At 71.4% G+C, this 177,965-nt stretch carries 147 protein-coding genes, 1 tRNA gene and 3 pseudogenes; 91 read left to right on the top strand and 60 right to left on the bottom strand.

From position 1 onward, the window contains the following. On the bottom strand, positions 1–977 hold a 977-nt coding region (locus tag IE97_RS0127740; protein ID WP_030246168.1), incomplete at its 3' end, for an aspartate ammonia-lyase. 170 nt (positions 978–1,147) lie between these two features. Between IE97_RS0127740 and IE97_RS0127735 the strand changes: the two genes are divergently transcribed. Both IE97_RS0127735 and IE97_RS0127730 read left to right on the top strand, forming a co-directional pair. Next, positions 1,148–2,077 carry a LysR family transcriptional regulator gene (locus IE97_RS0127735; protein WP_030246165.1) on the top strand — a complete coding sequence of 310 codons (930 nt, stop codon included), beginning with the start codon at positions 1,148–1,150 and terminating at the stop codon, positions 2,075–2,077. A 42-nt stretch (positions 2,078–2,119) separates the two neighbouring features. Beyond that, a complete protein-coding gene (locus IE97_RS0127730; protein WP_030246161.1) occupies positions 2,120–3,739 on the top strand; it encodes an ABC-F family ATP-binding cassette domain-containing protein in 1,620 nt (539 codons plus the stop codon). Positions 3,740–3,878: 139 nt separating this feature from the next. Here the strand turns inward: IE97_RS0127730 and IE97_RS0127725 are convergent, their stop codons facing one another. Further along, entirely contained in the window at positions 3,879–4,979 is a 1,101-nt protein-coding gene (locus IE97_RS0127725; protein WP_030246158.1) for a Vms1/Ankzf1 family peptidyl-tRNA hydrolase, read from the bottom strand. 65 nt (positions 4,980–5,044) lie between these two features. On the opposite strand from IE97_RS0127725, the gene IE97_RS0127720 reads away from it, so the two are divergent. Further along, positions 5,045–5,332 (top strand): DUF6158 family protein, encoded by a 288-nt coding sequence (locus IE97_RS0127720; RefSeq protein WP_030246156.1) that lies wholly within the window; start codon positions 5,045–5,047, stop codon positions 5,330–5,332. 51 nt (positions 5,333–5,383) lie between these two features. Here the strand turns inward: IE97_RS0127720 and IE97_RS0127715 are convergent, their stop codons facing one another. The 3 genes from IE97_RS0127715 to IE97_RS0127705 all read right to left on the bottom strand — a co-directional run bounded on the left by IE97_RS0127715 (position 5,384) and on the right by IE97_RS0127705 (position 6,884). Then, entirely contained in the window at positions 5,384–5,926 is a 543-nt protein-coding gene (locus tag IE97_RS0127715) for a type 1 glutamine amidotransferase domain-containing protein (protein ID WP_030246154.1), read from the bottom strand. Between the two features lie 44 nt (positions 5,927–5,970). Beyond that, positions 5,971–6,369 carry a CBS domain-containing protein gene (locus IE97_RS0127710; RefSeq protein ID WP_037844900.1) on the bottom strand — a complete coding sequence of 133 codons (399 nt, stop codon included), beginning with the start codon at positions 6,367–6,369 and terminating at the stop codon, positions 5,971–5,973. A gap of 113 nt (positions 6,370–6,482) precedes the next feature. Then, the gene (locus IE97_RS0127705) at positions 6,483–6,884 is read right to left on the bottom strand and encodes a DUF2795 domain-containing protein (protein ID WP_030246149.1); all 402 of its coding nucleotides are present in this window, start codon (positions 6,882–6,884) and stop codon (positions 6,483–6,485) included. A gap of 160 nt (positions 6,885–7,044) precedes the next feature. Here IE97_RS0127705 and IE97_RS40835 point away from each other — a divergent pair, with 160 nt between their 5' ends. Next, complete coding sequence (locus IE97_RS40835; protein ID WP_078603414.1) at positions 7,045–7,230, top strand: hypothetical protein; 186 nt, start codon at positions 7,045–7,047, stop codon at positions 7,228–7,230. Here IE97_RS40835 and IE97_RS0127700 read toward each other — a convergent pair. Beyond that, positions 7,184–8,977 carry a thiamine pyrophosphate-requiring protein gene (locus IE97_RS0127700; protein WP_030246146.1) on the bottom strand — a complete coding sequence of 598 codons (1,794 nt, stop codon included), beginning with the start codon at positions 8,975–8,977 and terminating at the stop codon, positions 7,184–7,186. The two genes, IE97_RS40835 and IE97_RS0127700, sit on opposite strands and share 47 nt — an antisense overlap. 243 nt (positions 8,978–9,220) lie before the next feature. Between IE97_RS0127700 and IE97_RS0127695 the strand changes: the two genes are divergently transcribed. From IE97_RS0127695 to IE97_RS0127675, 5 genes are all read left to right on the top strand, one after another. Further along, the gene (locus tag IE97_RS0127695; protein ID WP_030246144.1) at positions 9,221–10,015 is read left to right on the top strand and encodes an RNA polymerase sigma factor SigF; all 795 of its coding nucleotides are present in this window, start codon (positions 9,221–9,223) and stop codon (positions 10,013–10,015) included. A gap of 120 nt (positions 10,016–10,135) precedes the next feature. Beyond that, entirely contained in the window at positions 10,136–10,801 is a 666-nt protein-coding gene (locus tag IE97_RS0127690) for a hypothetical protein (protein ID WP_051705151.1), read from the top strand. Further along, positions 10,764–11,054 carry a hypothetical protein gene (locus tag IE97_RS0127685; RefSeq protein ID WP_030246139.1) on the top strand — a complete coding sequence of 97 codons (291 nt, stop codon included), beginning with the start codon at positions 10,764–10,766 and terminating at the stop codon, positions 11,052–11,054. Before IE97_RS0127690 ends, IE97_RS0127685 begins: the two co-directional genes overlap by 38 nt. Positions 11,055–11,289: 235 nt before the next feature. After that, positions 11,290–12,537 carry an aminotransferase class I/II-fold pyridoxal phosphate-dependent enzyme gene (locus IE97_RS0127680; RefSeq protein ID WP_030246136.1) on the top strand — a complete coding sequence of 416 codons (1,248 nt, stop codon included), beginning with the start codon at positions 11,290–11,292 and terminating at the stop codon, positions 12,535–12,537. Continuing rightward, positions 12,534–13,610: an MBL fold metallo-hydrolase gene (locus tag IE97_RS0127675; protein ID WP_030246134.1), complete on the top strand. Its 1,077-nt coding sequence runs from the start codon at positions 12,534–12,536 to the stop codon at positions 13,608–13,610. The genes IE97_RS0127680 and IE97_RS0127675 overlap by 4 nt, the downstream gene beginning before the upstream one ends. 13 nt (positions 13,611–13,623) lie before the next feature. Here the strand turns inward: IE97_RS0127675 and IE97_RS0127670 are convergent, their stop codons facing one another. After that, complete coding sequence (locus IE97_RS0127670) at positions 13,624–14,292, bottom strand: VTT domain-containing protein (protein WP_030246131.1); 669 nt, start codon at positions 14,290–14,292, stop codon at positions 13,624–13,626. Further along, complete coding sequence (locus IE97_RS0127665) at positions 14,289–15,062, bottom strand: MBL fold metallo-hydrolase (RefSeq protein ID WP_030246128.1); 774 nt, start codon at positions 15,060–15,062, stop codon at positions 14,289–14,291. The genes IE97_RS0127670 and IE97_RS0127665 overlap by 4 nt, the downstream gene beginning before the upstream one ends. Positions 15,063–15,144: 82 nt before the next feature. Here IE97_RS0127665 and IE97_RS0127660 point away from each other — a divergent pair, with 82 nt between their 5' ends. The 7 genes from IE97_RS0127660 to IE97_RS0127630 all read left to right on the top strand — a co-directional run bounded on the left by IE97_RS0127660 (position 15,145) and on the right by IE97_RS0127630 (position 24,786). Beyond that, positions 15,145–15,546, top strand: a complete 402-nt coding sequence (locus tag IE97_RS0127660; protein WP_030246126.1) for a hypothetical protein — start codon at positions 15,145–15,147, stop codon at positions 15,544–15,546. A gap of 160 nt (positions 15,547–15,706) precedes the next feature. Continuing rightward, positions 15,707–17,779, top strand: a complete 2,073-nt coding sequence (locus tag IE97_RS0127655; RefSeq protein ID WP_030246123.1) for a phage holin family protein — start codon at positions 15,707–15,709, stop codon at positions 17,777–17,779. A 129-nt stretch (positions 17,780–17,908) separates the two neighbouring features. Beyond that, entirely contained in the window at positions 17,909–18,337 is a 429-nt protein-coding gene (locus tag IE97_RS0127650) for an OsmC family peroxiredoxin (RefSeq protein WP_030246121.1), read from the top strand. Positions 18,338–18,457: 120 nt separating this feature from the next. Then, entirely contained in the window at positions 18,458–19,843 is a 1,386-nt protein-coding gene (locus tag IE97_RS0127645; RefSeq protein ID WP_030246118.1) for a hypothetical protein, read from the top strand. Further along, positions 19,840–20,580, top strand: a complete 741-nt coding sequence (locus IE97_RS0127640) for a glycerophosphodiester phosphodiesterase family protein (RefSeq protein WP_030246115.1) — start codon at positions 19,840–19,842, stop codon at positions 20,578–20,580. Before IE97_RS0127645 ends, IE97_RS0127640 begins: the two co-directional genes overlap by 4 nt. 64 nt (positions 20,581–20,644) lie before the next feature. After that, complete coding sequence (dnaK, locus tag IE97_RS0127635; protein ID WP_030246113.1) at positions 20,645–22,525, top strand: molecular chaperone DnaK; 1,881 nt, start codon at positions 20,645–20,647, stop codon at positions 22,523–22,525. Between the two features lie 176 nt (positions 22,526–22,701). Further along, positions 22,702–24,786, top strand: coding sequence for a LamG domain-containing protein (locus IE97_RS0127630; protein WP_030246110.1), 2,085 nt, complete (start codon positions 22,702–22,704; stop codon positions 24,784–24,786). Between the two features lie 15 nt (positions 24,787–24,801). On the opposite strand, the gene IE97_RS0127625 is transcribed toward IE97_RS0127630, so the two are convergent. The 3 genes from IE97_RS0127625 to IE97_RS0127610 all read right to left on the bottom strand — a co-directional run bounded on the left by IE97_RS0127625 (position 24,802) and on the right by IE97_RS0127610 (position 27,278). Further along, the gene (locus IE97_RS0127625; protein ID WP_030246107.1) at positions 24,802–25,269 is read right to left on the bottom strand and encodes a nitrate reductase molybdenum cofactor assembly chaperone; all 468 of its coding nucleotides are present in this window, start codon (positions 25,267–25,269) and stop codon (positions 24,802–24,804) included. Between the two features lie 124 nt (positions 25,270–25,393). After that, a complete protein-coding gene (locus IE97_RS0127620; protein ID WP_030246103.1) occupies positions 25,394–26,257 on the bottom strand; it encodes a helix-turn-helix domain-containing protein in 864 nt (287 codons plus the stop codon). 211 nt (positions 26,258–26,468) lie between these two features. Then, positions 26,469–27,278 (bottom strand): helix-turn-helix domain-containing protein, encoded by an 810-nt coding sequence (locus IE97_RS0127610; RefSeq protein WP_030246100.1) that lies wholly within the window; start codon positions 27,276–27,278, stop codon positions 26,469–26,471. A gap of 126 nt (positions 27,279–27,404) precedes the next feature. Between IE97_RS0127610 and IE97_RS0127605 the strand changes: the two genes are divergently transcribed. The 3 genes from IE97_RS0127605 to IE97_RS0127595 all read left to right on the top strand — a co-directional run bounded on the left by IE97_RS0127605 (position 27,405) and on the right by IE97_RS0127595 (position 30,428). Then, the gene (locus tag IE97_RS0127605; RefSeq protein ID WP_030246097.1) at positions 27,405–27,710 is read left to right on the top strand and encodes a 4a-hydroxytetrahydrobiopterin dehydratase; all 306 of its coding nucleotides are present in this window, start codon (positions 27,405–27,407) and stop codon (positions 27,708–27,710) included. Positions 27,711–27,714: 4 nt separating this feature from the next. Next, on the top strand, positions 27,715–28,458 hold the full coding sequence (locus IE97_RS0127600) for a class I SAM-dependent methyltransferase (RefSeq protein WP_030246093.1): 744 nt from the start codon (positions 27,715–27,717) through the stop codon (positions 28,456–28,458). A 95-nt stretch (positions 28,459–28,553) separates the two neighbouring features. After that, complete coding sequence (locus IE97_RS0127595; RefSeq protein ID WP_030246090.1) at positions 28,554–30,428, top strand: rhamnogalacturonan lyase; 1,875 nt, start codon at positions 28,554–28,556, stop codon at positions 30,426–30,428. Positions 30,429–30,517: 89 nt separating this feature from the next. Here IE97_RS0127595 and IE97_RS0127590 read toward each other — a convergent pair whose 3' ends face one another. Next, the gene (locus IE97_RS0127590; protein WP_030246088.1) at positions 30,518–33,172 is read right to left on the bottom strand and encodes a cellulose binding domain-containing protein; all 2,655 of its coding nucleotides are present in this window, start codon (positions 33,170–33,172) and stop codon (positions 30,518–30,520) included. A gap of 207 nt (positions 33,173–33,379) precedes the next feature. Further along, a complete protein-coding gene (locus IE97_RS0127585) occupies positions 33,380–36,298 on the bottom strand; it encodes a glycoside hydrolase family 48 protein (protein WP_030246085.1) in 2,919 nt (972 codons plus the stop codon). A gap of 399 nt (positions 36,299–36,697) precedes the next feature. On the opposite strand from IE97_RS0127585, the gene IE97_RS0127580 reads away from it, so the two are divergent. Both IE97_RS0127580 and IE97_RS0127575 read left to right on the top strand, forming a co-directional pair. Next, positions 36,698–38,419 (top strand): glycoside hydrolase family 6 protein, encoded by a 1,722-nt coding sequence (locus tag IE97_RS0127580; RefSeq protein ID WP_030246083.1) that lies wholly within the window; start codon positions 36,698–36,700, stop codon positions 38,417–38,419. Positions 38,420–38,556: 137 nt separating this feature from the next. Then, positions 38,557–39,456, top strand: coding sequence for a class I SAM-dependent methyltransferase (locus IE97_RS0127575; protein ID WP_030246081.1), 900 nt, complete (start codon positions 38,557–38,559; stop codon positions 39,454–39,456). 76 nt (positions 39,457–39,532) lie between these two features. On the opposite strand, the gene IE97_RS0127570 is transcribed toward IE97_RS0127575, so the two are convergent. The 3 genes from IE97_RS0127570 to IE97_RS0127560 form a co-directional block, all read right to left on the bottom strand. Continuing rightward, the gene (locus IE97_RS0127570) at positions 39,533–40,324 is read right to left on the bottom strand and encodes an aldo/keto reductase (protein WP_051705154.1); all 792 of its coding nucleotides are present in this window, start codon (positions 40,322–40,324) and stop codon (positions 39,533–39,535) included. 158 nt (positions 40,325–40,482) lie between these two features. Further along, positions 40,483–42,309 carry an AMP-dependent synthetase/ligase gene (locus IE97_RS0127565; protein ID WP_030246075.1) on the bottom strand — a complete coding sequence of 609 codons (1,827 nt, stop codon included), beginning with the start codon at positions 42,307–42,309 and terminating at the stop codon, positions 40,483–40,485. A gap of 298 nt (positions 42,310–42,607) precedes the next feature. Next, entirely contained in the window at positions 42,608–43,486 is an 879-nt protein-coding gene (locus IE97_RS0127560) for a LysR substrate-binding domain-containing protein (protein ID WP_030246073.1), read from the bottom strand. Between the two features lie 160 nt (positions 43,487–43,646). Between IE97_RS0127560 and IE97_RS0127555 the strand changes: the two genes are divergently transcribed. Then, positions 43,647–44,663, top strand: a complete 1,017-nt coding sequence (locus IE97_RS0127555) for a bile acid:sodium symporter family protein (RefSeq protein WP_030246071.1) — start codon at positions 43,647–43,649, stop codon at positions 44,661–44,663. Here the strand turns inward: IE97_RS0127555 and IE97_RS0127550 are convergent. The 4 genes and pseudogenes from IE97_RS0127550 to IE97_RS40830 form a co-directional block, all read right to left on the bottom strand. Further along, complete coding sequence (locus IE97_RS0127550) at positions 44,599–45,837, bottom strand: DUF4185 domain-containing protein (RefSeq protein WP_030246068.1); 1,239 nt, start codon at positions 45,835–45,837, stop codon at positions 44,599–44,601. The genes IE97_RS0127555 and IE97_RS0127550 overlap by 65 nt on opposite strands. 11 nt (positions 45,838–45,848) lie before the next feature. Continuing rightward, entirely contained in the window at positions 45,849–47,720 is a 1,872-nt protein-coding gene (locus IE97_RS0127545) for an exo-alpha-sialidase (protein ID WP_030246066.1), read from the bottom strand. A gap of 265 nt (positions 47,721–47,985) precedes the next feature. Next, a complete protein-coding gene (fdhD, locus tag IE97_RS0127540) occupies positions 47,986–48,873 on the bottom strand; it encodes a formate dehydrogenase accessory sulfurtransferase FdhD (protein ID WP_030246062.1) in 888 nt (295 codons plus the stop codon). Positions 48,874–48,898: 25 nt separating this feature from the next. After that, positions 48,899–48,994, bottom strand: a pseudogene (locus IE97_RS40830) (Fe-S-binding domain-containing protein); the annotation flags it as partial. A gap of 122 nt (positions 48,995–49,116) precedes the next feature. Here IE97_RS40830 and IE97_RS0127530 point away from each other — a divergent pair. From IE97_RS0127530 to IE97_RS0127515, 4 genes are all read left to right on the top strand, one after another. After that, positions 49,117–50,451: an OFA family MFS transporter gene (locus IE97_RS0127530; protein ID WP_030246059.1), complete on the top strand. Its 1,335-nt coding sequence runs from the start codon at positions 49,117–49,119 to the stop codon at positions 50,449–50,451. Further along, positions 50,420–50,560: an MFS transporter small subunit gene (locus tag IE97_RS42605; protein ID WP_010045941.1), complete on the top strand. Its 141-nt coding sequence runs from the start codon at positions 50,420–50,422 to the stop codon at positions 50,558–50,560. The genes IE97_RS0127530 and IE97_RS42605 overlap by 32 nt, the downstream gene beginning before the upstream one ends. 150 nt (positions 50,561–50,710) lie before the next feature. Then, positions 50,711–51,649 (top strand): beta-ketoacyl-ACP synthase III, encoded by a 939-nt coding sequence (locus IE97_RS0127520; RefSeq protein WP_030246057.1) that lies wholly within the window; start codon positions 50,711–50,713, stop codon positions 51,647–51,649. A gap of 129 nt (positions 51,650–51,778) precedes the next feature. Further along, positions 51,779–52,456 (top strand): GntR family transcriptional regulator, encoded by a 678-nt coding sequence (locus IE97_RS0127515; protein ID WP_030246053.1) that lies wholly within the window; start codon positions 51,779–51,781, stop codon positions 52,454–52,456. A gap of 9 nt (positions 52,457–52,465) precedes the next feature. Here IE97_RS0127515 and IE97_RS0127510 read toward each other — a convergent pair whose 3' ends face one another. After that, positions 52,466–52,873, bottom strand: a complete 408-nt coding sequence (locus tag IE97_RS0127510; protein WP_030246049.1) for a PaaI family thioesterase — start codon at positions 52,871–52,873, stop codon at positions 52,466–52,468. A 259-nt stretch (positions 52,874–53,132) separates the two neighbouring features. On the opposite strand from IE97_RS0127510, the gene IE97_RS0127505 reads away from it, so the two are divergent. From IE97_RS0127505 to IE97_RS0127460, 10 genes are all read left to right on the top strand, one after another. Continuing rightward, the gene (locus IE97_RS0127505) at positions 53,133–54,314 is read left to right on the top strand and encodes an ROK family transcriptional regulator (protein WP_030246047.1); all 1,182 of its coding nucleotides are present in this window, start codon (positions 53,133–53,135) and stop codon (positions 54,312–54,314) included. A gap of 145 nt (positions 54,315–54,459) precedes the next feature. After that, positions 54,460–55,977, top strand: coding sequence for a sugar ABC transporter ATP-binding protein (locus IE97_RS0127500; protein WP_030246044.1), 1,518 nt, complete (start codon positions 54,460–54,462; stop codon positions 55,975–55,977). Next, positions 55,974–56,993, top strand: a complete 1,020-nt coding sequence (locus IE97_RS0127495) for an ABC transporter permease (protein ID WP_030246041.1) — start codon at positions 55,974–55,976, stop codon at positions 56,991–56,993. Before IE97_RS0127500 ends, IE97_RS0127495 begins: the two co-directional genes overlap by 4 nt. Before the next feature lie 17 nt (positions 56,994–57,010). Continuing rightward, positions 57,011–58,057, top strand: coding sequence for a substrate-binding domain-containing protein (locus tag IE97_RS0127490; protein ID WP_030246038.1), 1,047 nt, complete (start codon positions 57,011–57,013; stop codon positions 58,055–58,057). Positions 58,058–58,112: 55 nt separating this feature from the next. Then, positions 58,113–59,324: a Gfo/Idh/MocA family protein gene (locus IE97_RS0127485; RefSeq protein ID WP_051705150.1), complete on the top strand. Its 1,212-nt coding sequence runs from the start codon at positions 58,113–58,115 to the stop codon at positions 59,322–59,324. Between the two features lie 14 nt (positions 59,325–59,338). Continuing rightward, on the top strand, positions 59,339–60,337 hold the full coding sequence (locus tag IE97_RS0127480) for a sugar phosphate isomerase/epimerase family protein (RefSeq protein ID WP_030246033.1): 999 nt from the start codon (positions 59,339–59,341) through the stop codon (positions 60,335–60,337). A 262-nt stretch (positions 60,338–60,599) separates the two neighbouring features. Continuing rightward, positions 60,600–64,322, top strand: a complete 3,723-nt coding sequence (locus IE97_RS0127475) for a ThuA domain-containing protein (protein WP_030246030.1) — start codon at positions 60,600–60,602, stop codon at positions 64,320–64,322. A gap of 83 nt (positions 64,323–64,405) precedes the next feature. After that, entirely contained in the window at positions 64,406–65,551 is a 1,146-nt protein-coding gene (locus IE97_RS0127470) for an inositol-3-phosphate synthase (RefSeq protein WP_030246026.1), read from the top strand. Further along, entirely contained in the window at positions 65,548–66,618 is a 1,071-nt protein-coding gene (locus IE97_RS0127465) for an SCO3242 family prenyltransferase (RefSeq protein ID WP_051705149.1), read from the top strand. The genes IE97_RS0127470 and IE97_RS0127465 overlap by 4 nt, the downstream gene beginning before the upstream one ends. Next, positions 66,615–67,574: a sugar phosphate isomerase/epimerase family protein gene (locus IE97_RS0127460; protein ID WP_030246020.1), complete on the top strand. Its 960-nt coding sequence runs from the start codon at positions 66,615–66,617 to the stop codon at positions 67,572–67,574. The genes IE97_RS0127465 and IE97_RS0127460 overlap by 4 nt, the downstream gene beginning before the upstream one ends. A 14-nt stretch (positions 67,575–67,588) precedes the next feature. On the opposite strand, the gene IE97_RS0127455 is transcribed toward IE97_RS0127460, so the two are convergent. Continuing rightward, complete coding sequence (locus IE97_RS0127455) at positions 67,589–68,797, bottom strand: RNA-guided endonuclease InsQ/TnpB family protein (RefSeq protein WP_030246018.1); 1,209 nt, start codon at positions 68,795–68,797, stop codon at positions 67,589–67,591. Between the two features lie 182 nt (positions 68,798–68,979). Here IE97_RS0127455 and IE97_RS0127450 point away from each other — a divergent pair, with 182 nt between their 5' ends. From IE97_RS0127450 to IE97_RS0127430, 5 genes are all read left to right on the top strand, one after another. Then, the gene (locus IE97_RS0127450; RefSeq protein WP_030246016.1) at positions 68,980–69,732 is read left to right on the top strand and encodes an EboA domain-containing protein; all 753 of its coding nucleotides are present in this window, start codon (positions 68,980–68,982) and stop codon (positions 69,730–69,732) included. Next, positions 69,732–70,643: a TatD family hydrolase gene (locus IE97_RS0127445; RefSeq protein ID WP_030246013.1), complete on the top strand. Its 912-nt coding sequence runs from the start codon at positions 69,732–69,734 to the stop codon at positions 70,641–70,643. The genes IE97_RS0127450 and IE97_RS0127445 overlap by 1 nt, the downstream gene beginning before the upstream one ends. Positions 70,644–70,646: 3 nt before the next feature. Next, a complete protein-coding gene (gene eboE, locus IE97_RS0127440) occupies positions 70,647–71,816 on the top strand; it encodes a metabolite traffic protein EboE (RefSeq protein ID WP_030246011.1) in 1,170 nt (389 codons plus the stop codon). Then, positions 71,813–73,225: a nucleotide pyrophosphatase/phosphodiesterase family protein gene (locus IE97_RS0127435; RefSeq protein WP_030246008.1), complete on the top strand. Its 1,413-nt coding sequence runs from the start codon at positions 71,813–71,815 to the stop codon at positions 73,223–73,225. The genes eboE and IE97_RS0127435 overlap by 4 nt, the downstream gene beginning before the upstream one ends. Positions 73,226–73,306: 81 nt before the next feature. Then, on the top strand, positions 73,307–74,365 hold the full coding sequence (locus IE97_RS0127430; protein ID WP_030246005.1) for a sugar phosphate isomerase/epimerase family protein: 1,059 nt from the start codon (positions 73,307–73,309) through the stop codon (positions 74,363–74,365). Positions 74,366–74,583: 218 nt separating this feature from the next. Here the strand turns inward: IE97_RS0127430 and IE97_RS0127425 are convergent, their stop codons facing one another. After that, the gene (locus tag IE97_RS0127425; protein WP_051705148.1) at positions 74,584–75,915 is read right to left on the bottom strand and encodes a DUF2254 domain-containing protein; all 1,332 of its coding nucleotides are present in this window, start codon (positions 75,913–75,915) and stop codon (positions 74,584–74,586) included. Positions 75,916–76,057: 142 nt separating this feature from the next. On the opposite strand from IE97_RS0127425, the gene IE97_RS0127420 reads away from it, so the two are divergent. After that, positions 76,058–76,142: transfer RNA gene (locus tag IE97_RS0127420), tRNA-Leu, on the top strand. Between the two features lie 87 nt (positions 76,143–76,229). Here IE97_RS0127420 and IE97_RS0127415 read toward each other — a convergent pair. Beyond that, the gene (locus IE97_RS0127415) at positions 76,230–77,975 is read right to left on the bottom strand and encodes a helix-turn-helix domain-containing protein (RefSeq protein WP_030245999.1); all 1,746 of its coding nucleotides are present in this window, start codon (positions 77,973–77,975) and stop codon (positions 76,230–76,232) included. Positions 77,976–78,132: 157 nt separating this feature from the next. Here IE97_RS0127415 and IE97_RS0127410 point away from each other — a divergent pair, with 157 nt between their 5' ends. From IE97_RS0127410 to IE97_RS42260, 10 genes are all read left to right on the top strand, one after another. Then, on the top strand, positions 78,133–79,872 hold the full coding sequence (locus IE97_RS0127410) for an FAD-dependent oxidoreductase (protein ID WP_030245997.1): 1,740 nt from the start codon (positions 78,133–78,135) through the stop codon (positions 79,870–79,872). A 64-nt stretch (positions 79,873–79,936) separates the two neighbouring features. Further along, complete coding sequence (locus IE97_RS0127405) at positions 79,937–80,806, top strand: intradiol ring-cleavage dioxygenase (RefSeq protein WP_030245994.1); 870 nt, start codon at positions 79,937–79,939, stop codon at positions 80,804–80,806. Next, on the top strand, positions 80,803–81,903 hold the full coding sequence (locus IE97_RS0127400; protein ID WP_030897252.1) for a maleylacetate reductase: 1,101 nt from the start codon (positions 80,803–80,805) through the stop codon (positions 81,901–81,903). Before IE97_RS0127405 ends, IE97_RS0127400 begins: the two co-directional genes overlap by 4 nt. Positions 81,904–81,928: 25 nt before the next feature. Then, entirely contained in the window at positions 81,929–82,774 is an 846-nt protein-coding gene (locus IE97_RS0127395) for an NAD(P)H-binding protein (protein WP_030245987.1), read from the top strand. A gap of 137 nt (positions 82,775–82,911) precedes the next feature. Further along, on the top strand, positions 82,912–83,826 hold the full coding sequence (locus IE97_RS0127390) for a YceI family protein (RefSeq protein ID WP_030245985.1): 915 nt from the start codon (positions 82,912–82,914) through the stop codon (positions 83,824–83,826). A 75-nt stretch (positions 83,827–83,901) separates the two neighbouring features. Further along, positions 83,902–84,756 (top strand): alpha/beta fold hydrolase, encoded by an 855-nt coding sequence (locus IE97_RS0127385; RefSeq protein ID WP_030245982.1) that lies wholly within the window; start codon positions 83,902–83,904, stop codon positions 84,754–84,756. Between the two features lie 293 nt (positions 84,757–85,049). Continuing rightward, a complete protein-coding gene (locus tag IE97_RS39415) occupies positions 85,050–86,474 on the top strand; it encodes a serine/threonine-protein kinase (protein ID WP_158708348.1) in 1,425 nt (474 codons plus the stop codon). Between the two features lie 61 nt (positions 86,475–86,535). Beyond that, a complete protein-coding gene (locus IE97_RS0127375; RefSeq protein WP_158708347.1) occupies positions 86,536–87,102 on the top strand; it encodes a hypothetical protein in 567 nt (188 codons plus the stop codon). Between the two features lie 154 nt (positions 87,103–87,256). After that, the gene (locus tag IE97_RS0127370; RefSeq protein WP_030245974.1) at positions 87,257–89,302 is read left to right on the top strand and encodes a ThiF family adenylyltransferase; all 2,046 of its coding nucleotides are present in this window, start codon (positions 87,257–87,259) and stop codon (positions 89,300–89,302) included. A 118-nt stretch (positions 89,303–89,420) separates the two neighbouring features. Beyond that, positions 89,421–90,083: a hypothetical protein gene (locus IE97_RS42260; RefSeq protein ID WP_158708346.1), complete on the top strand. Its 663-nt coding sequence runs from the start codon at positions 89,421–89,423 to the stop codon at positions 90,081–90,083. Positions 90,084–90,396: 313 nt separating this feature from the next. Here IE97_RS42260 and IE97_RS0127360 read toward each other — a convergent pair whose 3' ends face one another. Further along, entirely contained in the window at positions 90,397–91,014 is a 618-nt protein-coding gene (locus IE97_RS0127360) for an HD domain-containing protein (protein ID WP_030245970.1), read from the bottom strand. 174 nt (positions 91,015–91,188) lie between these two features. On the opposite strand from IE97_RS0127360, the gene IE97_RS0127355 reads away from it, so the two are divergent. Then, positions 91,189–91,731, top strand: coding sequence for a hypothetical protein (locus IE97_RS0127355; RefSeq protein ID WP_030245966.1), 543 nt, complete (start codon positions 91,189–91,191; stop codon positions 91,729–91,731). A gap of 31 nt (positions 91,732–91,762) precedes the next feature. Here the strand turns inward: IE97_RS0127355 and IE97_RS0127350 are convergent, their stop codons facing one another. Then, positions 91,763–92,722: an ATP-binding protein gene (locus tag IE97_RS0127350; RefSeq protein ID WP_030245963.1), complete on the bottom strand. Its 960-nt coding sequence runs from the start codon at positions 92,720–92,722 to the stop codon at positions 91,763–91,765. Between the two features lie 122 nt (positions 92,723–92,844). On the opposite strand from IE97_RS0127350, the gene IE97_RS0127345 reads away from it, so the two are divergent. Beyond that, complete coding sequence (locus tag IE97_RS0127345; RefSeq protein WP_051705146.1) at positions 92,845–94,356, top strand: ABC transporter substrate-binding protein; 1,512 nt, start codon at positions 92,845–92,847, stop codon at positions 94,354–94,356. 8 nt (positions 94,357–94,364) lie between these two features. Here the strand turns inward: IE97_RS0127345 and IE97_RS0127340 are convergent, their stop codons facing one another. After that, on the bottom strand, positions 94,365–94,766 hold the full coding sequence (locus IE97_RS0127340) for a RidA family protein (protein WP_030245958.1): 402 nt from the start codon (positions 94,764–94,766) through the stop codon (positions 94,365–94,367). A 116-nt stretch (positions 94,767–94,882) separates the two neighbouring features. Here IE97_RS0127340 and IE97_RS0127335 point away from each other — a divergent pair, with 116 nt between their 5' ends. Beyond that, entirely contained in the window at positions 94,883–95,263 is a 381-nt protein-coding gene (locus IE97_RS0127335) for a winged helix-turn-helix transcriptional regulator (protein ID WP_030245956.1), read from the top strand. Between the two features lie 13 nt (positions 95,264–95,276). Here IE97_RS0127335 and IE97_RS0127330 read toward each other — a convergent pair whose 3' ends face one another. Then, positions 95,277–96,047: a CDP-alcohol phosphatidyltransferase family protein gene (locus IE97_RS0127330; RefSeq protein WP_030245953.1), complete on the bottom strand. Its 771-nt coding sequence runs from the start codon at positions 96,045–96,047 to the stop codon at positions 95,277–95,279. A 108-nt stretch (positions 96,048–96,155) separates the two neighbouring features. On the opposite strand from IE97_RS0127330, the gene IE97_RS0127325 reads away from it, so the two are divergent. The 5 genes and pseudogenes from IE97_RS0127325 to IE97_RS43210 all read left to right on the top strand — a co-directional run. Beyond that, a complete protein-coding gene (locus IE97_RS0127325; RefSeq protein ID WP_030245950.1) occupies positions 96,156–97,136 on the top strand; it encodes a zinc-dependent alcohol dehydrogenase in 981 nt (326 codons plus the stop codon). A 195-nt stretch (positions 97,137–97,331) separates the two neighbouring features. Then, positions 97,332–97,730: a 6-pyruvoyl trahydropterin synthase family protein gene (locus IE97_RS0127320; RefSeq protein WP_030245947.1), complete on the top strand. Its 399-nt coding sequence runs from the start codon at positions 97,332–97,334 to the stop codon at positions 97,728–97,730. After that, complete coding sequence (locus tag IE97_RS0127315) at positions 97,727–98,932, top strand: glycosyltransferase family 4 protein (protein WP_030245945.1); 1,206 nt, start codon at positions 97,727–97,729, stop codon at positions 98,930–98,932. The genes IE97_RS0127320 and IE97_RS0127315 overlap by 4 nt, the downstream gene beginning before the upstream one ends. Then, a complete protein-coding gene (locus tag IE97_RS0127310) occupies positions 98,929–99,921 on the top strand; it encodes a class I SAM-dependent methyltransferase (protein ID WP_030245942.1) in 993 nt (330 codons plus the stop codon). The genes IE97_RS0127315 and IE97_RS0127310 overlap by 4 nt, the downstream gene beginning before the upstream one ends. Beyond that, positions 99,918–100,961, top strand: a pseudogene (locus IE97_RS43210) (lysylphosphatidylglycerol synthase transmembrane domain-containing protein); the annotation flags it as partial. The gene IE97_RS0127310 and the pseudogene IE97_RS43210, both read left to right, overlap by 4 nt. A gap of 161 nt (positions 100,962–101,122) precedes the next feature. Here IE97_RS43210 and IE97_RS40825 read toward each other — a convergent pair. Further along, positions 101,123–101,851, bottom strand: coding sequence for a creatininase family protein (locus IE97_RS40825; RefSeq protein WP_078603411.1), 729 nt, complete (start codon positions 101,849–101,851; stop codon positions 101,123–101,125). 41 nt (positions 101,852–101,892) lie between these two features. On the opposite strand from IE97_RS40825, the gene ribA reads away from it, so the two are divergent. Further along, the gene (gene ribA, locus IE97_RS0127290) at positions 101,893–102,552 is read left to right on the top strand and encodes a GTP cyclohydrolase II (RefSeq protein WP_030245938.1); all 660 of its coding nucleotides are present in this window, start codon (positions 101,893–101,895) and stop codon (positions 102,550–102,552) included. A gap of 85 nt (positions 102,553–102,637) precedes the next feature. Beyond that, entirely contained in the window at positions 102,638–103,678 is a 1,041-nt protein-coding gene (locus IE97_RS0127285) for a saccharopine dehydrogenase (protein WP_030245936.1), read from the top strand. Between the two features lie 17 nt (positions 103,679–103,695). Here IE97_RS0127285 and IE97_RS0127280 read toward each other — a convergent pair whose 3' ends face one another. Both IE97_RS0127280 and IE97_RS0127275 read right to left on the bottom strand, forming a co-directional pair. Further along, complete coding sequence (locus IE97_RS0127280) at positions 103,696–104,919, bottom strand: RNA-guided endonuclease InsQ/TnpB family protein (protein WP_030245934.1); 1,224 nt, start codon at positions 104,917–104,919, stop codon at positions 103,696–103,698. A gap of 302 nt (positions 104,920–105,221) precedes the next feature. Beyond that, positions 105,222–106,454 (bottom strand): serine hydrolase domain-containing protein, encoded by a 1,233-nt coding sequence (locus tag IE97_RS0127275; protein ID WP_030245933.1) that lies wholly within the window; start codon positions 106,452–106,454, stop codon positions 105,222–105,224. 171 nt (positions 106,455–106,625) lie between these two features. On the opposite strand from IE97_RS0127275, the gene IE97_RS0127270 reads away from it, so the two are divergent. Together IE97_RS0127270 and IE97_RS0127265 are read left to right on the top strand one after the other, a co-directional pair. Further along, positions 106,626–107,015 (top strand): VOC family protein, encoded by a 390-nt coding sequence (locus tag IE97_RS0127270; protein WP_030245930.1) that lies wholly within the window; start codon positions 106,626–106,628, stop codon positions 107,013–107,015. 76 nt (positions 107,016–107,091) lie between these two features. Then, a complete protein-coding gene (locus tag IE97_RS0127265) occupies positions 107,092–107,496 on the top strand; it encodes a VOC family protein (protein ID WP_030245928.1) in 405 nt (134 codons plus the stop codon). A 28-nt stretch (positions 107,497–107,524) separates the two neighbouring features. Here the strand turns inward: IE97_RS0127265 and IE97_RS0127260 are convergent, their stop codons facing one another. Together IE97_RS0127260 and IE97_RS0127255 are read right to left on the bottom strand one after the other, a co-directional pair. Continuing rightward, on the bottom strand, positions 107,525–108,883 hold the full coding sequence (locus IE97_RS0127260; RefSeq protein ID WP_030245925.1) for an MFS transporter: 1,359 nt from the start codon (positions 108,881–108,883) through the stop codon (positions 107,525–107,527). 171 nt (positions 108,884–109,054) lie between these two features. Continuing rightward, positions 109,055–109,720 (bottom strand): TetR/AcrR family transcriptional regulator, encoded by a 666-nt coding sequence (locus tag IE97_RS0127255; RefSeq protein WP_030245923.1) that lies wholly within the window; start codon positions 109,718–109,720, stop codon positions 109,055–109,057. 143 nt (positions 109,721–109,863) lie between these two features. On the opposite strand from IE97_RS0127255, the gene IE97_RS0127250 reads away from it, so the two are divergent. Together IE97_RS0127250 and IE97_RS0127245 are read left to right on the top strand one after the other, a co-directional pair. Next, a complete protein-coding gene (locus IE97_RS0127250) occupies positions 109,864–110,814 on the top strand; it encodes a shikimate dehydrogenase (RefSeq protein ID WP_234331865.1) in 951 nt (316 codons plus the stop codon). A 118-nt stretch (positions 110,815–110,932) separates the two neighbouring features. Further along, positions 110,933–112,735: a bifunctional sugar phosphate isomerase/epimerase/4-hydroxyphenylpyruvate dioxygenase family protein gene (locus tag IE97_RS0127245; protein WP_030245917.1), complete on the top strand. Its 1,803-nt coding sequence runs from the start codon at positions 110,933–110,935 to the stop codon at positions 112,733–112,735. 691 nt (positions 112,736–113,426) lie between these two features. On the opposite strand, the gene IE97_RS0127240 is transcribed toward IE97_RS0127245, so the two are convergent. Next, positions 113,427–114,515, bottom strand: coding sequence for a LacI family DNA-binding transcriptional regulator (locus IE97_RS0127240; RefSeq protein ID WP_030245908.1), 1,089 nt, complete (start codon positions 114,513–114,515; stop codon positions 113,427–113,429). A gap of 438 nt (positions 114,516–114,953) precedes the next feature. Here IE97_RS0127240 and IE97_RS0127235 point away from each other — a divergent pair, with 438 nt between their 5' ends. The 5 genes from IE97_RS0127235 to IE97_RS0127215 all read left to right on the top strand — a co-directional run bounded on the left by IE97_RS0127235 (position 114,954) and on the right by IE97_RS0127215 (position 123,128). Then, on the top strand, positions 114,954–116,291 hold the full coding sequence (locus IE97_RS0127235; RefSeq protein WP_199807051.1) for an extracellular solute-binding protein: 1,338 nt from the start codon (positions 114,954–114,956) through the stop codon (positions 116,289–116,291). Then, a complete protein-coding gene (locus IE97_RS0127230) occupies positions 116,291–117,250 on the top strand; it encodes a carbohydrate ABC transporter permease (protein ID WP_078603409.1) in 960 nt (319 codons plus the stop codon). The genes IE97_RS0127235 and IE97_RS0127230 overlap by 1 nt, the downstream gene beginning before the upstream one ends. Further along, positions 117,247–118,134: a carbohydrate ABC transporter permease gene (locus IE97_RS0127225; RefSeq protein ID WP_078603408.1), complete on the top strand. Its 888-nt coding sequence runs from the start codon at positions 117,247–117,249 to the stop codon at positions 118,132–118,134. The genes IE97_RS0127230 and IE97_RS0127225 overlap by 4 nt, the downstream gene beginning before the upstream one ends. Positions 118,135–118,241: 107 nt before the next feature. After that, entirely contained in the window at positions 118,242–120,557 is a 2,316-nt protein-coding gene (locus IE97_RS38745; RefSeq protein ID WP_051705144.1) for a glycosyl hydrolase family 65 protein, read from the top strand. A 279-nt stretch (positions 120,558–120,836) separates the two neighbouring features. Continuing rightward, positions 120,837–123,128, top strand: a complete 2,292-nt coding sequence (locus IE97_RS0127215) for a glycoside hydrolase family 3 N-terminal domain-containing protein (protein WP_030245897.1) — start codon at positions 120,837–120,839, stop codon at positions 123,126–123,128. A 643-nt stretch (positions 123,129–123,771) separates the two neighbouring features. Here the strand turns inward: IE97_RS0127215 and IE97_RS0127210 are convergent. The 8 genes and pseudogenes from IE97_RS0127210 to tkt all read right to left on the bottom strand — a co-directional run bounded on the left by IE97_RS0127210 (position 123,772) and on the right by tkt (position 134,149). Then, positions 123,772–125,241 (bottom strand): hypothetical protein, encoded by a 1,470-nt coding sequence (locus IE97_RS0127210; RefSeq protein ID WP_030245895.1) that lies wholly within the window; start codon positions 125,239–125,241, stop codon positions 123,772–123,774. A gap of 58 nt (positions 125,242–125,299) precedes the next feature. Continuing rightward, a complete protein-coding gene (locus IE97_RS0127205; protein ID WP_030245892.1) occupies positions 125,300–125,887 on the bottom strand; it encodes a histidine phosphatase family protein in 588 nt (195 codons plus the stop codon). A gap of 4 nt (positions 125,888–125,891) precedes the next feature. Further along, entirely contained in the window at positions 125,892–126,776 is an 885-nt protein-coding gene (gnd, locus tag IE97_RS0127200) for a phosphogluconate dehydrogenase (NAD(+)-dependent, decarboxylating) (protein ID WP_030245890.1), read from the bottom strand. 20 nt (positions 126,777–126,796) lie between these two features. Further along, a pseudogene (pgi, locus tag IE97_RS0127195) lies at positions 126,797–128,320 on the bottom strand (glucose-6-phosphate isomerase); the annotation flags it as partial. After that, positions 128,313–129,248: a glucose-6-phosphate dehydrogenase assembly protein OpcA gene (gene opcA, locus IE97_RS0127190; RefSeq protein ID WP_030245884.1), complete on the bottom strand. Its 936-nt coding sequence runs from the start codon at positions 129,246–129,248 to the stop codon at positions 128,313–128,315. The gene opcA and the pseudogene pgi, both read right to left, overlap by 8 nt. Continuing rightward, complete coding sequence (gene zwf / locus IE97_RS0127185) at positions 129,245–130,912, bottom strand: glucose-6-phosphate dehydrogenase (RefSeq protein WP_030245882.1); 1,668 nt, start codon at positions 130,910–130,912, stop codon at positions 129,245–129,247. Before zwf ends, opcA begins: the two co-directional genes overlap by 4 nt. Then, on the bottom strand, positions 130,909–132,054 hold the full coding sequence (gene tal / locus IE97_RS0127180) for a transaldolase (RefSeq protein WP_030245879.1): 1,146 nt from the start codon (positions 132,052–132,054) through the stop codon (positions 130,909–130,911). The genes zwf and tal overlap by 4 nt, the downstream gene beginning before the upstream one ends. A gap of 19 nt (positions 132,055–132,073) precedes the next feature. Continuing rightward, positions 132,074–134,149, bottom strand: a complete 2,076-nt coding sequence (gene tkt / locus IE97_RS0127175; RefSeq protein ID WP_030245875.1) for a transketolase — start codon at positions 134,147–134,149, stop codon at positions 132,074–132,076. Positions 134,150–134,315: 166 nt separating this feature from the next. Between tkt and IE97_RS0127170 the strand changes: the two genes are divergently transcribed. Beyond that, positions 134,316–135,200 (top strand): helix-turn-helix domain-containing protein, encoded by an 885-nt coding sequence (locus IE97_RS0127170; protein ID WP_030245871.1) that lies wholly within the window; start codon positions 134,316–134,318, stop codon positions 135,198–135,200. Positions 135,201–135,274: 74 nt separating this feature from the next. On the opposite strand, the gene IE97_RS0127165 is transcribed toward IE97_RS0127170, so the two are convergent. Further along, positions 135,275–136,669 (bottom strand): glycoside hydrolase family 16 protein, encoded by a 1,395-nt coding sequence (locus IE97_RS0127165; RefSeq protein WP_030245867.1) that lies wholly within the window; start codon positions 136,667–136,669, stop codon positions 135,275–135,277. A gap of 220 nt (positions 136,670–136,889) precedes the next feature. Between IE97_RS0127165 and IE97_RS0127160 the strand changes: the two genes are divergently transcribed. The 4 genes from IE97_RS0127160 (at position 136,890) to IE97_RS0127145 (ending at position 140,976) form a co-directional block, all read left to right on the top strand. After that, positions 136,890–137,396, top strand: a complete 507-nt coding sequence (locus IE97_RS0127160; RefSeq protein WP_030245865.1) for an SRPBCC family protein — start codon at positions 136,890–136,892, stop codon at positions 137,394–137,396. After that, complete coding sequence (locus tag IE97_RS0127155; protein WP_030245861.1) at positions 137,389–139,008, top strand: phytoene desaturase family protein; 1,620 nt, start codon at positions 137,389–137,391, stop codon at positions 139,006–139,008. The genes IE97_RS0127160 and IE97_RS0127155 overlap by 8 nt, the downstream gene beginning before the upstream one ends. 31 nt (positions 139,009–139,039) lie before the next feature. Beyond that, positions 139,040–139,921: an SDR family oxidoreductase gene (locus tag IE97_RS0127150; protein ID WP_030245857.1), complete on the top strand. Its 882-nt coding sequence runs from the start codon at positions 139,040–139,042 to the stop codon at positions 139,919–139,921. A gap of 203 nt (positions 139,922–140,124) precedes the next feature. Continuing rightward, complete coding sequence (locus tag IE97_RS0127145; RefSeq protein WP_030245854.1) at positions 140,125–140,976, top strand: oxygenase MpaB family protein; 852 nt, start codon at positions 140,125–140,127, stop codon at positions 140,974–140,976. Positions 140,977–140,980: 4 nt separating this feature from the next. Here the strand turns inward: IE97_RS0127145 and IE97_RS0127140 are convergent, their stop codons facing one another. The 4 genes from IE97_RS0127140 to IE97_RS0127125 form a co-directional block, all read right to left on the bottom strand. Then, a complete protein-coding gene (locus IE97_RS0127140; RefSeq protein ID WP_030245852.1) occupies positions 140,981–141,763 on the bottom strand; it encodes an IclR family transcriptional regulator in 783 nt (260 codons plus the stop codon). Beyond that, positions 141,760–143,130 (bottom strand): alpha/beta hydrolase family protein, encoded by a 1,371-nt coding sequence (locus IE97_RS0127135; RefSeq protein WP_051705143.1) that lies wholly within the window; start codon positions 143,128–143,130, stop codon positions 141,760–141,762. Before IE97_RS0127135 ends, IE97_RS0127140 begins: the two co-directional genes overlap by 4 nt. After that, positions 143,127–144,473 carry an MFS transporter gene (locus tag IE97_RS0127130; protein WP_030245847.1) on the bottom strand — a complete coding sequence of 449 codons (1,347 nt, stop codon included), beginning with the start codon at positions 144,471–144,473 and terminating at the stop codon, positions 143,127–143,129. The genes IE97_RS0127135 and IE97_RS0127130 overlap by 4 nt, the downstream gene beginning before the upstream one ends. An 81-nt stretch (positions 144,474–144,554) precedes the next feature. After that, positions 144,555–145,082, bottom strand: a complete 528-nt coding sequence (locus IE97_RS0127125) for a MarR family winged helix-turn-helix transcriptional regulator (protein ID WP_030245844.1) — start codon at positions 145,080–145,082, stop codon at positions 144,555–144,557. Positions 145,083–145,176: 94 nt separating this feature from the next. Between IE97_RS0127125 and IE97_RS0127120 the strand changes: the two genes are divergently transcribed. Genes IE97_RS0127120 through IE97_RS0127105 form a run of 4 tightly spaced genes read left to right on the top strand, consistent with a single transcriptional unit; the run spans position 145,177 to position 148,983 of the window. Next, on the top strand, positions 145,177–146,094 hold the full coding sequence (locus IE97_RS0127120; protein ID WP_030245842.1) for an SDR family NAD(P)-dependent oxidoreductase: 918 nt from the start codon (positions 145,177–145,179) through the stop codon (positions 146,092–146,094). Between the two features lie 35 nt (positions 146,095–146,129). Beyond that, positions 146,130–147,005, top strand: a complete 876-nt coding sequence (locus IE97_RS0127115; protein ID WP_030245839.1) for an amidohydrolase family protein — start codon at positions 146,130–146,132, stop codon at positions 147,003–147,005. Positions 147,006–147,016: 11 nt separating this feature from the next. Further along, a complete protein-coding gene (locus tag IE97_RS0127110) occupies positions 147,017–148,519 on the top strand; it encodes an acyl-CoA synthetase (protein WP_030245837.1) in 1,503 nt (500 codons plus the stop codon). 8 nt (positions 148,520–148,527) lie between these two features. Next, positions 148,528–148,983 carry a MaoC family dehydratase gene (locus IE97_RS0127105; protein WP_030245835.1) on the top strand — a complete coding sequence of 152 codons (456 nt, stop codon included), beginning with the start codon at positions 148,528–148,530 and terminating at the stop codon, positions 148,981–148,983. Here IE97_RS0127105 and IE97_RS0127100 read toward each other — a convergent pair. After that, positions 148,974–149,801 (bottom strand): PaaX family transcriptional regulator C-terminal domain-containing protein, encoded by an 828-nt coding sequence (locus IE97_RS0127100; RefSeq protein WP_030897307.1) that lies wholly within the window; start codon positions 149,799–149,801, stop codon positions 148,974–148,976. The genes IE97_RS0127105 and IE97_RS0127100 overlap by 10 nt on opposite strands. Positions 149,802–150,110: 309 nt before the next feature. Between IE97_RS0127100 and IE97_RS0127095 the strand changes: the two genes are divergently transcribed. After that, positions 150,111–150,971 (top strand): nucleotidyltransferase domain-containing protein, encoded by an 861-nt coding sequence (locus IE97_RS0127095; RefSeq protein ID WP_051705142.1) that lies wholly within the window; start codon positions 150,111–150,113, stop codon positions 150,969–150,971. A 172-nt stretch (positions 150,972–151,143) separates the two neighbouring features. Here the strand turns inward: IE97_RS0127095 and IE97_RS0127090 are convergent, their stop codons facing one another. The 8 genes from IE97_RS0127090 to IE97_RS0127055 all read right to left on the bottom strand — a co-directional run bounded on the left by IE97_RS0127090 (position 151,144) and on the right by IE97_RS0127055 (position 163,030). Next, entirely contained in the window at positions 151,144–152,814 is a 1,671-nt protein-coding gene (locus IE97_RS0127090; protein WP_030245829.1) for a PHP domain-containing protein, read from the bottom strand. 16 nt (positions 152,815–152,830) lie between these two features. Continuing rightward, complete coding sequence (locus IE97_RS0127085) at positions 152,831–154,666, bottom strand: LamG-like jellyroll fold domain-containing protein (protein WP_030245827.1); 1,836 nt, start codon at positions 154,664–154,666, stop codon at positions 152,831–152,833. 50 nt (positions 154,667–154,716) lie between these two features. Beyond that, the gene (locus tag IE97_RS0127080) at positions 154,717–157,686 is read right to left on the bottom strand and encodes a glycoside hydrolase family 2 TIM barrel-domain containing protein (RefSeq protein WP_030245824.1); all 2,970 of its coding nucleotides are present in this window, start codon (positions 157,684–157,686) and stop codon (positions 154,717–154,719) included. Further along, on the bottom strand, positions 157,683–158,597 hold the full coding sequence (locus IE97_RS0127075; RefSeq protein WP_051705152.1) for an alkaline phosphatase family protein: 915 nt from the start codon (positions 158,595–158,597) through the stop codon (positions 157,683–157,685). The genes IE97_RS0127080 and IE97_RS0127075 overlap by 4 nt, the downstream gene beginning before the upstream one ends. A gap of 197 nt (positions 158,598–158,794) precedes the next feature. Then, entirely contained in the window at positions 158,795–159,643 is an 849-nt protein-coding gene (locus IE97_RS0127070) for a carbohydrate ABC transporter permease (RefSeq protein ID WP_030245819.1), read from the bottom strand. Continuing rightward, complete coding sequence (locus IE97_RS0127065; RefSeq protein ID WP_030245818.1) at positions 159,640–160,524, bottom strand: carbohydrate ABC transporter permease; 885 nt, start codon at positions 160,522–160,524, stop codon at positions 159,640–159,642. Before IE97_RS0127065 ends, IE97_RS0127070 begins: the two co-directional genes overlap by 4 nt. Positions 160,525–160,648: 124 nt before the next feature. Then, positions 160,649–161,926, bottom strand: coding sequence for an ABC transporter substrate-binding protein (locus tag IE97_RS0127060; protein ID WP_030245815.1), 1,278 nt, complete (start codon positions 161,924–161,926; stop codon positions 160,649–160,651). A gap of 51 nt (positions 161,927–161,977) precedes the next feature. Continuing rightward, on the bottom strand, positions 161,978–163,030 hold the full coding sequence (locus IE97_RS0127055) for a carbohydrate kinase family protein (RefSeq protein ID WP_030897321.1): 1,053 nt from the start codon (positions 163,028–163,030) through the stop codon (positions 161,978–161,980). A 150-nt stretch (positions 163,031–163,180) separates the two neighbouring features. Between IE97_RS0127055 and IE97_RS0127050 the strand changes: the two genes are divergently transcribed. From IE97_RS0127050 to IE97_RS0127030, 5 genes are all read left to right on the top strand, one after another. Then, on the top strand, positions 163,181–163,945 hold the full coding sequence (locus IE97_RS0127050) for a DeoR/GlpR family DNA-binding transcription regulator (protein WP_030245810.1): 765 nt from the start codon (positions 163,181–163,183) through the stop codon (positions 163,943–163,945). Positions 163,946–164,126: 181 nt separating this feature from the next. Further along, positions 164,127–165,464, top strand: coding sequence for a 6-phospho-beta-glucosidase (locus IE97_RS0127045; RefSeq protein ID WP_030245808.1), 1,338 nt, complete (start codon positions 164,127–164,129; stop codon positions 165,462–165,464). 56 nt (positions 165,465–165,520) lie between these two features. Beyond that, a complete protein-coding gene (locus IE97_RS0127040) occupies positions 165,521–168,562 on the top strand; it encodes an alpha-mannosidase (protein WP_030245805.1) in 3,042 nt (1,013 codons plus the stop codon). Between the two features lie 3 nt (positions 168,563–168,565). Further along, entirely contained in the window at positions 168,566–169,816 is a 1,251-nt protein-coding gene (locus tag IE97_RS0127035; RefSeq protein ID WP_030245801.1) for an alpha-L-fucosidase, read from the top strand. 143 nt (positions 169,817–169,959) lie between these two features. Further along, complete coding sequence (locus IE97_RS0127030; RefSeq protein WP_234331864.1) at positions 169,960–170,829, top strand: sulfotransferase family protein; 870 nt, start codon at positions 169,960–169,962, stop codon at positions 170,827–170,829. A gap of 46 nt (positions 170,830–170,875) precedes the next feature. Here IE97_RS0127030 and IE97_RS0127025 read toward each other — a convergent pair whose 3' ends face one another. Then, positions 170,876–171,988, bottom strand: a complete 1,113-nt coding sequence (locus tag IE97_RS0127025) for an ATP-grasp domain-containing protein (RefSeq protein WP_030245797.1) — start codon at positions 171,986–171,988, stop codon at positions 170,876–170,878. Positions 171,989–172,249: 261 nt separating this feature from the next. On the opposite strand from IE97_RS0127025, the gene IE97_RS0127020 reads away from it, so the two are divergent. Together IE97_RS0127020 and IE97_RS0127015 are read left to right on the top strand one after the other, a co-directional pair. After that, positions 172,250–173,110 carry a metallophosphoesterase family protein gene (locus tag IE97_RS0127020; RefSeq protein ID WP_030245795.1) on the top strand — a complete coding sequence of 287 codons (861 nt, stop codon included), beginning with the start codon at positions 172,250–172,252 and terminating at the stop codon, positions 173,108–173,110. After that, positions 173,107–173,766 (top strand): 4'-phosphopantetheinyl transferase family protein, encoded by a 660-nt coding sequence (locus IE97_RS0127015; protein WP_030245793.1) that lies wholly within the window; start codon positions 173,107–173,109, stop codon positions 173,764–173,766. Before IE97_RS0127020 ends, IE97_RS0127015 begins: the two co-directional genes overlap by 4 nt. A 93-nt stretch (positions 173,767–173,859) precedes the next feature. On the opposite strand, the gene IE97_RS0127010 is transcribed toward IE97_RS0127015, so the two are convergent. The 3 genes from IE97_RS0127010 to IE97_RS0127000 all read right to left on the bottom strand — a co-directional run bounded on the left by IE97_RS0127010 (position 173,860) and on the right by IE97_RS0127000 (position 175,499). Further along, entirely contained in the window at positions 173,860–174,102 is a 243-nt protein-coding gene (locus tag IE97_RS0127010; RefSeq protein WP_030245790.1) for a hypothetical protein, read from the bottom strand. Positions 174,103–174,276: 174 nt separating this feature from the next. Then, positions 174,277–174,807, bottom strand: a complete 531-nt coding sequence (locus IE97_RS0127005; protein WP_030245787.1) for a hypothetical protein — start codon at positions 174,805–174,807, stop codon at positions 174,277–174,279. A 32-nt stretch (positions 174,808–174,839) separates the two neighbouring features. Next, entirely contained in the window at positions 174,840–175,499 is a 660-nt protein-coding gene (locus IE97_RS0127000; RefSeq protein ID WP_030245783.1) for a helix-turn-helix domain-containing protein, read from the bottom strand. Positions 175,500–175,737: 238 nt separating this feature from the next. Here IE97_RS0127000 and IE97_RS0126995 point away from each other — a divergent pair, with 238 nt between their 5' ends. The 3 genes from IE97_RS0126995 to IE97_RS0126985 all read left to right on the top strand — a co-directional run. Beyond that, positions 175,738–176,397 carry a hypothetical protein gene (locus IE97_RS0126995; RefSeq protein WP_030245779.1) on the top strand — a complete coding sequence of 220 codons (660 nt, stop codon included), beginning with the start codon at positions 175,738–175,740 and terminating at the stop codon, positions 176,395–176,397. A 73-nt stretch (positions 176,398–176,470) separates the two neighbouring features. Then, on the top strand, positions 176,471–177,625 hold the full coding sequence (locus IE97_RS0126990) for an NAD(P)/FAD-dependent oxidoreductase (RefSeq protein WP_030245776.1): 1,155 nt from the start codon (positions 176,471–176,473) through the stop codon (positions 177,623–177,625). After that, positions 177,622–177,965, top strand: a 344-nt coding sequence (locus IE97_RS0126985) for a (2Fe-2S)-binding protein (protein WP_063752215.1), incomplete at its 3' end; no start/stop codon positions are given. The genes IE97_RS0126990 and IE97_RS0126985, both read left to right, overlap by 4 nt.

Here is a 177,965-nt window from a genome sequence, read left to right as displayed (position 1 = left end):
TTGCCGGGCATGATGGACGAACCGGCCTGCACCGGCGGGAGGTTGATCTCGCCGAGCCCGGCCCGCGGACCGGAGGAGAGCAGCCGCAGGTCGTTGCAGGTCTTGGAGAGCTTGACCGCGATGCGCTTGAGCACGCCGGACATCTGGACGAAGGCGCCGCAGTCCTGGGTCGCCTCCACCAGGTTGGCCGCGGTCGTCAACTCGAGCCCGGTGATGGCCGCGAGATGGCGGCGGGCCGCCTCGGCGTATCCGGCGGGGGCGTTGAGGCCGGTGCCTATGGCCGTGGCGCCGAGGTTGATCTCGTGGACGAGCAGGACGGCTTCGTCCAGTCGGCTCCGGTCCTCCTCCAGCATCACCGCGTACGCCGAGAACTCCTGGCCGAGCGTCATGGGGACGGCGTCCTGGAGCTGGGTGCGGCCCATCTTCAGGACGTCGCGGAACTCCTCGGCCTTGGCGGCGAAGGCGTCGCCCAGCACGGTCATGGCGGCGAGCAGTTCCCGCACGGCCGCGACGGTGGCCACCTTGACCGCCGTCGGGTAGACGTCGTTGGTGGACTGGCCGAGATTGACGTCCTCGTTCGGATGCAGGTGGCGGTAGTCGCCCTTGGCGTGGCCGAGCAGTTCGAGGGCCCGGTTGGCGATCACCTCGTTGGCGTTCATGTTCGTCGAGGTCCCCGCGCCACCCTGGACGACGTCGACCACGAACTGGTCGTGCAGCCTTCCGCCCCTGATCTCCCGGCAGGCGGCGGCGATCGCGTCGGCCTTCCGCGGGGAGAGCAGACCGAGGTCGCGGTTGGCGAGAGCGGCGGCCTCCTTCACGGCGGCGAGGGCGTCGACCAGGTGCGGGTACGCGGAGATCGCCGTGCCGGTGATCGGGAAGTTCTCCACGGCACGCGCCGTGTGGATGCCCCAGTACGCCTCGGCCGGCACCTCCCGGTCGCCGAGGAGGTCGTGTTCACGGCGCCGCCGATCGGTCATGGGCACAACAAAGTCCTTTGCTGGAGCAGGGGGAGTGAGGGGAGAGAAGAGGAGATGGGGGCGCCGGACACAACTCTGCGGTGCCGCCCTTGTTAAGTCCATCGGCAATTTCGCGGATTGCCTTTGAAGCTCTGCTTCACAGCGGAGGCAACTGCTGGTCTACTGCTCTCGTGATCGATCCTCGCAGGCTCCGGGTGCTGAAAGCGCTGGCGGAGCACGGCACCGTCACCGCGGCCGCCCAGGCCCTCTACCTCTCGCCCTCGGCCGCCTCGCAGCAGCTGGCGGCGCTGGAGGCCGAGGTCGGGCACCTGCTCCTGGAGCGGCGGGGACGGACCGTCCGGCTGACGCCCACCGGCGCGGTCCTGGCCGCCCACGCCGCCACGATCGCCGCACAGCTGGAACAGGCGGAGGCCGACATGGCCGCCTGCTCGGAGGGGCTGGCCGGCGAGGTGACCATCGCCGCGTTCGCGAGCGCCATCACCGAAGTGGTGGCCCCCGCGGTGGCCGAGCTGCGGGAGCGCGCCCCACGGGTGCGGGTCCGGGTCAAGGACGCCGAAGGACACGCGAGCCGCCGGCTGCTCATCGACGGCGCGGTCGACATCGCCCTGGGGGTGGATGACCGGGACACCCCCCGCCAGGACGGGGACCAGCTGCTGCGACGGCCGCTGTACGCGGAACCGTTCGACGTCGTCCTGCCCTCGGCCCACCCCCTGGCCGATGCCCCGGACGTGGCCCTGCACGAGTTGCGCGAGGATCCGTGGGTCACGCCATGGCCGGGCAACCCGGCGCACGATGTCGTCCTGCGGGCATGCGAGGAGGCGCGCTTCGACCCCCGCCCGGAGTGCCTGGCCGACGACTCGCGGGCGGTGTGCGCACTGGTCGCCGCCGGTGTCGGCGTGGCGCTCGTCCCCCGCTCCGCCTTGCACGGCATCGCCTTCAAGGGCGCCGTGATCCGCCCGGTGCGCGGCGGCCGGCCGACCCGGCGGGTGTTCACCGCCGTACGGAGCGGCAGCGAGGATCACCCGCTGCTGAAACTGACCCTGCACGCCCTGCGCGACCAGGCCACCCGCTTCTCGCCTGACCTGGACCCGACGGGATAATGGGTTTGCCCCAGCTCCCCGGCACCCACACAATCGTGCCCCATGGGTCACCTCGAAGCCGCGCACCTGGAGTACTACCTGCCTGACGGAAGGGCGCTGCTGGGTGATGTGTCGTTCCGGGTGGGGGAGGGGGCCGTCGTCGCCCTCGTGGGACCCAACGGCGCGGGGAAGACCACCCTGCTCCGGCTGCTCGCCGGTGAGCTGAAGCCGCACGGCGGATCCGTCACCGTCGGCGGCGGACTCGGCGTGATGCGGCAGTTCGTCGGATCCGTGCGCGACGAGACGACCGTACGGGACCTGCTCGTCTCGGTGGCCCCGCCCCGCATCCGAGAGGCCGCGCAGGCCGTCGACGCCGCTGAGCACGCCATCATGACCGTCGACGACGAGGCCGCCCAGCTGACGTACGCCCAGGCCCTCGCCGACTGGGCCGAGGCCCGCGGCTACGAGGCCGAGACGCTGTGGGACGTGTGCACCACGGCGGCGCTCGGCGTGCCGTACGACAAGGCGCAGTGGCGGCAGGTGCGCACGCTGTCCGGCGGTGAGCAGAAACGACTGGTGCTCGAGGCGCTGCTGCGCGGCACCGACGAGGTGCTTCTCCTCGACGAGCCCGACAACTACCTGGACGTGCCCGGCAAGCGCTGGCTGGAGGAACGCCTGAAGGAGACCCGTAAGACGGTCCTCTTCGTCTCCCACGACCGTGAACTCCTCGCACGCGCGGCCGAGAAGATCGTCTCTGTCGAGCCCTCACCCGCGGGGGCGGACGCCTGGGTGCACGGCGGCGGGTTCGCGACCTACCACGAGGCCCGGGGCCAACGCTTCGCCCGCTTCGAGGAGTTGCGCAAACGCTGGGACGAGAAGCACGCCCAGCTGAAGAAGCTGGTGCTGACCCTGCGTCAGGCGGCGGAGAACAGCCACGACATGGCCTCGCGCTACCGGGCCGCCCAGACCAGGTTGCGCAAGTTCGAGGAGGCCGGCCCGCCCCCGGAGCCGCCTCGCGAGCAGGACATCAGAATGCGCCTCAAAGGCGGCCGTACCGGAGTGCGGGCCGTCACCTGCGAGAACCTCGAGCTCACGGGCCTGATGAAGCCGTTCTCGCTGGAGGTCTTCTACGGCGAACGCGTCGCCGTCCTCGGCTCCAACGGCTCCGGCAAGTCCCACTTCCTTCGCCTGCTCGCCGGCGACGACGTGGCCCACACGGGCCACTGGAAGCTGGGGGCCCGGGTCGTGCCCGGCCACTTCGCGCAGACACACGCCCATCCGGAGCTCCAGGGCCGCACACTCCTCGACATCCTGTGGAAAGAGCACGCACAGGACCGGGGCGCCGCCATGTCCCGGCTGCGCCGCTACGAGCTGACGAACCAGGCCGAGCAGACGTTCGAGCGCCTGTCCGGCGGCCAGCAGGCCCGCTTCCAGATCCTCCTCCTGGAGCTGGAAGGCGCGACGGCCCTGCTGCTCGACGAGCCGACCGACAACCTGGACCTGGAGTCCGCCGAAGCGCTCCAGGAGGGCCTGGAGTCCTTCGAGGGCACGGTCCTCGCGGTCACCCACGACCGCTGGTTCGCCCGCTCCTTCGACCGCTACCTGGTCTTCGGCAGCGACGGCCGGGTCCGGGAAACCCCGGACCCGGTCTGGGACGAACGCAGAGTGGAACGAACGCGCTGAGAGGGTGCGCCGCCCCCTCAGGGGCGCGGGGCTGTCTCACCGTGCGGCTCCGCCGCGTGGGCGCGACCAGCCCCGACGCACCCGCACACGCGACGTGTGAAGCACCCCTACGGCGCCTGGGCGCACCACAACACCCCGCTCACTTCCACCGCAGCAGCGCCCCGAGGCCCCCCACCGGCACCTCCTCCTGGGAAACCGCCAGCGCGGGCGCATCGGTAGCCACCGCGGAGCGGATCAGCGCGTCGTCCGCCCGGGCGGGCCACGAGTTCTGCTCACCCAGGATCTTCAGGTCGGTGCGCCGCACAGCGACCTGGTCCGGGTCCTCGCCGATCCACACCTCGCGGTGCGCGTCCGGCCCGTCCGGCCTGATCAGCAGTTCGTCGATACGGTGCTCACGCGCCGCGTCGATCAGCGCCGGCACGCCCTCCACGGCCCCGGCGCGGCCCTCGCCGTCCGGGTTCCGGGCGGCCCGGAACCGGTCGAGCTCCGCCTCGGCCCGCCGCGCCACGTGCTCGGCGCGAGCCCGTTCCACGTCCTCGTCGAGGAGCCGGCTGCCGCTGCCGTGCGGCGCCTCGACGACGAGGTCGTGCAGCCGCTTGGGCAGCCGCTCGTGCACGGAGCGCCGCTCACGGTCGTCACCGACGAGAATCAGCAGGTCGGCCCGGGTCTCCTCCTGGCACACGGCGAGCGCGTCGGCGATCTCCGCGGCGTTGTGCTCCCAGGTGTTCTCCACCCGCAGCTGGAAATGCCGCTCGGACCAGTCCACGGAGCTCGTACGGTGCACCGGCCACTGGCGCCCGGTGACGCCCCCGGCGTCCTCGCTGCCGAGTCCGCTGCGCAGCTCGAAGTCCGCGCCCTTGCGGTCGACGTACGCCACCACGCACACCGGGTCCTCGCCGGCCAGCTCCAGCAGCGGCGTGACCCGCGGCAGCGGGGCCCATTCGGCCCAGTCACCGCCCTGCGGGGGACGGGCCAGCGGCGGGTCGAGGACCACCTCGCCGGCGCGGGCGAACAGGGCCCGGCCGTGCGGTTCCGAGGAGTGCGCCAGCTCCTCGACCGCGCTCTGTACGGCCCGGCACGTCGCCTCGTCCGCGCCCTGCTCGGCGAGCTCCCTGGCCATCGCCTGGGCCGTCAGCCGCCGCTCGTGCGGGGTGTCCTCCGTGTGCCGGGAGGTGTCGACGTACACGGAGGCCCAGGGGCCGGTGTGTTCGTACAGTGGGTGCAGAAAGGCGAGATCCATGGCTCCCTCCTGGATGCCGCTCGGGGGTAGTGCTCAGTTGCTCCCGGGGCGGGTACCCGGACCGCATGAACGAACACGACGAGCGGGGCGACACCATGACCGGAGTGGACCCTGGTCGGCTGGACGACCAGCAGCTCATGAAGGAGCTGGAGACCATCCACCGCACGCGCCACGACACGCTGCTCTACGGCTCGAACGACGCGCTGCGGGCCCACAACGAGCGCATGGCACAGCTCGAGGGCGAATACCTGCGCCGCAACCCACACCGTCCGGTGGCCGCGGGCCGCACACGCGAAGGGGCCCGGGAGCGGGGAAGCGGGGAGTCGGCGACTCCCACACCCCCCGGCACCTGAGCCCCTCGAAAGCGGACCAGCGGCCGGGTCCTTTCGCCCGGAGCGCCTCCCTCAGGCGGCCTCCTGGGCGAAGACCTCGAGGAAGGTCTCGCAGAACGCCTTCAGGTCGTCCGGCTTGCGGCTGGTGACCAGCTTGCCCGCCCCGTGGTCACAGACCTGCACCTGCTCGTCGACCCAGGTGCCGCCCGCGTTGCGGATGTCCGTCCGCAGACTCGGCCACGAGGTCAGCACCCGGCCGCGTACGACGTCCGCCTCGACCAGCGTCCACGGAGCGTGGCAGATCGCGGCCACGGGACGGCCCTGTTCGAAGAAGTCCCGGACGAACGCCACGGCCTTGTCGTCCATGCGCAGGAAGTCCGGGTTGGCCACGCCGCCCGGCAGCACCAGCGCCTCGAACGAGCGGGGCGAGGATTCGCCCACGACCTCGTCGACGGGGAAGGTGTCCGCCTTGTCGAGGTGGTTGAACGCCTGGATCTCCCCCTGCCGCGTCGACACCAGCACGGGCTCGTGACCAGCGTCCTTCGCGGCCTGCCACGGATCGGTCAGCTCGATCTGCTCGACACCCTCGGGTGCGACCAGAAACGCGATACGCATGATGTTCGACGTCCTTTCCTGTCTGCTCTTCCTCGGCGACGGCGTCACCGGGCGTCCGGCTCGGCGCGGCTGATGTCAGCGAGCGCCGACGCGGGATCCTCGGCCTCGGCCATGTCGCCGAGGCTCACGATCCCGACGGGCAGCCCGTTCTCCACCACCGGCAGCCGGCGCACCGCGTGCTCACGCATCAGCGCCACCGCGGTCGCCACCCGGTCGTCGGGCGCCACCGTCACCGGCTCCTTCGTGCACACGGTCCCCGCGCTCACGGTCATCGGGTCGGTGCCGTCGGCGACCGCCCGAACCGTGATGTCACGGTCGGTGAGCACCCCGATCACGTCCTGCCCGTCGGCCACCACCACGTCGCCGATGTTCTGCGTGCGCATCAACAGCGCCGCCTCGACGAGTGAGGCGTCCGGGCGCACGGCGACCACACCCGGGGTCATCACGTCCTTCACCAACTCGGCCTTCACGGGGCCTGCCCTCCGTCCGTCACCTGCACCGGCAGGGGGTCGCGGCCGCACCGGCGTGGTGCGGCCGCGAGGCCCCCGGGCGGTTCCTACGCGTACTCCTCCGGCCCGGTCTCCCGGGCTCGGACCAGGGCCTGGGCCAGCTCCTGGACGTTGCCGTAGCGCTCCTTGTGCGGCAGCCGCTCCAGGGCCTCGACGAGCACGTCGGGCGCCTGGTGTCCGCGCAACTCGCGGACCAGCTCCCGCGCGCTCGCGGGGAACGCCCTGCGGCCCAGGATCTTGGCCAGCTCCAGCCGTACCGACTCCAGGGACGTCGGCGCACGGCTCGGTGTCACCGGCCCGTACGCGACCTCGGGGTCGTCCTCGGCGGCCGGCTCCGGGTCGTGCCACTCCTCACTGCGGGTGGGGTGCCCGGACCTGAGCAGACCCTGCAGTTCGTGCTTCATCTCGTCGTCCCGGTGGACGTTCAGCCGGTCGCTGCCTCGCTGCATGTCTCCCTCCAGACCTTCGGGGGTCCGCACCGCGTACCCGTACACCGGAAGCCGACACGGGTTCCGTCCACCGGATCGCCGCCCACCGCGCTGGTTTGCGCCACCGCCTCCGGGAGACCCGGGTCACACCCCCCCACACATCCCTGGGGAAGGACACGTCATGGCGCTGTTCGCTGTGCTCATCCCGCTGCTCATGCTCGGAGTGGTGCTGGTGCTGGGCCGTTACGAGGAACTGCTGCTGCCGCAGGACGACGCCGACCGGAGCGAACCGGTCGGCGTGCCTCCTGCCCCTGCGGCGGCTACTTCTTCTCCCGCCCAGGCAGGAACTCCTGCACCTTCGCCTTGAAGCCCTGCTTGACCACCGATCCCCGGTCCGCGTCGCCCTTCAGGATCGACGCGGCGGTCGCCTCCATCTGATCCCAGGTGGCGTGCGGCGGGATCGGTGGGACAGCCGGGTCGGTCAGGAACTCGACCACCGCCGGACCGTCCGCCTCCAGCGCGGCACGCCAGGCCGCCTCGACGTCCTCCGGCTTCTCGACCCTGATACCGGTCAGCCCCAGCGAGCGGGCGAACGCCGCGTACTGTACGTCCGGGAGCTCCTGCGAGGGCAGGAACGACGGGGCGCCCTCCATGGCCCGCATCTCCCATGTGACCTGATTCAGATCGTGGTTGTTCCACACCGCGACCACCAGCCGCGGGTCCTCCCACAGATGCCGGTACTTCGCCGCCGTGATCAGCTCCGCCATCCCGTTCATCTGCATCGCCCCGTCCCCGACCAGCGCGATCGCCGGCCGGTCCGGGTGCGCGAACTTCGCGCCGATCACGTACGGCACCCCGCAGCCCATCGTCGCCAGCGTCCCGGACAGCGAACCGCGCATGCCCGGCCGCATGGTCAGGTGCCGGGCGTACCAGTTCGCCGTCGAGCCCGAGTCGGAGGTGACGATCGCGTTGTCCGGCAGCAGCGGGTCCAGCGCGCGGGCCACGTACTCCGGGTTGATGGGATCGGCGTCGAGCCCCGCCCGGCGCTCCATGACGTCACGCCAGCGCGTGACGTTGTCGCACACCGTGTCGTACCACTCGCGTCCGCGCCCGCCCTCGATCAGCGGGATCAGCCGCTCCAGGGTGGCCTTCGCGTCACCGACCAGGTTCACCTCGTACGGGTAGCGCATCCCGACCATGTGCGGGTCGATGTCGATCTGCACACCCCGCGCCTTGCCGAACTCCGGCAGGAACTGGGAGTACGGGAACGACGAGCCGATGGTCAGCAGGGTGTCGCAGTCCCGCATCAGCTCGTATGACGGGCGCGTGCCCAGCAGGCCGATCGAGCCGGTGACGTACGGCAGTTCGTCGCTGATGACGTCCTTGCCGAGCAGCGCCTTGGCGACGCCCGCGCCGAGCAGCTCGGCGATCCGCTCCACCTCGGCCCGCGCGCCGGCCGCGCCCTGGCCGACCAGAATCGCCACCTTGTCACCGGAGTTGAGGATCTCGGCGGCCCGCCGCACCGAGTCCTCGGAGGGCACCGCCGTCCACGAGCTGCGGTCCAGACTCGACGGGACCATCTTGAACTCGTGCGTCGGCGGCGAGTAGTCGAGCTCCTGCACATCGCCGGGGATGATGATCGCGGTCGGGCAGCGCCGCGCGTAGGCGGTGCGGATCGCCCGGTCCAGCACGTTCGGCAGCTGCTCCGGCACCGTCACCGTCTCCACGAAGTCGGAGGCGACGTCCTTGAACAGCGTGTGCAGATCCACCTCCTGCTGGTAGGAGCCGCCCATCGCGGTGCGGTGCGTCTGCCCGACGATCGCCAGCACCGGCACATGGTCCAGCTTGGCGTCGTACAGGCCGTTCAGCAGATGGATCGCGCCCGGCCCCGACGTCGCGGCGCACACCCCGAGACGGCCGCTGAACTTCGCGTAGCCGACCGCCTGGAACGCGGACATCTCCTCGTGCCGCGACTGCACGAAACGTGGCTCGTTCTCGGCCCGGCCCCACGCGGCGAGCAGGCCGTTGATCCCGTCGCCCGGATAGCCGAAGACCTGTTCCACCCCCCACTCGCGCAACCTGTGCAGGACGTGGTCGGAGACGTTGGTGCTCATGTACGACCTCCCGGACGTAGGGGGAACGGGCCAGCAGTCCGAGTCACCCCGCGGGACGGCGGAAAACCTGGGGCGGGTTTGCGGGCAGGGGGGAGGGGCAGGCGCCCCGAAGTGCTTCGGACAGGAGGCACGCCCGTGAGAGCGGCGCCAGGCGCCGCCACCGGCGATCCTGTCGCACGACGTTCGCGCTCCCACGGTGACCGTCCGTCCACCCCAGGCACCTGCAAGGGATTGCGACGCATCATGTCGATTCACACACGCACGAAGCAGCACCCCCACGACGACGCCCCCGACACGGCAGACGCCTTCCGCAGGCTCGCCGCCCTCCCCGCCGGGCCCGAGCGCGACGCGCTCCGCGACGAGATCGTCGAGGCCTGGCTGCCCATGGCCGACCGTCTGGCCGGACGCTTCCGCAGCCGCGGCGAGAACTTCGAGGACCTGCGCCAGGTGGCGGCCCTCGGCCTGGTCAAGGCCGTCGACCGGTACGACCCCGAACTCGGCAACGCCTTCGAGAGCTACGCGGTGCCCACCGTCACGGGCGAGATCAAGCGGCACTTCCGCGACCACATGTGGACCCTGCACGTTCCCCGCCGGGTCCAGGACCTGCGCAACCGTGTCCGGCTCGCCTCCCAGGAACTGTCCCAGACCATCTCCGGCCGCCGGCCCACCGTCGCCGAGATCGCCGAGCACGCGCAGATGAGCGAGGAGGACGTCAAGGCCGGCCTGGAGGCGCTGGAGAGCTTCACCGCCCTGTCCCTGGACGCGGAGCTGCCCGGCGGCGAGGACGGGTACTCCCTGAGCGACGCCCTGGGGTCCCCTGACCCCGCGCTGGACACGGTCGTCGACCGTGAGTCCGTGAAGGACCGGCTGGCGGCGTTGCCCGAGCGGGAGCGGACGATTCTGTACATGCGGTTCTTCGGGGACATGACGCAGAGCCGGATCGCCGAGGAGCTGGGGATCTCGCAGATGCACGTGTCCCGGTTGATCAGCCGGTGCTGCGGCCGTGTGCGGGAGCAGGTCATGCGGGATGTCGCGTAGCGCGTTCACCCGGTCGGAGGGTGCTGTCCCGCTAATGGGGGCCGGTCGCGCGCGGTGGCGTACCGGGATGGCTGTGATGGCAGAAGGGCATTCCTGCCGTCGCCCGAAGGAGCTCGCGCCATGCGCCGCACCCTCCACGCACTGTCCGTCGCCGTCCTGGCCGGCTCGGCCCCGCTGAGCTTCGCGCCGGTCGCCGCCGCCGAACCCGCCGCCGAGGTCAGCCCGGCCACCGTCGAGCCCGGAGGCACGCTCACCGTCTCGGTGAGCTGTGATCCGGACGGCGGGCATCCGCCCGACACCATCGACGCGACCTCGCGCGCCTTCGACGCGGGCACGGTCCCGCTGCGCAAGGTGACCGGTAACGACGACAAGGTGTCCGGACCCGCCTACCGCGGCACGGCCCGTATCGCTTCCGCCGAGAACCTGGGGGGCGACTCGGGCGCCCAGGGCAAGGACTCGGCGTGGACCGTCGACGGCGCCTGTCCCGCCGCTCCCGGTGGGAAGGGCAAGGAGTGGAGCGCGACGTTCACCGTGGCCCGCGGCGGTGGCGGTCACCACCCGTCGCACAAGCCGTCCCACGAACCCGCTCACAAGCCCTGCCACGCCGATGAGCCTGACTACGAAACGGGCGGCGAGGCGGCCGACGAGCTGGGTGGCGAGCCGACCGGTGACCCGGGTGAGGTGGCAGGCGAGGTGGCCGGTGATCCGGGCGGGGAATCGGCTGACGTGCCGGGCGACGAGCTGGCCGGTGGCGTCCGACGTACCGGGCGGCGGGCTGGCCGGTGAAGCGTCCGACGTGCCGGGCGGCGGGCTGGCCGGTGAAGCGTCCGACGTACCGGGCGGCGAGTCGGCCGGCGAAGCGTGGCAGCACGAGGACGAGTGCGGCGGAGCGGTCGTGCGGCGCGGGGTGCGGGCCGGTGACGGCGGCGCCTTCAGCGACTCCGTGCCCGCCCTGGTCGCAGGCGGCGTGCTGATCGCGGGCGCGTTCGGCGCCGCCGTACACCGGCTGCGCAACCGGGAGAACGACCCCTACCGCTGACCCCCACACGCACCGCCGCCCCCGGAGGTCCCCTGCTTCCCCGGCCCGGCCCGATCATGCTGTGATCGTCACGACCCGGCGGGGCGCCCATGGGGCGGCGGCGTCCTGGGTACTCGGAGGCCGAAGGCACGAGCCCGCACCGTACGGAACACCGGGCAGCGGACGGCGCACGCGCCGAAGGTGACACAAGGCGGCACCAGGCACTGGCTCTGGCCCTGGCCCTGCGGAGGTACGGATGCGGCGGACGGACCCGCAAGGCCACGGCCCCGTCCGGTTCGGGCCGCCGCTCCCCGAGGACGGACTGCCCGTACTGCCGGAGCTGTCCGCGGTGCTCGCCGCCGCGGCCTCCCGCGGTGACCACGAGCCGGTCGGCGGCGGTCCCGCCGTGCGCGAGGCCGCCTGCGGCTACTGGGACAGGCGCGGCCTGCCCTGCGCCCCCGACCGCGTGGCCGCCGGCCCCGGCGCCCCCGCCCTGCTGCTCGCCCTGACCGCCGCCCTGGGCGGCGACGTCCTCGTGCCCAGGCCCTGCGCCGCCTGGTGGGCGCCGTACGCCCGCCTGCTGGGACGCCCCGTCTTTCATGTGCCGACCCCGCCGGAGAGCGGTGGTGTGCCCGACCCGTACGCCCTGCTGGAGACCGCGCGCCGGGTCCGCGCCGAGGGCGGCGACCCCCGCCTGCTCGTGCTGTCCGTCGCCGACGACCCCACGGCCGGCGTCGCCCCTCCCGAGCTCCTGCACGAGACCGTCGAGGCCGCCCAGGGAGAGAACCTGCACCTGGTCAGCGACGAGACCTGGCGCGACACCCTGCACGACCCGCACGGCACCGTGCTGCTCAGCCCCGCCGAGATGCTGCCCGACCGGGTCACCGTCGTCACCGACCTGGCCGGTGCCCTGCTCCCGCCGGGCTGGCCGGCCGCCGTGGCCCGCTTCCCGGCCGGCGACGACGCCGAAGGCCTCCACGCGCGCGTGCTCGACGTCCTCACGGCCCTCGACGCCCGCGTCGCCGCCCCCGTCGCGGCGGCGGCCGCCTACGCCCTGGGAGAACCGGAACCGGTCAGGGAGCGCGTCGCCACCGCCGTACGCCTGCACGCACGCGTGGCTGCCGAGGCACACTCCGCCGTCGTCACCGCGGGTGCCCTCGCCCGGCCCCCGCAGGCCGGCCGCCACCTGTACGTCGACCTCACCCCGCTGCGTCCCGCGCTCAGCGCGCACGGCGTCGGCGACGCACAGGAACTGGAGGACTTCCTCTCGGCCCGCATCGGCATGCCCGCCCCGGGCGGCCACCGCTTCGGCGACGAGCTCGAGGTCCCGCGCGTGCGGCTGTCCACCGGCGCACTGTTGCACGGCTCCGACACGGAACGCGCGGAATGCCTCACCTCCCCCACGCCGTTGGAACTGCCGCACGTGCGGCGCGCGTTGATCCAGCTGAAGTCGGCCTTCGACGATCTCCGCGACGACGCTCAGCGATGGGAGCCTCCTCGATGACGCAGCAGTCCGAGTCGACCACGACCTCGACCACGACCACGACCTCGACCAGGACCACCCAGGAAGCCGGCGCTCCGGCCCTCACGTCCCCTCCGGCGTCCCCGTACCCGCCGCTGGCGGAGCCGAGGCCGCTGGCCGAACGCCGGGTGTGGCCGCGCACCTTCCACGACCGGCTGACCGCCCCCCTCCCGGGCCTGAAGGCCATGGCCCGCTTCGCCCGCGAAGGCGCCGTGAGACCCGGCCCGGAAGGCCTCGCCGACATCCCCCGGCTGCCCTACGAGCCGGGCCCGCTGCCGCGCGTCGACGCCGGCACGGTCGCCGTCACCTGGGCGGGACACGCCAGCTGGGTGATCCGCATCGGCGGTCTCACCGTCCTCACCGACCCGGTCTGGTCCCGCCGGATCCTCGGAACCCCGGCCCGCGTCACACCCGTGGGCGTCCCCTGGGAGGCGCTGCCGCGCGTCGACGCCGTCGTCATCAGCCACAACCACTACGACCACCTGGACGCCCCCACGCTGCGCAGACTCCCGCGCGACACCCCCGTGTTCGTCCCGGCCGGGCTCGGACGCTGGTTCCACCGCCGCCGTTTCACTCGCGTCACCGAACTCGACTGGTGGGAGGCGGCCCAAATCGACGGTGTCCGCTTCGACTTCGTCCCGTCCCACCACTGGTCCAAGCGCACCCTCACCGACACCTGCCGCAGCCTGTGGGGCGGCTGGGTCCTCACCGACCAGCAGGGCCGGCGCGTCTACTTCGCCGGCGACACCGGCTACGGCCACTGGTTCTCCCGCATCGGCCGCCGCTACCCCGGCATCGACCTCGCGCTCCTGCCCATCGGCGCCTACGACCCGCGCTGGTGGCTCAGCGACGTCCACTGCGACCCGGAGGAGGCGGTTCTGGCCGCCCAGGACCTGGGCGCGACCAGGATGGCCCCCATGCACTGGGCCACCTTCGTGCTGTCGGCGGAGCCGGTCCTCGAACCCCTCACCCGCGTCCGGGCGGCATGGGAGAAGGCGGGCCTGCCCCGCGAAAACCTGTGGGACATGCCGGTGGGCGCGTCAAAGGTGCTGTAGACACGCCGGCCTCTCAGGGACGCGGGGAACTGCGCACCCGCCGCACCACACTCGGCACCGCGCTGATCACCAGGGTCAGCCCGATCGCCGCCACCACACCCTGCCACGGCTCGTCGAACAGCGACCCCCCGAGGACCCCGATCAACTGATACGTCAAGGCCCAGGCCACGCAGGCCGGCAGATTCCCCCGGGAGAACCGCCGCAGCGGCCACTCGGCCAGCAGGCAGGCCAGCATCACGGGGATACGCCCCGCCGGTACCAGCCGGGACAGCACCAGTACGGCGACACCATGCGCCGCGAGTTTCTCCTGCGCCTGCGCCAGCCGGTCCTCCGGCGCCCGTGCCCGGATCCGCTCCAGCCAGCGCGACCCGTTCCTCGACTTCAGCCCACGCCGCCCCAGCCAGTACAGCGTCGCGTCACCGAGGAACGCCGCGAGCGACGCCGTCACGAACACCATCAGCATCGAGAACGGCGCCATCTGGTGGAAGGCGACCACAGCCGCCGAACTCACCAGCGCCCCTGTGGGGATCACCGGCAGCAACGTCCCGACCAGGACCAGCAGGAAGAGCATGGGATACCCGACCGCCTGCTGCGTGGACTCCGGCAGGATCGGCGCGGGGGTGACGGCCGACGCGACGAGCAGAGGCGCGCCGGCCTGCGCTATCGGCGCGGTCCAGGTCACCGCGCGACCTCCACGCGCACACTCTCCCCGTGCCCGAGCCGGTGCACCGTCACGCCGGGTGCGCGCCGGGCCGCGAGGCGCACGAACTCGTCGCCCGGCGCGTGGAACTCGTGGGGGCGCACGGCGTCCATCCCGATCGGCCAGTACGTGCCGTAGTGCACGGGCACCGCACTGCACGGCGCCAGCCGCGCCAGCGCCTCCGCCGCCCGCCCGGCATCCAGGTGCCCGTCGCCGAGGTACGGCCCCCAGCCGCCCACCGGCAGCAGCGCCACCTCGACCGGTCCGACCTCCTTGGCCATCTCGTCGAACAGCCCCGTGTCCCCGGCGAAGTACGTCCGGGCCTCACCGGCGATGACGTAGCCGAGCGCGGGGGAGCGGTGCGGTCCGAGCGGCAGCCGGCGCCCGTCGTGCCGCGCGGGCACCGCCCGTACGACGATGTCACCGACCGGCGTCTCGTCCCCGGGAGCCATCTCGCTCACCCGCAGGTGCGTGAGCCGGCGCAGACCGGGCACCGCCCGGCGCGCACCCCGGGGCACGAACAGGCGAGTGCCCGGAGCGAGCCGCATCAGCGACGGCACGTGCAGGTGGTCGGCGTGCAGGTGCGACACGAGCGCCACGTCCGCGAGGCGGGCGCTCGGCGGTGGCACGGCCCCGCGCCGCCGGCGCAGGTGCGCGAGCCGGCGCGCGAACAGAGGGTCGGTGAGCACCCGTACGTTCGAGTCCTCCACCGTGCACGTCGCGTGACCCCACCAGGTGATCTCCACCGGCACCTCTTTGCCTCCTTCGCGCGACTCCCCGAAGCCTACGTGCAGGAGTAGGGTCGGCGGCGAAACCGGAGGTGAGGGGGACGCCATGGTGCCCGTGCGGGTCACGGCGATCGCGAGTCTGACGCCGCTGGAGGAACTGGACGAGGACCCGTTCCTGGTCGACTCCCGCAGCCAGCACGCGATGTGCGCCCGGTGGGCCGCCGAGCGGGGATACGTGGTCAGCCGGGAGTTACTGGTCCGGGGTTTGCGCCCGGACCACGGCGTGCTGTGGGACGGCGTCCGGCCCGGTCTCGACCTGTTCGTGGCGCCCAGCAGGCGGGTGCTGGAGAGCGCGCTCGCGTCCGTCGAGGAGTTCACCGCGGAGTGTGCGCGGCGCGGGGTGCGGGTCGAGACGGTGGGGCACGCGGAGCCGGCGTACGACGCGGCGATGAAGGCGTGCGTGCACCGCCGGCTGTCGATGCCGACGGCCGGTTACGACGGCCGCTGACGCCGCTGACGTCCCGTCGTGGTTGCCGCCGCCGCGGCGGGAAACAAGGAATGTCCTCGGCCCGGAGGAAGAGCGCAGGGACAAAGGGCGTTCCCCCGGCGTTGAGACACTGTGAGCGGCGAGCCCGCGGCGGCGGGCCAGGGACGTGAGGTGGCGGGGCGTGCGGGGCGTGCGGTGGCGGCGGTTCGCCAGTCAGGTGGGGCGGAGCATCGCCGTGTGGGCGGTCTCCACCGTCACCATGCTCGTCCTCGCCGGGATCCTGCCGGACTTCCGGCTCCGCTCGGCGAACGGCGACAGCGCGACCGACATCGCCGTCACGGCCGCCTTCGGCGCCGGCGCCTTCGGCCTGCTGTCGGCCCTGGTGTGGCCGCTGCTCGTCCGGCTCCTGCTCCTCGTACCGGCGCTCGTGCTCGGGCTGCTGGTGTTCTTCCTCAACGGGGCGCTGCTGCTGCTCGCCCTGCGCCTCAACCCCGCGGAGCGCGGTGCCGCCGCACCGGAGACCGCCGTGGTGGTCGCCGCGGTGATGTCCGCCGTGGCGTCCGCCACCGGCGCCGCCCTGGCCGTGCGCGACGACGACGCCTACCGCCGCCGTCTGTACCGGCTCTCCGACCGCCGCCGCAGATCCGGCCCGCCCAGCCCGGCCAGTCACGGCACCGTCTTCATCCAGTTCGACGGCGTCGGCCACGACGTCCTGCTGGACGCGGCGGGCAAGGGTCTGATGCCCACCGTCGCCCGCTGGCTCGACATAGGCGACGGCGGTCGCCCCACCCACCGGCTCACCCCCTGGCGCACCGACTGGTCCAGCCAGACCGGCGCCAGCCAGCTCGGCATCCTGCACGGCAGCAACCACGACGTCCCGGCGTTCCGCTGGTACGAGAAGGACACCCGCGAGGTCGTCGTCTGCAACCGTCCGACCAGCGCCGCCGAACTGCAGCGCCGCGCCGTCGCGTATGCCGGGCACGGCGGCCTGCTCACCATCGACGGCGCCAGCCGCGGGAACCTGTTCGGCGGCGGCGCGGACGAGCAGGCCCTGGTGCTGTCCATCGCCACTCGCCGCCGCAGCACGGAGAACCGTTCCCGCGCGGGCTACTTCGCCTATTTCTCCGACCCGGCCAACGCCGTGCGCACGGCCCTTTCCTTCGTCGCCGAGGTCTGCCGGGAGATCGCGCAGTCCACCCGGGCCCGCCTGGGCAAGCAGCGTCCGCGCGTCTCCCGCGGCGGCCTGTACCCGTTCGTCCGCGCCTTCGCGACGGTCGTCGAGCGGGATGTCGTCGTCGCCTCCGTCATGGGCGACATGCTCGCCGGCCGCACCGCCGTCTACGCCGACCTGGTGGCCTACGACGAGGTCGCCCACCACTCCGGCCCGGCGAGCCGCGACGCGCAGAAGGTACTCGAACACCTGGACCGTTCGCTCGCCCTGATCGAGAAGGTCGCCGAGCACGCCCCGCGCCCGTACCGGATCGTCGTGCTGTCCGACCACGGCCAGAGCCCCGGCGAGACATTCCGCTCCCGCTACGGACTCACCCTCGGCGACCTGGTGCGGGCCGGCTGCGGACTGCCCGTGTCGCGCCGGGCGGAGCGCACCCGCAGCGGGGCGGAGGCCCGTGCCGCCGTGCGTGCCGCGCTGCGGTTCCCGGTGGCGGAAGGCGGCGAGGAGCACCACCCCCGGCGCCGTGAGGAGCCGATCGTGCTGGCCTCCGGCAACCTCGGCCTGATCTCCTTCCCGGACGTCACGCACCGGATGAGCAAGGAGGAGATCGACGCCCGCCACCCGGCGCTGCTGCCGACCCTCGCCAACCACCCCGGCATCGGCTTCCTGCTGGTGCGCAGCGACGAGCACGGCGGGGTCGTCCTGGGCGCGTACGGCGCCGAGATCCCGCTGGCCGACCTGGACGACAACCCGGGGCCGCTCGCCCCGTTCGGGCCGGGCGCCGTCGACGCGGTACGCCGCGCGCACTCCTTCCCGCACACCGCCGACATCATGGTCAACTCCTTCCACGACCCGGCCGACGGCGAAGTCCTCGCCTTCGAGGAGCAGATCGGCTCCCACGGCGGCCTCGGCGGCGAACAGGGCAGACCCTTCCTGCTGTCACCGCTCGTCCTGTCCCCGCCGGTCGGCGAAGGCGAGGAACTCGTCGGCGCCGAACACGTCCACCGCGTGCTGCGCCGCTGGCTGCGCGAGTCGAACGGCCCTCAGGTACCGCTGGAGAGCACCGAGGAACGCGCCGCCTGACGCGGACACGGCCGCCGTACACCGCCAGAGGCCGGGTCTTCCGAGTGAGCCGAACCGGAATGTGATCGGATGGGGAACGGAACCCGTCCGACGGGTCCGTACGCGAGTCCGCACGCGAAAGGAAGAACCGTGGCTACCACGCGCTCCGCACACACCGTCTGGGAAGGCAACCTCCTCGAGGGCAACGGCGTCGTCACCTTCGACTCCTCCGGTGCCATCGGCGAGCAGCCGGTCACGTGGGCCTCGCGCGCCCAGGAGGCGAACGGCAAGACCAGCCCCGAGGAACTGATCGCCGCCGCCCACTCCAGCTGCTTCTCGATGGCCTTCTCCAACATCCTCAACAAGGCCGGCACGCCGCCCACCAAGCTCCTCACCTCCGCCGACGTCTCCTTCCAGCCCGGCGAGGGCATCACCGGCATCCACCTCACCGTCGAGGGCACCGTCCCCGGCATCGACGAAGCCGCCTTCCAGGCCGCCGCGGAGGAGGCCAAGGTCGGCTGCCCCGTCAGCCAGGCCCTCAAGGCCACGCCCATCACCCTGACCGCCAAGCTCGCCTGACCGCGTTCACCCACGTCGCGCGGGCCGCCCCCCGGGGCCGCCCGCGCGACGTCGTCGGTTCGCCCCCCGTGCCCGGGGTATGAACCAGACGCTTTCGAACCACGGGCCGGAAGGAACGCGATGCTGCCGGGAACGTCCCCCCACGCGACGGTGCTCGACTCCGCCGCCCGCGACCGGACCCGCGTCCTGCTGCTGTTCAGCCTCTCCGGACGGCTGCGCCCCCGTGACACCCCCCTCGGCGCCCTCGTCGACCGCTACGACTACGGCCGGTTCGCCTCCCACCTGATGACCAGCCAGGACGTGCTCCCCGTACCGGTGCTGGACGAACAGGTCGCGCCCCGTCGCCTGCGGCTGCCGCACGGCGACCACGGCCTGGGCCTCGCGTCCCTGCGGATGCTCCTCGTGACCACCCCGCGCGGCGACGCCACCCTGGTCGTCGACTGCGCCTTCGCGGGCGAGACCACGGCCGGCGACCTCGCCGCCTGGCTGGCCACCACCTGCTTCGACCGGGAACGGATCGAACTCGACGACCGTCCGCTGCCGCAGGCGCTGGCCGAGCGGCTCGGCGGCCGGCCGCTCGCCCTGGGCCAGAACGTGCACCAACTCGTCTTCCCCGGCGGCCGGTTACAGCGGGACCTGCTCGGCGCCGACGAGGCCCGCAAGGCGGTCCTGCTCAACGAACTCGTCTACCGCGGCAGGATGCCGTGGAACCCCGCCGCGCCCCACGACGCGAGCCTGTCGCCGACCATCAGGAACCAGGGCGTCACCCTGTCCGCCCTCGGCCGGGGCGTCTCCGTCCAGGCCGGCTGGGCCCCGCACGTCGAGAACGGCCTGATGCTCGTCGCCGTCGGCATGGTCTCCGCCCTGGCCGTGCTCCAGCGCACCCGGCTCACGGCCTTCGCGACGATGAAGGCCAACGAGCGGGCCCTGGCCGACTCGCCCACCGAGATCCGCTCCCTGATCTCCCGGCTCTCCGCGGGCGTCAACGAACTCCAGCTGGATCTCGCCTTCGGTGTCGAGGCCTACGTCGACAGCCTGCTGATCCCCGAGATGGTCATGGAGGCCTTCCAGTCCTCGCTGCGCGACGCACTGGGCATCCGCGACAGCCTGGAGAACTCGGCCCGCATGGTCGAACGCCTCACCTCGGTGATCAGCGCCCGCTCCGCCGCCCTGGACGCCGAACTCGCCGAGCGGGACGACCGCCGCGACCGCACCGTCTCCGGCCTCGTCGCCGCCGCCACCCTGATCGCCCTGCCGCCCACCCTGCTGCTGGCCTTCTTCGGCGTGAACGGCACCAACGTCGACGACCACCGCTCCATCCTCGACCTGCGCGCCTACGGCACGGCCTACGCGCTGGCCTGGCTGCCCTTCGTCGTCCTGGTGGTGATCGGCTACGTGCTGCTCAGACGCATCAGCACCCACTCCGGCTCGCTGCTGCCGGCGCCCGACGACGAGGCCGTACCCGTACCGCCGCCGCGCTCGCCCTCCGGGAGCCCCCGACCATGACGACACGCCCCGCCGTCTCCGCCCACCGGGGCGGCTCCGAGCGCGCCGGCGCCGCCACCTGGGAGGCGTACAAGGACGCGATCGAGTCCGGCGCGGAGTACGTCGAGTTCGACATCCGCCGCACGGCCGACGGTGTCCTCGCCGTCTACCACGATCCCCGGGTCGGGGCCACAGGGCCGCCGCTGTCCGCGATCACGCACGCCGAGCTGAGCGAGCGGGCCGGATACGACGTGCCGGTGGTGGACGACGTCATGGCGCTGATCGCCGGGAAGCTCGTGGCGCACCTGGACCTGAAGGAGGTGGGCTACGAGCGGGAGGTGATCGACCGGGCGGTGGCCCTGCTCGGCGTGGACGGGCTGGTCGTGACGACGCTGGAGGACCGTTCCGTCGCCGCCGTCACCCACGGCTTCCCCCGGGTGCGCACCGCGCTCTCCCTGGGGCGCGACCGCAGGGAGCTGGCCCTGGCCCGGTTGCCCGGGACCCGGCTCAGCGAGCTGTTCCCGGCCCGCCGCATCCGGGCCTGCGGAGCCCATGGTGTCGCCGTGCACCAGCGGCTGGCCAGGACGAACGTCCTGCGCGAGGCGACCCGGCACGGACTGTTCACCATGGTGTGGACCGTCAACGACGACACCCTGATGCGCGCCTTCCTCGCCCACCCCCGCGTGGACGTGCTCGTCACCGACCGGCCCCGGCGCGCGGTGGAGCTGCGGGGGCCGGTCACCCCTTCGCGGCATTGACAACAGCGCACTCAAGTTTTGTGCTGGAGAGTGTGCGGAGTCGCCCTGGCGGAAGGGGACAGCGATGGGACGTGCGGTCGGGATCGACCTCGGAACCACGAACTCGGTGGTCGCCGTGCTGGAGGGCGGCGAGCCCACCGTCATCGCCAACGCGGAGGGGGCCAGAACCACACCCTCGGTCGTGGCGTTCGCCAAGAACGGTGAGGTGCTGGTGGGGGAGGTGGCCAAGCGGCAGGCCGTGACGAACGTGGAGCGCACCGCCCGCTCGGTCAAGCGCCACATGGGTGACGCGCACTGGCGCTTCCCCGAGCAGGGCGACATCGACGGCACGCGTTACCGGGCGCAGGAGCTGTCCGCGCGGGTGCTGCAGAAACTGAAGCGGGACGCCGAGTCCTACCTCGGCGAGGACGTCACCGACGCGGTGATCACCGTCCCAGCGTACTTCGACGACAGCCAGCGGCAGGCGACCAAGGAGGCCGGGGAGATCGCCGGCCTGAAGGTGCTGCGGATCATCAACGAGCCGACGGCCGCGGCGCTGGCCTACGGGCTGGACAAGGAGAACGACCAGACGGTGCTCGTCTTCGACCTCGGCGGCGGCACCTTCGACGTGTCGCTGCTGGAGATGGGCGAGGGCGTCATCGAGGTGAAGGCCACCAACGGCGACACGCACCTCGGCGGCGACGACTGGGACCAGCGGATCGTCGAGTACCTCGTCAAGCGCTTCAAGGGGCAGTACGGCGTCGACCTGGGCAGCGACAAGATGGCCGTGCAGCGGCTCCGCGAGGGCGCCGAGAAGGCCAAGATCGAGCTGTCCAGCTCCACCGAGACCACGATCAACCTGCCCTACATCACCGCCTCCGCCGAGGGGCCGCTGCATCTCGACGAGAAGCTGACCCGGGCGCAGTTCCAGGAGCTGACCCAGGAGCTGCTCGACCGCTGCAAGAAGCCCTTCCACCAGGCGGTCGAGGACGCCGGTGTGAAGCTCGCGGCGGTCGACCACGTGATCCTGGTCGGCGGCTCGACCCGGATGCCCGCCGTGACCGACCTGGTCAGGGAGCTCACCGGCAAGGAGCCGCACAAGGGCGTCAACCCCGACGAGGTCGTGGCCGTCGGCGCCGCGCTCCAGGCGGGCGTCATCCGCGGCGACGTCAAGGACGTGCTGCTGCTCGACGTCACCCCGCTGTCCCTGGGCATCGAGACCAAGGGCGGCATCATGACGAAGCTCATCGAGCGCAACACCACCATCCCGACCCGGCGTTCGGAGATCTTCACCACGGCGGCCGACAACCAGCCCTCGGTGGGCATCCAGGTCTACCAGGGCGAGCGGGAGATGGCCGCGTACAACAAGAAGCTCGGCGTCTTCGACCTCACCGGGCTGCCGCCGGCGCCCCGCGGCGTGCCGCAGATCGAGGTGGCCTTCGACATCGACGCCAACGGCATCATGCACGTCTCCGCCAAGGACATGGCGACCGGCCGCGAACAGAAGATGACCGTCACCGGCGGCTCGGCCCTGCCCAAGGACGACATCGACCGCATGATGCGCGATGCCGAGCAGTACGCGGAGGAGGACCGCAGACGCCGCGAGGCGGCCGAGACCCGCAACCAGGCCGAGCAACTCGTCTACCAGACCGAGAACTTCCTCCGCGAGAATGGCGACCGGATCCCGGCGGACACGAAGTCCGAGGTCGAGTCCGCCGTCTCCGACGTCAAGGGGCAGCTGGAACAACAGGCGGACACCGCCGCCCTGCGCACCGCTGTCGAGAAGCTCGCCTCGGTCAGCCAGAAGATGGGTCAGGCGATGTACGCCCAAGCCCAGCAGACTCCCACCGAGCAGACCCCCACCGAGGAGAAATCCACCGCGCCGCAGGACGAGGAGGGCGTGGTCGACGCGGAGATCGTGGACGAGGAGAAGGACCACCGCGACCGCGAGGGAGGCGCCGCATAGGTCGAACTCCCGTTCCCGGAAAAGCCTTTCGATGATGTCGGTGCCCCTCTGTTAACCTCCAGCGGCTCGTGTGACCAACGGGCCGTGGGAAGTTCACAGGGGAGGGACAGTTGGACGCACCGAAGAGACCCGGCGGACGCAGACTGCTGGCGGTGGGGTGTGCGGTGGCGGCCGTGATGACGACCGGCACCGGCGTGGCGCAGGCCGCGGACAACCTGCCGCCGAAGCAGCCGCTCGTCCAGGATCTGCGGACGGGGCAGAAGGCGTGCGCGGCGGGGGACGAGAGGGCGTACGTCTCCGGGCCGCCCGCCCTGAGCGCGGTCCTGTACGACCCGGAGGAGGACAATCACCCCGCCGAGGCCAACCTGGTCACAGGCGAGTTCGAGGCCTGGTGGACCGACGCCGACGGAGCGGAGCAGCGGCTCACGCACACGACGCTCGAGACGCCCTCCGGCGACCGGCAGCAGTGGCGCATGCCCGCGGACGTCCTCCCGCCGGACACCGTCATCTCCTGGCGTGTCCGCGCGAACGACGGCGCGGCGAACTCCCCTTGGAGCTCCGAGGGCGACGGCTCGGTCTGTGAGTTCGTCTACGACGACGACAGCCCGGAACCGGCGAAGATCACCTCTCCCGAGTATCCGGAGGAGGTGTTCTGGGTGGACGGCGTGGGCGTGTACGGCCACTTCACCATGGACTCGCCCTCGGACGACGTCGTCGCCTACACGTACCGGTTCATCGGCGGCCCCGGCGGGACCGCTCGCCCGGAGCGGCCCGGCGGTCCCGCGACCGTCTCCTACCTGCCCCTGCGGTCGTCCGCCGATGAGCTGACCGTCCAGTCCTTCGACCGCTCCGGACGCGTCAGCAGCGAGTCGTCGTACCGCTTCTACGTGAAGGACGGCCGAGCCGCGGTCGCGCACTGGCCCCTGGACGACGCCGAGGGCGCCACGACCGCCGACGCCGAGGCGGGGACCGACGCGCGCGCAGGCTCCGGCGTCACCTTCGGTGGCCCGGCCCCCGCACGCACGGCTCTCACCGCGACGGCGACCCTGGACGGCAGCGTGCACGGCTACCTCACCCCGGGCAGTCCGGCCGTCGCCGACCCGCGCAAGAGCTTCGCGGTCAGCGCCTGGGCACGCCCGGCACAGACCGACCGGAACATGACAGTCGCCAGTCAGGACGCGGGCGACTCCGCGGGCTTGGCCCTCGGTCTGAGCGCCCGGGGCGAGGCTCCGGCGTGGTCCTTCACCGTCGGCGGCGCGCGGGTGTCGGGCGGTGCGCCGGAGGCCGGCGAATGGGCCCATCTGCTCGGCGTGTACGACGCGGAGACCGGCGAGGCGCGGCTGTACGTCAACGGCCACGAGACCGGTACCCGGTCCGAGGCCGCTCCGGCCGGAGCGGCCGACGCCTTCCAGATCGGCCGGGTCCGCGACGGCAACGGTTACCACGACCGCTGGCACGGCGAGCTGGGTGACGTCAGGGTCCACGACCGGGTCGTCGTCCCCGCCGAGGCGGCCGGGCTGGCGCATCGCACACCGTCGTCGCGGGGCCACTGGTCGCTGGAGACGGCCACCGACGGCACCAGCCCGGAGCGGAACGGCGGTGCCCCGCTGAAGCTGGGGTCCGGCGCGTCGATCTACCGCGTCCCGGACGGCTCGTGCCTCCCGTGGCTGGACCCGGACTGCGTGCCGGTGCCGGAGGCGCTCGTCGGCGAGGGCCATCTGGCGCTCGACGGCAGGACCGGTCATGCGACCGCGCAGGGACCGGTGGTCGACACCTCGGACAGCTTCACCATCGGCGTGGTCGTACGCCTGGCGGACAGGGAGCCCGAGCGGCCCATGACCGTGCTGTCGCTGCCCGGCGAGCACACCGACGCCTTCAAGGTCCGCTACCTGCCCGAGCAGCACGCCTGGCAGCTGGTGATGCCGCACAAGGACCAGCGGGGTGCCCCCGAAACCGTGGTGGCCCGGTTCGCGAGGGCGGACGGCCGCGACGGCACCGGCCACCGGGTCGCGGTGGTCTACGACGACGCCACCGACAAGGTGAGACTCTATGTCGACGGCCAGACCAGCGCCGACGCGACGGCGGATCTCCCGAACGGCTGGCGGGGCTCCGGTGCGCTCCAGATCGGCCGGGCCCGGACGGGCGACGGGTGGGGCGAGTACCTGCACGGTGACGTGGACGAGGTGCACGCCTTCGCCGGTGCTCTGACCGACCGCGACATCCCCTCCCTGGGATCGGGCACGGAGCCGTGCTTCTGCTAGAGGGGGTACCGTCTCCTAGGCCCCGGTGTGCGCGGGCGGCAAGGTCGCGCACACCGCGTCCAGGACCGTCGCGTACGGCGTGCCGAAGGCCGTGAGGCCGGTGCGGAGCCGGTCCAGGCCGTCGCGGTGCTCGGTCAGCAGCTCGGCGCTGCCGGTGCGGGCCGCGAACTCCAGGACCGCCGGGAGGAAGTCCGGTGGTTCCTCGCCGGTGGTCTCCAGGCCGTGCGCGCGGTACACCTCCTCGGAGGGCGCCGGTGCCGCCTCACGCCAGGCGCTCAGGTACAGGCTGAGGTCGTGACCGGCCTCGAAGACCTCGACGTAGTGCGCGGCCAGCTCCCGCGGCGGGGTGAGAGCCGCGTGATCGGCGAACTCCCTGAGCTGCGGGGCGGCTTCGCGCAGCAGCGGCAGCCGGGCGCGGAAGTCGTCGTCGGGGTACATCAGGCACAGCGCGGCCGCCTGGTACAGCACCTCGAACCCGGGCATCGGACCTCCTTCGCGTGCGCCCCGTGCTCCCGACGCTAAGGGCGGGCAGGCGGGCACACCTGCCGACCGGGCCCGTACGGGTCAGAACCGCGCCGTGACCAGGGAGAACGGCCGTGGACCGCGCTCAGAAGCTGTCGCGGTACTCCCGCAGCAGCCCCTCCGTGCGCTGCGTCGACGCGGCGCCCGCCGTCATGTGGTCGAGGACCTCCAGGTGCGCGGAGACCTCCTTGCGGGAGTCGAGGTAGAGCGCGCCGGTCAGGTACTCGGTGAAGACCATGTCGGGCAGTTCGGGCTCGGCGAAGCGGAACAGCGAGAACGGCGCGTACGTCCCGGGATGCGGCCCGTCCTTGAACTCGGCGACCTGGAGGGTGACGCGGTCCCGCGCGGAGTACTCCAGCAGCTTGTCCAGCTGGTCGCGCATCACCCGGCCGTCGACGCTCACCGGTCGGCGCAGCACCGTCTCGTCCATGATCACCCACAGGTGCGGCGGATTCTCGCGTTCCAGGAGCCGCTGCCGCTCCATCCGCAGCGACACGTGCCGCTCCACGGCCTCCGGCCCGGAGTTCCCGATGGTGCCCGCCTCCAGGACGGCACGCGCGTACCCCTCGGTCTGGAGCAGTCCCGGAACGAAGTGCGGCTCGTAGGAGCGGATGATCCGGGCGGCTCCCTCCAGGCTCACGTAGAGGCTGAACCACTCGGGCAGCACGTCGTGGAACCGCTGCCACCAGCCCGGCCGGTTCGCCTCCTCGGCGAGCTCGACGAACGCGGTCACCTCGTCGTCGGCCACCCCGTACGCGGTCAGCAGGATCTGCACGTACGGGATCTTCAGCGCGACGTCGGCGGTCTCCATCCGCCGGACGGTCGCGGGGGCGACGCGCAGCACCCGGGCGGCCTCGTCCCGACTGAGACCCGCCGCCTCGCGCAGCTCCTGCAGCCGCTTGCCCAGCACCACCTGGCCCACGGTGGGTGCGGCCCGCCGTTCACTCACGCCCCGCCTCCCCAACGCGCCCAGGACTGCGATCAGTCTGTCACGTTCCGTCGCCCGTCCGACAGGCCGGCGGCGAGAAGATCGCGGCAGCTCGCCGCGCTCGCCCGGACCTCCGCCCCGCAGCCGACGCCGCGCCGCTTCCCGGCCCTGGACGCCGTGGCGACCGGCGCCAACGCCCTCTCCACCTCCAGCCCACCATCCTGCGGGCCCGTCAGGGTACGAGTCCCTGAAGGTACTTGGCCGTCGCCGGGTCGGCCGGGAGCAGCGTCTCGATGGCCAGCTCCGCGACGGTCACGTCCATCGGAGTGTTGAAGGTGGAGATCGAGGAGATGAACGACAGAGTCCGCCCCTCGTGCTCGATCCGCAGCGGCAGCGCGAAGTACGGCACGGGCTCCGAGGGCGGCTCCTCCGCCGGATCGGCGTCGGGCACCGGATACGCCGCCACCTCCTCGTACAGGGCCCGCAGCGGCTCGGAGCGGTGCAGCGCGATCTGCCGCTCCATCTGCTCCAGCAGGTGGCCCCGCCAGGCGCGCAGATTGCGGATCCGGGGCGCCAGGCCCTGCGGATGCAGCGCCAGCCGCATCGCGTTCAGCGGCGGTTCCAGCAGCGACTCGGAGACGCCGTCGACCAGCGTCATGATCCCCCGGTTGGCCGCCACCACGTCGTACAGCGCGTCCACCACCAGCGCCGGATACGGCTCGTAGCCCCCGATCAGCCGCTCGATGCCCTCGCGCAGCGCGCCCAGCGCCGGGTCGTCCAGCGGCGTCTCCGGGTAGCGCGGGGCGTAACCGGCCGCCAGCAGCAGCGCGTTGCGCTCCCGCACGGGGACGTCCAGGTGCTCGGCCAGCCGCAGCACCATCTCCTCGCTGGGCCGGGAACGGCCCGTCTCGACGAAGCTGATGTGCCGGGCCGAGGAGTCCGCACGCAAGGCCAGTTCCAGCTGGCTGATCCGCCGCTGCTCCCGCCAGGCCCGCAGCAGCGGGCCCACGCCCTTCTCCGCTGTGGACGGGTGAGTGGTCATGCCAGGACCGTAGTCGAGAACCGGCCGTGCCGGACACGTACGCCCTGCGACCAGGCCCTCGGACGTCCCGCTGTGGCAGGCTGAGAACAGGGAAAGGCCACCGGCGCAAGGGAAGGAGCGCAGCTCATGCCCGTCGAACCGCTGTCGCAGAAGGAGATCGAGGACCGGCTGGCCGAGCTTCCGGGCTGGTCGCTCGACGAGGGACGCCTCACCCGCTCCTACCGGCTCGGCTCGCACTTCGCCGCGACCGCGATGGTCGTGCACGTCGCCCAGGTCCAGGAGGAGCTCGACCATCACTCGGACCTCACGCTCGGCTACAACACGGTCTCCCTGTCCGTCCACACGCACAGCGTGGGCGGCGCCGTCACCGAGAAGGACTTCGAGCTCGCCCGCAGGGTGGAGGACCTGGCCCCCGGGCACGGGGCACACTGACCGGGTGCTCGATTACGACGAGGAAGCGGAGCGCTACGACGCCTCACGCGGCGGCGAGCCCCGGGCGGCCGCCGCCGCGGAAGCGGTGCTGGGATTCGTGCCGCCGCAGACCCGCAGCCTGCTCGACGTCGCCTGCGGCACCGGCATAGTGACCCGGCGGCTGGCCGCCGCGCGCGACGGCATACGGGTGACCGGCGTGGACCTCACCCCCGCGATGGCCCGGCAGGCCGCCACCCGGCTGCCCGGTGCCGTGGTGCTCGCCGACAGCCGGCGACTGCCCTTCCGCGACGGCGAGTTCGACGTCGTCAGCAGCGTGTGGCTGCTGCACCTGGCGGCCGGTCCCGCCGACGCGCGGGCCATCGTCGGCGAGTGCGCCCGGGTGCTGCGGCCCGGCGGGGTCTACGTCACCACCGTCGACAAGGCCGCCTCCCACAACGTGGGCAGTGACATCGATGTCGTCCTGGCCTCCCGCCCGCCCAGCCCGGTCCGCGACGCGGCGGAAGCCGTCGAGTCGTACGCCGCGCGACACGGCCTGGTCCCGGCCGGGCAGGCCTGTTTCCGGGGTCACGGGCAGGGCCGCAGCCCCCGGCGCACGGTCGCGGACCTCCGACGCGGCTGGTTCGTCACCCTGCCCCCGGGCGACCCGCTGGCCGACGGCTTCGCCACCCGTCTGGCGCAACTCCCCGACCAGGACCGCCCACGCCCGGACCCGGTCTTCACGCTCCGGGCCTTCCGGAAGCCCGAGTGAAGCCCGAGTGAAGGCCCCGGCGGAAACAGACGGCAACTCCCGTGCCTCCGGCGGCGACCACAGACGGAACCCCCCTTCTCCCAGGAGGTCCGTCCATGAAGCACCCGCACAGGCACCGCAGACGCCGTGTCCTCCTCCCGGTGGCCTTGGGCACGGCGGCGCTCCTCGGCGCCGGCCTGACCACGTTCGCCACCGGCGACGCCGCACAGGCGGCCACCGCCCGGCAGGTCGAGAAGCTCGACCGGGGCGTGGTCAGCGTCCACACCGGCAGCGGCAACCTGGTCAGCTGGCGCTGGCTCGGCACCGACCCGAACGACGTGTCGTTCATCGTCTACCGGGCCGGTACGAAGGTCAACGCCACCCCGATCACCGGCACCACGAACTACTTCCACTCCGGCGCCCCCTCCCACGCCGACTACACCGTCCGCGCGATCGTGAACGGCGTGGAGCAGGGCGACTCGGTGCACGCGATCCAGTTCCGCACCGGCTACAAGGACGTCCCGATCTCCCCGCCCGCAGGCGGCACGACCCCCGACGGCGTGTCCTACACCTACGAGGCCAATGACGCCTCCGTCGGCGACCTGGACGGCGACGGAGCCCTGGACCTCGCCCTGAAGTGGCAGCCCACCAACGCCAAGGACAACTCCCAGTCCGGCTACACCGGCAACACGATCGTCGACGGCCTCAAGCTCGACGGCACCCGGCTGTGGCGCATCGACCTGGGCCGCAACATCCGCTCCGGGGCGCACTACACACAGTTCCAGGTGTACGACTACGACGGCGACGGCAAGGCCGAGGTCGCCATGAAGACCGCCGACGGAACGAAGGACGGCACCGGCGCGGTCATCGGCAGCTCCTCGGCCGACCACCGCAACTCCAGCGGCTACGTGCTCGCCGGTCCCGAGTTCCTGACCATGTTCAACGGCCAGACCGGCAAGGCGATGCAGAGCGTCGACTACGTGCCGGCCCGTGGCAGCGTCTCCTCCTGGGGGGACTCCTACGGCAACCGCGTCGACCGCTTCCTCGCGGGCACGGCCTACCTCGACGGCTCCCGCCCGTCCCTGGTCATGGCGCGCGGCTACTACACGCGCACGGTCATCGCCGCGTGGGACTGGCGGAACGGCTCCTTCACCCGCCGTTGGACCTTCGACACCTCCTCCTCCACCAACAGCGGCAAGGGCTACGACGGTCAGGGCAACCACAGCCTGTCCGTCGCGGACGTCGACGCGGACGGCAAGGACGAGATCGTCTACGGCGCGATGACCGTCGACGACAACGGGAACGGCCTCTGGACCACCAGGCTGGGCCACGGCGACGCCGGCCACGTCGGCGACCTGAACCCGTCCCGCGCGGGCCTGGAGTACTTCAAGGTCTCGGAGAGCTCGAGCCAGCCCGGCTCCTGGATGGCCGACGCGCGCACCGGCTCCATCCTGTGGCAGACGGCGTCGGGCTCCGACAACGGCCGCGGTGTAGCCGCCGACATCTACGCCGGCAGCGCGGGCGCCGAGGCCTGGTCCGCCGCCGACACCACTCTGCGTTCGGCGACCGGCGCCTCCCTCGGCAGGGAGCCGTCCAGCGCCAACTTCCTGTCGTGGTGGGACGGTGACCCCGTCCGTGAACTCCTCGACGGCACCCGCATCGACAAGTACGGCACGTCGGCCGACACCCGCCTGCTGACCGGCTCCGGCGTCTCCTCCAACAACGGCACGAAGTCCACGCCGGTGCTGTCGGGCGACCTCTTCGGCGACTGGCGCGAGGAGGTCGTCTGGCGCACGAGCGGCAACACGGCCCTGCGCATCTACTCGACCCCGCACGAGACCAGCACGAAGATCACCACCCTGCTCCACGACACGCAGTACCGCACGGCCCTGGCCTGGCAGAACACCGCGTACAACCAGCCCCCGCACCCGAGCTTCTTCATCGGCGACGCCATGCCGACGGCTCCCCGCCCGACGGTGTTCACGCCCTAGGTCCGTGGGGAGCAGATCGGGGAGTGAAAGCTCTAGGAGCACCACCGAGGGCGCGTGCCGTGAACCGGCACGCGCCCTCGAAGGCCCGCTCAGGCGACCTTGCAGCTCTGGTCACCCAGCTTGAACGCGGTCGGTTTCGTGTTCGTCCCCGACCAGCTCGCCGTGAAGCCGAAGCTCACCGACGAGCCCGTGGCCACGTTGCCGTTCCATCCGACGTTCTTCGCCGTGACCGCCGTACCCGACTGCGCCGCCTCCGCGTTCCACGCCTGGGCCAGCTTCTGGCCGTCGGGGAAGGACCACGTGAGGGACCAGCCGGTCCAGGGGCCGGTACCGGTGTTGGTGAGCTGGACCTCGCCCTGGAAGCCGCCCGCCCACTGGCTGGTGACCTTGTAGGTCACCGCGCAGGCACCGGTGGGCGTCGGGTCGGGGCCGGGACCCGGGTCCGTCGTCCCGCCGTCGGAGCTGTCGCCGTAGATGACGCCACGCCCGTTCGTGGAGACGTAGACACGGCCGTACACCCTCGGGTCACCGGTGATCGCCGCTCCCGTCCAGCCCCACTGGTGGGCGTCGTCGTTGACGCGCGTCCAGCTCGCGCCCTTGTCCGTGGAGCGGAAGATGCCCCGGACACCGCCGATCTTCGCGCTGGTGTAGAGCGTCTGGTAGGAGGCCCCGGGTGCCGCCTTGCCGAAGCCGATGGTGTCGGCCTGCTCGACGCCTGAGAGCTTCGTGAAACTCACCCCGCCGTCCGTGGAGTGCCACAGGCCGTACGCGCCGTCCGTCGCACCGCCCGCCAGCCATACGTCGCCCTTCCCGCCGGGCAGTGCCTTGAAGCGGACGCTGTCGCCGCTCGGCAGCCCGGTCGCCGGGGACTCCTTGAACGTCGCCCCGCCGTCCGTACTGATGTAGAACTTCCCGGACTTGAATCCGTAGAAGGTCTTCGGGTCGACCCGGTCCGACTCGACGATCGCCCCGGCCGGGATCCCGCCCGACGCCTGCCACGACGTGCCGAAGCCGGTCGCGTGGTGCACACCGGCACCCTCGGGGCTCCACACGAAGCGGCTGCCGTCCGCGGCCGACGCGACCGTGCCGCCGCCGCTCACGCCCGACGGGTCCGTCCCGGCGAACCAGTTGGCGCCGTTGTCCGTCGAGAACGCGATGTGCGGGCCCGAGTCGAGGTTGCCGACCCGGACCACCGTGTTCGGGTTGGACTCGGCGAAGTCCAGGCTGGTGGTCGTCGTGAAGGTGGGCTGCGTGAACATCATCGACGGCACCTTCGTCAGGTCCGTGTGCCGGAACCCGCCGACATCACCGAGCGCGCTGAGCAGCGGGGCGCCCGACGGGGGAGAGGCGAGGTCGTTGACCGCCGTCTCCTCCAGCCCCCGCACCATCGGTTTGACGGTGAACTTGCCTCCGCTGTCCCAGTTCGTGAGGTTCTCGGTGCCGTAGATCGTCGCGCCTGTCCCGTACATCATGCGAGCGGAGTCGAACGGGTCGATTTCCAGGGCTTCCGTCATCCACCCGAGCTTCGGGGTCTGTTCGGGCGGTTGCGGGTGCGCGCCCCAGGTCAGCCAGGGCGAGGACGAGACGTCCATGGTGTAGCGGTTCTCGCGGTTCGGATAGGACGTGTAGTCCCACGCCTTGGTCCAGGTGGCGCCGCTGTCCGTGGAGCGGAAGATCTGCGTGTCCGGCCACCAGGCGCTGTACGCCGTCGCCATGACCGTGCCGGGCTTCTGGCGGTCCACGGTCAGCCCGCTGAAACCGTAGAAGGTGTCGGCCTCCGCCACCGGGCTGATGTCGGTCCAGGCACCGGTGGCGGTCGCGTACCGCCACAACCGGCCCTTGCCGCCGTCGTACGGCCCGCCCTTGTCGCTGTAGGCGAGGTAGAGGTGTCCGTTCTTCGCGTCCAGGACGCCTTTGTGGGCGAGGTAGCCGGTGGGCTGCCCGGCCAGTCGCTGCCAGCTCGCGCCCGCGTCCGTCGACCGGTACACCGCGTTGTCCTTGTCGGCGACCCCGACGTAGATCGTCTTCGTGGCGCTGCCGGCCGTGCCGGTGGACTCGTCGAAGGTGACCCACACGATGCCCTGGTTGTCGGACGCGTAGCCGGAGCTGTCGCTCGGGTCCTGCACGTAGGTGCCGGGATTGGGGAAGCCGGCGACCTGCGACCAGGTGACCCCCGAGTCCGTCGACCGCCACAGCCCTTTGCCGCTGGGCGCGCCCAGATACAGCACGCTGTTCCGGTTCGGGTCGACCGCCAGCCGCTCGCCCATGCCCCGCCCCGGCATGTTGCCGCCCAGCTTGAACGGCAGGTTCGTCTTCCGCCAGCTCGCCCCGCGGTCGGAGGAGCGCATGACGGCGCCGTTCTTCGGGTCCCAGCTGTTGGTGTACGTCCCGACCGCCGCGTACACCCGGTTCGGATCGACGGAGTCGGAGGCGATGCTGACGACCCCGGTGTGTCCCCAGTCGTCCCACCCGACCGAGTCCAGCAGTGGCGTCCAGCTCTTCGTCGACTCCTGCCAGCGGTAGGCACCGCCGATGTCGGTGCGGGCGTACGCGAGGTTCTTCTCGGAGCGGTTGAAAACGATCCCGGGGACGAAGCCGCCCCCGTCGATCCGGGCGTTCTTCCAGGTGTAGGTGTCGGCGGCGATCCTCTCCGACGGCCGGTTGGCGGCCAGGGCGGTGGGGGCGCCCGACAGCAGACCGGCGGCCAGGGCGAGAACCGCCGTGAGGATACGGGTTCTTCGCACGGTGGGGTTCCTTCCGTGAGGGGGAACGTGCGAGGGCCGGGCGGCTCCCGTGCGGGTGGAGCCGCCCGGCCGAGGTGGCCCCGCGTCAGGTGCGGGGCCACGTACGCAGAGCTTCGGACGCTGCTTTGGGGGAGCGGCGAACGGCGCGACCAGCCACATACGGCCCGCAGATGACGACCGCCCGACCCGTGGAGCGCCCGGCGGGGGCTATTCGAGAAGCTCCGCGTACGAGCCCATGGCCAGCGCGATGTCCGCCTGAGCCCAGAACCGGTGGTACGTGAAGGACGGAACCGCCCCGCCCGCGAGGTAACTCTCGATCTTCGACCAGGAGGGATCGTCCTTGTAGAAGGACCGGATCGAGTCGAACGTCGACGACGAGTTGATCGCGTCACCGTTCGGCATCGTGCCCGTCCAGCCACTCGGCACGACCACCCGGTCGTCGAACCGGTTGTAGTCCGCGCGGGTCTCCGGAACGGCGACCCCGAGTGCGTCCTGGTGGTTGGCCCACATCCCGTCCAGCAGCTTCTTCGCGGCCGTCGCGGCCTCCGTGTCACCGGACCGGTCGGCGTAGTACGTCAGCGTCTTGGCGTACGCGGCCGCCACCCCGACGTCGTTGGTGTAGTCGGCGACGGTGACGTGCAGCCCGCTGTTGGAGCCGGGGCTGGAGGCGTTCCAGGTGTCGGGCTGGCCCGACCACTGGAGCGTCGACGGGATGCGGAACGTGCCGTCCGGGTTGAACGTGGTCTTGGACAGCGCCCAGTCGACCCACTTGTCGAGGACCGTCTTGGCCTGTGCGTTCCCGGTCTGCTGGTACAGCTCGGCGACCCGCTCCATGGACCACGCCTGGAAGCCGAACCACTGGTTGGACGGCGGGTCGTGGTACACGGGCTTCTCGTCGTAGTACATGCCGTAGAACGTCGACTTCCCGGCGGGCGGGGTCGCGTAGCGGCCCTGCCAGCTGTTGGTCGCGCCGCCCGCGATGGCGCCCTCGTCCGACTGGAGCCAGCGGTAGAACTCCAGCTGCCGGTCCATGGACTTGGCCCAGTCGGCCGCGCCCGTCGCCGACTTCGGCTTCAGCGGCGCGTAGTTGGCGAGCGCGTAGGCGGCCAGCGGGTTCTGGTAGCCGCCGTGGGCGTGGCTGGAGCCGATGCGCCAGGCCCAGCCGGCACTGGTGTCCGTGGCGCCGCCCCAGGCGTAGTACCAGGACATCAGGTAGAACGAGGCGTCCTTGCCGGTTCCCGCCGGGCAGGCCGAGGGACCGACGCAGTTGCCGACCTTCTTGAAGTACTTGTCGTACATCGAGTAGCGCAGGTAGTCGCCCATCTTCGCGGCCTTGCCCACGGTCGCGGAGACGTCCGAGCCCTTGCCCTGCTGCTTGGCCCAGATGTCGGCCCAGTAGGCGGCCTGCACCGCACGGGCGTCGGCGTCCGGGGCGTTGGTGAACTTCCACTGCTTGGCGTAGGACGCGTCACCCGTGAACAGGTCCAGATAGCCGTTCTTGCCGCCGTACTTGAAGGCGTCACAGGTCGGCTGCGGCACCGTCTCCCACACCGACTCCTGCGCACCGCGCTGGAAGGTGTTGATGTACGACGGGCCGGTGTCCGACGGGCCCGCCTCGCACTTCCCGGGGGAGTTGCCGTAGCCGTAGACGTTGTCGACGTCCTGCAGCCAGTGCATGCCGTAGACGTCGTCCGTGCCGTACGCGCTCTTCAGCTCGGCCGCGATCGGGTCCCGGCCGACCGAGACCCCGGAGTCGAGCTTGGCCGGGTACTCGTTCGGCGTGTCCAGCTCGGGTGCGTAGGTCGCCGGCTTGGAGGCGTTGTAGAAGGAGTTGGTCGGCTGGTCGGCCTTGGTGGGGATCATGTACTTCTCCATGATCTCCCAGGCGCCGTTGAACTTGGACCAGTCGCCGGTCACCTTGCCGTACATGGCCTGGAGCCACAGGAGGTAGCTGTACGCCTCCGAGGTGGTCTCGTGGCCGTGGTCCGGCGCCTCGACGATCAGCGTCTCGACCGAGTGGTACGGGATGCCCTCGGGGGAGAAGTAGCCGTTCGCCGGGTTGGTGATCTTCCCGTACAGCTCCAGGAAACGGGCGTCGTAGTCCTTCGTCGCCGCCAGCTGGGTCACGGTGACCGAGGCCTTGGCGTGGCCCGGGGCGGTCGACTCGAAGACGGCGGAACCCGTACCGGAGCCGTCGGCCGCGACGGTCACCTTCTGCGCGGTGTTCCAGTTCTGCGGGGTGAAGGTGAGCGAGGCGCCGGCTGACACCGACAGGCCCGAGTTGCCGCTGGCGCGGGCCGATGTCACCGTCACGTTGGAGGCCGGCTGCTTGGACAGCTTCACCTCGTACGTGCCCGACTTGCCGGACTGCACGCCCAGTTGGAGCGGCGAGGCGACGACGGTGGGACCGGACGCGACCGTGATGCCGACCGGCGTGGAGTCCGCGGAGGCCCCCATGCTGTCGTAGGCCTTCGCCACCAGGGAATGACTGCCCACCGTCAAATTCGAGACGGACAGCGTGTAGGGCGCGCTCGTGTCCGTGCCGAGCAGCTTGGTGTCGTCGTAGAACTCGACCTTGCTGATGGTGGCGTTGTCCGCGGCGGCGGCGGTGGCCGCGAGCGGGACCGCTTCACCCTGGGTGTAGACGGCTCCCGCGGCCGGGCTGGTCAGCACCGCGATGGGCGGCTGGTGCGCGCCGGTGCAGGCGGTGCCGTTGACCGAGAAGGACGTCGGCGCGGTGTTGCTGCCGCTGTAGCTGAACTGGGCACCGGTGGAGACGGCGGCGCCCGCGGCGACCCGCGCGTTGTGGGGGGCGTTCTTCACGGTGATGTTCTGGCCGGACTGCGACCACGTGCCGTTCCAGCCGTTGCCCAGCTTCTGGTTGCCGGAGTAGGCGTAGGTCAGCGTCCAGCCGTCGATGACGTCCGTGCCGCGGTTGGTGAGGGTCAGGTCCACCGTGAAACCGGAGCCCCAGTCGTTCGTCTTGTAGTCGACACTGCACTGAAGTGCCGCCGCCTGCGCGGGAGTCGACCCTGAGGAGAGCATCGTCAACGGAAGCGCGAGAGCGGCGAGCGCGGCGGTCCACAGGCGCCGCGCGGCTCTCCGTCTCCGGGGTGGGGGATGCATCGTGCTGGTTCCTCCTTGCGGCTCGGAGAAGTCAAGGCTTGAACCAGTGGGAGCGCTCCCATGGTGAAGTCGCCACAGGTATCGGTCAAGGGCCTTGAAGAGTCGAAAAACTTCGGCGCACTTCTTGAGCGAAAGTCAGTGACTCCCCTGTTCTTTGCCGACACTTGGCGCTACCTTCCTTGACACCAGTGGGAGCGATTCCATCAGTCGACGCGTCCGTCACGGCATGCCCGACCTGCAAGGAGTCGCTCATGCGACACCCCTCGCGTTCAGTACTTCAAGCCGCCCCCAGCGCGGCTGCCCCCCTCTGCGCGAGTCCCATGCCGGGTTCCTCATGTCCTTGCCGGAGCGCGCCCTGAACGGCTGACACCCCCACGACCGAAAGGGATACCCGCCCTCATGAGCCGTACGAGAACAGCGTTACTGGCCGCCATGGCCCTGGTCGGCGGTGCCACCGGCACCGCGTTCGCCGTCGATCCGGACGGTGCCGGCGCCGCCGCCGTCCCCTGCACCGTCGACTACAAGATCCAGAACCAGTGGAGCACCGGCTTCACGGCTGCCGTGACCATCACCAACAACAGCGCCGCCAAGTCGTCCTGGTCGCTGAAGTGGTCCTACGCCGGGAACCAGAAGGTCACCAGCGGCTGGAACGCCAAGCTCAGCCAGAGCGGTGCCGCCGTCACCGCGGCCAACGAGAGCTACAACGCCCAGCTCGCCACCGGTGCTTCGGTCAGCTTCGGATTCCAGGGCAGCTACAGCGGCAGCAACGCGATCCCGGCCACCTTCACCCTCGACGGCGTGACCTGCAACGTCGACGACGGCGGCCCCGGCGGACCCACCGATCCGCCGGACCCCGGCGGCCCGTCCAACCGGGTGAACAACCCCTACGAGGGCGCCAAGGTGTACGTGAACCCGGAGTGGTCCGCGAACGCCGCCGCCGAGCCGGGCGGCAGCCGCGTCGCCAACCAGCCGACCGGCATCTGGCTGGACCGCATCGCGGCGATCAACGGAGCCGGCGGCAAGATGGGCCTGCGCGCCCACCTCGACGAGGCGCTGCGCCAGAAGGGCTCCGGCGAACTCGTCGTCCAGCTCGTGATCTACAACCTGCCCGGCCGCGACTGCGCCGCCCTCGCCTCCAACGGCGAGTTGAAGGCCGACGAGATCGGCCGTTACAAGACCGAGTACATCGACCCGATCAAGGCGATCCTCGCGGACTCCAAGTACGCCGGCCTGCGGATCGTCACCACGGTCGAGATCGACTCGCTGCCCAACCTCGTCACCAACACCGGCAGTCGCCCGACGGCCACCCCGCAGTGCGACGTGATGAAGGCCAACGGCAACTACATCAAGGGCGTCGGCTACGCGCTGAACAAGCTCGGCGACGTGCCGAACGTCTACAACTACGTCGACGCCGGACACCACGGCTGGATCGGCTGGGACGACAACTTCGGTCCTTCCGCGACCCTGTTCAAGGAGGCGGCGACCGCCGAGGGTGCGACCGTCAACGACGTGCACGGCTTCATCACCAACACGGCGAACTACAGCGCGCTGAAGGAGGAGAACTTCTCCATCACCGACAACGTGGCCGGCAAGTCGGTCCGCGAGTCCAAGTGGGTGGACTGGAACCGCTACACGGACGAGCTGTCCTTCGCCCAGGCCTTCCGCAACCAGCTCGTCTCGGTCGGCTTCCCGTCCGGCATCGGCATGCTGATCGACACCTCCCGCAATGGCTGGGGCGGCAGTGCACGGCCCGCCGGTCCCGGTCCCCAGACCTCCGTCGACGCGTATGTCGACGGCGGTCGCTACGACCGCCGCTTCAACCCCGGCAACTGGTGCAACCAGGCCGGAGCCGGCCTCGGCGAACGTCCGCAGGCCAACCCGGCTGCCGGGATCGACGCGTACGTGTGGATGAAGCCGCCGGGCGAGTCCGACGGGTCGAGCAAGGCCATCGACAACGACGAGGGCAAGGGCTTCGACCGGATGTGCGACCCCACCTACACGGGCAACCCGCGCAACAACCACAACATGTCCGGTGCCCTGCCGGACGCGCCGCTGTCCGGGAAGTGGTTCTCCGCCCAGTTCCGGCAGCTGATGCAGAACGCGTACCCGCCGCTGTCCTGACCGTCTGACACCCCGTCCCCACGGATCCGCCGGGGCCCCGGCCCCGGCGGATCCTTTTTGCGGGAGCGGCAACAGCGGTGGCCCTCTCCCGGTGCGTCGGCGCAGGCTGACGGCATCCGAGCGAGAGGCTGACCACCATGACGCACGAGCACGACCATGACACCGAGCACGGCCACCGCCACCACCACGACCACACGGACTTCGACTGGGCCGAGCTGGGACCGATGCTGGAGTCCTCGGCGGAACTGTTCGCGCCCCTGTACGAGCGGGCCCTGGCCTGGCTGGGGCAGGAGGTGACCGAGCCCGGGCTGATCGTCGACGCGGGCAGCGGGCCGGGTGTCGTGTCGTGTCTGTTCGCCGAGACGTTCCCGGGCGCGCGGATCGTGGCCGTGGACGGCTCCGAGCCGCTGCTGGAACGGGCCCGGGCGCGTGCGGAGCGGCAGGGGGTCGCCGACCGCTTCGGCACGATCGCCGGTGAACTGCCCGGCGTGCTCGACGAACTGGACTACCCCGCCGACCTGCTCTGGGCGAGCCGCAGCCTGCATCACCTGGGCGACCAGCGGGCCGCGCTCGCCGCGTTCGCGGCACGGCTGGCGCCCGGCGGCACGCTGGCCCTGATGGAGGGCGGTCTGCCCCCGCGGTTCCTGCCGCGCGACATCGGCATCGGCCGGCCAGGTCTGGAGGCGCGGCTCGACGCCGTGCAGGCGGAGTGGTTCACGCGGATGCGCACGGAACTGCCGGGGCATGTCGCGGAGACGGAGCACTGGCCGGCCATGCTGGCCGCGGCGGGCCTGAAGCACACCAGGACGCACAGCTTCCTGCTGGACCTCCCCGCACCCGCCTCGGACCGGGCCCGTGCGTACGTGGCCGCGTACCTGTCGCACCTGCGCGAGCGGCTCACGGACGGCCTCGACGCGGACGACGTGGCGACCATCGACCGGCTCCTCGACCCCGACGACGAGGCGAGCGTGCACCACCGTCCCGACCTGTTCGTCCTGGAGGCCCACACCGTCCACACGGCCGTGCGGGCGGTCTGAGAGAGCGGACGGAAGACAGGAAGCGCCCCGGTCCGGGCCGATCAGGGCTCCGGGACCGGGGCGCTGCCGGTGCGGCTCACGCTCCGTTGAACTCCGCGGGGTCCGGGCCCAGGCGGCGGTCCTCGTTGAGGGCGCTGATGGCCGCCAGGTCCTCGGTGTCCAGGCTGAAGTCGAAGACGTCGATGTTCTCCTTGATCCGGGACGGCGTCACCGACTTCGGGATCACCACGTTGCCCAGCTGGATGTGCCAGCGCAGCACGACCTGGGCCGGAGTGCGGTTGTGCTTCCGGGCGATGGCCACGATCGCCGGGACCTCCAGCAGGCCCTTGCCCTGGCCGATCGGCGACCAGGCCTCCGTGGCGATGCCCTGCTCCGCGTGGTACTCACGGGAGGCCTGCTGCTGCAGGTGGGGGTGCAGCTCGATCTGGTTGACCGCGGGGATGACCGACGTCTCGCCGATCAGCTTCTCCAGGTGTTCGGGGAGGAAGTTGGAGACACCGATGGCCCGGATCCGGCCGTCGGCGTGCAGCTTCTCGAACGCCTTGTAGGTGTCGACGTACAGACCCCGCTCGGGCGTCGGCCAGTGGATCAGGTACAGGTCGACGAAGTCCAGGCCTAGCTTCTCCAGCGACGTGTCGAAGGCACGCAGCGTGGCGTCGTACCCCTGGTCGGCGTTCCAGAGCTTCGTGGTGACGAAGAGCTCCTCGCGGGGCAGACCGGACCGGGCGATGGCCTTGCCGGTGCCCTCCTCGTTGCCGTAGATCGCCGCTGTGTCGATGCTGCGGTACCCGGCCTCCAGCGCCGTCGCGACGGCCGTCTCGGCCTCGTCGTCCGGCACCTGCCAGACTCCGAAGCCCAGCTGGGGCATCTCGACGCCGTTGTTCAGCTTGATCGGGGGGACCTTGCTCACGAGCTCTCGATCCTTCGGTAAGTGGTCAGATGTGCTCCCGTCGTCAACGATCACGAGCGGTGATGTATTCCTGGCGGGAGGGTTTCCGAAGCGACACCTGCCCCACAGGGCGGGCCTCACGCCCGGTACAGTGCCTCGACCTCGTTCTCGTACGCTTTCTCGATCGCTTTGCGCTTCAGCTTCAGGGACGGGGTCAGCAACCCGTGCTCCTCGGTGAACGGCTGGGCGAGGATGCGGAAGGTACGGATCGACTCGGCCTGTGAGACGAGGGTGTTGGCCGCGACGACCGCGCGTCGTATCTCCGTCTCCAGATCCGCGTCGCGCACCAGCTCCGCGGGGGACATCCGCGGCTTGTTCCGCATTGCCAGCCAGTGCTCCACGGCTTCCTGGTCGAGGGTCACCAGGGCGGCGATGTACGGGCGGTCGTTGCCGACGACGATGCACTGGCTGACCAGCGGATGGTCCCGGACGCGCTCCTCCAGCAGGCCGGGTGAAACGCTCTTGCCGCCCGATGTCACCAGGATTTCCTTCTTGCGGCCGGTGATGGTGAGGTAGCCGTCCTCGTCGAGCGAGCCGAGGTCGCCGGTGGCCAGCCAGCCGTCGTGCAGGGTCTCGTCGGTGGCCTTGGGGTTGTTGAGGTAGCCCTGGAAGACGTTCCGGCCGTGCAGCCAGATCTCGCCGTCGTCGGCGAGGTGCACGGTCATGCCCGGGATGGGCTGGCCGACCGTGCCGAACCGGGTGCGTCCGGGCGGGTTGGCCGTCGCGGCGGCCGTGCACTCCGTCAGGCCGTAGCCCTCGTAGATGTGCACGCCCGCCCCGGCGAAGAACAACCCGAGCCGCCGGTCCATCGCCGAGCCGCCCGACATGGCGTGCCGGATGCGGCCGCCCATCGCCGCGCGGATCTTGGCGTAGACGAGCTTGTCGAACAGCTGGTGCTGCATGCGCAGTCCCGCCGAGGGGCCGGGCCCCGCACCCCAGGCCTTGGCCTCCACCGCGTCGGCGTACTTGATGGCGATGTCCACGGCCTTCTCGAACGGGCCGGAGCGGCCCTCCTTCTCGGCCTTGCGGCGGGCCGCGTTGAACACCTTCTCGAAGATGTACGGCACGGCCAGGAAGAACGTCGGCTTGAAGGCGGCGAGGTCGGGCAGCAGGGCCGCCGCGTTCAGCTGCGGCTGATGGCCGAACTTCACCCCGCCGCGGATCGCCGCGACCTGAACCATCCGCCCGAAGACGTGCGCGAGCGGCAGGAACAACAGGGTCGCGGCCTCGTCGCCCCGCTTGGAGTGGAACACCGGCTCCCAGCGCTCGATGACGGTGTCCGCCTCGTACATGAAATTGCCGTGCGAGATGACACAGCCCTTGGGGCGGCCCGTGGTGCCCGAGGTGTAGATGATCGTGGCGACCGAGTCGGGGGTGACGGCCTGCCGGTGGCGGTGCACCACCTCGTCGTCGAGGTGCGCACCGGCGTCGTACAGCTCCTGTACCGCCGCCGAGTCGAGCTGCCACAGGCGGCGCAGCCGCGGCAGCCGGTCGATGACGGTGGCGATCGTCATCGCGTGGTCCTCGTGCTCCACGACCGCGGCCGTCACCTCGGCGTCGTGGAGCATCCAGAAGCACTGCTCGGCCGAGGACGTCGGGTAGACCGGCACGACCTGGGCGCCGATCGTCCACAGTGCGTAGTCGAAAAGCGTCCACTCGTAGCGTGTCCGGGACATGATCGCGACCCGGTCGCCGAACCGGATGCCGCTCGCCAGCAGGCCCTTGGCCAGGGCGAGCACCTCGTCGCGGAACTCGGCGGCGGTGACGTCCCGCCACTGCCCGGACTCGTCCTTGCGCCCCAGGGCGATGTGCAGTGGGTCGTCCTCGGCACGCTGGAAGACCACGTCGGCCAGGCCGCCCACCGGAGGCGCCAACGCCAACGGAGGGTTGGAAAACTCGCGCAAACCCCGCTCCCCGCTCCTCAGCGCTCTTGTTGAGTGACGCTCCGCACAGCGCCATGGAAGCTACCCCACGGGGCCGGGGTGCGGGAGGGGGGCCGAAGGCGGGCGTCGCACTCGTCGGTGCTGGTCAGCGAGGGATAAAGCGCTCACATGGGGAAGGGTCGGACAGAATCCTGACGGTTGAGTAAGTTTCGGTGCCGTAATCTCCACCGAATCTGTACGACCCCGGGCGCGGCCCGACGCGACCCGAGGGGCGTCTCTTCTGTCAGCGTGGCGGCGGCGGATTCCGTCACTCCGGTTGTCACAGGCTCTTGCGTGAGCTGCGGTGCAACCGGTCCCCGCCGGACAGGATCGCCGCCGCCAGGGCGTCCGCCGCGTCCTGCGCGGAGGGGCGGCGCCGGCCGTGGACCACGACGAAGTCGACCTGCCCCAGCTCCGGCAGGCCCGCCCGGTCCGGGACCCGGACCAGGCCCGGCGGGATGAGGCCGCGGGAGTGGGCCATCACGCCGAGGCCCGCCCGGGCCGCCGCGACCAGGCCGTTGAGGCTGCCGCTGGTGCACACCACGCGCCACTCGCGGCCCTGCCGCTCCAGCGCCTCCAGGGCGAGTGCGCGGGTGATGCCCGGCGGCGGGTAGACGATCAGTGGCACCGGGCGGGCCGGGTCGAGCCGGAGGCGTTCCGCGCCGATCCACACCAGCCTGTCGTGCCGGACCAGCTCGCCCCGCGGGTCCTCGGGCCGCCGCTTGGCCAGGACGAGGTCCAGCTTCCCGGCGGCGAGCTGTTCGTGCAGCGTGCCCGACAGCTCGACCGTGAGCTCCAGGTCGACTTCCGGGTGCTCGTGCCGGAAGCCCTCGAGGATCTCCGGCAGCCGGGTCAGTACGAAGTCCTCCGACGCGCCGAACCGCAGCCGGCCGCGCAGCCGGGTGCCCGTGAAGAACGCCGTCGCCTGCTCGTGCACTTCCAGGATCCGGCGCGCGAAACCGAGCATGGCCTCGCCGTCCTCCGTCAGCTCCACCGAGTGCGTGTCCCGGCTGAACAGCGTCCGCCCGGTGGCGTCCTCCAGCCGCCGCACGTGCTGACTGACGGTGGACTGCCGCAGCCCCAGCCGTCGCGCGGCCTGCGTGAAGCTCAGCGTCTGCGCCACCGACAGGAAGGTGCGCAGATGGGAGGGGTCGTGCATGGCTCCAGGCTATCGCGGAACGTGATGACAGTGAGAGCGGTGTACGGGATTCCCGATCGCTGGTCCGGGGAGCAGGATGGACGAGGGCCGCTCCGGCCCTGTACCGCCTGCACGTTCGAGCCAGTGGAGCACCGTGAAACGCCTGCGCCGACCGCGTCGGATGCCGATCGACCCGTACATCCTTCTCCTGCTCGCGACGGTGGGCGTCGCCGCGCTGCTCCCGGCCCGCGGAACGGCCGCCGACGTCGCGTCCGGTGCCTCCACGGCGGCGATCGCCGTCCTGTTCTTCCTCTACGGGGCCCGGCTGTCCACCCGCGAGGCGCTGGACGGCCTGCGCCACTGGAGGCTGCACGTCACGGTCCTGGCCGCCACCTTCGTCGTCTTCCCGCTGCTCGGCCTCGCGGCCCGCGGGCTGGTGCCGGTGATCCTCACCCACCCGCTCCACCAGGGCCTGCTCTTCCTCACGCTGGTCCCGTCAACGGTCCAGTCGTCGATCGCCTTCACCTCGATGGCCCGCGGCAACGTGCCCGCCGCCATCTGCGCGGGCTCCTTCTCCTCGCTCGTCGGCATCATCGCCACCCCGCTGCTCGCGGCCTCGCTGCTCGGCGGCAGCGGCGGCGGGTTCTCCGCCGACTCGCTGCTGCGGATCGTGCTGCAACTGCTCGTGCCGTTCCTCGCGGGTCAGCTGCTGCGCCGCTGGATCGGAGGCCTCGTCACCCGTCACAGGAAGGTCCTCGGGCTCGTGGACCGCGGCTCGATCCTGCTCGTCGTCTACACCGCGTTCAGCCAGGGCATGGTCCAGGGAATCTGGCACCAGGTCAGCCCCGTCCGGCTCGCCGGGCTGCTCGTCGTCGAGGCGGTCGTCCTCACCGTGATGCTGCTGGTGACCTGGTACGGCGGAAAGGCGATGGGCTTCGGCCGGGAGGACCGGATCACCCTGCAGTTCGCCGGTTCGAAGAAGTCCCTCGCCTCCGGACTTCCCATGGCGAGCGTCCTGTTCGGCGCGCACGCCTCGCTGGCCGTGCTGCCGCTGATGCTCTTCCACCAGATGCAACTGATGGTCTGCGCCGTGATCGCAAAGCGCCGCTCGCGCGACTCGCGCACGGAGGAGGTCAGCGCTCCGGAGCCAGCCGCAGCGTCACGAACCGCGGCCGGTACAGGGACACGTTCCGGCTGAGCTGGGCCGCGGCGCCCGTCGTCTCCAGCCAGTTGACGTCGTAGCTCAGTACGAGGCGCCCCTCGCCGCTCAGCACCGGATGGGCCTGCGGGTTGTAGGCGGCCACCTGGCCCTGCGGCAGCGACGGGCTGAACTCCTTCGCCGGACCGTGCCACGGCCCGGCCGGGGAGCACGCCCAGTACGACGCCACGGTGGTCAGCCCCTTGGTGCCCGTGGCCATCGTGAACAGCACATAGGTCCCGCCGTCCCGGACGACCGAGAAGGCGCTGCCCACGCCTGTGCGCTGCCCGTCCCCGAGCACCGGACGGGGGCGGGCGCCGGCGGACCACGCGGAGCCGTTCCAGTACCGCCAGGCCGCCGGATCCGCGAGCCCGCCCTCCGGCACCCGGGCCACGTACGCGTGCGAGGCGGGGCGGGAGGCGGCCTGGCCGTCGTCGCCGCCGAAGACGTAGGTCCAGCCGTCCTCCTCGACCAGCGTCGTGCCGAACAGCACGCGCCGGGACGGGTCCGGCACCAGCTGCTGGTCGAGCACCTTGACGATCGACTCCAGGCGCAGATCGGGCAGGGACAGGGTGGCGACCTCGGTGGCGGTGGGCACGCCGTAGATCCACGGGGCCTGGCCGGCCGTGCGGACCCAGAGCAGCACCCGCACGACCTGCTCCGAGGAGCCGGGGGAGCGGGGTTCGACACGGGCCGCGACCGGCCAGCGCCACTGGTTCGGGGCCGGGTCGGCGAACAGCGGGGCGGGGAGGGTGGTCTCCAGCCGTCCGTCGCGCATCAGCACGGCCGAGTTGCGCACCAGCGGCGTGGTGGCGTCCCGCCAGGCGTAGGACTCGCCGTGCGGGTTGGGCGGGCCGTACACCCGGCCCAGATAGGTGTCCGAGAACAGCCACAGCACCCGGCCGTCCGGCAGCCGCACCGAGTGGGTGCCGTCTCCGCCGGTCCAGTCGTCGGTGCGGCTCGCGTCGTCGCCGTAGCGGGCGAACTCGGCGGTGAGGCCGTCGTCCGCCTGCCAGGAGCGGACCGTGCGCGCCCGGCAGGCGCCGTCGTCGTCCGGACTCTCGTCCTCCGGGAGGGCGATGAGCAGCGCGGCCCCGAGAACCAGGACCAGCAGCAGGCCGATCCCGGTTCCCGTGCGCTGTCGTGCTCGTGCTGCGTATGCGTCGTCGGGCACGTCCCGTGACGTTAGTTGCTGCCGCTCACCTGGTCCATGGGCAGCCACAGCACCGTGCCCCGCGCGGCCGCGCCCGAGGCGCCGGAGGCCAACTCCCGGTCGGTCAGGGCCCGGTTCCAGACGCGGACGTCGTCGATCGCCCCCGTCAGGAACGCCCTGCTGTCCATCCGCTGGCCGATGTGCACACCGAACGGGGAGTTGCGGCTGACCGAGCCCGGCACGTCCGTGGTGCTGATCTGCGAACCGTCGAGGAAGAGCGTCAGTTTCCCTTCGCTCCGGCGCAGGGCCAGATGGTGCCAGCGTCCGTCGTTGTGGGCGCCGGTGGTCCACACCGAGGCCGACCTGACGGTCGTCGCGCCCGACCGGGTCGTGATGAGCCCACGGACCCGGTCGCTCGCCGGCTCCCCGCGCAGCCAGATCTGCGGCTGGGTGGTGCCGATGCCGCCCATCCACAGGAACGGCTGCTCGCCGGTGGTGGCCGTGTAGCGGAAGAACAGCGACGCCGTGAAGTCCCCGTCGCCGAGCGGGAGCCGGGACCGGAACGGCAGGCGTACCGCGTCGTCGGTGCCGTCGAAGGACAGCGCGCCTCCGCGCACCCCGGCCGTCCGCCCGGCACCGCCGAGCACGGCCGCGGGCCTGGCGCCGGCCGCCGCGTCACGGGTGGTCGGGTCGCGGCCCCGCCGTGGCTTCAGCCAGTCCTCGCTGAAGCGGGCGAAGCGGATCTCGTCCCGGGCGTCGACCGCCCCGCCCTCGTACAGCAGGCCCACCGTCGAGGAGTCGACCGACGCCATGTCGGAGTAGCCGGACCAGTCCGTGGTGACGACCGTGCCCCGGTCCACGCTGTCCCAGGTGCGCCCGCCGTCGTAGGACGAGCGGACCATCATCGTCCGGCGGCGGTCGGGGTCGGCCGGGGCGGACAGCAGGATCCGGTCGCCCAGGCGCAGGGTCGCTCCCTGGACCTGCGGGGTGTAGAGGTCGGGCAGGTCGCGGAAGGGCGTGGCGAAGCTGTCGCCGCCGTCCCGGCTGACGGTCTGGGAGCGGTGGCCCAGGTCGGTGCCGTCCTGCTCCCGGCCGCTGACGAGGACCCCGCCGTCGGCGCGTTCGGTGAGCGTCACCTCGGACGGCTTCTGCCGGAACGTGCCGTCCTGCGCTATGGGCCAGGAGTCCGTGGCGCCGATCCGCCAGTGGTCGCCGCCGTCGTCGCTGACGATGAGCGCGGCATGGTTCGCGGTGACCCGGCTGCCGTCCCACGTCTCGGTGTTGACGCCGAACACCAGCCGCCCGGCGTGCTTGCCGCGGGTGAGCTGGATGCCGTGCACGGGACCGGTGGCGTACCAGGAGTTCCAGTGCTCGGGCAGGATCTCGTCGCTCAGGTCGCGCGGCTCCGACCAGGTCCGGCCGTCGTCGTCGCTGTACTGGAGGTGCGGGGTGCGGTCGCAGGGAACGGTGCAGTTGCCGGCGTCCGTACGGCCCGTGTTGTACGTCTCGGCCAGCAGGATCCGGCCGGTCCTCCGGTCCACGAGGGGCGCCGGGTTGCCGTGCGTGTCGCCGGCGCCCTCGTTGACGACCTGGAGCGGTCCCCAGGTGCGGCCGCCGTCGGTGGAGCGCTTGACGACGATGTCGATGTCCGCCGCGTCCCCGCAGTTGAGGACCCGGCCCTCGGCGAAGGCGAGCAGCGTGCCGGCCGTCGTCCGCACGATCGCCGGGATCCGGAAGCAGGAGTAGCCGGGATCCTGGGAAGCCTTGAAGAGGATCTGCTGCTCGAACTCCGGTAATTCTGCGGTGGGTCGGGCATGGCCCGGGACGGTGGGCGCCAGCAGCGCCGCGGCGGTGAGAACGGCTGTCAGGGTGGATCTCAGACGTGCGCGAAGACTTGACGGCATGGTGCGACCTGCCCTTCATGCGTCTGTCGGCTGGACCACCGAGGCATGGAATCGGACATCCGGGCGGCAGAAGTGCGGACAATCGGACATCCTACGTCCCATGTGTGGGGTCATGACGGTACTGGGACCCGCAGACCCCCACAAGAAGCGTGCGTCAGGGGATCAGGACGACCTTGCCGAGGTCGGACCGTGCCTCGGTCGCCCCTGCGGCGCAGGGGGCGCTCCGCCGGTCGGGGCCCCGCCGCCGTGTCGCCGGGGAGCCTGCTCAGTCCTGGGCGGCCGCCGCCCGCAGGGCGATGCGGTCCTCACCCGCGTACACGTTCATGGAGCCGCCCCGCAGGAAGCCCACCAGGGTCAGGCCCGTCTCGGCGGCCAGGTCCACCGCCAGCGAGGACGGCGCCGAGACGGCCGCCAGGACCGGTATGCCGGCCATCACGGCCTTCTGAGCCAGCTCGAAGGAGGCCCGGCCCGAGACGAGCAGAACCGTCCGGGACAGGGGCAGGTCCCCGTTCTGCAGGGCGCGGCCGACCAGCTTGTCGACCGCGTTGTGCCGGCCCACGTCCTCCCGGACGTCCAGCAGCTCACCGCCCTCCGAGAAGAGGGCCGCGGCGTGCAGGCCACCGGTCCGGTCGAAGACCCGCTGGGCGGCGCGCAGCCGGTCGGGCAGGCTCGCCAGCAGCTCCGGGGTGACCCGCACCGCGGGACTGTCGGCGATGGGCCAGCGTGCCGTCGTCCGGACCGCGTCCAGCGACGCCTTGCCGCACAGGCCGCAGGAGGACGTCGTGTAGACGTTCCGCTCCAGGGTGATGTCGGGGATCACCACGTCCGGGGCCGTCTGCACATCGACCACGTTGTACGTGTTCGCGCCTCCCCCAAGCTCTCGGCTTCGCTCGAGCAGGGAGGGGCCCCCACCTGTGGCCCCGGCGCAGTACACGATGTTCCGCAGGTCCCGCTGCCCGCCCAGCACCCCCTCGCTCACCAGGAAGCCGGCCGCCAGTGCGAAGTCGTCGCCCGGGGTGCGCATGGTGATGGCCAGGGGCCTGCCGTTCAGCCGGATCTCCAGGGGTTCCTCGGCCACCAGCGTGTCCGGGCGGCTGGAGACCGCTCCGTCCCGGATGCGGAGCACCTTGCGTCGTTCCGTGACTCGTCCCATGTCCTGATCAGTCCCGGTTCTGTACGTGCGGCGAGGTGACCTTCACGATCTCATTGTCCTGCACGTGCGGCGTCATGCCGCGGCCCACTCCACAGTACGCGCACACCGTGGTCGTCACCGTCGGCGACAGGGGCGGCGAGGGGCCGCGCGCCGACCGTTCGGCGCATGCCGGCTACCACTCACCGCATACGGTCGACGCGCCGCCTTCTCAACTCCCTTGCGGATCCCTACCGTCCGGGGTTCATGAGTCCCCCCGTAGCACCCCCGGGCTGGAGCCGCTGGCTCGTTCCGCCCGCCGCCCTCTCCGTACACCTCTCCATCGGCCAGGCCTACGCCTGGAGCGTGTTCAAACCGCCCCTGGAGTCCGCGCTCGGCCTCAGCGGCACCCAGAGCGCGCTGCCCTTCCAGCTGGGCATCGTCATGCTGGGCCTGTCGGCCGCGTTCGGCGGCACGCTCGTGGAACGCAACGGCCCGCGCTGGGCGATGACCGTCGCCCTGGTCTGCTTCTCGTCCGGATTCCTGCTCTCCGCGCTGGGCGCGGCCACGGAGCAGTACTGGCTGATCGTCCTCGGCTATGGCTTCGTCGGCGGCATCGGCCTCGGCATCGGCTACATCTCACCCGTCTCCACCCTGATCAAGTGGTTCCCGGACCGGCCCGGCATGGCCACCGGCATCGCCATCATGGGCTTCGGCGGTGGCGCGCTGATCGCCTCGCCGTGGAGCGCCCAGATGCTGGAGTCCTTCGGCGCCGACAGCTCCGGCATCGCGCTGGCCTTCCTCGTGCACGGTCTGTCGTACGCCGTCTTCATGCTGCTGGGTGTTCTGCTGGTCCGGGTTCCGCGTCATGCCCCAGGGGCGCGGGGAACGGCGCGACAAGCCCCCACCGGCCCGCAGGTGTCCGCGAACCAGGCCCTGCGCACCCCCCAGTTCTGGTTCCTGTGGATCGTGCTCTGCATGAACGTCACCGCGGGCATCGGCATCCTGGAGAAGGCCGCGCCCATGATCACGGACTTCTTCGCCGACACCTCCACACCGGTGTCGGTGACGGCCGCCGCCGGATTCGTCGCGCTGCTGTCGGCGGCGAACATGGCGGGCCGCATCGGCTGGTCCTCGACGTCCGACCTCATCGGCCGCAAGAACATCTACCGCGTCTACCTGGGCGCCGGCGCGCTGATGTACGCGCTCATCGCCCTGTTCGGCGACTCCTCCAAGCCGCTGTTCGTCCTGTGCGCGCTGGTGATCCTCTCCTTCTACGGCGGCGGCTTCGCGACCGTCCCGGCGTATCTGAAGGACCTGTTCGGCACGTACCAGGTCGGTGCCATCCACGGGCGGCTGCTCACCGCCTGGTCCACGGCCGGGGTGCTCGGCCCGCTGATCGTGAACTGGATCGCCGACCGGCAGGAGGAGGCGGGCCGGCACGGCGCGTCCCTGTACGGGCTGTCGTTCGTCATCATGATCGGGCTGCTGGTCGTCGGCTTCGTCGCCAACGAACTCGTCCGGCCCGTCCACCCACGCCACCACGTCCCCCAGCCGAAGGAGGCCGACCGTGTCCAGCGACAGCAGTCAGAGTCCGCCTAGCCCGGACCGGCGGTGGCTGATCGCCTTCGCCTGGGTGTGGGTGGGCGTCCCCCTCGCCTACGGGCTGTACGAACTCGTCCGGAAGGCGACGCAGCTGTTCACCGGCTAGGTGACGGATAGGTGTGCGGGCGTCCGAGGATCTGATCGAAGCTGACAACCCTGACGCCCGTTTCCTGTCACGTTGCCTGCCCGCGTACCGGCGAGTCACTGATCAGACTGGTGTGTCCCGCTACCCAAGGCAACGAGGGGGACCGCCCGAATGAACGGCTCGCGCATCGCCGCAGTCGGCCACTACCAGCCCGCCAAGGTGCTCACCAACGAGGACCTGGCGGGCATGGTCGACACCAGTGACGAGTGGATCAGGAGCCGGGTGGGCATCCGCACCCGCCACGTCGCCGAGGCCGACGAGCCGGTCGACGAACTGGCCGCCCACGCCGCCGCCAAGGCCCTCGCGGCGGCCGGACTGGCCCCGGCCGACATCGACCTGGTACTGGTGGCCACCTCCACCGCGGTCGACCGCTCACCCAACACCGCCGCCCGGGTCGCGTCCCGCCTCGGCATCCCGCAGCCCGCCACGATGGACCTCAACGTGGTGTGCGCGGGCTTCACCCACGCCCTGGCCACCGCCGACCACACCGTCCGCGCGGGCGGCGCGAGCCGCGCGCTCGTCATCGGCGCCGACAAGATGTCCGACGTGACCGACTGGAGCGACCGCACCACGTGCGTGCTCGTCGGCGACGGCGCGGGGGCCGCGGTGGTCGAAGCCTCTCCGGAGGCCCGCATCGGGCCGGTGCTGTGGGGCTCGGTGCCGGAGATGGGGCACGCGGTGCGGATCGAGGGCACCCCGCCGCGCTTCGCCCAGGAGGGCCAGAGCGTCTACCGCTGGGCGACCACCCAGCTGCCACCCATCGCGCGCCGGGCGTGCGAACGGGCCGGTCTGGTGCCGGCGGACCTCGCCGCGGTCGTGCTCCACCAGGCCAACCTGCGCATCATCGAACCCCTCGCCGAGAAGATCGGCGCCGTGAACGCGGTCGTCGCACGTGATGTCACCGAGTCCGGCAACACCTCGGCCGCGAGCATCCCGCTGGCCTTCTCCAAGCTGGTCGAGCAGGGCGCGGTCACCACCGGCGACCCGGTGCTGCTGTTCGGCTTCGGCGGGAACCTGTCGTACGCGGGGCAGGTCGTCCGCTGCCCCTGACGCCCTGCTGCGACGCGGTGAACCCTGCTCCGCGTGCTCCGTAGACTGTAGATGAAAGACAGTCGGTGCCGGCTCCGCGGTGAGCTTCCGCCGCGCCGTGCACGGCCCTGTCGAGGAGGGGGACCCGCGATGCTGTCGCCAGGCCTGCCCCAGGGGGCGGTACCCAGGCTGGAACGTCCGGGTCCGTTGCGCGACCGTGTGTACGAGGCGCTGCTCGAACTCATCACCACCCGTGCGCTCCAGCCCGGTCAGCACCTCGTCGAGAGCGAACTCGCCGGGCACCTCGGGGTCTCCCGGCAGCCGGTGCGCGAGGCGCTGCAGCGGCTCAACACCGAGGGATGGGTCGATCTGCGGCCCGCCCAGGGCGCGTTCGTGCACGAGCCGACGGAGGAGGAAGCCGATCAGCTCCTCACGGTCCGTACGCTCCTGGAGGCCGAGGCGGCCCGGCTCGCGGCGGCGAACGCGAACAGTGCCGGGATCTCCGCCCTCGAAGCGCTGTGCGCCGAGGGCGAGCAGGCCGTCGAGGCCGACGACGTGGACGGCGCCGTCGCCGTGGACGCCCGCTTCCACGCGAAGATCATGGACCTGGCCGGCAACGCCGTCCTCGCGGAACTCGCCGCCCAGGTCGACCGTCGTGTCCGCTGGTACTGCACGCCGGTCGCCCGGCAGCGCGGCCACCAGTCCTGGACCGAGCACCGTGACCTCATCGCCGCGATCGCCGGTGGCGACGAACAGCGGGCCGCCCGGCTGATGCGCGAGCACACCGAGCACACGCGCAGGTCGTACCACGCGCGGGCGCGTCCCTAGACCAGGGGTTCACCCGGCCGTCAGTACCGCCTGGGTCTGGGTCGTCTGGCACACCAGGGTGCCGTCCTCGTCGCGCAGGTCCGTCCGGACCGCGACGTAGGAACGGCCCACGTGGACCGGCTGCGCCTCGGCGCGTACGGTGCCCGACCGCACGGCGCGGAAGAAGTTCGTCTTCGACTCGACCGTCGAGGTGCTCGCGCCCGGCGGCAGGTTGAGGAACGCGCACACCGCGCCGGCCGTGTCGGCGAGGGCCATCAGCGCGCCGCCGTGCAGGACGCCGCCCACCGTGCACAGCTCCGGAGCCCAGGCGAGCGCGGCCGTGACCCGGCCGGGGGTGGCCTCCTCCAGTGAGATGCCCAGTTCTCCGGCGAAGGGAACCGCCTTCAGCAGCGCTTCAGGGGCAGGCGTGCCGGTCATACGGGACCTCCCGAGGGGGCGACGAGGACTCATGGCGGTGCCAGCCTGACCCGGGCCGCGCGCACGGTCAATTACCTGCCGGGTAAGGCCCACGGCCCTCGCCTTTGTCCTCTGAGTGGAAAAAGTCGAGGGCAATATCTGCGCAACTTCTTCCCACCCTCGGCAGCCGCTGCTACGTTCCCTCCGAAAGCAAGCCACCGATGTGGCGGAAAGCCGGCGCGCACAGGCCGCATGAGGCGGGGAGGGGCTCGTGAGACGTATGACCGCACGACCCGGAAACGCCCATCAGGCCCGACTGTTGAAGCTGCTGCGCGACGGCGGCCCCAACTCCCGCGCCCAGCTGGGCGACCAGGTCGACCTCTCGCGGTCCAAGCTCGCCGTGGAGGTGGACCGGCTGCTGGAGACGGGGCTGGTCGTGGCCGACGGACTCGCCGCCTCGCGCGGCGGCCGCCGCTCCCACAACATCCGGCTCAACCCCGAACTGCGTTTCCTCGGTGTGGACATCGGCGCGACCTCGGTCGACGTCGCCGTCACCAACGCCGAGCTGGAGACCCTCGGGCACATCAACCATCCCATGGACGTGCGAGAAGGCCCGGTCGCGGTCTTCGAGCAGGTCCTGGCCATGGCGGCCAAACTCAAGGCCTCCGGGCTCGCGGAGGGGTTCGACGGCGCCGGCATCGGCGTCCCGGGCCCGGTCCGCTTCCCCGAGGGCATCCCGGTGGCGCCGCCGATCATGCCGGGCTGGGACGGCTTCCCCGTGCGGGAGGCGCTCAGCCAGGAACTCGGCTGCCCGGTCATGGTCGACAACGACGTGAACCTCATGGCGATGGGGGAGCAGCACGCGGGCGTCGCCCGCACCGTCGCCGACTTCCTCTGCGTCAAGATCGGCACAGGCATCGGCTGCGGCATCGTCGTCGGCGGTGAGGTCTACCGCGGTACGACGGGCAGCGCCGGCGACATCGGGCACATCCAGGCCGTCCCCGACGGCCGCCCCTGCGCCTGCGGCAACCGGGGTTGTCTGGAGGCCCACTTCAGTGGCGCGGCCCTAGCCCGCGACGCCATGGAGGCCGCCCAGCAGGGGCTTTCGGCCGAACTGGCCTCCCGGCTGGAGACGAACGGCACCCTCAGCGCCGTCGACGTCGCCGCCGCGGCCGCCGCCGGTGACGCCACCGCGCTCGATCTGATCCGCGAGGGCGGCAACCGCACCGGCCAGGTCATCGCCGGCCTGGTCAGCTTCTTCAACCCCGGCCTGGTGGTGATCGGCGGCGGGGTGACCGGCCTCGGCCACACCCTGCTCGCCGCGATCCGCACCCAGGTCTACCGCCAGTCGCTGCCGCTGGCGACCGGCAACCTCCCCATCGTCCTGGGCGAGTTGGGACCCGCCGCCGGCGTCACCGGCGCGGCCCGGCTCATCAGCGACCACCTGTTCTCACCCGCGTAGTCCCTTTCCACAGCACGGCTCACCAGTACCAGCACGGCTCACCAGCACAGCGCCCTGCTCTGCCCTGCACCTGAACACGCCTGCTCGACAACACGCCTGCTCGACAAGCGCCCTGACACCGGCCCGCCCGCCAAGGGGAATTCGCATGGCACCAGAACCACCGCTGCTCAGCATGTCCGGCATCACCAAGTCGTTCCCCGGAGTCCGGGCCCTCGACGGCGTCGACCTCGACGTCCAGGCCGGCGAGGTGCACTGCCTCCTCGGCCAGAACGGCGCAGGCAAGTCGACCCTCATCAAGGTCCTCGCCGGCGCCCACCAGCCCGACACCGGCCGCCTCCGGTGGCGCGGCGAGGAGGTCGCCCTCCGCTCACCGATCGCCGCCATGCGCCTCGGCATCGCCACCATCTACCAGGAACTCGACCTGGTGGAGCACCTGTCGGTCGCCGAGAACGTGCATCTGGGGCACGAGCCGACCGCCGCGGGGTTCGTCGTGCGGGGGAAGGCGGCCCGGGCCTCGACCGCCTCCCTGCTGAAGCGACTCGGCCATGCGGAGATCGACCCCGCCCGGCTCGTCGGGGAGTTGTCGGCGGCGCAGCAGCAGATCGTGTCCATGGCCCGGGCGCTCTCCCATGACGTGCGGCTCATCGTCATGGACGAGCCGTCCGCCGCCCTCGACCCGGACGAGGTCGACAACCTCTTCCGTATCGTCGGCGACCTCACCGCCGCCGGCGTCGCCGTCGTGTACATCTCCCACCGCCTGGAGGAGATCCGCCGCATCGGCGACCGGGTGACCGTCCTGAAGGACGGCCGGGCCGTCGCGAACGGGCTCCCCGCGAAAGCGACCCCGACCCGTGAGGTCGTCGCCCTGATGACCGGCCGCAACGTCGAGTACGTCTTCCCCGGCCGGCCCGTCTCCCCGCCGCCCGGCGAGCCGGTCCTGAAAGTCAAGGGGCTGTCCCGGCAGGGGGAGTTCGAGACCCTCGACCTGGAGGTGCGGCCGGGTGAGATCGTCGGTCTCGCCGGACTCGTCGGCTCGGGCCGCTCCGAGATCCTGGAGACCGTCTACGGCGCCCGGAAGCCGACGTCCGGTCAGGTGCTCGTCGACGGCAGGCCCTTGAAGCCCGGCAGCGTCCGGGCCGCCGTCCGGGCCGGGCTCGGGCTCGCCCCCGAGGAGCGCAAGGCGCAGGCCCTGCTGATGCTGGAGTCCGTCACCCGCAACGTGTCGGTCTCCTCCATGTCCCGCTTCTCGCGCGGCGGCTGGATCGACCGGGGCGCCGAACTGGGCGCCGCCCGGGCCGCGACCCGCGAGCTGTCGCTCCGGCCCGACAACCCGTCGGTTCCCGTGCGCACCCTGTCCGGCGGCAACCAGCAGAAGGCCGTGCTCGCCCGCTGGCTGCTGCGCGGCTGCAAGGTGCTGCTGCTAGACGAACCCACCCGCGGCGTCGACGTCGGCGCCCGCGCCGAGCTCTACGCGGTCATCCGCCGGCTGGCCGACGAGGGTCTCGCCGTGCTGCTGGTCTCCAGCGAGGTGCCCGAGGTGCTCGGCCTCGCCGACCGCGTGCTGGTGCTGCGCGAGGGCCGCGTCGTCCACACGGCACCCGCGCGCGAACTCGACGAACACCGCGTACTCGACCTGGTCATGGAAGGAAGCCCGGTGTCATGACGCAGCCCGTCTCCCCGCCGCGGGACAGCAGCACCGCGAAGGTGTCCCAGGCCCAGCCCCCCGCCTGGCGTGGCCTGATGGCCCGCGCCGACGTCCGCACCCTCTCCCTGCTCGGCGTGCTCGCCGTGCTGGTGCTCATCGGCGGCATCACCAAGCCCGACGAGTTCCTCGACACCCGCAACCTGCAACTGGTGCTCACTCAGGCGTCCGTCATCGGCGTCGTCACCGTCGGCATGACCTTCGTCATCGTCTCCGGCGGCATCGACCTGTCCGTCGGCGCGATCGTCGCCCTCGCCTCGGTGTGGGCGACCACCGTCGCCACCCAGGAGTACGGCTTCACCGGCATCCTCTTCACGGCGGTCGTGGTCGGAGTCGGCTGCGGCCTGGTCAACGGGGTGCTCATCGCATACGGCGCGATGGTGCCGTTCATCGCCACTCTCGCCATGCTGGCCTCCGCCCGTGGCCTCGCCCTGCAGATCACCGACGGCAAGACGCAGATCGTCACCGTGCCGTCCGTCCTCGACCTGGGGGAGCGCGACGCCTACGTCCTCGGCATCCCACCCCTGGTGCTGGTCTTCGCCGTGGTCACGGTCATCGGCTGGCTGGTGCTCAACCGCACCACCTTCGGCCGCCGCACGGTCGCCGTCGGGGGCAACCCGGAGGCCGCCCGGCTCGCCGGCATCGACGTCCGCCGCCAGCGGCTCTACCTGTACCTGCTGTCCGGGCTGTGCTGCGGTATCGCCGCCTTCCTGCTGATCGTCCTGGCCGGCTCCGGCCAGAACACCAACGGCAACCTCTACGAACTCGACGCCATCGCCGCCGCGATCATCGGTGGGACGCTGCTCACCGGCGGCCGGGGCACCATCGTCGGATCCGTCCTCGGCGTCCTGATCTTCACCACGATCACCAACATCTTCGCCCTGAACAACCTGCAGAGCGACGTCCAGCAGATCGCCAAGGGAGCGATCATCGTCGCCGCCGTGCTGGTCCAACGACGTACCGCGAGCACGACCTGAGGAAAGGGTTCCCCGCCATGACAGAGATCACGAGCCGCAGAGGGCTGCTCTTCGGAGCCGCCGCCGTCTCCGCCGGTGCCCTCCTCACGGGGTGCACGAGCAACGAGCCGTCCGACTCCAAGGACGAACCGGCCGGCAACAACCAGCCGGCCGCCGACGACAAGCCCGGCAAGCGGGTCACCATCGGCTTCGCCGGCCCGCAGGCCGACCACGGCTGGCTCAACGCCATCAACGACAACGCCAAGAGCCGCGCCGAGAAGTACTCCGACGTCACCCTGGAGATCACCGAGGGCTCCAACGACACCGCCCAGCAGATCGGCCAGATCGAGACCCTCATCAACAAGAAGGTCGACGTCCTGGTCGTGCTGCCCGCCGACGGCAAGGCCCTCACCCAGGTCGGCCTGAAGGCGATGCGCGCCGGCATCCCGGTCGTCAACCTCGACCGGATCTTCAACACCCCGCAGGCCTACCGCTGCTGGATCGGCGGCGACAACTACGGCATGGGCCTCAACGCCGGCCACTACATCGGCGAGAAGCTGAAGGGCAAGTCCGACGCCCGCGTCATCGAACTGGCCGGCCTGGACAACCTCGAGCTGACCAAGCAGCGCACCAAGGGTTTCGACGACGCCCTGAAGAACTACCCCAACATCAAGAAGGTCGCCCGCCAGGCCGCCGAGTTCACCGTCGAGTCCGGGCAGGCCAAGATGGCCCAACTGCTCCAGGCCCAGTCGAAGTTCGACGCGCTGTGGAACCACGACGACGACCAGGGCGTCGGCGCGCTGCGCGCCATCGAGCAGGCCGGACGGGACGACTTCCTCATGGTCGGCGGCGCCGGCGCGCTCTCCGCCTTCCAGGCCATCGAGCAGGACAACGGGGTGCTCAAGGCGACGGTGCTCTACCCGCCGACCATGGCCGCCTCCGCTATCGACCTCGCCCGCGCCCTCGGCCAGGGCAAGGGCATCGGCGGCATGGCCGAGTTCGAGATCCCCGCGTCGATCACGCTCTACTCGGCCGTCGTCGACAAGACCAACGTCGACCAGTACATGCCCACCGGCTTCAAGTGATTCCGCCCGCACCCCCCACGTGCGCCACCCCGACCAGGACGAGGAGGACACCCGTATGGGACAGCCGCAAGCGCAGCCAGAAGGGACCGAGGCAGGCAAGCCACCCCTGCGCGTGGGAATGGTGGGCTACGCCTTCATGGGCGCCGCCCACTCCCAGGGCTGGCGCACCGCGGGCCGCGTCTTCGACCTGCCGCTGAACCCCGTGCAGGCCGTGATCTGCGGGCGGGACCGGTCCGCCGCGCAGGCGGCGGCCGACCGGCACGGCTGGGCGTCCGTCGAGACCGACTGGCGGGCCCTCGTCGAACGGGACGACATCGATCTCGTCGACATCTGCACCCCCGGCGACACCCACGCCGAGATCGCGCTGGCAGCCCTGGCCGCCGGCAAGCACGTGCTGTGCGAGAAGCCCCTCGCCAACACCGTCGAGGAGGCCACCTCGATGGCGCGGGCGGCCGAGGAGGCGCGTGCACGCGGGCAGGTGGCGATGGTGGGCTTCAACTACCGCCGGGTGCCGGCCACCGCCCAGGCCCGGCGGATGGTGGCCGAGGGCCGTCTCGGCAGGCTGAGGCACGTGCGCGTGACGTACCTCCAGGACTGGCTGATCGACCCGGAGTTCCCGCTGACGTGGCGGCTGCGCAAGGACCAGGCAGGCTCGGGCTCGCTCGGCGACCTGGGCGCGCACATCATCGACCTCGCGCAGTACCTGACGGGGGAGCGGCTGGCGGGCGTCTCGGCGCTGACGGAGACCTTCGTACGGGAACGGCCCCTGCCGACCGGCGCCACCAGCGGGCTGTCCGCCGCCCCGTCGGCCGGCACCGGCGAGGTCACCGTGGACGACGCGGCCCTCTTCACGGCCCGCTTCCCCTCCGGTGCCCTCGCCTCCTTCGAGGCCACCCGCTACGCCACCGGCCGCAAGAACGCCCTGCGCATCGAACTCAACGGCGAGCGCGGTTCGCTCGCCTTCGATCTGGAGCGGCTCAACGAGCTGTCCTTCCACGACGGCACCCAGCCCGGCGCGGAGGCCGGCTTCCGCCGGATCCTCGTCACCGAACCCGACCACCCCTACCTGGACGCCTGGTGGCCGCCGGGCCACGGCCTCGGCTACGAGCACACCTTCGTCCACCAGGCCCGCGACCTCGTCCACGCCATCGCCGAGGGCCGCAGCCCCGAACCGTCCTTCGCCGACGGGCTGCAGGTGCAGCGCGTCCTCGCCGCGGTCGAGGAGAGCGCCGGGAAGAACTCCGTCTACACGCCGATCTCGTTCTGAGGAGGACCGTCTCGATGCCGCGCACCTTCACGCTCTTCACCGGCCAGTGGGCGGACCTGCCCCTGGAGGAGGTCTGCCGCCTGGCCCGCGACTTCGGCTACGACGGCCTGGAACTCGCCTGCTGGGGCGACCACTTCGAAGTCGACAAGGCGCTGAGCGATCCCTCGTACGTGGAGTCGAGGCACCAGCTCCTCGACAAGTACGGCCTCAAGTGCTGGGCCATCTCCAACCACCTGGTCGGCCAGGCCGTCTGCGACGCCATCATCGACGAACGCCACCAGGCGATCCTGCCGGACGCGGTGTGGGGCGACGGAGACCCGGAAGGAGTCCGGCGGCGGGCCGCGGACCGCATGAAGGACACCGCCCGCGCCGCCGCCGCCTTCGGCGTCGACACGGTCATCGGCTTCACCGGGTCCGCCATCTGGCACCTGGTCGCCATGTTCCCGCCCGCCCCCGACGCCATGATCGAACGCGGCTACCAGGACTTCGCCGACCGCTGGAACCCCATCCTCGACGTCTTCGACACCGAAGGCGTGCGGTTCGCGCACGAGGTCCACCCCAGCGAGATCGCCTACGACTACTGGACGACCCAGAAGGCCCTCGAAGCGGTCGGCCGGCGCCCGGCCTTCGGGCTGAACTTCGACCCTTCCCACTTCGTGTGGCAGGACCTCGACCCGGTCGGCTTCCTGTGGGACTTCCGCGACCGCATCTACCACGTCGACTGCAAGGAGGCCCGCAAGCGCCTCGACGGACGCAACGGCCGGCTCGGCTCCCACCTGCCCTGGGGCGACCCGCGGCGCGGCTGGGACTTCGTCTCCGCGGGACACGGCGACGTCCCCTGGGAGGACGTCTTCCGGATGCTGCGCTCCATCGACTACCAGGGCCCGGTCTCCGTCGAGTGGGAGGACGCCGGCATGGACCGGCTCCAAGGTGCCCCCGAGGCGCTGACCCGGCTGAAGGCCTTCGACTTCGAACCGCCCAGCGCGTCCTTCGACGCGGCGTTCAACAGCTGAGCCACACCCCCGGCGCAGGTCGGGGACGGGGACCGGCACCACCGCCGGTCCCCCCTCCGGCCTGCACCGATCCCGCTTTGTCCTGTGCTGGGAGAAAGGTGAACCGGCCCTGGCGCAAGGGGTGTTCGTCCCGGACGGACGCGGTTACCGTCCTTGAAGCGTTCAGGATACACGCACCTCCGGGGTGACGGCGCACCCCGGCGCCCGCACCGCACGTTTTCGCACCCACCCGTACGGCACACCCCGTTCCCGGAGGGACTTCGTGCACAGAACCAGACCAGGAAGCCCCCGCGCCCCGAGGCGCCCCGCACTCCGCACCAGCCTCGCCCTGTTCACCGGCCTGCTCCTGGCCGTGGGCACCCCGGCCACCGTGGCCGGCGCCCACCCCGGCCACCCGGAGCACGACGAACCGGCCGCCGCGGAAGGCCAGTTCCAGCAGGTGCCACTCGCCAAGGGCGAACCCGAGACGGGCGAGCCGATGTCGCTCGCCGTGCTCCCCGACCGCAGCGTCCTGCACACCTCGCGCGACGGCACGCTGCGCCTCACCGACCAGGGCGGCGTCACCAAGATCGCCGGCAAGATCCCCGTCTACACCCATGACGAGGAAGGCCTCCAGGGCGTCGGCGTCGACCCGGACTTCAAGAACAACCGGGCGATCTACCTCTACTACGCCCCGCCGCTCGACACCCCCGCGGGCGACGCACCGGAGACCGGGACCGCCGAGGACTTCAAGAAGTTCGACGGCGTCAACCGCCTCTCCCGCTTCGTCCTCAACGCCAACGGCACGCTGAACACGGCCAGCGAGAAGAAGGTCATCGACGTCGCGGCCTCCCGCGGCACCTGCTGCCACGTCGGCGGCGACATCGACTTCGACGCGGACGGCAACCTCTACCTGTCGACCGGCGACGACACCAACCCCTTCGCCTCAGACGGCTACACGCCGATCGACGACCGCGAGGGCCGCAACCCCGCCTTCGACGCCCGCCGCAGCTCCGCCAACACCAACGACCTGCGCGGCAAGATCCTCCGCATCAAGGTCGCCGAGGACGGCTCGTACACGATCCCGGAGGGCAACCTCTTCGCCCCGGGCACCGAGAAGACCCGCCCCGAGATCTACGCGATGGGCCTGCGCAACCCGTTCCGGATGAGCGTCGACGACAAGACCGGCATCGTGTACGTCGGTGACTACGGCCCCGACGCCGGCGCCGCCGACCCGAAGCGCGGACCGGCGGGGCAGGTCGAGTTCGCCAAGGTGACCAAGGCGGCCAACTTCGGCTGGCCCTTCTGCACCGGGAACAACGACGCCTACGTCGACTACGACTTCGCCACCAAGGAGTCCGGCGAGAAGTTCGACTGCGCCGCCCCGAAGAACACCTCGCCGCACAACACGGGCCTCGTCGACCTGCCGCCCGCGCAGGCCGCCTGGATCCCGTACGACGGCGGCTCCGTGCCCGAGTTCGGCGACGGCTCGGAGTCCCCGATGGCCGGCCCGGTCTACCGCTACGACCCCGATCTCGACTCCAGCGTGAAGTTCCCCGAGGCGTACGACGGTGACTTCTTCGCCGGTGAGTTCGGCCGCCGGTGGATCAAGCGGATCGAGCAGAACGGGGACGGCTCGGTCGCGAAGATCAACGACTTCCCTTGGACCGGCACCCAGATCATGGACATGGAGTTCGGCCCCGACGGGGCGCTCTACGTCCTCGACTACGGCGTCTCCTGGTTCCAGGGCGACGAGAACTCCGCGCTGTACCGGATCGAGAGCGCCGAGGACGGCTTCTCGCCGGTCGCCGAGGTGAGCGCCGACAAGACGTCCGGCGCGGCAGGCCTGAAGGTCAAGTTCACCGGCTCCGCCAAGGACGCCGACTCCACGAACCTCACCTACAGCTGGGACTTCGGCGACGGTACCAAGGGCGAGGGCCTCAACCCCACCCACAAGTACAAGAAGGCAGGCACCTACAGCGCCACCTTCACCGCCAGGGACCCCGAGGGCAACACCGGCAACGCCAGCATCCGGATCGTCGTCGGCAACACCGAACCCAAGGTGAGGATCGACGTCCCGGGCAACGGAAGCATGGCCGAGTTCGGCAAGCCCGTCCCGTTCAAGGTGACCGTCACCGACCCCGAGGAGACGGTCGACTGCTCCAAGGTCAAGGTCGTCTACAGCCTCGGCCACGACTCCCACGCCCACGAGCTGACCAGCGAGATGGGCTGCGAGGGCACCCTGAAGCCGCCCCCCGGTGACGGCGGGCACGACCCCAACGCCAACATCTACGGCGTCGTCGGCGCCAGTTACACCGACGGCGGGGCGAACGGCCAGGAGGCGCTGACCGGCACCGCCCGCGCCGTGCTCCAGCCGCTGCACCGCCAGGGCGAGCACTTCTCCACCCAGTCGGGCGTGTCGGTCATCGACAAGACCGGCGCCAACGGCGGCAAGACCGTCGGCGACATCAACGACGGCGACTGGATCTCCTTCACCCCCTACCGGTTCGACGGGCAGAGGAAGATGACCGTGCGGGCCTCCTCCGGCGGCGCGGGCGGCTTCATCGAGCTGCGTACCGGCTCGCCCGACGGGCCGCTGCACGGCTCCGCGTACATCCCGCCGACCGGCGGCTGGGAGACCTTCCAGAACGTCGACGTGCCGCTGCGGGCCCTGCCCAAGCGCACCACGGAGATCTACCTGGTCTTCAAGGGCGGCGAGGGCGCGCTGTTCGACGTGGACGACTTCGAGTTCTCCAAGGAGCCGTTCAAGGGCGGCAAGAAGGTCCTGGTCTTCTCCAAGACCGCCGGATTCCGCCACGACTCCATCCCGGCCGGCATCGCCGCGCTGAAGGAGATCGGCGGCCCGGCCGGCATCACGGTCGACGCCACCGAGGAGGCCAGGCAGTTCACCACGGCCAACCTCGCCAAGTACGACGCGGTGGCCTTCCTGTCCACCACCGGTGACGTCCTCAACGCCGAGCAGCAGCAGGCGTTCGAGAACTACGTGAAGAACGGCGGCGGCTACCTGGGCATCCACGCCGCCGCCGACACCGAGTACGACTGGGAGTTCTACGGCGGCCTCGTCGGCGCCTACTTCGACTCGCACCCGGCCATCCAGAAGGCCACCGTCCGAGTCGAGGACCACGACCACCCGTCCACCGCGCACCTGGGCGACGCCTGGGAGCGCACCGACGAGTGGTACAACTACCGCACCAACCCGCGTGAGCAGGCCAAGGTCCTCGCCACCCTGGACGAGACCACCTACCAGGGCGGGAACATGAAGGGCGACCACCCGATCGCCTGGTGCCAGAGCTACGGCGGCGGACGCTCCTTCTACACCGGCGGCGGACACACCAAGGAGTCCTACGCCGAGGAGGCCTTCCGCGCCCACCTGCTCGGCGGCCTGCAGTACGCCACCGGTCAGGTGAAGGCGGACTGCAAGCCGGGCAAGGACTACCGGAAGATCTTCAACGGCCAGACCCTGGACGGCTGGAAGCAGGCCGGGCCCGGCAAGTTCGTCGTCAAGGACGGCGTGATGGAGTCCGAGGGCGGCATGGGTCTGCTCTGGTACCAGGCCAAGGAGCTGAAGTCGTACTCGCTGAAGCTCGACTGGAAGATGCGGGGCGACGACAACTCCGGGATCTTCGTGGGTTTCCCGGCCTCCGACGACCCCTGGTCCGCGGTGAACAAGGGCTACGAGATCCAGATCGACGCCACGGACGCGGCCGACCGCACCACCGGCTCCGTCTACTCGTTCAAGTCGGCGAACATCAAGGCACGTGACCAGGTTCTGCGGCCGCCCGGCCAGTGGAACTCCTACGAGATCAAGGTCCAGGGCGAACGCCTCCAGGTGTTCCTCAACGGAGTCAAGATCAACGACTTCACCAACAAGGACCCCCAGCGGAGCCTGACCGACGGTTACATCGGCCTTCAGAACCATGGCGCCGACGACCAGGTCTCCTTCCGCAACATCCAGTTGAAGGAACTGCCCGTCAAGGGCGACTGAACGGCGGCGGGCGGGGGACGCCGGACCCCCGCCCGCCGTCCCTTCCCCTCACCCCGGGTTCGCGCACGACCAGGAGGCTGCCCATGTCCGCGTCCCTCTCCCGACCGCGTGTGGGGGTGTGGCTGATCGGAGCCCGAGGCTCCGTCGCCACCACCGTCGTCACGGGGTGCGCCGCCGTCAGCGCCGGACTGCACCCGCCCACCGGCATGGTGACCGAGACCCCCGCGTTCACCGACAGCGGCCTGCCCGCGCTGTCCGACCTCGTCTTCGGCGGCCACGACACCCTCGACTGCCCTTTGCCCAAACGCGCCGAGTCCCTGACCGCCGGCGGCGTCCTCCCACCGGGCGTCGCCACCGCCGTCGCCGCCGAACTCGCCGCCGCCGACCGGGAGATCAGGCCCGGTGCCCCCACTCCGGGGGACACCAGGAGCGAGACCGAACTGATCACAACCTTCGCCGACGACATACGCGACTTCGTGCACCGGCACGAGCTGGAGCGGGCCGTCGTGGTGAACGTCGCCTCCACCGAACCCGCCTCCCACGGGCCCGACGCCCCGCTCCCCGCCAGCACCCGGTACGCGCTGGCGGCCCTGCGAGCGGGCTGCCCCTACGTCAACTTCACCCCGTCCGAGGGCCTGCACCACCCCGTCGCCGCCCGCGAGGCCGAGCGGAGCGGCCTGCCGTACGCCGGGCGGGACGGCAAGACGGGCCAGACGCTGCTGCGGGCCGTGCTGGGCCCGATGTTCGCGCAGCGGGCGCTGAGGGTCCGCGCCTGGTCCGGCACCAACCTGCTCGGCGGCGGCGACGGAGCCGCCCTGGCCGACCCGGCCGCCGCCGCGGCGAAGAACGCCGGAAAGGAACGCGTCCTCGCCGACACCCTCGGCACCGTCCCCGAGGGCGAGGTGCACATCGACGACGTCCCGGCCCTCGGCGACTGGAAGACCGCATGGGACCACATCGCCTTCGACGGTTTCCTCGGCACCCACATGATCCTCCAGACCATCTGGCAGGGCTGCGACTCCGCCCTCGCGGCTCCCTTGGTGCTGGACCTGGCCCGGCTGACCGCCCGTGCGCACGAGGCGGGGCTGTCCGGTCCGCTCGGTGCCCTCGGCTTCTACTTCAAGGACCCGGTCGGGAGCGGGCCGTCCGGTCTCGCAGAGCAGTACGAGGAACTGGTCCGGTTCGGGCGGAGCCTGGGGCACACTGAGGGGACAGGGGAAGCGCGGTGAGGGCGCACAAGAGCCCCGGCCGACGCGCGCATACCGCGGAGGGAACGACTGCCGGGGGCAGGGCGGGTGGCCCCGCACCCGCCGACGGCACACCACCGCCCCGCGGACAAGCCGGCCGCTCACCCCGGGGCCGTGCCTGGGCCGAACTCCTGCGCCTGCCCGCCCTGTTCAGCGTCCCCGGCGACGCCCTGGCCGGCACAGCCGCGACGGGCGCGGCCCCCACCGCCCGCACCCTGCTCGCCATCGGCTCCTCCCTCTGCCTCTACGAGGCCGGCATGGCCCTCAACGACTGGGCGGACCGCGACGTCGACGCCGTCGAACGCCCGCAACGCCCCCTGCCCTCCGGCCGCATCCGCCCCGCCGCCGCACTCACGGCGGCCTGTGCCCTCACCGGAGCCGGACTGGCCCTGGCCGCCGGCGCCGGCCGTCCCGCGCTGGCCGTCGCCGCCCCACTCGCGGCGACCGTCTGGGCGTACGACCTCCGCCTGAAGCACACACCCGCCGGTCCCCTGGCCATGGGTGCGGCCCGCGGCCTCGACCTGCTCCTGGGAGCCGCGGCCACCACCGGCCGCACCCGCCGGGCCCTGCCCTCCGCCGCCCTCCTCGGCACCCACACCCTGGCCGTCACGACGGTCTCCCGCCAGGAGGCCCGGGGCGGCTCACCCCTGGCCCCTCTGGCGGCCCTCGCGACGACCGCCCTGCTGACGCGCCGCGTGACGAGAAGCCGTGGCGAACTCCCGGCGGAACAACCGGACGCAGCCGCCCACGTCCTGCGAAGCCCGCTGGCCGCCCGGTCTCCACGCCCCGCACCGAACGCCCAGCCCACGGCACACCTCACCACCGCCCTCGCAGCCGCCTACACCGCGACCACCGCACGCCCCTACTTCCACGCCGTCCTCAACCCCTCACCTCCTCTCACCCAACGAGCCGTGGGCGCCGGTATCCGCGCCACCATCCCCCTCCAGGCCACCCTGACCGCCCGCTCCGGCAGCACGGCCACGGCCCTCCTCATCGCGGCCCTGGCCCCACTCGGAGCGCGGTACGCGAGGACGGTGAGCGTGACGTGAGCACACAGGACCGTGTCCCCGGCACCCCCCTCCGCTTCGGCTACGGCACCAACGGCCTCGCCGACCTCCGCCTCGACGACGCGCTGTCCCTCCTCGCCGACCTCGGCTACGACGGTGTCGGGCTGACCCTCGACCACATGCACCTCGACCCGCTCGCCCCCGGCCTCGCCGCCCGCACCCGCCGGGTCGCGCACCGGCTGGACGAGCTCGGCCTGGGCGTCACCGTGGAGACGGGCGCCCGCTATGTGCTCGACCCGCGCCGCAAGCACGGACCCTCCCTGCTGAACCCGGATGCCCACGACCGGGCCCGCCGCGTCGACCTCCTGGTCCGGGCCGTCCGCATCGCCGCCGACCTCGGCGCCCACGCGGTCCACTGCTTCAGCGGGATCGTCCCGGAGGACACCGACACCGACACCGCGTGGAAGCGCCTAGCAGAGTCCCTCACCCCCGTCCTGGACGCCGCCGCCTCCGCCGGCATCCCGCTCGCCGTCGAACCCGAACCGGGCCATCTCCTCGCCACCCTGGCCGACTTCCACCACCTCCGCCGCGCCCTCGGCGACCCCGAGCCGCTCGGCCTCACCCTCGACATCGGCCACTGCCAGTGCCTCGAACCCCGCTCTCCCGCCGACTGCGTGCGCGACGCCGCCCCATGGCTGCGGCACGTCCAGATCGAGGACATGCGGCGCGGTGTCCACGAACACCTCCCGTTCGGGGAGGGGGAGATCGACTTCCCGCCCGTGCTGGCGGCCCTCGCCGCCACCGGCTACCAGGGCCTGACCGTCGTCGAACTGCCCCGCCACTCCCACGCGGGCCCCCACCACGCCGAGCACTCCCTCCCGTTCCTCCGCCACGCCGAGCAGGCCGCGGCCGCCACGTCGCCGTCCCCCGCTCCGGCCCTCCAGCAGACCGCGCCACCCCACGGCGCTCTCTCCGCCCCTGAAGGGAGCAGCAGTTGACTTCCTCCCCCCGCTTAAAGGCGGGGGGTTCCAGCGGTCGCCCGCTGGGTTTCCTGCTTCACCGACGACCGCCCCGTCCGGGAGGACTCCCGTTGAGGTCTTACACCGTCTCCACAGGCAGTCGCCGCCAGACCGGCGGCCAGGATGTTGCGTGCCGCGTTCACGTCACGGTCGTGCCGGGTGCCGCATTCGCACGTCCACTCGCGGACGTTCAGCGGCATCTTCGCCGCGACCGTGCCGCAGGCCCCGCACAGCTTCGAACTGGGAAACCAGCGGTCGATCACCACGAGTTCACGCCCGTACCAGGCGCACTTGTACTCCAGCATGGAGCGGAGTTCCGTCCAGGCCGCATCGGAGATGGCACGCGCGAGACGGCCGTTCTTCAGCAGGTTGCGGACGGTGAGGTCCTCGATCACGACCGTTTGGTTCTCACGGACGAGACGAGTAGTGAGCTTGTGCAGGAAGTCGCGGCGCCGGTCGGCGATCCGCGCGTGGACTTTGGCGACCCGACGCCGGGCTTTCTCCGCGTTGTTGGAGCCCTTCGCCTTGCGGGACAGCTCACGCTGCGCGCGGGCCAGGCGGGCGCGGTCGCGCCGCTCGTGTTTCGGGTTGGCGATCTTCTCCCCGGTGGACAGGGTCACCAGGGAGGTGATGCCGGCATCCAGACCGACGGCCGTGTCGGTGGCGGGGGCCGCGGTGATGGTGTCCTCGCACAGCAGGGACACGAACCAGCGCCCCGCACTGTCGCGGGACACGGTCGCCGTGGTCGGCTCGGTGCCCTCCGGGAGCGGACGCGACCAGCGGATATCCAGGGGCTCGGCCATCTTCGCGAGGGTCAGATGTCCCTCGCGCCATGTGAAGGCGCTGCGGGTGTACTCGGCCGACGCCCGGGACTTCTTCCGCGACTTATAGCGCGGGTACTTCGCGCGCTTGGCGAAGAAGTTCCCGAACGCCGTCTGGAGATGACGGAGCGCCTGCTGGAGCGGGACGGAGGAGACCTCCGTCAGGAAGGCGAGTTCCTCGGTCTTCTTCCACTCGGTCAGCGCGGCGGACGACTGTACGTAGGAGACCCGGCGCTGCTCGCTGTACCAGGCCCGCGTGCGCTCTTCCAGCGCCTTGTTGTAGACGAGACGGACGCAGCCGAACGTGCGCGACAGCTCCGCCGCCTGCTCGTCCGTGGGGTAAAAGCGGTACTTGAACGCCCGCTTGACCTGCTGCGTCACACCTCACACCGTATCGGCTTCCGTGTGAGCAGCGGATGTCGGCCGGTCGGCGGTGGAAACCGGTGCGCCCTGGCGGGGAACAGGCTTGCCCTGCCCCGCTCCGCAGGAGTCCGTTTCTCCCCCGCAAGCGGTAGGTACCCCCACCCCGGCCCGAAGGCCGGGGTATCCACGGAGGAGTCCCGATGACCCAGCCCCGCGCCACTCCCGCGGCGAGAACCGACAGCACCCAGGACGCCCCGAGTACCGGAACCCACACCGGCCAGACCATCCCCGGCACCGCCCTCACCACCGCCCCCTCCCTCGCCGAACTCCGCCGTCGCCTCACCACCGAACTCGACCCCGCCGCCCGCGCCTGGCTGGAGCACGCCCTCGACGAGGCCGCCGCCCACCCCGGCGTCCACGGGCCGATCTCCGCCTGGGAGCTGCGTCTCGCCGAGGCCGGACGCCGCTGCGGAGCCGCGCACGCCGACGCCGCACGGGTCCTCATCCTCGACGCGGCCCGCGCCGGCACCGACGCCCTGACCCGGGTCTACTTCCAGGGCACCGCCGACGAGCGCCGCGCCGTCCTGCACGCCCTGCCGCACCTGGTGCCCGGCCCCGACGCCCTGCCCCTCGTCGAGGACGCCCTGCGCACCAACGACACCCGGCTCCTCACCGCCGCCGTCGGCCCGTACGCCGCCCGGCACCTCACCGCCCACGCCTGGCGTCACGCCGTGCTGAAGTGCCTGTTCACCGGCGTCCCCGTCGAGCACGTGGCGGACCTGGGCCGGCGCGCCCACGGCGACGGCGAACTCGCCCGCATGCTGGGCGACTACGCCGCCGAGCGCTCCGCGGCCGGCCGCCCCGTCCCCGAGGACCTGTACCGCGTCCTGGACCTGACCGAGCCCGTGACGCCCACCGCCGGCCCGGACGACCCCCACGGCAAGGAGTCCTGATGCGCATCTTCGACCCCCACATCCACATGACCTCCCGGACCACCGACGACTACGAGGCCATGTACGCCGCCGGTGTGCGCGCCGTCGTCGAACCCTCCTTCTGGCTCGGCCAGCCCCGGACCTCGCCCGCCTCCTTCCGTGACTACTTCGACTCCCTCCTCGGCTGGGAGCCCTTCCGTGCCGCCCAGTACGGCATCGCCCACCACTGCACCATCGCCCTCAACCCCAAGGAGGCGAACGACCCGCGCTGCACACCCGTCCTCGACGAGCTGCCCCGGTATCTCGTCAAGGACAACGTCGTCGCGGTCGGCGAGGTGGGCTACGACGCCATGACCCCGGCCGAGGACACCGCCCTCGCCACCCAGCTCCAGCTCGCCGCCGACCACGGCCTGCCCGCCCTCGTGCACACCCCGCACCGCGACAAGCTCGCCGGTCTGCGCCGCACCATCGACGCCATCCGTGAGTCCGCGCTGCCCCCGGAGCGCGTCCTGGTCGACCACCTCAACGAGACCACCGTCAAGGAGGCCAAGGACAGCGGCTGCTGGCTGGGCTTCTCCGTCTATCCCGACACCAAGATGGACGAGGAGCGGATGGTCGCGATCCTGCGCGCCTACGGCACCGAGCAGGTCCTGGTGAACTCCGCCGCCGACTGGGGGAAGAGCGACCCCCTCAAGACCCGCAAGGTAGGCGACCTGATGCTGGCCGAGGGCTTCGGCGAGGACGACGTCGACCAGGTGCTGTGGCGCAACCCCGTCGCCTTCTACGGACTCAGCGGCCGCCTGAACCTCGACGTCACCGGCACGGAGGCCACCCACGAGGGCAACTCCGTCCTGCGCGGCGTCCCCAAGGACCCGCACGAGCCGGACCCCGGACCCGCCGCGCCGGCTCGCGTGCCCGGCACGGAGGCGTGAGCCATGCGCTTCCGCCACCCCGACGGATCCACCGTCCACCTCGCCTACTGCACCAACGTCCACCCCGCCGAGACCCTCGACGGCGTCCTCGCCCAGCTCCGCGACCACTGCGAACCCGTCCGCCGCCGGCTCGGCCGCGACCGGCTCGGCATCGGGCTGTGGCTCGCCAAGGACGCCGCACACGCCCTCGTCACCGACCCGTCCGCCCTGCGCGGCCTGCGCACCGAGCTCGACCGGCGGGGCCTCGAGGTCGTCACCCTCAACGGCTTCCCCTACGAGGGCTTCGGCGCCGAGGAAGTCAAGTACCGCGTCTACAAACCGGACTGGGCCGACCCGGAACGCCTCGACCACACCACCGCCCTGGCCCGTGTCCTCGCCGGGCTCCTCCCCGACGACGTCACCGACGGGACCATCTCCACCCTGCCCCTGGCCTGGCGCACCGCGTACGACGACCATCGCGCCGAAACCGCCCGCACCGCTCTGCGCACCCTCGCGGAACGCCTCGACGCCCTCGAGGAGCTGACCGGCCGCTCCATCCGCGTCGGCCTGGAACCGGAACCCGGCTGCGTCGTCGAGACGACTCGCGATGCCATCGCCCCCCTCACCGCGATCGGCCACGACCGCATCGGCATCTGCGTCGACACCTGCCACCTCGCCACCTCCTTCGAAGACCCGCACACCGCCCTGGACGCCCTCACCGAGGCCCGCGTCCCCGTCGTCAAGTCCCAGCTCTCCGCCGCCCTGCACGCCGAGCACCCCCATCTGCCCGAGGTCCGCCAGGCCCTCGCCGCCTTCGCCGAACCCCGCTTCCTGCACCAGACCCGTACCTCCACCGCCGCCGGCCTGCGCGCCACCGACGACCTCGACGAGGCCCTCGCGGGCCACGCCCTGCCGGACGGCGCACCCTGGCGCGCCCATTTCCACGTCCCCCTGCACGCGGCCCCCGCCGCACCCCTCACCTCCACCCTCCCGGTCCTCAAAACCGCACTGACCCGGCTCGTCGGCGGCCCGGCCCCGCTCACCCACCACCTGGAGGTCGAGACCTACACCTGGCAGGCCCTCCCACCCGAGCTGCGCCCCAAGGGCCGCTCCCAGCTCGCCGACGGCATCGCCGCCGAACTCACCCTCGCCCGCGACCTGTTGACGGACCTCGGCCTGAAGGAGCTGCCATGAGCACCCGTGAGGACCCGGCCCCGGCCCCCGCGGACCGGCCCACCCCGCTCCTCGTCCTCGACGTCGTCGGTCTCACCCCCCGTCTCCTCGACCACATGCCCCACCTCAAGGCACTCGGCCGGTCCGGCTCCCGCGCCCCGCTGGGCACCGTCCTGCCCGCCGTCACCTGCGCCGCCCAGTCCACGTTCCTCACCGGCACCATGCCCTCGGAGCACGGCATCGTCGGCAACGGCTGGTACTTCCGCGAACTCGGCGACGTCCTGCTGTGGCGCCAGCACAACGGACTCGTGGCCGGCGACAAGCTCTGGGACGCCGCCCGCCGCGCCCACCCCGGCTACACCGTCGCCAACATCTGCTGGTGGTACGCCATGGGCGCCGACACCGACATCACCGTCACCCCCCGTCCGGTCTACTACGCCGACGGCCGCAAGGAGCCCGACTGCTACACCCGGCCGGCCGCCCTTCACGACGAACTCACCGAGAAGTTCGGCACGTTCCCCCTTTTCCATTTCTGGGGCCCCGGGGCGGACCTCGTCTCCAGCCGGTGGATCATCGACGCGACCCGCCACATCGTCCGCACCCGGCACCCCGACCTGGCGCTCTGCTACCTCCCTCACCTCGACTACGACTTGCAGCGCTTCGGCCCCGACGACCCGCGCTCGCTGAAGGCGGCCACCGACCTCGACGCCGCCATGGCCCCGCTGCTGGACGACGCCCGCGCCGAGGGCCGAACCGTCGTCGCGCTGTCCGAGTACGGCATCACCCCCGTGAACCGGCCCGTCGACATCAACCGTGCCCTGCGCCGCGCGGGCCTGCTCGAGGTGCACACGCAGGACGGCATGGAGTACCTGGACCCGATGGCGTCCCGCGCCTTCGCGGTCGCCGACCACCAGATCGCCCACGTCTACGTACGCCGCCCCGAGGACCTCGACGCCACCCGGGCCGCCCTCGACGGCCTCCCCGGCATCGCGCAACTCCTCGACGACGAGGGCAAGAAGACCCACCATCTCGACCATCCGCGTGCGGGCGAACTCGTCGCCGTGGCGGAACCGGACGCCTGGTTCACGTACTACTACTGGCTCGACGATGCACACGCGCCCGACTTCGCGCGACTCGTCGAGATCCACCGCAAACCCGGCTACGACCCGGTCGAGCTCTTCATGGATCCCCTCGACCCCTACGTCAAGGTCAAGGCGGCCACCGCGCTGGCGCGCAAGAAACTCGGCATGCGCTACCGCATGGCGGTCGTGCCCCTCGACCCGTCACCTATTCGCGGCAGCCACGGCCGCCTTCCGGAGAGCGACGACGACGGTCCGCTCCTCATCTGCTCCACCCCCCGCGCTGTCGGCGACCGCGTCGCGGCCACCGATGTGAAGTCACTGCTGCTCCGACTCGCCGGTCTCGACTGACGCCTCAGCCCTCAGTCCCGACTGGTCACAAGTGAAGCACTCACCACTGACAACGCCCCGCGATCACGAGGAGTTCCACACATGAGCCGCTTCTCCCAGCCCGACCCCGAGCTCAGCCACCGCCTCAGCAGACGAGGCATGCTGGGCGTGGCCGCGGGCGCCACAGCCGCGGCCCTGCTCGGTGCCGCGTCCCCCGCGACCGCCGCCACGGACAACGCGACGGCCGCCACCGGCACCGCGTCCGGGGCGAAGGGCCGCGGCCGCCCCGTCCTGCCGCCCGGCCGCCTCGGCATCCAGCTCTACAGCCTGCGCGACAAGGTCTCCACCCTCGGTTTCGGCCCCGTCTTCGCCGAACTGGAGCGGTACGGCTACGACGAGGTCGAGTTCGCCGGCTACACCCAGGGCTCGGCCGGCCCCATCACGCTCGCCCAGCTCAAGCGGCTGGCCCGCAACCACGGCCTGAACCCCATCGGCAGCCACGTCGGCTACTACTCCGACGACCCGAAGGCCTACACCTTCGCCCAGAACCTCGAGAAGGTCCTCGACGATGCCCAGGCCCTCGGTCTGAAGCACATCGGCACGGCCGCCGGCCCGTTCCGCTACGGCTCGACCGTGGACGCCTGGAAGCGCGCCGCCGAGGACTTCAACACCTACGGCGCGGCCGCCAGGGCCCGGGGCATGAAGTTCTACCAGCACAACCACTCCGAGGAGTTCTCCTTCGCCACCGACAACCCCAAGGTCCGGCTCTACGACGTCCTGCTCAAGGAGACCGACCCGGACCTCGTCTACCTGGAGATGGACATCTACTGGGCGTACGTGGGCCAGTTCCGGTTCTCCAAGCGGCCCGACGGCACGCCCGCGCCGTTCGAACCGCTCCACTACGTCCTGCGCAGGCCCGACCGCTATCCGCTGTTCCACGTGAAGGACGGCGAGAGCGACCCGTCGAACCCGTACGGCTACCGCATGACCGACGTGGGCGACGGCGACATCGACTACCAGCGGTTCATCTCGGCCGTGACCCGGCTGCGCGGCCACCGTCTGGCCCACCATTGGCAGGCCGAGCACGACAACCCGGCCGAGTCCTTCACCTTCGCCCGCCGCTCCAGCGCGCACCTGCACTCGCTGCGGGAGAAGTGCTGACGGCCGTGCGAGCGAGGTGCGCGGGGTGACACCGGGACCGGCGGCGGAGCGGCTGCCGGGGGACTTCCCCGGGTGACACGGACACCGGCGGGGGAGTGGCTGCGGGAACGTCCTCGGGTGACACGGACACCGGTGGGGGAGTGGCTGCCGGAAACTTCCCGGAGTGCCAGCTGCTGCCGTGAGCAGAGACCGCCGGGGCATCGGCCGGCCGGAGCCGGTCAGCCGATGCCCTGCCGGTCCGGGCGCAGGGCGAACGCGCGGTCCGCCGGGCTCAGGGCCGACTCGTCGACCGCCTGGCGGAGCAGCTCGCGATGGCGCAGCAGCGGCTCGCGGCGCTCCGGTGGCGCGAGCAGCATCAGGTCGTCCAGCCCGGCCAGCATCCGGCGCGACACCTGCGGGCTCCCGACAGCGCATCCCCGTACCTCGGTGAACCCCAGATCGACCAGCTGGGTCCACCCCGGCACGGGCTGCACCAGCCGCACCGTGCCGTCGCGGTCGCGGTGCAGGGCGGCGTCCAGTGGATACCGGCTCAGCGCGGCCAGGAGCTGCACGACACGGTCCAGCGCCTGGACGGCCGTCGTCGGATCGTTGATCGCCGGAGACAGGGCGCGCAGCGCGATGTCGGACAACTGCCGCAGCCCGAAGCCGAGATCCTGGTGGTAGGTCCGCTCCACGCCCACCGATGTCGTATAGCGCAGCGCGCCGCGCGGCGGCGCGGAGCCGCCGTGCACCGCCAGCACAGGCGTGCCCGGCACCACGAAGTCCCCGATCCGCGGGACCAGCCGCAGCACGACCCCGTGCTTGCGCGCCACCCGCACCAGCCGTGCGACGTGCACGTCCCGCAGCACACCCGCCCGGCCCTCGTGCGGCACCCACGCGGTCACGGAACCGAGGCCGGGCATGTCCTGTCCGCCCGTCGGCGCGGGCATCGAGGCGATCACCCGGAAGGACTCCGCGGCGATCCGCGCGATCACATGGCTGACCCGCATCAGCCGCAGTGTGGCGTTCACGTACAGGACGAAGAGCAGCAGGCTCAGCGCGACCATGCAGAGTGTGAGGACCGACTGCACCAAAGGCAGCGTCGACACGTCACGAGGGTCGTCGGCGGTGTCGAAGGCCGTCAGGACCAGCAGGGTCAGCACGAAGGTCGCCAGGAACACCGCGAAGGTCGCCTTGGTGATCCGGCTGCGCACGAAGAGCCGCACCACACGGGGGGTGAACTGCCCGCTCGCCATCTGCACGGCCACCAGCGAGATGCTGAAGACGACACCGATGAAGGTCATCATCGCCGAGCTGACGACGTTCACGACGGTCTTCGCGTCCTGCGCGAACCGCAGCAGCTCGTCCAGCGTCTCGTAGTCGCCGTCCTCCTGGAGCGCCTCGACGACGGCCGTGTCGAGCGCCTGCGCCGCCACCCAGACCACGAAGACACTCACCATCGCGGCGGTCGGGGCGAACCAGAACGTGTCCCGCAGATGCTCCCTGAAGGGCGACAGCGCACGCGGGCGGCGCCCTGCGAGAGGGCTCTGCGTAACCATCCAGTCACTCATGGTGTGACCCTAGGCGTATCGCAGGGCGAGGTCCCGGACCCCCGCCATATGGAAGGAAACGCAGGTGAAAGGCACTCCGAAACCTTGGTATGGTTGTCCCTGTCGCCGCGGGGAACAGCCCCCGCGAGGCGGCGGACACCTCGTCCGGGTGGCGGAATGGCAGACGCGCTAGCTTGAGGTGCTAGTGCCCTTTATCGGGCGTGGGGGTTCAAGTCCCCCCTCGGACACGGACCAGCTCGGGCGGGTCGGGAAGCTTCCCGACCCGCCCGAGCTGTTTTCCGACGAGGCCCGGGTGGCCCACCGCGCCCAGCTCCTCAGCCCCGGTATCCCCGCAGCTTGCGATACAGCGTCGCCCTTCCTATCCCCAGCGCCGTCGCCGCACGGGCCTTGTTGCCGCCGTGCAGGCGCAGGGCCTCCAGGATCGCGGCGCGCTCGGCGTGTTCCATCGGGCTGAGGGGGCGCGCGGCCGGTCCTTCCCGCACGGCGTCCGGCAGCTCCGCCCGGCGGACCGGCCCGGACAGCCGCCGGTGCTCCGCGAGAGCCCGGACGACATGGGCAAGCTCCGTGACGTTCCCGGGCCACGGATACAGCTCGAGGGCGCGCAGGGCGTCGAGGGTCCACGTCAAGGGCGGCTGCCCGGGCGCCGGCCGCGGGGCGAGGGCCGGCAGCAGCTCCCGTATGTCCTCGGTGCGTTCCCGCAGTGGGGGGAGGGTCACCGAACGGGCGGACAGCTTGTCCAGCAGGCGCTGTAGACAGGGGCCGACCGGAGTGCCGGGCGTGTAGGTGACCAGGAGCGGGGTGTCGGGGTGCGCGTCGAGCAGGGAGTTGAGCGCGGCCACGCCGGGCTGTGCGAGACGCTCGGCGTGACGGAGCAGCAGTGGGCGGTCGGCCTGCCAGGCGGGCAGGGCCTGTGCCAGTCCGGCGTCCCGCGCCGCGTCCGCCTCCTGGACGGGGCCGGGCCCCAGCAGTTCCCGGGCCAGGGCGGACTTGCCCACGCCCCGCTCACCGGTGAGCAGCAGCGGCTCGCGGGAGCGCGCGAGCTCGACCGCGCGACCGACGGCGTGCCGCCAGGGGCCCGAGGAGCCGGTCAGGGCAACCGACGGAGCAGACGAGCCCGGCACCGGGGGCGGCGGAGCGTCGACCGGTTCCAGGAGGGCGACGATTCCCACGACCGCTCCGTCCAGACGCACCGGGTTGATCCGTGCGGTGCACCCGGCGCCCTCCGGCAACTCCACGAGCCCGGACACCACCGCCGCCTCGGGCGACGTCGCCGGAGCCGTGCCGTCCGCGTGCCGCGCGCTGACCGCCCTACGCTCCAGCGCCGCCAGGACCTCCGACGTCGCCAACCGTTGCGCGGCAGCGCTGATCAGCCGGTTGCGGCCGTCGAGGGCAGCCACGGCCCGGTCCTGCCCGGCCCGCAGGTACGCGTCCAGCAGCACCCGCTCGACCCGCCCCGCCCGCGCCCGCAGCTCCGCCTCCACAGCGGTCGCCGCCGCCTCGGCCAGGGCCGCCTGCGGATGCGGGCGTACCGCGCACAGCGGCGACGCGACGGTCACCGTGCCGAGCACCTGACCGTTCTCCGGCCCGAGCAGCGGAACGCTCACGGCGGACACGTCCTGCCACCGGTCGAGGAAGTGCTCGGGCCCGTGCATCTCGGCCCGGCGCCGGGTGCGCAGAGCCAGGGCCGCGCTGTTGCTGCCGACCTCCTGCTCCGACAGAACCGCGCCCGCGTCGAGCCCGGCCATGCTTCCCGCCGTCCACAGCACGCGCAGCCGCTCGTCGGTGAGGACGAGGACCGACCCGCCCGTGCCCAGGGCGGGGACGATCCGGTCCGCCACCGGCCGGGCGGCAGCGATCAGCGCCGAATCGACAGGTCGCGCCGGGCCCGCGGTCGGCCCCTCCAAGTCGTGCGGCACTCCGAAGAACCGCGCCCGCCGCCACGCCGCGACGACCTCCTCCGGCACGCCGTCGGGCAGCGGGCATCCCGACAGGAAGCGCTCGCGGGCGAGGCGCAGCGAGGACAGGGTGGTGGCTGCGGGGGAGGGGTCTGTGGTGGTCACGGCACAGCCACCGTAGCGGGTTCCGTTGAACGCCCAACAACCGCGGGTCGGTCCCCCGGGGGTGTCTCGTAATGAGACACCCGCGGCCGGACCGAGCACGCCATGATCATGAACATCCAACTCCCCGCCGCCCGACCTCTCTTCGCAGGAGCACCCCGTGTCCACCGTCGTCGAGACCGACGTCCTGATCGTGGGCAGTGGCCCGGCCGGTGCCTCGGCCGCGCTCGCCCTGAGCACCTACGGCGTGCCCAACATCGTGGTCACCCGCTACGCGAGCCTCGCCGACACCCCCCGCGCGCACATCACCAACCAGCGCACCATGGAGGTGCTGCGCGACCTCGGCGTCGAGGACGAGGTCATCGCGCAGGCCACCCCGCAGCACCTGATGGGCAACACGACCTTCTGCACCAGCCTGGCGGGCGAGGAACTGGGCCGGGTGCGCTCCTGGGGCAACGACCCGCTCGTGCAGGCCGCCCACGAACTCGCCAGCCCCACCCGCATGTGCGACATGCCGCAGCACCTCATGGAGCCGGTCCTGGTCAACGCGGCCGTCGCCCGCGGCACCCGGCTCCGCTTCCAGAACGAGTACGTCTCCCACACCCAGGACGCCGACGGCGTCACGGCCACCGTCCGAGACCGGCTGCGCGGTGACACGTACGAGATCCGCGCCAAGTACCTGATCGGCGCCGACGGCGGACGGTCCAAGGTCGCCGAGGACGCCGGTCTGCCGATGGGCGGCCAGATGGGCGTGGCCGGCAGCATCAACATCGTCTTCGAGGCGGACCTCGCCCGGTACACCGCCCACCGCCCCTCCACCCTCTACTGGGTCCTCGCGCCCGGCGCGACGGTCGGCGGCATCGGAGCGGGTCTGGTGCGCTGCGTCCGCCCCTGGAACGAGTGGCTGATCGTCTGGGGCTACGACGTGACCGCCGGCGCCCCCGACCTGACCACCGAGTACGCCGAGTCCATCGTCCGGGGACTCGTCGGGGACGACGACGTACCGGTGACCGTGAAATCGACCTCGGCGTGGACCGTCAACGAGATGTACGCCGAGACGTACGCGAACGGTCGCGTGTTCTGCGCCGGCGACGCCGTGCACCGCCATCCGCCGTCCAACGGCCTCGGCTCCAACACCTCCATTCAGGACGCCTACAACCTGGCCTGGAAGCTCAAGCTCGTCCTCGACGGCACCGCCCACCCCAGGCTGCTCGACAGTTACACCGCCGAACGCGCGCCCATCGGCCGGCAGATCGTCACCCGCGCCAACCGCTCCATCCGCGAAACCGCCCCCATCTTCGAGGCGCTCGACGGCCTCTCCCCGCAGACCCCCGAGCAGCTCTGGTCCAACATCGCCGCCCGCAAGGACGCCACCGCGGCCGCCGAGAAGCAGCGCGCCGAACTGCGCGAGGCGATCGCCTTCAAGGTCTACGAGTTCAACGCGCACGGCGTCGACCTCAACCAGCGCTACACCTCCGGGGCGATCGTCCCGGACGGCACACCCGACCCCGGCTTCGACCGCGACCCCGAGCTGTACCACCAGCCTTCCTCCCGTCCCGGCGCCCGGCTCCCGCACGCCTGGATCACCTCCGGCACCCGCACCCTGTCCACCCTCGACACCGCCGGCCGGGGCCGCTTCACCCTGCTGACCGGCATCGGGGGAGAGGCCTGGGTGCGGGCTGCCGAAGCCCAGGAGGTGGAGATCGCCACGGTGGTGATCGGCCCCGGGCAGGAGTACGAGGACCCCTACGGGGACTGGGCGCGACTCAGCGAGATCTCCGACGGAGGCGCCCTGCTCGTCCGCCCCGACGGGTTCGTCGCCTTCCGGCACGCCTCGGCCGCCCCGGACGCCGGAGAGCTGCTGGCCGACGCTCTCCGGCGGATCCTCGGACACGCCTGAGCGCGCCATCATGGATGAAGAGGAAGAAACGGAAGAAGCGGACGCCGACGACGAGGAGCCGGGGATGACCACCGACGCGACCGGGGCCAGCGTCACCGAGCAGGCCGTCGCCAGTCTCCGCGGGACCGCCGACCCGCGGCTGCGCGAGCTGCTCACCGGCCTCGTCCGCCACCTGCACGACTTCGCGCGCGAGACCCGGCTCACGCAGGAGGAGTGGGAGAAGACGATCGCCTTCCTCACGGCGACCGGACAGGCCTGCACCGACACCCGGCAGGAGTTCATCCTGCTGTCCGACGTGCTCGGCCTCTCCATGCTCGTGGAGACCGTCCACGGCCACCACGCGCCCGGGGCCACCGAGTCGACCGTGCTGGGGCCCTTCCACATGACCGAGTCGCCGGTCCGCGCCCTCGGTGACGACATCGACCTGGTCGGCGGCGGCGAGCCGTGCGTCGTCAGCGGCCGGGTGCGGTCCGAGGACGGCACCCCGCTGCCCGGCGCCGCCGTCGACGTCTGGCAGGCCGACGACAAGGGCTACTACGACGTCCAGCAGCCCGGCGTGCAGCCCGCCGGCAACGGGCGCGGACTGTTCACCGCGGACACCGAGGGCCGCTTCTGGTTCCGCACCTGCGTCCCGGCGCCGTACCCGATCCCCACCGACGGCCCGGTCGGCGACCTGCTGCGCGCGACCGGACGGCACCCCTACCGTCCCGCGCACATCCACTTCATCGCCACCGCCGCGGAACACACGCCCGTCACCACCCACATCTTCGTGGCCGGTGGCGACTACCTCGACTCCGACGCGGTGTTCGCCGTGAAGCGGAGCCTCGTCCAGGACTTCGCGATGACCGACGACCCGTCCCTCGCCCGGGAGTTCGGCGTGCCCAACCCCTTCCGGCACGCCCGCTTCGACCTCGTCCTGGAGCGCGCGTCATGACCTTCCAGGACGACTTCTCCTACGAGACCCGCCCCGTACGCGTCGTCTTCCGTCCCGGCGCCGCCGTCACCGCCACCCCGGACGAGGCCGCACGCCTCGGTCTGCGGCGACTGCTCGTCGTATGCGGCCACCGGGGCGAACCCGTCGCCCGCGCCGTCGCGGACGCCCTCGGCGACACCTGCGCGGGCGTGCACGCCGAGGCGCGGATGCACGTGCCCGTCGAGGACGCCGACCGGGCCGTCGCCGCCGCACGCGCGGCCGGGGCGGACGGGTGCGTCGCGGTCGGCGGCGGCTCCGCCATCGGCCTCGGCAAGGCGATCGCCCTGCGCACCGGCTTGCCGCTGATCGCCGTCCCCTCCACCTACGCGGGTTCCGAGATGACCCCGGTCTGGGGCCTGACCGAGCACGGCACCAAGCGCACCGGCCGCGACCCGGCCGTGCAGCCCCGCAGCGTCGTCTACGACCCCCGGCTCACCCTCTCCCTCCCGGTAGCGCTGACCGTGACCAGCGGCGTCAACGCGCTGGCACACGCCGTCGAGGCGCTGTACGCCCCGGACGCATCACCGCTCATCTCCGTCATGGCCGAAGAGGGCGTGCGGGCCATGGCCGAAGCTCTGCCGCGGCTGACCGCAGACCCGGAGGACCTGGACGCGCGCAGCCGTGCCCTGTACGCGGCGTGGCTGTGCGGCTCCTGCCTCGGCGCCACCACGATGGGGCTGCACCACAAGACGTGCCACGTCCTCGGCGGCACGTACGGACTGCCGCACGCCGAGACCCACACCGTGGTGCTGCCCTACGCCCTCGCCTACAACGCCCCCGCCGCCCCACAAGCGTTGACCGTACTGCGCCGGGCCCTCGACACCGAGGACGTGCCCCGCGCCCTGTGGGACCTGGTCGGCCGCCTCGGCGCACCACGGTCCCTCGCCGAACTCGGCCTGGCCCAAGGCGACGTGACACCGGCGGCGAACCAGGTCGCGGGCGAGCCCTACGCCAACCCGCGCCCGGTGACGGCGGACGGCGTCCGGGCCGTGCTGCTCGCGGCCTACGAGGGAGGCCCACCGGAGCCGGCTCGACTCCGGCTCGCGGACAGCGGATGACCGCAAGGGCTCCTACGGTCCTGGCATGACCCAGACGCAGAAGATTCTTGTCACCGGAGCCACCGGAACCGTCGGCCGTCAGGTCGTCGCCGAACTCCTCGCCCGGGGCCACGAGGTCCGCGCCCTCACCCGGGACGCCGCGCAGGCCGCTCTCCCGGCCGGGGTGGAGATCGCCGAGGGCGATCTGACCCGGCCCGAGAGCCTGGCCCCGGCCCTCGAGGGGATCACCGGCCTCCATCTGATCACCTTCGGCGGGGCGGCCTTCACCCCGCTGGAGACCGGCCCGCGGATTCTGGAACTGGCCCGCTCGGCCGGCGTGCGCCGGCTCACCGTGCTGCACGGCGGCGGGCCGACCCCGCTGGAGGACGTGGTGCGCGCCGACGACGGTGTGGACTGGACCGTCCTCATGCCCGTTGAGTTCATGGCCAACGCCCTGGAATGGGTGGACGGGATCATCGCCTCGGGTGAGGTCCGCGAGCCGTTCGTCGCACGGCTGAGTGCCATGGTCCACGAGGGCGACATCGGCGCCGTCGCCGCGGTCGCGCTCACGGAGGAGGGGCACGGCCGTCAGGAGTACGTGATCACCGGGCCCGAAGTGCTCACCGTCGGCGACAAGGTGGCGACCATCGCCGCCGAACTCGGCCGGGACATCGCCCTGGTCGAGCTGACCGAGGAGCAGGCCGTGGCGCAGTGGCGGGCGGCCTACCTCCCCGAGGACGTGATCGGCTTCCTGCTCGAGGCGTACGGGAACACCCCGGAGGTGGGCCGTACGGTCTCCGCCACCGTCGAAAAGGTCACCGGCCGCCCCGCGCGCCCCTTCGCCCAGTGGGCAGCCGAGCACGCGGACTCCTTCAAGGCGCGGCGGGCCTGACTGTCTCGAAATGAGACACCCGGACCGATTCCGGGACTGGCAAGATCGACAAGGGGGTGTGACCGCAGCAAGGTGCGGCCGTCGGCGTGCGCTGAACCGCCGCCGTTCGGCCGCGCACCCGAAGAAAGGTGAAGCACATGGCCCTCGCACTGCTCCGGCGACGGCGGCTCAAGGGCGCCTCCGCCGCGGCGGCGGGCCTCGCCCTCCCCCTCCCGTCCGGCGCCGGCGCCGTGGCCCGCGAGGTCGTCGACCCGATGGGCACGCCCCTGGCCGCCGCGGACGTCACCGTCACCGCCCTGGACACCCACCGGGTGGCCGCCCGAGGCACGACCGACCCGTACGGCTACTTCGTCGCGGCACTGCCCCCCGGCCGGTACAGCCTGATGATCGCGGCGGAGGGCCTCCAGCCGCACCGCGAGACCGTCGAGGTCCCGGCGGGCGTGTCGACGCCCACCGAGCGGGTCTGGCTGCGACCGGCCGAAGCCCTCCAGCTGCCGGCGCCCGGCACCTGGCTCTTCGACCCGCCGCACACCGCGATCCGGTTCATAGCCAAGCACGTCGGCATGGCCCACGTCCACGGCCGCTTCGAACGCTTCGACGGCGGGATCCAGATCGCCCAGGACATGGCCGACTCCCGGGTGCGTGTCCGCATCGACGCCTCCAGCATCAACACCGGCAACACCACCCGCGACAACCACCTGCGGTCCGCGGACTTCCTGGACGTCGACCGCTTCCCGTACATCGACTTCGTGAGCACCCGCTTCGCCTACCGGGGCGGCAGCAAGTGGGCGCTGCTGGGCTCGCTGACGATGCACGGCGTCAGCCGCTCCGTCTCGCTCGACACGACGTACCTGGGCACGGTCAACGGCGGCTACGGGGAGGAACTGCGCTGCGCGGCCCTGGCGACGGCGGAACTGCATCGCGAGGACTTCACCCTCAACTGGCGCTCGATGCTGGCCCGGGGCATCGCGGTGGTCGGCCCGACGGTGCAACTGGAGCTTGACGTCCAGGCGATGTACCGCACCCACGACACCCCGACGCCACCGGAATAGCCGGAACAACGGCCCCGGCCCGCTCCCGCGGATATCCGGTTGCCCCGGGCTCCGCCCTCTGTCAGCCTCGCGCCTATGCCCACCTTCACCGCCCCGGACGGCACCACCCTCGCCTATCACGTGACGGGAGACGGCCCGCCTCTGGTCTGCCTCCCCGGAGGGCCCATGCAGGACTCCGTGTACCTGGGGGACCTCGGTGGTCTCACGGCGCACCGCACCCTGATCCGGCTGGACCTCAGAGGCACCGGCCGGTCAGCGGTGCCGCCGGACCCGGCGTCGTACCGCTGTGACCGGCAGGTCGCAGATGTCGAGGCGCTGCGTGAGGAGTTGGGCCTGGAGCGGATGGACCTGCTCGCGCACTCCGCCGGTGCGAACCTGGCCGCTCTGTACACGGCCGGCCATCCGGATCACGTGGGGCGGCTCGCCCTCATCACCCCCAGTGTCTTCGCCGTCGGCCTCGACATCACCGCCGAGGACCGCCTGGAGACGGCCCGCCTGCGCCGGGACGAACCGTGGTTCGCCCCGGCGTACGCGTCCCTGGAGGCGATCACGTCCGGCCGGGCGACGGCAGACGACTGGGACGCCGTCGCCCCCTTCTGGTACGGCCGGTGGGACGACGAGGCACGGGCGTTCCGTGCGGCGGAGCAGCGGCAGCGGAACGACGAGGCCGCGGCCTTGTACGCCTCCGACGGTGCCTTCGATACCGATGTCGTCCGGGCCGCGCTCGCCGCGTTTCCCTTGCCCGTCCTCGTCCTCGCGGGGGAGTACGACGTGGCGGGGCCGCCGCTTGTGATGAAGGAATATGCCGGGCTGTTCCCGCGAGCGGAGCTCGTCGTGCAGAACGGGGCGGGGCATTTCCCGTGGCGGGACGACCAGGAGCGGTTCGTGACCGCCTTGGCGGCCTTCCTGGGCGGCGCCGGCGGTCACTGAACACGGACGTCGGGACGTGCTCCGGGTCCCCATCTGTGCGGCATCGGAGCGATGGTGACGCCCATGGCCGGAAGGAGCCTGCCCGTCGGCGGTCTCCCTCGGGCGGCGTCGAGGTCCCGCCATGCCTCACGCCCCCTCTCATCACCCTCTAGGGTGAAATATCAGGCAAACGGATGGTCACATGCTTGACGGTGTGTCACCGTGCTTTTCCCGCCACATTCGTCGGAGGAAAAGTGGGAGTGCCGACCACAGAACCGGCCAGATACGAGCTTTGTGAACGGCTTTCCGGGGGGATGGCTGACGTTTGGAAAGCCAGGGACCTGCTGCTGAACCGCACAGTGGTGATCAAGTCCCTGCGGGTCCGCACGCCGACTGACGAGCTCGCCCAGCGTTTCGTCCGGGAAGCGAAAGTGCTCGCGGCCATCGACGACCCGCGCATCGTCAAGATCTACGACGTGAGCGCGGAACTCTCGGGTCAGGAGTACTGCCTGTACCTGATCACCCAGTTCCTGGACGGCCTCACCCTCCAGCAGTACCTCGCCGCACGCCCTCGGCCTTCAATGCCCGAAGTGCTGTCACTGGTCCGGCAGTTGTGCGAGGCGGTCGCCATGGTCCACGCGCGGGACCTGGTGCACCGCGACCTCAAGCCCGCCAATCTCATGCTGTGCCCGGTCTCGGGCGCCTCACTGCCGGGCGGCGCACAGTCACGGCTGGTCCTGATCGACTTCGGTATCGCCCGTCCCCTTTCCACAAGGGAGTCCTGCTTCCTCGAGACGGGGGTCACTCGGCACGGCTACTTCGTGGGAACCCCCGCCTACACACCGCCCGAACTCTTCACGGGTGGGGCTCCCAGCGTCGCATCCGACCTCTACTCCATGGGGTGCATCCTCTTCGAGGCGATCGCCGGTCGAGGGCCTTTCCCCGACGCGGCCGATTTCACGGACTACTGGAACGCGCATCGGGAGGCACCCGTTCCTTCCCTGCGCGTCGAACGGCCGGACGTTCCCGCCCCGCTCGACGACCTGGTCCGGGAACTCCTCGCCAAGTCCCCCACCGACCGCCCCACAGGTACGGCTGAAGTGCTCGCCCGCCTCGACGGGATCGGTTCCATGGGCACAGCTCCCGGGCGACGGCGGCGCCGTGCCGCCGTTGACCAGGCCGGAGCCGTGCACCGGATCGAGGCCGAGTTCCAGGGCGCCATGTCCGTGACGAGCCCGCACGAACGCGCCGACCTTCTGGAGGAGGTCCTCCGAAACGCCGTCGACGCGCTCTCTGCCGACCACCGCGTCACCTGGCTGATCGCGCTGAACCTCGGCCGGACCATGCAGGAGGCGGGCCGGCCCGAGCAGGCGGTGTCGCTGCTGACGATTCTGCGCACTCAGCTGATGACGCGGCTGCCCGCCGGTGACCCGATCGCCATCCTCTGCCGGCTCAACCTCGCCCGGTACACCGGCGAGTGCGGTCGGCCCGCGGAGGCAGCCGCTCAGCTGGGTGAGCTGCTCGCCGCGGTGGGAGGCGCGATCGGCGCGGATGACCGGACCCTTCTGGAAGCACGCTTCGACCAGGCGCACTGGAGTTACACCGCAGGTGACGTCGCCGCCGCGCGAAGACTGTTCGACGCGCTGCTCACCGATCACGTCACGTTCTTCGGCCCCGACGGGGACGACACCAGGACCCTGCGCGGCTGCCTGGCCGGATACCCGGCCCTGCGCGCCTGACCGGCACGGCCGTCCGAGACCGACCCCCTCTCCATCATTTCGAGCAGAAGGCGACCCGCTCGTGGCAGACATGTATGACCTCAACGCCATTCGCGACAGCTTCTTCGCGAGCCAGCGACGCAACTCCGAGGCGCCCACCGTCCCCGACCAGCAGGTGTACGTGGACCGGACCGGCCGGGTCCGTCTGGGCGCCGGCACCGAGGGGGACGCACCGCTGTCCAAGGTCCCGCACGGCACCTTCGCGGTGCTGAGCAGGGGGCAGCGCCTCGCCGAGGAGCGGCGCGTCGCACAGCGGAAGCTGCCCGCCAACGCCTACTACGAGGACACCCCCGGCGCGGAGGGATGGGTCTACAGCATCACGACGGAGTTCGGGAACACCTACGTGATGTGCGCGACGTTCAACGGCACGCAGTACGACGTACGGCTGCTCGAACCACCGATGGAGAGCGTTCCGAAGCTCGACCAGCACGGCAACCACTTGTACAAGAGCGGCAAGATCTGCCTGAGCAGCAGCACCGGCAGCGGCATGCCCGACCTGGAGACCGCGTACTCGCGTTCCGCCGTGTGGGCACTCGGCGTCGACTTCGTACAGATGGGGCATTCGTTCCCCTTCAACCACAATCAGTGACCCAGCCGCTCCCGCCCACCGCTGACAGCACGGCCGAAGCCACCGGAGCCCGCAGCGAGCTTCGAAAGCACCGCCGTGAGAAGGCCCGGCAGCCCGCGATCGCGGACTGCCGGAGTTCACCCGTGCTTTCCCGATCCGCTGAGGAGACTCCGGCATGCTGCCTGTCCGCATCTTCGACTTCGTCCTCGACGCGTTGGACGGCACCCTCGGAGCCGTGCAGCCCGAGCAGGGAGGCGCCTTGCTGGGGCTCCGGGGGCAGGACGTGGTGACCTCGTTCATCCACGATCCCACCGCGCGGGTGACCCGCGTCGAGTACCAGAACTCCCAGTGGCTGCTCGATGAGATCACCCGGCGGGAGCAGTCCGGCGCGCAACGCTTCAAAGGCATCGTCCACTCCCACCCCGCCCGGACGCCCCAACCCTCCCATCAGGACCGGCACGAGTTCGCCACGGCCCTGGAGGCCAATCCGGAACTCGGCCGGTACATCGCGCCGATCGTCACGCACGACGGCGGCAGCACGCTCGGGCCGCACGAACTGCGCCCCTCCCCGGGCGTCCGGATCTCGTTCTTCTGCGGCACGTTCGATGGCCCCCGGTTCACCCTGGAACGGATGCGCCCGATCCGCATCCCACTGCGCGAAGCCGTCGAACGGGCGGGTCTGCCCTTCCTCGAGTGCTCGGTGGAGGTGCTCGACGACATCAACGGGGTGAGCGTGCCGCTGCCTGATGCCCTGTTCGGGCCGGGCCGGCACCTCTTCGTGACCGCGCACTTCCCCTTCGCCGCACCTGTCCTCTACACCCTCGACAGTCTTGGCGGAGCTGATGTGCTCGCGCTGCCGTGGGACCTCGCGTCCGCTCCCGTCGACCGTCTGGCACGTGCGTTCCAGTCCATGCTCGGCACCCCGAACGGGGCGCACGCGGTGCCGGCACCGGGAACCCGGCAACTGAATGGCACGGCGATGACGCCCCGGGCACCGGAAAGCGGCGGGACGCCGAAGGAAGCGGCACCGGAGGCAGCCGCGGCACCGACACCGGGAGGCCACCAGCCCCTCACCCCGGACGGGCACGCCGAGCGAACCGCTCCGGCGCCCGCCGTCTCGCGTGCGCCGGCACCGGCCCCCAGCACGCTGCAGGCGTCCGGCACACCCGCCGCACCGGGCCCCTCGCCCCTGCCCACCCGTCCAGCCCACCGCGGCGTGCTGCGCCGGGCCGGCGGGTGGTTCGGTCTGACTGGCCGCGCATCCCTCGGACAGGCGCTGTTCGCGCGGACCGGCGGCCTCCTGTCGCCGGCCCTGGCCCACCGCCACGTCCTGCTGGTGGGCGCTGGATCGGTCGGCTCCTATCTCGCCGACGTACTGGTGAGGTCCGGCGTGGGCCGGATGACCGTGGTGGACCCCGATCGGGTCGAAGCCGCCAACATCGGCCGCTCACTGTTCACCGCCCACGACATCGGCTCGCCGAAGGCCAACGCCACGGCTCGTCACCTGCGGAACGTCAACCCCGGCATCAGGAGCCGGGCCTGGAAGGCGAGCGTCGGCGACATCAAGCCCAAGCGGTGGATGAAGACCCTGCCACACGTCGACCTGATCATCGCAGCGACCGACGACAATGCCGCCCAGCAACGTCTCAACCACCTCGCCTACTGGTCCGGCAAGCCGGCCGTCTTCGTCGGGCTCTACCAGGGGGCGGCCGGCGGCGAGGTCGTCTTCACCAAGCCACCGCTGCCGTGCTGGGCGTGTTCGACCGGGGGTGTCCGCGAGTCCCTGGGGAACCTGGGGATGCGGCCGGACACGGACTACGGAACCGGCCGCAGCTTCGCGGTCCCCGGACTGCTGCCCGACATCCAGCATGTCGCCTCGTCCGGCGCGAAGATCGCCCTGGCGCTGCTCCACGACGACGCGCAGGACCGGATCACCCACTTCCTGGCGAAGCCCCTGGCGGAGCACCTGCCCATGGTGCTGATGGCCATGGAACCGGACCACTGGTTCTTCCCGAAAGTCATGGAAAACGCGCCCGGACAGCATGCTTTCCAGAGCATCTGGGTCCGCACCGGACGGCGCCCGGACTGTCCGGTCTGCGGCGACGAACCCCGCCGCGTCGACCCGCTGGAGTACGGCAGTACAAGGGACTCGGCGACCACGGAACAGATGCAGCAGGCTCTCCGCGCCCGCCGGGCGGTCTCCAGCCCCGGCTCCCGGTAGTCGCACCGCCACGCGGAACGGCCCGCACGACAGCCGGCTTCACCAGTGCTGCCCGTCCCCCACGGCCGACCGCGCCGGCGCCTTCGATCGAACGAATGACATGGAGCACCCGGGAATCATGGGAGACGAGCAACTCAGACGCATGCGCGAGGCACGTCTGCGACGCCTGGCGGAGCAGAGCCGGGGGTCCGCGATGCCACGCCCCCGGTCCGCATCTCACGCCCAGTCCGCGCCATCACGCTCCCGGCGCACGCCTGCTCAGCCCTCCAAGCCGCGTCCCGCCTCGAGGCCGAGTGCGACGAGACCCCGGGGCAGTGGAGCGCCCGCGAACCGCACCCCCCGGTTCGGCACAGGTGAGCCCAGCCGTCTCGGCCACGCCGCGGCCCTCAGCGCACTGCTGTGGACGGTCCTGCTGGCCACGGGCTGGGCGCTTCCCCTCGAACTCGCCGACGAGGTCCGGCTGTCCTGGCCAGGGCCGACCAAGCTCGCCGTGCGGGCGGAGACCGCACCCTGGTTCCCCGACCTGGTCCAGTACGTCCTGTTCAGCGGGCCCGCCGCGGAGAAGCAATGGCTCTACCCCGCGGTCGCGGTGGCCGCGGCGTTCGTACTGCGGTGGTCCAGGTCTCTGCCCGCAACCCTCCACGCCCTGCTGGGCTGGTCGGCCGCTCTCTACGGCTTCGCCGCGCTGACGGCACTGGGACCATGGGCACTCAGGATGTGGCCGGTCACGGCGGTGATCGCCGGGGTCTCTCTGCTGCTGCTCTTCCGACGGCCCGGATGACCGGTCGCTCGACGCGATGCCCACCACCGCCCATACGCCCTCGCCCGGACCGAGCACGGCGTACCGGCGTCCTCGTACCCGTGTGCGTGCAGCAACTGGGCCACGGCGGAACCGTATTCGACCGCCAGCAGTGCCGCCTCGGCCACCTTGTCGTGACCGGGGGCGAAGAAGGATCCGACGCCGACCTTCTTGGCGCATCCGCACCAGCAGGTGCCGGTCGGGGTGAGGAGGGGGAGAGGCTCCGTCGTCATGACGTCACCGTAGGTCAACGACGACGCCTGGGCGGGGGGTTTGCCGTGTTCGTCGCCGTGAGTCACCTATCGGACCCGGCCACCCGGTGGATGCTGCCGCCGCACGGCACCGGCCGGTTGAGGTCCGGGTCGCCGAACTCCGCGCGCAGGGCCTGGAAAGCGGTCACCTTGTCCGCGCCGAAACGGCGAACATGGGCGGCGTATTCGTCGGGGGAGAGGAACACCGACGGCCTGGACTTGGTGTGGAACTTGTCCGCGTACATCACCAGCCTCTCTTCCTCGGTCACCGCCAGGTAGTCGGCGGGAGGGAGAGGCAGGCCCTGGCTCACGATGTCGTGCCGCGTGAGTCCCACTCCGGTGTGGTGGGAGCAGAAGCGGCGGAGGGCTTCGGGGAAGCCTTCCGCTTCGAGGATCTCGTGGCCGAGCAGGCCGTGCCGGATGTAGTTCTCGTGGTCCAGCCGTCCGTCGTCTCCGTAGAGGCGGTAGACGCCGATGTCGTGAAGGAGGCAGCCGGCGCGGACCAGTTCGGCGTCGAGGTGAGCGAGATGAGGCGCGGAGAGGAGCTGCTCGGCGACTCCCCAGACGATCTCGCAGTGCGTGTGGACGAGCGTGAACGCCTCGGCGGTGGGCGCGTGCTTCTCGTGCAGCGCTCGGATTTCTGCGGGGCCCGGAATGCTCACCGTGGGAGCGTAACAACCACAGATCCCGCCCAGTCGGCCAGTTCCCACGCCACCTGTTTTCACGCGATCGGGTGAGGCTGCGGAGAAGCGGGCACGGGCTGGGATCGCGGGCCGTTCGAGCTGGTGACGGGGGCTTTTCGTCCATTGCCATCACGACAACAGCGGGAGCACACCATGGGCTTGCACTTCCACCGCAACCCCGACGGCACGACGACCGGGCGCAACGAGGCCAACGGCTTCACTGTGACGCATGCCGACGAAGAAGAGGTGAAGCGGCAGTTGTACGAGGACGCCGGGTGGGAGTACACGCCTCCACCGCCTCCGGTTCCGCCCGGGTTCCATCGGTTCTCGCTGGTGCACGACGAGTTCCGGACTGCCGGGTTCGAGGACGAGAGGTACGCGGGGCTGCGGGCGCGGCCGCCGGAGGGGTGTGTGCCGGTGGACTGGGGGTGCTTCGCGATGGAGTGCGAGCGGCCGGGGAAGACGCTCATGGACGCGGTCGCCGGTACCGTCGCGGAGGTCCGACGGGAGTACGGGCTGGTGATGAACAGCCTGGGTGTCGAGAAGCCCCAGGAATGGTTCGACGCGGACGACAAGAACGGATACGCCGCGAAGATCGTCGCGCACTTGGTGCTGATGGCCGCTGACCGCGCCCGACTGCTCGGGTACGGGCGCAAGGACGTGGTCCGGCTACTCGACGCCACCGGGATCGAGTAGCCGGGGACGGATGTGGTGGGTGCGGCGCGTCTCACCGCGGGGCGGCCGGACCCGGCACATACCCCGGGTCCACCTGCGCCGCCAGGTCCCCTCCCGTCCGCGCGTCTCCCCACGCCCGCGCGTTGCGCAGGTGGAACTCGACCGCGTGTCGGTGGAGCTGCTCCCAGTCGCGGACGTGGGAGTCGACCGTCTCGCGGAGCACGCGGAGGGCGTGCAGGTTGTGCGGTTCCAAGGACGCCAGCGCGTCCGGGCCGGGTTCGGTGCGGCCCTGTTCCGCCGCGCGGATCCAGGGGGACTGCACCAGGTGTGTGAGGAGGTCGTCTCCCACCTGCTCCTTGAGGAAGAGCAGGTCCTCCTCGCAGGTCACCTTGTTGCCGACGACCGCGACACGGATCCCGAATCGTTCCGCGTGGTCGCGGTACTGGCGGTAGACCGAGACGCCCTTGCGGGTGGGTTCCGCCACCAGGAAGGTGATGTCGAAGCGGGTGAACAGGCCGGAGGCGAAGGCGTCCGCGCCCGCTGTCATGTCGACCACGACGTATTCGCCGGGGCCGTCCACCAGATGGCCGAGGTACAGCTCGACCGCGCCGAGCTTGGAGTGGTAGCAGGCCACGCCCAGGTCGGACTCGTCGAACTCGCCGGTGACCATGAGTGGTACGCCGCCCGCGCGGCCGACGTGCCGGGCCTGGAGTTCGTCGTCGCCGAGCGGGCGGAGGAGGCGGGAGCCGCGGCCCGGCGGGGTGGTCTTGATCATCGCCTCGGGGGAGGTGATGCGTGGGTTCGTGCCGCGCAGGTAGTCCTTGATCGAGGCCAGGTGCTCGCCCAGGGGAGGGGCGGACACCTCCGTGGGGCCGAGCGCCTCGGCCAAGTGCTGGTTGATGTCGCCGTCGACGGCGAGGACGGGGGCGCCGGAGCGGGCCAGGTGGCGTGAGAAGAGAGCCGACAGGGTGGTCTTGCCGCTGCCGCCCTTGCCGACGAAAGCGACCCTCACGGCCGCGCCACCTTCTTGAAAATGGATGTCATGTGGCTAGGTTTAGAGAGTGATCGTCGTCGGTGTCAAATCCCCTGGGCCGTTAGGGGGGTGGGTCTTTGCTCCCCCTAGATGCATATGCTGTGCAAGTGCGTGTCAAGAGCATCAAGAGTCCCGTCCGGTTCCTCGCCGCCCTCGTCCTCCTCCCGGGTCTGGCCGGCTGCTTCGCCTCCCCGGGTGGGGAGTCGTCGCCGGACGGCGGGCAGTCGGGATCCCGCCTGCGCGTCGCCCTCGCGTTCCCGCCCGCCGAGAACTTCTCGCCGTACGGAGCCGACGCCACGCTGCTCAGCCGGCTCGGCGTCACCGAGGGGCTGACCGCCCTGGACGCCAACGGCGGCGCGACCCCCGCGCTCGCCCGGTCCTGGCGCCGGGAAGGCGACCGCACCTGGGAGTTCACCCTGCGCGAGGCCACCTTCCAGGACGGCACGGACGTGACCCCGCAGGCCGTGGCCGAGGCGCTCACCCGTGCCACGAAGGCGAAGCCGGCGCCTACCGCCCTCGCCGGTGTCACCCTCGACGCCGAGGCCGACGGCGGCCGCCGTATACGCATCACCACCGGGACGGCCGACCCCGTCCTGCCCATGCGCTTGTCCAGCCCCAGCTTGGCGATCCTCTCCCCGAAGGCGTACGGCAAGGGCAACCCCGACCCGGTCGGCACCGCCACCGGACCCTTCGAGATCACCAAGGTGAGCGGCGGCGGCTCCGCCACCCTCGACCGCTTCGACGACTACTGGGGAGGCCGCGCCCAGGCGTCCGGCATCGACGCCCGCTTCGTCAAGGACGGCACCGCGCGCGCCAACGCCGTGCGCACCGGTGACGTCGACATCGCCGAGGCGATCCCCGTCGCCCAGGCCGCCACGCTCGACAAGGCCACCCTGAAGGAAGCCGGCACCACTCGCACCACGAGCCTGCAACTCAACACCCGCTCCGGGCCCTTCAAGGACCCGAAGCTGCGGGCCGCCGCCCGCGAGGCGGTCGACTCCTCCGCCATCGTCAAGGGCGTCTTCGAGGGGTACGCCGACCCGGGCGCGGGCATCTACGGCCCCGCCGTCACCTGGGCCGAGAGCCAGCGGGTGAAGCCGGCCGGGCGCGCGGACGCCGCTCGGCCCGGCGGTGCGCGGATCACCCTCGCCACCTACGACAACCGGCCGGAACTCCCCGAGGTCGCCCAGGTGGTGCAACAGCAGCTCCAGAAGGCCGGCTTCGAGGTGAAGCTGGAGGTGCGTGAGTACTCACGGCTGGAGAGCGACGCGCTGGCCGGGAAGTTCGACGCGTTCATCGGCGCCCGCAACAGCCTCCTGGACACCGGCGACCCCGTCGGCATCCTCGCCAGTGACTACACCTGCGACGGCGGCTACAACCTGGCCCTGCTGTGCGACAAGAACGTCGACCGGGCCGTGAGGAAGGCCGACGGGACCGACGGCACGGGGGAGCGGCAGGGTGCGGCCATGGCCGCCGAGGCCCGGATCCTCGGCACGGACGCGGTCGTGCCGCTCGCCCACCAGCAGATCATCGCCGGTGTCTCCACCAAGGTCCGGGGCGTCATCCTCGACCCGTACGAGCGGACCCTGGTGGGGGCCGGGACGCGTCGCTGATCAGCGCGTCACGCGGGCAGCCTCGTGTCGACGACGCAGCTGATCTCGACCAACTGTCCGGGGAAGGTCAGTTCGGTGACCCCCAGGGCCGTGGTGACCGGCCGATGGGCGCCGAAATAGGCCCGGTTGGCCTCCGCCGCCGGTCCGGCGTTCCGGATCAGGTCCACGGCGTACACCGTCTGGGAGACGATCTGGTTGCGGGTGGCGCCGTAGTGGGCCAGGACCTTGTCGATGTTGACATGGGTCTGCTTGAGCTGGGCGGCGAAGTCGTCCTCGGGACGGAAGTCGCCCGCGTCGTCGAACGAGAGCTGTCCGGAGACATGGATCAGGTCTCCGGACCTGATCGCCTGCGCGTAGCCGAAGTGGCTCTCGGCCGGTATGCCGTGGTCGTAGACGTCGGTGGTGGTCATGGTTCCCGTCCTTCTTCCGCCGAGCGCGGACCCGCGCTCTCTTGTGGTTACTCGGAAACCGTAGGAGAGTGAACGCCGACCTGGAAGAACGCACTTTTCAGTGACTGGGGAACCAGATGGTGACCAAGCAGTTGAGAGACCTGCCCGAGAACGCGGACCTGCGGCGGGCGGACTCCCTGGCACGGGAGATCTTCTCGGACGTGGCCAACAAGTGGGCACTGCTCATCATCGAGGCCCTCGGCGAGGACACCCTGCGCTTCAGCGAGTTGCGGGACGCGGTCGAGGGGGTCAGCCACAAGATGCTGACCCAGAACCTGCGGATGCTGGAGCGCTACGGGCTGGTCGACCGGACCGTGCACCCCACCGTGCCGCCGAGAGTCGACTACACCCTCACCGAACCGGGCCGGGCCCTGCGCGCCACGGTCGACCTGCTCTGCGGTTGGACCCACCGGTACCTGGGCCATATCGAGGCGGCGCGCGACCGGTTCGACGCCTGAACGGGCCCGGGCGTCAGCCCGCGACCAGTTCGGGCACCGGACGCGGGGCCGGGGACTCCTCGGACTCGGTGACCCGCGAGGTCCGGTACAGCCACAGCACGTCACGCCCGAACGACCAGACCAGCAGGCCCAGAGCCGTGGCCGCCACACCGAAGTTGGCCGCGTACGGCAGCAGATCGGCGCCCGCCAGAAGCAGGAGCACGCCCTGGAGCGCCGCGACCGTCTTGCGGGCGGTGCTCGGCGGAAGCGCCGCGGTCAGCCAGGGCCATACCTTGGCCGCGGCGACGAAGACGTACCGCATGCCGCCGATCAGCAGTACCCACGGGCCGAGTTGCATCGACACGTACACGCTCAGCACCAGGATGAGGAACGCGTCGACCTCCATGTCGAAGCGCGCGCCCAGCGGGGTCGAGGTGCCGGTGCGGCGGGCCACCTTGCCGTCCACGCCGTCGAGGATCAGGGCCACAGCCGTCAGACCGACGAACAACGACACGGGCGGCGAGCTCTGGAAGGAGTCCGCGACCAGCGCGGTGACCCCGCCGACGAGGGTGGCCCGGCCGAGGGTGACCCGGTTCGCCGCGCCGAAGCTGCGCGACCCGGAGCGGTGCAGGGCACGGGAGAGCACCGCCCAGGTGGCGAATCCGAACGCGAGGCCGCTCAGCCAGCCCGCCGGGCCCATCCCGATCGCCGTGCCGATCAGGGCGAGCAGCAGGACCTGCACGCCCGCCCCCACGGCGGTCTCCTGCTGTACGAGCCTCGCGTCGTAAGTGTTGTTCAGGGCCACCGAACACCCTCCGGCCGTGTGACAGAGTCGATCAACGCCGCTACCTTGTGCGCGGCCTGTGCATCCCTCGGTACGCAGGCGGCTTCCGGATCGTTCAGGAGGACTTCGATGAAGCACACCGGACGTGCGTTTTGGATCGACTCGCCGGGGCACGGTGCGATCCGGGACGTCGCCCTGCCGGAGCCCGGCGAGGGCGAGGTGCTGGTCCGCACGCTGTTCTCGGGCGTGAGCCGCGGCACGGAGACGCTCGTCTTCCGCGGCGGTGTGCCCGTCAGCCAGCACACGGCGATGCGCGCGCCCTTCCAGGAGGGCGACTTCCCCGGCCCGGTGAAGTACGGCTACCTCAACGTCGGCGTGGTGGAGGAGGGGCCCGAATCGCTCGCCGGCCGCACGGTGTTCTGCCTCTACCCGCACCAGACGCGGTACGTCGTCCCCGCGAGCGCCGTGACGCCCGTACCGGACTCGGTGCCCGCCGAACGGGCCGTCCTCGCCGGGACGGTGGAGACCGCGGTCAACGCCCTGTGGGACGCCGCGCCTCTGGTCGGCGACCGGATCGCCGTGGTCGGCGGCGGCATGGTCGGCTGCTCGGTGGCCGCCCTGCTCGCCCGGTTCCCCGGCGTCCGCGTCCAGCTGGTGGACGCCGATCCGTCCCGCGCCAAGGTCGCCGAGGCGCTCGGCGTCGGTTTCGCCTCACCCGAGGACGCTCTCGGCGACCGCGATCTGGTCGTCCACGCCAGCGCCACGGAGCAGGGCCTCGCCAGGTCCCTGGAACTGCTCACCGCCGAGGGGACCGTCATCGAACTGAGCTGGTACGGCGACCGGAAGGTGAGCCTGCCGCTCGGCGAGGCCTTCCACTCCCGGCGGCTCGTCATCCGTTCCAGTCAGGTCGGCACCGTCTCCCCGGTCCGCCCGAACCGCACCTACGCCGACCGGCTCGCCGTCGCTCTCGACCTGCTCGCCGACCCGGCGCTCGACGCCCTCGTCACCGGCGAGTCCGCCTTCCGGGACCTGCCGGACGTGCTGCCGAAACTGGCCTCCGGCGAGATCCCGGCGCTCTGCCACCGCGTCCGGTACGACGAGAACACCTGACGCGTACGACGAGAGCGATTGGCGCATGGGCGGACGAATCGTTCCATCGGGTACGAGATCGTCTCCGACAAGAGCGCCTGACCTGAGAAAAGACGTACCCGAGGCTGAACAGGGGAAGGCAAGGAGCCGTATTACCCGGCATCCCCGGCAGCCATCAGCGGGGGAGCAGACGCGCCGCACCTGGAGGGTCGTCCGTTGTTCAGCATCACCGTCCGCGATCACATCATGATCGCCCACAGCTTCCGTGGCGAAGTCTTCGGACCGGCGCAGCGCCTGCACGGGGCCACGTTCCTCGTGGACGCCACGTTCCGGCGCCAACAGCTGGACGAGGACAACATCGTCGTAGACATCGGGCTGGCCACCCAGGAACTCGGTGCGGTCGTCAGCGAGCTGAACTACCGCAACCTGGACAACGAACCCGACTTCGCCGGGGTCAACACCTCCACGGAGTTCCTCGCCAAGGTCATCGCCGACCGGCTCGCCGAGCGCATCCACAAGGGCGCCCTGGGCGAGGGCGCCAAGGGCATCGCCGGCCTGACCGTCACCCTGCACGAGTCGCACATCGCCTGGGCGAGTTACGAGCGTGCGCTGTGACCGACACGACGATCGAGCGGCCGGGACCGGCCGGACCGGCACCGGCGCGGCTGAACTACGTGCCCGTGCAGCACGCCACCCTGAAGAACGCCGAGATCATCCCCATGTCCCTGCGCACCGTGCACTTCGTGCTGCCGGGCGGCGTCGACGACCTGGCGGCGCCCAGCGGCGGCAACGCCTACGACCGGCGCGTGTGCCTGGACCTGCCCGGCTTCGGCTGGCAGGTGACCAAGCACGCGGTGGCCGGTGACTGGCCCCGGCCGTCGGCGGCCGCCCGCACGGAACTCGCCCGCGCCCTGAGCGGCTTGCCGGACGGTTCCGTCGTCCTGCTCGACGGGCTGGTCGCCTGCGGCGTCCCGGAGATCGTCGTACCGGAGGCGGAACGGTTGCGCATGGCCGTCCTCGTCCACCTCCCGCTCGGCGACGAGACCGGGCTCGACCCGGCCGTGGCAGCCGAACTGGACGCCAAGGAGCGGGCGGTGCTGCGGGCCGTTCCGGCGGTCGTCGCCACCAGCGACTGGGCGGTCCGCCGTCTGGTCTCCCACCACGGCCTCCCCCCGGAGCGGGTCCACGTCGCGGCGCCCGGCGCCGACATCGCGCCCCTGGCCCCCGGCACCGACGGTGTCTCGCGGCTGCTGTGCGTGGCCGCCGTGACGCCGCGCAAGGGGCAGCACCGGCTGGTGGAGGCGCTGGCCACGGTGACCGACCTGCCGTGGAGCTGCGTGTGCGTCGGCAGCCTGACCCAGGACCCGGAGTACGTCGCCCACCTGCGGTCCCTCATCAGGGAACACGGGCTTCAGGACCGGCTGGAACTGGCGGGCCCGCAGTCCGGCGCCGCACTCGACGCCAGCTACGCCAAGGCCGACCTGATGGTCCTCACCTCCTACGCCGAGACGTACGGCATGGCCGTGACCGAGGCACTGGCGCGGGGCATCCCGGTCATGGCCACGGACGTCGGCGGACTCCCCGAGGCGGTCGGACGCGCCCCCGACGGCGGGATGCCCGGCATCCTCGTGCCGCCGGAGAACTCCGCCGCCATCGCCGCCGAACTGCGCGGCTGGTTCGGCGAGGCGGACGTGCGCCGCCGCCTGAAGGCCGCGGCCCGCAGACGACGTGCCGCCCTCGGCGGCTGGGCGACGACCGCACAGAGCCTGGCGGCGGTACTGCGCCGGCTCCCGACCGACCCCCGGAGGGCCGCATGACGAACCCGGCGACGACCCAGCAGAGCGGGATGATTCCGGCCCAGCCCGGGCCGTGGGAGGCTGCCGAGTCGATGGACGGTGTCATTCCGGGCGCCGGCCCCAGCGCCAAGCCCGGCTCGCGGCCCACCGTGAAGCTGCGCGAGGCGGGGCCCGACGATCCGCCCCGTTACGCACCCGAGTGGCTTCAGCTGCGGGAGCCGGCCGACGCCGCCGCGCGGGCGCACGACCTGCTCGACCCGCTGCGTATCCGGCTGGCCAACCTGCCGGGCAAGTCGGGCGGTGTCGTCATCCACGACCTGGGCTGCGGCACCGGCTCGATGGGCCGCTGGCTCGCACCCTGCCTGGACGGTGCCCAGCACTGGATCCTGCACGACCGCGACCCCTACCTGCTGCACTTCGCGGCGGTCGCCTCCCCGCGCTCCGCCGCCGACGGCAGCCGGGTCACGGTGGAGACGCGGCGCGGTGACATCGCCCGCCTCACACCGGACGCCCTGCAGGGCGCGTCCCTGGTGACGGCGTCCGCCCTGCTGGACGTGCTCACCCGCGAGGAGATCAACACCCTCGCCGCGGCCTGTGCCGGAGCCGGCTGCCCCGCGCTGCTGACGCTCTCCGTCGCCGGACGCGTGGAACTGACCCCCGCTCATCCCCTGGACGCGGAGATCGGCCAGGCGTTCAACGAGCACCAGCGCCGCGACGGACTGCTCGGCCCCGACGCGGTCACGGCGGCGGCCGAGGCGTTCTCCGAGAACGGCGCGACGGTACGGCTGCATCCGAGCCCCTGGCGGCTCGGACCCGACCAGGCGGCGCTCACGGAGCAGTGGCTGCGCGGCTGGGTCGGCGCCGCGGTCGAACAACGCCCCGAGCTGCGTGCCGAGGCCGACGCGTACCTGGCCGAACGCCTGTCCGCCTGCGCGGCCGGCGAGTTGCGGGTCACGGTCCACCACACCGACCTCCTGGCCCTGTGCCGCCCGGCGGGCGGAGCGTCATGAGCCCTCAGGCGACGGGGACGAAGACGGTGCCGGGAGGCGCGGCGGCGGGGGTGCGTGACCGGCTGATCCCCGCCGACGCGGAGTGGTTCCCGGAGGCCGGCAGTGGCCGGTGCCCGTCCCTCGGGACCGGCACCGGCGGTACGGACGCAACCGGCTTCGAAGCCCTGTCCGTCACCGCCCCGTCGCCCCGTCGCCGCGTCCGCGGCGCCCTCGCCCGGCTCGGCTCACCCCGAGTCCGCACACACCTCGGCACCTTCGCCGGAATCGTCATCCTCGGCGTGCTGATGTGGCGGCTCGGTACCGGAGTCCTCCTGGACGGGCTGCGGCGGATCGACGCGCAGACGTTGCTGCTGGCCCTCGGGCTCGGGCTCGTCACCACCGTGTTCAGCGCGTGGCGTTGGGCGCTCGTGGCCCGGGGCCTGAGGATCCGGCTGCCGTTCGGGCCGGCCGTCGCCGACTACTACAGGGCGCTGTTCCTCAACGCGGCCCTGCCCGGCGGCATCCTCGGCGACGTGCACCGGGCGGTGCGGCACGGACAGAGCGAGGGGGATGTGCGGCGGGGCGTGAAGGCCGTCGTGCTCGAACGGGCCGCCGGGCAGATCGCGTTGTTCGCGGTGGGTGCCGTGGTCCTGCTGACCATGCCGTCCCCGGTGCTCGCCGAGGCCCGGCACGTCGCCCCGCTCGCCGTCCTGGCCGCGCTCGGCGCACTCGCTGTCGTCCTCGCCCTGCGCATGAACCGGGCGGCACCCTCCCGCCGGGGACGGGCGCTGCGCGGCATGCTCGCCGAGGCGCGGGAAGGGCTGGTGTCCCGCCGCAACGGGCCGGGAGTCGTGGTCAGCTCCGTGGTCGTACTGGCGGGTTACGTCGCCATGTTCGTACTCGCCGCCCGCGTGGCCGGAGTCGCCGCCTCGGTGGCCGTACTGGTACCGCTCGCGGTCCTCGCGCTGCTGGCGATGGGCCTGCCGCTGAACGTCGGAGGCTGGGGGCCGAGGGAGGGCGTCACCGCCTGGGCGTTCGGCGCCGCAGGCCTGGGCGCCGGCCGGGGACTCGCCGTCGCGGTCGTCTACGGGGTGCTCAGCCTCGTGGCGAGCCTGCCCGGCCTCGTCGTGCTCGTCGCCCGCTGGTACGCGGGCCTGCGCGCCGGAGACCGGGCCCGGGCCGTCGCGGCGGACCCGGGCCCCGGCCCCGCGTCGGCGGCTGACTACGCGTCGGAGGTCAGCAGCGAGAAATACGCCCCGAAGGAATCAGCCAGGCTCGCCAGGAGTTCCTTCCCTTTTTCCGCCGAACCCAGCGAAGGCCGGCCGATGACGCCGGAATCGGTATAGGCGGACATGCCGAGGGTGAGCAGATGACGCCGGTCGTCAGCGACGAAATCCGAAGTCTCATAACCGGGTCGGAGCATTTCGGGATGAGCGTGCAGAAGGATGGAGGTCTCGATTTCCCCCGCGTGCATGTCGGTGAGCAGCGAGGTGGCCACACCCGCCCGCTCCAGCGCCGTCTCCCAGTCCTCCGGGGCAGGGAAGAGCGCCATCCGCTCGCCGCGGGCGGAGGACTCCTGAACCACGTTGCCCAGTACGTAGTTTCCGCCGTGCCCGTTGACCACCACCAGCGTGTCGACCCCGGACCGGCGGAGCGAATCCGCAATGTCCCGTACCACCGCATGAAGGGTCACCGAGGAGATGCTCACGGTCCCCGGCCAGGCCGAGTGCTCGTGCGAGCACGAGATCGTCACCGGAGGAAGGAGGTGCACCGGGTACGCGCCGGCTATCTCCCGCGCGACGGCACAGGCCACCAGCGTGTCGGTCGCCAACGGAAGATACGGGCCGTGCTGTTCGAAGCTCCCCACGGGAAGCACCGCGACCTGCCGTGAGACACCGGCCCCCCGCGTCCGTACGTCCTCCGTGGTGTCCGCCGGCACCAGATCACTCATATCGACACGGCCTTTCGTCTCTGCTTAGGAACTCGAGAATCATGACAGAAAAAATTGGCGTACTCGGCAAGAAGGCTCCGCAGCGGACCGGCGTGGAACGCGTCGTGAATGCCCCCTTGCCCACCGTGTACGGGAAATTCCAGGCGATCGGCTACATGGACCACGACCGCGGTGACGAACAGGTCGCACTGGTCTACGGCGAGATCGGCACCGACGACGTCCTCATCCGCCTGCACTCGGAGTGCCTGACCGGCGACGCCTTCGGCTCCCAGCACTGCGAGTGCGGTGACCAGCTCGACGCCGCCCTGCGCGCGGTCGTCTCCGAGGGCGCCGGTGTCGTCGTCTACCTCAGAGGGCATGAAGGCCGTGGCATCGGCCTGCTCGCCAAGCTGCGCGCCATGGCCCTGCAGGCGGAGGGCCTGGACACCGTCGAGGCCAACCTCGCGCTCGGCCTGCCGGTCGACGCCCGCGACTACGGCGTGGCCGCCCGGATCATGGACGACCTGGGCGTGAAGAGCGTCCGGCTGATGTCCAACAACCCGCGTAAGCGCGAGGCGCTGGTGAGCCACGGCATCCGTGTCGCCGAGCAGGTACCGTTGCTGATACCGCCGTGCGAGAACAACATCACGTACCTGCGGACCAAGCGGGAGCGCCTCGACCACCACCTGCCCCACCTGGACGCGGTGGTCAGCTCCTCGTAGGGGGGCCGCGTACGCTTCGTGGACGTCCGCCCCTTGAGCGCCGGCCCGTCAGCGGCCGGCGCCCGACGTCCGGAGGCCACCGGGTATGACCGAGCTCCATCTGTGGCTGCGCCACGAGGCCCGCACGACCGAGCGACGCACACCGATCGTCCCCGATGACGCCCGGCGGCTCGTCGGCAGTGGAGTGGCACTGACCGTCGAGGAGTCCCCGCAGCGTGTCTTCCGCGTCGAGGAGTACGAGGCGGCCGGCTGCCGCGTCGCCCCCGCGGGCTCCTGGGTGTCGGCGCCGCGCGACACCGTCGTGCTCGGCCTGAAGGAACTGCCCCCGGAACCGGCCGAGCTGACCCACCGGCACATCTTCTTCGGCCACGCCTACAAGGGCCAGCCGGGAGCGGGAGACCTGCTGCGCCGGTTCGCCGCCGGGGGCGGGGCGCTGTTCGACCTGGAGTACCTGGTGGACGACTCCGGACGACGCCTCGCCGCCTTCGGGTTCTGGGCCGGCTACCTGGGCGCTGCCCTGGCCGTCCTCCAGCACCGGGGCCGGCTGAGGGCACCGCTCGTGCCCACGACGAAGGACGAACTCGACGAGACGCTCAAGCCGGCAGCTGGCGACACCGAGTTCACCGGCCTGGTCATCGGCGCCCTCGGACGCAGCGGCCGTGGCGCCCGCACGGCCTTCGCCACAGCCGGAGCCGACCCGGCCTGCTGGGACCTCGCCGAGACCCGCGACCTGGACCGCGAAGCCCTGTTGCGGCACGACGTGATGGTCAACGCGGTGCTCGCCACCACCCCGGTCCCGCCCTTTCTCCGCGAGCAGGACCTCGACGACCCCGACCGCCGCCTGCGCACCCTGTGCGACGTGACGTGCGACGTCGGCTCCCCCCTCAACGTCCTCCCGGTGTACGACGACACCACCGACTGGGACGTGCCCGTGCGCCGGCTGCGCGCGGAGCCCCCGCTCGACCTGATCGCCATCGACAACCTGCCCTCCCTGCTGCCGCTGGAGTCCAGCGCCGACTTCTCGGCCGCCCTGCTGCCCCAGCTGCTCGACTTCGGTGTCACCGGGCCCTGGGGACGCTGCCTCGACCGGTTCCGTCAGGCATCCCTTGAATCCTCCCCTTCCTAAGGGAGGGGATTTCTGGCTCAGGCTGCCTCCTGGAGCAGTGCTCCAGGAGGTCTTGCGCCATCAGCACCAGCCGGGTTGAGACCAGCCCGGATGAGCATCACGCGTGCGGAGTTCTTGTCCCGTGGGGAGACGGCCCCGCACGCGGTGCAGGTGTAGGTGCGCTCACCCAGCGGCAGTGCATGCTTGGCTCTCGTCATGCAGCTGGCGCAGTCCATCGTGGTGTGCGCGGGGTGGACCAGGCGGACGTCACGCCCGTGCTTGCGGCCCATCTCGAGCAGAGCGGCCTTGGTGGCGCCGATGGCGGCGTCCGCGGCCTTACGTGCCATGGTGGTCTTGGCGAGAAACCGGGGCTTGAAGTCCTCGACAGCGAGGGCGTCGTGGTCGCGGACCACTTTCTTGGCCCATTTGCGGCCGGTGTCCTGGCGCTGCCGGGCGACCTTCTTGTACCCCTTCGCCCGCAGCTTCTTCGCCTCGCGGTAGCCCTTCGATGCCGGCCGGCCCTTCTTCGGCCGGCGACGGGCCATCATCCGGTCGTACCGGGTCAGCTTCTGCAGGGCCTTCCTGCCGTGTTCGGGGTGCGGCAGGTCGTGCGCTTCGGAGGTGGTGGTCGCGGTCTGCTTCACACCCCAGTCGACACCGAGCATCCGGCCGATCTCCGGCAGGGGCTCGACGGCCGCAGGAAGGACGAAGGAGCCGTACCAGTGCCCCAGGCTGTCCTGGTACACGCGCACCGAGGACGGCTCAGCGGGCAGTTCCCGTGACCACACCACCCTCACGACGATGCCCCCGGCCAGGTGCAACCGGCCGTCCTTCAGTCGGAACCCGCGCCGGGTGTAGTTCAGGGTCGGCAGTGCCTCGCGCTTCTTCTTGCGCTTCGGCATAGCGGCCCGCCGCCGAAGAGGCAGCCGTCCCCTGATGTCATTGTGTGCCTTGGCGCGAGAGCGGCTGAAGTCGCGGATGACCTGCTGCTGGACCACTGAGGAGCCCTCTCGCAGCCATGGAATCGTCTTCCGGGCCTCGGTCAGCATCCGGTCGAGCTGAGCCGGGCCGCACGTCCGCTGCTCCCCCGTTGCCTTGTTGTGCAGGTGCACGGCCCTGGACTTGGCGACACACTCGTTCCACAGCCACCGGCACCGGTCCCACTCCGCCTTCAGCGCCGTGCGGGCAGCGGACGACAGACGTAGCCGGAAGGTGTAGCGGGCATGCCCGGCCACCTCCACGGCTGCCCCCACGTGTGCCATCCCGCCCCCTCCCGCAACGACCAGGTGTCCCGATCCCAAGAAGGACCGTACGTACGACCGTCGGACGCGCGTCCCCCGATCCCGTGCCCATCACCCCGACCAGCGACAACAGGCACGTGCGTTCCTATAGCCACGGAGGCATCGGACAGGGATACGGCCGCCCCACGCCCTGAACGGGATAGGCGACACGCTTTGCGTCGCAGCACCCGGATGCGATTCCTCCCCGGCGTGAACGCCGGGGCAACCTCGAAAGAAGCAGGTGACACGTTCTCGGCACACCCCCGGCCGACGGGTGACGGACATCAGCGCACCACGGCCTCGTGGACCAGCCGCTTGAGGTCCTTGAACACCGTGTGTGAGGTCCTGGGCCGCACCTGCGTCATGAACTGCACCGTCAGATCACGGCCCGGGTCGACCCAGAACGTCGTCGTGGCCACCCCGCTCCAGCCGTAGGCGCCGAGCGCGGAGGGCGCCTGCGTGCGGGCCGGGTCGATCACCACGGAGACGTTGAGGCCGAAGCCGACCCCGTCGTTGCCGGGCTCGTCGTGGGCGGGGTGGCTGCCGAAGGCGCGCAGGTCGGCACCGCCGGGCAGATGGTTGCGGGCCATGAGATCCACGGTCCGAGGGGTGAGGAGACGGACGCCGTCGAGCTCGCCCCGGCGGCGCAGCAGCTCCATGAAGCGGTGATAGTCGTGGGCGGAGGCCACCATGCCGCCACTGCCGGACAGGAATCGCGGCCGGCCGCCGCGCAGGGGCAGTCCGGGGAACGGCGCGATGCCGCCGCCCTCCTGCTCCCCGTACATCTCGGACAGGCGGGGCGCCTGCTCGTCCGTGACGTGGAACCCCGCGTCCGTCATGCCGAGCGGCCCGAAGATCCGTTCGGCGCAGAACACGTCGAGCGGCTGCCCGGACACGACCTCGATGATCCGGCCCAGGACGTTGCTCGCCACCGAGTAGTTCCACTGCGTCCCCGGCTCGAACTGAAGCGGCAGACTTGCGTACACCTCGATGGTCTCCGCCAGGTCCGCCCCGGGCGGCACGGACGACTCCAGACCGGCCTCGCGGTACAGGGCGTCGACGGGGTGGGTGTGGTAGAAGCCGAAGGTCAGGCCCGAGGTGTGGGTCATCAGGTGCCGCACCAGGATCGGCCCGTCGGCCGAACGGGTCCTGACGTCGGCCCCGGATCCGCTCACGTACACGCGCGGGGCGGCGAAGGCCGGCAGGTGATCCGCGACCGCGTCGTCCAGCGACAGCCGGCCCTCCTCCACCAGCAGCAGCGCGGCGACCGCGGTGACCGGCTTCGTCATGGAGTAGACCCGCCACAGCGTGTCGGGCTCGACGGGCAGCCCGGCCGCGATGTCGCGCAGGCCGTGCGTCGTGAGGTGGGCGACGCGTCCGCCGCGGGCGACGGAGACGAGGAATCCCGGCAGCCGCCCCTCGTCCACCAGACGGGCGAAGTGCCGGTCCAGGCGGTCCAGCACCTGCGGATCCAGCCCCGCCTCACCCGGATCGGCCTCTTGTCGCAGCCGTGCCATCGATCGTCCTCCGTCGCGCTTGTCGAGGTGAGAACCGGCATACCCAGCCGGGGCCGCCTCAGACCCTCTCCTGGTGCGGGAACCTGACAGGCAGGTCGCCTCACCGTCGGCGCATCCTGGACGGGCCGACGTTCCATGACCGCTCACGACCGACTCACCGGAGAACAGCTCATGAGGATCCACATCACCAGTGTCTTCGTCGACGACCAGGAGAAGGCCCGGCGCTTCTACACCGACGTGCTGGGCTTCGTGAAGAAGCACGACGTCCCGGTGGGAACGGACCGGTGGCTGACCGTGGTCTCACCGGAAGACCCCGACGGAACCGAGCTGCTCCTCGAGCCCTCGGGCCATCCCGCGGTGCAGCCGTACAAGACGGCGCTGGTGGAGGACGGCATTCCGGCCGCCTCGTTCGCCGTGGACGACGTACCGGCGGAGTACGAGCGGCTGCGCGGCCTGGGGGTGCGTTTCACGCAGGAGCCGCTTGAGATGGGCCCCATCACCAGCGCGGTGCTGGACGACACGTGCGGCAACCTGATCCAGATCGTGCACACCAAACCCTGAGGGACACGACCTAGGCCCCCAGGCGCAGGACCCATGGCCGATGTCCCGTGGCCGTCGGCTTCCTAGGCTGCGAGGCATGAACGGTCGCAGCCACATCCGTATCGCCCGCCCCTCCCGTGACCTCGCGACGGCCGAGCGCTTCTGGAGCGCGGGGCTCGGCCTCAGCGTGGTGTGGCGGTCCGAGGGCGGCTCCGCACCGGCCCACCACGACCTGCTGATGCTCGGCCGGCCCGACGCCGACTGGCACCTGGAGCTCGTGAACGAGCCCGCCCGGCCGGTCGAGCCGTGTCCCACCGAGGAGGACCTGCTGGTGATCTACCTCGACGGCCCGGTCCCGGACGGCCTGGTCGCCCGGCTGGAGGCGCACGGCGGCAAGCGGGTGGAGTCGCCCAACCCGTACTGGAACGAATGGGGCGTCACGATCGAGGACCCCGACGGCTACCGGCTCGTGCTGTGCCGCCGGGGTTGGTCCAACAGCTGAGGCAGCGCCGGACCGAAGCTCTCAGGGGTCAGGCCGCCGCCTTCTCCGGCTGAACCGCTCCCGGTGCGACGCGTTCACCCAGGGCCTCGGTCGGGACCCTGTGGGTCTCGCGGGCTGACAGGGCCGCGACCACAGGCGGCACGCACAGCGCCGCCGTGAACAGCGCCACCGCCGACCAGTCGTCCCCGTCCGGCCCCGCGATCCGCGCCGCGAACGTCACCGCGAACCCGGCCGCCGCGAAACCGATCTGCGTGCCGATGGCCACGCCGGACAGCCGCACCCGGGTCGTGAACATCTCGCCGTAGAAGGCCGGCCACACACCGTTCGCGGCGCTGTAGACCACGCCGAAGCAGAGGACGCCCGTCAGGAAGGTGAGCGGATAGGAGCCCGTGGAGATCGCCCACAGGTAGAGGAACATCGTCACCGCGCTGCCCGCCGCACCGACCAGGAACACCGGACGCCGGCCGATCCGGTCGGACAGCATCGCCCACAGCGGGATGGCGGCGAGCGCCACCACATTGGCCAGCGCGCCCACCCACAGCATGGCGGTACGCGACATGCCGACCGCGTCGCTCGTGGCGTACGCCAGCGCCCACACCGTGAAGATCGTGCTGACCGAGGCGATCAGCGCGCCGGCGATCACCCGCAGCACATCCGCCCAGTGCTCGCGCAGCAGTACCGTGAGCGGCAGTTTGACGACGCCCTTTTCGGCGGCCTGCCGGGCGAAGGCCGGCGTCTCGTCCAGCTTGCGCCGGATGACCCAGCCGACGACGGCGACCCCGACACTCAGCCAGAACGGAACCCGCCAGCCCCAGGACAGCAACTGCTCCTCGGGCAGCGCGGCGACCGGGATGAAGACCAGAGTCGCCAGCAGCTGGCCACCCTGTGTGCCACTGAGGGTGAAACTGGTGAAGAAGCCGCGCCGGCCCGGTGGCGCGTGTTCCAGCGTCATGGAGTTGGCGCTGGCCTGTTCGCCCGCCGCCGAGATGCCCTGCAGCACCCGGCACAGCACCAGCAGGACCGGCGCGAGCGTGCCGGCCTGCGCCCGGGTCGGCAGGCAGCCGATCAGGAAGGTCGACAGGCCCATCAGCATCAGCGTGAAGACCATGATCTTCTTGCGGCCGAGCTTGTCGCCGAAGTGGCCGAGGACCAGCGCGCCGACCGGGCGGGCGGCGTACGCGACACCGAACGTGGCCAGTGACAGCAGGGTCGCGGTGGCCGGGTCGGACTCGTCGAAGAACACCGCGGGGAAGATCAGCGCGGCGGCGCTGCCGTAGATGAAGAAGTCGTAGTACTCCAGGGCACTGCCGATCCAGGCGGCGGTCGCGGCTTTCCTGGGCTGACCGGGCGGGGCGGCGGCCCTTTCGGGCGTGGCGGGGACGGACACGGCGGCTCCTTAGGGGCTCCACCCTAGGCAGAGCGAACAGAAGGACGGTGTGGAGGGGGAGGCCGGATCGCGGCTAATTAACCCACTGGATAGTTAGTAGGGGATGGCCAGTGATGCTGCGCCCGTGTGCTGCCGGTGTCAAGGGGTCGTGCGGTCGCGCGGCGCGACGTCTCAGTCCGTCGCGCGCTCCGCCGTCAGGTACGCGATCACCATGTCGCCCAGCATGGTGCGGTAGTGCTCCCGCTGCGCCGGGTCGATCAGGTCGCGGCCGAACAGCGCGCCGAAGGTGTGCCGGTTGGAGACCCGGAAGAAGCAGAACGAGGAGATCATCGCGTGCAGGTCGACGGCGTCGACGTCGGCCGTGAACAGCCCCGAACTGCGGCCTTCCTCGAGGATGCGGCGGATCACGTCCAGGGCGGGGGAGCCGATCCGCCCCAGCTTCTCGGAGGCCGCGATGTGGTGCGCCTCGTGGATGTTCTCGATGCTGACCAGGCGGATGAAGTCCGGGTGCTGCTCGTGGTGGTCGAAGGTCACCTCGGCCAGGCGCCGGATGGCCGCCACCGGGTCCAGGTGCTCGACGTCGAGCCGCTGCTCGGCCTCCCGGATCACGCCGTAGGCCCGCTCCAGCACAGCGGTGAAGAGCTGCTCCTTGCCGCCGAAGTAGTAGTAGATCATCCGCTTGGTGGTGCGGGTGCGGGCGGCGATCTCGTCCACCCGGGCCCCGTCGTAGCCGGCCCGGGCGAACTCCTGTGTGGCGACGTCGAGGATCTCGGCCTGGGTGCGGGCGGCGTCACGGACGCGCTCGCCGGGACGTGCCGGTTCTTCGACGCTGGTCATCACATTCCTTCGGGCGGAGGTGCCGGTGCCGGTGATTCTAGAAGCAGGAGCCCCTCCGCCCGCGGGGTCTTCCCGAGCCCGTGCGGGGCTGATATAGCTAACGTACTAGTTCGTACATTAGTGACCCCGCTCGGGAGGCCCGTGTGCCCAAGGACTCGTATCTCGTCGGACTGATCGGTTCCGGCATCGGCCCGTCGCTCAGTCCGGCGTTGCACGAGCGGGAGGCCGCGCGGCAGGGGCTGCGGCTGCTGTACCGGCTGATCGACATCGAGACGCTCGGTGCGCCGCCGGAGTCGGTGGGCGATCTGGTGCGTGCCGCCCGGGACCTGGGTTTCGACGGGCTCAACATCACGCACCCGTGCAAGCAGCTCGTCATCGGCCATCTGGACGGGCTCGCCCCGCAGGCCGAGGCGCTGGGCGCGGTCAACACCGTGGTCTTCGAGGACGGCCGCGCCGTCGGCCACAACACCGACGTCACCGGTTTCGCCGCGTCCTTCGCCCGGGGGCTGCCCGACGCGCCGCTGGAGCGGGTCGTCCAGCTGGGTGCCGGCGGTGCGGGGGCGGCCGTCGCGCACGCCACGCTCACCCTGGGCGCCGAGCGGGTCACCCTGGTCGACCCCCTGCCCGAGCGGGCCGCCGCCCTGGCCGATTCCCTGAACCGCGCCTTCGGCGAGGGGCGCGCGGCCGCCGCGTCTCCCGACCGGCAGGCGGAGCTGCTCGCCCACGCCGACGGCATCGTCCACGCCACCCCCACGGGCATGGCCGCGCACCCCGGCCTGCCCCTGCCCGCCGAACTGCTTCATCCCGGACTGTGGGTCGCGGAGGTGGTCTACCGCCCGCTGGAGACCGGACTGCTGCGTGCCGCCCGCGCGCTGGGCTGCGCCACCCTCGACGGCGGCGGCATGGCCGCCTTCCAGGCCGCCGACGCGTTCCGCCTGTTCACCGGGCGGGAACCCGACGCCACGCGGATGCTGGCGGACCTGACCGAACTGGCCGGTGCCCCCGGGCCTGTTCTGAGTTCCGCGCCTGGGCCCCGACGTCCGGCACGCACCCTCGGCGCCCGGCGCCACAGGACAGGTGACTCCGCCACATGACCCGCGACCCCGCACGCCGAGGGCACGCACCGCACGCCGTTGCGCCCGTCCTCCACGCGGACGACGGGGAACTAAGGACAGGCCCTCCAGGGGCCCGGAACCAGAGAGAGGTACCGACGTGCGCACGTCCATCGCCACCGTCTCCCTCAGCGGCTCCCTCACCGAGAAGCTCACGGCCGCCGCCCGGGCCGGTTTCGACGGGGTGGAGATCTTCGAGAACGACCTGCTGGCCAGTCCTCTCGCCCCAGAGGAGATCCGCGCCCGCTGCGCCGACCTCGGCCTCACCATCGACCTCTTCCAGCCCATGCGGGACATCGAGGCCGTCCCCGAGGCCGAGTTCGCCCGGAACCTGCGGCGGGCCCGGCACAAGTTCGAGCTGATGCGCAGACTCGGCGCCGAGACGGTCCTCGTCTGCTCCAGCGTCTCCCCGCAGGCGGTGGACGACGACGCCCTCGCCGCCGAGCAGCTGAGCCGGCTCGCCGACCTCGCCCGGGAGTCCGGCGTCCGGGTGGCCTACGAGGCGCTCGCCTGGGGCCGGCACGTCAGTACGTACGACCACGCCTGGCGCATCGTCGAGTCGGCCGGCCATCCCGCCCTCGGCACTTGCCTGGACAGCTTCCACATCCTCTCCCGCGGCACGGACCCCAAGGGCATCGAGGACATCCCCGGTGAGAAGATCTTCTTCCTCCAGCTCGCCGACGCCCCGCTGCTCGCCATGGACGTCCTGCAGTGGAGCCGCCACTACCGCTGCTTCCCCGGGCAGGGCGGTTTCGACGTCGCCGGGCTGCTGCGGCACGTGCTGCGCACCGGCTACGACGGCCCGCTCTCGCTGGAGGTCTTCAACGACGTCTTCCGGCAGGCCGCGGCCGGCCCGACCGCCGTGGACGCCCGGCGCTCCCTGCTGGTGCTTCAGGAGACGGTGGGCCGGGCCCCGCTGCCCGAGCCCGTCGTCCCCACCGGCGTCGCCTTCGCCGAGCTGGTCACCCCTGACGCCGAACCCCTCACCACCCTGCTCGGCGCCCTCGGCTTCACCCGCGCCGCCCGGCATCGCGGCAAGCCCGTCGACCTGTGGGAGCAGGGGGACGCCCGGATCCTCGTCAACACCGGGGCGGCCGTGCGCCGGGACGGCACCCAACTCGCTGCGATCGGGCTGGAGTCACCGGACCCGGCCGGAGCGGCCCGGCGCGCCGAGGCACTGCTGGCACCCGTCCTGCCGCGCCGCCGGGCACCAGGGGACGCCCCGCTCGACGCGGTCGCCGCCCCCGACGGCACGGAGCTCTTCTTCTGCGCCACCGGCCGCCCGGACCTGCCCGACTGGCGGTCGGACTTCGAGGACACCGGCCAGGCGCCCGAGCCGGCGCACCTCCGCGGCATCGACCACCTCGCCCTCACCCAGCCCTGGCACCATTTCGACGAGGCGGCCCTGTTCCACCGCGGCGTGCTCGGGTTGACGGCCCAGGAGAGCGTGGACGTCGCCGACCCCTACGGTCTGATGCGCAGCCGCGCGGTCACCAACCCCGACGGCAGCGTCCGGATCGCCCTCACCGTCGGCGCCGCGCCCACGGACGACACCGTGCACGCCCAGCACATCGCCCTGGCCACCGACGACGTGGTCGCCTCGGCCCGCCGCTTCCGGGAGGCCGGCGGCACGCTGCTGCCCGTCCCGGCCAACTACTACGACGACCTCGCCGCCCGCTTCGAGTTCGCCGACGGCGAGCTGGAGACCTACCGCGACCTCGGCATCCTCTACGACCGCGACGCCCACGGCGTGTTCCGGCACTGCTACACCCGCACCGTCGGCCGGGTCTTCTTCGAACTGGTCCAGCGGGACGACGGCTACCGGGGCTACGGCGCCGCGAACGCACCGGTACGGCTGGCCGCGCAGCACACCTTCTCCCGGGGTGGGTTCGCTGTGGTGTGACGCGGGTGAGGTGGGTTCGTTGGTCTCCGGTGTCGCGCTCCATCCGGGGTGGTGCCGGTCGAGGCGCCGGGAGCGGACGGCGACGGGGCGCGACCTGGGTCTGTTCATGGTCTGGCTGAAGTGCACGCCAGGCGCCACGGGACCGGGTGGTGCCAGTGGTGCGGCCGGGGCCGGGTGCCGTCCCGGTACGGGGTGAGCACCGCATCAACCGGGTGCTCATCGCTGTGCGCAGGTCGCTGTCGTACGCGGCGTCGGTGCGGGAGGCGCCCGATGCCGGTGCTCGGGCACATCTACGAGCTCGTCGACAGCCGGGACCTCCCGGCGGAAGCCCGGGCGAGGGCGGCAGGCGGGTGGGCTCGCACATGGCTCGCCGGGCGTTCGCGTCGAACGTCGTGGATGCCGGCGGCGTCCCGGTGAGGTGCAGGCCGTGCTCGGGCAGAAGGGCCTCGACTCGCAGGCGCCACACTCTTTCCCAGATCCGAAGCGAGTGCGGGTTGCGGTCCGATCGGGTGCCCTCACCGCACGGGTCGGGCGGGCCGTAGGCGGGACGGTGACGACCGCGCACGCCACAGCTCCGTCCCCAGGGAGACGTCGACGGGTGCTGAGCGGCTCGGGGAGATGTTCCGCGCGCATGACCGTCCGTGCGCGTTGAGGCGGCAGCGCACTGCAGCTGCCAAGCCTGGCTGGGGACTCATCGGGGTACGGTGCTGTCCCGGACCACGAGGGTGGGCCGGAGCAAGACCTGTTCGGCCTTGGCGTCTGGGTCCTTGAGCCGGTCGAGGAGAAGGCGCATGGTGTGTCGTGCGACGAGTTCCAGTGGCTGGGCGAGGCTGGTCAACCCCGGGTCGACGAAGCGTGCGCCGACGCTGTCGTCGAATCCCACGACGCCGACGTCACGGCCGGGGGCCAGCCCCCGCTCCTGGCACGCTCGGAGCGCACCGATCGCGATCGTGTCGCTGACGCACACGAATCCTGTCGGTGGCGTCTTCCTGTCGAGGAGCCGGCCGGCGAGCTCCCGGCCCGTGCTGATCTCGTCGGGCCCGTGGGCCGCGAGATCACGGGTCGAGAAGCCGTGTGAACGCATAGCGCGGCGCCAGCCGGACTCCCGGTCGTCACCGAACCCGCTGGACCCGTCCCAGCCCAAGTAGGCAATGCGCCGGTGACCGCGTTCGGCGAGATGGTCAACGGCCTGCTCCAGACCGGCGGCGCCGTCAACGTCGACCCACCACGTGTCCGACATGGGATGACCCCAGGGGCGTCCGAAGGAGACGAAAGGAATGCCGCGTTCCAGCAGGAAAGGGATACGAGGGTCGTGATCCTGGATGGAAGTGATCACGAAGCAGTCGACGGTGTTCGTGCTGAAGGCCTCCTGGACGACCTGGATCTCTTCCTCGTCGGTGGCGGCGGGGTGGCAGAAGACCGCGTGGTCGGCTCGGTGCGCCGCCACCGAGAGTTCGTAGAGATAGCTCGCCCATACCCCGCCCGACTGACGTTCGGTGGTCGGCAACAGCCGAAAGCCCACGGCTCGTGGAGACTGCGTTCGCAGCGAACGCGCAGCCTGGTTGGGTCGATAACCCAACTCGTCCACCGCTTTGAGGACCCGACGCAACGTTGTTGGGCTGAGACGGTCCGGTGAGTTCAAGGCGTAGTGAACGGTCTGCTTGGAGACTCCCACCCGCGCCGCCACCATGGCCATGGTCGGCCTTGACGACCCGGACGTCCCCTTGGCGGCCGGTTTGCGGCCACGCTGCGGAACCGATGGTTGATCGGTAAAACCCATTCGCTCATTCTGGTGGGCGGCAAGCGCGACAGTCAAGATGCTCGATTCGCCCGTCCGTATCGTTGCGCCGATCAGGCCGCAAGATCGCTGCAAACCCTCGGGGAGCGTCCCTCGGCGTGTCACGGGCATGCCTTGCGTCGCGATGAACCCAGCGAGGCCAGTGGGTATTTCGGGATTTAGTCAGCGATGGCGCCGGGCCCCTCCTCGTGATGCGCGGGTGTGGGCGGCACGCCGACGGTCGCCGGCTCATCGACGCAGACCTCTTGACTTGCTGTGGCAAACGCCCCTACGGTCCCCGTTTTATCGGTAACACAGAAGTCATACCGATGACACCGAGGGCCCGCGAACCTGCGCCCACAAGCTCGACCAGGCGCCGTGACGCGGCGAAACGAACAAGGGCTGCTCTACGGCGACGTACCGCCAGCGGAAGGGACGACTGTGTTCAGACGCAAGAACGTGATCAGGGAGGCGGCTGCCGCCTCGGCCATGGACCGACGCAACCTCCTCAAGGCGGGCATGTTCGCCGGTCTCGGTCTGGCCGCCGCGCCCGCGCTCGCGGCATGCGGCGGCAGTTCCGCAGCGGGTGGACCTGGACTGAAGTGGGCGGGTTGGGACGGGCCGCCCCAGTCGGAGGTGTTCCGTCGGTTCTCCGAGGAGATGACCAAGGAACTGGGCGTGAAGGTCACCTACCAACAGGTCGTGGGTGACTACCTCTCCAAGCTGTTGCCGCAACTGTCGGCCGGCGCTGCTCCGGACGCCTTCTACGTCGGTGACATCTACATGGCCAAGCTGATCGAGACCAAGCAGGTGCTCGACCTCACCGACTACCTGGACAGTGGCGACGCCGCGGTCAAGCTCGATGACTTCCACGAGGGGCTGTACCGGTGGTGCAGGCCCGCGGACGGCAGCCCCGGGCTGTTCGGGCTGCCGGTGGACTGCAGTCCGCTGGTGTTCTGGTTCAACAAGGACCTCCTGGCCGAGGCGGGCGTCAGTACCGACCCGGCTGCCCGGTTCGAGGCGGGCACCTGGACCCAGGACGCGCTGACCGACCTGCTCGACAAGGTCCGCTCCACCAAGAAGAGGGGTCTGGTACTCAATGGCAGCAACTGGTTCGACTGGTTCGGCTGGATGTCCACCTTCGGCGGGACGCTCTTCGACGAGTCCGGTAAGGCGGTGTTCGACGCCGACCCCAAGTCCCAGGAGGCGCTGGCGTGGCTGTTCGAGCAGTTGAAGTCGGGAAACATCACCTACTCCGGCGCCCTCCCGCAGGGACAGGGCCCTGACGTGCTGTTCTACGCCGGGCAGCTGGCTTGCCTCACCTACCCCCGCGTCATCCTGCCGAACATGAAAAAGGTCAAGTTCGGCTTCGATATCGCCCCCTTGCCCTCCCTGTCCGGTAAGGACGTCATGCCGGTACCGGTCAACACGGCGGCGCTGTCGGTCAACGCCAAGTCCAAGAACCAGGCCAAGGCGCTGGAGTTCCTCGGCAACTTCCTGAACGCCGAGGGGCAGAGGTTCCGCCTGTCCGGCGGCGGCAACGCGGTGCCGTCGATCAAGGGTCTGGACGACGTCGTCACCGAGGGCAACGTTCCCGCGCACGGCAGCCTGTTCAACGACGTCGCGGCCAAGGGCTACGCCGTCCCCAGCGCGATCGCCAGCAACGCGAAGGTCGCCCGAGAGCTCCCGGTGATGGTGGACAAGATGCTCAAGGCGGGCAACGAGACGCCGCGTTCGTTCAGCGGCAAGGTGGTCAAGCTGATCAACGGGGGCGCCTGATGGCCGTCAGCAGCGCCGGTTCCCGGGCCCGGGCGCGGCTGACGGCCGCGGACCCGGACGCCCACCCGGACCGCCGGAGCCGGCGTCGGCGAGGCGGGGACACGGCCGCGGGATACCTGTTCCTGGCGCCCCAGTTGTTGGGGCTGGTGGTGTTCATGGTCGGCCCGCTGCTGTTCGCCCTGGTGCTGGCGTTCTACCACTGGGACGGGTTCGGCACCCGGTCCTTCGTCGGCCTGTCCAACTTCACGGAGGTCATGTCCGACCCGCGCATCCAGCGCTCGGCGGTCAACACCGTCTGGTTCACGGTGTTGCAGGTGCCGGGACTGATGCTCACGGGATTGTTCTTCGCCCTGCTGATGCAGCGTGCCGGCAAGCTGACCCCGGTGTACCGGCTGGCGTTCTTCGCTCCGGTGATCACCTCTTCGGTTGCGGTCGCGGCGATCTGGCTGTGGCTCTTCAACCCCGACATCAGCCCGGTCAACAACGCGCTACGCGGGATCGGACTGCCCGCGCCGAACTGGCTGCAGGACGCCCGGTTCGTCATCCCGGCCTTCGCGATCGTCGGGATCTGGCAGGGCCTGGGCTACCAGCTGGTCATGTTCATGGCCGGGCTGCAGAGCATCGACCGCTCGTTCCTGGAGGCCGCCGTGCTGGACGGCTGTTCGGAGTGGCAGAAGCTGCGGCACGTCACCATCCCACTGCTGTCCCCGACCATCCTGTTCCTCTCCATCACCTCGATCATCGGCTCCTTCCAGGTGTTCGACTACATCTACGTCTTCTTCGACGACAGGGCTCCGGACTCCGCCCGCACCATCGTCTACGAGGTGGTCCGGATCGCCTTCGGGGAGTTCAACTTCGGGGCGGCATCGGCTCTCGCCTTCCTCCTGTTCCTGGCCCTGCTCCTAGTCACCGGCTGCCAGCTCGCAGCCCAGAAGAGATGGGTCCACTACACAGAATGAGTACTTTCTCCAACACCGTCAGCCGCACGGTCACGACCGCCAAGGGCGCTTCCGGCTCCGGCCGGCCCGCCCGTCGCAAACTGCTGCTGCACGCGGTCCTCCTCGTCTGCGCCATCGGCATGGCGCTGCCGTTCGCCTGGATGCTGTTCTCCTCGTTCAAACCCCTGGGCGAGATCTTCATGCAGCCGCCCAAGCTCTTGCCCCAGGACTGGACCGAGCAGGGCTACCGCACCGCCCTGGGCGGGGCCGACTTCGTCCGCGGGTTCTGGAACAGCACCTACATCGCGCTGACGGTCACCGCGGTCTCCCTGCTCACCTCGGCGATGGCCGCCTACGCGTTCGCGCGGATCGACTTCTGGGGCCGCCGCCCGCTGTTCATGGTCTTCCTCGCGACCATGATGGTCCCCGGCCAGCTCACGATCATCCCGCTGTACATCATCATGGGCTGGCTGGGCTGGGTGGACACCCATGCCGCGGTCATCGTGCCGCCGGCGCTGTTCAACGCCTTCGGCGTCTTCCTGCTACGCCAGTACATCAAAGGCATCCCCCGGGAGTTGGAAGAAGCCGCCCAGCTCGACGGCGCCGGCCGGGTCCGCACGTTCGTGACGATCATCCTGCCGCTGCTGCGCACCCCTCTCACGGCGTTGGGGATCTTCACCTTCCTCGCCCAGTGGAACAACTTCTTCTTCCCGCTGATCTTCCTCAACAGCTCCGACAAGTTCACGCTGCCGCTGCTGGTCAACCAGTTCAAGGGCCAGTACGTCTCTGACTGGCCCGCGCTGATGGCCGCCACGACGTTGCTGGCCGCACCGATGCTGATCGTGTTCGCGTTCGCGCAACGCCAGATCGTCGAAGGCATCGCCCTGTCCGGCTCCAAGTCCTGAGCCACGCACGTGCGTAAGGCCGGTTCTCGAACTGCGGGCCACGCCGAGGCCGGCCAGCGCTCCCAGCCCATGCACTCCACGACAACACCCATCAGAGAAGGGCACGCATGACCCCCCACGGAGATCCCTCCGACCAGGACAACCCCACCCACGACCCGGCACCCGCGCGGTCCGAGCACGCTCCTCCCGGTCACGGCGACCACACGACCACCGCCACAGAGATGTCCCGGCCTGACGCCGGGTGGACGCTCAGCACCACCGAAACCGGCGACGACTACGCGCCGACCTTCCTCGGCAACGGCTATTTCGGTGGCCGGATCCCCGCGGCGGGGACGGGATACGCCACGACGCCGATCGAAACCCAAGCGCACCTGGCCGGGTTCTTCGCCCAGGACGGCCTGATCGAGAAGTACGCGAACATCCCGACCTGGTCCACGCTCGCCTTCTCCGACGAGTCGGGCACCTACGGACGGCTGCCGCAGGCGGCACGGGCAGGTGAAGAGGACGCCCCGGAGCAGGGAGCGGTCAGCGACTACCGGCAGACACTGGACCTGCGGGCCGGGTTGCTGACCACACAAGCGACGTGGACCTCACCGGCGGGCCGCCGCACCGATCTCACTTACCAGGTGCTGGTCCACCGGTCCCGGCATCGGGTGGCCGCGGTCCAGCTCACCTTCACCCCGCACTGGAGTGGCCGGGCGCGCGTGTCCGGGGTCTTCGACGGGACCAGCGCAAGGCTGACCGAACGGTCGAGCAAGGGCTACGACGGTACGGCGGCGGAGTCGTACGAGACGGTGACGACGCTCGGCACGGGTATCACGGCAGCGCTCGCGTCGCGACTGGGACTGCCCGCCGGGGTGGCGGCACACGTCGCCGAGTGCGAGACGGACCAGGTCCAGTCGGTCGGTGTGCGGGCCACCTTCGATGTGCGGGCCGGCAGCACGTACACGGTCACCAAGTACGTCGGTGTGGCCAGTTCCCAGGACTGCGAAGACCCGCTGTCGGCTGCTCGCGCCGCCGCGGCGGACGCGGCGGGCACCGGGTACGGGGGCCTGCTGGCCGAGCACGAGGCGGCGTGGGCCGACCTGTGGCGGGCCGACATCGAGGTCCTTGGGGACCCGGTGCTGCAGCTGCAGGTCCGCGCGAGCATGTTCTACCTGCTGGAGAGCACCCGCACCGGGGTGGACTGGAGCCTGTCCCCGTGCGGTCTGTCCGGCGACGGTTACAACGGGCACGTCTTCTGGGACACCGAGACCTGGATGTATCCAGCGCTGCTGGCCCAGCACCCGGACATCGCGGCGGGTATGAACACCTATCGCCAGCAGCGTCTGGCCGCGGCCCAGGAGTACGCGACCCGAACGGGGTTCGCGGGTACGAGGTTCCCCTGGGAGAGTGCGCTGCACGGAGACGAGCAGACCCCACCCGGCTTCGAGATGGGTGACCTCGAGCACCACATCACCGCCGACGTCGCCCTCGCCCACTGGCAGTACTACCTCGCGACCGGCGATCGCGACTGGCTCGCCGAGAAGGCCTGGCCGGTGCTGCAGGGTGCCGCCGAGTTCTGGGTGAGCTCCGCCGTTCCCCATGCTGCCGGCGGCTACGGCATCAACCAGGTGATGGGCCCGGACGAATACCACTTCCCGGTCGACAACAGCGTGTACACCAACGTCGCGGCCGCGGAGACCCTGCGGATCGCCACCCGGGCGGCGAAGGTCGTGGGCGTGGCCGCGGACCCCGAGTGGGACCGGGTCGCCGACGGCCTGCGGGTCCCGTTCGACGAGGATCTGGGCATCCATCCGCAGTACGACGGCTACGACGGCGACACCGTCAAGCAGGCCGACGTGGTGATGTTGCAGTACCCCTGGGAGCACCCCATGCCCGCCGAGGTCGCGCGGAACGATCTCGACTACTACGTGCCGCGCACCGACCCCGACGGCCCGTCCATGACCGACTCCATCCACTCCATCGCCCACGCCGCACTGGGTACGCCCGGGTCCGCGGCCTACGACTTCATGCGGCGCAGCGTGGACCCGTTCATACGCGGACCGTTCAACCAGTTCGCCGAGCAACGTCACGGAGGCGCTTTCACGTTCACCACCGGACAGGGCGGTTTCCTGCAGGTGTTCCTCTACGGCTTCAGCGGGATGCGCTGGCGTGAGGACCGGCTCAGGCTCGACCCGACCCTGCCACCTCAGTTGCACGGCCTCACCCTGCGCCGGATGCTGTGGCAGGGACGCGAGTTCGACGTCGCGATCGGCCCGGAGCACACCACGATCACGCTGACCGGAGGCCTCCCGACGACAGTCGAGGTCGCGGGCGCGACACACCCACTGCGTCAGGGCGCACCGCTGATCCTGCCAACCCGCCGGCGGCCTGACCCGCTGCCCACCGGTGACCTCGCCGACGCGCCGAGGTCAGTGTGACCGCAAGCTCGCGGTCCTTCTCCGCGTCCACCGGTGCCGCGACAGGCAATCCGGCCACTGCCTGACCATCCACTTCGCGGTTGCCGCTTGCCGCAAGCCGGCCATCAAGAGTCGTAGTGGCGGCGCATCAGGCCGAGGGCGACGACACCCGGATGCGCCGTCTCGACAGCTTCCCAGGAGATCGAACTCATGAGTTCAGCAGCACACCGGAACCCGGCGACTGCGTGCCAGCAGGCAGGATCGGAGATCCCCTCTCGCCCCGACCGCCCCGGGGGCTCAATGGCCACAGCCTCGCCGACCTACCGGGATCCTTCGAGACCGCTCGAGGAACGCCTCGAGGATCTGCTCGCCCGCATGACGCTGCCGGAAAAGGTCGGACAGATGCTGCAACTGGACGCTCGGGGCGACTTGGAGGAAGCCGTGGCCACGAAGATGGCCGGTTCGATCCTGCATGCCTCGCCCGAGCGCATGCGCGCTGCCGTCGAACTGGCGGCAGCCACCAGGCTGGGGATACCGCTGCTCGTCGCTGACGACTGCATCCACGGCCACTCGTTCTGGCCGGGTGCCACGATCTTCCCCACGCAGTTGGGGATGGCCTGCACCTGGGACACCGACCTCGTCGAGCGCATGGCCCGGGCCACCGCGGTGGAAGTCGCCGCGACGGGCATCCACTGGGCCTTCTCGCCGGTGCTGTGCATCACCCGCGATGTGCGCTGGGGCCGTGTGAACGAGACCTTCGGGGAGGACCCACTGCTCATCGGGGAGCTGGGTGCCGCGATGGTCCGCGGGTACCAGGGAGCGGGACTGGACGACCCGACAGCGATTCTGGCCTGCGCCAAGCACTTCGCGGGTTACTCGGAGACGCAGGGCGGACGCGACGCGAGCGAGGCGGACCTGAGCCGACGCAAGCTGCGCTCATGGTTCCTGCCGCCGTTCGAGAGGGTCGCTCGCGAGGGCTGCCGCACGTTCATGCTCGGCTACCAGGCGATGGACGGGGTCCCGATCACGGCGAACAAGTGGCTCCTGAACGACGTCCTCAAGGGCGAATGGGGGTTCACCGGCACGCTCGTGACCGACTGGGACAACGTGGGCCGGATGGTGTGGGAGCAGAAGGTCTGCGCGGACGCGGTGGAGGCCGCAGCGGTCGCGGTCCAGGCCGGGAACGACCTGGTGATGACCACGCCGGACTTCTTCGAGGGCGCCCAGGAAGCAGTCGCCCAGGGGCGGCTGCGGGAGGAGGAGATCGACGAGGCGGTCCGGCGGATCCTGAAACTGAAGCTGGAACTGGGGCTGTTCGAGGACCCCCGCGCGCCGGACCGCGAACGCCAGGCCGACGTGATCGGGTGCGCCGAGCACACCGCCCTCAACCTCGAACTCGCCCGGAGGTCCCTGGTGCTGTTGCGCAACGACGGCACCTTGCCCCTCGACGGCGGACTGACCGTAGAGGGTGAGGGCCACACCGTCACCGCCGGGGGCTCTCGCACGATCGCCGTGATCGGCCCCAACGGCGACGACCCGCAGGCCATGCTCGGCGACTGGGCCGGCGCCTCCGGTCAAGTGGACTGGATGCCGGACGGGCACCCGCGCGAGACCGTCACGACGGTGCTCGACGGGTTCCGCGCCGCCGTCCCCGACGGGTGGACGGTCACCTACGCCCGCGGCGCCGACATCGGGCGCCTCGTGCCGGACCCGCAGGGACCGGTGTACCCCGACGGGCAGCCACGTCCGCCCCTGTTCGCGCCCGCGCTCGTCGACGAGGCTCAGATCGCGGAGGCGGTGAGCCTCGCGCGTGCGGCTGACTACGTCGTCGCCGTCGTCGGAGACACCGTCGCGTTGACGGGTGAAGCTTGCTCCACCGCGACCCTGGAACTGCAGGGCGGACAGGTCGCCCTCCTCGAAGCGCTCGTCGCCACCGGCACACCCGTTGTCGTGGTGCTGGTCCACGGCAAGCCCTCGGTACTCCCCGACGCCGCGCTGGCCGCGGCAGCCCTGATCGAGGCGTTCAACCCGGGCATGCGAGGCGGCCAGGCGGTGGCCGAGCTCGTCCTCGGTCTCATCGAGCCGTCGGGACGCCTGCCCCTGTCAGTGCCACGCCATGCCGGGCAGCAGCCCGTCTACTACAACCAGGTGCGCGGCCAGCATGGTGACCGTTACGCCGACCTGACGCAGGAACCACTCTTCGTCTTCGGGGAGGGGCTGTCCTACAGCACGATCGAATACTCCGACCTGGCCGTCCTCGATGAAGTCGTGGCATTGGACGGCGTGGTTCGCGCCGAGGTGACCGTCTCCAACACCGGCGCTCGGCCGGTACTGGAGACCGTGCAGGCCTACATCAGCGACTCGGTCACGAGCGTCACCTGGGCGGAGCGGGAACTCAAGGCCTGGCGGCAGGTCACGGTCCCACCCGGTGACAGCGTGCGGGTCCGGCTGGCGGTCCCCGCCGGGGGTTGCTCCCTGGTCGACGCCGAAGGGCGCCGGATCGTCGAGCCCGGAGCGTTCGACCTGCTCGTGGGCCCCAGCTCACGCGCCGCCGACCTGCTTCGCGCCCGCTTCACCCTGAGCCAGCCATGACATCCCCCCTGCCAGGGTTCAACGAGCTGCGGTGGCTCGTCGCTGTGATGGGGGACCGGCGCGGGGCGCCGCATATCGTCCAGCCGGCATGTCTTCGAATGGCAACCAACCTCCTGTGGGCGGTCGACCTCTCGAGACCAGCCGATCCCACCTCTCGGCGCGTGTGGCCGCCCTCCTCGCCTCAGAACCTCTGATGCGCCCTGACGCCCCGAATCCACCAGGGCCTGTCCGGTGTTCCTCCCCGCCGACCGGACAGGCCCTGGTCCCCACCCATGCGCTCGGACGGGCCGTGGCCGTTCGTCCGGCGTGTCCTGTGCGTCTGCCCGGAAGACGTCGATGATTGTGCCGCACGGCTGCCCGGGTGCTTCCGCCCGCAGCTCCGCCACTTGGTGGTGGAGGAGTGGGACACCGCGGTCGGCGCTCTGAATCTCCCTACGGCCCATGCGCCGCTGACGTCTACCGATCGGAGCTGGTGTCATGCGGCGCCACGTACGACGTGATGCCGTCGCTCGTTCGCCCGACCAGCGATGGCACCACATGTGTTGCACGCGCTGTCGTCCCCTGAACAGCCGCTGAGCTGCACTGATCTGCGTCGGATCGCGTAACACCCCAGTATTTCCCCGGAGAGGCCCCTGTCCGGGCCTCACTGGCGGCTGACGGTGCGGGTGATGCCGGTGACGACCGTCGTGGCGAGGATCCAGCCGGTGAGGACGAGGGCGTAGGAGAGCCACTGGTACCGGCCGTCGGGCGCGAACGCTCCCTCCTGCCCGAAGGAGATCACCGGCAGCAGCAGGTCGAGGGTGTAGAACACCGGGTTGAACTGCGGGGCCTCGTCCGGCTTCAGCGGCTCGGGGTGGTGCAGCGCGTAGGCGACGGAGCCGATCACCAGCAGCGACACCAGCCAGCCCGCGGCCCGCAGCGGACGGAAGCCGTAGCCGACGGTGGCGTCCTGCACGTAGCCCCACAGCCGTCCGTACCAGGGCAGCGTGCCGCGGTGCCGGCGCTGCTTGGCGAGCTGGACGAGACGTGCGGCCTCGTCGTCTCCGATCCGGCGGTAGGCGGCGGTCAACTGCTCGTAGGCGTGCGGGACATAGCCCTCGCCGTCCCGCTCCAGCATCGCCAGTCGGCGTTCGGCGGGTTCGTGCGGGGAGAGGGAGGTGTAGACGAGGCTGTCGAGCAGGACCTCGTCGGGCACCGACTCCGGCTCCAGGAACAGGACGTCCATCTGGGTGCGGCGAAGGTTGAGGGTGCCTTCCATGGGCGGGCTCCTGCGTACCCAGAGTTCCCCGATGGTGCAGCTGCTGGCCCGCAGCGCCGCGTCCCCGGGGTTCGACAGCCGCGCGTGCGACAGGTCCAGGCGGCCCGCGATCCGGGCGCCCCGCAGGCCGATCCAGCCGCGCACGTCCACGCGGCGCAGGAGGACGTCCCCCTCCACCGCGAGCGTCTCGGCGTCCAGGGCCGGCTCACCCGGCCCGACCTCCATCCGGGACTCGTTGAAGGTGATCGACCCGGCGACCGAAGCGCCGGTCAGCCGTATCTCGCCCCGGATGCGCAGTCCCGACGCCGACAGACCGTCCCCGACGGTCACGTGGTTGAGCTGGAGAGCCGGCTGACCGGTGAGGGGGCCTTCGATGCGGGCCCCGTCCATGAAGAGCGCCCCGGCGATCTGCGCGCCACCGAGGCGGACCGGCCGCCCCTCGAACCGGCAGCCCGACACGCGCAGCACGCCGTCCACGCGCAGGGTGGCCGCGACCAGGCCGGGCAGGACGGACCCGCGCAGGTTCAGCTGGCGCAGCCGCGCCCCGTACAGCACGGGCGCTTCCTCGAAGAAGCAGTCGCTCAGGCGCACGGCGTGGTCGATGTCGGCGTACTGGAGGCGCAGCACCCCGGTGATCCGCGCACCCGCGAGTCTGAGGGCGGCTATCTCCCCGTCCTCCTGCGGCGCGCTCAGCAGCAGGGCCCGTAACACGGACGCGCGGACGGTCCGTTCGGGGCCCCACTCCGCGCCACGCGCCGGGTCCTCGTCCGCCGACTGCCGGAAGTCCACGTCCTGCGCGCGCGGAAAGGCGCGCCACACCCGCTCCTCGGCGGGCGTCAAGTTGTCGATCTCCATCAGCGGGGACTCTGACGCCCCGGCCGGGTGCTGTCAACCAGCCCCCGGCCGGAACGAGTCAGGCCCTGGTGTTCCACTCCGCGATGACGGGCCGTCCGTGCTCGGTCGACAGCCGGCAGACCGTGCCGGTCTCCAGGCGGAACAGCCGTCCCTCGGCCGGGGTCAGGCCCAGGCGGCGGGCCGTGAGGACGCGGAGGAAGTGGCCGTGGGCCACCAGCAGCACATCTCCCTCGGGCAGCGCCGCCGTCACCCGGGCCAGCACACGGTCGGCGCGCTTGCCGACCTCCTCCGGGGACTCGCCCGGACGGCCGTCGGGCCCGGGCGGTGCGCCGTCGGTCCACAGGTTCCAGCCGGGGCGGTCGCGGTGAATCTCCTCGGTGGTGACGCCCTCGTAGGTGCCGTAGTACCACTCGTGCAGGTCCGCGTCCCGGTCGGTCCCCGTCAGGCCGGCGAGTTCGGCGGTGCGCACCGCACGCGCGAGCGGACTGGTGAGGACCAGCGCGAAGGAGCGGCCCGCCAGGAGCGGAGCGAGCGATCCGGCCTGCTCCTCACCTCGCCGGGTGAGGGGCAGGTCGGTGTAGCTGGTGTGCTGTCCGCTCCGGCTCCACTCCGTCTCGCCGTGGCGGACCAGCAGCAGATCGCCCACGGTGTTACGCCTTCTTCGCGGACTCGACGGCGTGGCCGCCGAACTGGTTGCGCAGCGCCGCGATCATCTTCATCTGCGGTGAGTCGTCCTGCCGGGAGGCGAACCGGGAGAAGAGGGAGGCGGTGATCGCGGGCAGCGGCACGGAGTTGTCGATCGCCGCTTCCACGGTCCAGCGTCCCTCACCGGAGTCCTGGGCGTAGCCCCGCAGGTTCTCCAGGTGCTCGTCCTCGTCGAGCGCGTTGACCGCGAGGTCGAGCAGCCAGGAGCGGATCACGGTGCCGTCCTGCCAGGAGCGGAACACCTCGCGGACGTTGTCCACCGAGTCCACGGCCTCCAGCAGCTCCCAGCCCTCGGCGTAGGCCTGCATCATGGCGTACTCGATGCCGTTGTGGACCATCTTCGCGAAGTGCCCGGCGCCCACCTTGCCCGCGTGGACGTAGCCGTAGGGGCCCTCCGGCTTGAGCGCCTCGAAGATCGGCTGCAGCCGGTCGACGTACTCCTTCTCGCCGCCGACCATCAGGGCGTAGCCGTTCTTCAGTCCCCACACGCCGCCGGAGACGCCCGCGTCGACGAAGCCGATGCCGCGCTTGCCCAGCTCCTCGGCGTGCTTCTCGTCGTCCGTCCAGCGGGAGTTGCCGCCGTCGACCACCGTGTCGTACGGCTTCAGGAGGTCCGCCAGACGGTCGATGACGTGCTGGGTGGGGTCGCCTGCCGGGACCATGACCCAGACCGTGCGCGGCGCTTCCAGCTGGTTGACGAGGTCGGCCAGGCTGGCCACGTCGGACTTCTCGGGGTTGGTGTCGTAGCCGATGACGGTGTGGCCGGCGTTGCGCAGGCGCTCGCGCATGTTGCCGCCCATCTTGCCGAGGCCCACAAGACCGATCTGCATGTCAGTTCACTTCCCGAAGAGCCCCACTGGTCGAAGGAGTCGATGTTCCACACCGCGCCCTGCACGAACACCTTGTGCTCGTAGAGGGCGACCAGCTGGCCCAGGACGGACGGGGTCAGTTCGGTGGCCAGGATCGTGGTGGTGGGGTGGTTGCCCTGGAAGGTGCGGTGCGGCACCTGCTCCTCGGGCACGCCCTCGGCCCGCACCTCCTCGGCGGTCTTTCCGAAGGCGAGCGCCTGCCCCTGTGCGAAGAGGTTGGCCATCAGCAGGTCGTGCTGCGCCTTGAGTTCGTCGCTCAGTTCGGCGACCGGTCGGGCGAAGCCGATCAGGTCGGCCGGGATGAGCTTGGTGCCCTGGTGGATCAACTGGTAGTAGGCGTGCTGCCCGTTGGTGCCGGGGGTGCCCCAGACCACCGGTCCCGTCTGCCACTGGACGGGATGGCCGTCGCGGTCCACCGACTTGCCGTTGGACTCCATGTCGAGCTGCTGGAGGTAGGCGGTGAACTTCGACAGGTAGTGGCTGTACGGCAGGACCGCGTGCGACTGGGCGTCGTGGAAGTTGCCGTACCAGATGCCGAGCAGGCCCATGATGAGCGGGGCGTTGGCCTCCGCGGGGGCGTTGCGGAAGTGCTCGTCGACGATGCGGAAGCCGTCGAGCATCTCCCGGAAGCGGTCCGGGCCGATGGCGATCATCAGGGACAGGCCGATCGCCGAGTCGTAGGAGTAGCGGCCGCCGACCCAGTCCCAGAACTCGAACATGTTGTCGACGTCGATTCCGAACTCGGTGACCTTCTCGGAGTTCGTGGACAGGGCGACGAAGTGCTCGGCGACGGCCTTCTCGTCGCCCCCGAGGCCGTTCAGCAGCCAGGAGCGCGCCGAGGTCGCGTTGGTGATGGTCTCGATCGTCGTGAACGTCTTGGAGGCGACGATGAACAGTGTCTCCGCCGGGTCCAGGTCGCGTACCGCCTCGTGCAGGTCGGCGCCGTCCACGTTCGACACGAAGCGGAACGTCAGATCCCGTGCGGTGAACGGGCGCAGTGCCTCGTACGCCATCGCCGGCCCCAGGTCCGAGCCGCCGATGCCGATGTTGACGACGTTCCGGATGCGCTTGCCGGTGTGGCCGGTCCACTCTCCGGAGCGGACGCGATCGGCGAACGCGGCCATCCTGTCGAGCACTTCGTGCACGCCCGGGACGACGTTCTCGCCGTCGACCTCGATCACCGCGTCCCGGGGGGCGCGCAGCGCGGTGTGCAGCACGGCGCGGTCCTCGGTGACGTTGATCCGTTCGCCGCGGAACATGGCGTCGCGCAGCCCGGACACGTCGGTGGCGGTGGCTAGCTCCCGGAGCAGGGCCAGCGTCTCGTCGGTGATCAGGTGCTTGGAGTAGTCGATGCGCAGGTCGCCCACATGGACGACGTAGCGCTCGGCGCGCCCGGGGTCCGCGTCGAACAGCGCACGCAGGTCCGGCTGCGGCAGGGCGTCCGTGCGGTGGTCCTCGAGCGCGGCCCACTCGGGGCGCCGCGGGAGCCAGGGGGAGTCAGACATGAGTGGGGGTCTCCTCGGTTGCCTCGCCGTTCAGGGCGATGGCGTACATCTCGTCCGCGTCGAGGCGCCGCAGCTCCTCGGCGATGAGTTCGGAGGTGGCACGCACCTTCAGCGCGAGGGTGCGCGACGGCTGGTTCGGCAGGGTCAGCGTGGCCACCGGCCCCTCGGGGCGGTCGATGAGGATCTCGCCCTTCTCCGTGCCCAGGCGCACGGCCGTCACGACCGGCCCGGCGGTGACCACGCGGTCGACCCGGACGTGCAGCCGTGCCTCCAGCCAGCGGGCCAGTAGCTCGGCGGCCGGGTTGTCGGCCTCGGCCTCCACGGCCGCCGAGGTCACCTTCGCCCGGGCCTGGTCCAGCGCCGCCGCCAGCATCGAACGCCAGGGCGTCAGCCGGGTCCAGGCCAGGTCGGTGTCACCGGGCGCGTAGGAGCGGACCCGGGCCTGGAGGGTCTCCAGGGGGTTCTCGACGGCGTACAGGTCGGTGATCCGCCGCTGGGCCAGCGCCCCGAGCGGGTCCTTGGAGGGCACCTCCGGGGCCTCCACCGGCCACCACACCACCACCGGGGCGTCCGGCAGCAGCAGCGGCAGCACCACCGAGTCGGCGTGGTCGGAGACCTCGCCGTAGGTCCGCAGGATCACCGTCTCGCCCGTGCCCGCGTCGGCGCCCACCCGCACTTCGGCGTCCAGCCGGGAGGACTGGCGGTCCCGCGGGGTGCGGGCCTGCCGCTTGATGACGACCAGGGTGCGCGAGGGGTGCTCGTGCGAGGCCTCCTCGGAGGCCTTGATCGCGTCGTAGGCGTTCTCCTCGTCCGTGACGATCACCATCGTCAGGACCATGCCCACTGCGGGCGTGCCGATGGCGCGGCGGCCCTGCACCAGCGCCTTGTTGATCTTGCTTGCCGTGGTGTCGGTCAGGTCGATCTTCATGGCCTGCGCCAGCTCCGTCCGTCTCGTGCGAGCATCTCGTCGGCTTCCGCGGGTCCCCAGCTGCCCGAGGCGTACTGCGCGGGCCTGCCGTGCGTGGCCCAGTACTGCTCGATGGGGTCGAGGATCTTCCAGGACTCTTCCACTTCCTGGTGACGGGGGAACAGGTTGGCGTCGCCCAGGAGGACGTCGAGGATCAGCCGTTCGTACGCCTCGGGGCTCGTCTCGGTGAACGACTCGCCGTAGGCGAAGTCCATCGTCACGTCCCGTATCTCCATCGACGTGCCCGGCACCTTGGAGCCGAACCGGACCGTCATGCCCTCGTCCGGCTGGACGCGGATGACGATCGCGTTCTGGCCCAGTTCCTCGGTCGCCGTGGAGTCGAAGGGGGAGTGCGGGGCCCGCTGGAACACCACCGCGATCTCCGTCACCCTGCGGCCGAGCCGCTTGCCGGTGCGCAGGTAGAAGGGGACACCGGCCCAGCGGCGGTTGTCGACCTGGAGCTTGACGGCGGCGTAGGTGTCGGTCGTGGAGGCCTGGTCGATGCCCTCCTCCTCCAGATAGCCGTTCACCTTCGTGCCGCCCTGCCAGGCCGCCGCGTACTGACCGCGCACGGTGTGCCGGCCCAGGTCCTGCGGCAGGCGCACGGCCTTGAGCACCTTCAGCTTCTCGGTGAGCAGCGACGCGGCGTCGAAGGCGGCGGGCTCCTCCATGGCGGTGAGCGCCATCAGCTGGAGCAGGTGGTTCTGGATGACGTCACGGGCCGCGCCGATGCCGTCGTAGTAGCCCGCACGGCCGCCGATGCCGATGTCCTCGGCCATGGTGATCTGCACATGGTCGACGTACGACCGGTTCCAGATCGGCTCGAACATCTGGTTGGCGAAGCGCAGTGCCAGGATGTTCTGGACCGTCTCCTTGCCGAGGTAGTGGTCGATGCGGAAGACCTGCTCGGGATCGAACACGTCGTGCACGATCGCGTTCAGCTCCTCGGCCGACTTCAGATCGTGCCCGAACGGCTTTTCGATCACCGCGCGGCGCCAGGAGCCCTCGGCGGCGTGCGCCAGCCCGTGCTTCTTCAGCTGCTGCACGACCTTCGGGAAGAACTTCGGCGGCACCGAGAGGTAGAAGGCGTAGTTGCCGCTGGTGCCCCGGGAGGCGTCCAGCTCCTCGACGGCGGAGCGCAGCTGCTTGAACGCCGTGTCGTCGTCGAAGTCACCCGGGATGAACCGCATGCCCTCGGCGAGCTGCTGCCAGACCTCCTCGCGGAACGGGGTCCGGGCGTGCTCACGTACCGCGTCGTGCACCACCTGTGCGAAGTCCTGGTCCTCCCAGTCCCGGCGGGCGAAGCCCACCAGCGAGAAGCCCGGCGGCAGCAGGCCCCGGTTGGCCAGGTCGTACACCGCCGGCATCAGCTTCTTGCGGGACAGGTCACCGGTCACACCGAAGATGACGAGCCCGGACGGGCCCGCGATCCTGGGCAGCCGGCGGTCGCGCGGGTCGCGCAGGGGATTGGTGAAGTCGACGTCGGTGTGCACCGCGCGCGGGGCCGCCTGGCCGCTCACCCCGGTCTGCTCCACCCCGGCCGCCTCCTGGGCCGCCAGGGCTTCCTTCTCCTCCTTGCTCCCGATGGTCTCCTGCTCGGCCGTCTGAGGGATGCCCTCGCTCATTCCGCGTCAACTCCCTTGCTGTTCAAGGACTTGGTGACCGCGTCCAGCAGGTCCTGCCAGGCCACCTCGAACTTGGCCACTCCCTCGTTCTCCAGTTGCCGCACCACCTCGTCGTATGCGATGCCGAGCCGTTCGACGGCCGCCAGGTCGGCACGCGCCTGGGCGTAACCGCCGGTGACGGTGTCGCCCTGGACGTCACCGTGGTCGGCGACGGCGTTCAGCGTGGCCTCCGGCATGGTGTTGACCGTGCCGGGGGCGACCAGTTCGTCCACGTACAGGGTGTCCTTGTAGGCGGGGTCCTTCACACCGGTGGAGGCCCAAAGGGGGCGCTGCCGGTTCGCACGCGCGCCGCCCAGGGCCTGCCAGCGCGTCCCGCCGAAGACCTCCTCGTACGCCGCGTAGGCCAGCCGCGCGTTGGCCAGGGCCGCCCTGCCCTTCAGGGCGAGGGCCTGGTCCGTGCCCAGCAGCGTCAGCCGCTTGTCGATCTCGGAGTCGACGCGGGAGACGAAGAAGGACGCGACGGAGTGGATGGCCGCCAGGTCGAGACCGGCCGCCCGGGCCTTCTCCAGGCCGGCGAGGTAGGCGTCCATCACCTCGCGGTAGCGCTCCAGCGAGAAGATCAGCGTCACGTTCACGCTGATGCCCGCGCCGATCACCTCGGTGATCGCCGGCAGACCGGCCTTCGTCGCCGGGATCTTGATCATCACGTTGGGACGGTCCACCAGCCAGGCCAGCTGCCGCGCCTCGGCGACGGTCGCCGCCGTGTCGTGCGCCAGGCGCGGGTCGACCTCGATGGAAACCCGGCCGTCCCGGCCGCCGGTGGCGTCGTACACCGGCTTCAGGACGTCGGCGGCGGCACGGACATCGGCGGTCGTCATCATCCGGACGGCCTCGTCGACCGTGACGCCTCGCACCGCCAGGTCGGCGAGCTGCTCCTCGTAGCCCTCGCCGGAGCCTATGGCGGCCTGGAAGATGGACGGGTTGGTGGTGACGCCGACGACGTTCCTGGTGGCGACGAGTTCGGCCAGGTTGCCGGACTCGATCCGCCGGCGGGACAGATCGTCCAGCCAGATCGACACGCCCTCGTCGGACAGGCGCTTCAGTGCTCCCGCGCTCGCGGTCGCTTCGGTCACAGTGATCATCTTCTTTCGGGCGTTCGGATCAGGCTCGCGCGGCGGCGAGGGAGTCGCGGGCGGCGGCGACGACGTTCTCGGGGGTGAAGCCGTACTCGGCGAACAGGGTCCTGGCGTCGGCGGAGGCGCCGAAGTGCTCCAGGGAGACGATGCGTCCCGCGTTCCCCACGAAGCGGTGCCAGGTCAGGCCGATCCCGGCCTCGACGGCGACCCGGGCCTTCACGGACGGCGGCAGCACCCGCTCGCGGTACTCGCGCGGCTGCTCCTCGAACCACTCCACGGACGGCATCGACACCACCCGGGTGCCGGTCCCCTCCGCCTCCAGCCGTTCCCGCGCGGCGACGGCGAGCTGCACCTCGGAGCCGGTGGCGACGAGGATCACCTCGGGGGCCTCGGTGGACGACTCCTGGAGGACGTAGCCGCCCTTCGCCGCCGCCGGGTTCGGCTCGTACGTGGGCACGCCCTGGCGGGTGAGCGCGAGGCCGTGCGGGGCCGGGGCGGTGGTGTGCCGCCGCAGGATCTCGGCCCAGACGACCGCGGTCTCGTTGGCGTCGGCCGGGCGTACGACGTTCAGGCCAGGGATCGCACGCAGCGCGGCCAGGTGCTCGACCGGCTGGTGGGTCGGGCCGTCCTCGCCCAGGCCGATGGAGTCGTGCGTCCACACGTACGTCACCGGCAACTGCATCAGCGCCGACATGCGGACGGCGTTGCGCATGTAGTCGGAGAAGACCAGGAAGGTGCCGCCGTAGATCCGGGTGTTGCCGTGCAGCGCGATGCCGTTCATCTCCGCGGCCATGGAGAACTCACGGATGCCGAAGTGGACCGTCCGGCCGTACGGGTCGGCCTCCGGCAGCGGGTTGCCCGCCGGCAGGAAGGAGCTGGTCTTGTCGATGGTGGTGTTGTTCGAGCCGGCCAGGTCCGCCGAACCGCCCCACAGTTCGGGTACGACCGCGCCGAGCGCCTGGAGCACCTTGCCGGACGCGGCACGGGTGGCGACGGCCTTGCCGGGTTCGAAGACCGGCAGGGCGTCCTCCCAGCCCTCGGGCAGCTCACCCTTGCTGACGCGGTCGAAGACGACGGCGCGCTCCGGGTTCTCGCCGCGCCAGGCCGCGATCCGCTTGTCCCAGGCGGCGTGCGCGTCTGCGCCCCGGTCCAGGGCCCGGCGGGTGTGGGTCAGTACCTCGTCGGCGACCTCGAAGCTCTTCTCCGGGTCGAAGCCGAGGATCCGCTTGGTGGCGGCGACCTCGTCCTCGCCGAGCGCCGAGCCGTGCGAGGCCTCGGTGTTCCGCGCGTTGGGGGCGGGCCAGGCGATGATCGTGCGCATCGCGATGATCGAGGGGCGTCCGGTCTCGGCCCGCGCCGCCGTCAGCGCCGCGTACAGCGCGTGCACGTCGACGTCGCCGTCCTCCCGCGGCTCGATCCGCTGCACGTGCCAGCCGTACGCCTCGTAGCGCTTCAACACGTCCTCGGAGAACGCGGTCGCCGTGTCGCCCTCGATGGAGATGTGGTTGTCGTCGTAGAGGAAGACCAGGTTGCCGAGCTTCTGATGGCCGGCCAGTGAGGAGGCCTCGGCGGAGACGCCCTCCTGGAGGTCGCCGTCGGAGACGATCGCCCAGATCGTGTGGTCGAAGGGCGACTCGCCCTCCGGGGCCTCCGGGTCGAACAGGCCGCGCTCGTAGCGGGCCGCCATCGCCATGCCCACCGCGTTCGCGACGCCCTGGCCGAGCGGGCCCGTGGTGGTCTCCACGCCCGCCGTGTGCCCGTACTCGGGGTGGCCGGGCGTCTTGGAGCCGTGCGTGCGGAACGCCTTCAGGTCGTCCAGCTCCAGCTCGTACCCCGCGAGGTAGAGCTGCGTGTAGAGGGTCAGTGACGTGTGGCCGGGGGAGAGGACGAAGCGGTCACGGCCGGCCCACTCGGGATCGGCGGGATCGTGCCGCATCACCTTCTGGAAGATCGTGTAGGCGGCCGGCGCCAGGCTCATCGCCGTGCCGGGGTGGCCGTTCCCGACTCGCTGGACGGCATCCGCCGCCAGCAGACGGGCGGTGTCGACGGCACGCCGGTCGAGGTCGGTCCATTCGAAGCTGTCCGCTGTCTGCGTGCTCATCTTCAAGAAGTCCTCGATAGGAGCGAAGTGGCTGGGCTGACGCGTTCAAAACTAAAAGTCTGACTTATTTGCCGGAAGGTCGCCGTGTGCCAGCCTGTGGTGAAAGTGGGACACCCAGCGGCAGCGCGGAGCGCGAACCGGGCGGTACGAGGCGGACATGGCGGATATGGCGGACAGAGACCTCCAAGGCGGCGACGGGATCAGAACGTTCCCCTTCCCGGTCGAGCTGAGCGTCGGCGGCGTCGGCATGCAGATCGGCCCGATGGGCACCGGCCGCACCTGGCACGCCGAGGCACCCCTGGAGCGTGTCCACCGCATCGACTTCCATGTCGTGATGCTCTTCGGCGAGGGCCCGGTCCGGCACATGGTCGACTTCACCGAGTACGAGGCCATGGCCGGGGACCTGCTGTGGATCCGCCCCGGGCAGGTCCACCGGTTCTCACCGACCAGCGAGTACCGCGGAACGGTGCTGACCATGCAGCCCGGCTTCCTGCCCCGCGCGACCGTGGAAGCCACCGGCCTGTACCGCTACGACCTGCCGCCGCTGCTGAGACCCGACGCGGCCACGCTCACCGGCCTGCGCGACTCGCTCGGCCAACTCCAGCGCGAGTACGAGGACACGACCACCCTGCCGCTCAGCCTGCACACCGCCGTTCTGCGCCACTCGCTGACCGCGTTCCTGCTGCGGCTCGCCCATCTGGCCGCGAGCGCGGAGTCCGTACGACAGCGGTCCGACTCCACCTTCACCCTGTTCCGGGACGCGGTGGAGCGGGACTTCGCCACCAACCACAGCGTCAGCGGCTACGCCGACGCGCTCGGCTACTCCCGCCGCACCCTGGTCCGCGCGGTCCGCGCCGCGACCGGCGACACCCCCAAGGCATTCATCGACAAGCGCGTCGTCCTCGAGGCCAAGCGGCTCCTCGCCCACACCGACCTGCCGATCGGCCGGGTCGGCGCGGCGGTCGGCTTCCCCGACGCCGCGAACTTCTCCAAGTTCTTCCACCAGCACACGGACCGCACACCGGCCGCGTTCCGGGCGGAACTGCGCTGAGGGCAGACCGGACAGCGCAAAAGGGGCTCCACGCGTGCGTGGAGCCCCCTGTCGAGGCCGGTCAGTTGCCCGGATCAGTGCCCGAAGGTGAACCAGTTGACGTTGACGAAGTCCGCCGGCTGACCGCTGGTGAAGGTCAGATACACGTCGTGCGTCCCCGTCACGGAGGCGATGTTCGCGGGGACGGTCCGCCACGACTGCCATCCGCCGGTGTTGCCCACCGCGAAACTCCCGATGGGCGCGTTGCTCCGGCTGTCCAGCCGCACTTCGACCAGCCCGCTGACGCCGCCCGCCGCGCCGCTCGCGACCCGGGCGCTGAACTGCCGTGCCGCCGTGGAGCCGAAGTCGACGCCCTTGAACTGCAGCCAGTCCCCGTTGGCGAGCGAGCCGACGTTCTGGCCGCCGCCGGAGTCGGACGTCGACTCGGTGCTCACTCCGGACTGGCCGTCGTAGGACTCGGCCTGAATGGTGGAGTAGGCGTCACGGCTGCCGGTCGGGGGAGGCGTGGTGCCGCCGCCGGAGGACAGCACCTGGACGTAGTCGACGACCATGGAATGGCCGGGCTGCGTCCCGGCGTCCGGCCCGCCGCCGAAGGCGTCCGGGAAGCCGCCGCCCATCGCGACGTTGAGGATGATGAAGAAGCCGTGGTCCGTGGCGTTCCGCCAGGTCGTCGCGTCCACCTGGTTGGCGCGCACCGTGTGGAAGTTGACGTCGTCGAGGTAGAAGCGGATCTCCTCCACGCTGGTCGAGCGGTCCCACTCCATGCGGTACGTGTGGAAGCCGGCCTGACAGGTCGTGCCCTGACAGGTGGTCGAACTGCCGATGCCGCTGGTCTCGTTGCAGGGGCCGCCCGGCGAGGTGCCGCAGTGCATCGTCGCGAACACCGTGTTCTGGCCCTGGGTGTTCTCCATGATGTCCAGCTCGCCGACGGCGGGCCAGTTCCAGTAGTTGCCGCGGTAGGGCGCGCCCAGCATCCAGAACGCCGGCCAGTAGCCCTTGGCGGCGGCTCCGGTGACGTTCGGCACCTGGATGCGGGACTCGACGCGGAGCTTGCCGCCGGCCGGGGGCTGGAAGTCGGTGCGGTTGGTCTCGATGCGGCCGGAGGTCCAGTTGCCCGCGGCGTCACGCCGCGGGGTGATGCGCAGGTTGCCGTTGCCGTCGAGGGAGACGTTCTCCGTGCTGTTCGTCATCGTCTCGATCTCACCGGTGCCCCAGTTGGCGGGGCCACCGGCGTACCCCTTGCCGGTCGCGTACTGCCAGTTGGATGTGTTGACGCCGCTGCCGGCGGGCCCGGTGAAGTCGTCGACGAACACCTGCGTCCAGCCCGACGGGGGCGGCGGCGCGGAGGCGCTCGCGGACGGGGTGGCGACCGCGGCGGCCGAGACCGCGAGCCCGAGCGTGCTGACGACGGCGACGAACGCCCGGCGGACGGGACGCCGAGGACGGGGTCTGCGGGGGCTGTCACTCATGTGGGGAAGCCTCTCGGGACGGGGGAGTGGTGGTTGAGAGCGCTCTCAAAGTGCCGCTAATGTGCTCCGCCCCCACCGGGTCGTCAAGAGGTAAAGCCGGGAAAAGTTCGGGACGATCGATGAGTGCACAGCTTGAACGCACACGGTCGCGCTGTTGAACGGGTGGCGCCGGGGCACTCGGCAGGGCGACGGACAAGCCGGTTGGCAGCAGGAGGTACCCGTGGCCGTACGCCATCGCCTGATCCGAGTCAGCCCGAGCGCCGTGTGGGACGTCCTGGCCGACGGCACCCGCTACGGCGAGTGGGTGGTGGGCACCTCGGAGTCCCACCCGGTGCGCGGACAGTGGCCGCACAAGAACGCGGCGATCCGGTACCGGATCCGGCTCGGTCCGGTACAGCTCGACAACGAGACGGTCGTCCGCCACTGCGAGGAAGGCACCCACCTGGAGCTGGAGGCCAAGGCCGGCGCGCTGGGCACGGCGCGCATCGCGATCGAGCTGCGGCCGTGGGGCGAGCACTGCCTGGTGATCGTCGACGAGCACCCCCTGCGAGGGGCCGGCGGCCGGCTGCACAACGTCGGCTTCGAGGCACTGATCCAGCTGCGCCACCGCACCATGCTGGCCCGGCTGGCCAGGCTGTGCGAGGACAAGTCGCGGGACGCGGGGAGCGCCCCGCGCGCCCTGGGCCAGGTGACGGTGGGCGGCGCGGACGGAACCAGCCATGCCTGACGCCGTCGTGATCGGCGCCGGCCCCAACGGCTTGGTCGCCGCCAACCTGCTCGCGGACGCCGGGTGGAGCGTCGAGGTGCTGGAGGAACAGCCAGAACCGGGCGGCGCCGTGCGCCACGACCGGGGCGTCGACCCCGGCTTCGTCAACGACCTGTTCAGCTCCTTCTATCCCCTCGCCGCCGCCTCGCCCGTCCTGGCCGCACTCCGCCCCGAGGAGCACGGACTGCGGTGGAGCCACGCGCCCAGCGTGCTGGCGCATCCCCTCACCGACGGCACCTGCGCCGTCCTGGACCGGAACATCGACACCACCGCCGCGTCCCTCGACACCTTCGAGCCGGGCGACGGAGCCGCCTGGCGGCGACTGCACGACGTGTGGCAGAGCCTGCGCCCCGACCTCCTGGACGCCCTGTTCACCCCGTTCCCGCCGCTCCGTGCCACGGCACGGCTGGCGCTGCGGCTGCGGGCGGCCGGCGGACTGCGCATGGCCCGCACCCTGACGCTGCCGGTGCGCCGCATGGGGGAGGAGGAGTTCCGCGGCGAGGGCGGCCGGCTGCTGCTGGCGGGCAACGCCCTGCACGCCGACCTCGCCCCCGAGTCGGCGGGCAGCGGCGGCTTCGGCTGGCTGATGGGGATGCTCGGGCAGACGTACGGCTTCCCGGTCCCGGCCGGCGGCTCCGGAGAGCTGACCTCGGCCCTGGTGCGGCGCCTGGAGAGCCGGGGCGGACAGGTGCGGTGCGGGCAGCGCGTCGAGCAGGTCGTCGTCCGCGGCGGCCGGGCCGTGGGCGTGCGCACGGCGGCCGGTGAGGCGGTGCGGGCGCGCCGGGCGGTGCTGGCGGACGTCTCGGTGCCCGCCCTGTACGGCGAGCTCGTCGACCCCGGACACCTGCCCGCGCAGACCCTCGACGACCTGCGGCGCTTCCAGTGGGACTTCGCCACCTTCAAGGTCGACTGGGCGCTCGACGGCCCGGTGCCCTGGCAGGCCGAGCAGGCGTCCCGGGCCGGTACCGTGCACCTCGCCGACGGTCTGGACGAGCTCACCCGCTTCGCCGCCCAGATCGCCATGCGGCAGGTCCCGGACCGCCCGTTCCTGATCTTCGGCCAGATGACCACCTCCGACGCCACCCGCTCCCCGCAGGGCACCGAATCCGCCTGGGCCTACACCCACATCCCCCACGAGATCCGCGCCGACGCCGCCGACGAGGGCATCACCGGGAACTGGGGCCCCAAGGACCAGGAACTGATGGCCGACCGGGTCGAACGCCAGGTGGAACGCTTCGCGCCCGGCTTCCGCGCCTTGATCCGCGGCCGCCGCGTTCTCGCGCCCCCGGACATCGAGGCGCTCGACGGCAACCTGTCCGGCGGCGCGATCAACGGTGGCACCAGCGCGATGCACCAGCAGCTCGTCTTCCGGCCCCTGCCGGGCACCGGCCGGCCCGAGACCCCCGTGCCCGGCCTGTTCCTCGCCTCCTCCGGGGCCCACCCGGGCGGCGGGGTGCACGGCGCGCCCGGGGCCAACGCCGCCCGGGCCGCACTGCGCCGCCACCGGCCCCCCGGCCTCGCCGGCGCCCAGCGCGTCCTGGCCCGCCGTGACCGCGCCGGAACCAGGCGCTGATCCCCGAGCACGGGGCAAGGAAGGGCATCCCATGCGCAGCAGCCCGCTCGCCGAGCGCACGATCGTCATCACCGGCGCCGCCCGTGGCGTGGGCGCTGCCCTGGCCCACGAGGTCGCCCGGCGCGGCGCCCGGGTGGCGCTGCTCGGCCTCGAGAAGGCCGGCCTGGACGCGGTCGCCGCGTCCCTGCCGGGCCCGGCGCTGGCCGTGGAGGCCGACGTCACCGATCTCACCGCACTGGATGCCGCGGCACACACGGTGCGGGCCGGGCTCGGGCGCCCCTCGGCCGTGGTGGCGAACGCCGGCATCGCCGAGGGCGGCGCGTTCCTCGCCTCGGACCCGGCCGCCTGGCGCCGCGTGATCGACGTCAACCTCACCGGCAGCGCCCACACCGCCCGGGCGTTCCTGCCGGACCTGCTCCACACGGCGGGCTACTTCCTCCAGATCGCCTCCCTGGCGTCGCTCGGCGCCGCCCCGCTGATGAGCGCCTACTGCGCCTCCAAGGCGGGAGTCGAGGCCTTCGCGCACTCCTTGCGGGCCGAGGTGGCGCACCGGGGAGTCGGCGTCGGCATCGCCTACCTCAACTGGACCGACACCGAGATGATCCGCGACGCCGACCGGTACGCCGTCCTGCGCGAGCTGCGCACCCACATGCCACCGCCGGCCCGCCGGGTGTACCCCGTGGACGTGGTCGCCGCCCGCCTGGTGCGAGGCATGGAGCGCCGCCGCACCGCCGTGTACGCGCCGCCCTGGTTGCGGCTCCTCCAGCCGGTGCGCCCCGCCCTGCCGCCGGTGGTGCTGCGCGTGGCCCGCCGCGAACTGCCCCGCCTGGAGGCCGCGGGTCAGGTCCGGTACACCGGCCCGCTCGGCGCCGGCGGACGGGCCGACCGCGCGGCGTACCGGCCGGGTCCCTGACACCGAGGCCGGGCAGGTGCGGCACTGGGCAGCAGGTGTCCGGGCTGGTCCGTGCCGCCGACAGTCCGGCGTGCCGGGGCAGCCGCGAGCACGCCCGCCTCGGGCAGCAGATGACCGGGCCCGGTCCCTGACCCCGGCGGCCCGGCATGTCCGGACGCCCGCCGGCATGCCGGACACTGGGCAGCAGGGGAAGGGAGGCCACCGTGCTGACCGAAGTCCGAGAACAGCTGGGCCGTGCCCTGTTCCGTCGCGTCGCCGGACCCGGCGGGCCGGCCACCCGTGACCGCATCCACCACACGCCCGGCCCGCGCTGGTTCGGGCCGGACCGCCCGATCCGCACGGTCCACGGCGACGCCTCGATGTTCATCGGCGGGCTGACCGCGCTGCTGCTGCAGTCGCTGCACCCGCTCGCGATGGCCGCGGTCGCCGGGCACTCCGGCTATCGCGGTGACCCGTGGGGCCGGCTGCAGCGCACCAGCACCTTCCTGGCCGTGACGACATACGGCACCGCCGAGGACGCCCAGGAGGCGGTCGACCACGTCCGCGGCATCCACGAACGGATCCGCGGCACGACCAGCGAGGGCGTGCCCTACCACGCGGCCGATCCGCACCTGCTCGGCTGGGTGCACGCCGCCGAGACGGACAGCTTCCTGCGCGCCCACGCGCGCTACGGGGCCCGGCCGCTGGACACCGCCGGCTACGACGCCTACGTCGCCGACACCGCGCGCGTCGCCGAGGCGCTGGGAGTGGCCGATCCACCGCGGGACCTCCGCGAACTGTCCGAGCGCCTGACCGCCTACCGCCCGGAACTGCGTGCCACACCCGAGGCCCGGGCCGCCGCCCGCTTCCTGCTCCTGCGGCCTCCCCTGCCCCTTCCTGTGCGGCCCTTCTACGGCGGGCTGGCCGCCAACGCGGTCACCCTGCTTCCACCCTGGGCGCGCGGCATGCTGTGGCTGCCCCGGGTGCCGGTCGTCGAGGGCCTCGCCGTACGCCCCACCGGCCACGCCCTGACCCGGACCATCCGCTGGGCGATGACCCCGCCCAGGGAAGCCTGAGGGTTCACGGCTGCCACCCGAGCGCACGCGAGATCCCACGCGCCGCCACCCGTACCGCCGGGGCCAGCACCGGCACCTGCGCGTGGGCGTGCGGCACCACGACGGACACGGCGGCGGTCACCGCGCCGTCCGGGCCGCGTAGCGGTGCCGCCACCGACAGGGCGTCCTCCGTGACCTGACGGTCGCTCACCGCGACCCCCGAGCGCCGCACCTCGGCGAGCACCCGCCGCAACCGCGCGGGATCGGTGATCGTGTGCGGCGTGAAGGACGCGAGTTCACCCGCGCAGTACTCCTCCTGGAACTCCGGGTCGCCATGGGCGAGCAGGGCGAGACCGACCCCGGTGGCGTGCAGGGGCCAGCGGCCGCCGACGCGGATGTGCACACCGACCGCCGACCGGCCCGACAGCCACTCGATGTAGACGACGTCCCGGCCGTCCCGCACGGCCAGTTGCACGTTCTCGTGCGTCGCCTCGTACAGGTCCTCCAGGTACGGCAGCGCGATCTGCCGCAGGGCGAGGCCGCGCGGGGCCAGCGCGGCGAGCTCCCACAGGCGGAGCCCGATGTGGTAGACGCCCGACTCGTCCCGTTCCAGCGCGCCCCACGCGGTGAGGGCGCCCACCAGCCGGTGAGCGGTGGTCAGGCTCAGCCCGGCCCGCCGGCTGATGTCCGTCAGGCACAGGGCCGGGTGCTCGTGGTCGAAGGCCGCGAGCACGGACAGCAGCCGGTCGGGCGCGGTGGGGGCGCCCCCTGTTCGAGCGGAGCCGAGAACTTTGGGGAGGGCTGTCATCGCCGGGCGTCTCCCGGGTGGGCGAGGTCGTAGGGGCGGGGGTAGGAGGCGGGGCGGTACGGAACGTAGCGGGGTTCGGCCGCCGGTTCCTCCGCGACCGCCCGGGAGTTGAGCGCGCCGGGCGACACGTCCCAGCGGCCGGTGTCCAGGCGGTGTTCCACCGCGCGCAGGGCGGCCAGTGTCTCGCCCGCGGTGAAGGTGCAGTGCCCCGGGCCGTCGACGTACGCCTGGCGGAACAGCCCCGCCGAGCCCGCCGCCGTGGCGGCCCGCCGGTAGGCGCTCTCCGCCTGCACGGGGATCAGCGCGTCACCGGTCGTGTGGATGTTCAGCTGGGGGTCGGTGAGCCGGCCGGAGAGCACGCTGGTGCTCCGCATCCACCGCACGGCCGCCGGATCGGCGGACACCCGGGGCGCCCGGGCCAGGGCCGAGAGGTCGGTGCGCAGGGACAGTCCCGCCTCCTTGTAGAGCTCGGTCACCTCCTTGTACAGCGGGGACCGGACGAGCATGGCCGTGTAGTCGACACCGGTGTTCCAGGACGGGTTGCCGCCCGCCCGGCTCTCGGCCTCCTGCCGCCAGCTGAACGCGGGCAGTTGGAGGAGGCCCCGGACGGCGGCGTACTGGTTGGACTGCTGGGTCGCCCAGTCGGTGGGGCCGGGCCGGGTCTGGGAGGCGTCGTTGTATCCGGGGATGTTGTGCAGGGCGGCGGCGAGGGCGATCCGGGCCCGGCCCTCGGAGGTCCGCTGGGCGGCGTCGACCTTCGACGTGAGCGACTTCGCCGCGGCGACCGCCTCGGTCTGGTCCGCGAAGGAGGCCAGCCGGATGCCGGAGTCCGGGGCGAGGAGTGTGCGCAGCGCGAACACCGGGTCCAGGGTGCTGTTCCAGTTGGCGACGCCGCCTTGCACCAGTCCGCACATCGACAGCGAGCCGTCGAACCGGCCGGCGTGCCGCTCGGCGAGCATCGTGGTGACGAAGCCGCCGTACGAGGTGCCCCAGGCGAGGGTCCGCCCGGCCGCCCCGAACTTCTCGGTGAACAGGTCCAGCGTGGCGAGCTGGTCGGGCACCGCCTCGGCGATCGCCCAGCCGTTCGTCGCGTACGAGGAGCCGATGAGTGCGTACCCCTCGGCCAGCAGCTTGTCCCGGACGGCCGGACCGGGCGTGTTCTGGGCCGGGTTGGGGGCTCCCGCCGGGGTGTAGCCGTGGCTGTACAGCAGCACCGTGCCGTTCCAGGACGCCGGTACGTCCATCACGTACGCGGCGCCGGAGGGGAGCACACCCTCCAGGTGGGTGTCGGCTGCGACGGCTCGCGCCGGCAGTGCGGTCGTCGCCAGGGCGAGGCAGGCGGTCAGCAGGGCGAGGCGGATCCTCAACGCGGGGTTCCTTCCAGGGCGGGGGAGGCGGCGGGGGAGTCCAGGGCGTCCGTGTGGGTCTCGCGCAGCCGCCACACGGTGACGGCGGTGATCGCCGCGCCCGCGCACAGCAGCAGCGAGACCGGGGTGCTGCCGCCGTCGGCGGAGGCGACGAGGCTGCCGGCGATCAGCGGCGAGAACCCGGCACCGACGAGGGTCGCCCCCTGGTAGCCGAGGGAGGCGCCGGTGTAACGGACGCGGGTGCCGAACATCTCGGTGAGCAGGGCTCCGAGCGGCCCGTACATCGTGGACTGGGCGACGCCGTGGCCGAGGGCGAGCGCGAGGATCAGCAGTCCGGGTGAGCCGGAGTCGACCAGCGCCAGTACCGGGAAGGCGAGCGCGGCCGCGGCGACCGCTCCGGCGAGCACGACGGGCCGGCGGCCGACCCGGTCCGACAGCGCGGACGCGGCGGGCAGGACGGCGAGGGCCACGCAGGAGGCGATGGTCACCGCGGTCAGCACCTGCGGCCGGCTGTACCCCTGGTCGACGGCGTAGGAGATCATGAAGCTGGTCAGCAGCGACTGCGTGGTGAACGCGCCGATGCCGACACAGGCGGCCAGCAGCACGGGCTTCGGCCGGCGCAGCACCTCCAGGAGCGGCGGCTTGTCCACCGGCTCCCGCTTGGCCTGCGCGAACAGCGGGCTCTCGACGACCTTCAGACGCACGAACAGGCCGACGGCCAGCAGCACGATGCTCAGCAGGAACGGCACCCGCCAGCCCCAGGAGCGGAACGCGTCGTCGGGCAGGGTCGCGACGAGCGTGACCACACCGGCCGACAGCACGGAACCGAGCGGGGCGCCGAGCTGCGTGAAGCTGGACCACAGACCGCGCCGGGACCCCTGCGCGTGCTCGGCGTGCTCGACGACCATCAGCATCGCGCCGCCCCACTCACCGCCGATCGCGATGCCCTGCACCACGCGCAGGGCGACCAGCAGGACCGGCGCCCAGACGCCGATCGCGTCGTACGTCGGCAGCAGCCCGATGAGGAAGCTGCCGCAGCCCATCAGGACCATGGTCAGCAGCATCATCGACTTGCGGCCGATCCGGTCGCCGAAGTGCCCGAACACGATGCCGCCGAGCGGGCGGGCGAGATAGCCCGCGGCGAAGGTGCCGAACGCCGCGATGGTGCCGACCGCCGGGTCGGCCCGGGGGAAGAACAGCTCGCCGAAGACGAGCGCGGCGACGGTGCCGTAGACGAGGAAGTCGTAGAACTCGACGGTCGTGCCGAGCAGGCCGGAGACGGCGACTCGGCGCAACTGCCGTGAGTCGTGGGCTGGTTGGGCGTCTGAAGGTGATGGCTGCACGGGGAGCTCCCTGGGGGACGGGTCGCGGTTGGTCCGTGAAGGTATGCATCAGTCGTGCAGCCGTCAATCATTTGCACAACGTCAGTTGAGGCGGTCCTCAGCGATCCGCAGCAACAGTGCGTGCAGCGCCTCTCGTTCGGCCGGGTCCAGCGGGCCCAGGAGCTCGTTCGTCACCCGCTGGCCGGCCTCGTCGGTGTCGCGGAGGAAGCCGCGGCCGCTCTCGGTCAGCACGACGATCCGGCTGCGGCGGTCGTCGGGGGCGGGGCGGCGCTCGGCGAGACCCTGCTTCTCCAGATCGTCGACCAGGCCGACGATCGCGCTCGGGTCGTAGCCGAGCCGGGCGCTCAGCTCCCGCTGGAGGGCGCCCTCGGAGCCGGCGAGGAAGCGCAGTACGGCGTAGTGGCGCAGGCGCAGGCCCGACTCCTGCAGGCAGGCGTTGAACAGCTGCCCCGAGCGCAGGCCCAGCCGGTACAGCAGGTAGCCCGTGTCGGCGTGCAGCCCTCGCATCCATGGCTCGTCCGCGTCGATGGGCTTCGGGGTGACGTGAGTGACGTTCTGGCGTGTGATGGCGGGCTCCCTGTGCTCGGTACGGCCTTGCGGTGCCAGCATCCCGCACCCGTGGGCCATCAACAACTATTGACGTCGACAATTATTGCTCTTAGCTTCGATCTCGCAGTCGAACCCCGCGTGAAGGGACCCACCCGTGCCCAGCATCGATCTCTCCGGCAAGGCCGCCGTCGTCACCGGCAGCGGCCGGGGCCTCGGCCTCGCCTACGCGCACGCCCTGGCCGCCCACGGCGCGTCCGTGGTGGTCAACGACGTCGACGAGGCCGTGGCCGAGGCGGCCGTGAAGTCCATCGAGGAGGCGGGCGGCAGGGCCGTCGCCGAGGTCGTCGCCGTCGGTACCTCCGAGGCCGCCGAGCGGCTGGTGAACCGCGCGGTCGAGGAGTTCGGCCGCCTGGACGTCCTGGTCACCAACGCGGGCATCCTGCGCGACAAGGTGCTCTGGAAGATGTCCGACGACGACTTCGACGCGGTGATCACCACCCACCTCAAGGGCACCTTCACCTGCGCCCGGGCCGCCGCCGTCCGCATGCGCGAGCAGGGCGAGGGCGGCTCGCTGATCCTGGTCGGCTCCCCGGCCGGCCAGCGCGGCAACTTCGGCCAGACCAACTACGCCGCCGCCAAGGCCGGTATCGCGGCGATGGCCCGCACCTGGTCGATGGAGCTGGGCCGCGCCGGCATCACCGTCAACGCGATCGTGCCGGTCGCCGCCACCGCGATGACCGAGACCATCCCGGCCTTCGCCCCGTACGTCGAGGCGATGCGGGGCGGTGAACCGCTCCCGGACTTCCTGCGCAAGGGCGAGGGCTTCGGCACCCCGGAGGACTGCGCCGCCCTGGTGCCGTTCCTGGCCTCCGAGGCAGCGCGCGGTGTGACCGGTCAGTGCATCGGCATCGGCGGCGACAAGGTGGCACTCTGGTCGCATCCGCAGGAGATCAGGGCGGCGTACGCCGACGGCGGCTGGACTCCCGGCGCCCTCGCGGACGCCTGGCCCACCTCGGTCGGCGCCGAGCTCCAGTCGGTCGGCATCCCGGCGCCGAAGCTCCCGGAGGCGTGATGGACACCGTGACAGACGCTGTGACGGACCCCGTGATGGATGTGGAGTCACTGGTCGCGATCGACGTCCACACCCACGCGGAGGTGTCCTCCAAGGGCCACTCCTCCCTGGACGACGACCTGCACGACGCCTCCTCCGCCTACTTCAAGGTCGAGGGCAAGCGGAAGCCGACCCTTCAGGAGACGGCCGCCTACTACCGCGAGCGGAACATGGCCGCCGTGATCTTCACGGTCGACGCCGAGTCCGCCACCGGCACCCCGCCGGTCCCGAACGAGGAGGTCGCCGAGGCGGCCGCCGCCAACGCGGACGTGCTCATCCCCTTCGCGTCCATCGACCCCTTCCGGGGGAAGGCGGGCGTCAGGCAGGCCCGGCGTCTGGTCGAGGAGTACGGGGTGAAGGGCTTCAAGTTCCACCCCAGCATCCAGGGCTTCTTCCCCAACGACCGCGCGGTGGCGTACGACCTGTACGAGGTGATCGAGGAGACCGGTGCGATCGCCCTGTTCCACACGGGCCAGACGGGTATCGGCGCGGGCGTCCCCGGCGGGGGAGGGATCAGGCTCAAGTACTCCAACCCGCTCCACGTCGACGACGTCGCCGCCGACTTCCCGCACCTGAAGATCATCCTGGCGCACCCGTCCTTCCCCTGGCAGGACGAGGCCCTCGCCGTCGCCACCCACAAACCGGGCGTGCACATCGACCTGTCCGGCTGGTCGCCCAAGTACTTCCCGCCGCAGCTCGTGCAGTACGCGAACACCCTGCTGAAGGACAAGGTCCTCTTCGGCTCCGACTTCCCCGTCCTCACCCCCGACCGCTGGCTCGCCGACTTCGACAAGCTGACGATCAAGGAGGAGGTCCGGCCGAAGATCCTCAAGGAGAACGCCGCCCGCCTGCTCGGGCTGGCCACACCGTAAAGGGGCGTGTCATGCGCAACGAGGGACTGGGGTCGTGGCCCGCCCGCCGGGCCCGCAAGACCCCGCACCGCACCGCCCTGATCCACGGCGAGACGGCCACCGACTACGGCACGCTCCATGCCCGCACCACCCGCCTCGCCCACGCCCTGCGTGCCCGGGGCGTGCGCCGCGGTGACCGGATCGCCTACCTCGGCCCGAACCACCCCTCCTACCTGGAGACCCTGTTCGCGGCCGGAACCCTCGGCGCGGTCTTCGTCCCGCTCAACATCCGCCTCGCCGGCCCGGAGATCGCCTACCAGCTCGCCGACTCCGGCGCGAGGGCCCTGGTCTACGGCCCGTCCTACGCCGGTCTGGTCGCCGGCCTGCCAGGCAGCACGGACGTACGCGTCTACCTGGAAGTCGGAGCGGAGTACGAGACGGCCGTCGCCGAGGCGTCCGGGGAGCCGATCGACGAACCCGTCGGCCCCGACGACACCTGCATCATCATGTACACCTCGGGCACGACCGGACGCCCCAAGGGCGCCATGCTCACCCACTCCAACCTCACCTGGAACGCGGTCAACGTCCTCGTCGACACCGACCTGATCGCCGACGAACGCGCCCTGGTGTCCGCCCCGCTGTTCCACACGGCGGGCCTGAACATGCTGACCCTGCCGGTCCTGCTCAAGGGCGGCGCCTGCGTCCTGGTCGAGGCCTTCGACCCGGACGCCACCTTCGACCTGATCGAACGCCACCGCATCACCTTCATGTTCGGCGTGCCGACGATGTTCGACCAGGTGGCCCGGCACCCGCGCTGGCCGGAGGCCGACCTGTCGTCGCTGCGGATCCTGACCTGCGGCGGCTCCCCGGTCCCGACCCCGCTGATCGCGAAGTACCAGGAGCGCGGCCTGACCTTCCTCCAGGGCTACGGCATGACCGAGGCCTCCCCCGGCACGCTGTTCCTGGACGCCGAACACGCCGTCAGCAAGGCGGGCTCGGCGGGCGTCCCGCACTTCTTCAGCGATGTCCGCGTCGTCCGGCCCGACCTGACCCCGGCCGACGTAGGGGAGACCGGCGAGGTCGTGGTGCGCGGTCCGCACGTCATGCCCGGCTACTGGGGGCTGCCCGAGGAGACGGCCGCGTCCTTCGCGGACGGCTGGTTCCGCAGCGGCGACGCCGCCCAGGTCGACGAGGACGGCTACGTCCACATCGTCGACCGCATCAAGGACATGATCATCTCGGGTGGCGAGAACGTCTATCCCGCCGAGATCGAGGACCAGCTCCTCGCCCACCCGGACATCGTCGAGTGCGCGGTGATCGGCGTACCCGACGACAAGTGGGGCGAGGTGCCGCGCGCGGTCGTCGTGCCCCGCGAGGGCGCCGCCCTCGACCCCGACGAGGTGCTCGCGTCGCTCGCGGGCCGCCTCGCCAAGTACAAGATCCCGAAGTCGGTGGTCCTCGCGGACGAACTCCCGCGCACCGCCTCCGGAAAACTCCTCAAGTCCCGTGTCCGTACGCGCTACGGCAACCCGTAAGGAACACCATGAGCATCACCGTCAACGGCCTCGACGAACTGAAGAAGCTCGCCGGGGAAGACCTCGGCACCAGCGAGTGGATCGAAGTCACGCAGGAGCGCGTCGACACCTTCGCCGACGCCACCGGCGACCACCAGTGGATCCACGTGGACCCCGAGCGCGCCAAGGACGGCCCCTTCGGCGCCCCCATCGCGCACGGCTACCTCACGCTCTCCCTCTTCATCCCGCTCTTCACCGAGCTCCTGGACGTCCAGGGCGTGACGACGAAGGTCAACTACGGCCTCAACAAGGTGCGTTTCCCGTCCCCCGTGAAGGTGGGCTCCCGCATCCGCCTGACGGCGAGGCTCGCCGAGGTCGAGGACGTGCCGGGCGGCGTGCAGATCACCGTCGAGGGCGCCATCGAGATCGACGGCGGCACCAAGCCCGCCGCGGTGCTGCAGAGCCTGTCGCGGTTCTACGCCTGAGGCCGCGCCGGCACCAGGTCCAGAAGGCGTTCCGAGGCGTCACGGGCGAGCGGTGAGAGCCGCTCGTGCACCGTCCGGAACGTCTTCTCGGCCTGTTCCGCCGGCCAGTCGTCCGGCAGGTGCTTCACCGGCAGACGCGGGTCGCGCCGGACGATACGGAGCCACTCGGTCTGGAGCCGGAGGCGCAGCACGAGGGCGTCGTCGGCGTCCGGGAGCCCGTCCTCCCAGGGCTGCCAGCGGCGTACGAAGGACGCGTACCGGCCGGCCAGGTCGGACAGCTCCCAGGTCTCCTCGATCATCTGGCCGATGTCCATACCGGCCTCCGCGTGCGCCCGGAAGACCTTCACATGGGCGGACAGGCCGAGTTCGGCGACCAGGGCCGACACCTCGACCTCGCCGGGAGCGATCCACAGGCCGTTGAACAGCGGGCCGAAGCCACTCCAGGTCAGCTGGGAGCGCAGGTCGTGCCGCTGACGCTGCCAGGACTCGGGCAGCGAGAAACCCAGCAACGTCCAGGTGCCGTCCCAGTGGCGGTTGACGGCCCCCGTCTGCCAGATCCGCCGCTCCCCGTCGCGCAGCACCGCCTCCGAACGCTCGGTGAGCCCGAAGTACATGCGGCGCCCCTCGCGCTGGCGGCGCAGCAGATCACGGCCGGCCATCCGGGTCAGCGTGGAGCGGGTCGCCTGCTCGCCGATCCCGGCCCGGGCGAACACGTCGATGACGCTGCCCGAATACACGCACACGTCCCGCCCGAGCACCTGGTCACCCAGGAACGTCAGCATGAGGGACTGCGGCCGCAGCGGCTCTTCACCGGTCACGCGGCTCACCGTACCTCCACTCGATCGGTCGGTGACCTGCCGGTACGAACTCGGCGTCAGCTATCACGGCCCCGTCCGGCGCCTCATCGACGCCGGCGCGGAGGCGTATCTGCCCGCAGCGGCCACTCCGCCACGGCGCCCGGTCGGGCGTCCGGAGACGAAAGCCCGGCGCCGGATCCACACCACCCCTTGCACAGCGCGGGAGGAAACGACACACCGCAGTCCGGTCACGGACGGCGACCTCGCCACGGCCTGGGAACCGACGAGTTGAAGCCGAGTGGCACGAGAGTCGCCCATAGACTGCGCGGCATGCGAGGCGACGATCTTCCGGTCGAGGTCGACCGGAGCGTGGAGCTGTTCCTGACGGCCGTGGACGAGCTGGCACCAGGCCTGGTCACCGGCTTCTACCTGGTCGGATCGGTGGCGCTGGGTGACTTCCGTCCTCCCGTCGGCCGTGGGCGGCTCAGCGTGTCGAGCGACATCGACTTCGTCACGGTGACCGACCGCCGCGTGGAGCGCGCGTCGCCGGAGATGGCCGCATTGGCCGAGGCACACAGCCGGACCGTGGCCCGCTTCCCCCGGCCGCACTTTGACGGTGCGGTGTTCACCTGGGCCGACCTCGCCGCCGGTCCGCACGAATGCCCCGACATTCCCTGTGCGCAGGAGAGCCGGTTCACCCCGGCCGGACGGTCCGGCGTCAACCCGGTGACCTTCTGCGAGCTGGCCTGGCACGGGATCGCGGTGCGCGGTCCCCAGCCGGCCGACGTGGAGGTGTGGGCCGATCGGCGGGTCCTGCGCGCCTACACGGGCGACAACCTTCGCACCTACTGGCGGCCCTGGCTCGAGCAGAAGAGGCAGCCGCGCCCGCTGTCCCTCGCGATCGGGCTCACCGAGTGGTTCCCGGTATGGGCGGTTCTCGGGGTGAGCCGGCTGCATCATGTCCTCGCCATCGGAACGATGACCTCCAAGAGCGGCGCGGGTCACTACGCCCGGAAGGTGTTCGGCCCGCCCTGGGAGCGCATCATCGCCGAGAGCCTGTGGCTGCGCACCCGCGGAGCGCAGGGCCGTTCGAGCTACCGCAACCCGTTTGCCCGCCGCCGCGACACCCTCGCATTCCTGGACACGGCGATCGACTCCGCACTCGCTCTGCCCGCCGAAGGCGCACCGTAGGAACCCGGGCCATCCGGTCGACGCTCCCCACGCTGCGGGGTCAGTCCGAGATCCCCGAGCCACGGTCGCCCAGGCCGACCCGTCCGAGGGGGTTCCATGGTCGAGGCCTGCCACGTCGATGACGAGCAGGCCGGGTTCGCGACCCACAGGTCCAGCGGGACGGAGGTACAGGTCAGGCACCTTCCACGTCGACGAACACGGGGTTCGAATAGAACCACGTGTCCGCCCACGGGTCACCGTCCCCGGGCGGGTGCGGGATCGGCCCGTTCGGGTCGACGGAGGCGCCGAGGTAGCCGGTGCCGTGCTGGTTGCCGTCGCTGCCGCGCAGCCGGACGTAGAAGGACTCCTCGCCGGCGGTCAGCGGGATGCGCAGGGTGTAGGTGCCCGTGCGGCCGGAGACGTCCTGCGAGCGGACGACCCGGGTGTCGGGGGCCTTCCAGGTGTCGCGGTCGGCGACCGGGCCGCGCACCGCGCCGCGGATGACGTCCACATGCGCCAACTCGGGAAGGAGGCCCTGGGGGTTGGGCCGCGAGGCCGTCGTCACGGTGATGTCGAGCGTGAGCTTCTCGCCCGTGCGCACCCGCAGCCGGCCGCCGAGCGTCACACCCCGGCCCCGGTCCTGGTCCCGCCTCAGCCGGACGTCCAGCCCGTCGAGCAGATGCCCGTGGTCGAGCCAGACCCGGCCCGCGCGCAGGCCCGCCATGACCGCGCCGTAGCCGTAGCCCGTCACGCCCACGTGGGTGCGGCTGAACTGTCCCGGCCAGAAGTCGCTGCCGGGCTGCGGGGTGTCGGTGTTCACCGGGTCGGGCAACTTCCCGGTGCCGTCGAAGGTCTGGCCGGGCTGCCAGTCGCCGTTCTTCCAGGTGTCGAAGACGATCCGGTGGGCGTCGGAGTTGGTGGTGATCGAGAACAGCCGGCCCTCGGCGAGCATCGAGTCCCACAGCCCGCCGACGGTCGCGGTCGCCCAGTCGAAGCCGCCGTACGTCAGGTACGCGTCCGCCGGGTAGCCGGGCCAGGACTGCGCGGACGGCTTGTTCTCGTACTCGCCGCGGATCGAGGTGGCGCCACGCCACCCGGGCAGGGCAGCGCCCTGGGCGCCGGGCGCGCCCTCCATGCCGATCATGATCTCGGGCGCCGCGTCCCGCCAGGCGCGCATCTCGTGCGGGGAGTCGATGCCCAGCCGCATGGGGTGGTTGGCGAGGACCAGTACGTCGTCGACGTAGCCCGAACGGCGCTGCTCGGCCAGCCACTTGATCGCCTTGACGGCATGGGCCTCGTTGCGGGCCGTGTCGGCGTCGCCCGGGCCGCCCTTGTCGTAGGCGAGGAGCTTGCCGTCGTAGGCGCGCTCGAAACGGGTGAGCAGGTCGACCTCGTTCCGGCCGGGCGTGGTGAACACCGTGCAGTGCTCGGCCGCGGGTATGTACCACTCCAGGCCCTGGAAGATCAGCTGACGCGGGTTCTCCGCCCGCGCCCTGAGGATCTCCTCGTGCTCCATGGCGGCCCCGAAGTCGGCGTGCCCGAAGTTCGAGTGCTCGGTGAAGACCATCCAGTCCAGGCCGTACTCGGCGCCCGCGGCGGCCAGCTGGGAGAACGTGTACTTGGCGTCGTGGCTGTAGACGGAGTGGATGTGGTGGTCGCCGACGAGATAGGCGAGGCGGGGGTCCTCGCCGCCGAGGCGCCGGTCACCGGCGGCCAGGGCCGGGGTGGCCGCGGAGCCGAGGGCGAAGGCGGCGCCGAACAGGCCGGCGCGGCGCAGGAGTCCGCGGCGGGAGACGCCCTGCGGATCGAGGGCTGCGGGGGAGACGGAAGGGTCGGCCCAGTGGGGCAGCTGCTGCTCGCTCATGACGGTTCCTCGGGGTTCACTGGTTCAAGAAGGACGTGACGGGCAGCGCCCGGGCGACGATCCGGACGTCGCCGAGCCGGCCGTGGAAGACCTGGTCGATCCTGCCGCCGTACTCGTAGCCGCCGAGCAGCCACGGGAGCCCGACGGAGGTGATGCCGACCGCCGAGGCCTTGGGGTTGCGGACCACCGGACAGCCCTCCACGTACAGCGTGGTGTGGCTGCCGTCGTTGACGACCGCGAGGTGCCACCAGGTCTCGAGCGGGGTCTCCTGGCCCCAGTTGGTGGAGATCCCCTGCTGGTTGAGCGGGCGCATCGCCCACTGCGGTTCCCGGTCGTTGGACAGCGAGAGGGTGGCGAGCGGCTCGTCCGGGTCGTCGGCGGTCTTGCCGGCGGCGCCGCCCGTGCCCGTGCGGGAGACCAGGCCCGCCCAGGCGTTGTGGTCGGGGTCCCAGTCGGCGGGCAGGCGGTAGAACGCCTCGATGGTGTAGCCGTCCTCGAAGGTGGCTTGACTGAGCGGGGCACCGTCGACCGTGCGCAGATAGGCGCCCTTCAGCGGCGGCTTGTCGCCCCGGAACTCCAGGCTGCCGTGGCCCGGCTGGTCGGGATGATGGTCCGCCGACCAGCCCAGCGCCCCTCCGCCGACGGTGACCAGGGACAGGTCGTTGCCCCGCCCGGACAGGTCACGGACGGTTCCGTCCGTGCCGTCGACGGGCTTCTCGAAACGCCAGTACGCCACCGTGCCCGGCACCAGCATCTTCGCCACGGGGCGGGCCGGCCGGGCGGGCACCGGCGCGAACCCGGAGAAGCGCCGCTCGAAGTCGATCTCGACGGAGAACCGGTCGGCGTCGCCGCTCAGCTCCATCTCCTGCCGCTCCAGCTCGTTGAGCCCCTGCGCGGCCCGGCCCATGATCCACGGGGACAGCGTCTCCACGTCGATGACGTTCCGGTCCAGGTCGAACCGGTAGAGGCGGATCATCGCCGCACCGCCGAAGTACCGGTTCTGGTAGTTCGTCAGATGCAGATGGACGTCGTGCCCCGCTGCGTTCTTCCGGGTCGCCCGGGCGGCGGGCCAGTAGTGCCCGCCCAGGGCGAGGAAGATCTGGTCGTGCTCCTCGACCAGCCGGTCCCACAGCTGCTGCCCGTAGTCCGACAGGGAGTCGTCCTCGACGACCAGTTCGTGGGTGGTGAGGATGACGGGGGTCTTCGGATGCCGTGCCATGACGTCCTTCGCCCACGCGTACCCCTGCGGCGACAGCCGCCAGTCCAGCGCGAGCACCAGCCACTCCCGGTCACCCGCCGTGAACCGGTGGAAGGTGTTGTAGCCGTCCGGGGAGGCACCGCCGAACGTCGGCTTCCCCGCGAAGCGCTCCGGTCCGAAGGCGTCCAGGTACGGTGTCGCACCACGCTGGTCGGTCGTCGACGACTTCACGTCGTGGTTGCCGGCCAGGACGCTGTAGCCGACGCCCCGCCGGTCCAGCAGCCGGAACGCCTCGCCGATCGCCGCGAACTCCTCCTTCGCGCCGTTCTGCGTGAGGTCCCCGAGGTGCGACAGGAAGACGATGTTCTCCTCCCCGCCGTGCTCCAGCAGATACCGCAGCGACGCCTCGACCGGCGCCTTGTCGATGCTCGGCCCGTCGAAGAGGTACTGCGTGTCCGGCATCACGGCGAGCGTGAAGCGGCGGCTGCGCGGGTCGGGACGCCAACCCGCGGGTGCCGCCTGGGCGGTGACCGCGGGCAGCGCGGTCACGGCGGCGGCGGTCGCGCCGAGCAGCGCGGTGGCACGGAGGAAACCGCGTCTGGCGGCACCGGCCTGGGGCGCCTCGCCCACGGCCTGATCATGCGAAATGCACACGTGTGCTCCATGAAGGTTGCTGGGGGGCCTGAAGGTGACGGAGGGGAGTGTCAGAGAAGGCGCAGCGTCCAGGTCCAGCGATGGACGCCGGCCGGGACGAGACAGGAGGCGAAGGTGTCGGGCCCGCACGACGCCGTGCCCAGCCCGCGGTGCGCCGCGTCGATGTGCACCACGCACCCGGCCCGCGGCACTAGTTCGTCATGATGCGCGGCGGCGGTGAGGTCGGCCGCGCGATACCGGGTCACGGAGATCTGGCGGGGCCGGTCCAGCCGCACCGCGAGCCCGGTGGCGTCCGGCGCGGACAGCGTGAACCGCCGCACCCCGTGCCGCCCACCGCTCTCCTGCGGCCGCAGATACGGCGTGAACAGCTCGTCCACCGGCAGCGAGTGGTGTCCGACCGGCGCGCCCGCGCCCCGGTCCGGATACGACTCCCAGGGGCCCTGCCCGAACCACTCCAGCAGGTTCAGTCCGGCGGCCGTCTCGAAGACCGACCCGACCCGGGCCACGTCGTCCAGCGCCTCGGGCAGCTCGGCCATCTCCTCCACCAGCAGCCCGCCCTCCACGGCCGTGAACACCTGCTCGTGACGGACGGTTCCGCCCCGGCACAGGTAGTCGGCGGCCACGGCCACCCGACCGGGGTCACGCCGTACGGCGACGACCTTCCGGGTGGGAGCTTCGAGCCCCCAGTCCCGCCAGCGGGCCGCGATGCCGCCCAGTTCGTCGTTGTCGGTCGGCGCCCGCCACAGGCACAGCGTGGGCGCGGCCGTCAGCAGCGGATGGACCAGCAGCCCGTCCTCGTCGACCTCGACCGGGCGGTCGGTGACCGGGGTGTGCTTGACCGGAGGAGCCATCCGCAGCCGCACCTGCGGCAGGCACACGACCGTGCCGCGCGGCGCCCAGGGCTCGTCCGCGGCCGTCGTGACCCGCAGCGTCAGCCACGCCTCGCCGCCGTCCTCCGGCAGTTCGAACGGCAGCGGTACGGCGGCCGTCTCGCCCGGGCGCAGCGCGGGCAGCTCGGCGGGAGCCGTCAGGGTGCCGCCGTCCGCGAGGGACAGCTCCCAGACGCCGGACAACCAGTCCAGTCCCCGGAAGTGCTGGTGGTTGCCCAGGACGACACCCTCGTGCCGGAAGCACTCGATCCGCACCGGCGCGGCGATCTCCCGGTGCTCGAACATCACCGGCTTGGGCGTGCGGTCGGGGAAGACGACCCCGTCGGCGATGAAGGCGCCGTCGTGGTCCGTCTCCCCGAAGTCGCCGCCGTACGCCCAGCGATGACCGGGCGCGGCGACACCGTTGTCATACAGCCCGGCGCCCCCACGCCCGGCCGGTCTGCCGTCGTTCACACGCTGGAGGATGCCGTGGTCCCAGAACTCCCAGATGAACCCGCCCTGAAGACCCGGGGTGGACTCGATGGCCTCCCAATGGTCCGCCAGCGTGCCGTTGCTGTTGCCCATGGCGTGCGAGTACTCGCACTGGATGAGCGGCTTGGTCTGAGTGCCGGACATGGCGTGCGCGATGCACTCCTCCAGCGGCGCGTACATCGGGCAGGCGATGTCGGAGGCCGGGCCGGGGTGGGCCCAGCCGCGCTTGGCCGCGCCCTCGTACTGCACCGGACGGGTCGGGTCGTGTCGGCGTAGCCAGCCCGCCGCCGCGTCGTGGTTCGCGCCGTAGTCGGACTCGTTGCCCAGCGACCAGATGATGACGGACGGATGGTTCTTGTCCCGCAGCACCATCCGCGACACCCGGTCGACGAAGGCGTTCAGATAGCGCGGGTCGTCGGCGATCTCGTGCGCGTGGTCGTGGGACTCGATGTCGGCCTCGTCGACGACGTAGAAGCCGAGTTCGTCGGCCAGGTCGTACAGGGACGGGTCGTTCGGGTAGTGCGCGGTGCGGATCGCGTTGAAGCCGAACCGTTTCAGCAGGACCAGGTCCGCGCGCATGTCGTCGTACGACACGGTCCGCCCCGTCAGCGGATGGAAGTCGTGCCGGTTGACGCCCCGGATGAACACCCGCTCGCCGTTGACCAGCAGGTCCCGGCCGGCGATCTCGACGTCACGGAAGCCGATCCGGTGGTGCGAGGTGTCGGCGACGGTGCCGTCGGAGCGGTGCAGCCGGACCGTCAGGCCGTACAGCTCCGGCGTCTCGGCCGTCCAGGTGCGCACATCCGGCACGACGGCCCGCAGTCGGGCCTCGCCGAGGAAGTCGGAGACGCGCTCCTCCGCGGCGTTGGCCCGGTCGAACTCCTCGTCCTGGCTGAGAAGATGCCCGTCCAGCTCCGCGCTGACGTACCAGCCCTCGGGCAGGGCCCCGCCCGTGTCCCGGACCTGGCAGTCCACCCGCAGGTCGCCGTCCCGCCGGGCCCGCACGGTCACGTCCGCGAGATGCAGCGGGTCCCTCGCGTACAGCAGCACCGAGCGGGTGATCCCGCCGTGCCACCAGTGGTCCTGGTCCTCGACGTGCGAGGCGTCCGACCACTTCACGACGGTCAGGCGCAGGGTGGCCCTCCCCCAGCCTTCGGCCGGGGGGACCTCCATCTCGCTTCGCTCGCCGGGGCGCAGCACCGGCGTCAGGTCGAACTCGGCCGCCAGGTGGGAGTCCTTGGAGATCCCGGCGGGCCGCCCGTCCACATGCACCAGCAGCACGCTCTCGGCGGCCCCGACCTGGAGCACGATCCGCCGCCCGGCCCACTCGGCCGGCACGTCCACCACCCGCTCGTACACGCCCGTCGGATTGGCGGCGGGCACACCCGGCGGGTACTCGGCGAACGGCATCCGGATGTTGAGGTACTGGGGAAGGTCGTCCGCGTCCTGCATGGTCCACACGCCGGGCACGTACGCCGACGACCAGACCTCCCCGACCGGGGTGTCCGGCGCGGGCAGCAGCTGGAAACGCCAGTCGCCGTCGAGCAGGACGGCGCCGGCACGCCGGTCGACGGCGTTCATCGGCAGCCGACCCCAGGAGGTCACCTCGGGGGCCTCCCAGGGGCGCAGGGCGATCAGTGGGTCGAGTGCGTCGGTCATGACCATTCCGAGTTCGTGGGGCGGGGCAGGACGCGCCCCCGCAGGCCCCAGGAGGGGTCGACGGGGATGCCGAGACGGTCCAGGACAGTGGGGGCGATGTCGACGAGGCTGGGAGCGTCGAGCCGGGTCCCCTCGGGCATACCGGGCTCGGCGAGGATGACGAAGACCTCCCGCTCGGCCCGGGTGTCGCCGCCGTGGCCCCCGGTGTCGAGGTGCCCGTGGTCCGTGGTCACGAGCACGGTCCACTGCTCCCCGGCGTGCCCAGGATCCGTTTCCCGGGCGCCGATCGCCTCCAGCAGCCGCCCGAGGTGCGCGTCCTGGGCGAGGAGCGCCTGGTCGTAGGCGGGGGAGAGGGGGCCCGTGGAGTGGCCGGCCTCGTCGGTGGCACCGAAGTACACGAACACGACGTCCGGGTCGTCCTCGGTGAGCCAGCGTTCGACCGTGTGGGCGACGCGGCGGTCCGCGGACGCGTAGCCCTCGGATTCGCCGTCGTAGTACACCCGCCGGCCGATCGCGGCGCCGAGGACGCCGCGGCGGACCAGTTCCGGCCAGGACACGGCGGCCGCGGCGCGCAGACAGGGCCGGGCGGCGACGGCGCGGCTCAGGAAGTCGGGACAGCGGGTGTAGTCGGCGCCGGCGAAGTCGTTGCCGGTCACCCCGTGCCGGTCGGGCCACACCCCGGTCAGCACGCTCGACCAGCCGGGCCCGGAGTCGGTGTGGGCCATGCTGGTCGACGGTCCGTGCTCGGCCCGGCCGTCGGCCTCGCCGTACGGCAGCAGGCTGGTGCCGTGGGCGCCGGCGGCCATCAGGCCGTGCAGCACGGGTGCCGTGGCCGGCGAGCGAAGCGAGATGGGGGTCCCCCCGGCCGGAGGCTGGGGGAGGGGCAGTCGGTCGTGGCGCAGGCCGTCCATGCCGACGACGAGCACCTTGCCGCTCCGACCCCTTACGTCGAGGTCCGTCACTGCCTGCCTCCCTCGTCGCTCGTGCCTGCGGACCAAGAGCTCGGGGCCGCCTGCCGGTTCTCGGCCGCACGCCGGTTGTGGCTGATCGCGCCCACGCGGCGGAGCCGCATATCGAAACAGCCCCGCGCCCCTTCGGGGCGCGGCCCTCAGGTCCCCTGTACCGCTCCCTCGGTGGCGCCCGCGATGAAGCCGCGGGCGAAGATGGTGAAGACCACGACCAGCGGAATGGACGCCATGAGCACGCCGGCCATGACCATGCTGTAGTCGGTGGTGTGGCCGACGTGGAGTTGGGCGAGCGTCACCTGGAGGGTGAGGTGGCTGGGGTCGGTGAGCACGACGAGCGGCCAGATGTAGTCGTTCCAGGCACCGACGAAGGCGTAGATGGCGAGGAAGGACAGCGCCGGCTTGATCATCGGCAGCACGATGCTCCAGTACTGGCGGAAGAACCCGGCGCCGTCGATGCGCGCGGCGTCGAGCAGTTCGTCGGGCACGCCGTTCTCCACGTACTGGCGCAGCCAGAAGATGCCGAAGGCGTTGGCGAGGGCGGGCGGGATCAGCGCCTTGAGCGTGCCGACCCAGCCGATGTCCGACATGAGGATGAACTGCGGGAGGACGGCCAGTTGGAGCGGCAGCATCATGAACCCCACCAGCATGGCGAACAGCACTCTGCGTCCGGGGAAGTCGAACTTGGCGAACGCGAAGGCCGCCAGGGAGTCGACGAACAGGACCAGGACGGTGGTGACGGACGCGACGACGACCGTGTTCAGCATCGACCCGAAGAAGTCGATGGTGTCGAGCACGTGCCGGACGTTCTCCAGCAGGTGGGAACCGAAGGTCAGCTTCGGCGGGCTCTTGTAGATGTCCTGGGTCGTGTTCGTCGCCATGACGATCGTCCACACGAACGGGAAGACCGAGATCAGCACGGCCAGACCGAGGACGATGTGCGCGGTCAGGCCCTTGGGGCGCCGTGACCGCCTCTTGACCACTGCGGTCATGACTTCCTCCCGCGCTGGACCAGGCGCCAGTTGATGACGACCAGCACCAAGATCAGTACGAAGAAGGCCCACACGATGGCGGCGCCGTAGCCGTAGTCGTTGTTGACGAACGCCGACTGGTAGAAGTACAGCAGCGTGGTCAGGCCCGCCTGGCCGGGGCCGCCGAGGTTCGGGTTGGCGGCGTTGCTGCCGAACAGGACTTGCGGCTCGCTGAAGCTCTGCAGGCCGTTGATGGTCGAGATGATGACGGTGAACAGGATGATGGGCCGCATGATCGGCATGGTGATCTGGAAGAACGTGCGGATCGGCCCGGCGCCGTCCAGCCTGGCCGCCTCGTAGATCTGTGTGGGAATGGCCTGCAGGCCGGCCAGATAGATGATCATGTTGTAGCCGGTCCACATCCAGGTCATCAGCAGCGCGATGACCAGTTTGATCAGCCACGGATTGCTCAGCCACGGCACGGGTGGGATGCCGACCGTGCCCAGGATCGCGTTGACCAGGCCGAAGTTGTTGCTGAACACCGCGCCGAAGAAGATCGACACGGCGACGATCGAGGTGACGTTCGGCAGGTAGAGGGCGATGCGGTAGAAGCCCTTGAAGCGCCGGACCGAGTGCAGCAGCGTCGCCAGCACCAGGGCGCCGAACAGTGTGGGCACGGTGGACAGGACCCAGATCACCAGGGTGTTACGGATCGACATCCAGAAGACCGGGTCGTCCCACAGGAACCGGAACTGGTCCAGCCCCACGAACTGCATGGTGCCCATGCCGTCCCAGCGCTGGAAGGCGAGGTACAGGGAATAGAAGACGGGGAAGAACGAGAAGGCGCCGAAGATCAGGAAGAAGGGGGAGATCGCCAGGTACTGCCGCCAGTGGGACAGCACTCCGCGACGGCTTGGCCGCACGGGGCCCGTCGGCGGTGTGCGCCGGGGGCGGAAGCGGGCCGGGCCCGGCCCGCCGCGGTGCCGGGGCGCCGCGGCGGGACCGGTGACCGGAGGTGACGTCACCTCACTTCACCCCCTGTCGGCGGGCGATCTGCCTGGCCTGGCTGACGGCGTCCCTCCAGGCGTCGTCGGGCTTCTTGCCCTTGGCCTCGATGCTGGACAGCGCGGTCATGTACGGCGCCATGACAGCGGCGTCGGCGGGTGCCTCGTAACTGGCCGGGATGGCCTTGGCGGCCGGGCCGAACACCTCGATGACCTTCTGCCCGCCGAAGAAGGGGTCTCCGCCCGTCATGGCCGGCATGGAGTACGCGGCGGGCGCGGCGGGGAAGATGGCGGCGTCGGCGAAGCCCCGGGCGTCGTTCTCCGGGCTGAGGATCCAGCTGATGATCTTGAACGCCTCTTCGGGGTTCCGGCACTGCTTGGGCAGGGCCAGGTAGGAGCCGCCCTGGTTGGCCGGTCCGCCGGGCATCGCGCAGACCCGCCACTTGCCCTTGGTGTCCGGAGCTGCCTGCTCGATGTCCAGCGCGTGCCAGGCCGCGCCGACCTCGGTGTTCAGGCTCTTGCCGATGGCGGCGTTCCAGGTGTTGTCGTTGATCTTGGCGTCGATACCGAGGGTGTAGGGGCGGATCGCCGTGGTCCACGCCTTGCGGATGTGGTCCTGGTCGCCGATGAAGCGGTTGTCCCTGTCGATGAACCGCTCGGTGCCCTGCCCGACCGCCATGTTGAACACCGAGCTGATGTTGTTGATCAGGTAGGTGCCGGGCAGCTTCTTCCGCAGCTCGACGCCGAGGGCGAAGTAGTCCTCCCAGGTCCCGGCCTCGGCGGCGACCTTGTCGGGGTCGGTGGGCAGCCCGGCCTTGTCGAACCGGTCCACGCGGTAGAAGAGCGCCGTGGGGCCGATGTCGATCGGGAAACCGACCTGCTTGCCGTCCTCGGTCCGGGCGAGCTTGGTCTTCCAGTCCAGGTACTTCGACGAGATCTCCTTGAAGCCCAGGTCGTTCAGGTCGAGGAAGCGGTTCGCGTTGGGCAGGAAGGACGCCATGTCCTCGCCCTTGATGCCGGTGATGTCGGGCACGGAGGTGCCCGCCGCGAGGGTCGTGGTGAGCTTCGACTTGAAGTCGCCGCCGATCGAGGCGACGGTCAGCTTCACCTCCTTGCCGAAGTGCGTCTTCGCCTCGGCGACCACCTTGTCGCTGAGCGCGCCTCCCCAGTACCACAAAGTGAGGTTCTTGCCGTTCTTGTCGCCGGCCGATCCTGAGCCGTTGCCGCAGGCCACGGTCAGACCGGAGGCGGCCGCGGTGAACGCGGCGGCCTGGAGGAAGCGTCTACGGGAAAGGTCCACGGGTCTCTCCTGCTGTTGCTGTTCGACGTGCTGAGGGGATGGGGGGAGGAATCAGTGCCGCCGTTCGGAGGCGCGTGGGCCGACGGACGTGTGAGGGGCCGGCGGGGTGACGGGGGCGTACTGCACGGGCGGGCCGACATCGGCCGGGATGCGGTCGGCCAGGAAGCCGTAGGTCCGCTTCAGTTCGGGATCGGTCAGGGAGCGCCACCAGCGGTCCACGCCGTACCAGCCGGGGGCGGCCGGCGCCCCGCCGTGGTGGCGGACGGACAGACCGGCCGCGAGCACCGCGAACCGCAGCCGCTGGGCCAGCGGCCAGCCGCCGAGCGAGGCAGTGACGAACGCGGCGCCGAAGACGTCGCCGGCACCCGTCGCGTCCAGCACGTCCACGTCGAGGGCGGGCACCTCCGCGTACTCGCCGGTGGTCTGGTCGACGGCCATCGCGCCGTCCCCGCCCCGGGTGACCACGGCGACCGGCACCAGCTCGGAGAGCGTGCCGAGCGCGGCCACCGCGCTGTCGGTGCGGGTGTAGGCCATGGCCTCCGCCTCGTTCGGCAGGAAGGCGTGGCACAGGGCGAGCTGCTCGAGGAGGGCCGTCGACCACTCCTGGGTGGGGTCCCAGCCGACATCGGCGTAGATCCGTGTGCCGTTCGCGGCGGCCTTGGCGAGCCAGTCGCGCGGCTGCGCCTCGAGATGCACCAGGGCGGTACGTGCCCCGGGCGGATCGCGCACCAGGTCGTCCTGTGAGTACGGCGGCTCATGGCCGTGGGTGACCAGGGCACGGTCGTGGCCGTAGGCGACGGAGACGGTGACCGGGGTCGGCCAGTCGTCCGCCGTACGGGAGAGCGAGAGGTCGACGCCTTCCTGGTCGCACAGGACGTCCCGGCAGTACTCGCCGTAGAAGTCGTCGCCGAACACCGTGGCCAGTGAGGTGCGCAGGCCGAAGCGGGCGGCGGCCACCGCCAGGTTGGCGATGCCGCCCGGGCCGCAGCCCATGCCCCTCGTCCAGATCTCCTCGCCCGGGGTCGGAGGCTTTCCGAGCCCCGTGAGGACGAGGTCGTAGAAGAGCAGCCCGGTCAGCAGCACATCGGGCCGGTCATCGTCCACGGATGTGTCCTCTCGCTCGAGGCTTCGACGGGAGATCGTCAAAACTCTTCATTTCGGTGACCGGAATCGTGCGCCGATCGAAGGGATTGGTCAATACCCGAGCAGAACTGAGCATGGAAATGATTGAGGATGACGAGTACTGTTCACGTCGTGCTGGCAGAACGACGACACCAACTCATCCTGCGGGCCCTGCGCGCCGGCGGGCCCGCGGCCGTGACCGATCTCTCGGGGCAGCTGGGCGTGAGCCCCGCCACCATCAGGCGTGACCTGGTCAAACTGGAAGAAGACGGACTGCTCACGCGTGTGCACGGCGGCGCCGTCGTCGAGGAGGGCGACCAGCCCTTCGCCGAGGTCGCCGAAGTGCGCGTGGCGGACAAGGACGCCATAGCGGAGCGCGCCGCGGCGATGATCAGCGACGGGCAGTCGGTGCTGCTGGACATCGGGACGACCGCCTACCGCCTGGCCCGGCAGCTGCACGGCCGCCGACTCACCGTGATCACCAGCAACCTGGTGGTCTACGAGGAACTCGCCGACGACGAGGGCATCGAGCTGGTCCTGCTCGGCGGCATGGTCCGGCGTGAGTACCGGTCCCTGGTCGGTTTCCTCACCGAGGACAACCTGCGCCAGCTGCACGCCGACTGGCTCTTCCTCGGTACCAGTGGGGTGCGGCCCGGCGGGCACGTCATGGACACGACGGTCGTGGAGGTGCCGGTGAAGCGGGCCATGATCAAGGCGGGCGACAAGGTCGTCCTGCTCGCCGACGCGGCGAAGTTCCCGGGGCACGGGATGGCGAAGGTCTGCGGCCCCGAGGAGCTGGACGTGGTGGTGACGAACGAGCCGGTCGACACGGTGACGCGCGCCTCCTTGCAGGAGGCGGGCGTCGAGGTCGTCGTGGCGGGAAGGGTGCAGACGTGAACCCTCGCCCGGCCGTGGCGTGGGGAGTCCTGGCTCAGGCCGCCCCGCCGCCCGGCGAACAGCAAGGTCCTGCACCGACCGGGTCGGAACCGGTCCGGGGCGGTGCAGGGAGTTCAAGCAGGTGGCGCGTGCCTGGCTCTCGCCACGTGCCACGCGCGGCCCACCGAATCGGAGGAACCCGGTGAAGCTGACGATTCTCGGCGGCGGAGGCTTCCGCGTGCCGCTGGTGTACGGGGCGCTCCTTCGGGACCACGCCGAGGGCCGGGTGACGCACGTCGTCCTGCACGATCTGGACGCCGGACGGCTGTCGGCGGTGACACGTGTCCTCGCCGAGCAGGCGGCCGGTGTCCCCGACGCGCCCGAGGTCACCGCCACCACCGACCTCGACGAGGCGCTGCGCGGCGCCGACTTCGTGTTCTCCGCCATTCGCGTCGGCGGCCTGGAGGGCCGTGCGAACGACGAGCGGGTGGCCCTGGCCGAGGGCGTACTGGGCCAGGAGACGGTCGGCGCCGGCGGTATCGCCTACGGCCTGCGCACCGTCCCGGTCGCCGTCGACATCGCCCGGCGGGTGGCCCGGCTCGCGCCCGACGCCTGGGTCATCAACTTCACCAACCCGGCCGGACTGGTCACCGAGGCGATGTCCCGTCACCTCGGCGACCGCGTCATCGGCATCTGTGACTCCCCGGTCGGCCTCGGCCGCCGCATCGCCCGGGTGCTCGGCGCGAACCCGAAGGAGGCGTGGATCGACTACGTCGGGCTCAACCACCTCGGCTGGGTGCGCGGCCTGCGCGTCGCCGGCCGGGACGAGCTCCCGCGCCTGCTCGCCGACCCCGACCTGCTCGGCTCCTTCGAGGAGGGCAAGCTCTTCGGCGCCGACTGGCTGCGGTCCCTGGGGGCGATCCCGAACGAGTACCTGCACTACTACTACTTCAACCGGGAAGCCGTCCGCGCCTACCAGCAGGCCGAGAAGACCCGCGGCGCCTTCCTGCACGACCAGCAGGCCCGCTTCTACGCCGAGATGAAGAACCCGGACGCCCCCGCCCTCGCGGTGTGGGACCGGACCCGGGCCGAGCGCGAGGCCACCTACATGGCCGAGAACCGTGAGACAGCGGGCGCCGGTGAACGCGACGAGGACGACCTGTCCGGCGGCTACGAGAAGGTCGCCCTGGCGCTGATGCGGGCGATCGCCCGGGACGAGCGCACCACCCTGATCCTCAACGTCCGCAACCAGCGCACCCTGTCGGTCCTGGACACGGACGCGGTCATCGAGGTGCCGTGCCTCGTCGACGCCAACGGTGCCCATCCCGTCACCGTCGACCCGCTGCCCGGCCACGCCACCGGACTGGTCTGCGCGGTCAAGGCCGTCGAGCGCGAGGTGCTGGCCGCCACCGACTCCGGCTCCCGCGCCACCGCCGTCAAGGCCTTCGCCCTGCACCCACTCGTCGACTCCGTCAACGTGGCCCGCCGGCTCGTCGAGGGCTACATCGAGGTCCATCCCGGGCTCGCGTACCTTAGGTGAGCACTGCTCGGTAAGCGCTTTCCCGCCTGCTCTTCCCGCTTCCTGGAGACACTCCCATGCACGACGAAAGCCGCCGGATCGAAGAGCGCGTGCAGCGCCTCCACGACCAGCGCATCAAGACCGCGATCTACGCGGCCACCGTTCCCTTCGAGGTGGAGGCCTGGCAGGCCCCGGGGGAGCCGGTCCCGTTCGAGGAGGCCGCCGCCGCCTCGTACCAGCCCTTCGCGATGGGCACCCCGTGGGGCCCGCCCTGGGGCACCACCTGGTTCCGCATGCGCGGCCGGGTGCCCGAGGAATGGGCGGGTCGCCGCGTCGAGGCTGTGATCGACCTCGGCTTCACGGGCGACTGGCCCGGCAACCAGGCCGAGGCGCTGGTCCACCTCCTCGACGGCACCCCGCTGAAGGCCGTCAACCCCCTCAACCAGTACGTGGCGATCGCCAACCCGGCGACGGGCGGCGAGACGGTCGAGTACCTGGTCGAGGCCGCCTCCAACCCGGACATCCTCGCCGACAACTTCTCGAAGCCCACGCCCCTCGGCGACAAGCTGACCGCGGGCGACAAGCCCCTCTACACCTTCCGCGCCGCCGACATCGCCATCCTGGACGAGGAGGTCTGGCACCTCGACCTAGACGTCCAGGTGCTGCGCGAGCTGATGCTGGAGCTCGGCGAGCACGACCCGCGCCGGCACGAGATCGCGCACGCGCTCGACCGGGCGATGGACCTGCTGGACCTGGACGACGTCTCCGGCTCCGCCCCCTCGGTGCGCCAAGCGCTGAAGCCGGTGCTGTCCAAGCCCGCCCACGCCAGCGCGCACACCGTCTCCGGCGTCGGCCACGCCCACATCGACTCCGCCTGGCTCTGGCCGATCCGCGAGACCAAGCGCAAGACGTCCCGTACGTTCTCCAACGTCACGTCCCTGGCCGACGAGTACGACGACTTCATCTTCGCCTGCTCCCAGGCCCAGCAGTACGAGTGGGTGCGCGACAACTACCCCAAGGTCTGGTCCCGCATCCAGGAGGCCGTGAAGAACGGCCAGTGGGCGCCGGTCGGCGGCATGTGGGTGGAGTCCGACGGCAACCTGCCCGGCGGCGAGGCCGTCGCCCGCCAGTTCATCCACGGCAAGCGGTTCTTCATCGAGCACTTCGGCATCGAGACCAAGGGCGTCTGGCTGCCGGACTCCTTCGGCTACAACGCGGCCTATCCGCAGATCGCCAAGCTCGCCGGCAACGAGTGGTTCCTCACCCAGAAGATCTCCTGGAACCAGACCAACAGGTTCCCGCACCACACCTTCTGGTGGGAGGGCATCGACGGCACCCGCATCTTCACCCACTTCCCGCCGGTCGACACCTACAACGCCCGCTTCAGCGGCGAGGAGATGTCCCGCGCGGTCCGCAACTACGCGGAGAAGGGCGGCGCCTCCCGCTCCCTCGCGCCCTTCGGCTGGGGCGACGGCGGTGGCGGCCCCACCCGCGAGATCATGGAACGCGCCCGCCGGCTGGCGGACTTGGAGGGCTCCGCGAAGGTCGTCGTCGAGCACCCCGACGAGTTCTTCGCCAAGGCCCGCGAGGAGTACCCGGACGCGCCCGTCTGGGTCGGCGAGCTCTACCTGGAACTGCACCGCGCCACCTACACCTCCCAGGCCCGCACCAAGCAGGGCAACCGCCGCTCCGAGCACCTCCTGCGCGAGGCGGAGCTGTGGGCGACCACGGCCGCCCTGCACGCCCCGGGCTATGCCTACCCGTACGAGAAGCTGGACCGGCTCTGGAAGACGGTGCTGCTGCACCAGTTCCACGACATCCTGCCCGGTTCCTCCATCGCCTGGGTGCACCGCGAGGCCGAGGCCGAGTACGCGCGCGTCGCCCAGGAACTGCGGGCGCTGACGGCCGAGGCGGTGGCCGCGCTCGGCACGGGCGGCCCCCGCGTCTTCAACACCAGCCCCTTCGACCGCGCCGAGGTGCTCCGCACCGCCGACGGCGCACCGGTGTACGTGGAGGTGCCCGCGAGCGGCTCCGCGCCCCTCACCGACGCCACGCCCCCGCAGCCCGTGACCGTGAACGGCCGCGTCCTCGACAACGGGCTGGTCCGCGTCGAGGTGGCCGAGGACGGCACCCTGTCGTCCGTCCGCGACCTGCGGGCCGGCCGCGAGGTCCTGGCCGAGCCGGGCAACCTCCTGCGCCTGCACACCGACCTGCCCAACTACTGGGACGCCTGGGACATCGACAAGCACTACAGGAACCGCTACACGGACCTCCTTGACGCCTCGTCCGTCACGGTCGTCGAGCAGCACCCGCTCATCGGCGCGATCCGTGTCGAGCGGGACTTCGGCAAGGCCTCGAAGATCACCCAGACGATCACCGTCCGGGCCGGCAGCCCCCGTATCGACATCGAGACCGACATCGACTGGCACGAGACCGAGAAGATCCTCAAGGCGGCCTTCCCGGTCGACATCCGCGCCCCGCACTCCTCCGCCGAGATCCAGTTCGGCCACATCCAGCGGCCCACGCACACCAACACCAGCTGGGAGGCGGCCCGCTTCGAGGTCTCCGGCCACCGCTGGGTGCACATCGGCGAACCCGGCTACGGCGTAGCGGTCATCAACGACTCGACGTACGGCCACGACGTCTCCCGCACGGTCCGCGAGGACGGCGGCACCACGACCACCGTCCGCCTCAGCCTGGTCCGCGCCCCGCGCATCCCGGACCCCGAGGCCGACCAGGGCCGCCACCGCTTCACCTACGCCCTGCTGCCCGGCGCGACGCTCGACGACGCCGTCGCCGAGGGCTACGCCCTCAACCTCCCGCTGCGGACGGCCGAGGCGGCGGGTGCCCCCGCACCCGTCGTCTCCGTCGAGGGCGAGGGAGTCACGGTCGAGGCGGTCAAGCTCGCCGACGACGCCTCCGGCGACGTCGTCGTACGGCTCTACGAGTCGCGCGGCGGCCGGGCCCAGGGCGTCCTGCGCACCGGCTTCCCGCTCGCGGGCGCGCAGATCACCGACCTGCTGGAGCGGCCGCTCGAGGACGCGGTCATCGCCGACGGCGGTGTCTCCGTCGCCCTGCGGCCCTTCCAGATCCTGACGCTCCGGCTGCGCAGGGGCTGACCCATGGCCATGCAACCCTGGTTCACCGACGCCAAGCTGGGAATCTTCGTCCACTGGGGCATCTACGCCGTCGACGGCGTGCAGGAGTCCTGGTCGTTCTACGACGACATCGTCCCCTACGACCAGTACATGTCCCAGTTCGACCGCTTCACGGCCTCCCGCTACGACCCGCGCGACTGGGCGAGGCTCTTCGCGCGGGCCGGCGCCCGGTACGCCGTGCTGACCAGCCGCCACCACGACGGCGTCGCCCTGTGGGACACCGCCTACGGAGACCTGAACGTGGGCCGTGACCTGATCGCCGGCTACGCCGACGCCCTGCGCGAGCAGGGCCTCAAGGTCGGCCTCTACTACTCCCACTCGGACTGGAGCCACCCCGACTACGCCTCCACCCGCAAGCCCGGCCGCCCGCCGGAGCTGGAGGACAACCGCTACTCGGAGGTCGCGGCCGAGGACGAGGACCTCGACGCCTGGGAACGCTTCCTCGCCTACCGGGACGGCCAGATCCGCGAGCTGACCCAGCGCTACAAGCCGGACCTGATGTGGTTCGACGGCGAGTGGGACCGCAGCGAGGAGCAGTGGCGGATCCCCGAGCTGGCCGCGAGGATCCGGTCCGAGGTCCCCGACGTCGTCTTCAACGCCCGCATGCTCTCCGAGGGCGACTACGCGACGCCGGAACAGGGCGCCCCGGTGATCCCGCCAGAGGGCCCCTGGGAGCTGTGCCTCACCATCAACGACTCCTGGGGCCACCAGCACCACGACCACAACCACAAGTCGGTCGACCAGCTCATCCGCTACTTCACCGAGACGATCGGCGGCGGAGGCAATCTGCTCCTCAGTGTCGGCCCGCGCGAGGACGGCACGATCCCGGCCGAACAGGCGGAGCGGCTGGAGGGGCTCGGCGACTGGATCGCCCGGCACGCAGAGGCGGTCCACGGCACCGGACGAGGTCTCCCGCCCGGCCACCACTACGGCCCGAGCACCCTCTCCAAGGACCGCCGCACCCTCTACCTGATCCTCTTCGACGCCCCACGCGCCGAGATCAACGTCCGCGGCCTGCTCAGCAAGGTTCGCGGGGTCTCGGTCCTGGGCAGCGGAACCGAACTGGCCCACCGCGTCACCGGTGGCCTGCACGAAACGCCGGGCATCCTCTGGATCGAGCCCCCCGCGGCGACGGACCTCGACCCGCACGCCACGGTCCTGGCCGTCGAACTGGAAGGGGAGCTGGAGCTGTACCGCGGAGCCGGCCGGTTCTGACGAAAGTTTAGGAAAGTGGAGAACGGCCTGCTCACGGGCGGTATGTGGACGCCCGCGAGCAGGCCGGTTCGCCTTCCCGACACCTTCAGTTCGCCCGGTCCCCCTGGGATGCGGAACGCACAGCGCGAAAGAAAGGTGTCACCGTGCGAGACCCGCGTATGGCTGCGATCGGCAAGGGCCTGAAGCGTCGCGGAAGGCTGGTGATGCAGGCGGTCAGTCCACCGCGCTGGGACCTCGACGCCATCCCGGCCCCCCGTCCGGCCGCCGACGCCTACACCGCCCCGCTCGCCCCCCGGCTGGTGGACTCGCCGGTCTTCGTCCTGTCGTCGGTGCGCTCCGGTTCGACGCTGCTGCGCGTCCTGCTCAACAGCCACAGCCGCATCCGCGCCCCGCACGAGATGCACCTGCGCACCGTGCACGTCAATCTCTCCCGCGACTTCACCGCGGACGCCATGCGCGCCCTCCACCTCGACAAGGACGAGCTGGAACACGTCCTGTGGGACCGGGTGCTGCACCTCGAACTGACCCGCAGTGGCAAGGACGTCATCGTCGACAAGACCCCGCCGAACACGCTCATCTGGCCCCGCCTGCGGCGATGTTGGCCGGACGCCCGCTACATCCTGCTGCTCCGCCACCCCGGCGCGGTCGTCACGTCCCTCACCGCCCGGCGCACCGACCCGGATCACGAGGCCGTGCGCGCCGAGGTCCTCGACTACAGCGAGAAGCTGGAGGAGGCCCGCCAGAACCTCGCCCCCCACGTGATCACCTACGAGGAGCTCACCACCGAGCCTGAGCAGGTCACCCGCGGCGTCTGCGAATACCTCGGTGTCCCCTGGGAGCCCGGCATGCTCGACTACGGCAGCAAGGACCACGGAAGCTTCCGTCCCCAGCTCGGCGACTGGTCCAGCACCATCAAGTCCGGCCGCATCCAGGCCGCCCGCCCCGCCGACCCGGGCGTGGAACTCCCCCCACGCCTCAGGGAACTGGCCCGAGCGTGGGGGTACAGCGCCTAGAGGGGCACGGCTCCAGAGGGACACGGCTCCTAGAGGGACAAGGCTCCTAGAAGAGGGACACGGCGGAGCCGACCGGCACCCCCCGGTGCCGGCCGGGCAGCGGCTCGGCCGCCTCCGCCCGCTGCTGCGGCAGCGACACCGGCCGCAGGGGGCGGGGCCCCGACACCACCGTGTAGTCCTGGCCCAGGAACGGCGGAACGACCTCGCCCGGGTCCTCGCCCAGCGCCAGCTGCACGGCCGCCCACGGGGCGTTGACGCCGCACAGCGACAGCTGGTGCAGGCCCCCGGCCGGGCGGGTGTTGACGTCCATGAGGACCGGCCGGTCGTCGAGCATCCGGAACTGGATGTTGGACAGGTAGTGCAGGCCGAAGCCCTCCGCGAGCCGCCGGGCCGGCTCCAGCCACTGCTCGTGCAGGGTGAAGCCGCGGCGGCGGCCGTTCTTGGTGCGGCCCACGGCCAGCCGCACCCGGCTGTCCGGGCCGGTCAGGCAGTCCACCGACACCTCGGGCTGCTCCAGACGCGGCATCACCAGCCAGTCGACCGGCTCCTCGGCCTGCCGCAGCGCCTCCAGCACCAGATCGAATGGCACGTACGGACTCGGGAACCCCTCCAGGTGCGTCAGTGAGAAGGGCGAGCGCGTGATCACACGGAAGCCCACCCCGCCCGCGCCGGAGGCCGGCTTGAAGCACGCCCGGTGCCCGTCGGCCTCCAACTCCTCCACAGCGGCCACCAGTTCGGTCGCCGTCCGGACTCGCCACCAGGGTGGGACCGGCACGCCGATCGCCTGGACCGCCTCGTAGGCGACCACCTTGTCGTGGAAGACGGCCACGGCCTCGGGCGGCGGCGCCAGCACCGCCGTACCGGCCGCCTCGAACTCGGCGCGGTGCGCCACGACCGCGGCCTGGTGCAGCCTGGGCACGAACACGTCGATGCCACGCCGTGCGCACTGATTCAGCGCGTACTCGACGTACCCCGCCGGGGACAGGCCCTCGGGTTCGAGCTCGGCGGTGTCGGCGGCGGCCAGCACGGGGGAGTCGGGGTCCCCGTGGGTGGCATGGATCTCGACCGCCCGGTCGCTGGGATTTCTCCGCAGCTGATCCATGAAGAACACGTTCTCCGCGTACGTGCGGTTGAGCCAGACGCGTACGCGAGAGACCATGCAGGCCGCCTTTCACGGTTCGCGGGCAGGGCTGAGCAGCCCGTGCCCGGGCAGGACGAATGGAGGGTCACCGAAGAGCCCCTGTGAAGGGACGTCCGTAGCGGTGGTGTTGGGGCCGATCATAGGGCTTCGGCGGGCCGTGTCGGCAACACGAGTGTTACGGATCCGGCGGGCACCGCCGCGGGACCTCCTTGTACCCGGCACGGGGATGTGATCTCGTGGGGGCGTTCGCGCAGGTGCGCGCGGAGGGGGGGGCAGGAGATGACGTCGACGGCCGGTCGTACCGGACAACTGCTGGCCATCAGCGATCTGCACATCGACCGCCCGGACAACCGCGCCCTGGTCGAGCGGATGCGTCCCGTGACGGACGACGACTGGCTGCTCGTGGCCGGTGACGTCGCGGATACCGTGGCCGACATCCGCTGGACGCTCAAGACCCTTGCGGGCCGCTTCCGCAAGGTCGTCTGGGTGCCCGGCAACCACGAGCTGTGGACCCCTCCGAGTGACTCCGTCACCCTGCGCGGCGTCGCCCGGTACGACCACCTGGTCGAGCTCTGCCGGGAACTGGGTGTGACGACACCGGAGGATCCGTACCCCGTCTGGGAGGGCCCCGGCGGCCCCGTGGCCGTCGCCCCGCTGTTCACGCTGTACGACTACTCGTTCCTGCCGGCCGGGTGCGTCACCAAGGAGCAGGGCCTGGAGTACGCCCACGGCACGGGGATCGTGTGCACCGACGAGTACCTGCTGCACCCCGACCCCTACCCGAGCAGGGAGGCCTGGTGCCGGGCCCGGGTCGCCGAGACCGAACGGAGACTCGCGGAACTGCCCGAAGACCTCCCCGTCATCCCGGTCAACCACTATCCGCTGGACCGGCATCCGACCGACGTCCTGTGGTACCCCGAGTTCGCCATGTGGTGCGGCACCACGCTGACCGCCGACTGGCACCGCAGGTTCCGTGTCCACACGATGGTCTACGGCCATCTGCACATCCCCCGCACCACCTGGCACGAGGGCGTGCGCTTCGAGGAGGTGTCGGTGGGCTATCCACGCGAGTGGCGCAAGCGGTCCGGGGACCCGGGGCGGCTGCGGCGCATCCTGCCGGGGGAGGGCGAGGAGCGGTGATCGAGGAACTGCTGCCGCAGACCGTGGTCACCGTGGAGGCCTGCGGCCACGACGACGCGGAGACACCGCTGTTTCCCGAGGAAGAGGCGCTCGTGACGCGGGCGGTCGCCAAGCGCCGCCGGGAGTTCGCCGTCGTACGCTCCTGCGCCCGCCGCGCCATGGAGAAGCTCGGCGTGCCACCCCAGCCCATCCTGCCCGGGGAACGCGGCGCCCCCGGCTGGCCGGCCGGGCTGACCGGAAGCATGACCCACACCGACGGCTACTGCGCCGCCGCACTGGTCCGCGCCACCGACCTGGCCTCCCTCGGCATCGACGCCGAGGTCCACGGGCCGCTGCCGGAGGGCGTCCTGCCCTCCGTGTCCCTGCCGTCCGAGCGGGAGTGTCTGCGGCGGCTGGCGGCGCAGCGCCCCGATGTCCACTGGGACCGGCTGCTGTTCAGCGCGAAGGAGTCCGTCTACAAGGCGTGGTTCCCCCTCACCGGGAAGTGGCTGGACTTCACGGAGGCCGACATCGAGCTCACCGCGGACGGCGGCTTCCGCGCCGCGCTCCTCGTCCCGGGGCCGCTGGTGGGCGGCCGCCGCCTCGACCACTTCGACGGCCGCTGGGCCGCGGGCCGGGGCCTGGTCGCGACGGCGATCGCCGTACCGCACGAGTGAGTCAGTTCCCCGCGCCCCCAGGGCGCGGGGAACCGCGCCACAACCCCGGACAGGCCGCGGACGGGCGACCACCCGCGGTCCCGAGCTCTCGGCTCAAGGCCCCGGCTCCGGACACCAGCTCTGCAACAGCCGGAAGAACGCCTCCTCGTTGCCGGTCAGGCCCGCCCGTGCGAGGGCCGCCTCCGCCTCGGCGAGGACGGCGGGCGGGACGATCGGGGGCCGATGGGCGCCGGGCGGGCCGGTCTCCAGGTCGAAGGCGGCCCGGACCGTTGCCAGCAGGCGCAGATAGGCCTGGACGGCGCTGCGTTCACGGTCGGTCAGTACGGCGGTCGGCATCGGTCGGCTCTCCCCGTGTCGGCGTCATCGGTCCCGCGCCTCGCGGCACGCACGCCCCGCACACAAAGGGCGCACCCCCAGCTTGCCGCCCACCACTGACAATCCGGCCCCGGCGCCCCCCGGTTCGCCCGCTCGGCGGAAGCGGACGGATCGCCGGCCCCCGTGGACGGGCCGTCAGCCCTGTGGCCCCGGATACCCCAGCGACGCCTCGATCCGCCCCGCCAGGTGGTCCCGCTGCACCGGCACCCGCGGCGACGAACCCATCAGCCACGCCCGGCACTTGCTGGCCAGCAGCAGGCCGAAGGTCTCGGCCTCTCGCTCCTCGTCCAGGTCGGAGCGGGTGCGGGCGGCGACCTTCAGAACGGTGGCCTGGAGATCGGCGTCGTCGTCGAGCAGCCGGGCCGCCACCGCGGCGCCCTCGACGTGATGGGAGCAGTGTCCGGCCTTCATGTGCCACAGCTCGTGCCCGAGGATCACCAACTGGTGGTCGGGAGCCGTGCGTTCCTCGATCACGACGAGGTCCTGCTCGGCCATGTCCAGCCACAGCCCGCTCGCGGTCCCGGGCGGGAAGGCGGCGGTGCGGAAGCGGACGGGGCGGCCACGGCGTCTGCTCATGGCGTCGCAGAGCGCGGCATACAACTCGTCGGGCCGCGCCGGCGCGGGGAGGGTCAGCTCCGCGACCAGCTCGCCGCACAGGCGGCGCATTTCCTTACCGATGCCCACAGTTCTCCCCACGGTCACGACCCGGGCCGCTTGACGCTCTCCAGGAGCATGTCCAGCCACTCCGCGACCTTGTCGCGGTGCTGGTCGGTGGGCAGCTGCGCGGCCCGCCAGGCGATGCCGCGCACGCCGTGGTCCTGCAACAGCCGCTCCAGCGGGTCGTCGACAGCGGCGGTCGCCTCCCGTTCGCGGTCGGCGAGCTTCTGCAGCAGCTCCTGCTCGGTGTGCTGGAGGGCGCTGACCAGCGCCTCGGGGTCCTCGGCCGTGAGGAAACCGGCATGCACCCTGAAGAACCGCTGGAGCGCGTCGCAGTGCTCCATGGTCGGCCGTCGGTCGCCGTTGATGAGGGCGCCGGCCTGTTGCCGGGACATGCCCGCGCCGTCGGCGATCTCCTGCTGGGTGTACTTGCGGCCGTTGGCCTTGAGCCGGGTCCGGCGCAGCAGGTCCAGGCGCTGCAGGAACCGGGCCTGCACATCGGGCTCGCCCGCCGGCCGGCCGCTGAGCAGGGCCCTGACCACCGGTTCCGGGACGCCGGAGGCGACGGACAGCCGGCCGGTGTCGAAGACCTCGGCGTGCGGCACGCCGAGGCGGTCGGCGAGCGCGGTGACACGGGCGACGACGGCCGCTAGCACGGCCTTCGGCGTGGCGCCAGGACCCTCGACGAAGCCACCCGTCACCGACAGATCTCCTACGTCTCTCACAGGCTTCTCACAAGCGGATGCCGTGACTTACCCCGGCGTGAACTGACCGGAGCGTAGCCGGTGCTTCGAACTCACATCCAGGTCTCGCCACAACTGTGGCCAATTTCAGCCGTCAACAGGCATGGAATGCCACGATAGTTGACACGCCTCAGCTCCGGGCAGCAGGATCGGGGCGCCGCGTCAAGGCCGCACAGGCAAGAGGGGTGACCTCCCGATGGCATTTCAGGCAGGAGGGCAGCGGCCGGCACCGCGGCCCGTGTCCAAGACTCCCGAAGTCCAGGCCTACCTGGATGACTACGCCGCGTCCGTGGAGGCCGTCTCCTTCCCCTCGCTCGTCGTCGACCACTGCTGGGACGTCGTCCTGACCAACAGCGCCTTCCGGTCACTGTTCCGTGGCGTCGGCCCGCACCCGACGGCCATGCCGGACGACAACTTCCTCAGGTTCGTACTGTTCCACCCCGACGCTCCCGCGGTGCTCGGTGACCACGAGTCGAGCTGGTGCCTGCCGATGCTCGCGCACTTCGCGCGGACCGTGGAGAGCCGCGGCCCCGACCACGGACTCCAGGCCATCCGGCGCGACATCGCCCAGGAGCCGATCATGGAGGCCGCCTACCGGCACGGTCTGCCGCACTGGATCCGCTCGGTCGGTGAGGACGCCGTCGAACAGGACGGTGCCGTACGGCCCCTGCTGCACCCGGATCCGCGCTGGGGTGCCACCGACTGCCGGGTCGTCGCGGAGACGTCCAGGACGCTCGAGGAGCTGGGCTGCACCCGGCTCACATTCGTCCTGCGCGAGGCCCGCCGCGCCCCGTCCCGGAACCGCCGGGCGCGCCGTGAGGCCTCCCACCTCAGCGTGGTGCCGGCAGTCGGCTGACCGTTCCCCGCCGACGCGTCCGGCCTTCGTCCGCCCCATTCCCCCCAGGTGTGGTGTGTGACATAGTACTGGCGTGAGCGAGTCGCTGACCTGCGATGTCGTGGTGGTCGGAGCCGGAGTGGTGGGCGCCGCCTGCGCCCTGTACACGGCCCGGGCGGGCCTGGACACGGTCGTGGTGGACCGGGGCCCGGTGGCCGGTGGTACGACCGGCGCGGGGGAGGGCAACCTCCTCGTCTCCGACAAGGAGCCCGGACCAGAGCTCGACCTGGCCCTGCTGTCGGCCCGGCTGTGGGCCGAACTGGCGCTGGACGGGCTGGGAAAGGCCGTCGAGTACGAGGCCAAGGGCGGTGTCGTCGTCGCCGGCGACGACGGCGCGCTGGCCGGGCTGGAGAAACTCGCCGCCGGGCAGCGCGCGGCGGGAGTCGAGGCGGTCCCGGTGCCGCCCGACCGACTCCCCGATCTGGAACCGTATCTGGCCCCCGGCCTCGCGGGCGGCATGCACTACCCGCAGGACGCCCAGGTGATGCCCGCCCTGGCGGCCGCGCACCTGCTGCGCGCCTCGAAGGCACGGCTGTTCACCGGCTGGAAGATGACCGGGGTGCTGGGCGGTCCCGGCGGTGTGGTGCGCGGGGTGCGGACCGACCGGGGCGACATCCACGCGCCGGCGGTCGTCAACGCGGCCGGTACGTGGGGCGGGGAGGTGGCGGCCCGTGCGGGGGTCTCACTGCCCGTGCTGCCCCGCCGCGGCTTCGTACTGGTCACGGAACCGCTCCCGCCGCGCGTCCGGCACAAGGTGTACGCGGCGGACTACGTCGCGGACGTCGCGAGCGACTCGGCGGAACTGCAGACCTCCCCGGTGGTGGAGGGCACGCCCGCCGGGCCGGTCCTCATCGGCGCGAGCCGGGAACGGGTCGGCTTCGACCGGACGCTGTCGCTCCCGGCGTTGCGGGCGCTCGCGGCGGGCGCGACGCGGCTCTTCCCGTTCCTCGCAGAGGCCAGGGCCATACGGACGTATGCCGGCTTCCGGCCGTACCTGCCGGACCATCTGCCCGCGATCGGTCCCGATCCGAGGGCTCCCGGACTCCTGCACGCCTGCGGGCACGAGGGCGCGGGCATCGGTCTGGCCACCGGCACCGGCCACCTGATCGCCCAGACGCTGACCGGCCGGGCGCCGGACCTGGACCTGACCCCGTTCCGGCCCGACCGCTTCCCCGAGGAGGCCGCGTGAATCCGCTGGAGCTGGCAGGGTCCCGGCCAGGGCCCGCCTTCACGGTCACGTTCGACGGGCGGCCCGTCACGGCGTTGCCCGGGCAGACGGTCGCCGCCGTGCTGTGGGCGGCGGGTGTCACCTCCTGGCGCACCACCCGGGGCGAGGGCCGTCCGCGCGGGGTGTTCTGCGGCATCGGCGTCTGCTTCGACTGCCTGGTGACGGTCAACGGCCGCCCCGGGCAGCGGGCTTGTCTGGTGCCTGCGCGACCGGGGGACGTGATCGGCACGCAGCACGGGACGGGCCATGAGGCCACGGGGCGTGAGGGGGCCGGTCGCGAGGGGACGGGGCACAAGGGGGC

This window comes from Streptomyces sp. NRRL S-455 (assembly GCF_000717875.1).
Taxonomy (GTDB): Bacteria; Actinomycetota; Actinomycetes; order Streptomycetales; family Streptomycetaceae; genus Streptomyces.
This window is presented reverse-complemented; position numbering and strand designations above follow the sequence as displayed.

Bases quoted from the DNA above. Each gene is read 5' to 3' on its own strand.
- IE97_RS0127575 (WP_030246081.1), top strand. From the start codon at position 38,557: ATGACGCACGAGCACGACCATGACACCGAGCACGGCCACCGCCACCAC.
- IE97_RS0127450 (WP_030246016.1), top strand. From the start codon at position 68,980: ATGACCCAGCCCCGCGCCACTCCCGCGGCGAGAACCGACAGCACCCAG.
- IE97_RS0127105 (WP_030245835.1), top strand. From the start codon at position 148,528: ATGAGCATCACCGTCAACGGCCTCGACGAACTGAAGAAGCTCGCCGGG.
- IE97_RS0127215 (WP_030245897.1), top strand. From the start codon at position 120,837: ATGGCCACAGCCTCGCCGACCTACCGGGATCCTTCGAGACCGCTCGAG.
- IE97_RS0127680 (WP_030246136.1), top strand. From the start codon at position 11,290: ATGCGGCGGACGGACCCGCAAGGCCACGGCCCCGTCCGGTTCGGGCCG.
- IE97_RS0127510 (WP_030246049.1), bottom strand. From the start codon at position 52,873: ATGACCGGCACGCCTGCCCCTGAAGCGCTGCTGAAGGCGGTTCCCTTC.
- IE97_RS0127080 (WP_030245824.1), bottom strand. From the start codon at position 157,686: ATGACCGACGCACTCGACCCACTGATCGCCCTGCGCCCCTGGGAGGCC.
- IE97_RS0127370 (WP_030245974.1), top strand. From the start codon at position 87,257: ATGCTGCCTGTCCGCATCTTCGACTTCGTCCTCGACGCGTTGGACGGC.
- IE97_RS0127355 (WP_030245966.1), top strand. From the start codon at position 91,189: ATGGGCTTGCACTTCCACCGCAACCCCGACGGCACGACGACCGGGCGC.
- IE97_RS0127545 (WP_030246066.1), bottom strand. From the start codon at position 47,720: ATGCCGTCAAGTCTTCGCGCACGTCTGAGATCCACCCTGACAGCCGTT.
- IE97_RS0127725 (WP_030246158.1), bottom strand. From the start codon at position 4,979: ATGGATCTCGCCTTTCTGCACCCACTGTACGAACACACCGGCCCCTGG.
- IE97_RS0127310 (WP_030245942.1), top strand. From the start codon at position 98,929: ATGACGAACCCGGCGACGACCCAGCAGAGCGGGATGATTCCGGCCCAG.
- ribA (WP_030245938.1), top strand. From the start codon at position 101,893: ATGACAGAAAAAATTGGCGTACTCGGCAAGAAGGCTCCGCAGCGGACC.
- IE97_RS0127125 (WP_030245844.1), bottom strand. From the start codon at position 145,082: ATGCTGGCACCGCAAGGCCGTACCGAGCACAGGGAGCCCGCCATCACA.
- IE97_RS0127425 (WP_051705148.1), bottom strand. From the start codon at position 75,915: ATGAGTGACTGGATGGTTACGCAGAGCCCTCTCGCAGGGCGCCGCCCG.
- IE97_RS0127335 (WP_030245956.1), top strand. From the start codon at position 94,883: ATGGTGACCAAGCAGTTGAGAGACCTGCCCGAGAACGCGGACCTGCGG.
- IE97_RS0127625 (WP_030246107.1), bottom strand. From the start codon at position 25,269: ATGCCCGGGTTCGAGGTGCTGTACCAGGCGGCCGCGCTGTGCCTGATG.
- IE97_RS0126995 (WP_030245779.1), top strand. From the start codon at position 175,738: ATGGCATTTCAGGCAGGAGGGCAGCGGCCGGCACCGCGGCCCGTGTCC.
- IE97_RS0127530 (WP_030246059.1), top strand. From the start codon at position 49,117: ATGAGTCCCCCCGTAGCACCCCCGGGCTGGAGCCGCTGGCTCGTTCCG.
- IE97_RS0127090 (WP_030245829.1), bottom strand. From the start codon at position 152,814: ATGAGCGAGCAGCAGCTGCCCCACTGGGCCGACCCTTCCGTCTCCCCC.
- IE97_RS0127095 (WP_051705142.1), top strand. From the start codon at position 150,111: ATGCGAGGCGACGATCTTCCGGTCGAGGTCGACCGGAGCGTGGAGCTG.
- IE97_RS0127385 (WP_030245982.1), top strand. From the start codon at position 83,902: ATGCCCACCTTCACCGCCCCGGACGGCACCACCCTCGCCTATCACGTG.
- IE97_RS0127275 (WP_030245933.1), bottom strand. From the start codon at position 106,454: ATGGCACGGCTGCGACAAGAGGCCGATCCGGGTGAGGCGGGGCTGGAT.
- IE97_RS0127270 (WP_030245930.1), top strand. From the start codon at position 106,626: ATGAGGATCCACATCACCAGTGTCTTCGTCGACGACCAGGAGAAGGCC.
- IE97_RS0127500 (WP_030246044.1), top strand. From the start codon at position 54,460: ATGGCACCAGAACCACCGCTGCTCAGCATGTCCGGCATCACCAAGTCG.
- IE97_RS0127285 (WP_030245936.1), top strand. From the start codon at position 102,638: ATGACCGAGCTCCATCTGTGGCTGCGCCACGAGGCCCGCACGACCGAG.
- IE97_RS40835 (WP_078603414.1), top strand. From the start codon at position 7,045: ATGGCGCTGTTCGCTGTGCTCATCCCGCTGCTCATGCTCGGAGTGGTG.
- IE97_RS38745 (WP_051705144.1), top strand. From the start codon at position 118,242: ATGACCCCCCACGGAGATCCCTCCGACCAGGACAACCCCACCCACGAC.
- IE97_RS0127675 (WP_030246134.1), top strand. From the start codon at position 12,534: ATGACGCAGCAGTCCGAGTCGACCACGACCTCGACCACGACCACGACC.
- IE97_RS0127645 (WP_030246118.1), top strand. From the start codon at position 18,458: ATGCTGCCGGGAACGTCCCCCCACGCGACGGTGCTCGACTCCGCCGCC.
- IE97_RS0127115 (WP_030245839.1), top strand. From the start codon at position 146,130: ATGGATGTGGAGTCACTGGTCGCGATCGACGTCCACACCCACGCGGAG.
- IE97_RS0127165 (WP_030245867.1), bottom strand. From the start codon at position 136,669: ATGAGTGACAGCCCCCGCAGACCCCGTCCTCGGCGTCCCGTCCGCCGG.
- IE97_RS0127005 (WP_030245787.1), bottom strand. From the start codon at position 174,807: ATGCGCCGCCTGTGCGGCGAGCTGGTCGCGGAGCTGACCCTCCCCGCG.
- IE97_RS0127230 (WP_078603409.1), top strand. From the start codon at position 116,291: ATGGCCGTCAGCAGCGCCGGTTCCCGGGCCCGGGCGCGGCTGACGGCC.
- IE97_RS0127255 (WP_030245923.1), bottom strand. From the start codon at position 109,720: ATGACCAGCGTCGAAGAACCGGCACGTCCCGGCGAGCGCGTCCGTGAC.
- IE97_RS0127495 (WP_030246041.1), top strand. From the start codon at position 55,974: ATGACGCAGCCCGTCTCCCCGCCGCGGGACAGCAGCACCGCGAAGGTG.
- tkt (WP_030245875.1), bottom strand. From the start codon at position 134,149: ATGAGCACGCAGACAGCGGACAGCTTCGAATGGACCGACCTCGACCGG.
- IE97_RS0127555 (WP_030246071.1), top strand. From the start codon at position 43,647: ATGCCGATCGACCCGTACATCCTTCTCCTGCTCGCGACGGTGGGCGTC.
- IE97_RS0127010 (WP_030245790.1), bottom strand. From the start codon at position 174,102: ATGCCGACCGCCGTACTGACCGACCGTGAACGCAGCGCCGTCCAGGCC.
- IE97_RS0127280 (WP_030245934.1), bottom strand. From the start codon at position 104,919: ATGGCACACGTGGGGGCAGCCGTGGAGGTGGCCGGGCATGCCCGCTAC.
- dnaK (WP_030246113.1), top strand. From the start codon at position 20,645: ATGGGACGTGCGGTCGGGATCGACCTCGGAACCACGAACTCGGTGGTC.
- IE97_RS0127485 (WP_051705150.1), top strand. From the start codon at position 58,113: ATGGGACAGCCGCAAGCGCAGCCAGAAGGGACCGAGGCAGGCAAGCCA.
- IE97_RS0127070 (WP_030245819.1), bottom strand. From the start codon at position 159,643: ATGACCGCAGTGGTCAAGAGGCGGTCACGGCGCCCCAAGGGCCTGACC.
- IE97_RS0127470 (WP_030246026.1), top strand. From the start codon at position 64,406: ATGTCCGCGTCCCTCTCCCGACCGCGTGTGGGGGTGTGGCTGATCGGA.
- IE97_RS0127325 (WP_030245950.1), top strand. From the start codon at position 96,156: ATGAAGCACACCGGACGTGCGTTTTGGATCGACTCGCCGGGGCACGGT.
- IE97_RS0127720 (WP_030246156.1), top strand. From the start codon at position 5,045: ATGAACGAACACGACGAGCGGGGCGACACCATGACCGGAGTGGACCCT.
- IE97_RS0127430 (WP_030246005.1), top strand. From the start codon at position 73,307: ATGAGCCGCTTCTCCCAGCCCGACCCCGAGCTCAGCCACCGCCTCAGC.
- IE97_RS0127445 (WP_030246013.1), top strand. From the start codon at position 69,732: ATGCGCATCTTCGACCCCCACATCCACATGACCTCCCGGACCACCGAC.
- IE97_RS0127075 (WP_051705152.1), bottom strand. From the start codon at position 158,597: ATGGACGGCCTGCGCCACGACCGACTGCCCCTCCCCCAGCCTCCGGCC.
- IE97_RS0127585 (WP_030246085.1), bottom strand. From the start codon at position 36,298: ATGCATCCCCCACCCCGGAGACGGAGAGCCGCGCGGCGCCTGTGGACC.
- IE97_RS0127400 (WP_030897252.1), top strand. From the start codon at position 80,803: ATGACCTTCCAGGACGACTTCTCCTACGAGACCCGCCCCGTACGCGTC.
- IE97_RS0127595 (WP_030246090.1), top strand. From the start codon at position 28,554: ATGAAGCACCCGCACAGGCACCGCAGACGCCGTGTCCTCCTCCCGGTG.
- IE97_RS0127580 (WP_030246083.1), top strand. From the start codon at position 36,698: ATGAGCCGTACGAGAACAGCGTTACTGGCCGCCATGGCCCTGGTCGGC.
- IE97_RS40825 (WP_078603411.1), bottom strand. From the start codon at position 101,851: ATGAGTGATCTGGTGCCGGCGGACACCACGGAGGACGTACGGACGCGG.
- IE97_RS0127570 (WP_051705154.1), bottom strand. From the start codon at position 40,324: ATGCCCCAGCTGGGCTTCGGAGTCTGGCAGGTGCCGGACGACGAGGCC.
- IE97_RS0127210 (WP_030245895.1), bottom strand. From the start codon at position 125,241: ATGGAGATCGACAACTTGACGCCCGCCGAGGAGCGGGTGTGGCGCGCC.
- IE97_RS0127390 (WP_030245985.1), top strand. From the start codon at position 82,912: ATGGCCCTCGCACTGCTCCGGCGACGGCGGCTCAAGGGCGCCTCCGCC.
- IE97_RS0127630 (WP_030246110.1), top strand. From the start codon at position 22,702: ATGACGACCGGCACCGGCGTGGCGCAGGCCGCGGACAACCTGCCGCCG.
- IE97_RS0127170 (WP_030245871.1), top strand. From the start codon at position 134,316: ATGGCGGACAGAGACCTCCAAGGCGGCGACGGGATCAGAACGTTCCCC.
- IE97_RS0127110 (WP_030245837.1), top strand. From the start codon at position 147,017: ATGCGCAACGAGGGACTGGGGTCGTGGCCCGCCCGCCGGGCCCGCAAG.
- IE97_RS0127020 (WP_030245795.1), top strand. From the start codon at position 172,250: ATGACGTCGACGGCCGGTCGTACCGGACAACTGCTGGCCATCAGCGAT.
- IE97_RS0127640 (WP_030246115.1), top strand. From the start codon at position 19,840: ATGACGACACGCCCCGCCGTCTCCGCCCACCGGGGCGGCTCCGAGCGC.
- gnd (WP_030245890.1), bottom strand. From the start codon at position 126,776: ATGCAGATCGGTCTTGTGGGCCTCGGCAAGATGGGCGGCAACATGCGC.
- IE97_RS0127265 (WP_030245928.1), top strand. From the start codon at position 107,092: ATGAACGGTCGCAGCCACATCCGTATCGCCCGCCCCTCCCGTGACCTC.
- IE97_RS0127730 (WP_030246161.1), top strand. From the start codon at position 2,120: ATGGGTCACCTCGAAGCCGCGCACCTGGAGTACTACCTGCCTGACGGA.
- IE97_RS0127560 (WP_030246073.1), bottom strand. From the start codon at position 43,486: ATGCACGACCCCTCCCATCTGCGCACCTTCCTGTCGGTGGCGCAGACG.
- zwf (WP_030245882.1), bottom strand. From the start codon at position 130,912: ATGAGCGAGGGCATCCCTCAGACGGCCGAGCAGGAGACCATCGGGAGC.
- IE97_RS0127040 (WP_030245805.1), top strand. From the start codon at position 165,521: ATGCACGACGAAAGCCGCCGGATCGAAGAGCGCGTGCAGCGCCTCCAC.
- IE97_RS0127340 (WP_030245958.1), bottom strand. From the start codon at position 94,766: ATGACCACCACCGACGTCTACGACCACGGCATACCGGCCGAGAGCCAC.
- IE97_RS0127435 (WP_030246008.1), top strand. From the start codon at position 71,813: ATGAGCACCCGTGAGGACCCGGCCCCGGCCCCCGCGGACCGGCCCACC.
- IE97_RS0127605 (WP_030246097.1), top strand. From the start codon at position 27,405: ATGCCCGTCGAACCGCTGTCGCAGAAGGAGATCGAGGACCGGCTGGCC.
- IE97_RS0127690 (WP_051705151.1), top strand. From the start codon at position 10,136: ATGCGCCGCACCCTCCACGCACTGTCCGTCGCCGTCCTGGCCGGCTCG.
- IE97_RS0127140 (WP_030245852.1), bottom strand. From the start codon at position 141,763: ATGACAGCCCTCCCCAAAGTTCTCGGCTCCGCTCGAACAGGGGGCGCC.
- IE97_RS0127395 (WP_030245987.1), top strand. From the start codon at position 81,929: ATGACCCAGACGCAGAAGATTCTTGTCACCGGAGCCACCGGAACCGTC.
- eboE (WP_030246011.1), top strand. From the start codon at position 70,647: ATGCGCTTCCGCCACCCCGACGGATCCACCGTCCACCTCGCCTACTGC.
- IE97_RS0127705 (WP_030246149.1), bottom strand. From the start codon at position 6,884: ATGCAGCGAGGCAGCGACCGGCTGAACGTCCACCGGGACGACGAGATG.
- IE97_RS0127520 (WP_030246057.1), top strand. From the start codon at position 50,711: ATGAACGGCTCGCGCATCGCCGCAGTCGGCCACTACCAGCCCGCCAAG.
- IE97_RS0127505 (WP_030246047.1), top strand. From the start codon at position 53,133: ATGACCGCACGACCCGGAAACGCCCATCAGGCCCGACTGTTGAAGCTG.
- IE97_RS0127695 (WP_030246144.1), top strand. From the start codon at position 9,221: ATGTCGATTCACACACGCACGAAGCAGCACCCCCACGACGACGCCCCC.
- fdhD (WP_030246062.1), bottom strand. From the start codon at position 48,873: ATGGGACGAGTCACGGAACGACGCAAGGTGCTCCGCATCCGGGACGGA.
- IE97_RS0127240 (WP_030245908.1), bottom strand. From the start codon at position 114,515: ATGGGTTTTACCGATCAACCATCGGTTCCGCAGCGTGGCCGCAAACCG.
- tal (WP_030245879.1), bottom strand. From the start codon at position 132,054: ATGATCACTGTGACCGAAGCGACCGCGAGCGCGGGAGCACTGAAGCGC.
- IE97_RS0127700 (WP_030246146.1), bottom strand. From the start codon at position 8,977: ATGAGCACCAACGTCTCCGACCACGTCCTGCACAGGTTGCGCGAGTGG.
- IE97_RS0127515 (WP_030246053.1), top strand. From the start codon at position 51,779: ATGCTGTCGCCAGGCCTGCCCCAGGGGGCGGTACCCAGGCTGGAACGT.
- IE97_RS0127150 (WP_030245857.1), top strand. From the start codon at position 139,040: ATGCGCAGCAGCCCGCTCGCCGAGCGCACGATCGTCATCACCGGCGCC.
- IE97_RS42260 (WP_158708346.1), top strand. From the start codon at position 89,421: ATGGGAGACGAGCAACTCAGACGCATGCGCGAGGCACGTCTGCGACGC.
- IE97_RS0127225 (WP_078603408.1), top strand. From the start codon at position 117,247: ATGAGTACTTTCTCCAACACCGTCAGCCGCACGGTCACGACCGCCAAG.
- IE97_RS0127155 (WP_030245861.1), top strand. From the start codon at position 137,389: ATGCCTGACGCCGTCGTGATCGGCGCCGGCCCCAACGGCTTGGTCGCC.
- IE97_RS0127610 (WP_030246100.1), bottom strand. From the start codon at position 27,278: ATGACCACTCACCCGTCCACAGCGGAGAAGGGCGTGGGCCCGCTGCTG.
- IE97_RS0127715 (WP_030246154.1), bottom strand. From the start codon at position 5,926: ATGCGTATCGCGTTTCTGGTCGCACCCGAGGGTGTCGAGCAGATCGAG.
- IE97_RS39415 (WP_158708348.1), top strand. From the start codon at position 85,050: ATGGCTGACGTTTGGAAAGCCAGGGACCTGCTGCTGAACCGCACAGTG.
- IE97_RS0127025 (WP_030245797.1), bottom strand. From the start codon at position 171,988: ATGGTCTCTCGCGTACGCGTCTGGCTCAACCGCACGTACGCGGAGAAC.
- IE97_RS0127405 (WP_030245994.1), top strand. From the start codon at position 79,937: ATGACCACCGACGCGACCGGGGCCAGCGTCACCGAGCAGGCCGTCGCC.
- IE97_RS0127480 (WP_030246033.1), top strand. From the start codon at position 59,339: ATGCCGCGCACCTTCACGCTCTTCACCGGCCAGTGGGCGGACCTGCCC.
- IE97_RS0127490 (WP_030246038.1), top strand. From the start codon at position 57,011: ATGACAGAGATCACGAGCCGCAGAGGGCTGCTCTTCGGAGCCGCCGCC.
- opcA (WP_030245884.1), bottom strand. From the start codon at position 129,248: ATGAAGATCGACCTGACCGACACCACGGCAAGCAAGATCAACAAGGCG.
- IE97_RS0127710 (WP_037844900.1), bottom strand. From the start codon at position 6,369: ATGACCCCGGGTGTGGTCGCCGTGCGCCCGGACGCCTCACTCGTCGAG.
- IE97_RS0127660 (WP_030246126.1), top strand. From the start codon at position 15,145: ATGGTGCCCGTGCGGGTCACGGCGATCGCGAGTCTGACGCCGCTGGAG.
- IE97_RS0127035 (WP_030245801.1), top strand. From the start codon at position 168,566: ATGGCCATGCAACCCTGGTTCACCGACGCCAAGCTGGGAATCTTCGTC.